The organism is Wolbachia endosymbiont (group B) of Villa cingulata, from assembly GCF_964028285.1.
Lineage (GTDB): Bacteria > Pseudomonadota > Alphaproteobacteria > Rickettsiales > Anaplasmataceae > Wolbachia.
The window spans coordinates 288,357-519,042 of sequence record NZ_OZ034766.1; the positions used below are offsets into that span (position 1 = coordinate 288,357).

Sequence of the window (230,686 nt, forward strand, 5' to 3'; positions counted from 1 at the left end):
TTCATCTCTTCATAAGCTCGTTTTATTATTACGTCACTACCAACTATTTTATCTAGGTCTTCTTCGTTTGTTTCTGCTGCATAGCGAAAAAAGTAACACCATTTTTCTACTATATTTTCTAGTTGGTCTTCTTTTGTCTTTGTAAATTTTGGTAGTTCTATGAATACGAAGTAAAAATCCTTTAAGTCATGTTCAAAGCTATTTTGATCTAAAATGACATGATTAGATTTGTACTCAGCCTTATCTGGAAAAATAATACAATCAGCAACAGCAATAAAGATAATTTCCTTGAGATTATGATAATCATCACCTTGATCAGCTTGACTTGAGTAGGCTTTAGCAGCATAATATTGAGCACGCTTTTCGAAGCCTTTGGTCTTAGTGAACTGCATTTCTATGATGTATCTTGAACCTTGAGAGTCCTTACAAAGAACATCGACAATACTTTGCTTTTTAGCGGCAATTTCGGGATCTAAAATAGTAGCTAAGAATTCAACATCGTGAATAGCAGCTAAGCCAGTAAAGCCCAAAATATCGTTCAAGAAATGAATGAGAATATCTTTGTTTTTCTCAGTGCCAAATATTCTTTTAAAGGCATAATCATTGCGAGCATCAAGAAATTTCGAAAGAGCCATGACGAATTAACCTAAAAAGCATTAATAATTATACACAATTGTGAAGAAATATTCAACTAAAATTGAAACGTAGAAGTTTTTGTATATCTTTTGTTTGGTAGTATTAACCTGTATAACATTTATGGCAAATATCTCGATAAGGTACAAAATAGCGCAAAAAGTAAGGAGCTGGAGGTTAAAGAGAAAATATACTCTAAAAGATTTAGTAGGCAAAGCAAACATAAATTACCATACACTGCTAAGATACGAGCAAGGAACATGTGGCATTCCAATTGAAAGGCTAAAAGTGATAGCAGAGACATTATCAATCCCTATTAGAAATCTCTTTCCAGGACAAAAAGTGCTAAAAGAAAGTAGTTGTTTCGACAAAGCTAAGACCCAGGAAATGTATAATTTCATAGAACAATACAAAAAAATAGAAGGACGCAAAGCAATTTATGCATTAACCAAATCTATCCGAACTGAGGAAGAAAGTAATATAAAAGCAGCAAGAATAAGAATTGCAAAGAATCTAGTTAAGGCAGGGTTTGATAATGACATTGTTTATCGAGCAACGGGCTTATCAATTGAAGAATTGCTGATAAAGAGAGATACGAGCCAAACAGAGGACAAGAGATAAAAAAGTGGAGAATAATCAGAGGATATACTCAAGAAGAATTAGCGAAAAAGCTTAATATAGGGCCCTCACAGATACATCACTATGAACAAGGTAGCGTTACTCTTTTAAGTGAAAGGTTATGGGAGATAGCAAGAGAATTGTCAGTAGATGTTGAAGATCTGATAAAGGAATACAAAGAAAGTGATTGCGAAGGAGAAAATGAGTTATTAGGTTGGGCAAGAGAATATAGAAAAATTGACAATCAAGAATCACGAGATGAACTGAATATATGGGTAGAATTTTTATTGCAAAGAAAGCAAATTTACAAAGAGAAGATTAATAAAATAGAGGGAATGAAAGTTGTAAATAATTTACTTCAGTTAGGTTTTTCTACTGATGTTATTTCTAAAATAATTGATTAACAACAACCTTTTTACATAACTTGAAAATAAATATGTATTAATATCTTTACCTATTCATGAAAAAATAAGTAAAAAAGATTTAAAAATTGATTTGACTTCACTCGGAAGCTATGGCTCTATGCCAATGCTGATAAAAAACAGCAGTAAATAATTAAAAACAATTTGTTATTAACGAGGAGTATATTTTATGAATAATGGTAAAAAACTTACAGAAGAAATAGAGAGAGTATTACAGAGTGGAGGAGGAAGTGCTCTGTTTGATCGTGAAATAATGGCAGTGCTTCTAGGAGCAGTTCATGACAGAAAGCAAGCACAAGATGTTACTAAAACTCTAATGGATAACTGCCCAGGAATAGGAGAAATTTTGGGACGAGAAATCGATGATCTGAAAATGATAGAAGGAATGACCGATGTAATAGTTTAGACTTAATCTGACAAGCGAATAGAGTAAGATAAAAATATAAACAAATTTTAAAGGAGTGTCAGATATGAGTACAACACAAGAAAAAATATTAAAACCAAAGTTAGGATTGCTAGAACTTGCAAAACAATTAGGGAATGTATCGCAGGCATGTAAAGTGATGGGATATTCGAGAGATACATTTTACCGATTCAAAGAACTATATGAAACAGGAGGAGAAGAGGGATTACATGAGATAAGTAAAAGTAAGCCATTATATGCAAATAGAGTATCAGAGAATATAGAAAAAGCAGTAGTTGAAATAGCAATAGAATTTCCAGCATATGGACAAGAAAGAGCAGCAAATGAACTGAAAAAGAGAGGAATTCTAATATCTGCTAGCGGGATAAGATCAATATGGCAAAGAAACGATCTTGAAAATTTTAAAAAGAGATTGAAAGCGCTGGAAGCGAAGGTAGTACAAGATGGTATAATTTTGACAGAGGAGCAAGTTACTGCTTTAGAAAAAGCTAAGGAACAAAAAGAGGCACATGGCGAAATTGAGACACAACACCCTGGATACTTAGGTAGTCAAGATACCTATTATGTAGGCAATATCAAATGTATTGGACGAATTTATCAACAAACTTTTATTGATACCTACTCTAGAGTGGCCTTCGCTAAGCTTTATACGGAGAAAACTGCCATAACAGCTGCAGATCTTCTCAATGATAGAGTTATACCATTTTTTGATGAACAGAAAGTTCCATTGCTACGCATTTTAACCGATAGAGGTACGGAGTATTGTGGCAAACCAGGGAATCATGCGTACCAGCTATATTTGGGAATAGAAAATATTGATCACTCTAGAACCAAAGCTTATTCTCCACAGACTAATGGTATATGTGAAAGGCTTCATAGAACTATGCAAGACGAATGTTACAATATTATCTTTAGGAAAAAGATTTATAGTACTTTGGAAGAGCTTCAGTTAGATGTTGATCATTGGTTGCATTCTTACAATAGAGCTAGACCTCATTCTGGTAAGTATTGCTACGGTAAGACTCCTATGCAGACCTTTTTTGACAGTATGCATATTGCTTACCAAAAAAATATTGATAACATTAAAGCAGATTCTGATATCGGTTTTGACTTCGTCGATTCTTCTGTCAGATAATTCATGCTTGTCAGATTAAGTCTAAACTATTACAATTTGTAAGCTTTACTCCAATAGCAAGCAAAGAAAGTTTAAAGAAGATGAGAAAAGAAATTAGAGGCTGGAAATTTGCTCGTAGAACAAACTTGGAAATAGAGGATATATCACGGATATGTAATCCAATCCTGAGGGGGTGGTTTAATTATTACGGGAAGTATCATATAACTGCACTAGATAGCATAATAAGAATGTTTAATAGGAAACTCAGAAAGTGGTTTCAAGCAAAGTACAAAAAGCTGAGAGGACATAGAACCAAAGCAGCTAAGGTACTAGAGAGAACTGCAAAGAGTAAACCAAATCTGTTTGTACACTGGAAATTAAGTATAGGGTTAGGGCAATGACTAGTGGGAGCCTTATGAAGCGCGAGTTTCACGTAAGGTTCTGTGAGGGGCCAGGAAGGAAGTTTTCCTGGTCTACTCTCCTCGCATTTCGCCGTATCTTTGGCACTGAAAAGAATAAAGACATCCTCATTCACTTTTTAAATGATATTTTGAGCTTTACTGGCAAAAATGCAATACAGGATATAGAGTTTTTAAGTACTATTCAAGACCCTGATATTGCCTCTAAAAAGCAAAGCATTGTTGATGTATTATGTAGAGATTCCACGGGGGTGCAATGGATTATTGAGATGCAGGTCGCTAAAACCAAAGGCTTCGAAAAACGTGCCCAATACTATGCTGCTAAAGCTTACTCAAGACAAGCTGATAAAGGTGATCAATATCATGATCTTAAGGAAATTATCTTTATTGCTATAGCAGATTGTATTTTATTTCCTGATAAGTCTGAGTACAAATCAAAGCACACTATTCGCAATGAAGATACTAATGAGCATGATCTAAAAGATTTTTACTTTATATTTATTGAGTTGCCTAAATTTCCAAAAACCAAAGAAGATCAGCTTTTAAGTATTGTTGAAAAATGGGTCTACTTCTTTAGATATGCAGAAGAAACTAATGAAGAAGAGCTAGAGAGAATAATAGGAAGTGACCTAATAATTAAGAGAGCATATGAAGAACTAAATAGGTTCAACTGGTCAGAAAAAGAATTTATCGCTTATGAACAGGAAATAAAACGTATTCTTGATGAACAGGCCGTTCTTGCTCAAAAACTCGATGATGCTATTCAAAAAGGTAGACAAGAAGGCATCCAAATCGGCCAGGAAAAAGGTAAAGCGGAAGGTATTAAAATTGGTGCAGAAAAAGGTAGGGAAGAGGGCGAAAAACAAGCTAAAATAGCTGTGGCCAAAAACCTACTTAAGGCTGGCGTGTCTGTTGACTTAATAGCTGAATCTACAGGCCTTTCTCAAGCTGATATTTCACAGCTCAAGGAAAAAGCTTAAGTACTGTAGCTCCCTTAGAGCGCTTTTCAACTTATTATACTTCTTTATCCATTAGTCTAATATATTAAAGCCTACATCTAACTCTTCCGCTATTCTCGCTATATCCTATTTGATTTTCTCACTAATTTTACGCATCAGTTAAGCGCAAAATAGATGATATTTAAATATAAAAAATGTTTTTCATAAAATTTTCTTGTCCTTGATAATTTTAGTGTTGCTATTTGATTCTAACTTTTGCATAATGCAGTGAATATTTTTATATAGGAGGTACAATGCCAAGGTGGACAGATCGTCATGCTACAATACTTAAGAAATTACAGAATATCATTAAACATCCAGATTCTAATACTGCTGCTGGAAGGCGTTTAGCTATCGAAAAATGGGTAAGAACCTATACTGGAGAGGTAGAATATCTTAAAGATGATGAGCTACAGTTCTTATACAACGTATTTCGTGATGAGAATTGTTGGTCAGGTACAAGGTTAAACACTGCTACTCTAGGAAGAATGTTAACTGAAGAAAAAATAGGTGAAATAAATAATCCACTTTGCAAATACAATATGGCTTGTAGGTACTGTATGATAGATAAAATTCATCCACTGTTTCAGAAGCAACTTGAATCTTACAAAAGTGGCTTCTCTTCTGAAGAAGTAGATGATGATGGTAGGCCTGCAACTAACAACCACAAATATGTTAGAAATGAATTGTTAAATGCTATGAATAGTGAAGATCCTGTACTTAGCTTTTGGATTGATAAAAAATCTGGAGAATTTAAAAAGCATGATAATGCAGTAGAGGGTTTTAATAAAGCTGTGGAATTCAAATGGAGTGAAGGAGTAGAATATTTCTATCGTCGTATAAATCAGAAAGGAAAGAAAAAGATTGATAACCTGATGGTTAAAGCTGTTGCTAATTTATCTGCTATTCAAGCTAACCATAATGTTGCTACCGTTTTAGATTTTCTTCTGCATGAAATAATCACTGATCCAATAAAGCATAAATTACTACTTGAGTTACCAGATAAAGGCAAAGGAGCTATGTATCAGCCTCTTAGCACATTAATACAGTGTGGTTTCGTTGATACAGTTCAAGATGTAATAAAGCACTTACCTCAGAAAAAGGTTTTAGTGTCTGAGGAGAAGAAAATACTTTCACATTGTGGTTACGCGTTTCTCCTTTCCTCGCTTTCAAATTCGATGTTAGAGGATCCTGAGATAGATATTCAAATTAAGGCAAGAATGATTATTGTGAATCTTTGGAAATGCGATCTTTTTGATGAGCATAAAAAAGCTGTGGTTAAATTTTCCAAGAACATAGATCCGATAACAGATGTGCTTGCAGGGTTAATTGTTGATTGGCAACGTGATAATAGCAGTAATAAAATTGTAAAGAAGCATGAAGTGCTGGAAATTTTGCAATTTATCAAAGATTTTTGTTCAGATAAGGATTTTAAATTATTTAAAGATGGTATCACTAATGATCTAAAAACGGTTTATGTGTCAGGTATGAAAGATGGTATCGACTATAGCAAGGTAGCAGAGGGATTATTTTCTCAGCTAGGGAAGTCTGCACATTTGTCTCCTGAAGGTAGTGGTTTCAGCGATCCACAGACCGTGTTAGAAAGTGCTGGTGTTAGTGGTGTGTCTAGTCGTAGTTATAATTAGGGGTGTTTATGCGGAATGATGATGAAGATACTGAATTAATTCAAGATTTGTTAAATGGAGATTGTGATGAGCTAAATAGAAAAGTTGGACTTTTTTTAGACCAGTGTCCATCTTTTTTACACTCGGTTGGTAGGAGTCGTTTTTTTCCTGCATTCTTTTTCGGCATGTTTGCTACTGCATTTGATTCTGGTATTATAGATTTTGACCCTGGTATTGCAAATGGTGAAAGAATTTACTTTCGTTTTGATAACTATAATAATGGGAAAGGAAATCTAAAAATTGCTGTTCTAACTAATGACGTAGATGAAGATGGCATAAGAATAGTAAGATGCTACACTATTGCTGATAATGAGAATAGTCCTGGATCAAGATTCAGTGAAGAAGAAAGGCTATGGGTAGAAGAGAATCAGTTACAGCACTTACAGGAGGATCTGGCTTGGGAAGAGTATAAAATATTTCAGCGGGGAGAAGAGTGTGTATTTTTTCCTCAAGGAAGGGATTTTGATGGAAATCATGCATCTCCCATCAATAATTTTAGAGAAATTGCTCCAATCATGCAGCAAGGCAACTTATTAGATCGAGTAAATGGGTTAGCAAATAATAACAGTCTAGAAGTAAGAAGAGACATTAGAAGAATTTTACAATACATCGTCAATGTCTACGATGAATATCGCCAAGAATTGAATTTTGATAGTGAGTCTGACGATCATGGTTTTTTATCCGGATTTTTAGTAAATTTTAGGCACCGCGCTATGGCTGATATCTACCTAGAATTACTTATAGGTAGAGGATATGCAGATATTACTTTGCTTGTGCGTGGTCAGGAAAAATTAAATAATTCAGTTCCCATTATAATTGAACTCAAAACAGGTCAAGAACACGCTGGACAAGCATTGGAACAAGCTAGGGATTATGTTAGAAACTGTCCCATTTCATCTGTATCTGTTCATACCTCGTCAAGAAATGCTGTTTGTGTAGGGCTAAACTTTAACCATAATGCTCAACGTCTGCAGCTTGATACAGAACACTTTCTAGAGCAAGAACCTTCTTTGATAAGAAGATTACTTAATCCTATTGAGGGAGAAGTTGCAAGAGATGTAGAAAATTATTTATTATATCCAGCCTCTTGTACACGTGCGGTACCTGGTTCTAATCCATTTTCCTACACATCTAGGTTTGCATTTGCAAGTATTGCATTTGAAAAAGGTACTGCTCGGATAGGTGGAAATTTGGTAAGAGTAACAAAATATCTATTTAATTACCATAATGATGATAGAATGCTAGGCCAGCAAGGACAAAGAGCTACAGGAATAAATGTTCGAGAGAGAGCTTTGACCATGGTTCTATTTGCACTAAATATTAATTCACTAGTTGTGCTTAATATCCGTCGAATATTGCGTCACCAATTTCCAGTAATGGCCTTAGATCTGTTACGTCCACATTGGCAAGGTGCTAGAGTGCGTGAAATATTGTGTGAAATGGTTGATGGTAATCCTCAAGTAAACGTTGTTTTAACACCATTTCAGTCACCTGATGATTATTCAAGAAATTATCTTGGGCATTTCCAAGGTAATCTTTCACGAATAGGTGGTGTTGGACAAGTGCACAGAGCCGCAAGTGTAATGATGAATACTGGCTGGCAAGATGTCAACAGGCATACGCAATTATTTCAGGAAATTTCTAATGTGTTGTTTCCGTTAAGGCAAGGATTGGTAACAAGTGAAGCTGAATTTCAAGCTGTATTACATGGGTTATTTTATACTCTTGGCAATCCTGCTAGAGTAATTATTGAGTTTCAATTAGAAAGAGGTGGAAGAATAGATCTAGTGTTGTCAAGATTTGTGGAAAGAGATGATACTCATCCAATTGGGATAGAGCTAAAATTTGCCAGAACTGCAGGGCAGGTACGACAAAGAAGTGCAGAAGCGAATCGACAATTACAACGATATACGCAATGTGGAGGATGTGAACGTGTTACTGATGGAGATCAAATGGTTTTATCGTATGCTGTATTCAATAACGGTGCACGAGGACCAGATACTCTAATATCGGTTAAGGATGTTCTTAACGTACGAGATAACTTAGGACAGTTTTATAGATAATCTTTACCAATGGAAGTGCTCACGATTTGGGTGTACTTGTAGTGAAACGTACATATTTAGTCCAGAGAGTGTAAGTAAGGTTGAAGGAAGAAAGATAAGATTCTTGAAGAAGAGGGTTTACTTTAACATCTTCTTAAGCTAAAGCCAGCCTTGTCAGGTCAAATAAATTTACTGACAAGAAAGATTTACCTAATTTAGTATCTATTAGCGACGTGGTAGAAAATGATTACATAGGCAAGGTCGTAAGGCTAAGATAGATTAAATATAATTTATCTAATTTTTAGTATTTTATGCAAAAAGCTGAAAATTTGAACAGGTATCTATTTCACTATAGACTTACCTCAGTTTTTCGTTCTCATATCAAATGAATTAATGCTAACCTAGCAATATATTTTACTAAAAATTTAAGTAAAATAACTATTTCCAGTGGTTAAAATCAAGGAACGTGAGAACTGTTTTTCTTGGGATGGATTGGTCTACCAAATTATACATACGAACTTTTTCATATGGTAATTTTACCATGCCGCAAAATCACCCATATTAGCTTACTTTGACTAAATTTATATACGCACTAACGTACCTAACTTTGTTGCAACAGTTTTGTGCTTTTATTTTTACAAACCTATTTGTACGCAGCTTGTTCTCACGAATATATGTACTTTTTTGCGATTTTGGAAAGAGTAAATAAACAAATCTTTCGTGACTCTAAAGTCAGGCATTTCTTCTCAACTTATTTTAGCGGCATCTTTATAATTAAAATTATTACATCCAATTGGATCATCCTCTTCTTTTGCGCCATAGTAGTTTCTAATCCCATGGCTTAACTGCTTAGAATAATCAAAATTAAATGCTCCTTCATCAAATGCTTCTTCCTTTAAATTTCTAAACCAGTACTTTATTTCTGCTTCTGTTGTTTGTTCTGGTGGTACTGATGTAGATTTTTCGGGATACTGTGCTGTACTATGACACGACAAACACGAAGATTTTTTATTATCTATTGGACCATTAAGCCTACTTAAATATCCTAAAGAACCTTTTACCATATCGGAATTTATCCAACTCTCCAATAACCTTTTCCCAATTATGTAATCTGATGTAAAATAATTAGAATCATTACCCCATGCAACTCCTAATAATTTCATATTAAACCATGGATTCTTATTGTTCATCTTATAATCATAAATAAACGTACCTGCAACCCATCCTGTTTCTTCTGACCTCTTATCTTTAACTAAAAAATCAATTTGAAATAACCTCAGTTCCTTAAATACTTTTGGAGTTCCTTTTTCAGATTGATTAATATACCCGGCCCAAGTGATGCTCTTTTTAAGAGTTGGAATATTCTCCTCTGTTGCTTCTGTAAATACTAATTTTGTGCTTACTGTACCATCTAAGAATTTCCCTTTGGTAATATCAGGATTGTTTATATCTTTCCATACCTGGCCATATGTATAGGCTCCTTGCTCATTAATAATAGAAATTGCCCAATTTTGTATCATGGACTTTTGATCATTATGTAATTCACCGGGCTTAAAGGATCTTTCTCTCGTTAAACCATTAATAAATTCTCTACCATTTACTCCATAATGCATCCATGGTGCATGATACCAATTAGCAATCTTATTACAATGTAAATCAAAATCACAATCGATATTCCCATCATATATATACTTTAAAATTGTATAGGCGTATTCCTGTGGTTCATCTTTAAACGATATGTATTCCCACGGTCTTTCTTTATTACTTGGTTCAGCAGGATAATCAGTCTTAATTTTAAAAATTTTGCCCCTATATCCTGAAGGTATTTCATCACACGAAGATATTACTGTTCTATTGGCATATACAAAACTATTACTTAATATTACAAACGATAAGATTAACAAGCTCCAAGTTCGCATTTTAAATTCTATATAATGTCTCTAATTTTTGCTAAATTATACCTTCATATTCTGTTATCCTTTTACAAACTGTACTCTTATTCTAACTTTATAAATCCCTTGTATTTCGGTGAATGGTTACACAAATTTATGATGACAACATCTTGATTTTAGCATCATCTATGCTAACTTGATCTAATGTATCAAGTGGCTTGTTTTCTTTAGCTTGAGTACAACAATATAGAACTAGGGTAATAGAACCTAAAATGATAAAAGCAGCACCCAAAATTGCCAATAATATGAGATTACCTTTCTGATCAGAGATAAGAGGCTTTCCTAAAAATGAAGAAGTTAGTGACCCTAAAAAAACAGCACATGATAATGCTGTAAGACACAAAGAGACCTTCTTTTCTTTAGAATTTTTCTGCGATAGATTATAGCTTGAAGTTTTGTAGACTAATTCTTCACCTTCACTTGTATCTCTGGTGCTAAAACAGATTTTTTGAAAAATTCTTGATGATTTACTATTTATACTCTCTCTACTTACCTCTTTTGGTGAATTGTCTGGAGTGCTACTCGCTGAAATCAGTGGTTCACTGCTATTTAATAATTGATTACTGTTATCTTCATTGTGCTTCGATGCTTCTAGGGTATCTGTGTTAGTTATTTCAATACTTTTATTTTCTTCATCCAATTTTACTAAAGTGTCTTTTGAAACTTCTTTTCTGCCACTCTGTTCATTTTGTAATGAAACATCTTGCTGATCATCGTTAGTATAAATACTACCTTTACTTGCATTAAACCGAATACTATCTGAATCTGTTAAAATACTATCATCAGAACTTTTATATGTTTCGCTTTCATTTTCAGGAGTAACAAAACTTTCTTCACTAGCAAACGTGGTTTCTTGAACATTACTAGAAGTATCATTTTCATCTTCTGGCAATAATCTTTCATTACTACCTAATGGACTGTTATTGTTCTCATTGTAATCTTTTACCTTCTCATTCGATACTACTAAAACTTTATTGTTGTTTTGTCCATCTAACTGTAGATTTATTGTAGCATCTTTTTTGCTCTCTAATGATGCCGATGTCTCTTGCACTATGTTCGAGTCAGTACTCTCATTAATCTGGGAGAAAGTTGTTGAGATCTCTTTTTGATTTTTCTGACTCAACTTTAAATCTTGATTTACATTAGTAGAGCCTAGATGGTAATTATCATAATGAAACCCCTCTCTCCTTACTTCATCGGGTGAGCCAGCTGAAATACAAAAACTATGAGTACTACCAGGTGTACCAACTAATTCATGAAGACTACCCGTATTAGGCATACCAAATTCCTGTTCCACACTCCTGTTCTTACTCTTATCTTTCCCTTTCCCTTTCATATAATCAGATTCACAAACACCACCTGATCTTCGAGAACCAAGTTGTACATTGTTCGCCAAAGGTAATGGTGTGAGATTTTTCCTTTGCTGATTTTTTTTACCCATAACGCCTACTCCAATACAAATTTTTATCGACCACTATGAATTTTAACTTGACCTAATTATTGAATCAATTTAAAACAACTGAGCTTCGATAACACGTTTAGGTCATGTATAACGATTAACTTGTACCTTATGCAAGCTAAAAAAGATAGTAAAATTATCTCTTTAGCCAGCAGTACTTGAAACTGAAAGTGGAAAGTGAGTATAGATTTATGTTAATTTTTATGGCTTGCCTTCTCTCGATGCTTGTAATAATATAATTGTTATTTTACTTAGTAGAAGATAATGGGAAATTTGCGCAATGAAACCAATAGTACACCTTATATTATAGCCAATGCTTTTGCTACTCTTACATTACTTACATCTGTAGCACTTGCTGCATCCTCTTATTTTGGCTTTTTCTCTTCAGTTGAGTCTTTGAACATAGCTTTCACTGTTGCAACGGTTTTATCTATACTATCTATCTTGGTAGTTGTACTTTCATATGAAAATGAACTGGGAGTTTGGAAAAATAAATTTGCTAAAAAAGTACTAGAGCTAGAAAACGAGCTAACTCTAAAGCAAGAAGCTAAAGAAACTGCAAATAATCAAATGGAAGAATTAAAGAATCAATTACAGCAGAAAGATAAAGAGCTAATTGACAAAAAACAACAATTGGATGATAAATGTGAGGACATTTCTGCATTAACAACAGAAAAAGAAAAACCAGAAGTAGAATTAACAAGCCCAGAAGAAAACATAAGACAATTATACGCGTTAAAAAACAAAGAGTTAAATGATAAAGACATTCAAATCCAGGAATTAAGTAATCAGTTAGGTAATCTTAATACTGAAAAGAATGATGATATATGGTATACTCAGACTTCGAAAGCGAAAATAGCAAAATTGAAAGGGGATAAAAATTTGCTTATAGAAAAATTACAGTCTATGAGAGAGGAAATTAAATGGAAAGATGATGTAATAGTTTAGACTTAATCTGACAAGCATGAATTATCTGACAGAAGAATCGACGAAGTCAAAACCGATATCAGAATCTGCTTTAATGTTATCAATATTTTTTTGGTAAGCAATATGCATACTGTCAAAAAAGGTCTGCATAGGAGTCTTACCGTAGCAATACTTACCAGAATGAGGTCTAGCTCTATTGTAAGAATGCAACCAATGATCAACATCTAACTGAAGCTCTTCCAAAGTACTATAAATCTTTTTCCTAAAGATAATATTGTAACATTCGTCTTGCATAGTTCTATGAAGCCTTTCACATATACCATTAGTCTGTGGAGAATAAGCTTTGGTTCTAGAGTGATCAATATTTTCTATTCCCAAATATAGCTGGTACGCATGATTCCCTGGTTTGCCACAATACTCCGTACCTCTATCGGTTAAAATGCGTAGCAATGGAACTTTCTGTTCATCAAAAAATGGTATAACTCTATCATTGAGAAGATCTGCAGCTGTTATGGCAGTTTTCTCCGTATAAAGCTTAGCGAAGGCCACTCTAGAGTAGGTATCAATAAAAGTTTGTTGATAAATTCGTCCAATACATTTGATATTGCCTACATAATAGGTATCTTGACTACCTAAGTATCCAGGGTGTTGTGTCTCAATTTCGCCATGTGCCTCTTTTTGTTCCTTAGCTTTTTCTAAAGCAGTAACTTGCTCCTCTGTCAAAATTATACCATCTTGTACTACCTTCGCTTCCAGCGCTTTCAATCTCTTTTTAAAATTTTCAAGATCGTTTCTTTGCCATATTGATCTTATCCCGCTAGCAGATATTAGAATTCCTCTCTTTTTCAGTTCATTTGCTGCTCTTTCTTGTCCATATGCTGGAAATTCTATTGCTATTTCAACTACTGCTTTTTCTATATTCTCTGATACTCTATTTGCATATAATGGCTTACTTTTACTTATCTCATGTAATCCCTCTTCTCCTCCTGTTTCATATAGTTCTTTGAATCGGTAAAATGTATCTCTCGAATATCCCATCACTTTACATGCCTGCGATACATTCCCTAATTGTTTTGCAAGTTCTAGCAATCCTAACTTTGGTTTTAATATTTTTTCTTGTGTTGTACTCATATCTGACACTCCTTTAAAATTTGTTTATATTTTTATCTTACTCTATTCGCTTGTCAGATTAAGTCTAAACTATTACAGCAACTTTTCTATTTTTTGCTGCAAGTCTTTGTAAAGTTCTAAAAGACTAACCATGTTACCTCACTTTTACGATTGGTTTTTATCTTATTTCATCTACCTATTTTGTTGCTTCAATGAATGGGTGAATAAAGCATTTCATGCGTTGTCCTTCACTTGTTCTGCTTGATAGTCACTACTGCTTTCGCTTATATTAGCACTAGAGTATTCTTCATCGTCAACATACTCTTTTAGAACATATCCTCTACCCCAAACGGTTTCTATGTGGCTTATTCCATCATTTGCACTTTCAAGTTTTTTACGTAATTTACACATAAAAACATCAACTATTTTGTTGTCTGAAGGTTCGTCCAAGCCATTGTAAAGATGGTTTAAAAACATTTCTTTTGTCAACACTGCTCCTTTACGCAATGCCAGCAATTCTATCATGGAATACTCTTTGTTAGTAAGGTGAACTGTTTTGCCTTTTACCTCAACAATCCTGTGATCAAAATTGATATTCATATTACCAATCTTTATCACTGATTCGGGATGACCTTTAGTACGTCGGACTATGGCCTTAATTCGAGCTAATAATTCGCTCTTGTGAAATGGCTTGGTTAAGTAATCGTCGGCACCATACCCAAGTCCTTTAGCTTTATGGTTGGCAGCGGAGATACACGAAAGTATTAAAACAGGAACTTTGATTTTTGCACTTCTTAATCTTAACAGTATATCATATCCATCAATATCACCAGGCAGGTGTATATCTAGAATAACTAGATCGTAATAGTCTCCACCCGAGGAAACCATATTATTGTTATAATCTTGTGCAGAAGTAACAACGTCGCAAAAATGTCCATCAGAAGTTAAGGCATTAACTACAGTCCTTGCACTTACTTGATCATCTTCAATTAATAATATACGCATATTTTACACCCCATAAATAATTTATAATTTTAGTAATATATATAACCAAGGAAAGTAACAAATCAAATTTTTATTAATGAATAATAGAAATTACACTTATTAATTAATAGTTAATGTGTTGTTCCAAAATTATACAAATAGATCTAAAATACAATAGATATACTATAATAATACTATTTTTAGTAAATATTGAATAGAAGCTATTTTTATTAAAAGAATACTTAGGTTAATAGATATTTAAACTATTTTATACTTTTATGTTATATTTTTAATTTACTTATTCTACAGTTTTAAATTATAAGTAATACTTTCAGGAATATTGAGTGGTAATATCAGTTTTAGGTGCTGGCGCATGGGGTACAGCAATTGCGATTTCATTAAGTAGTAAGAAAAATGTAATTTTGTGGACTCGCAATAAGGCCATATTTGAATCAATTAAAGAGAAAAGAGAAAGTGACAAGCTACCTGATTGTCCAATTTCTGATAACGTATCAGTAAAATTAGCTATTGAAGATGCAGTTAATGCTTCAGTAATAATTCTAGCTGTTCCCACTCAGTCTCTAAGGGAGATATGTCATCAATTGAATGATTGTAACCTAAAAAAAAATGTAGCAATAATTTTGGCTTGTAAGGGAATAGAAAAATCTACATTAAAATTACCTAGTGAAGTAGTCAATGAAGTTTTACCTAATAATCCTCTTGCTGTTTTTTCTGGTCCTAGCTTTGCTATAGAAGTTGCAAGAAAATTACCATATTCGATGGTTCTTGCATGTCAAAATGAAGTATTAGGTTCAAAATTAGTATCAGAGCTACAGCAAGAAAATATTAAATTGTACCTTAGTAGCGATGTTATAGGAATACAGGTTTGTGCAGCGTTAAAGAATGTTTTTGCTATAGCATGTGGGGTTGTTCTAGGTAGGTTTGGGTTTAATGCTCATGCAGCATTAATTACGAAAAGTATGAGTGAAATTAAGGCTTTATACTCAGCAAAAGTTAGTGACGGCAATGTAGATATAAATACACTACTTGGACCAGCATGCTTAGGTGATTTGGTTGTGACATGCACATCATTAAATTCAAGAAATCTATCTTTTGGATCTAAAGTAGCTAATAGTAATGGTTCTAGTGCTCAGCAGATTTTATCAGAAGGTAAGTCGGTAATTGAAGGTTTTAACACTGCTAAGTCTGCATTTGATTTAGCAGAAAAGCTAAAAATAAAAATGCCCATATGTGAAGCGATCTATAGATTGCTATATGAAAATACTTCTATAGAAGAGACTATTTCTGTTCTTATAAATTAGTTTTATATTTCGGTATATTGTGAAATTTTTATATAAATTAATATCAACATGGTGGCTATCTGGCACGGTAAAAAACATGCCAGGTACTATAGGCAGCTTGGCTGCTTACCCAATTGTTCCTATATTACTCAATGACAGAATTTTAGGTACAGCAATTATTTTTTTTTTATTCTTAGTTGGATTATGGTCTACAGGCAATTATATACAACATTACAAAGCTCCGCATGATCCAAAAGAGGTAGTAATTGATGAAGTAGTTGGTCAATTGCTGACAGTACTTCTAGTTTCAATATTATTAGAACAAGAAATGAATAGCTCTGTATTGTTGGTGTGCTTTTTCTCCTTTAGGTTTTTTGATATAATAAAAGTGTGGCCTATAAATTTGATTGATAAAAATACAAAAGGTCCTTTAGGTATTATGCTAGATGATGTTGTAGCTGCAATTTTAGCCTTTGTTTTTATAGGAGCCTTTTATTGTTTATTGTTGGTTTATGCAGAATAAAAAAATTTGTTATTCAAGCTTAATTATTCAGAACCTAAAGGATTATATACTTTATGCAACGAATTTGTCCAAGTGGGAAATACATGACGAATTTGATAATGTTATATTTACAGTAAATGGTACCAGAGAATCGTTATTTAATTTTGTGTTTTGTGAAGATCAATGTACTGAGCTTTCCATATGCAGAACTCTAGATTATCTCAAAGCACGAAATATAGAAGCAACATGGATAATAAGTCCACGTGTAAAAATAGGGGGTATTTTAGAAAAATGCGAAATAAAACACGTTAGCACACCAAAAAAAGTTTTACTCAATATAAAAGATTATTTTTTGCCTGATGATGCTGTTCCAAATTTGAAGTTCAATGTTGTAAATAGTAGTGAGCTCTTAGAGCAATTAGATTTACACACTTCTAAAATTTTTTATCACAGAATTAGTATTGTTAGCACATTTTTTCGCCAATTATCGAATTATGATGATAAGAGCTCAAGGTTAAGATTTTTTCTTGTAATGCTAAATAACGAAATTGTTGGAACATGCGGTCTTTATATTCAAGACAGCATAGCTGGTTTTTATAGCGATGGAGTTTTACCAATTTACAGGGGTCGTGGAATAGGAACTCAAATGGTTCTAGAAAGAATAAAGATAGCTAGGCAATTTGAATGCAAATACATAGTAGCACATTGCATGAAACCTTCTGTAAACCTTTATAAGAGATTAGGCTTTAGGGTATTGGGCAATCTTCACTTATATACCTCTTCAGTACAATCTCTTTGCTGAGAGGTTACAAATTTTTATATTTGTTTTAGAATACTATGTTTTTTTTGTATGAAATAGTTTTACTACTAATTCTAGTATTCTTCTTTTTCTCATATTCTAAATTAAAAATTAGTAATAAAATTAAGGACTTACAACATCAAAATGTTATCATAAATAATTTAATAGATACTGTGAATGATGGATTTTATATTTGGGACGCAAAAAAACGTATAGAAAAATTTTCTCCCAATTTACTAATTTTGCTTAATACTGTTTTTTATTCATTTAATGAGTTTGTAAATTTTTTTGAGCAATCAGAAAGCTTAATTAAAAGTTTTGCTGAGGCAAAGGAAATAAATAAATCTTTTACTCTAGATTTAAAGTCAAAAGACAGTGAGGTTTATTGCACATGTTATGGTAAAAGCATAATAGATTATTCTAATAATGTGATTGGTGTGTTGTTATGGATAAGGAATATCTCCGATTATAAGATAAAAGCTAATGAACTTGAGTTAGAAAATAGTAAGCTTATGCGAGAATTGGAGAACTATAAAAAAATTTTTGACTCTTTACCATTTCCAATACTGAAGCACAATAAGAATAAAAAAGTAAGGTTTTATAACTTATTTTATGATAAATATATAGGCAGCTCTAAAAAATTTACTGTTGCGAGTGGCTCCTATAACGTAAAACCAGGAGAGTGTGTAATAACTTACAAGAACGAACCTAAGGTTTTTAATTTTGTTGAAGTTCCAATGCAAAATTCCAATAGCATAGTAATGTATGGAAAAGATATTAGTGATGAAAAAAAATTACATACTGAGCTAAGCAATTGTTTAGCTGCACAAGAAAGTTTGCTTGAGAAGCTATCGATTGCTGTAGCGATATATAGTCAGAATCAAAAGCTAAAATTTTATAATAATGCTTTTATAAAAACTTTTCAGTTTGATCCAAAATTTTTGGAGTCTTATCCAACTTATCACGAGATTATGCTTCACCTATTTGAATCTAAAAAGCTTTTAGGAAAAAAGGATTTTCAAACTATTAATAATCAAAGACATGAGTTGTTCAAAAGATTACTGGAATCATATGGTGAAACAATACATTTCATGAATGGAAGAACGTTTAGAGTATTAACAATACCCTATGCTTCAGAGGGTCTACTATTTTCTTACGAAGAGTGCCAGAAATAGCACTCAAATTCCTTCTCTCTCTACCATAAGCTGTTTTACTTTCGCTATCGCTTTTGCTGGGTTAAGCCCTTTCGGGCAGGTTTTTGTACAATTCATTATTGTATGACAACGATACAACTTAAATGGGTCGTTTAAAGAAGCAAGTCTTTCTTCTTTCTTATTATCACGACTGTCAGCAACCCATCTATAAGCTTGCAGTAATATCGCTGGCCCTAAAAATTTATCACCATTCCACCAATAGCTTGGGCAACCAGTCGAACAGCAAGCACATAGTATACAATCAGACAGACCATCCAATTTTTTTCTATCTTCAGGAGATTGAAAGTATTCTTTATTTTGTAAGGCAGATTTATCTGTTTGTAACCAAGGTTTAATCGATTTGTATTGCTCATAAAATTGGCTTAGATCTGGAACTAGATCCTTTACTATATACATATGAGGTAGTGGATATATTTTTACTTCACCTTTTATATCATGTATAGATTTAGTGCATGCAAGAGTGTTGGTACCATCAATATTCATTGCACAAGATCCGCATATTCCTTCTCTGCAAGAGCGTCTAAAAGTTAAGGTTGAATCTATTTCATCCTTTATTTTTATTAATACATCAAGTACCATAGGGCCACAATTATCCATATCGATAAAAAATGTGTCTATTCTTGGATTTTTATCATCATCAGCAGACCAACGATAAATTTGAAATCTTCTAATATTTTTTGCTCCAGTAGGAGTAGGATAAACCTTGCCCTTTTTATTAACTTTAGAATTTTTTGGTAAAGAAAACTGAACCATATTGCTTACCTTTTACAGCTGAAACCCCTTTTTTGTAAATAACATATTTTGGTATTATCTACCATACTTTTCCTTTTCAAATTCAAGCAAAGCTAAAATCTTGCTCTCTAAACTTTTCATTATAATTTCTTCATCTTCTTTTTGATGATCATAGCCAAGTAAATGCAGCAATCCATGAACTAACATGTGTGCAGTGTGAGTGAGGATAGATATACAGTACTCATGAGACTCTCTTTCTATTGTATCTACTGCAATTGCTATGTCTCCTAGATCACATTCACTAGATAACTGTTCGCATGGAAATGATAGTACATTAGTTGGCTTATCTATTTCTCTAAACTTAAGATTAAGTTGATGTAGCAAGTTATCATCAGCGAGAGCTATTGATATATTTGGTTTATAATGATCTATTTTTAATTCTTTTAGAGAAGCGTTAATAATATTTAATACAAAACTCTGTGGGTCCTTCGTAATACTATGCCACCTCTTATCAAGAATATTTACTTCTAACATGAATAAAGCACTAGAAAGGACATTATCCCATCACTTGACATTGGAAACCAAAAAAGAAGAATTATAGACCATCGTATCATACACACAACTATACGAATATTGTACACTAGAAGTATGTCATCCCAGTGCTCCGACACTGGGATCCAGGAATTCTGATTAGACATTAGGTGAGTGAATATAAAAGCTATATTAAAACACAACATTTTTAATGTGGTTGCATTACAGCTGGATTCCAGTATCAAGCACTGCTTTGTGTTTGATGAAAAATCGGCTACTTCGAAACAAACACTCATACAGCTGTATGTTGTGTGCTGAGGTAATATTGTTTGGAAACTGAAACAACAGGTATTACACATCACTCATCCTTATTATTTCATTCCACTCAGTCTCTAAAACTGGAGAAACTGATAAACGTGATTGTTTTAATATAACCATATTTTTCAAAAGTGGGTTTTGTTTTATACTGTTTAACGTCACTTGGTTACTTAAAGGTTTCAAAAGTTTTACATTCACTAGTCCAAATTTGGAATTATAAACATGATAATACTCCTTTAATACTTCAACTATTCCAAGTATAACTCTCTCTTTACCTGTATGATAAAAAAATGCAAGATCGCCTAATTTCATAGCTCTCATGTAATTTTGAGCTTGATAATTGCATACACCATTCCACTGCGTCACCTGCTCCTTTCCCATTTTTTGCCACGAGTATTCACTTGGTTCTGACTTGAGTAGCCAAAATTGCATTATTTTTTTCTTCTTAGATAAGCTGGTATATCATAAACATTGCTGCCCCACTTAACTCTTTCATTTGTTTGCTCAGTTGAAGCATATTCTTTTGTTTCTAATATTGGAATTTGATTATAAGGCCATTTAAAATTTTTTTCCTCTGCTGGGATCTTGTTTTGATTAACAGATGAATTGTCGTTACAGCTATCAATGCCAGTTGCAAGAACAGAAACTCTAACTCTTCCCTCCATCGCCTGATCAAAAGTGGCACCAAATATTATATTTGCATTTTCATCCACTTCTTCACGCACTCTATTGGCTGCAGCATCAACTTCAAATAGAGTCATATCTCCACCACCAGTAATATTAATCAATATTCCTTGCGCACCTTTCATTGATACATTATCAAGCAATGGATTAGATATCGCAGCCTCTGCAGCACTAATTGCCCTATCTTCTCCTTCTGCCTCTCCAGTACCAATCATTGCTTTACCCATCTCACTCATTACTGTTTCTATATCAGCAAAATCAAGATTAATCAGTCCTGGCATGATCATCAAATCAGTTACTCCTCTTATGCCAATATGCAGAACATTATCGGCGAGTTGAAATGCGTCAGCAAATGTAGTTTTCTCGTTAGCAATTCTAAATAAATTTTGATTGGGAATGACAATAAGTGTATCTACGTATTTTTGCAACTCTTCAAGTCCAAGCTCTGCAATGCGCATACGTCGCACACCTTCAAAACCGAACGGCTTAGTTACAACTCCAACAGTCAGTATCTTTTTTTCTTTTGCTCCTTTATCTTTAACTACCGCTCTTGCTTCTCTGGCTGCTTTTGCAATTACCGGTGCAGCACCTGTTCCAGTACCACCACCCATTCCTGCTGTGATAAAGAGCATATGGCTATCTTTTATATGCTCCATAATTTCATCAATTGATTCTTCTGCTGCACCTTTACCAACATCAGGCAAAGCACCAGCACCAAGGCCCTTAGTTAAGTTAATACCAAGCTGAATTTTTTTATCACATAATGACTTCTCTAACGCTTGAGCATCGGTATTTGCTACAACAAAATTTACTCCTTGTAAATTGGATTGAATCATGTTGTTCACAGCATTTCCACCAGCACCACCCACTCCCACAACGGTAATCCTTGGGTGTAATACAGGTAGCTCTGGTAAACTAAGGTCGATTGACATTTAAATTTTACTCAAATATTAGTGAATTCACTTGATAACAAGTTACTATCTTTTTAACAATATGCAAACATTTTTCATTTTGACATACGCAAACAGTAAACAAGATTTACTTATTCTTAACATTAATAGATATAATGACTACATACTTTCAAATAACACTACTTAAAATGCAAAAAAAACGGAAAGTACTTGTAAGTAAAAAAGGACAGAAGCCTGTCCTTTTTGTTGAAAGCATAATTTATGTATAGCGAGCATTCACCAAGCAAGGCATTGCTTCAAGTTCCTCAATCCCAGTTGCTGGTTGTTCATTCTCTTCGTTTACTTTTGTTGCTATTGTGTTAATGTTGCTATTGAGGACTTTAATTTCCTCTGATTTACCACTGTTTTTATATGCAAGCACAGGTGCAGTTATGAAAGCTGCTACTGTAGCAAGAACTACCAAACTAGCAATGAGTGGATGAGCAACTGCAAATGCAGACATTGCAGTAATTGCAGGACTAACAAGTGTTGCAGCTTTTGTTCCAACTGTACCAACAAAAGTTGCATAAGCTGGACTTAAGAAATAAGCAGCTGTCAGCGAAGCTACTGTTGCAATTGCTAAAAAAGTTGCGGCTGTTTTATACGGATGTTTTGTTACAAAACCATAACCCTGATTATAAACTTCTTTAACTTTATCTTTGATTGTTTCTACTATCGGCATAACTGTACTCCTAAAATATTAAAATTTCACTAATGGTAGTATATGGCAAAAAAAAGTTTTCTGTCAAGTAAATTAATTTATTTATACATTCTTATTCTGTAATTCAGCGCTTCTGCAATGTGTGCTCTTTTTATTTCCTCACTTTTCGCAAGATCTGCAATGGTTCTTGCGACTCTTAATACACGTGTGTAGCCTCGATTGGAAATGTAATTTTCTTTCAGTACGTATTTTAGCAATTCTAACCCTTCCTGATCTGGTTCAGTGAATTTATTTAATGCTTCACCACTGACTTCTGCATTGCAACGAATATTAAATTTACTATAACGCTCAGTTTGAATTTTTCTCGCTGATATCACTCTTTCTCTTATCGTCTTAGTACTTTCTCCTTCTGAACAAATTTCAGGAGAGAATATATTGACGTTTGGCATTTCAATGCATATGTCTATTCTATCAAGCAAAGGTCCTGATATTTTATTTCTATAATCTGTGCCGCATTTTGGAGCTTTGTTGCACGATCTACTTGCATCACCTAAGTAACCGCACCTGCAGGGATTCATTGCAGCTATAAGTTGAAAATTAGCTGGATAAGTGATGTGAGCATTTGCACGTGCAATAGTAACTTTTCTATCTTCAAGTGGTTGACGTAGAGAATCAAGTACAAGCCTTGGAAATTCAGGTAGCTCATCAAGAAATAACACACCATTGTGAGCCATGGTGATTTCCCCAGGCTTTGCATTTTTCCCTCCTCCTATCATCGCTGACATCGAGCATGAGTGATGAGGTTCACGAAAGGGACGAGTTACTTTAAATGTTTCGTTACCGGCTTTTGTTATGCTATAGATAATATTAACATCAATCATCTCCTGCTCAGTCAAATCAGGTAATAGCCCTATAAATCTCTTAGCAAGCATTGATTTTCCAGTACCAGGAGGTCCAACAAGAAGCATATTGTGTCCACCTGCTGCTGCAATTTCAGCTGCTCTTTTTGCAACAACTTGACCTTTAATATCCTTTATATCTGGAACTGAATTTTTTTCTTTGGGTGCAGCGCTATAGTTAAAAGTTACCAGCTGAATTAACTGCTCACCCTTAAAATGTCTGATAATATCGGTTAATTTCTCTATAGCTAGAATAGAAACATTCTTTACCCATGAAGCTTCTACTCCATTTCCCCTTGGGCAAATTACTCCTTTATTTGCCTGTTTTGCATTGATTGCTGTTGGAAGTACTCCTGAGATTGGTATGACTCTGCTGTCTAGTGCAAGCTCACCCATAATGATATAAGACTGAACTTTTTCAACTGGTATCACATTCATTACAACAAGTAATCCAACAGCAATAGCTAAGTCATAATGACTACCTTCTTTAAGCAAATCCGCAGGGGAAAGATTAACCGTAATCCTTTTTGGAGGTAACAGAAGATTGATTGAATTTAACGCTGCTCTGATACGCTCTCTGGATTCTGCAACAGTTTTATCCGGCAGTCCAACAATATTGACTGCTAGTACAACATTGCATAATTCTATTATGGCTATTTTGATCAAAATTTGCAAGACTTTTTATGCGGAATACTATATACAAGTGATTGTGATTGATTTCAATTTGATGAATCAACATTCTAATAATATTTTGTTTAGTCTGCCAATCTACTTGATCAAGCTTTGATTCAACACTTGAGGAAAAGTTTTTCAAGCTATCTGTAACAAGGCTCAATTCTTGTTGTAGTTTTTTTTGATCAAGCGTTCTTTCTTTCTCTTCTTCAATTTCTTTCAAATGCTGTTTCATTGTTGTGATTCTTGGTTCAAATTCTTCTTGGCTTATAAACCCTTTAGCATAGCTATCAATAAATTTTTTGATACTTAATCTTAGCTTACTTTCTTGCTTTTCACGTGTTTGATTATGTAAAGGGTTTTTGTTCTCTGATAATCTACGTTGATATTCATTTGCAATCCTATCTGGCTCTTTCAAGATACTCTTGACTTCTTCCCATATAACTCCATCTAATATATCAGTGCGTATTGATTTATTATCGCAGATTTTATTGCCATTAAATTTGCTAGAGTTTGTACCAGAGCAACGATAGTAATAATATGTCGACTTTTTATGAACGTGGTTTGTACCACAATAAGTATATTGACAACGTTGGCATACCATTAAACCTTGCAATAAATATGTTTCTCTTCTTTGTCGTACTCTTGCTCTCTGTCTATTTTCAGCTAGTTGTGCTTGCACTGAATCAAATAAATGCTCATTGATTATTTTTGGTACTGGAATATAAGTCCAGTTCTCTTTATCACTATTAAAGCGACCACTTTTAAGTTTACCACAAGTTCCTTTTTTTGACTTTTTTACTTGTGGTTTTGAGCATGTCCTAGTTTTACCATAAGCTGCTTTTCCTATATAAGCAGGATTTCTTAACATGTTCCAAATGACCTTACCCAGAAAAAGTAGACAGAAAGTTAAGACGTTTTTGCTATGAGAATGATGAATCAAAAAGCTCAGGAATGCAATAGTTAATAGTAGAATGTCTACGCTGTTTATTATAAAAAATTTCTATATATTCAAATATTGCGGTTTTAGCTTGTTGTGCAGAGTGTTGTGAAGTATCAATGAGTAACTCTCTCTTAAGTGAACTAAAAAAGCTCTCTGAAACAGCATTATCATAACAACAACCTTTGTGACTCATACTAGAAGTAATATTTTTTGTACTTAGTAAAAATTGATAATTTTTAGAGGTGTATTGCGATCCTTGATCGCTATGAAATAGTAGATTTTTAGCAGATTTGCGCCTACCAATAGCCATGAATAACGCATCTATAACTAATTGCCTATTTACTGCATTACTCATTGACCAGCCAATCACCATGCGTGAATATAAATCTATTATTGCTGCCAAATATAACCATCCTTCATTAGTTTTTATGTACGTAATATCAGTTACCCATATCTTGTTAGGTTGATCAGCGATAAAATTCTGATTTAATATGTTAGGAGTTATAACTCTATTGTCTATTTGTGGTTTTTTACTTTTAAACTTTCGTCTAAGCTTAGCTTGAATGCCATTTTTCTGCATAACATTTTGCACTGTTTTGATGTTATAATTTTTACCTAAAGCCTTTAATTCAGCGTGAATTTTAGGAGCTCCGTATCTGCATTGTGATGCTCGATATACCTTCTGAATATCTTGTATGAGCTCTTCTCTTATTGATTTTTTGTTGTTTTTTTCCTTAGTAATCCATTTATAATAACCACAAGCAGATACGTTCAAAAATCTGCATGATTCCCGTATTTTATAGCATTTTTTATGTTCTTTTATAAAAGAATATTTTACTCTTTTTGGTTTGCAAAATATCCCAGGGCTTTTTTTAAAATGTCTCTTTCCCTCGTTACTCTTGCCAGCTCTTTCTTTAAATCAAACTTTTCTTTGTCACAATGAGCTACTTTCCCTTTTCCTGGAAACGCATCTACTCCAGACATTCTATCATTGTATGTTTTTACCCATCTGCTTAATGAATCACCGCTAATACCCAAATCTCTTGCTATTTTTGCTGATGATTGACCTGTTTCTTTTACTAGTCTTATAGCTTCAATTTTGAATTCTGCTGTATATTCTTTTCTTTTTGTCATACCACACCTCTTTGAAAAAACGTTTTATTTTACTTCAAAAACGTCTTAACTTTCTGTCTACTTTTTCTGGGTAAGGTCACTTTAAAGCTATGATATAAAGGCTCACCAAGATTAACTGGATCGACTGTAAGGCGTTCCTGTATTGCTTTGTTTACTCTTAATTCTATTTTTATCGGTAAAGATGGAAGATCTTTTTCAGTGACATTCTTCAAAAATTTAATCTTGTAATCCACTTGATCTCCACTTTACATCTTTGTAATCAACTGTTTCTACACCTTCAATATCATATTGATCAGCAACCACAGATAATAAAAAATCTTCCATTTCATTATCTATTGCTTCTCTCAGTAGTTTTTCTGCTAATGCTTGAGCAGGTTGCTTAGTAAGTTCAGATAATTCAGCAAGATGCTGTAAAGTTTCTTTACTGAAAGCTAAATTAGCGTTTGCCATAAATTTTACCGAAATCTACTAATAATTATACAACATTTTTCTGAAATTTTCAATAAAGAAAGCGAAGTAATTATATCAGTATTAATATTATATTAATTTTTTAATTAAGGAGAATGTTATGTTTGGATATCTTATACCTTTTACAGGTAAGTTAAATTCTCCAGAGGAGTCAAAGGAGAATGTTGTGAATGGAAGTCTTAGAGTTTTTAGAGATAAGTTCAATGTTCCAGAGGAGTCAGATGATCAACCAATACAACATGGAGTAACACGGGTACATCTGGGAGAAGTACTGAACCATGATCCGTACGATGGACATTACTGGTGCCACAGAAGGTGTGAAAGTGACTGCACTAAATGGTACAAAGAACTCGATAAATCTATGTGCAAAGCCAGATGCAATAGACAATATCAAGCTCCAGAGAAATCTCAGAGTTCTGAATATTCTTCACAAGCTAGTGACATAAAGAGTACATTAGAAAATATTGGAGATAGTTTCTATACTCTCGCAGATTCATTTTCTGTTCTGTAGCAGATACAGTAAAAAGCGTGAGGCTTCTCTTGTTTTCCGGAATTTTCAATAAAGAATTGTATTGACATATTATGGTAGGTTGAGTATATACTAGTTTGCTGATGCTCGTGAGAAATGACATAGACTAAGTATAGTATTGCAAGATATTGTTAGGAATAGGGAAGGTATGCTGGCTACTGGATTGTATTTCTATGATAACAACTACTCTTCGTCATCAAAAATCAAGAAGGCTCTGCAACTTGATGAACATCAACTCTATTTTTTTATTGACGTAGATGACTCTGAAAAATTGCGGAGCTGAAGTGCTAATGCTATATGGTTATTACGTTCAAGAACAAAACGGAAAATCCTATGTTATACTAGAAATAATGTGCGGAAAAGGGGGGATTCGAACCCCCGACATATTTTCATATGTGCACGCTTTCCAAGCGTGTGCTTTAGGCCGCTCAGCCACCTTTCCATACTTATTCATAATATTAAAAATTATGTTGCTAAACAACTGGTATATATGGTTCGCCACGGAAATTCACAGTATTGTTAAACTTGTTTTTGCACGTTAAAAACGCTTTATCACAACCTGCAAGTATCGAATATTTATCTCCGGTAGAAATTTGATATGGAGGAGAAGCAAATAATGTAATTACTTTATTCTTGTATTCTTTAACTACAACTTCAAATGTTGCTGAACTAAAGAATTTTACCACTCCGTGCTTATAATATCCATCACTTTCGATTAAATTAGTGTCTTCAAATCTTCTTTCATCTATCACTTTAGTAATTGTGCTCATTCTACTAAACTTTTTAGCATCAGCTTTACATCTATCATCGCAAAATTGTGCCCTGCATACAGGAGAATATAGCTCTGTTATGCTTCTCTCAAGCTTTGTCGCAAGACCTCTAATTTCAGCGATAAACCTCCCACTATTTAATGTTACTTTGCCAAAAGTTCCTGCATGCAAATTCATAATTCCCTGGCTTAAATCTTTATAATTCACAAGAAATATTTCAATATTTGTAAAGTCGTACTTTCCTGATAAAATATCTTCTTCTTTAATATCAGCATTATTTAATATTCCTTCAGTTTCGAGATTATCAGTTCTCAAATCGCTATTTAATATTATACTGCTGGCTATAAAACCGCTTGAAGATTTATAGAGTATATTATTGAGATTTAAATCTTCATCATAGTCAGTAAATCCCATTACTTCTCCACCTACAAGTGTTAATTTCCAGCATGTAGCGATGGTAAGTAATTCTCCAGCTAAATGACTTTTTAATTTGGTTTGCATACTGCTTAATTGATTGAATTTGAAAACGTTCGATAGGTAAGGGATTATGATAATTTATCCATTATCTGAGTAGCCATAGGGTGTCATGCCAGCGCCCAGACATTGGCATCTAGTTAAATTTACGAGTATAAAAATGTTTCTGATGATGGAAAAATAGATTCCAGTGTCAGCTACCTGAATGACGTTGCCTTGAATGGAGAACAGTGCGTAATGCACCAAAAGTTGTGCGCTAAAGTACAAGTACTTCTTCTGTTATTCAAGCGCTTGACACTGGAATCTAGACCAAATTGAACACTAAGCTGATAAGTGGAAAGGCTTATGTTAAGTTTTTGACTCGATCCAAGTTTCTGGACACTGTGACTTATTGTGTAAATTAAAGGAAGTGTTTATAGACATACTGAAATGATATCCTATGTTTGCTTGATCGACAATAAAATACTAACAGAGAAAACACACACCACATTCAAGCTGTGGTGTGTATTGTTAAATAACTAGAAAGAAAACTTCACACCAGTGAGGAGAAGAACTCCTTTGTTAGAAGGTATCTTATCCTTATTTTTATCTTCCAGTGCACCTTTTTCATTAGTTGTAAAGTAGTGAAGAGCTGCATAAGGAACAAATTTGCTTTTATTGCAAGAAGATAGATCATACTGAACACCAAGTGCAACATCATGAAGCATATCTTTATCGCTCATTCTGCTACCAAAGTATGTCAAGCTTGTGTAGATATTATCATATTGATAACCAGCACCTGCAGTCCAATACATGGTGTCCTTGTCATTAAATTGCTTTAAGCCATTTTTTCTAACATCATCATTAGTATCTTTATATTCTTTTGAAGTAGGGTTGAGTTCCTTGATACTTTTAAGTTGACCAGATTTGCCCAAGTATGCAAAAGAGGCAGCAAATTTTACACTTTGATCTTCATCAATCTTATAATCAGCGCTTGCACCTAAATTCATACCTGCTAGGTTATTGTATTCTATGAACTCATTATAAAGGTGCTTATCTTTACTTGGCTCTTTTGCCAACCCAAACTCACCAACTACGGAAGTTTTAACTTTTATATTATGTTTACTAAAGTCATATTCATATGACGCACCAGCACTTATTATATGCTGGTAATCTGGCCCAACATGTCTTAACATTTCCTCATTCTTTACCCCTGTTACCGTATTACTTGAATCTTTGAGGAGATCTGGAGCTATTTCTTTTACAACGGATAAACCACTATCGTAGCGAGGTGAGTAGCTAAGACCAAATCTTGCACCCATATAATTCGGCGAGTAGTAAGCAGCTCTAAATGGCAATGTGGTCATAACCTCTTTGTTGTATTTTCCTGCCATACGGAAGGAGAGTTTTTCGCTCTCGCTCGAGAAGCTTTCAGTGTAAAGACGTGGTGTTACGTAAAATGGGAAGTTTGCAGCACTTCCTTCTAAGTTTACTTTTCTGAACCAGTCACTATCTGCAGCTCCATCAACAGTTGCAATTCTTGTTGCATCAAGTCTCATCAGAGACTCAGGACCAAACTGATAGCCAAGCTTCAGATCACCATATTTTGAATTCAAAAACACATGTGCACTTCTACCTCTTGCAGCATTCACGCCTTGTGAAGCTCCTTTACCTTCAGTAACTGGAACATGGAATTGTACATCGGCACCATAACGAAGACCAATATCCTCATTTTTATTTTCAGCTCTTAAGTGCAATATTGCATCTGAAATCATGCCCATGTTTTCACTGTAATCACCAATATTCCCTATCCCTTTAGGAAATATTGGATTTGCTCCTTTTATACTATCTGAAGTATTGTTAAAATAATCTGTAGATTTACCTGGCATAACATTATAATGGTTATAGCCACTTAGCCCATGGTTACCATAACCTTGAGAATCAACAACGCCACCGAAAATTATTCTTAAACCATCCCCTTGATTGGGATTGATATTATCAATCCCACCAACTGAAACAACAGGACTTGCCTTACCTTTTTCCTCTGTATTGCTGTTAACAACTTTTACATCCTTTTTTATATCTTTAGCTTCAATTTTAGCATTCTTAGTTTTAGAACCCTTAATTTTTGACTTTTCTACATTAGAATTTTTAGTGCTTAGAGCTTTCGCCTTTGAATCCTCTATAAGCTTTGCTTTTTTCTCTTTTGCTAGCCTAATTTCATCTTTTTTCTTTTGTTTTGCTACTAATTTTAACTCTTCTTTTTTCTTCTTTTGTTCAGCTGCTAATTTTAACCCCTCTTTTTTCTTCTGCTCAGCTGCTAATCTTAGTTCTTCTTTTTTCTTAAGCTCCTCAGCTTTTTTTCTTGGATAAGCATTACATATCCTGTCCATTTTTTCTTTTAGTTTCTTATTTGACGTCTTCATCACTTCCATCTTTCCAGAAGTTTTGATTGACTCGTTAATCTCTTGCTTTTTTACTTCCTTCATACTCTCGTCAGAAAAGTCAGCAGCAAAGCCACTGAAAGAACATAAAGTCAATAGAGAAGCTAGAGCAGTTCTAGTATAAATAGATTTTTTCATGAAGTGCCCCCAAAAAATTTTAAAATCATAACATAAATAGTATAAAGGTGTTGAAAATCCAACTTAAAGCAACCTTATAGCGAAAATAAAAGTAAAATGCAATACTTTAAAAGCAACTTTCTTAATACGCTCAACGTGTATATTAACCAAAATTTAGTACAGAGGTTTGCTTGTTAGTGTATTATAACTCTATACTTATTCTATGGAAGTAAAATTTACTCAAGTAAAAGTACATAAAGATTAAAATATTAATATAACTATTGACAATAATATTAGTTTATATTATAATTAGTGAATTATTGTTTTATTTTTAATAATCAAGGTATTTATGGATTTTAGTTTTTTACGAAATTGGTTTAGCACTACAGGTGCTGCTAAAGGCTCAGAGCCAGGTAATACTGAACAGCCAGACTCTATTTCAGTAGATGATGGCAAATACGAGATGAAAGAGTATGACGATGAATTTGAGATCATTGAAGATTATGAATTTATAAATCGTGCTGATCCAAATGAGCCATGTTCTTTACCTTCTGACTATAAAATAGATAAAAGTATTGTAAAAATTGCAGGATTTGATAGAGAGAAATTATTAGAAATGGGTAATTTCTGCAAGATAAGCTATGGCGATGATGATGGTAAATTAAGTAAAAAAAGATGTAACAACCTAGCTCAAAGAGTATACAAAACTGAATTTGAAATTGTAGAAGATTTTGAAATTGTTCCATCTACTGAAAAAATGTATAAAACTAGAGCTGAACTCATCAGCGAAGGTTATGAAATTATTCCATTTGGTAATAGCTTTGAAAAAGATGCTGGTCACGTTTTTATAAAAGGTAAAGAAATAACAATAGCTTACCATGGTACTCGTCTGAGCCAGAGTTTTAATGATGGAATTACTGATATAAATGTACTTTTTGCTACTTCGGAATTTTTACCTGAAGGTGGAAGAATTCATTGTGGTTTCTATAATTCATTTATGGATTCATGGCCTAATCTGTATGGCATTTTGAAATCTCATGCTGAAAAACAGGGATCAGAAATCAAGGATTTTAAAATTAATCTCACAGGTCACAGTATGGGAGGAGCTATTGCTAAGATAGCTGCTTTATGCCTCAATAAAACAAGAAGGAGCTGAAGATGTTCATGTTGCAACTTTTGGTGATCCACGAGTTTTTGATCTTACTGCTAGTGAATTTTATAATGATGTTCTTAAAGAAAAAACCATTAGAGTAACTCAACATAGACAAGACCCAGTACCAGCGGTATCACCTGGTATTTGTGGTTATGCTCATGTAGGTGCACAATTAAGAATGTCAGCACCAGAAGGATATTTTGTTCATCAAATGGATGGTTATCATGAAGCCATTAAAATAATGGATGAAAAGGATTTCCGATCGAACAATAACGTTTCTCTCTTTTATTACCCTTCGAGAATGTTAAGTCGAATTAACTGTGCAGTTTTAGGTAATGCTCAATATTATGCTGCTAATTTAGGTAATTATATTCTTGGTGGACAAAATTTTTTCGAGAAAGTAAAAAACGAATATCAAGATAAAAAATGTGAAAATTCTTCTCAGATTGAACAAGTAGAAGTTAAGCAGATGGCATATCAGAATGCCTTTTCTACTACAAGGAGTTTATAACTATTATTATGGGGCAATTGTTAGATTGCTCCATAATATCTATTCATTTAAATTCAATATAAAAATTTCCACCGCAAGTTATCTCCCACTCTTCTTTAAACTTTTTTAGATGTTCTTTTTTTTCGCATTCTAAAAGCAGTTCTTCTATGCTCTTATTATAGCTTTCTGTAGTAATTCTTCCTTGATGATGCATGAATCTCAAGTAAATTAAATAAGTGTTAATCACATCTGTTTCACAATAATCGCGAATCTCTTGTACTTTGCCACTATCATATAAGTCCATAACTTGTGAACCATCAACTCCAATCTTACCGGGAAGATTAAATGCTGCGCAAACTTCGTTCATCTTCATTCTTGCAGAAGCTCCAAAATCAGAGAGAGATTCAAGCAAATCACAATGCCAATCACTACTGTACCTCTGATTGTAACTATTCCACTTATCGCCAGCTTTGTGAAAATATTCTGATTGAATGCCATGAACCATAGCACGGTACTTCAGTACCGGTATATCAAAAGTGCGTCCATTGAACGAAACTAGTCTTGGCTTTTTCTCTGATATGTAGTTAAAAAATCCCTTTACTAGGTCTTTTTCATTGGAGTTTACTGTGCCTCCAGATCTTATTTCTTGTAGTGTGAACATTTCATAACCGCTCTGGCGTGTTATATTACAAAGTAAAAAACTAATAACTACAACAAGGTGGAAGGGCTGACGCAGAAAAGAGTTTTGCCCGTTTGTTATTTCAAGATGATATTTTGTTAATGCGTCCCTCTTTTCTTCTACACTGCTATCATCACTAATATTTAGTAAATTCTTGCAGGAATTTACATCTGGTATAGTTTCAATATCAAATACTAACAAAGAATTAAGCATTACTTATATATTCCTCAGGGCGATCAGTCCAAGGTCGCACTTTTACGAACAAAAAGAGATGAACTTTACACTCAAATAACTTTTCCAATTCTGTACGCGCCTCGATATTAATTTTTTTTATGCTACTGCCGTCTTTTCCTAGCACTATTTTCTTATGATTATCTTTCAATACAAATATGATCTGTTTTATGACTAAACTCTTATCTTTTTTTTCCTCGAATTGTTCAGTTATAACAGCTGTAGAGTATGGCAATTCTTCACGTAGGTTCAAGAATAACTTTTCTCTCGTAATTTCCGCTGATAAAAAATCAGCTGAGGAATCAGTTATTTGATCTTTTTCATAAAACCAAGGGCCTATCGGTGCAATTTCAGACAAGTAACTAGTCAGATCAGAAAGTCCATCATTCTTCAGTGCCGAGATCGTAAAAATTTTTTCAAACTTATAAAGCAAATTTAGGTGCTCATGTGCCATCTTGAGCTCTGATTTCTTTACTAAATCAGTTTTATTGATAACCAAAATGCATCTGCCTTTTGTGCGCTCCAGTCGTGCAAATATCGTTTTTATTCTTTCTATATTTTTTAGGTAATTGTTTACATCAACAAGCAACAAGGTAATGTCACTATCCTTAACTGCTTCCCATGCAGATTTGACTAAAGCTTTTTCAAGATTTGTTTCTGCTGAAAACACTCCTGGAGAGTCAGTAAAAACAATTTGCGCATTGTTGCATATAGCAACACCCCTTACCTGCGTCCTTGTTGTCTGCACTTTAGGGGTGACAATTGCAATTTTCTTGCCTACGATGCTGTTAATTAGCGTTGACTTTCCAGCATTTGGCAAACCAGCTATCGTTACAAATAAGCATTTTTCTTCTTTCACAAAGGAAATTATAAAGAAAACTAAACGTTAACGTCAAACAACTTTTTTTAATTATCCTTTAACTAGCCCGTTTTCTTCCTCTTTTGAAGAAAAACATTTTCCAACTTTTTCAACTATAGGTGATATAATATAATCATTCACTTTTTCAGCTATTGGTTCAATAACACAAACTGTTACAAATACCCCTGCGATTACTGCTATGGGTGCTATCACCGCACCTGCTAAAGCTGCAAATCCCATTCCAAGGGTTAAACCAGGGAAAATAGCCATTGCAGCTGCAGCAAGACCAACTCCAATTGCAGCGCTTACAGCACAGATGGAAGTGCAAAGGAAAAATTTTTTTTTGAAAAATACTTCATTAGGGATTGTCAGATATGCAAATAAGGCTGCCGAAACCGCAGCAACAATTCCACCCATTATCAATGGTGATAAAGCTGTAAAACTAAGCCCTAAGCCTGTAAGTGCTCCTATTGATGTAGCTATACCTAAGGTAAATAACATTCATTTAGTATTGTTGTCCATATAACCCTCCTAAATAATAATTTTCTAAAAAGCTTTTAGCTACTTTCAGTATAGCTAAACTAGTTGAATAAGTGAAGCAATTTTTTTCATGTTAAAAGAAGAGCGGGAGAAGGGGTTCGAACCCTCGACCTCAACCTTGGCAAGGTTGCGCTCTACCAACTGAGCCACTCCCGCAATGAAAGTTTACTTATTCTTAATTATAGGTGCATATCATAATTTGTAAACCCTACATACATGAAAATCATGAGAGCACGTTTTCTATGATCTTTTCGTATACTTAAAACTCATTTTTGATTATTATATGTGTCATAAAACATATTAAATTTATGAGAATATTTGTATATAAAGACGACCTGCCAGCCAGTGCAATACCAAGTGATATAAAATCTATAGCTGTTGATACAGAGGCAATGGGGCTACTTCATGGTAGAGACAGATTATGTCTTGTGCAGATCTCTTTTGATGATGGTAACGCTCATTTGATTCAATTTAAAAATGATTATACAGCTCCAAATTTGAGAAAAATATTAGAGGATAAAAATATAACCAAAATATTTCACTTTGCGCGGTTTGATGTAAGCATAATACATTATTACTTAAAAACTTGGGCACTTCCGTGCTATTGCACAAAAATAGCCTCACGTTTAGTTCGCACTTATACAGATAGTCATAGCTTAAAAGAGTTGTGCTTAGAACTACTTGATATAAAATTAAATAAGCAACAACAATCTTCTGATTGGGGAAATGAAAATTTAACAGACAAGCAAAAAAGTTATGCTGCATCTGATGTTTTATATCTTCATAGAATAAAGGAAAAGCTAGATTTAATGCTAGAACGTGAAAATAGAAAAGAATTAGCTGAAAAGTGCTTTGAATTTCTTCCTACTCGTATTGAGCTAGATTCAATGGGTTGGGGGAGTGTAGATATCTTTAATCATCAGATGTAATCACTTCACTTGAATCCAGAAAAATTTAGTTGATCAGCTGTTAATTGATACGCTATATTTATAAAAATTTAGGTATTTTATGAGTGATGATATTAAAGCGGTAAATGATCAAAATTTCGAATCTGAAGTTGCTAACCACAAAGGATTTGTGCTGGTAGATTTTTGGGCAGAATGGTGTGGACCATGCAAAAGTCTGATGCCACGTATCGAGCAATTGGCTGAGGATAGAAAAGGCAAGATCAAGATCTGCAAGTTCGACATAGATGGAGAAACTGAAGTGCCAAGTAAGTATGGAGTTCAATCTATACCTACTTTAATCATATTTCAAGATGGTAAGGAAATTGCACGCAAAATTGGCGCAATAAATGATTTACACAGTTGGGTTGATAGTGAAATAAGCGAGTAGACAAATTTCCTTTTGTGTGTATTATAAGTGTTGATAAAGGGGATTGTAGCTCAGTCGGTTAGAGCAGTTCGCTCATAACGAATTGGTCGTAGGTTCGAGTCCTACCAATCCCACCACTATTAATACAATTGCAAAACCTACTCTCTTACATAAGCTTTTTGCCTTATTAAAGTACTTGGTTGTTAGTGTTTGAAAACTCCATGATATTAGATTCCTTGCATAACTGGAATTCAAAAGTTCCAGCGCGGTTTTTTTATTGGATCCCAGCTGGGATGACGCCTGGTTATGAAAGAAATCTATTGTCAAAAAAAATTACTTCCGCGTATTTTCAATCTAATTCTAATTAAAGTTAGAGATATTTTAAGAGCTCAAAAATTTATCTTTGTCTGCAGACTTTCAATTAATCTTTCAATAAAAAGCGTACTCTTCAGCTTATATCTGTCGTGTGTGCGCTGCATTTTTTTCTAATTTATACAGGAGGATTTTATGTTCAGAATTCCAGATATTTGACCTTTACCTTAGCTAATAAAAACCAACTGGCGCCTTTGGTTTTTATAAAGAAAATCTAGGAAATAACCAAAAACTGTTTCCAGGCATAAATTTGCCATGTATACCTAAAAAGTAATGATATTAGCATAATGTTCATATCTGTATGCTAATATTAATGTTATTTAAATTGAAGAATATTATGGAACAACAAGCATCAAACAAAGAGAAAGGGATTGAATTTAGATATAATCAATGTAAGCAGAAATGCCATTCATACAAAACAAAACGGACAGACCAAGAATGCCTAGATAAATGCTATGAGAAGTACGTTTCTAAACTTTATCCACAAATTAGTGAGAAATTATTAGCTAGTGAAAACAATCTCTATGATGAAAGCACAAAATTATCACTTATAGCAGATGAAATACACAATCAAGATCCAATGTATTTTTAATCACAATAGAAGATATTGGTGAACCAATATCTTCTTTTTTTTATGCGATTACTTCTATACTTGAAATTAAGTTTTTGTACTTGTTCAGGAAAGGAAAATAGCAGATAGTGTCATTCGAGTAGCTAACACTGGAATCCAGAAAAATTTATAAGCAAACTGAGCAGCTAATCTTATGAGCTTCAATAAAAAACTGGATCCAAGTGTTAGCTATTCGAATGACATTATAGAAGCTGGGATGAAAAGGAAGAAAGCACTTATTTCAATATTTGCAGGGATGTTAGCTTTTGAGCTATACTCTGACTTATTGAATAATTCTTTAAATTGGTAAAATACTGTTTCTTTTCCTCTATTTCTTTTTCACTATTCTTTCCACATATCACTTCTGTTTTTATCTCTTGATTGAGCGAGCCCTTCTTTTCGATCTGTGAATTCTAAAAAGAGTGAAATTAGCTCAGGAATTATGTTCACTTGATGAGCACAACTCTGTAATCGGAGAAAGGTAATGAGAAATGCCTCTTGACATTTGATAAACCTAAACGTAGCCTAAAACAATTTAGTGTTTATTTATGACATTTGTTCAATCACTTAATAATCAATTAGATAGTTTACACTTATTAAAACACCCGTTTTACGAGTCATGGAATGAAGGTAGCTTAAGCCTGCAGGCTCTGCAAACCTACGCTAAGGAATATTATCACCATGTTGCTGCTTTTCCTCGTTATATCAGCGGTATACATTCTTTGTGTCCGAATTTGAAAATGCGGCAAGTTTTACTTGGTAATTTAATAGAGGAAGAACAAGGCGACGAGAATCACCCAGAATTATGGCAACATTTTGCTGAAGGACTGGGAGTAGTAAGGTCTGATCTTCTTGAGGATGCGCAGGTTAAGGAAACGCAAGAATTAGTTAACGGTTACTTTGACATTGTAAAGTCAGATTTTGCAGCAGGTCTTGGAGCTCTGTACGCTTATGAACGTCAAACTCCAGAGGTTTCTAAATCTAAAATTGAGGGTCTGAAAAAACACTATTCAATAAACGACGAACGTCCTCTAAAATTTTTTACCGTTCATATGGAAGCTGATGAGTGGCATTCTGAAGAATGTGCAAACCTTATTGCAGATTTAAGCGAAGAAGAGCAAGAGAAAGTCATGCAAGGCGCTAAAAAAGGAGCAAAACTCTTATGGGGTTTTCTTGACGGTATGATACGTTTGTCATTAAACTCAGTGAATGCCTGCATGTAATCTTCTTATATCTGATTTACGGCTTTGGGTTCATTTGGGATGTAGTACAGAAGAGAAGTTTTCTCCCCAATTGGTGAGTATTGATGTTGATTTCACTTTTAAATCTCCTCCTTCAGGGCTTACAACTGATCAACTTAAAGATACTATCTGCTATTTGGAAGTAGTGCAAAATATTCAATCTCTTGTTCAGGGCAAGCAATTTAATTTAATCGAGCATTTAACTCATGATATATACAGGATGATTAACGACCTTTTTATGCAAAAAGAGCATTCTGTCAGGGTGACTACTCACAAAATCGCACCACCAGTTCCTGGTGTGCATGGGGGCGTTTTTTTTACTTACTGTAATGAATTGCAAGAATGATCTATATTTCTATTGGATCAAATATAGGGAATCGCCTTTCCCATTTACAAAGAGCTACTGAGTTACTAAAGAAGCGCTATTTAAAAGACTTAAAGTCTTCGATCATTCCAGAAACTAAGGCTATTTTACCAAATGGTGCTCCACCTGATTGGAACAAGCCATTTCTCAACATGATTGTCTATGGAAGTTGTTCTTCTTCTCCTGAGGAGCTACTAAAAGGCTTAAAACAAATCGAATGTGATATTGGTCGTCCACAAGTCTACGAAAAATGGGCACCTCGTGTTATTGATTTAGATATTTTGTTATGGGATGATCTAACGCTTGATATACCTGACCTTAAAATTCCTCACCCAGAATTAGTAAATAGACCATTTTTGCTCCACTTGATGGCAATGGTTAACAAAACCTTTGCTTTCAATGTTCAAGACTGTTTTTCAAAGAGTTTTACGCTTTCACCAAAGCTTATGGGTATCGTCAATATTACCCCTGATTCATTTTCAGATGGTGGTCTTTATTATGATGCGAATCGAGCAACCAAGCAGGCATTGCAGCTGGTATCAGATGGTGCAAGCATAGTTGATCTTGGAGCTCAATCAACAAGGCCTGGAGCTTCAATAAAGACGCCAGAGGAAGAGTATGAACGTCTAAAACCAGTACTTGATAATCTTAGCGACTATATGAAAAATGGTGATATTGAAGTCAGCATTGATAGTTTTTGGCCAGACGTTATTTTAAACGTTTTGAAGCACTACAATATTGCCTGGGTAAATGATCAGAAGGGAGATCTGAGTAGTAATACCTTAAAAGAAGTTGCTAGCAGTGGGTGTAGTGTCGTTATTATGCATTCACTTTCGATACCACCACATAAGGACAATATTATTCCACATGACACTGACCCAATTGATATCATAAATAATTGGGCAGAGAAGAGCATTAACAAACTACTAGGCCTGGGTTTTGATGAAAATTCAATAATTATTGACCCTGGTATTGGTTTTGGCAAATCTATGTATCAGAATATTCAGATTTTACGCAGTATAGAAACTTTACAAAATTTTGGCTGCAAGGTTTTAGTTGGCCATTCCAGAAAGTCATTTATTTCCTCTTTTTCCATAGAATCTCCCTCTAATAGAGATTTAGAAACAATTGCTACATCTGCTATACTGCAAAATAAGGTTGATTTCCTTAGAGTGCATAATGTACGCGACCACATGAGATTTTTTGTAGCCCAAGCTGTCTTAAAAGGATGAAGATTATTGGAATTATGGCTGTTGACCCTAATGGGGTAATTGGAATAAATAATGATTTGCCCTGGCGTTATCCAAGTGAGTTTAAACATTTTTGTCAAGTGACCGACAAACAAATTATTGTGATGGGAAGAAAGACATTTGAAACCGTGCCTCAAAGCATACTAAAGAATCGTACACCTATTGTTTTCTCCCGTAACAAGTGTTTTAATAGAGGTCCAAAATGTACTGTTGTCTCTTCCATGCAAGAATTTCTGTCAATTCAAAGTAGTTCTCAAGTCTTTGTGATTGGTGGGGCACAAATAGCACACCTTTTTTTAGAGCATAACCTAATCTCAGAATTTATTATAACTGAAATTCACAAGCCCTATAAGGGTGATACATACCTCAATTTAGCATTTTTTGATGGATGGAATAAAACTATTCTCGTCAGAACAGAAGACTATACTATATTCAATTGTATCCGTTCGGCAGAGTAGTAAAATAAGGTAGGCGAGAAAAGACAACTATCAGTGCATGACACTGGCTCCTTTATGATGGTGTCATGCCAGTGCCCAAACACTGGCATCCAGTTAAATTTATGGATTCCAGCATCAAGTGCTGGAATGACAGGGGAGAACTACTAAATGACATCTTCAATTTCTGTACAGCTACATCGCAAGAAAGGAAGCACTGCTTTCACATTAGCAAATTCCCTGAACAGATGCATACAATTTAATACGTAATGAAGTGTGACCTTAGCCAAAAAAAGCAGAAGAAAAGTTAATGCGTTCTAGACGTAACTTTACTAAGTACCATTTCTCTTAATTCTTCAGTCAGTGTGCCACTATCCAAAACACTGTTATGAGGATCATCTCCATATATGAACAGATCATCACGAATCTTAATCGGATTACCATTTAATAATTGATCACCTCTTATCGCATTTGCCAACTGTGCAGGCAGTGGTATTAATGTGTCTCTTGCGTGATTAATAATTACTATTGGCGTTTTTTCATTTTGTGACTTTTGCAAATTATCTGCTATATCAAAGTCTAAATCGAAGGCTTTTAGTATTCTTTTTAGTAGGAATGAAGGCAGTAACTCAAAATTTTCGTTTGAGGCATTGGAAAATGCTCTATTGCTGTATGAAAAGAACTAAAAGTGCTAGTGAAGACGATTCCTCCAAGTTTAACATCTCTATTCGCAAAATGCCTTGATACTTCCGATGCAACTGCTCCTCCAAAAGAATGACCGAAAAGTATAATATTTTCGGGTTTTACACCTTGATATATTAGTTGATCAATTTGCTCTATTGAAGACTTGAATAACTTTTGATCCTTATTTAGAAACGGAATCATGAGTAGGAATATAGATAAAAAAACACAAGCTGAAGCTGATAAGACTGCCAATCCAGCTGTTCTAGCTGTTATTGGATTAGTGAGCAGTATGACAGTAGGTGGCAATATTGATGCTAGTAAGCATGCGAAGCTGGTTAAGGCATAAGTTATATAATTTTGAAATGCAGCCGGGTATTTGTGTGCATGAGCTCAGATTGCATATCTTTACAGAATGTAGTTGCATTTTTATAATTATCCCCTAACCCATGAAAGAATATAAGATATATTTCTTTTTCTTTAGTGTTAGGCATTATTTTCACTATTAAATATTTTCAATTATATACTATTCTTATAATTTTGTTAAGCTTTTTCTATGTTAACTAGTGAACCGGCAATCTTAAAATGCTTGCAAGATCTACTTACATCAAGGTGCATGAGTTTTTTTTGTATCCATTCATCAGAGTAGTAAAATAAGAAAAAGAGAAAAGACGACTAGAGGAATAAATGATGTCATTCAAGTAGCTGACACTGATTCCTTTATGGTGATGTCATGCCGTTGTCAGCTACTTGGATAACATTCCACTCCAGCACTTGATGCTGGAATCTAGATGAAAAACCAGTGTCTAGGCGCTAGGATGACAAGGAGAGAGCTACTAAATGACATCTTCAATTTCTGTGTGTCAAGCACTGAAGAGGTCTCTCCTATTTTCTCTTGATGAATAAATCTAAGTGGAGTATAGTAAAAATGCATTTATGTAGCGGTTAATGAGCAACTTAGTTTTAGTCTATATAACTTTTTCAAACTTGAAAGAGGCTAAGGCTATTTCTGAAGAATTGTTAAACGAGAAGTTAATTGTGTGTGTAAATATATTTCCTGAAGTAAATTCTCTGTATTTATGGGAAGGTAAAATTAATAGTAATTGTGAAGTAGTGGCAATTATGAAAAGTAGGAATGATCAGGCTGATAAGATTGTAGAAAAAATCGAGGCAATGCATTCTTATGATCAACCAGCCGTTGTGATAATACCCATAGGAAAAGCGAATAAGTCTTTTACTAATTGGGTTAATAATGTTATTGATATAAACAATATTGGGGTGTAGCCAAGTGGTAAGGCAGCGGTTTTTGATACCGCCACGCGAAGGTTCGAATCCTTCCACCCCAGCTTTATTGAAGTGTGCGTGAAATGATATCACTTTTTTATAAATTAAGGTTATTTAATTACATACTGGGCAGTTTGAAAGATATAGTTGTTAAGCTATTTCTTTTCACTCTGTATCTTTATACATCGAGCATTATGCTCATGTTTCTCACCAGTGGCTTTTGGTATGCTGTAGAATTTAGCTCTTTCAAAAATGCATTTTACCATTTATATCAATATTTAAAATGGTATTATGAAAATAGAGATGATTTGGGTTATGGAGTTTCTATTAGAATATTAGTAGCGTTTCTTACTCCGCATTTTCTCTACAAATTATTTTCTGGCACAGGCTGGAAGTCTTTTTTCAAGGAGAAGATAGTTCAGATACTCAGCACAAGAAGAAAAATGAGTAATAAACCAAATGGCAGTAGTTATGGTTATAGTAATAAGAACAGTTACGGTAACAATAATCTTCAAGAGGCAGAACGGAAAGTGAATATGATAAAGCAGCTATTAATCCAAGATATAGATGAAGCTATAGAAAAAAGATTAAATGATATTTTTCTTGGTGAGAGGGATAAACCTCATTAAAAGGGCTTTATCTTTTTTAGAATTGGCTGTATTTTGTTTTTTACGTATAACGGATCGCAATCAGCCAGTATACATGTTTCAACAAAATCTTGACTGAAGTCTGATAGCCAGGAAATTGCTTTACGTTTCTCTACCAAGCTTTCTGTTTTTTTACAGTTACTTGCTGCATCAATCATTGCCTGTGATATCACTGATTGCCACAGTATGCAGTACCTTTGTATATCATCTAAAGTGCTATTTGCTTCGTGATGGTGAAAAAATTCTTTGAAATTGAAGTTATTTGACATTATGTACCTCTTTAAGTTGAAAATTAGAATTTGAAGTAGTGCGAAAGTTGTCTGCTGCAATGAGTAGCCTTTATGACAGTCAGACCGGGTTTTATGTGAGCTATAAATGTTTAAGAAATTATATATGTTCAGATCTATGTGAAACCAGTGCTTCTTTTCTTGTTATCCGAGCTGGGATCCAGGTTGACAAAAGCGCTTTACAACGTTTTGTGTACAAAAGCCAGTATTGCATGACACTATTTGTTCTTATACCCTTTTTGTCTATCTTATTTTGTCACTCTGCTGAACAGATAATTTTCGCCAATAAGCTTTCTACTGAATTTTTGTTATTGAGCTCGCATAGATCAAAGACAAGTTTTGAGTCAAAAATACCCTTAAGATTATAATAAGGGGTTGGTAAAATGTGTCTAGTAAGTTTTCTTCTCTATGCAACTGCACCTCAAGCTAATAATGGACCATCAGGCGTATTACCAATTACATTGATCTGGTTTAATATTTTATTAGTGGGGTAAAAATAATTTTTTATAAACTCCTTATATATAGCTGTTAATTTATGTATATCGTCTATTGATACGCATTCATTTACCTGATGTGCGGTTTTGTTGATCATACCAAATTCAATTACTGGACAAATATCCTTAATAAACGCAGCATCAGATGTGCCACCATTTGTACTCAGCACAGCATCAATACCGGTAATTTTATTTATCGCATCAAGCATAATATCAGTATTTCTGTCAGGAGTAGAGAGAAAAACGTTCCTGCTGCTCTGCATAGACAGTTTATAATCGTTAGTCACATTGGTGCATATTGCATCAATCATCTTATATAAAACGTCTGGTGTTTGTGTATTGTTATATCGAACATTAAAACCTGCTGCTATTGAACTAGGTATTAGATTATTAGTATTATTTCCAACGTCGATAGTAGTAATTTCGCAATGTGAAGGCTGAAAGTATTTATTACCAGTATCAAAAGTGGTATCTTTTATTCTACTTAATATCGATATCATTTTATATATTGGGTTATCCGCTAGGTCTGGGTAGGCAACGTGCCCTTGTTTACCATGGCAAATCAATTTAAATGTTGCAGAACCTCTTCTACCTATTTTTACTGTATCACCTAATTTCTCACTACTAGTTGGTTCGCCAACTACACAAAAATCTATCTTTTTTTGCTTACTTTTCATCCATTCCAAAACTGCCTTTGTTCCATGTTCTTCCGCGCTTTCTTCAGCGCTGGTAATCAGTGCACTGATTGAACCGCTGAATCGAAACTTACCTGCAACTGAATCTACGATAGCAGCAATAAATGCAGCTACTCCGCCTTTCATATCAGCTGCTCCTCTTCCATATAGCATTCCATCTCTCACTTCTGGCTTAAATGGATCAGATATCCAATCTTTTAACTCACCTGGTGGTACAACATCAACATGTCCAGCAAAACACAAGTTTGGTACTCCATTTATATATTTCGCATAAAGATTTTTAACTTCATCACCAAACTCTAGAATCTCACATTCAAAACCACTTTTCTTGAGAATGGCTGCTATATGCTCTATTGCCCCATCGTCTTTTGGTGTTATACTTTTAAAAGAAATTAATTTCTTAGTTAGTTCTACAGGGTCAATCTTCATATCAATCTTGAAATACTAACATTACCGTATTGTAAACATTCTATGCGATATTTAAAACAAATATTACAGCACACAGAACAAGTTCTTATTAGAGAAGTAACAGTACTTGCTGATAATATCTATGAAATATGTAGACAATACGGAAATGACATTTTTCTGATTGCAGATGAAAATACAGCAAAACTTTTAAACAAAAACATACTTAATAAAGTTTCTCATTTAATTATTCCAGCCACACCTGTCATTCCAGCGCGTGACGCTGAAATCTATACATCTTTTTCCTGGATTCCAGTATCAAGTACTGGAATGACACCAGACGGAGCTGCTTCTCTCAAAACTGTAAATCTAGTTAGAAATAAAGCAAAAGATAGTGACTTAATGGTTGCATTTGGCAGTGGCACTGTTAATGATATCTGCAAATATGCAAGCTACCTCGAGAAAAAAGATTATATATCGTTCCCAACAGCCGCTTCCATGAATGGATATAGCTCTGCAAACGCTTCAATATTAGTTGATGGATATAAAAAATCGTTCGGAGCACATCTTCCAAAGGCAATATACATTGATACCGATATAATTGCCAATGCACCACCACGCCTCACATTAAGTGGATTTGCAGATTTCATCTGCCGTTCAACAGTACAAGCCGATTGGCTATTATCTCATCTATTACTTGGCACAGAATATAATGAACTCCCCTTTAAACTTGTTCGCAATCTGGAGGAAATTTTGCTCAGAGAACACTTGGCACTTGCTAAAAAAGATAAAAGAGTAGTTTTATTACTTATGGAAGCCTTATTGATTTCAGGACTCGGAATGGTGATGTCAAAAGGCAGTTACTCTGCAAGTCAAGGGGAACATATGATAGCTCATGCAATTGAGATGGTAACACAAGATTATTCCTCCTCGTTACATGGGGAAAAAATTGCTGTGACAACGATTACCATGGCTAACTTGCAAGAGGAGATATTGTCAATACAAGACCCGATTACCAAACCGATCACTTTAGATATAAAACATATAACTCAGTGCTTTGGTAATACCGAATTTATAAAAATTCTAAAGCAGAAGCAAATGATGCAGCAAAAAATTCAAGAGATTATTTGCAAAGAATGGAGTAATATTTCTAGTTTAATTAAGCAAAATTTACTATCTGCAAAACACCTGCAGAAAGTATTTGAAGATCTATCAATTCCGTACTTACCGGAGCATCTTAATTGGAACAAAGAGCAATATTGCAAGGTAGTCAATCTTACATTTGCAACAAGAGATAGATTCACTTTTCTTGACCTAGCTGGTTGTATAGAAAAAAGTTAGATTTTGTGTATTCGTTCAGTAGGGTAGCAAAATAAGATAGACAAAAACACAGTAACAAATGGTGTCATGCAAGTAGCTATCCAGCCTTTCTTGACTGTAATAGTTTAGACTTGATCTGACAAGCAAACAAAGTAAGATAAAAATATAAACAAGTTTTAAAGGAGTGTCAGATATGAATACAACACAAGAAAAAATACTAAAACCAAAGTTGGGATTGCTAGAACTTGCAAAGCAATTAGGAAATGTATCACAGGCGTGTAAAGTAATGGGATATTCAAGGGATACATTTTACCGCTTCAAAGAACTGTATGAAACAGGAGGAGAAGAGGCTTTACACGAGATAAGCAAAAGCAAGCAATTGTATGCAAATAGAGTGTCGGAGGATATAGAAAAAGCAGTAGTTGAAATAGCAATAGAGTTTCCAGCATACGGACAAGAAAGAGCAGCAAACGAACTGAAAAAGAGAGGAATTCTCATCTCTGCAAGTGGAATAAGATCAGTGTGGCAAAGAAACGATCTTGAAAATTTTAAAAAGAGGTTAAAGGCATTAGAAGCAAAAGTAGCTCAGGATGGTATCATTTTAACAGAAGAACAGATAACAGCTCTAGAAAAGGCTAAGGAAGAAAAAGAGGCCCATGGAGAAATTGAAACAGAGCATCCAGGATACTTAGGTAGCCAAGACAGTTATTATGTTGGTAATATCAAAGGTATTGGACGAATTTACCAGCAAACCTTTGTTGATACCTATTCCAGAGTTGCTTTTGCTAAGCTTTACACAGAAAGGACTGCTATCACAGCTGCAGATCTTCTTAATGATAGGGTAGTACCGTTCTTTGATGAACAGAAAGTATCATTGCTACGTGTTTTGACGGATCGTGGTACAGAGTATTGTGGCAGACCTGAAAATCACGCTTACCAGCTATATTTAGGGGTAGAAAATATTGATCATTCTCGAACCAAAGCTCGTTCTCCACAGACTAATGGCATATGTGAAAGGTTCCACAGAACTATGCAAGATGAATGTTACAATATTATCTTTAGAAAGAAAATTTACACCTCTTTGGCAGAACTTCAGTTAGACGTAGACCATTGGGTGCATTCTTACAATAGATCTAGACCGCATTCAGGTAAATATTGCTATGCCTATGCAAACCTTTTTTGATAGTATGCATATTGCTTATCAGAAAAATATTGATAGCATTAAACAGGATGCTGATTTTGGTTTTGACTTTGTCAATTCTTCTGTCAGTTAATTCATGCTTGTCAGATCAAGTCTAAACTATTACAGAAAAAAAACTTCAGTTAATTGACAATGAATCACGTTATTTTGTCAAGTGCGCTGCTATCGCCAAACCATAGCTTAGCTTGAGTGGCTGAGGAGGGATTTGAACCCCCGACCAAGAGATTATGATCCTCCTGCTCTACCACTGAGCTACTCAGCCTAATTAAAAACCTTGCTATATATGTAATCTATATGTTTCATATAATACTTCAAATCAAACAAAGATTCAAGTTTTTTAGAGTTAATAACTTCAAGTAAGGATTTATCTTGTTTCAGTTCGGCCAGAAAATCACTATTGTTTTGTTTCACTTTCATTGCATTGCTCTGAACAATTTTATACGCCTCTTCCCTCGCCAAACCACTATTTACCAACTCGAGTAATACTCGTTGTGAAAAAACCAAGCCTTTTGAAGAATTTAAGTTCTTTTCAATATTTTCCTTATTGATCACCAATTTATCTATCAAATCTGTTAATCGTACTAAAGCAAAATCTGTTGCTATACAAGCATCAGGGGTAATGCATCTTTCTACAGATGAATGCGATATATCTCGTTCGTGCCATAATGCAACATTTTCTAACGCAGGAAACACATAGCTGCGTATTAAGCGTGAGAGCCCAGTCAAATTCTCACTTAAAATAGGATTACACTTGTGCGGCATAGCAGAACTTCCCTTCTGCCCAGTGGAAAAATATTCAGAGATTTCGCCGACTTCAGTTCTTTGCAAATGACGAATCTCAATTGCAATATTTTCTATTGAGCTTGCAATTACTCCCAAAATTGAAAAGAACATGGCATGTCTATCACGAGGGATGACTTGAGACGATATGGTTTCAGGTATGAGTCCCATTTCTTTCGCTACATACTCTTCAACAAATGGATTAATATTTGCAAAATTACCTACTGCACCTGATATTTTACAAATTGAGATCTCTTTTTGCGCGCTAATTAATCTCTGATAATTGCGTTTAAATTCAGCATAAAATCTAGCAAATTTTAACCCAAGAGTTATTGGTTCTGCATGCATTCCATGACTGCGCCCAACACAAACAATATCTTTATAGTCCTCAGCTTTTTTTTTCAATACTATAAGTAAATTTTTTAGATTCTTGAGTAAAATATCACATGACTCTTTCAACTGCACTGCAAGGCATGTATCTAAAACATCAGAACTTGTCATTCCGTAATGGAGATAACGAACATCAACTCCCGCTTTTTCAGCAATATATGTCAAAAAAGCTATAACATCATGTTTTACAATGGATTCAATTTCGTTAATACGCTCAATATCAAATTCAATAGCACCAGAGAGCTTTTCAGCAACATCGTTTGGAATAACTTTTAATTTTGCTTGAGCTTCACACGCTAATTTTTCTATTTTGAGCCATATATTAAACTTATTTTTTTCTTCCCAAATGGAAGACATTTCTTTGTGGCTATAGCGTGGGATCATTAGATGATCCCTGTCTTATCTTTGAACATGCTAGATCCCAGTGTGTAACACTGGAACGACAGAAAAAAAAGGCACTGGAATGACAGGAGTAGTTGAAATATTTTATTCACTGCTATTCATTATTTGTATCTTCTTGTTGCTCAGATTTCTGATTTTGCAACTTTACTTGCCTCAATTCATGTGCATCTTTTTCAGATCTTACAACGTATATATTAATTGGAACTATCACTTTACTATGTAATTCTATATTTACTTGATACTCGCCCAAATTTTTGATACTTATTCCACCAAAAGATAAACTATGATGACTTATATTATATCCTTCTTGTAATAAAGTTTTTGCAATTTCACGTGTGGTTACAGAGCCAAAAATCTTTCCATCCTCTGAAGCTTGCTTTATTAATATAATAAATTTATCATGCAGTGATGATGCAAGCACTTTTGCTACATTTAATTTTTTGGTATTTTCTTCTTCCAATAATAAACGCTGTTCCTCTAACTTTATTAAATTTTCCTTAGTGGCTTTCATCGCCTTTTTTTGTGGAAAAAGAAAATTACGTGCATAACCTGGCTTAACTTTGACAACTTCACCAATCTTACCTAAAGTTGTTATATTTTCCTTTAAAATTATTAACATAAATTACCTAACTTTTTTAGTACAGTAAGGAGCAAGAGCTAAAAAGCGTGCTCTTATAATTGCTAAGCGCAACTTTCTTTGTTTTCTTGCGCACACACCTGTTAACCTTCTAGGTAATATTCTACCATAGTCAGAGGTGAATTTGGACAATAAATCTATATTCTTATAGTCTATGTCCTCATCTTTAGATGCAGCAAGAGGACAGACCTTAGGACGCCTAAAGCCAGTTCTGTTATTTACAGACACGTAAGAATTATTAAAACTATTTCTTCTTTTCATCATTATGCACTTTTCTCCTCAATTTGTTTATCCATCATGTAAGATTTACCTTTAAAAAACTCATTAACCCGTACAGACAAGTGGCGAATAATATTCTCATTCAGTTTTACTCTACGCTCAAATTCATCCATAATGCTTGAAGTAAAACTTATACACATCATACAGTAATGACCACTTTTCATCTTATTTATTGGGTATGCAAAATCCAATAGACCCCAATATTCATATTTTATCAATCCTGAAGCTTCAATATTTTTCAAAAGCACTTCCAGCGTTTTATTCAATTGATTTGAGTCTACTATTTTAAAACTTTTTAAAACCTCTTGAAGGGGCTTTATTAGATGTTGTGAAATATTTTCCTTAAAAGCATTTACTACATTATAGATAAATGCACTTTTAGTGTTAGCTCCTGGAAGGTCCATAAAATTTTGTTTTATTCCCGTATCACTTAGTTCATTTTTCAATTCTTTATCGATTCTTGACTTTATTTCTTTTAAATTTGAAAAATCTTCTTCCAATTCAACCCATAAAATTTTTGTCAGAGTTTCCAAAAAATCAGAGTAAACAATCAGACTTTTTTTAATGCTTTCAGTACTTGCCTCTAGCTCTTGTTTTGTAACTGTGCTATGTTCTCTTTCTATGAGACCTTTAACCTCCTGAGAAATAACATCTGCTTTAATATTTTTCAACAAAATAGCCAATTCTTGGACCATTTCTTCTACTTCTTGCTGCAATAAGTTCGGTTGTGCTATAAAAGTAAATTCATAGAGATTCACTATATCTTCCTTTAATATCAATTAAACACTTTATTATATAAAACTTTTTTATATAAGCAAGTTATTTGTATTAATTTCTACGTCTTCAATCCAACTTAAGTGAGATATTTCATAAATAGCTTGGGGGGTGATTGAATATGTACCTGGCAACAAGATGCTGACTTTATGTTTTTCGAGAAGAAACTTTAGCATTATTTTGGTTTTGCCTCCATTTTTCAACACTGCATTCAACTCCTCAGCAACTTTTTGCGAGTCTGAACATACAGCAGTTAAAACTAATCCTTTCATTAGAGAAGTAACCTTTTCTGTAAATTCAGATATGTCCTTTCCTGATAGTCTCGTTGTGTTTTCTGAAATTTCAAGATCAATTATCACAAATGCTCCAGGTGAAAATAGATTCCTTTTTTCTTCTATTATTTCATTATTGTAGAATGCTATTTCAGAAACATTGTGGGGATCAGAAAGTGTTAGGATAACAAATCTTCCACGTTCTGAGGTTCTCATACGCACATTTAATATTACACCAGCAGTTTTTATCGTTTTACTCTCTCCGATAAACCCAATATTTAATTTTTTCAAGAGAGTTCTAAACTTTTCAAGTGGATGATTAGTTAAGTAAAATCCCAATGAAAATACCTCATGCTCTAATTTTTCCTCTTCATTAAAATCTTCCACGTTCTCAAGTTTTGGCTTCAGAATATCAAGATTACCAAATAAAGCAGCTTGATTTGACTGCCTATTTTTATTTGCAAAGTAAATCAATGTGTCTATTGACTCGTATAACTGCTTTCTATTTTTGTGCACACTATCGAATGTTCCAGATTTAATTAAACTTTCTAATGCCCTTTTATTTATTATATGCCCCAAATTTTGAATGAATTCCCATATGTCCTTATAAGAACTTGAGCGTGCATTTACTATTCCTTCTGCTATAGCAAAACCAACATTACGCAAAGCAGCAATTCCGTAGCGTATGTGCTCACCCTCTATTGAAAATTCAGCCTTAGATTTGCTGATATCAGGCGAAAGAACAGCAACTCCACTGAATTTTGCAGCATGATAAAACAAATTCAGTTTGTCTCTATCATCAATGTTGAGATTCATCAAGGCCGTAAAAAATTCTAGCGGGTAGTTAGCCTTAAGGTAAGCTGTTTGGTAAGATATAATCGCATATGCTGCAGCGTGGGATTTATTAAATCCATAACCAGCAAATTTTGCAACAAGATCAAAAATATAACTTGCCCTGTCGTAATCAACACCGTTTTTTGTTGCTCCTTGAACAAAAAGTTCACGTTGTTTATCCATCTCTTCCTTAATTTTCTTACCCATGGCACGTCTGAGTAAATCCGCCTCTGCTAAGCTATATCCAGAGAGAATACGCGCTATTTCCATTACCTGTTCTTGGTAGATTATTACTCCGAATGTTTCTTTTAACACCTCCTCAAGCAATGGATGAATGTAATCTGGCTTTTCAAGTCCATGCTTTCTTGCAACATAAGTTGGAATGTTATCCATAGGTCCTGGGCGATAAAGAGAAATTAAAGCGATGATATCTTCAATGCAGTCTGGCTTTAGTTTGATTAAAGCTTCTCTCATTCCCGAACTTTCAAGCTGAAACACTCCGATTGAATCACCTCTTGAGAGCATTTCATAGGTTCTTTGATCAATCAAAGAAACCGAGGAAATATCAAATTTTTTTTCATCACGATTAATTAAACGACATACATGATCTATTAGTGTTAGCGTACCAAGTCCAAGAAAATCAAATTTTATTAACCCAGCTTTCTCTACATATTTCATGCTGTATTGAGTGATTGGCAGAGCCGAATTTGGATCATAATAGACGGGAACAAAATTTTCTAATTTTTGATCGCATATTACAATTCCAGCAGCATGAGTTGAAACGTGACGATATATTCCTTCGAGCTTTAGTGATATATCAAGAAGCTTTGCAATTACCTCATCACTATCTCGTTCTTTCTGTAGGTTTTGATCAAGCTCTATCGCTTGCGATAAAGTTACAGGATTTACTGGATTAAATGGAACCATTTTAGATATTTTATCCACTTGAGAGTAAGGCATTTGCAATACTCTACCAACATCACGCAATACTGCCCTTGCTTGCAATTTTCCAAAAGTGATTATTTGAGCAACATAACCGTACTTTTTCTGAACATAATCAATAACCAGGTCCCTTTTCTCTTGGCAGAAATCGATATCAAAGTCAGGCATCGATACACGATCAGGATTTAAAAATCTTTCAAAGATCAGACCAAATTTTATTGGATCAAGATCTGTAATTTGTAAGCTCCAAGCAACAATCGACCCAGCACCAGAACCTCTTCCCGGTCCAACTGGAATGCCATTTGCTTTGCTCCAACGAATGAAATCAGAAACTATCAAAAAGTAGCCAGCGTAGTTCATCGAAGTTATTACGCTTAGTTCGTAATTCAGCCGATCGTAGTATTGTTTAAGGTCTATGTCCGTTTCATTTGCAATACGCAGCTTCAACCCTGAAACTGCCTGCTCCCTCAGCTCTTCATTCTCAGTTTTATTTTCTCGACAAGGAAATTTAGGCAAGATAGACTGCCTGCTTCTTGGCATGTAAGAGCACCGCTTAGCTATCACTAAAGTGTTATAAATTGCTTCGGGAATGTCGCTGAACAGTTCCTCCATTTCTTCCACAGATTTGAAGTAATGCTCGGTAGTTAACTTCTTTCTGTTATTCTCCAGGGCATAACTGCCCTCCGATATGCACGTTAATATATCATAAGCTTCATAATCAGATCTATTTGAAAAAAACACATCATTCGTTGCAACTAGTGGTATATTGCGTTGATAAGCAAAATCTATTAAAGCTTCTTCAAGCTCTAGCTCTTTATTCAGCCCATGACGCTGCAATTCAACATATAAATGACCATCGAATGCTGAGAGCAGTCTTTTTATCGTTTCTTTATCTTGCTTCAATAACAGTTGAGCCAATATGCCGTCATATCCACCAGTTAAGGCGATTAGGCCTGAACTTAAATTTAATAGCTCATCAAAATCAACGTAAGGAATATCGCTGCTATTTTTGCGCTTTTTAAAAGACTCACTCACCAAAGTGACTAAATTAGTGTACCCTTGTTCATTTTTTGCAAGTAGCAGTATTGATAAATTTTGTTCTAAGTGTCGAACGATAATATTACATCCTATTATTAGCTGTATTCCCCTATTAGCTGCATATTCTGCAAATTCAAGTGAGCCAAATAAGTTACCTGAGTCAGTAACTGCAACTGCCGGCATTTTGTTCTGCAAACAAAGACCAATCAGCTCCTCAATTTTAACCGAACTCTCAAGCAGAGAATAAACACTATGAACGCGCAAGTGTATGAACATAAAAAACTTTAGATTAGCAATAAAAGGATAACATTAATTTGCTTGTAAGGATATGAAAAGGTCTAACACTGAAATAACACCAAAGAGTCTATTTGAATCTAATTTACTATTCACAATCCCGGTTATTAGCTTGTTTTAATTGACTTTTTATCATAATCATGTAATAATTAAACATATTGTTTAATATTGAGAGTAGAATTGTGATAAAACGATATGAATCACTGAAAAAAGTACTGAGTACGATTGAGGTTAAGGAAGGCTTAAATATTGAGAAAATAAAAACAGAACTAGAGGAACAGAATCTATTTCTATATTTGTTGTGGGAGATAGGTAATTTTGATGTAAATTATGTATTTTCTCTCTCCTTCTGTATTGAGTGTACGTTATTAACGATAGCTGCTGAGAATGGTTACACAAATATAGTAAATGTTTTACTAGAAAAAGGAGCAGATGTTAATCGGAAAAATTGGTTTGATATGACTCCTTTGCATTTAGCTGCTGAGAATGGTCACGTAGATATAGTAAACCTTTTACTAGAAAGAGGAGCAGATGTTAATGAGAGATATCATTCGGGTAATACTGTTTTGCATTTAGCTGCTAAGAATGGTCACGTAGATGTAGTAAAGGTTTTACTCGAAAAAGGAGCGGATGTTAATCGGAAAAATTTGGTTGATATTACTCCTTTGCATTTAGCTGCTGAGAATGGTCACGAAAAGACAGTAGAGTTTTTACTAGCAAAAGGAGCAAATGTTAATGAGAAAGGTTACCACGATATTACTCCTTTGCATTTCGCTGCTTTTATTGGTCACGAAAAGACAGTAGAGGTTTTAATCCAAGAAGGAGCAGATGTTAACGCAGCAAATCAATATGAGTGACCTTACCCAGAAAAAGTAGACAGAAAGTTAAGACGTTTTTGCTATGAGAATGATGAATCAAAAAGCTCAGGAATGCAATAGTTAATAGTAGAATGTCTACGCTGTTTATTATAAAAAATTTCTATATATTCAAATATTGCGGTTTTAGCTTGTTGTGCAGAGTGTTGTGAAGTATCAATGAGTAACTCTCTCTTAAGTGAACTAAAAAAGCTCTCTGAAACAGCATTATCATAACAACAACCTTTGTGACTCATACTAGAAGTAATATTTTTTGTACTTAGTAAAAATTGATAATTTTTAGAGGTGTATTGCGATCCTTGATCGCTATGAAATAGTAGATTTTTAGCAGATTTGCGCCTACCAATAGCCATGAATAACGCATCTATAACTAATTGCCTATTTACTGCATTACTCATTGACCAGCCAATCACCATGCGTGAATATAAATCTATTATTGCTGCCAAATATAACCATCCTTCATTAGTTTTTATGTACGTAATATCAGTTACCCATATCTTGTTAGGTTGATCAGCGATAAAATTCTGATTTAATATGTTAGGAGTTATAACTCTATTGTCTATTTGTGGTTTTTTACTTTTAAACTTTCGTCTAAGCTTAGCTTGAATGCCATTTTTCTGCATAACATTTTGCACTGTTTTGATGTTATAATTTTTACCTAAAGCCTTTAATTCAGCGTGAATTTTAGGAGCTCCGTATCTGCATTGTGATGCTCGATATACCTTCTGAATATCTTGTATGAGCTCTTCTCTTATTGATTTTTTGTTGTTTTTTTCCTTAGTAATCCATTTATAATAACCACAAGCAGATACGTTCAAAAATCTGCATGATTCCCGTATTTTATAGCATTTTTTATGTTCTTTTATAAAAGAATATTTTACTCTTTTTGGTTTGCAAAATATCCCAGGGCTTTTTTTAAAATGTCTCTTTCCCTCGTTACTCTTGCCAGCTCTTTCTTTAAATCAAACTTTTCTTTGTCACAATGAGCTACTTTCCCTTTTCCTGGAAACGCATCTACTCCAGACATTCTATCATTGTATGTTTTTACCCATCTGCTTAATGAATCACCGCTAATACCCAAATCTCTTGCTATTTTTGCTGATGATTGACCTGTTTCTTTTACTAGTCTTATAGCTTCAATTTTGAATTCTGCTGTATATTCTTTTCTTTTTGTCATACCACACCTCTTTGAAAAAACGTTTTATTTTACTTCAAAAACGTCTTAACTTTCTGTCTACTTTTTCTGGGTAAGGTCAGGTTCATGCATTAGAAATTGCCAAAGAACATGACAGCAGTTTCAAAAGAAATAGTTTGTACGAAGGCAATGAGGATAGATGTAAAGAAAAAATCATCTCATATTTTCAATCCAAGCAATATATACGTGCATTAGATAGAACAATTGCTCAAATTGAAAATAAACACTTGGTAACAATTTTGAAAGCTGTAGGCTACGAAAATGATGCTAATAAAATGGCACAAGAAATCAAAGATTTTTTATGTGATTTAAAGAATTTAAATTGTGTAGACTTGAGAGAAAAATATTATCAAGGCAACTTATATCAAGAAAGCAAATTATACAAAATCAATAATCAAGTTAGTACGATAATTGATGAAATTGTAAGGTGTCATAAGTGGTATCATGGAATAGAGGACTTAGAGCTAAAATTAAAAATCAACCATAATATTTTTGAAGTCAGAGTTAACAATGATTTTTCTAAGTTACGTGAGAAAAACTTTAACAAACGCTCTAAAGAAAGGACATATCTAGGTAGAGCTATGTTACTTATTGGGTTTATAATTTCAATGGAGCTTATAGGTAGAATATCATCAGGTCAGACCATGCCATTGCCTTTACTTTGCGGTTTTATAGTATTTGGACCACTGGCACTCTTGTGTGGTGCATTGTTATATGAAATAACGACCTATTTAGTGAGAGGAGCATTTTTTATTTTTGGAGTGCCAATTCTTTTAGGAGAACTGTCTAAATGTGTTTTGAGAAACGGCTCAATGAAAAGTTTGTTAGATATGACATTATCGCTTGGTAACTCGGCTTTTCTCAATATTCCGAAAGACATCGTGCAATCGTTTATATTTGAGGATATAACAAAATTTGACTCACTAAGTGATATAAATGAGCTTACACTGATAAGAGAACAGGAAAAGGCAAAGTGTACAAATGAAGTAGCTGATAAAGTTGTAGCTACTGCTTTATCTGCAATTTTGATACAGCCAACAACTAGTGAGCAGGAAGGTTTAGTTTTTAACTAGAACTTTTCAGATAAATACTGAGTGAGAATTTCAATGCCTTCATCAATCTCTTTTTCAGTGATAATGAGTGGAGGCAAGATTCTTAGAACATTATCTGATGTTACTCCAACAGTAAGTAAACCACGGTGACTTAGCTCTTCTGCAAATTTTTGGTTATTCATTTTTACTTTTATTCCTAGCATCAACCCTTTTCCTCTCACTTCTTCTATCATTGGAAACTTGCTTGCTAAGTCCTCTAGTTTGTTTTTTAAAGACTTACCTCTAACTTCAACATTTTCTAAGAAGCCAGGGCTGAGCAATTCATCCAATACAGCATTACCTACTGAAGTTGCAAGTGGATTACCACCAAAAGTAGAACCATGCATACCGACCGCCATGTACTTAGCAACCTTTTCAGTTGCAAGACAAGCCCCCAGAGGGAAACCTCCTCCTATTCCTTTTGCAAGAGCACATATGTCAGGCTTAATTCCTATGTGTTCATATGCAAATAACTTTCCTGTCCTGCCAGCACCGCACTGAACGCAATCAAAAAATAGCAGTATGTCGTTTTCGTTACATAGTTCTCTTAGCTCTTTCATGAAGACTTCACTCATTACTTTAATACCACCTTGTCCCTGTATTGGTTCTATTAATATAACACCTATGCCATTAGAAATTGCTTTCTTTACACTCTCAATATTGGGCTCTATGTTATCACACCAGTCAATATAAGGATTCAGTAATTCAGAAAATTTCTGTCTATCGTTTGTTGCACAAGTTAAAAATGTCCTTCCATGAAATGCACCATGAAATGTTAGAATTCTATAGCGATTTTTATTACCTTTTCCATTTTGATAGGCCCTAGCGATTTTAAGTCCACATTCCACTGCTTCTGATCCAGAATTTGCAAAAAATACAGTATTAGCAAAGCTGTTGTTTATTAAATTTTCTGCAAATTTGTTGGCAGTAGATATATTATAGGTATTTGATATATGCCATAGTTTTTCTCCTTGTAATTTTAGGACATCAGTTAATCGTGGGTTGGCATGACCTAAACTGCTAACAGCTATTCCAGAGTGAAAATCTATATAGCGCTTATTATCGATATCATACAAGTAAATACCTTTGCCATAAGAAAAATTTATGTTAATAGGAGAATAAACTGGCAAGATAGGAGAAATTGTCATAAAAGTATGATATGCTAATTTTTTATTAATACCATAAAAGACGTTATTTCACAATGAGAAGAATATGTATAAATTAAGTAAATTAATTTTTACTACACTAAAAACAAATAGATATACAAAAATTATCTCGCTATTCTTATTAATTTTTGTGGTTTTATTGGGCACAATATACCGCAGTTATTCATTAAAGAATAATTTTCTTTCTTTTTACCGTAATTCAAATGCAAACTTAAAAGATCTATTGGAAAATAGTATAATAAAAAAATATCATTATTTACTAATAGAAAAACATCATATTAAATATAACAGTTTTGATTACATAAACCAGTTGGTAAAATTGCGTGCTGAATTGTTACAATCAGTAAGCAAAGTAAGAAATTTTAGCTTAATACTGTATGATCAAAATGCCAGAGTAATTTTCAGTAATTTTAATACTCAAGGTCATGACTATGAGCAGTTGCTTACAAATGATGAAATTGATAAATTGCTAAGCAATCAAGAAATATTTTACGCTACAGGAAATACATTAACTTCTACTTTCCCTATATTTCATGAAGATGACATTAAGCCTTCATTTTTTTTGAAGATCATTCAAAGCTATAATGACTCTTATATTATGGTATATAGTCTATTTTCAATATTAATGGGCTTATTACTGGTTATCTTAATACTAATAATGCTTTATTTGCACTTTTCCAATACCCAAATGCTAGCCAAGCAGCATAAAACTAATATTGAATTACAAAGGGTTAAAGAGGCATTAGAGCAAGAAAATGCAAATAAGATAAAATTTTTTGCAAGTGTTACACATGAGTTGCGTACACCTCTTAATGCTATTATTGGATTTGCAAAGTTGATCAAAAATGAAACTTTAGGTTCGGTAGATCACTCTAAATACAAGGAGTACGTAGACGATATATATAATGCTGGTACACATTTACTTGCTTTGATTAATGATGTGCTCGATTTTTCTAAAGCTGAATCAAGTAGTTTAACAGTAGAGAAAGTGAAGTTTAATCTGAATAAGATAATAGATTCGTGCTTAAAAATGTTATCACCTAAACTAAAAGAAACAGGTATTAGTTTAAAGAAAGAGATATCTGATAAACAATTATTAGTTATCGCCGATCCCAAAAGAATGAAGCAAGTTATAATAAATTTGTTATCAAATGCAATCAAGTTCACTCCTCAAGGTGGTTTAATAAGAATGATTATTAAAGAGAATATAGAAAAAAATTTATTAACTATTGAGTTTCATGATAATGGAATAGGGATAATGCAGCAGGACATATATAAAGTTATGTCCGTTTTTGGCCAAGCAGATTCGGGATATAGAAACGAAGGCACAGGTATCGGATTACCTCTAAGCAAGAAATTAGTAGAGTTAATGGGTGGGACTTTCAACATTCAAAGTGAAGCAAAACTTGGTACTACGATAACATTGAGCTTCTTTTATGAAGAGCAAACATGTGAAAAGTTGATTGATTTTTAGTAAAATATATTTGATATTGCACTTTTATATCTAGTACATTCCTAAGTCATACTGACGTGATACCTCTTGGCTAATAATAAGTAGCGGAATGTAAGTAAATTAAACTTTTTTAGCTATACTTCCTGAAAACACTTTATAATTCTTGAGCATAAAGAAAATTCCTTTAATAATGAAGCATGCTAATCAGGAACTTAATAAAACAAGCAACTCAAGTAGGAAATAGTGAAAACGTAATACAATATGTCAAATATCTCTATCAATTTGAGAAGTTTAGAAATACATTAAACCTCACTTTGTCACTAATAAAGCAAAATAGACTCTCGTTTGAAATATATCAAGAAGGATTAGTGGATATGGAAGAGGGAGTGTGTAAGACAATTCGTTCTTCTGGTTTAAATAAGTATGTTATTGTGCTAAGAAGGTCAAATCCTTACATCATAGTACATGAACTTTCACATATGGTTGAAAATGAACTGAACTTAAGCTTAGAGCAAGAATTTCTCTATAAAGTTTATCAGGATATTGAGCAGAACTTAAAGCAGTCAAATATTCTGGTACAAAAAATTATTGGTCAAATTATATTTGAAGAGATACAAGCTTATCAAACTCCAAAATCACGTGCGTCTGAGTTATTCGCACGCTATTTTGAGCTGTTTGCTTGGGCTCAGGAAGTTTATCCTAAAGATAAAGAATATCTAATTCGCACTCAAGATTTAAACAGAGTACTTCTTGCTACTAACCAATGGAAAAAGAGCTACCTGGATCTACAAATAATGGAGAGAATAGATAAAGAAGTAAAGGAATATAGCGATAAAACTGCTTTTAAAGATATAAACAAAGTACAAAGCAGTTGGACTAATAAATTTTCTCCTGGAAGCAAAAAAATTGGTTCTATATTTGAAGATGATAATTAGCTCAGCAGAATACAGTTAACTTCTTCAACATTTTAAGTTATAGTTCTCGCAATTTAAAGAGTTCAAATATATATGAAAACCATTTTAGCGGTTGAAACAAGTTGCGATGAAACTGCAGTTTCGATTGTAAATAGTGATAAGCAAGTGCTTGCTCACGAAATTCTTTCTCAGGCAGAGCATAAAAAGTGTGGTGGAGTGATTCCTGAAATAGCATCACGTGCTCATATGAAGCATTTAAGTGGTTTAATAAAAAGTGCTATGGAAAAATATAACCTTAATTTTTGTGATTTGGATGCAATTGCAGCAACATCAGGACCAGGACTCATAGGTGGATTAATAGTTGGTACAATGATGGCTAAAGCAATTGCACACGTAACACAAAAACCGTTTATTGCAGTTAATCACTTAGAAGCACATGCGTTAGTTGTTAGGCTACTATATGAGGTTAAATTTCCGTTTTTAGTCCTGCTGATATCAGGTGGTCACTGCCAATTTTTAATTGCACAGGATGTAGGTAAATACATCAAACTTGGAGAAACGCTTGATGACTCATTAGGAGAAGCATTTGACAAAGTCGCTAAGACACTGGGTCTAAGCTATCCAGGAGGTCCGTTGATTGAAAAATTAGCTAAAAAAGGTGATGGTATGAGATTTAAGCTGCCAAGAGCAATGATAAAACGTTCTGGATGTGACTTTTCATTTTCTGGAATTAAAACAGCGGTAAAAAACTTAGCACGAGAATTTGTAATGAGTGAACAGGATGTGTGTGATATGTGTGCTTCGTTTCAAGAGTGTATTAGCGACATATTACTCGATAGAGTCAGAAATGCTATTGGTATCGCTGTATCTTTAAATATTAAAATCAATGATTTTGTAATTACTGGTGGAGTTGCAGCAAATAATTTCCTGAAAGAGAGATTAAAAAAGCACATAGACTTGAACGTGCTTTCTCCTCCAAGCAATTTATGTACAGACAATGCAGTGATGGTTGGATGGACAGGAATTGAAAGGTTACAGAGAAACTATGTAGACTCTCTTGACTTTGCACCAAGGCAAAAGTGGGAATTAGAAAAATATTACTAGCACAAAAAATTATCTACTATATAATGCGGCCGCTGGTAAATTTTTGTAGGCTTAAAAATTACAGTGGTATCTACTAAAGCCTTATTCACTGCCGGCATTATTATTTATGAGGTACAGTATGTTCAAAAACAAATTTGACACAGTTACTAGTGTTTTCAAAGCTAAATCTAGTACAAGCGCAAAGACACTCAGTTCAGGTTTATTTGTTGCGGGAAACGTTAGTATGGCCAGAGCAATTAGTGAGATAGACCTCTCTTCATTACAAGGCAATTCAGAAGATAAAGTCAATAAGCAAGACCTAATAATCATATATGATTATATTAATAAAGTAACTCAAAAAGAAAACTATAATATATGTACTAATAATCTTGATTGTATAAAAAGCAGGATTTTAGCAGAAAATATAAGTGATTCATTAGCTGAAAAATTTCGTCAAGATGGATGGAATATAACAAGTAATGATGGTTCTTCGCTATTAACAGTGGCTATTGAAAGAATTGGGAAAGAACAAAAGAAAAATAGGAATTATGATATTCATGTTGAAATAGCTGTATCTCTAATTCTTGGTATGGGCAGAGAATTGATTATAAAATTGGAGAATTTTGCAGATAGTAATGATAAAACACTTCTACATTATTTAGCTGAGTCAGGTAAAGAAGATATTTTATGTTTTGTGATAGAAAATTCTAATTTTGACATTAAAGAAGCAGTAAGGAATAAAGATAGAGATGGTAAAACACCACTACACTATGCGGCTAAATCTGGCAATAAAGAATGCTTGAAAATTCTCATAGAAAATGAAGCAAATTTTAGTTGCACTACCAATAATAAAAACGAGTTACACTATGCTGCCAGAAGCGGAAGTCCTAACCTCCTAGAATATTTAAAAGAAATATTGACAGCAAAAGGAATTTTTGATAGGGGGAAAATTAAAACAGATAAATATGGAAATAACGCATTACACTATGCTGTGCAATCTGGAAATGCTGAGTGCATAAAATTCTTCATTGATAATCAAGTACAATTTTTAAAAAATAAATATAATGAGAATCCTTTTCATAAGATTGTAGGTAACTCAGAAACTCAAGAAAATGCCATAAATTTTCTTATAGAGCATCTAAAATTTTTAGGTAGACTAAAAAGTGAAATTAATCAAGAAAATGTAGATGGTAACACCCCATTGCATATAGCTGCAAAACATGGAAATAACCAGCTAATGAAATTGTTTATTAAATCAGGTGCAAAAATTGTTCAGAATAAACAAGGTAACACCCCCTTACATATTGCTATTATACATGGTAATTCATATTGTATAGAGCTATTTTATGAAAATATAGGAAATAGCATACTTCAATCCAAAGGTGATTATGGAAGAGATCTTGTACATTTAGCTGCAATGTACGGGAAGTATGATTGTCTAACATCTTTACTCAAGAAATTTCCTGATTACGATTTAAGTACAGAAACACGCAAAGGAAATATGGCCCTACACTTAGCTCTATCGAGTAATACAGAAACAGAACTAAGAAAAAAATGTGTGAGTCTATTAATAGACAGAAGCATGCAAGTAAATAAGAGTAATAATGAAGGAAACACCCCTTTACATTTTGCTGCCTAACTTGATTTATCGTTTTTAAGCATGATAGAAAAAAAGTTGGAAGAGAAGAAATTTGACGTTTATCAAGAGGTTTTGCGTGAGAATAGCAACGGTGACACCGTCTTTCATATGGCAGCACGTGTTGGTAATAAATCATGCCTTGAGCACCTTTTTAAAAAAGAGAGAGTGGGAGAAATATTAAGTAAGAAAAATAAGGATGGACAAACTTTACTACACTTATCTATTCTCAGTGGAAGAGTAGAATGCGTTAAGTATTTGGTAAAAAAAAGCCCAAAGGGTATTTTTTTAGAACAAAATACACAAAAAAGGTTGTTATTTGCAGCTATTTTGAGCGGCAATAAGGAATGTCTTGAATTTGTGTCAAAAGAACTTGTAGGTAAAAAGGTGGCTGCTAGCATCAAAGTGTTATATGATGAAAATGACAATACACCGTTACACATGGCTGCTCTTGCCGACGACATAGAATTCTCTCAGTATGTTATTGAAAGTATTGCCGAGTCAACTATTAGGAATACAGTACCACTTTTTAACACAAACAGTCAAGGGCTTATACCTCTACATTTAGCTGCCATGAGCCTTAATGCTGAGTTAATAGAATATTTTATGACAGATAATCATTACCCCTATAATAAGAAAATGTTAAATGTTGTATCTAAATCTGGAAGAACAGCATTACACTATCTTGTAATGAGTGATAATGATTTTGAAAAAACTATAAATGAGGATTTTAAGCAAGGTCAATTTTTGAAAAAGTTGGTTTTAGAAAAGCGTAAACAAAATGAGCACTTAAGGGAAAAAGCTATTAAAGCCTTATTCTACCTAACAATCAGCACCGGAGAGAAAACTGTAAATAAGAAGATAAATTTTGATATAAAGGATAATGCAAAAAAAACAGCTTTAGATTATGCTTTTAAACATGGTGACACAAATATCTTGAGGTTATTTTTAGATTTCTTTTTGAAATAAGGGAAAACAAAAAAAGGAAATATGATAAACTTAATATGGAAGATCAAGAAAGAAGCAAAAAGCTTCTAGACTACTATAATCTGGCCATGTCAATATCAAGTGTGATTATTTCTGTTTGCGTTAAGTATAATAATGCAGAATCTGAAAAGGAAGAAATTCCTACCTGGATTTCCATTGCATTTTCTTCGATATCATTTTTACTTATCTTATACAACTTAGTGATTGGCCTTCAAAAAGAACCTGTTAAACGTAAGATAGAAAACTATACTGAAAAAATGAACAGAATTGAAGAGGCTACAGGAAAGTTAGCTAAGACAAAAGTAGGAGATCATGATTTGGAGGAATACAACTCAATATTGGAACTATTAATAAAGAATGCAGAAGATATTTCACGATTGGAAAATGAACTTTACAAGTTTACGCATGAAACTAGATTAGAGAGTAAAGACAAACTCAATATTTCTCCTCAGAAAATGAGTAGGGGTGGTAGTGCAGTACTATGTTCGAATAAGTCTTTAGAAGGTAGAAAAAGTTCACCTGTTTTGAATGATTTAACAACAAAACTTAGTCTGTATTCAAGACGCAACAGTAGAGTACAAAATACAATGGACAAGTTAGATAATCCATCATGTGTAATTACTATAAATGAGCATCCAGAAATTAAACCAAAAGCTCCGAAAAACAAATTCAAGAATGTTGCAACTAAGCTAAAAATAGGCAATATCTTTAGTAAGAAAAAAGAAGATCTTATTGCTTCATCAAGCTTATCAGAAGGTGCTAATCACGAGAATATTACAAAAATGAATGAAGAAAACTGTGGGTTGATAAAACGATTTGGTGATACCAATGGGTATTCAATATTTTCGACTCCTTTTAATCCAAGCGGTTCAACCTCAAGAGAAGAGTGTGGTAACAATCATAGTGCAGCGCGTCATGTGAGTTATGGTAGTGCAAATAATTCTGTGAGTGATAAGGAAGTTAGTCAATCTCCATCTCTAATACTTTCTAACTTTGAGGAGGGGATTACTGTTGACTGTTTTAAATTCGAAAGATATAGACCAAGGGTATATTCAAGTCCATCTTGTGTGAGAAAAAGAGCAATTACAGCTAGATCATTGGAATATATAATACTTCCTGATCATATAGAAAGAGGAAAAGAGATGCAGATTGTAGTCACTGACTCTGATAGCATCAACTTTCAGAGGAGTGATAGTAAGCATTCTAGTAAACTGTCATTTAGTAGTAGATAAGAAAAACGTAGAACAATTGGCAAGGCTATCGTATAAGGTTATAGTAGAGAAGAAATTAGATAGCCTTGCTAAATTTCCATGAAAAAGTTTATATTCGCATATCATTAATATTTTATTACATTAATGATATGGCAAGGCAATAACTGTTAATACTTTTGAAATAAAAACTATATATGGTACATATAATTAAATAAAAAGGAAGATTGTGGAAATCACTCCGTCAATAAAAAAGGAATTAAAGCAAAGTATACTATATACTTGTCTAGAGAAGTGCAAGAGTGCGTTTTGGTTTATTTTCTGGTTTAGCTCAGGGATTAATGCGTTAATGTTATTTTTGCCACTTTATACCTCTCAGGTACTTGATCGAGTGATATCGAGCGAGAGTGTGTCAACACTAGTTATGCTGACGATTATTACTTTATCTGCGTTTGCATGTTCTGCAATGCTTGAAACTTGTCGATATTTAGCTATGGCTAAAATTGGTGATTGGATTGATAAAACTGCAACACCAGATCTAATAGTAAGGTCAATCAGGTTAACATCAGTACAAAGCTCAACTTCAAGTGGTGAAGCAATACGAGATCTTGGAGTAATAAAAAATTTCATTACAGGAAATGGTATATTTTCACTGTTCGATACTCCATGGTCGCTAATTTACCTTGTTGTGATCTTTATGATACATACCTCTACAGGGTTTATAGCTATTGCCGGGATCATTATATTAGTTTCAATGGCAGTATGGAATGAACTTGCCACTAAGCGTATATTGCGAGAAACCAATGAAGAAACTATACGTAATATTAATGCTATAGATGTTGCAACAAGAAATGCAGAGGTGGTTGAGGCTATGGGTATGTCAGAATTTATAGTTTCTGATTGGTGTAAACGGAATGATCAAAATCGTGCAATGCAAGTCACAGCACAGAATCGTTCTAATGTAATTACTGGTATTACTAAATTTTTACGTTCAACTCTCCAAATTTCAGTAATTGGAACAGGTGCATTACTTGCAATCACAGCTCACAAAACTGCCGGTAGCATTATTGCTGCCTCGATTTTGATGGGTAGAGTATTGGCTCCATTTGATGCAGCAGTTCATACTTGGAAATTTTTAAATCAAGCCAAGATGTCATATGGCAGGCTGCAAAGACTTATCCTAACATCCCCAAAAAGAGAGCAAACTATGGCTCTACCAGAGCCTGAAGGGAAGTTGGAATTTGATAGGGTATTTTTTACTCCTTATGGGAGCAATAAGCCAACAGTAAAAGGAATCTCATTTGTAATAGAACCAGGGGATGTTGTTGGTGTTATTGGTGCAAGTGCTTCTGGTAAGTCGACCATTGCAAAACTAACCGTTGGTGTTTGGAAACCCATATCAGGTGTAGTCAGACTAGATGGTGCTGATGTATATACTTGGAATCGAGAAAACTTTGGTAATTATGTTGGTTACTTACCTCAAGATATTGAGTTATTTAACACGAGCGTTAAAGCTAATATTGCCCGCATGAGACCAGATCCAAATCCTGAAGAAATAATCAAAGCAGCAAAAATTGCAGGAATACATGAATTAATACTGAGCTTACCAAATGGGTATGATACAACAATAGGAGGACCTGGAGGAGTAATACTCTCTGGTGGCCAAAAACAGCTTCTTGGACTTGCAAGGGCTTTTTATGGTAATACTAAGCTTTTAGTGCTTGATGAACCGAATGCTAACTTAGACAGTAATGGAGAGGCGCGCTTGATTAATGCAATCAATGTTGCAAGAGAGCAAAATACTACCACTGTTATCATCACTCATAAGCTACCGTTACTATCCGTAGTTGATAAAGTGATTATCATGTCAGATGGTGTTATTTATGATATGGGACCAAAAGATGAGATTTTGAGCAGATTAGTTGCTCCATCACCAGATACCACAGAAGATAAACGTTCTTCAGCAAGTGGTTAAGAAAGAGAGAAGCTGTCACACTTCTCTTTCTCTTATAGAGTACTATATGCACAGTTTATAAAATCTTAAGCAATTGTTATTAGAAAAATCCAATAATGATTAGCCGCGGAACCTATTTGCTAATTCTCTCACATTGACCTTAGACATTTCTGATGTAGGCTCTTGTGTATATGAGACATCAGATTTAACGCCTTTTTTGTCATGACTGACCTTACCCAGAAAAAGTAGACAGAAAGTTAAGACGTTTTTGCTATGAGAATGATGAATCAAAAAGCTCAGGAATGCAATAGTTAATAGTAGAATGTCTACGCTGTTTATTATAAAAAATTTCTATATATTCAAATATTGCGGTTTTAGCTTGTTGTGCAGAGTGTTGTGAAGTATCAATGAGTAACTCTCTCTTAAGTGAACTAAAAAAGCTCTCTGAAACAGCATTATCATAACAACAACCTTTGTGACTCATACTAGAAGTAATATTTTTTGTACTTAGTAAAAATTGATAATTTTTAGAGGTGTATTGCGATCCTTGATCGCTATGAAATAGTAGATTTTTAGCAGATTTGCGCCTACCAATAGCCATGAATAACGCATCTATAACTAATTGCCTATTTACTGCATTACTCATTGACCAGCCAATTGACCTTACCCAGAAAAAGTAGACAGAAAGTTAAGACGTTTTTGAAGTAAAATAAAACGTTTTTTCAAAGAGGTGTGGTATGACAAAAAGAAAAGAATATACAGCAGAATTCAAAATTGAAGCTATAAGACTAGTAAAAGAAACAGGTCAATCATCAGCAAAAATAGCAAGAGATTTGGGTATTAGCGGTGATTCATTAAGCAGATGGGTAAAAACATACAATGATAGAATGTCTGGAGTAGATGCGTTTCCAGGAAAAGGGAAAGTAGCTCATTGTGACAAAGAAAAGTTTGATTTAAAGAAAGAGCTGGCAAGAGTAACGAGGGAAAGAGACATTTTAAAAAAAGCCCTGGGATATTTTGCAAACCAAAAAGAGTAAAATATTCTTTTATAAAAGAACATAAAAAATGCTATAAAATACGGGAATCATGCAGATTTTTGAACGTATCTGCTTGTGGTTATTATAAATGGATTACTAAGGAAAAAAACAACAAAAAATCAATAAGAGAAGAGCTCATACAAGATATTCAGAAGGTATATCGAGCATCACAATGCAGATACGGAGCTCCTAAAATTCACGCTGAATTAAAGGCTTTAGGTAAAAATTATAACATCAAAACAGTGCAAAATGTTATGCAGAAAAATGGCATTCAAGCTAAGCTTAGACGAAAGTTTAAAAGTAAAAAACCACAAATAGACAATAGAGTTATAACTCCTAACATATTAAATCAGAATTTCATCGCTGATCAACCTAACAAGATATGGGTAACTGATATTACGTACATAAAAACTAATGAAGGATGGTTATATTTGGCAGCAATAATAGATTTATATTCACGCATGGTGATTGGCTGGTCAATGAGTAATGCAGTAAATAGGCAATTAGTTATAGATGCGTTATTCATGGCTATTGGTAGGCGCAAATCTGCTAAAAATCTACTATTTCATAGCGATCAAGGATCGCAATACACCTCTAAAAATTATCAATTTTTACTAAGTACAAAAAATATTACTTCTAGTATGAGTCACAAAGGTTGTTGTTATGATAATGCTGTTTCAGAGAGCTTTTTTAGTTCACTTAAGAGAGAGTTACTCATTGATACTTCACAACACTCTGCACAACAAGCTAAAACCGCAATATTTGAATATATAGAAATTTTTTATAATAAACAGCGTAGACATTCTACTATTAACTATTGCATTCCTGAGCTTTTTGATTCATCATTCTCATAGCAAAAACGTCTTAACTTTCTGTCTACTTTTTCTGGGTAAGGTCAGTTAACTGAAAGTCTGCAGACAAAGATAGATTTTGAGCTCTTAAAATATCTCTAATTGTCATTATAATCAGATTCAAAATATGCGGAAGTAATTTTTTTTGACAATAGATTTCTTGCATAACCAAGTGTTATTCCAGCTGGGATCCAACTAAGTTGGTAAACACTTTACAACGTCTTTTGCGCGAAAAGGCTGGATGCCAGTGTCACGCACTGGCACGACATCGTCTTGGATGAAAATCAGTACGTGATGCACCAAAAATTGTGCATCAAAAGGGTGTCATTTGAGTAACTTTTTTGTTGTCATACCAGTGTCAGCTACTTTCATGACACCTATTTGTTCCTATGATAGTCTTATCTGTCTATCTTATTTTGCTACTCTGCTGAACAGATACGTTTTTTTTACCTTTTTTATTCTGTAAATTTTTTAGTATTTGTATGTTTAACATAAGAACTACACAAGACTACAAATGGTGAATCAGCATTACCTTAAAGAGAGTACCCATATTTTCAGTTAACCTTAAAAATTCACTGAAGATCTTATTCTTCTGTTCATTACTTGCATTTTTCATTAAAGCTTGTGCTCTTTCCTTTATACCAAAAAGGTGTAAAAATTCTCTTTGAGTCAAAATCTCACAATTTACGTGCCTTAATGAATCTTTTAATGATTGAAAGTTCACAAGTGCAGTGATGTCACTATTACCGACGTTTTCAAGAAAATTAGTATATTTATGCTGCCTTATCGATTGCAAAGTGCTCTTATATTCAGGATATACATAACCATAATCTATAATCAGGGCAGCTCCTCCGTTATTGACTATCTTATTCTCAAGTTTCTTTAATATTTCGATTCCGGCTAGGCATACTTCCACTACTGCACCATTGAAACCCCCTGTCATTCCAGTCTGGAATCCAGTTTTTGGTCTGGTTAAGCACTGGAGTGACAATGAAAGACTGCCATCATCTTGTTTTATTACTCTATTTTCATACCACTGCTCATCACGATAAATAAATTGGTCAATTGGAAGGGCGTCAAATAACTCATTTGCAAAAAAAATAGTTGGCTGATTTGGTAAGTTGTCGACATCTGTGTGCCAATTAATATCTAATCCCTTTAATTTTTCCTTTTGTATTTTCTGTAAAATAGGGCTTATCTCAACTAGATGAATGTCCATTGAGCTAAAAAAACAGCTATATTTTTTGGTGACTCTTATTACATCATGAATGAGTGTTCCTTTACCTGGTCCAAGTTCAACTAGAGAAAATTTTGATGGCTTTCCTAATTTTTCCCATGTATTCATTATCCACACTGCAATTGTTTCACCAAATAGCTGACTAATTTCAGGTGCAGTAATGAAGTCACCATCTTTGCCAAGTGGTAATTTATTCATGTAATAGCCGTACTCTTTATGATATAGAGCAGCATTCATAAAATTACTGATGGATATTGATCCTTGGCTTTTATCAATTAATTCGTGTATATAAGTAAGCATATTATTAATAAATGTTTAACTATAGCGTGCCATACTATAAAATAGTGGAGTATTTATATATATAATATAAGTTTAAAGGCGATAGTGCTTTGGTTATGAATAGTCAAGATACGGATTATGTTACCCTTATACCTCAAGATGATGGTGTTGAATATAAATTTGAAGAAGTTGTCAATTTTGTAGAAAATAAGGTTGTAGGTGCTGATGGATTAACTTTAGCGGAGGTATTTCAAGCATTAGTTAAAATGCTGAATGGTGACCTAGAGTTAGTAAAAAAAGTGTTAGCATATGCTAATATTATGGTAAAGCATGGAATGAGGTTAGCAAAAGAGTCACAATTGAGCAGAGCTGATATTCGCAGAGCTTTAGAAGGGGAAGAAAGTGTTTTCAATAGGCAAGATTTTATCAAAAAACCACCTCTTGTACCTTCTATAAAATCGGTTAAAAAGAAAAGCAGAGGTCTTTAAATGGTTGAGTCTATAAAAAAATTTACTGTACAGTGTGATTTCAAAGGGCAAAGTTCACCTTTTGCAATATACATAGGAGATCCAAAGAGTGATACTCATCCAATTCACTATCAAGATTCATGGCTTGCAAAGGAGCGTGGAGGAAACATACCTAATAGAGTCAAAGAAAGTCTGCAAAAATTATATAAGTTATCTAAAGAAAATGGAATCTCTTTCTCAGAATTATGTGCATATGCTATTACTGTAGTTAGTAATAATGATAAAAAAAATGACTGCAAGTAGTTAGGTTCTCAATATTTCATTTATAGAAGTTTTTGATCTCGTCTTCTCGTCCACTTTTTTTACTATAACTGCACAATAGGTTGAAATGTTATTTTTAGGTGGAGTAGATCCTGGTACAACTACAGAGTAAGGTGGTACTTCACCATAAAATACCTTGCTTGTTTCTCTGTCAATAATTTTTGTTGATGCTCCAATAAACACACCCATGCCAAGAACTGATCCTTCTCTTATTATAACACCTTCGGCTACCTCACTACGCACTCCAATGAAGCAATTATCTTCTATAATGACTGGAGAAGCTTGAATGGGCTCAAGAACTCCGCCTATTCCCACTCCACCGGAAATATGGCAGTTTTTCCCTATTTGTGCACAACTACCAACTGTTGACCAAGTGTCTATCATTGTGCCAGAATCAATGTATGCACCAACGTTGATAAAGCTTGGCATTAGAACAACATTTTTACCTATGTAAGCAGATTGGCGGACAAAACACCCAGGAACTGCTCTAATTTTTGAATGGTAAAATTTTTCTTCATTCCATTCACTAAACTTACTACCGATTTTGTCAAACCAGCAATTGGTGTTGTCTATTATTTTGCTTTCCTCAGTGAGGAAATGTAATAATATTGACTGCTTTATCCACTTATGTACTATCCATTCTCCACTTGATAGCTTTTCTGCTACTCTAATTTTACCACTGTCAAGTAACTCAATTACCTCTTTGATTATTAATCTTGCTTCGTGTTTTAGATTATAGTCGTTAAGTTTTTCTTTATCTTTCCAAATATTTTCTATCTCATCTTGTAATTTTTTAGTTGCAAGTTTTTCATTTATTATATACATATTGATATCAAATTTATATTATTTTATACGTAAGCACTATGAAAATACAATGTCATAATTGTACTAAAACTTACTTAGTATCTCGTAGGCAAATAGGTGAATCTGGAAGAAAAGTGAAATGTACAAACTGCAATCACATGTGGTATGAGTATCTAAAAGAAATGTCAAGTGAATTGTGTCCTGCTGGTATACAAGAAAAAAAAGCTAGCTGGAGGCAAAGTTTAACTCTAGCTTTTGCAACAGTTGCAGGTTTATGCGTTATAATTGTTGGTGGTATCTTTCCAGGAGAGGTAAGTAAGATATATAAAGCAGTTAGTTCATATAAAGATTCAATAAGCCATAAATTAGGATACAAAAAAGTGCAAACGGAAAATTCAAACGCAAGAGAACTTGTTGTCAATGAATTTTATCAAGATTACCTTTTTCTGTCTGATTTTAGATCTAGTTAAATAGGCATAAGTCATCAATGTCATGTAAGTAACTACACTTATTCCTTTATGATAGTTTCATTCCAATTTCAGCTACTTTCATGACGCCCTATGATTGTTATTACATCGTTTACTATAGATTTGTTTCAGAAGCTTACATCCAGAAAACTTGTATAGATTTTTTCTACTTCTGTGATATTATAAGCCTGTGATGATAAAATAAGTGGATATGGATAAGTCAGCGTATGAAATCATAGAGCATGAGTATGATGTGGTAATAGTAGGTGCAGGTGGAGCAGGGCTTAGAGCAACACTTGGAATGGCTGCAACTAATTTTTCAGTTGCCTGCATTTCTAAAATTTTCCCTACACGAAGTCATACAGTTGCAGCGCAAGGAGGAATTAGTGCAGCTTTGAGTAATATTGCTGAAGATGACTGGCGCTGGCATGCATATGATACAATAAAAGGTTCAGACTGGCTTGGCGATCAAGATGCAATAGAGTATATGTGTAAAAATGCTGCCAAAGCTGTGATTGAACTTGAAAATTTTGGTGTACCCTTTTCTCGTACGGAAGATGGAAAAATATATCAGCGTGCCTTTGGTGGAATGACAACTCACTTTGGTAAAGGAAAATCGGCTCAGCGTACTTGTGCAGCAGCAGATAAAACTGGTCATGCAATTCTTCATACTCTATATCAGCAATGTCTTAAATTTAACGCTGAATTTTTTGTCGAATATTTTGTAATCGATTTGATTATGGACAAAGGGACATGCTGTGGGGTGATAGCTTGGTCGCTGTGTGATGGTACGTTGCATAGATTTCGTGCACATTCTGTGGTAATAGCAACAGGTGGTTATGGACGTGTTTATTTTTCTGCAACAAGTGCACACACCTGCACAGGTGATGGTAATGGCATGGTGGTAAGAGCTGGGTTGCCACTTGAAGATATGGAGTTTGTGCAATTTCATCCAACAGGAATATATGGCTCAGGGTGCTTGATGACGGAAGGATGCCGCGGTGAAGGTGGGTACCTCGTTAATTCTCAGGGTGAGAAGTTTATGGAACGTTATGCGCCAAAGGCAAAAGATTTGGCTTCTCGTGATGTAGTAAGTCGAGCAATGACAATTGAAATTAGAGAGGGAAGGGGAGTTGGGCCAAAGAAAGATCACATGTACTTGAATATAGCTCATCTTGATCCGGAAGTAATAAAGCTCAGATTGCCAGGTATTAGTGAAACAGCAAAGACCTTTGCAGGAGTTGATGTTACTAAAGATCCGATACCTGTTATTCCAACTGTTCACTATAACATGGGAGGTATTCCAACCAACTATCATGGGGAAGTGATCACGTTGCAAAAAGGTAAAGAAGAAGTGGTAGAAGGATTATTTGCAATAGGAGAGGCAGCATGTGTTTCTGTACATGGTGCAAATCGACTAGGTTCCAACTCGCTTCTTGATCTTGTGGTTTTTGGTAGAGCTGCCGCGCTTAGGGCAAAAGAAAAATTGAAACCTGATACACCACATAAAAAATTGCATTCAGACTGCACAGACTTGATAGTAGATAGATTTAATAAAATGCGATTTGCTTCTGGAGAGTTCAAAGTAGCAAAAATACGAAGTGAAATGCAGCACACTATGCAGAAATATGCATCGGTATTCCGTGTTGCTGAAGTTTTAGAGGAAGGTAAAAAAGCTATAAAAGAAGTAGCAAAAATGATGCCTAACATTGCAGTTGAAGATCGCAGTATGATATGGAATAGTGATTTGGTTGAAGCGCTGGAGCTTGCCAATATGATTCCACAAGCAGTTATTACCATGGAATGCGCAGCTAATCGCGAGGAAAGCAGGGGTGCTCATGCTCGTGAAGATTTCCCTGAACGTGATGATAAAAACTGGATGAAGCATACTATAGCATGGCTTAAAGAAGAGAAAAGCCAAGTTAGTGTAGAAATTGACTATAAAAAAGTTGCTGAAAAAACTCTGAGCGATGAGATTGATTTCATCGCCCCGGAAAAGAGAATTTATTAGTTAACCCATCTGGTTTATTTATAAATTGACGTAGTATTGATACATAGCTCATTTGAGTAGCTGGGCTTTCTGTATGTTCTGACTGCTCTTGTGCTGCTGAGTTGTTAGCTAAATTTTGTTGTTCAGTAACATTTTCAGGTTGTGTTGCAGTTTGGAGATTATCTTTACTGGTTTGCTGATCATTGGTTAATTCTTTAACATGTTTCCTAATGCCGCTAAGTCCCAAAGTGACTATCAGACAGACCGTGCCTGTTATAGCTATGATGGGTAACGCTGCTCCAATTGCAATTTGTCCTTGGAAGCAAGAAAGTGTTACCATTGTAATAATAGTAGTTGCTACTGTGATTGCTAACAATACACTAGCTCTCCTGCCCGGATCAATGCATTTCCATACAGCAGATGCTCCTTTTTTTACACCAGAACCTAGCTTTTTAATGCCTGATTGACATTTTTTCGAAGCAGTTCCACAGTGGTATTTTTCCTCAAGCTTCTCTTTTAGTTCTTTAGCTTTCTCCTGTGCTTTCTGTGGAGTACTTGAACAATCTTTTAGATCTCGTAAAGTTAAATAGTACTTTTTAGTATGGAGTTCTGGATCTTCTAACCATAAAGAATCAGGGTTAGCACCGTTTTGTAATAATGCTGCACAAAACTTTGTTGTATTATCATAATTAGTTGCTAAATCAAAAATTGTTTCTTGCGATAGGTATTCGATACTTTTTTTTTCTGCTTTTTTCTTTAGTGCTAATTCTAGAGGTGTATTGCCTTGCCTGTTAGTTGCTTTTATAGCTTCATCTAATTTATCTTCAGATATTTTTCTTTCTTTTACTAAGGCTGATATTAATTTCAAGCATGTAACTTTTTGCTTCCCTCTCAGCAAGGCAATATGGTGTAAAGCATTATTGCCATTTTCATCTTTAAGGTTAATATCTGCTCCTTTTTTCAATAATTCCTTAAAAGATTTTTCATCTTTATCTTTAATTGCTAAATGTAGTTGATAATTATCATTACTATCTGGAGTATTTATGGTATGTGGTATAATTTCTTTAATTTTTGTTCTTATTTCTGATTTTAACTCAGGTTTCTTTACTGACTTTGCTAATTTTTCTAAGAAATCACAATAGTATGTCTTTTGCTCTTCTTTTAAGTATTGTAATTCTTTTGTAGATAATCCTAAATTGTCAGAGCTGGCTCCATACTCTAGCAATTTTGTAAGAAACTTAAGTGTTTTATCGTTATCTTGGATTGTGTGAGAATCATGTTTCCCTTTTATTATCTTGTTAATTAGTGCTACCTGAAAAGGAGTCTTTCCTTCTTGATTTTCACTATCAACAAGTTGTGCTAGATCTTCCTTGGTGACCGTTTTTATTAGGGTACCTAGAAACTTGCATTTCTGTTCCTTTTCGAGCGATGCAATAAAATGTAAAATATTATTTCCTTTTTCATCTTTTATGCTGTTAACATTCGTGCAATCTTTTAGATATTTTCTAAATTTCCTGCTATTTCCATTTTTGATTACTTTTAGTAATTGAACATCATTATCAGAATCTGATATTCCGTTTACTTCATTTTCAAAATCGCTACCGTAGCCATTATCTTGTTCATTGTACCTACTCGAACAACTTTTATTGATTTCAGAAATTACTTGTTTTTTTGTTTCATTTGATATTTTTTTTGATCGTTCTATTACTTCACCTAGCACTGGAAGGAAACATTGGACATAATATCTGTGATATTTTTCCTGTTCTCTAAGAGATTCTTCTAATTTAGTTAATAATTCAGGACTAGCGCCTTCCTTAAATAACCTTTTACATTCCTTGAGTGTTCCATCTCGAATTCTTGGTTTTTCATGCTTATATTTTTCTTTTTTTACCTTTCTCTCTATAATATTATACAATTGATTGTCTTTTTTATCTTGTTTTTCATTTTTGTTTATATATTTATCTAGTTTGTTTGCATTAGTAACTAATACACTTAGATCTATACTCATATTAAAACCTCAATATTAAAAGCTATTTGGCGTTAACGAATTGGATTAAACTTTTAAATTGAGCTAGATGTTATCGAAATATAGGTGAAAAGGCAGAAAGCTAGTTTCTATTAGAAAATCTATTGTCATAGTCAAATCCCCACTTTAGCACTTGTCTACTATTTTAACTATTTTATCTTAAAAAATAATAAATGTGGCTAAACTGTGAAGCATGAGTGCTCTAAAAGAGACAAACCAATGTTTTTATAGATCTTTCAAACTTGATTTTTCTTCTAATTTTTTAAGCATTCCTTTACTTAGTATTGATTTTATCTCTTCTACGCTTTTATCAAGATCATCATTAATTATTACGTAATCATATTTATTACTTTTACTTATCTCTTTTTGCGCTTCGGCTAATCTACGCTCTATTTCAATTTCATCATCACTATTACGCCTTTGTAGACGCAGTCTAAGCTCTTCCATTGAGGGAGGTAGTATAAAAACACTTACAACTTTTTCTCTTAAGATTTCAAATAAATGAAATGCTCCTTGCCAATCTATATTCAGTAAAACACTTATGCCACTGCTCAGGTTTTGTTCTATAAAATCTTTTGGTATACCGTAAAAATTTTCAAAAACTTTAGCATATTCAAGCATTTGACCAGCCTTACATAGTTCATGAAACTTTTCTTCAGTAACGAAAAAATAGTCTTTTCCATTTACTTCACCGGGACGAGGTTTGCGTGTAGTCATAGAAATAGACATAACTAAATTAGTTGATTGCTCAAGTAATTTTTCTGATATAGTAGTTTTTCCAGCTCCAGAAGGAGAGGATAGAATCAGTAGTATGCCCTCATTTTTTACGGTCATTTTTCTTTATTTAACAAGTACATTATAGAGCTTTTTTAAGACTTTGTATTTTTTGAATCAAAGTTTAAAAGACTAGAGCCCTCTAAATTAGAATTTGATAAATTGGTATCAATAAGAGAGGAATTATCAAAGACAGTATAACGTAAATCGGCTTTTTCAAGATTTGCCTTATTCAAATTAACGTTTACAAACTTTGCTCTACTTAATAGAGAATTAGAAAAATTAGCATTTTCTAAATTCATGTCTTTAAACTCAAAGTAAGAATAATTTACATCAAATTTTTCACCCTGCGATATTTTCTCTTGCAGATCTTTAATTGAAGTTATAGCACTCTCTAGACCTGTAATTTTGCTCTGTCCCTGATTGTCAATCAAAATTGAATTATCAAATTTGCAATCTGTTAAATGAATATCAGCAATTGAACTTTTATATATGCTTGAAGAGAGAAAAGACATATCACTTATTGTCGAATCACTCAAATTGCTAAGAAAAAAACTAGTCTTTCTAAAGGTATTATCATAAAACACGGAGGATTTGAAATCACTTTCAATAAAATTTGAATTAGTGACTTTTAAGTTAGACCAGCTCGAATTATCAGCTAATAATTTGAAGAATATTGAATTTTCTATCTCACTGAAGTCAATACTATGGTGGGAAAGAGTACTATTATAAATTTGAGAGTCTTGAATTTTTGTCTTATACATTGAAGTTGTGGAAAGATCTGAATCTTCTATTTTTGCAGAGGTAAACAATGAATGGTCAAAGAACGAACCATTCATGTCAGAATTCACAACTTTAGTATTATGAAACTTTCCGTGACAAATGTTAGCATCATAGGCGTTAACTTTATACAATTCACTAAAACTAAAATCAATATTAGATAAGTCAGCATCCTGAAGGTCTGATTCGAAAACATATGCATGTTTTATCTTGGAACCATTTAGTATAGATTTAATGAAGTTTGAATTATCCCCTTTCACATAGGAAATTTGTGAATTGCTTAAATTGGCTTTTTCAAAGTTACTATCAACTATAATAGAAGAATTAAAATAGGCGTTCGAAAGATTGCTACCTGTAAAATCCAATTTTTTTATTTTAGCACCGTATATATTAGCGTTTTTTAGTGAAGAGAATTGTATCTTGAGCTTGTGTGCATCCACTCCAAAGAAACTTGCATTGTCGAAATTATTCTTCTGCATAACAGTGTCGTTTATTTCACTATCACTAAAATTTATGTAGCTAGCATTTGAGTTTGATAAATCGGATAAATTCATTTTTACATTCAAAAATTTGGTATGCAAACCAATTATATTACGCATACTTACTTTGTTGAGATTAGAATTGACAAAATCAGCATAACTGATATTAGATTGATCAAATATGATATCTGTTAGATTTGTAGAAGCAAATTTTGAAAAACTTAAATTTGTGCCTTGTATTTTAACACCATGTAAATTAGCATTGGAAAAATTAGCACCACGTAAATCAACATCGATAAAAGACACATCTGATAAATCGGTGTTAGAAAAATCAGCACCAATTAAACTTACTCCCTCAAAAATAGATTTATTTAAATATAATTGACTAAAATTAGCCCCATTCAAATTAGAGCCAAAACCTTTCTTAAAATCTTGTGGTATACCTGCTTTATTACAATGTACTAAAAATTTAGCGAAATCTTTTTTATTGTAAGATACGTATTTTACATCGTGCAGAGCGCTTAAAAAATCATTGATTGGATTTTTTTCATCATCTATTTCATTTCCATAGCATAAATGACCAACTAGAAAAGTTAATATCAAAAGTCTAATTATCTTTTGCATCGCAGGTACTTTCTTTTGTTTTTATAGCAAAGTTATACATCTCTGAGTCTTCTTCATTGTTTATTTCTTTATCCTCTAAAAGGTATGGCATCATTTCGGCAATTGCGTTTATTATGTTGATCTGCTTCCTTTCGATTGCTATTTCAATAGGGGACTTAAAATTATTATCAACTACTCTAGGATCAGCACCTTGTAATAAGAGAAAGCGAACTGTGTCTATTTCACCTTGTTTCACTGCATAAATTAGAGGAGTATCACCCAATTTATTTCTAAATCTTAGTATTTCTTGAATTGTTAATCCAATTTTTTCTAGCTTATTTATTACTCCTCTTAGACAAATTAAGTTGCCCTTCTTTATGCAGTAAAAAAATTGCTTACTGTAATCATCAGTAAATATAGTTTTAGGAAGGTGCTCATTTAGGCTATCATATTGTCTTTTATATATAGACTTGCTTTTATGGTTCCATTCTTTTTTTATTTCTTTGTTTAGCTTTGTCCATTTTTCGCTTTCTTCATTTTCTTTGTTCACAGGTGTTATATTGTCAGGCTGTTCTTCTTTCTTTTTCTCTGTTAATTGGCTTGTTGAAAGTTCGGTGTCTTTTTTGCTAATCTCCTCTTCAGGCTGTAGGTTTGTTTGATTATTGTGACTGATTTTCTTCTCTTCAGGTTCTTCTTTTTTTTCTTCTGATAAAGGACTTGTTAGAGCTTTGGTATCTTTTATATTATTCCCCTCTTCAGGCTGTAGGTTTGTTTGTATATTTTCATTACTTGAAGGTACTTCTTCATTGATTACATTTTGGGTTGTGCTTTCTTTTGGCTCGCTGGAAGGTATTTCGACTACATTTGTTGAGTCTGTGCTTTCTTTTAGTTCGCTCAGAAGCGGAGAATTTTTTTCAGCATCAGTATTGCTTTTCGATACGTCTTCTTGATTTATATTTTCTTCAGACTGCTCTACAGCAAACAAGTTGGATGATAAAAATATAGCAACTAATAGTATGAAATATAAAGTATTCTTCATAGATATTGCAGTCATAGGCTTAATTAGAATGATACTATAATCAAATGATTAATCTACAGTAAAAAATGCCTTAAGGTTTTATTTATAAAAAACATTTGTATTACCTTTTCTATACGAGTAGAATCTTGCAAAGACTGAATATCAAAGTTTTTCCCATTTATTTAGGTTTTACCTTAAATTGTCATTGGAGTAGCTGACACTGTTTTTTTTCTCGATTCCAGCGGGCTTTGTTGCATCACTCTTCGGATAGTAGGTAACGTGGAATAAATTCATGAAGCTATCTCAAATTTAGCCATGCCTATATCAGTAAATTTGTTAAGCAAATAACACTTGAGTAGCAGTTCTCTCTCACGATTAACCTCAGATTTGTTTCTAAAACTAAACCCAAATGTTTGCTTCAGTCGCGAGAAAAAACTTTCTATATAAGATCTCTTCCCATAATTTATCTCTTTTTTCCACCTCTTCATACCATCTTCATCATATGACTTTATGAGCTTGATTGTAGAATTTCTCTCATCCATATAATCCAACTTTGGATGCTCTACTGCATTATTTTGCGGAGGAATCCTTGTCTTTATGTCAAGCTCATCGCACAGTTTGTATAACTTCTTTCGATTATATGCCCTGTCTGCATATAGTGTGCTTATATTATATTTAACATCAATCCTTGCAATAAGATCACATGCTCCATAGTGGTCAGAATAAACTCCGCCACTGTATTTTGCTGCTATAACTTTTTTGCTACCTATCTCTAGCATTACATGCAGTTTTCTTGTTTGCTCATAGCGGCGATACTTTCTATCTGTACCATTTGCCTTGCTATGACCTGGAATATTATTGTAGATGCTTATTCCAGTACTATCTATGGCAATCTCAATATCTTCTGTATTATTTTTATCATGTCTTCGATCATTAATTTTGATGTTAAGTTTTTTAAGCCTTCTTGAGGCCTGGGAATAGCTAATAACTTGCAAGTTTTTCCTTACTTGCTCAAGGTACCCTGCTATAAATCCCGCTGTTTGTCTCAGACCTATTCTAAATAAACAAGTTATTATGTGAACCAGAATCACGACCTTATCGCTATAAATATAGTTGCCACCAGCCATTTTTGGACCTTTTTCGTACCAATTTTCTATGGCATCATTGACGTAATAAAAAATATTTCCCCTCTCTTGGAGAAATTTGTTATATTCATGGCAGTTACTGACTCTCATTTTTTGTGGCATATTTTTCTTTAGTAGGTTAAATGCTTGTCTTATAGTGAATTTTGTCAGTAACTGCCAGTTCTTTTTATTTGACCTATGCAACAAAGCCATGCCAGCGTCACGCACTGGAATGACACCTTCATAATGTTATTCCATTTCTCTTGTCATCCCAGTACTTGATACTGGGATCCATTTTCCATCATCATTAGAAACGTTATATTTTAGCATAACTTTTATGCTCGCAAATTTAACTGGATGCCAGTGTCTGGGCACTGGCATGACATCTATCATTTTATGTTTATAGTATTTTTTGCAAATAAACGTTCGTAGTTGTAAATTAAATGCAAAAAAATACTTGACACATTTGGTAGTTTAATTATTATTAGTGAAAATGAGGGTATTTTAGAGCTCGAAATTCACCTTATTCAAGTCTGCAGACTTTTCAACTAATCTCTCAATAAAAAAATATAGCACAGTCTACTTCAGTACATACTTAATTTCTGTCATGAGGTGTGTTATATTTTTCTAAATCGTTTTTTATAGGAGGATCATTATGTCTAAAATTCCTTAAAATTAATTAAAGTTAAACATTAATTAAATAGTGCAGTACTGCCTTACGCGTTGCTAATCCAAACTTTACTTGCTGTAAAATAACACAATCTGCTATATTATTGCTAATCTCAATACCTCTATTTATTGGTCCTGGGTGCATAACAATTGCATCGGGTTTTGCGTGCGATAGTTTTTGTGAATCAAATCCGTACAAATGAAAATATTCTTTTTCTGAAGAACTATTATTCATTCGCTCTTTCTGCAATCTTAAAAGCATAATGACGTCAGCATCCTTTATACCTTCAGTTAATGAATAATGAAGTGAATCTACTTCAGAAAAATGCTTACACATCAAAGCTGGTGGTGCAACTAAGCTTATTTTTGCTCCAAACATTTTTAGCAATCTTATATTTGATCTTGCAACTCTACTGTGCAAAATATCTCCACATATCACAATTTTGAGGTTTTTTATTTGCTTTTTATGATTGATAATTACAAGATAATCTGCAAGAGCTTGAGTTGGGTGTTCACTGTTTCCATCGCCTGCGTTGATTAACGAGCAGTTAACATACTTTGCCAGTGTATTAATGATACCACTACTTCTATGCCTGATTATCATATAGTCAGGATTCATTGCATTTAGTGTTTTTATCATATCTTTTAGATCTTCCCCTTTGTTAATAGAAGAAGATTTTATTGGTAAAGTTATAACATTTGCTCCAAGGCTTTTTGCTGCTATTTCAAAAGATGCGAGCGTACGTGTTGAATCTTCAAAGAATAGGTTTATGACTATTTTATTTTTCAGAACATGACTATTTTCAACCTTTTCTTCAAGGTATTGGTTGGCTAATTTAGTTATATTTTCTACATCACCGATTGTGAGGTCTGAGATATTTAATAAATTCCTTCTCTTGTCCATAGCTCCTTTTTTGAGCTTATTCTACTTTCTTAATTCCAATTACACAACTGTAAAGTAAAGTAGAAGGAAACTATAAAATTTTATTTCCACTTACATTCATCTGCTATCATAACAGCCTCAAAGAGGTGCTTTTCAAGCTCACTTATAGGTAGATCATTTTGTGGATAATTCCCCCAAGATTTTAATACATCAGAAGTTTCGATACCTTCAACAATGGGATATTCTTGATTTTTTTTAGCATATAATTCTTGAGCCTGCCTGCTTACAAAAAACTCCAATAAAGCTATGGCATTTTCTCTGTGTTTTGCATTTTTTGTTACTGCTGCACCACTAATATTCACCATTACACCATCATTAGGAAAGAAAGCTCCTAACTTTTCTGTGATATTCTTTTTATTTTCTGATGAAAGGATTCTTGCAAAGTAGTAGCTGTTTACTATTGCAACATTGCCTTCACCAGCGGCTACAGCATAAATTTGATCTGTGTCACCACCGCTTGGTTTTCTTGCCATGTTGCTTACAATTCCACTCACCCATTCTTTTGTTTTTTCAAAACCATTTTTTGCAATCATAAAAGCGATCAATGATCGGTTATATGGACTTGTGGAAGAACGCACTAATATTTTCCCTTTCCATTTTTCATTCGCTAGATCCTCATAAGTACTTAATTCTTTAGGATCTACTAATTCTTTATTGTAAACCAATATTCTAGCTCTTTTTGTGAGACCAAACCAATAATCTTCATTATCTCTAAATTTTGCAGGTATGGCATTTTTTAAAGTCTCTGAATCCACTTGGGATAAGAGCCCTCTTTTTTTGGCTAAAATCAAATTCACTGCATCTGCAGTTAAAAACAAATCAGCTTCACCGCCATTTTCCATACGTGAAAGCAATTGGGAATAATCGTCAATGATATAACGTACCTTGATGCCAGTGGTTTTTGTAAAATCATCAAACAAACTATGTACTAATTCTTCTTTACGTGATGAATAAACGTTTACTACTTGTGAATCATCAATTCCGCTATTTTTATATAAAAAATTAACGACTATCAATACAGCCGCTACTAAAGATATAAATATTAAACCTTTTTTCATAAACAAACCCCTTCCTTGTCATCATCTCAAGCTATCAAAATAGCAAGGTCTTAGCAAGTGTAAATCTTCAAAACGTTGCAGTTACAGTACTGGAATAGCGATAAAAAGAAGTACGAGCCAGATTTAATTAATAATATAAGTAATATCTGGATGGCCACATCGTTCAGCAACTACTTGTAACAATTTTGAACTAATCTCTTCTTCACTCTTTTTGATAGTTCTAATAGCTGTTTCATTGGGCTTTTCACTACTAGCATCTTTTGTATCTAATAACAAGTAATCTTTAAAATCAGTTTTGCTCCAATGATGAATTGTGCAAGCTAAAGTGAAAAGCAGTAGAGTGCCTGAAATTGCAACGATTGGCCAGTAAATAGTAGGATTTGTGTATGAACTTACTATATTGCTCAAACCACCTGTTGAATAAAGTGCTAAAGGGAAGGTTATGTTTCCAGTAATAAGAACTGTTCCTAAGATAGGAAGCCATATTCTATCATTGATTAATGAATTTACTTTACTCTTGTAATAGATTGGCTGGCCTGTAAGTTCTACGATGTTCGGATTACTTTTTGCTTTTTCTGGAAGAGAGTGAAACGTAAAGTAAACACGATTACCGTTGCTATATTTTAATACCAAAGATTTGATGCATTCCTCGTCTTTTGAAAGTGTATTTGATATCTCATCTAAAACTTCTTGAGTATCTCTTTTTGTGATCTTGTGCTCCTTAGTACGGACTGCTTGCATAAGTTCCCACATAATTCCCAAGGCTAAACAAGACGCTAATACTCCGACAAATATAGTAACAGGATTTATGCTGCCGATGAATCCAATGAATTCTCTTTGCTTCACAGCTAAAACGATTGACGTAATACAACATGCCGTAATAAGACCTACGAAAGGCATTGTAACTTTCTTCTTTTGCATCGTATACTTTACTTTCTGTAAAAATCTGTTTGTCTTTTTATTATCTCCAAGCAAAGATTTTTCAGAGCCATCTGTTTGATATGATGGTGGAGGAGTTAGATTTGCCTTTATTACTCTTTCTAAATTTTCTAATGTTTTTTTACTACTCCAAGGTTCGCTGTATACTGTTTCTTGAGAAGATGATTTGCTTAGGTTTGTATTACCTGCTTCACTATCTGAACTCTTTTTCAAAGTTTTTTTACTTCTATCTATGGGTGCATAAGGAGGTTCTGAACTGTTCACATTCGATGCTTCTTGCCTTTCTTCATAAGAACTTGATTCGCTAGCCGAACTTGTATGTTGTAAAATTTCATTTTCACCATTTGTTTTTGGTACTGTGCTTCTGCGTGCTGGTTTTGGTAGACTTGTTTTTTCTATTCCATCTTTTTCAGTTATTCTGACGTTTCCTACGTTTGCTGATCCAGGCATATTCGCTCCAAAATTAATCACTATATTGTGTTGATTACGTTATAATTATTAAGATATGGTAAATACTAATTTAAAGATAAGTATGAAGAATTTAGTATAAAAATTGCTTATCAAAAATCCTCTCGTCTAATGAGCAATCTTTATCAAAAAGCAGAGTGACTGTGTTTTCGTGATCTTTCTGCATTTTTATCTGCGATATATCAGGAAATTCCTTGTAATCTGATACTACAAGTGCTGGACGATTTTCCACGTCGTTAATATCAATTTGCACTATTGTATCATTTGAGATTAGCGCTCCATTCCAACGCCTTGGGTAGTAGCTATTAATGGAAGTCAGTGCAAATAAATTTGAATTAAGTGGTAATATTGGCCCACCGGCAGAAAAGTTATATGCAGTGCTACCTGTTGGGGTAGACAATATAATTCCATCTCCTCTGAATTTTTCTACTTTTAGCTTATCATTAATGGTAATATTCATCTCCACTATTTGATTTGCATTTCTAAAGACATACACTTCATTTACTGCGATGTAACGGTGTTTTTTGCCACTTATGTCTGTGGCTTCCATTTTTAGTAAAGTTAGCTGAGTAGGGACTGCATGTTCTATATGATCAATTAGATCTTCAAAGCATTTATTCATCAAAAATCCGACGTTACCGGTATTTATTCCATACACATGTGTATCTTTATTTCCTATGACGTAGTCGTGCAGGGTGCGTAGCATAAAACCATCTCCGCCAACAACTATCAGCAGATCAACTTCATGCTTACCTGCTTCTGCTATATTGATAAAATTGAGTTTCTGTAGTAGTTTAGATACTTCCTGAGACTTGGGTAGCGAAGAAGCAATATAGCCTACATTTTTATATTTATACATGTTAAATAAAGAGGGGAGGAACTAAAAAAGACTCCCGTATTTATCATTAAACTTAGCTATTTTACTATCCTTCTCCCCTGAACCGCTTGTCAAACTTCCAGTCCATGCAGGATGAGTAAGAGGATCTCTATCGAGTTTTATTTTTTGACCTTCTTTTCCATAAGTGGAATAAGTTTCAAACTCTTGACCATCTGTCATAACTATAGTAACTTTGTGATAATCGATTTCTGCCATTGTTCTTACAAATTTCTTACCAGCTAAGATTTTAGTGAATCTGGTTCATTTGGTCAATCATTATTGTGAAATATTGACAAAAAATAAATAAAGTAGTATTCTTAATGAAGAATGAAAAATTTTTTATGATTTTTGCTTTTCCTGGTCAGGGCTCTCAATTTGTAGGAATGGGAAAGAGCTTATATGATGAATTTTCAGTTGCAAGGCAAGTATTTGATGAAGTAGATGACGTATTGGGTAGAAAGCTGTCTCATTTGATTTTCAATGGTCCTATTGAGAAATTAACCATCACGGAAAACGCTCAGCCAGCTATAATGGCAGTGTCAATTGCAACGCTACGTGTTATGGAGCATGTGCTTGGTAAATCTCTTCACAATGTTCAGTATGTTTGTGGGCATTCAGTTGGCGAGTATACAGCGCTATGTGCTGCAGGAGCATTGACGCTTGAGTCTGCAGTCAAGTTGCTAAAAGTTCGTAGCGAAGCAATGCATGAAGCTTCACTAAAATGCAAAGGTGGAATGTTTGCTCTACTTGGAGCAGAAATAAGTGAAGTAGAAGGTATATTAAAATCAGCTCAAATTGATTGTGAAATTGCAAACGATAATGGTGGTGGGCAGGTAGTGGTGAGTGGTACTGCAGAGGCTCTTGAGGTCTTACCTGATTTATTCAAAAACTCAAGTGTCAAGAAAATGATAAAATTACAAGTTAGTGGGCCTTTTCACTCATCTTTTATGAAACCTGCTGATGAAAAACTTCTGGAATTTTTGGAAAGCGTTAACATAACTCGCCCTTCGATTCCTTTTGTATCAAACGTTACAGCTAAGGAAGAAAGTGATCCAGAGATCATAAGAGCTTTGCTCGCTAAGCAAGTTGTAAGTAGAGTAAGATGGAGAGAGATGGTTTTATATATGACAAGCCATGGCACTAATAAGTTTGTTGAAGTTGGCCCTAACAAAGTTTTATCTAATCTAGTTAAAAGAATTGACCAATCTATCAGTGTGAAAAATATAGATAGTATTGGTGATATTAATAGCTTCTTTGATGAATCATTAATGTTGACAGCAAAAAATTTAAAAATAAAAGCTTATAACTGACATAAAGTAAAATTTGTACTATTTTTTTGCTTTGATTATTGATAGCAGCGGAATGTCAAACATCGACACTAAAGAATATGATCTAGCGTTGGGTGATACCACGGTTAAGCTTTTTATTAAAAGTAGCGATACAAGTGGGATCAATTTTATTAATGTGCATCAAAATGAAGTAACTTCAAAAGGGGCTGGTGAGCATATACTCCAGCAGTTTGGTGGAAGAATGCTATACATTACTCATGGTGATGGTACTCCGCGTAATGTAGAATTTTACTTAAATGGTGAGCGGTATGAATTCGATCCCAATCGCATGTTTAGTGATGTAGGTGCAGAAGCTAGCTTAAGAGAGTTTGGCAGTGTTTCAGAAGATGCTTTGAGAGCTGTTAGAAACTTTGCAGAAAGAATTTTAGATTTTTTACTTCCTGGTCAAGATCACGTTATCGCTCTGCACAATAACTACAATTCTCCCAGCTACTCATTCAAGAGTTATTTTTCTCCACCACTTTCTCATGATGTGCTAAAGATTTCTCCAGAAGTGTGTCCGGAAAGTGGAACGGGTGAGTTTTTCTATACGACAGTTGAAGATTGGTTCGATGCTTTAAAACAGAAAGAAATTTTTAATATAGTATTGCAAAATAACAAAGCAGTTGAAGATGATGGTTCTTTATCTGTATATGTAGGGAAGAATAATATTCGGTACTCTAATGTGGAAGCTGAGCATGATCATTTAGAGCAGCAAATAGATATGCTATCTTCTATACACAGTGTTTTATTTCCTCAACCCTTAACAATAGAGTTATAGCAACATAGAACGCACTAACGAACTACCTGTCATCTCGTTTGGCTTTTTGAGCCCAAGTAGCTGTAAAATAGTGGGGGCAATATCAGATAATTTTCCATCTCTTAGTTTTAGATTGTTACAAGATATAATGAATGGAACTTTGTTTAGAGTGTGTGCTGTATGAGGTGTGTTATTTTCTTCATCGAACATACATTCTACATTGCCATGGTCTGCTGTAATAATGAGTGCAGTGTTACCCACTTCTTTGACAACGTTGAGTACTTTTGCAAGGCAATCATCTACAGCGAGCACAGCTTGCTCAGCTGCTTTTATGTTACCTGTATGTCCTACCATATCAGGGTTAGCGTAGTTTACAACTATCAGCGCAAATTCTTGAGAATGAATTTTTTTTACAAGTTCTTCTGTGAGCTCAAAGGCTGACATTTTAGGCTGCAAATCATAAGTTTTAACTTTTGGTGAAGGAATGAGTATTCTTTCTTCGCCGGGAAAAGGTTCTTCTCTTCCACAATTAAAAAAGAAAGTCACATGAGCATATTTCTCAGTTTCTGCAATGCGCAGTTGACGTAATTTATTGTCTTCTATTATCTGTCCCAAAGTGTTGGCAAAAGATTCAGGAGGAAAGAGATAAGGGGTTTTTAAGTCCGCTTTATATTGCATCATACTTAAAATTGAAGAGAATTTTGCCACTTCAGTATAGCCTGCTTTACCAAGACAAATACTTGCCAATTGTATCATTCGATCAGCACGAAAGTTAGCCAATAGCAATCCATCTTCTGGTTTTATACCTTGATAATCGCCTATTACTGCGGGCCTGATAAATTCATCGGTTATATTATTTTGATAATTTTCATCAATAAGCGATACTGCATCATCATAACGAGGCGCCTTTGCAAATGCTATAGCCTCATAAGCCTCAATTGTTCTTTCCCACCTATTATCACGGTCCATAGCATAATAACGTCCAGAGACAGTGGCAATTTTTATATCATTGTCTTTTATACTCTCTGCAAATTCTTGAATGCATTTTTTTCCTGAATTTGGAAATGTGTCTCTGCCATCTAAAAATGCGTGTATTACAACTTTAATTCCGCGCTGTGATATTTTGTTTGCTAAAGATGAAATGTGCTTTTGATGCGAATGAACACCGCCATCTGATATCAATCCCATTATATGGCATATGCCATTCTTACTTTTTAGATCATTAATAAAATTCTGTAGATTTGCATTATTTTCTATCGTTTCGATTTCTTGATTAATACGCTGAAGGCTTTGCATTACCACTCTACCACTGCCAATATTCATATGGCCAACTTCTGAATTGCCTATTTGGCCTTCTGGTAATCCAACATCAGTTCCACAGGCAGATAAACTGCACTTTGGATAATTAGAGTTAATATGTTGCCAACAAGGGAGATTTGCATTGCTAATAGCGTTGTATTTACTATTTTCTATTCCATTGCCCCAGCCATCTAGTATACATAAAACGACTGATTTAAAGTTCATATAAAAGTTATCATCGAGAACCTCCGATGATACCAAAAACAAACTCTTCTCACAACTTTTGTGTTAAAATAAGAGATATAAAAAGCTGCTTGGAGGCAATGGTATATGAAGTTTTTCATAAAATATTTTATTAAAGTGATTGACAGTTGCTTAAGTGTTTACTAAAACACTTGCATAGCTTTAATAGTGAGGTCAAGTGAGTTGTAGCCAATATATAAAAGGTAATACTTTAGCAACATTAGGTGCTATAATTAATGTTGATAGATTAGTAAACTTTTTAAAAAGCAATACAAAGATTACAAGACTTATTTTACGATGTTCAAAAATTAATTATGAGGTTATAAAAGAATTAGCTCAGCTTTCTCATCTTACTTCACTTGATCTAAGTTGCAGTTATGTTGGTACAGAAGGTGCAAAGATTTTAGCAAGCGGGAATCTTATAAATCTTACTTCGCTTGATTTAGGAGGAAACGAAATTGGTGATGAAGGTGTAGAGGCTTTAGCAAGTGGAAATCTTACAAGTCTTACTGAGCTTAAATTATATGATAATAAAATTGGCGATAGGGGGGCAAAAGCTTTAGCGAGTGGAAATCTTACAAATCTTACGTTGCTTAGTTTAGGATGGAATGAAATCAGTGACAAAGGTGCAGAGGCTTTAGCGAGTGGGAATCTTATAAATCTTATTACACTTAAAGTATATGATAACAGCATTAATTACAGAGGTTCACAGACTTTGGCGAGTGGAAATTTGGTGCGTCTTACTTCAATTATTTTTAATTATTGTTATATTGATAGCACGTTCCCTAAAAATGTCCTGCCTTCACTGCAAAGTAGGTGTAATAAAAGAAAAATAGGGGAAGAATCAGGTAGTAAGCTAAGTGAGGTACAGGCATCTTTGCATTTTGAAAGTAAAGGTTTTAAAGCTATATAACTCCACAGTTTTGTCTGTTTAAGAGACAGAGAAAAGTTAGTGAATTCTGGGCTAAAAATGAAATGTACAGATTGTATAAAACAATGCTCCCCGGGCCGGATTCGAACCAGCGACCAATTGGTTAACAGCCAACTGCTCTACCACTGAGCTACCGAGGAATAAACTGTTTTTAACTTATCATATTGAACGTAGATTGTAAATGATTTTTATGTAGACTTTAAACCTAGATATCATTCCAGAGCATGGAGCTGTAATCCAGTTCTTATTACCTGATATGCTCATTTGACAGTTAAGTCTTCTCTACCCCTATTTGCATAATACCTTGACGATTCCGTTCACGGTTAAAAGATACCGAGGTAGTAGGGTGTATTAGTTTTTGCAAGCTGTTATTTTGCTATGGATTGCTGTAATGGCATCATCTATTTTATTGTTATCACAGCCTGTTTGGGCAAGTTCGGCATTTCCACTGCAATCCCTTCTGGTTACAGTAGATACTAGCTCTTTTGCATTGATCTTATTAGTTAAATCTTTACTTACTTTGACAATCAAAACTGTTTTATCCTTTTCTGTTACCATGAAGGCTATTACAGTTTTCGGTTTTTGTTGCTGTAGAGCAAATTCCCTTATTATACTTCCTGGAACGTTATTGAAAGTGTGGCTTACGAAATTTATTCCATTTATTTCGGTACTTTTTACAGTTTCTACACTGATAAGCTTTTTATAAAGATTTTTTATTTTGACTTCAAATTCTTTGCGCTCCTGGCTTAAAATACTGAGTCGACTTATTATTTCATTTACTGGTGCTTTTACGCATTCTGCAACTTTTTTTAAGCTAATTTCGTTATTGCGTACATAATTAATTGCTTCTTGACCGGTTAAAGCTTCAATTCTTCTTACTCGAGATGCAACGGAACATTCTGCTGCTATCTTAAACAAACCAATTTCTCCGGTACGCTCCACGTGTGTACCACCACATAATTCTTTTGAATCTCCAATTTTTACAACCCTAACATTATCACCATATTTTTCACCAAATAAGGCCATCGCTCCTTCGTCTATTGCCTCATCCATACCTTGAACTTTTGTGGACGTAGAAAGATTTTCTCTGATTAGAGAGTTTACTATATCTTCTACTGAAGACAGCTGATCCTGAGTGACTGGCTTATTGTGACTAAAGTCAAATCTTAGTCTATTTGGTGCGACTAGAGAACCTTTTTGAGTAACGTGATCACCTAAGATTTTTCTGAGTGCAAAGTGTAGAAGATGTGTAGCTGAATGATTTCTTCTTAAGTCTTGTCTTCTTTTTTTATTAATACTAGCTGTAACTGTGTTACCTTTACAAATTGAGCCGACGCACCTGTGCAAATACAAGTCATTAATCTTGTTGGTATTTTCGACTGTTACCATACTTCCATCAGACTGTATAAGATTTCCAATATCTCCCACTTGTCCACCTGACTCTCCATAAAAAGGTGTTTTATCAAGTATAATAGTTATCTTTTCTCCTTCTTTTGCAGAATCAATTACTTCATTTTTAGAGGAAATTATTGCGAGTACTGTTGCATCCTTTACTTCATCACGTTCATAACCAACAAATTCCGTTTTGCCAAACTGATCGATTAAATTAAACCATACTTGTTCAACAGATTTTTCACCAGATCCAGTCCAATTAGCACGTGCTCTTTCTTTTTGCTCTTTCATTGCATTATCAAAACCTTTTTGGTCAAAATTTATTCTCCTTTCTTTCAAAATATCAAGTGTGATATCCAAAGGAAATCCATAAGTGTCATATAGTTTGAATGCTGATTCTCCAGATAGAGTGTCACCTGATTTTAAATCTGCAGTGAATTTGTCCAAGAGATTAATGCCTTTCATTAAAGTGTCTTTAAAGTTTTCTTCCTCTGATTTTAACGTTGTTTCTATTAAGCTTTTAGCTCTGATTAGCTCTGGATAAGCATCTCCCATATAAGCCAAACTTGTGCCATCTATGAGTGCAGGAAAAACAAGGTTCAATAGAGAATCATTATATCCAAGTAGGTGGATATAACGTACTGCTCTCCTGATCAATCTGCGTAGTACATAATTTCTTCCTTCATTTCCAGGAAGCACTCCTTCTGCGATGAGAAATGCAGCTGCACGAAGGTGATCTGCGATAATCTTATGAGCTACTTTATTTTCCGTATTTCCACAGTACTCTTGCGATTTACTTACCAGAGCAGAAAATAGGTCAATATCATAGTTATCATGAACGTTCTGCATAACAGCTGCTATTCTTTCAAGGCCCATTCCGGTATCGATGCATTTTTTTGGTAATTTTTGTAAATTACCTTCTTCATCTTTATTAAATTCCATGAACACCAGGTTCCAAATTTCAACAATTCTGTCGTCTTCATGTAAAGCGGAATTTCCATGATCGTAAAAGATTTCAGAACATGGGCCACATGGACCAGTATTGCCCATGCTCCAAAAGTTATCATCTGTTGTAATTCTTATGATTTTATCATCTGAAAAGCCACTTATCTTACGCCAAATTTCATATGCTTCATCATCAGTGTGGTAAACAGTTATGGATAGTCTGTTTTTATCAAGAGACAATTCTTCAGTAATAAATTTCCACGCAAATTCTATCGCAGTTTCTTTAAAGTAATCACCAAAGCTAAAATTTCCGAGCATTTCAAAAAATGTGTGATGCCGAGATGTATAGCCAACATTTTCAAGATCATTGTGTTTACCACCTGCTCTGAGACACTTTTGACTTGAGACGGCACGTTTCATTTCAGTTTTTTGCGTGCCGGTAAAGATGTTTTTGAACTGTACCATACCAGCATTTGTAAACATGAGTGTTGGATCATGCTCTGGAATCAAAGGAGAAGAAGGAACTTGCTCATGATTATTATTTACAAAAAATTTTATAAATCTTTCTCTAATTTCGTTTAGCTTCATCGTTTTTACTGAGGTTATCTATGCATAATAAGTTGTAACAGAAGTAAAATCAATTTATCAATCTAAATATTAATATATACATTACTTAGTATAATAAAGGTAACTTTTACATAAAAATTTTAATAAAAAGATATAGGTTTAAATATTTTATCCACTAACATAGAGAAGTATTTGTTAATTCAAATAATACTTTTATTAATTCATTTAAGGAGTGTGAAATGCCAAAAAAATTCCAAAACACTAAGAATAGCATGCGAAAGAGAGAAACAACAAATAAGCAGGAGATGGATGGTCCAACAATTAGAATTGTATCTGACTTGGAAAGTATAAAACAAAACAGAAGAGTAGAATTTTTAATTAAAGGAGAGAATTTAACAGTAAAAGACCTCTCTATATCTTCTAGAGCAGCTGAGATAGGCTTGGTTACAGGAATAGTAAATTCAATAGACATTCCTCAAGCAATTCGTGAATCGACAATAGATGGAATTATTTTAGGTCTTAAGAGTGGAGAAATAGAAAAAGGTAAAGAATATAATTATAGAGAATTTGAGAAAATATATCTAAAAAACCTTGTAGATGAATTGGGTAAGGATAGTTCAAAAAAGCTAAAAGAAAGAACTGATGAAAATAGCCAATTGAGAGAATCTACCACTGAAGAAATTGATTATCAGATGCAGGAAGATGTAACTATCGAATCAGCTTCTTTAACAAAACAAGAATTCGATTTTGCATCAAGCAAAGTAACTACTAAAGAGATTAATGACGTAATAAATGAAATAGAAGAATCAAATGCTAGTTATGGAATTACTCCTGAAGATATAAGTAGTGTTTCCCGTTTTGATAGTAATTCACAAGAAGTGTTAGATCATTCTATATTTAATAGCACAGATGTGGAAGGGCCTAAATTACCCGAAATAAATGGAGGACAGTATATAGGAATAGCAGGGATTGCTGGTGGTATATTGGGTGGAGTGCTAGCAGTAGCTTTTGCAGGATTAGGATACTTTATATGGCATAGAAAAAATAGGGAAGGTAGCTACGATGTTGAAAAAGCGATGAAAAACCTTCCTGAACAAGCTCAACTTGAGCATTCCGGATCTACATCAGAAATAGAATCTTTGCTCAGCAATGCTACATCGGTAGCACATCTATCTTCTCAGATTAGTGTCGAGTAAGATTCCAGAGTTTGATGGCACAACAGTGCCATCAACTTAGCTCTTACAGCACTTATATGCTCTGGAACCAAAGGAGAAGAAATTTTCCTGTCTTACAAAAAATTTTATAACTCTTTCTCTAATTTTATATCGTTTTTACTAAGGTATAATAAATTGCAATGAGAAATTCAGATATTAATATATGTATTATTTAGTATAATAAAAATATAAAAATCTTAGTGAAAAGATGTGGACTTAAATAATTTATCTTTTATACATAAGGAAATATTGGTCAGCTTGGGGGTCATATATGTCAAGAAGATTTAAAAATACTGTAGGAAAAAAAAGATCAATCAATAAGGAAAAAAGGAATAGATGAATTAGTATTGAATCAGAATTGCGAGATGTAGAACAAAACAGAACAATATATTTTCTATTGGGAGGAGTTGATTTAAAACTTAAGTATGTATGTATGCTTGACGATACATCTTATCGTATTCTTGTTGCTGAAGGAGAAATAGTGCATGCAGAAAATCCAAAAGTGATGATTGATGATATTGTTTCTGATCTCAAGAGTGGAAAAATACGAAGTTATAAAAGATATAATGCCAAAGAGTTTTATGAAAAGTATCTCAAAGAGTTTTTGAGTAATGAGAATTTGCAAAAGCTGGAAGCTGTTGATATTGAAAGTACAACAACAGAACTACCAAACTTAAAACAAGTAATGGAAGAAATGAAAAAATCAAACGCTAGTAATGGAATTACAATTCAAAATATAGGAAATGTTAAAAATACGACAAATATTTTGGGTAATCCTATGATTCATGATACGAACTTGAGAAGATTTAAATTATTGGAAACATCTCGATCAAATAAGGAAAATATGGGAGTGTTAACAGTAGATATGTTAGCAATGGGAGTAGTCTTGTTAGCAGCTATCGCAGCAGCTGTACCACTTAAATGTTGGTTTTATAATAGAAAAAATAAAAGCCATAGTAGTTCTAAGGAAGAAACTTCATCTAGTAATTTATTAAGTGCAATAACCTTAGAAAGTAGAGGTAATAGTATTATTTAGTCAAAATATTGCAAAAATAGAATTTTTTTATTGTTTTTTTTACAGTTTCCTCATTTAATAATTTTTATGCTCTAATTATTATACTTAATTTATCATTACCTGTTGTGTAAACAGGATGAGAATTTTCAATAATCTACATCCTTTAGTAAGAAAAAATCAATACATTCACGATAAATTTACCTCATATCTGTGTTTTATATGTGGAATTTCGAATGGAAAATTATGCAGGCAAAGAAAGAAGAATAGTGAATATAGTTACTCAACATTGGAGTGATATAAAAGGATCAGATAGAGAATGGCCAGAAAGACATGAAATAGACACTGCAGAAATCATGGAGTCATGGCAGCATTGTTTTATCATTGAAGTTAAAGATCGAGGTTATATTTGTGAAAATGCAGGAGAAAAAGCTATTGAATTTTATGGTTTTGAAAAAAAGATGTACATCGATAATAAATATGCAATTGATGCACCATTTTTACGGCTATATAAAATAGATGCAGTTATTGATAAACTTGAGACTATAATAGAAAGTAAATGCCCAATTAACGAAGAGGAAGAAAGTGAAAGTGTTAAAATGAGGCAAGTATTGCTACCAATTGGGAATGAAGAAGGTATAACACATATACTAGGTGTGATTACATTCAAGCTGCTTTAAAATACAATTTTAATTTGATTCTTTAATAAAATTATCTATACTCATACTTAATTACTAATAAAGAACTAAATAGTGGTGTTTGTAAATTTGTTTAGAATATGACGAAAATAAAATTAAAAACCAAATCTTCTGTCAAAAAGCGCTTTCACCTTACAGCTAAGGGTAAAGTCATCTCTACTCAGTCAGGTAAGAGACATGGCATGGTAAAGAGAAGTAAATCTAATATTCGTAATCAACGCGGTACAACGATTCTCAATAAATCTGACTCGCGTATAGTTAAACTTTATATGCCTTATGGTATTTAATAAAATGGAGGTAAGATAAAAATGGCTCGGATAAAGCGTGGAGTCGCTACTCATGCTCGTCATAAAAAGGTATTAAAATTAGCAAAGGGTTATAGAGGACGGGCAAAGAATTGTTATAGAATTGCATTACAAAGGGTTGAAAAAGCACTACAGTATGCTTATAGAGACAGAAGAAATCGCAAACGTGATTTTCGTGGTTTGTGGATAATACGTATTAATGCAGCGGCAAGAGAACATGGACTCACTTATGGTAGGTTTATGCATGGTCTTAAACTTGTTGGAGTTGATTTGAATAGAAAAATTCTTGCTGAGATGGCTGTTAATTGTAAGGATGATTTTGCTAAATTAATAGAAACTGTAAATAGTAAGTTAGCAGAAAATTCCTAAAGCAAAAACACCTGAAAACATGAGAATTATTTTCATGGGGTCACCGGGGTTTGCTGTTGGTGCGTTAAACTTACTATTGAAATTACAGAGTGAAATAGTAGCAGTATATACCAAAGCTCCAAAACCTTCTGGACGTGGGCAGAGGTTAACAAAATCCCCAGTACACATCGTTGCTGAAAAAAGTGACATAGAGGTATGTACTCCTACCTCTTTAAAATCTTCGATAGAGCAAGAAAAGTTTGGAAATTTTAAGCCAGACGTTGCAGTTGTTGCTGCGTATGGATTGATACTTCCAAAAGAAATTTTAAATATTCCCAAATATGGTTGTATTAATATTCATCCATCATTGCTGCCTAGGTGGCGCGGTGCAGCTCCGATACAGCACACAATTTTAGCCGGAGATCAAGAAACCGGAGTTAGCATTATGCAGCTAGATGAAGGATTAGATTCTGGCCCTATTTTAAAACAGAAAAAATTTCTTATTGAAAAAAGCGATAATTATAAGACGTTGTATGATAAATTGTCTGAATTAGGTAGTGATTTACTGCTGAAAGTACTAAACGAAATTGAAAAGCAAGTTCCCTTAAAACAGAGCGATAACGATGCGTGCTATGCTGACAAAGTAAAAGACTATAAAATTTACGCAAGTGACGCCTGTGAAATTGCTTATAGAAAGGTTAAAGCATTTTATCCAAAAGCATTCATTAAGGTAGAGAATAAACGTATCAAGATACTTGATGCTGAATTTGAAGCCTTCACTTCAGGACAAGGTGAGATCATTAATGATAATATGCATATAAGTTTAAAAGGTGGTACTTTAATTCCTAAAGTTGTACAAATGGAAGGAAGAAATCCTTGCGATATTAAAGATTTTGTTCGTGGCTTAAAATCAAGTTTAACAAAAAAATTTATAGAATAGACTACTTTGAAGGGAGAGTGAGGAGAGCTAAAGCAACTTTTACAATTTGGTATTCCGCTGCTTATTAGCGGAATCTACAACAAGATACCGCGTTTTGGTGTACGAACATTGCAATTTGCAGGTAATTTGAGTAGTAGATGGTGTCATTCCAGTGCTTGATAATGGAATGGCTTTGTTGCATCACTCTTCGGATAGTAGGTAACGTGGAATAAATTCATGAAGCTATCTCAAATTTAGCCATGCCTATATCAGTAAATTTGTTAAGCAAATAACACTTGAGTAGCAGTTCTCTCTCACGATTAACCTCAGATTTGTTTCTAAAACTAAACCCAAATGTTTGCTTCAGTCGCGAGAAAAAACTTTCTATATAAGATCTCTTCCCATAATTTATCTCTTTTTTCCACCTCTTCATACCATCTTCATCATATGACTTTATGAGCTTGATTGTAGAATTTCTCTCATCCATATAATCCAACTTTGGATGCTCTACTGCATTATTTTGCGGAGGAATCCTTGTCTTTATGTCAAGCTCATCGCACAGTTTGTATAACTTCTTTCGATTATATGCCCTGTCTGCATATAGTGTGCTTATATTATATTTAACATCAATCCTTGCAATAAGATCACATGCTCCATAGTGGTCAGAATAAACTCCGCCACTGTATTTTGCTGCTATAACTTTTTTGCTACCTATCTCTAGCATTACATGCAGTTTTCTTGTTTGCTCATAGCGGCGATACTTTCTATCTGTACCATTTGCCTTGCTATGACCTGGAATATTATTGTAGATGCTTATTCCAGTACTATCTATGGCAATCTCAATATCTTCTGTATTATTTTTATCATGTCTTCGATCATTAATTTTGATGTTAAGTTTTTTAAGCCTTCTTGAGGCCTGGGAATAGCTAATAACTTGCAAGTTTTTCCTTACTTGCTCAAGGTACCCTGCTATAAATCCCGCTGTTTGTCTCAGACCTATTCTAAATAAACAAGTTATTATGTGAACCAGAATCACGACCTTATCGCTATAAATATAGTTGCCACCAGCCATTTTTGGACCTTTTTCGTACCAATTTTCTATGGCATCATTGACGTAATAAAAAATATTTCCCCTCTCTTGGAGAAATTTGTTATATTCATGGCAGTTACTGACTCTCATTTTTTGTGGCATATTTTTCTTTAGTAGGTTAAATGCTTGTCTTATAGTGAATTTTGTCAGTAACTGCCAGTTCTTTTTATTTGACCTATGCAACAAAGCCATTCCAGTGTCAAGCACTGGAATGACACCGTCTATTATGCAAATTACCTGCTAATTGCAATGTTCGTACAGATGTGGGTCACGCGCTGGAATAACACCCTTGGTGGTAACAACTAAAGAAAAATATCAACTAGGTTTATAGTCTATCACTACTGTTTTTGCAATTTTATCGTGAAGAAATTGTTTACGCTGGTCAAGGATTGCAAATAATATGATTAAGATTGATACAACTATGAATAGACTAGAAATATTGAATAGTGTGTAGCAGATTATAAAATATAATACTCCAAAAACCGCTGTTCTGCTTATTGCTTGTATTAGAGTGATTTTTTCAAGTGTATTTTCATCTTTTACACGCATGCGAAGTAACAATTGTCCTGGAGTACCACCAAATTCTATTATCGTAAATACATAAAATATTAATTCCAATATCAACCCTATTACTTGTGTAGCTACTGCTTTATCTAAAATCATTTCAGTTACATTGAGTGATAGAGAATATGCTAAAGTAAATCCAATGATAAATCCGATAACAAACCCCATTCCCTGTACTAAAATATAATCGATTGCAAATGCAAAAATACGTCTTGTAATCCCTGCATAACTTATTTTAGTATCCATACACTTTCCATATTTTGCAATGCTATAACTAGTATAAAAGTGCATTATTAAATAAAAGTAAATATTCTATTTTAGCAACATTGACCCACTCTATTATTTGAATTAACATTAAATCATTTACAGTTAAGGAAGTTATGTCAACACCAATCACAGTTGCATATGGTGACGGTATCGGACCAGAGATTATGGAAGCGGTGTTATCGGTATTGCGCGAAGCGAAAGCAAAGATTTCAGTAGATATTATTGAAATAGGAGAGTGTGTTTATAGTAAAGAATGGTCTCACGGAATTTCTCCGAGTGGTTGGGAATCTATCGAAAGGACAAAGATATTACTCAAATCTCCAACAACAACTCCGCAAGGTAAAGGCCACAAAAGCTTGAACGTTGCACTGAGAAAAAATCTAGGGTTGTATGCAAATATCAGACCATGCATTTCGTATCACCCTGTTATAGAAAATAAATTCGATAAATTTGATGTTGTTGTAATACGCGAAAATGAAGAGGACGTTTACACCGGAATAGAGCATAGGCTCACTGGTGACTCGTACCAATGCACTAAAATTATTACTAGATCTGGCTCAGAAAAAATATGCAGGTACGCTTTTGAATATGCGAAAAAACATAACAGAAAGAAAGTAACTTGCCTGACTAAAGACAACATAATGAAAATGACTGACGGCGCTTTTCATGCAGCGTTTGATCGTATTGCAAAAGAATATCCGGATATAAAGGCGGAACATTATATAGTTGATATTGGAATGGCACGTGTTGCCACAGAACCCGAGAATTTCGATGTTATAGTAACTGAAAATCTATATGGCGACATATTATCAGATATAGTGGCACAAACCTCAGGTTCTGTAGGGCTTGCAGGAAGTAGCAATATAGGTAATGAATATGCAATGTTTGAAGCGATTCACGGCTCTGCTCCTGATATTGCAGGAAAAAATATAGCTAATCCTTCTGGTCTTTTAAATGCTGCAGTGCATATGTTGATCTATATAGGTCAAGCAGATATTGCAAAACTAATCTACGATGCATGGCTCAAGACTTTGGAAGATGGAGTACATACTGCTGATTTATATAAGGAGAAAAAGAGTAAACAAAAGGTTGGAACAAAAGAATTTGCAGAAGCCGTCATAGATAATCTAGGAAAGAAACCTGTAACATTACCTGAGCTTATAATTAGCAGTGATTCGGATAGTAAAATAAATAAAGTACAAGACAATTACGAACAAGATTACAAAGTTAAAAAGCTAGTGGGTAGTGATATAACGCTTGCCTGGGACAAATCCAACAATTTTGATCAAATAGTAGGATTATTTGAATCGAGTAATCTGCAGATGATAGCAATATACTCAAAGGGTCTTGCAGTTTGGCCAGGAAGTTCAAAATCTTTAAGTGACCAAATAACTTGTAGGTTTATTGTGAATAGTGAAAAGAAAACTATTACAAATAGTGACGTGAATAATTTACTAATCAAACTCGAAGAAAATAACTTTAATGTAGTGAGAATGGATAAGTTGTATTTATATGATGAAAAAGAAGGTTTTTTCTCTTAATGATTGCTTAAAATATACTAAGGATATAGCTTGTTTATTTGAGATATAGTCATGGGTCAACATTTTAAGTTAACTAGTCGGGAGTTTGATGATAACGCTGACTTGTTTAAAGTATTAGAAATAAAGGCTAAGCAAGTTGTAGACAAGAATTATGAAGAGCTTAGTGCAATTTTGAAGAAACAGAATAAGAAGTTGATTCTTGTAAATCATCCTGACAAGGGTGGAGATAAAAATAGATTTGATCAAATTTATAAAGCCTATTAAGAGCTAAAAAATATATTGAACCTTTGGAATTAGGAAATCCTTGTGTTAAAGTCAGTGTTGGTGCTGAAAGTGATGGGAGTTTAACAGCGCGTGAATTTATTATAGGAAGAAATTATTTGAAAAATTAAATATCACTGAAGAAGAAGTGATAGGAAAGAATTTTGTTGAGCTTGCTTCCATATTGAAAAAGAAAAATAGCTCACTAGGAGACTTGGAACGCAAAGATAAATTAATTTATGATATAAATTATTGCGCAAGATATGGCTCACTTTTCGATTATGAAGTCAAAAAGCTAAGAAATGAGCTTGATAAGCACTTATTGAAGCTTAACATGCAACTGTTTAGTTATATTTCTCCTTTAGAAAAGTGTAGGAGTCTAATAAGGGAAGACAAACAAGCACTAATGCAAAAGTTTATAAAGCGTAGAGACGATTTGCTATCTAGTATTTTTAAGGCTAAAGTATATACCTTACTTCCTTTAGCTCTTGCTGAAGCAAGTTATTGTTATTATTTCTTGCCTATTTGGTTAATTGCCAGTAATACCTTGATGTGTTTATGCTTGCCACTAGTAGCATTAAATTCTATTATGGTGCAGTTTTTGGCTTTGTTAACAGAACATTACGAAAAAAATACAAAAACTATGAGATTTCTACTGACAAGTATGTAAGTAGAATGAATTGTATTTACTTATGCTATAGTCTTTGTGTTTTTTACCCTTTGCCTGTCTTTTTTACTTCTAAGAGCCTGTAAGTGATCTCTGAATATGGTAAGATGAGGTATAGTTGACATGAGGTAAAGTATGAGGAATACATATCCAAGTGACATAAGTTGTGAAAAATTCGAAAAGATTAGACTAATTTTAGAAAGCGTGCGAAAGAAAACAAAGCCAAGAAGATTAGGTTTATATGAGTTATTTTGTGGTGTGCTTTATGTACTAAAAAGTGGCTGTCAATGGCGAATGCTTCCAAAAGAGTTTCCAAGATGGCGAAATTGTTACGATTACTTCAAGAAATGGAGTAAAAAAACGAATGAAGATAGAGAAAGTGTTCTAGAAATTGTCTTAAAAAAAATTGGTTGGAGAGAACAGTGGTCGTAATACTAAAACAAGCTTCTGCATCATTGATGCCCAAAGTGTAAAAAATACCGATACTGCTGAAGAAGAAGGTTATGATGCTGGCAAGAAAATTTCAGTAATAAAGCGTCATATCGCAGTTGATACACAAGGTTTGACACACGCAATTCATATAACAACGGCAGAAATAACTGATCGTAGTAGTGCTTTGACAATGGTTAAAAATGCTAAAGAAAGTCTCTCTGAAGTTAAAAACATACTGGTTGATGCAGGCTACACTGGAGAAAATTTTGCAACACAGATGAAAGTAACTATTGGTGCAACTGTTGAGGTGAAGCGAATTACACACCTTTTCTGTATTGCCAAAAAGATGGGTTGTTGAGAGATCTTCTTTTGCCTGGTTGGAAAAATGTAGGCGACTTTGGAAAAATTGCGAGCGTAAACTTAATACTAGCCTACAAATTTGCTTTTACTTCTTTCCTCCTCAAAAGATTATGAACAGGTTCTTTGATGATAGAGGGTTTATTTCTAATAGTCTTTATGTTGATGTGACAATATTTGGTACTTTGTCATTGTTAGCACTGCTAGCTACTGAGATATTTAGTCCTATATTTTCAAAAGGTTGTGAAATATACACTGAAAAACACATGAAAGATTTACTTGAGGAAGATTCAAGAGATAGAGTACAAAAGGAAACTAATCTGTTAGGACGGTATGATCCACGAAGGCTATTAATGCCGATAATTATGCCTCTTGTTAGAAAGTGTTTTACAGAAGTGGCAAGCGAATTTGCTGAAAGGAATTTTGATGAGGTAAAAATTGATATGTCTGATGTTAATACCGAAGGACTATCTAATCCTCAAGCAATTGAATTTACACAGCAAACAGTATAGTATAAGCTTTTAGCTCTATGCATGGACTCAAAAAAAGTAGAATTGATATTTGAAAAGTTTCAACAATCAAATCCTGCACCAAAAATAGAGCTAAATTATACCAATCATTTTACGTTATTAGTTGCAATAGTTCTATCAGCGCGAACAACTGATATAAGCGTTAATAAAATTACAAAGGAGCTATTTAGTATCACTGATACTCCAGAAAAAATGCTGAATCTTGGGCAAAGTGAGCTGAGAAAATACATAAGCAGTATTGGTTTATATAATTCCAAAGCAAAAAATATAATCGGGCTCAGCAAAATATTGATTGAGAGGTACAATAGCAAAGTGCCTACTAATTTCGATGATTTGGTATCTTTACCAGGGGTTGGGAGAAAGAGCGCTAATGTGTTCTTAAATTCAGGGCTTGGTATTCCAACATTGGCAATTGATACTCATGTTTTTAGAGTAAGCAATAGAGTTGGGCTTGTGAAAGAAAAAGATATATTTAAAACAGAGCAATCTCTTTTGAATGTGGTTCCAAAAAAATACCTGCTTTATGCTCATCATTGGCTAGTTTTACACGGTAGATACATTTGCAAGGCACAAAAACCTTTGTGTGAAGCGTGCACAATTCATGATTTATGTGAGTTTGAATGCAAGAGGTATAAAGTCTAGCACAACACTTCGATATTTCTTACTTTTATCATCCAAGTAGCTGATCTCTATGATGGTGTCAACCGAGTAGCTGACACTGGGATGGCTTTGTTGCATCGCTTATCGGATAGTGGGTAAAGCATAATAAATTCATGAAACTACCTCAAACTTAGCCATGCCAATATCAGTAAATTTATTGAGTAAGTAACATTTTATTAGCAACTCTTTTTCTCGATTTACTTCAGATCTATTTCTAAAACTAAACCCAAATATTTGCTTTAATCTTGAAAAAAATCCTTCAATATATGACCTTTTTCCATAAACCGCTTCCTCCTTCCACTCTTTCACACCGTCTTTACCACATAATCTAATGGCAGCATTCCTTTCAGCCATATAATCCAATTTTGTATGCTCCGCTGCACGATTTTTCGGTAAAATTTTTGTCTTTATATCATATTTTTTGCACAATTTATAAAGCTTGATAGGCTCTGTCTGCATATAATGCTTTTATAGCATGCTGAAAGCTGAGCAAGTCACAAGCACCATAATGGTCGGAGTAGGCACCATTGCTATATTGTGCAGCTATAGCTTTTTTACTATTTATACTCAATATTACGTGTAGCTTTCTTACCTGTTTATAACTGCGATACTTCGCTATTTTCCTTACTGTGACCAGGGGTATTATCTGATACTTGTACTGTCTATGGCAATTTCAATATCTTCCATATTGTTTTTATCAACTCTGCAATCATTGATCTTAATATTGAAACCTTCTTGAAGCCTGCGAATAGCTAATGACTGCTAACTACTTGCTGCAAATATCCTTTTATCAACCCTACCGTTTGTCTTAAGCCAATTCTAAAGAGACTAGCGACTATATGCACTAAAATCACAACTTTATTACTATAAATATAATTTCCACCTCGCATTTTGAGGCTATTTTCGTACCAACTTTCTATTGCCTCATTAATAAAATGAAAAATATTTCCTCTTTCTTGTAGAAATCTGTTATATCCATGGCAGTTACTGACCTTCATTTTAGTTGGCATATTTTTCTTTCGTAGGTTAAATGCCTGTTTTATAGTGAATTTCGTCAGTAACTTCCAGTTCTTTGTATCTGAGCTATGCAACAAAGCCCACTGGAATCCAGTCTTTCTTACCAACAAAAACTTAGAATAACTTTTGTTCTTAAAAAATTTCTAGATTCCAGTGTCAAGCACTGGCATGATACCGTTTATTCTTATGGTGGTCTTATCTGTCTACCTTATTTTATCACTCTGCTAAACGGATAAAAAAAAGAAGATATTAGTAAACTAATATCTTCTTTTGTGATTAAAAATACATTGGATCTTGGTTGTGTATTTCATCTACTATAAGCAATAATTTTTCGCTTTCATCATAGAGACTTTTTGTACTAGCTGCTAATTTCTCACTAATTTGTGAACGAGGTTCGGAAAGTTCAAGACTATAAAATGATAATACTTGAAGACATTGTTGTAGGCATTCTTGCAGTGATGAACTATTTTGACATTTATTGGAGCATATACGCATAATGTCTCGAATTACACTGTAACTTGAAAAATCATCCAACTTTTGTTGTAAATCTACTCCCTTTTCCTCACTATTGAAACCCTGTAAATTTCCTCGAAACATAATACATTCCTTAATTTTGCAAATATACTAATATTAGTATATAAATATGAATATTATATTTATATAATTACTTTTCAAATATAAATGGCAAGTTAAAGTGGTTTTTTGTTACTCAAAAAACAGAAATGTTTCTATTTCCTACACTTTCTTTATAAAAATCATAGGCGCCCATTATTAGCTAAAGTAAAAGTCAAGTATCTGGAATTCTGGACATAAAATCCTCCTGTATAAAAAGATTAGAAAAAAATGCAGCGCACATATGACAGACGTGTATATACGCTGAAAAAGATACGCTACGTTTTTTATTGAAAAGTTAGTTGAAAGTCTGCAGACAAAGATAGATTTTGAGCTCTTAAAATATCTCTAATTGTCATTATAATCAGATTCAAAATATGCGGAAGTAATTTTTTTTGACAATAGATTTCTTGCATAACCAAGTGTCATCCCAGCTGGGATTCAACTAAGTTGGTAAACACCTTACAACGTTTTTTGCGCGAAAAAGCTGGATGCCAGTGTCACGCACTGGCATGACATCCTCTTGCTTCTATAGGTGTCTTTATCTCGTCTACTTTATTTTGCCACACAGATACAATGGTTTCACATGTACTTGGTAGGCTATCTATTTTGAAAAAGAAGGACTACCAACACCTTCACTTTTTGCATCACTAAACTTACTTGCTACTTTATCAATAGTCCAAACTAGTGGTAATAACAAGCGCAGCAGCGCAAATGACAGCACTAACAGCATAACTCAAAACTGCGTTAACAAATGTAGCTAATGTACCACTGTGATTCCGTGCCTTATTTGATAACATAGATGAATAATCTATCAACGATCTTGTATTGCACTTAAGATCATAACTATCTGTTACTTTCGCTAACCCTTTTGCCGGCCAATATGATAGATACGCCAATGCTAGATATAAAGGTTGTAGGGCTATATTAGCTAACGCAAAAGTAGTAATCCTAATCATAGCAAGAGCTACATTTTTCACTGGCCCAATAACACTATTAATATAATGAACGGATTTATAGAAACTATTTTGTGGAACTTCGTTACCTCGAACGCTTTTGGTAGGAACTGTTCCATATCGAGAATACTCCTTAAAATTTTTATATAAACTTGATATATTACACCTCTAAAAATAAAAACATAATTATCTTACCAATATAGCTTGTTTTAGAATAAATGCAATCACTACCTAACTAAATTATCTGTTGCGCAAAAGCACATATTACCATACCATCGAAAATAAAGAGGTCAGCATGAGTTTTACTTTACCTGAGTTGCCATATGATAAAGCAGCTTTAGAGCCTTATATATCTGTAAAGACATTAGATTTTCATTATGATAAGCACCATAAGGGATATTTAAATAAACTCAACGAACTGGTTGAAAACACAGATTATCAACATATGGAAATTGAGGAATTAGTAACGAAAGTTCATGGAAATAATAATACAGTTCCTATTTTTAACAATGCAGCACAAGTTTGGAATCACACTTTTTATTGGAATTCAATGAAAAAAAATGGTGGTGGTAAACCTAAAGATGATGGTCTTCTAGCAAAAAAAATTCAAGATGATATTGGTGGCTTTGACAAATTTTGTGAAGAATTTTCAAATTATGGAGTAAGCCAATTTGGTAGTGGATGGGTGTGGTTAGTGCTTGAAAAAGGAAAACTCAAAATCACTAAAACTCCAAATGCGGATCTACCGCTAATTTATGGCCAGGTGCCACTACTTACTATGGATGTATGGGAGCATGCATACTATTTGGATTGCCAAAATCGCAGAATTGACTACATAAAAGTTTTTCTTGATCATTTGATCAATTGGGATTTTGTAGAAGAGAATTTAAAGAAGAATATATAAGATGAATATACCACAAGTAACAAAACTAGATAATGGTCTGCGCATAATAACTGAGCGAGTGCATGAAGTTGATTCCGTAGCTTTAAATATACGAGTTGGTGTTGGCAGTAGAGCTGAAAGTGCAAGTCAAAATGGAATATCTCATTTCCTAGAGCACATGGCTTTCAAAGGAACAAAGACAAGAACTGCTTTTGAAATTGCAAAAGCTTTTGACGACATAGGTGGAGCTTTCAATGCCTGCACCGGTAGAGAAAGTACAAGTTATTACGCAAAGGTTCTTAAAAAAGATATAAAGACTGGCATTAATATATTAATAGATATATTAATGAATTCTACATTTCCAGAGGATGAATTGGAACGCGAAAAGGGTGTTGTAATACAAGAGATTTTTCAAACTAATGATTCACCGAGCGATATCATTTTTGATAAGTATTTTGAAGCAGCTTATAAAGATCAACCATTTGGTAGGTCAATCTTGGGTACGCAAGATACTGTCAAATCTTTTACTCGAGCTAATCTAGATAACTACATAAATGAGCATTACTTTGGCGAGAACATTATATTTGCTGTTGCAGGAAATGTTGAACATGAGGAAGTTGTTCAATTAATCAAAGACTTTCTCTCAAAGATTCATTCAAAAGAGCTGAAAAAAAGCGAGAATGCAAGTTATACCGGTGGTGAGTATTTAGAACATCGTAAATTAGATCAAGTACATTTATTAATTGGTCTACCTAGTGTTTCTCGTGATGATAATAGATATCACACATTCAAAGTTCTTGATGCCATACTGGGAAGTGGCATGTCATCACGCCTGTTTCAGGAAGTAAGAGAAAAGCAGGGGCTTGCTTATTCCATTTACTCATTCAACTCTAGCTATGCTGATACAGGAATGCTTTCGATTTTTGCTGGTACAGATAGCAGTAATCTAGATAAGCTTTTGAAAGCTATAACGACAGAGTTGAAGAAATTGTCTACAGATGATTTAAAGGAAGAAGAAGTAAATAGAGTAAAAGAACGAGTAAAATCTCAAATTTTAATGTCACGCGAAAGTGTTAGCTCGCGTGCTGAAACGTTAGGACACTACTACGGTAACTATAATAAATACATCAGTAAAAACGAATTAATAGAAAAAATTAGTGCTGTTACTATTTACGATATAAAAAAAGCAGCAGAAGAATTGCTATCTCAGCATGAAAGAATTACTTTAGCTGCGATTGGAGAAATTAATTCATTGCCAAGTTACGATAAAGTGGTTTCTATGCTTAGTGTACTTTAATTATGTTGCTTATGCTCACTAAAAAGTTCAATGAATGGTTGCAAAATCCTTTCTATAAAAAGTTTGCTTTCTGGTTCATCGCATATACCACTAATCATTTTATTGAAAGTTTTTTCGCTGTTTTGTAAAAATAAATAGCTTTCTACTGATTGCACAATAGACAAGGCAGTTAAAATTCCTCCTGTCACTAAACAAGAAGCTATAGCAGGTACAGTATCCACTGCAATTCCAGTTGCGATCAATGATAAACCAGCTAAGAGTGTAAAGGCTGAAACGCAAAACGCTATTTGATGTTTTTCTTTATTTTTAACCATAAATGCCTCACAAAATTATATTTCTAGTATACCCGTATATATACGGTACTGTCAAGTTTTTAAAGAAGATTAAAAAATGCAACGCACATGTGCAAAATATGAACTAGGTATATAATTCACAATGTAACGGTGCTTCACTAATCCAATTATTTTTTTCCTGATCTAGCCTATCATTCAATATTGCTTGTCTTATTGATTCCATCAACTTATTCATGAAGAAAACATTGTGAATGGTAACGAGTGTATAAGCCAGCAACTCTTTAGCTTTCAGTAGATGGTGTATATAGGCTCTTGAATGTTTTCTGCAAGTAAAGCACAAACAGTCATTTTCAATTGGGTTATCATCTAGTTCGAATCGTTGATTTCGCAAATTAATATGCTCTTTGCACTTTGAAGAAATAGAATCTCTATTTTTTACTTTAACAAGCGCGCCACCATGTCTTGCGAGGCGAGTTGGATGCACGCAATCAAATGTATCAACTCCAAGCTCTACTCCACGAAAAATGTCTACAATTCCACCAATACCAAGCAAATGAGTAGGCCTATCTTTTTTTAAATGTTCCATAGTAAAGGAAACTACATCATACATCTGCTCTTTACTTTGACCAAGTGATCCACCTATTGCTTGACCAAAAAATGGCAAATCGTTGATAAAATCACAACTTTCTCTACGCAAATCTTGATACACTCCGCCTTGACTAATTCCATAAAGCACCTGTTTGCCATTATTATTTTTTTCAAATTCATTTAAAGAACGTTCAGCCCATCTATGGCTCATGAGCATCGATTTCCTTGTGTACTCCTTGCTGACGTGAAATGGAGTACATTCATCTAAAACTAAGATTAAATCTGCACCTAATTTTTGTTGAATTTGTATCGACTTTTCAGGAGTTAGACAATAAGTTTTACCATTTATGTAAGAACGAAAAATTGCCCCATCCTCGTTAATTTTGATCAGAGTTTTTTGTTTCTGTCTTACTCCCTTTATCTCTTCTGAAACTGATCCGTGTCCTAAACTAAATATCTGGTATCCACCAGAATCAGTGAGCATTGGCCCACTCCATCCCATCATCTTGTGCAAGCCACCAAGCTTTGCCACAGTATCCTCTCCCGGTTGGAGCATTAGGTGATAGGTGTTGGAAAGTATTATCTGAGTACCTGCTTCTCTGATTCTCTCGATATCTGCAGCTTTAATAGCAGCTTTGGTTGCACAAAATATAAATGCTGGTGTTTCTATACTTCCATTTGGAGTTTTGATCGTTCCAACTCTTGCAGAACCTGATTGCTTGGTTATCCTAAACGAGAACTTTTCCATCTATTTACTTGAAAGTTCTGCTATGATATTTTCCACTTTTTCAGGAGTGAGGTTTTCATAAAAATCGTTATTGATCTGTACAACAGGGGCATTAACACATGCACCAAGACATTCAACTTCCTTTAAAGTAAATAGATTATCTTTAGTAGTTTCACCGGTATTGATTCCTAGTTTCTTTTTAAAGGTATTTAACACTTCTTCACTATTGCACAACCAGCAAGGAGTTGTTCTACAAATTTGTATGAGATATTTACCTACTGGTTTTAAATTATACATGGTGTAAAAATTTGCCACTTCATATACACGAATATGTGGAATATGCAGCATATCAGCAACATAACGCATAGCAGATTCAGAAACCCATCCGCATTGCTCTTGAATCAGATACAGTAAAGGCATAACGGCACTACCTTCTCTACCTTTAGGATACATCTCTATAGACTTTTTCGCTTTCTTCAGGTTATCTGATGTAAAACTAAACTGCTCTTCTTTCTCTTTCATCTAATAAGGTTCGTGTAAATCTCAACAAATTATACTTGAAGAGTTAACAATTGCAATTGTTGGTTTTTTGAGCTCTACAATATTATATCTGTAGAGTGGGTGCACTCAATTTGTGAATTCTTTACTGCTACTCATTTTCCATATTTCGCTTTGCAGATTATAAAGGTATTAATTTCTTAACTTTAGTTAAAATTTTTATTGACATTAACGCGCAGAAATAATCATAATAGCGTTTATTAAAATTTTAAATATAATTATGTCTATATTAAGTAGATTATTTGGAGTTAATACAACTATACTGAAAGTTAAAGAAGCGATAGGTTTTAATCCAAAAAACGTAGGGTTGATTGAAGGAAATGGAGTTACTTATGGACTCAGCTATCAAGATAACGGCAATGGGAGCAGTAGAGTAAAGTTACTTATTAGCTCACTATATCAATCAAAAACATACGAGTGTGATACAGGTGTCAACGTAGCAAATGAATTTAAGGGCCAATTATCTCCCACACTAATAGAAAATTCAGCTGAAGTAGATAAAGTTGGAGTTATCTTTCCTACAGAAGAAACTAACAAAGAAAGAAAGTGCATCAAAGGCTTAACATTCAACACTTACGAAATCAAGCATTCAACTAATGCTCCCTTAGTTAAACATATAGGAAAAGTAAAATTACAAAAAAACATTGATATAAATAGTCTTGCAAATGAAGGCAATAATTACTTTCAACCAAAAGCAGTAAAAGTTAGTACTGGTAATGTCATTGTAATCGCTCATAACTTAAAGGATCAAGCTTTAGTTTCTTGGTATTTACAATCAGACACGAATGGAAAGTTCAGAGCTTTACCTGGAGCAAAACACACCATAGAAAGAAAATTATTCAAGTTTAATAATCCAGGGCAATTAGTATTGGATGAAAATACGATGCTTTATACACAGATAAAGACTACTAAAAACCAAGAAGTAAGAACAAATATTTTTAAGTTCGATATGGCCAAAGTGGTTGAGGATCTAAAAAGTGGAAAGAAAGATGAATGTTTGCTTAGTAAGAAAGGATGCCAATTAAATATAGCACCATCTACTATCCATAATCCAGGAAAAATAAACTTTTTACAGTATGTAAGACGAACTGAAGGTGATGATTTAGTTGCTTTTCTTGCAAAAAAACAATCTTCTAATACACAAGAATTGCATTTAGCAAGGCTTGCTAAGAAAGGACCAAAATCAAATTTTACTGTTTGTGAATGTGAAGATCCTATAGAACAATTGTATGTTAAAGACAATGGCCAAGGAGGTTTTATCGTCACTGCGGTAAGTGGAGAGAGTATTATAACTTTTAATAGAGAGAGCTCTGGAAAATCTTCTGAAGCAACGATAATACCGACAAGCAGTATCAAAGCTCTCAGTGATTTTGTTAATATCATTAACGGCCAATTGATGCCTAGTATTATTTCCAGCAGTACTGTGGCTCCTATAACTGTTACAGAGACGGTTGTGACTTCTAAGAAAACGACGACTGCTGCAATTACTAGCACAACAGAAACCGACACTGTAAAGACTACCAAATTAACAACAGAAGCATCAACTATCATTGTACCAACTTCCACAATGAGTAAATCTTCAACAGAGTCAACAACTCAGGCAAGTACAGTAACAGTGGAGTCAACAACAGTAGCATCAACTACCACTGCACCTACTTCTACAACGAGTAGGCCTTCAACAGGGTCAACAATTCAAACAAGTACAGTAACAGTGGAGCCAACAACAGTAGCAAAAACAACTACTACTCCACAAGTGACCTTACCCAGAAAAAGTAGACAGAAAGTTAAGACGTTTTTGCTATGAGAATGATGAATCAAAAAGCTCAGGAATGCAATAGTTAATAGTAGAATGTCTACGCTGTTTATTATAAAAAATTTCTATATATTCAAATATTGCGGTTTTAGCTTGTTGTGCAGAGTGTTGTGAAGTATCAATGAGTAACTCTCTCTTAAGTGAACTAAAAAAGCTCTCTGAAACAGCATTATCATAACAACAACCTTTGTGACTCATACTAGAAGTAATATTTTTTGTACTTAGTAAAAATTGATAATTTTTAGAGGTGTATTGCGATCCTTGATCGCTATGAAATAGTAGATTTTTAGCAGATTTGCGCCTACCAATAGCCATGAATAACGCATCTATAACTAATTGCCTATTTACTGCATTACTCATTGACCAGCCAATCACCATGCGTGAATATAAATCTATTATTGCTGCCAAATATAACCATCCTTCATTAGTTTTTATGTACGTAATATCAGTTACCCATATCTTGTTAGGTTGATCAGCGATGAAATTCTGATTTAATATGTTAGGAGTTATAACTCTATTGTCTATTTGTGGTTTTTTACTTTTAAACTTTCGTCTAAGCTTAGCTTGAATGCCATTTTTCTGCATAACATTTTGCACTGTTTTGATGTTATAATTTTTACCTAAAGCCTTTAATTCAGCGTGAATTTTAGGAGCTCCGTATCTGCATTGTGATGCTCGATATACCTTCTGAATATCTTGTATGAGCTCTTCTCTTATTGATTTTTTGTTGTTTTTTTCCTTAGTAATCCATTTATAATAACCACAAGCAGATACGTTCAAAAATCTGCATGATTCCCGTATTTTATAGCATTTTTTATGTTCTTTTATAAAAGAATATTTTACTCTTTTTGGTTTGCAAAATATCCCAGGGCTTTTTTTAAAATGTCTCTTTCCCTCGTTACTCTTGCCAGCTCTTTCTTTAAATCAAACTTTTCTTTGTCACAATGAGCTACTTTCCCTTTTCCTGGAAACGCATCTACTCCAGACATTCTATCATTGTATGTTTTTACCCATCTGCTTAATGAATCACCGCTAATACCCAAATCTCTTGCTATTTTTGCTGATGATTGACCTGTTTCTTTTACTAGTCTTATAGCTTCAATTTTGAATTCTGCTGTATATTCTTTTCTTTTTGTCATACCACACCTCTTTGAAAAAACGTTTTATTTTACTTCAAAAACGTCTTAACTTTCTGTCTACTTTTTCTGGGTAAGGTCAGTTTAAAGCCTAGTACTAAAGTTGATGGAGCAGAAAAACCAATTGTCAACTTAACAAATGAACAACAGGGAGTTACACTGGCATTTCTTCATAGTGGAACGCGTTGCGTACATCTGTACAGAGTTGAAGATGTCATGCAAGTAGCTGACACTGGAATCTATATAAAGGCAATCTAGTTCACTCACTTAAAGTGAAGTTTTCTGGATCCCAGTGTCTAGGCACTGGGATGACACTGAAGAGGTTACTCGAATGACAAGAATAAGGAGTACTGGGATGACAAGAAAGCACTGGTTTCATATGCATCTGATAAAAAAGATGATGTCATGCAAGTAGCTGACACTGGCATGGCTTTGTTGCATAGGTCAAATAAAAAGAACTGGCAGTTACTGACAAAATTCACTATAAGACAAGCATTTAACCTACTAAAGAAAAATATGCCACAAAAAATGAGAGTCAGTAACTGCCATGAATATAACAAATTTCTCCAAGAGAGGGGAAATATTTTTTATTACGTCAATGATGCCATAGAAAATTGGTACGAAAAAGGTCCAAAAATGGCTGGTGGCAACTATATTTATAGCGATAAGGTCGTGATTCTGGTTCACATAATAACTTGTTTATTTAGAATAGGTCTGAGACAAACAGCGGGATTTATAGCAGGGTACCTTGAGCAAGTAAGGAAAAACTTGCAAGTTATTAGCTATTCCCAGGCCTCAAGAAGGCTTAAAAAACTTAACATCAAAATTAATGATCGAAGACATGATAAAAATAATACAGAAGATATTGAGATTGCCATAGATAGTACTGGAATAAGCATCTACAATAATATTCCAGGTCATAGCAAGGCAAATGGTACAGATAGAAAGTATCGCCGCTATGAGCAAACAAGAAAACTGCATGTAATGCTAGAGATAGGTAGCAAAAAAGTTATAGCAGCAAAATACAGTGGCGGAGTTTATTCTGACCACTATGGAGCATGTGATCTTATTGCAAGGATTGATGTTAAATATAATATAAGCACACTATATGCAGACAGGGCATATAATCGAAAGAAGTTATACAAACTGTGCGATGAGCTTGACATAAAGACAAGGATTCCTCCGCAAAATAATGCAGTAGAGCATCCAAAGTTGGATTATATGGATGAGAGAAATTCTACAATCAAGCTCATAAAGTCATATGATGAAGATGGTATGAAGAGGTGGAAAAAAGAGATAAATTATGGGAAGAGATCTTATATAGAAAGTTTTTTCTCGCGACTGAAGCAAACATTTGGGTTTAGTTTTAGAAACAAATCTGAGGTTAATCGTGAGAGAGAACTGCTACTCAAGTGTTATTTGCTTAACAAATTTACTGATATAGGCATGGCTAAATTTGAGATAGCTTCATGAATTTATTCCACGTTACCTACTATCCGAAGAGTGATGCAACAAAGCCCACTGGCATCCAGTTTTTTTGTGCAATTCCGTCAAAAAAAAGCGCTTTCGTGTTTACCAACTTAGTTGGATTCCAGTGTCAAGCACTGGAATGACACCAAAGAGGCTACTCGAATGGCAAGAAAGAGGGCTACTCGGATGAAAATGAAGGTGCTGGAATGAAAGGAGTGTTAGATAAAGCTACTTGTATAACTGTTGCACATCCATAAACTCCTTCTCGTCTTGAACGCTAATGGTAGCGTGAGTGTTGAAAGGTAAAGGGTCATTTATATGTCCATGGCCTACTCCTTTCATTGTAAATACTGGAAAGTTGACACTTTTTGCAAACCTTTCTTTTACAATTTCGACAAGATTATCATTATAACAGTTAACAAAGTCACCGAATATTACTGCATCTACTCCGTCAAAAATATGAGCTTGTTTTAGGTGATCTAGACTGCGTTCAATTGAATATGGATAAACTCTTATGTCTTCTAAAAATAGAATTTTGTTTTTTGCGTTTATTTGCCAAGCAGTTCCTATGCTATTTTCAACCAAAGTCATATTACCACCGATGATTTTAGACTCTAATCTGCCATTTTTTAGTCTAACTCCATTATTTATCATCTTTAAGTTGTCAAATCTGATAGAGTTGCGTTGGTTAAGAATTAATTCTTTTAATTTTTCAACAGAGCTTTCAGCAACAGAGTTATTTACTATCATTTCCAACATGGTAGCGTGAAGAGTTTGCCAGTCATATTTAACTTGCAGATAAATATGTAAAGCAGTGATATCACTATAGCCTATAAGAATTTTTTTGTTTTGAGCAATTCTTTCTTTTTTATCATTGGGCAGCTTTTCTAGGTAAGGAATTAGCCGAGAAGCCCCTTCTCCTCCTCTGATACACCAAATTATTTTGCTATCATCAGTGAGCGCATTAACCAAATCATTCGCTCTAAACTCATCAGAGTTAGAATAAAATGGGTTGTCATTACTGTATATTTTCTCCGAAATGTGAGGATTAAAATCCAAAGTTTTTACGTATTCTCTTATAGTAGGCAGATCTGATTCTTTTCCTTTCGAAGAAGGAGCAATAATATCAACTTGATTGATTGTGTGTGCAGGATTAGTGAGTAAAAGGCATAGAAAATAAAGAATAAAGGAATACATTAAAATATCTTATGAAACTCTTGCTTTAATATATCATCTAATTCGCAAAGAGAAACTTTTACTCCTAGTTTTTCCATTGATGTAACGCCGTAATCTTTTAGTCCACAAGGAATAATACCCTTATAGTGGGAAAGGTTTGGAGAGACATTAAGTGCTATGCCATGATAAGTTATCCATTTTCTCAAGCGAATGCCAAAAGCTGCTATTTTTTCTTCTACTCCGTTGTTGTTCACCCAAATGCCTATTCTATCTTCCTTAAATTCCCCAAATATATTAAAGTGTTTTAAAACATTTATGATCCAACTACTTAGGTCTCTGATATATAGTTTTATGTCACATTTGTTTCTTTTTTTAAGATTTAGCATTAAATATATAATGCGCTGCCCTGGTCCGTGATATGTATATTTACCACCCCTACCTGTTTTATATATAGGAAATAATTTTTCAATAATGTCATCATCTGTTGCACCGATTCCTGCAGTATAAAGTGGAGGGTGCTGGAGTAGCCATACTAACTCATCAGATAAATTATTGTGAATTTGTTGAATTTTTGCTTCCATGAATTTCACAGAATGGTTATAATCAGCAAATTGGTTAGATATTAGCCATTCTGTCATATTCAATTTCTTTTATTTAATTTTATAATACTTACTTGATTTTCAAGCAAGTTTAGGTTGTTAGTGAGCTTTTAAAGCGTTCCATATAAAGCTATATAAGGCTTTGTAACAAAAAAGGGAAGCTATCGCCTAATGATGAAGAATTTGACATATGTTGCTAGATATGCTAACATCATTAATAAATATTTAACATTTATATTTTTAGCTAGGGGGTAATTATGCCAAATATAAGTACAGAGTTTAAACAAAAAACTCAACTTCTTGAAAAACATTTCCATGATAGAACACTCCAGCCTATGAGCGAGTTCAAGAAAGTAGGAGAGAAAGAAGTAGGCTGCAGTTCAGGATTTCAAGCAGAGCACGAGTATAGCGACAATGAAGGTGACAAGGCAGCTTTCATGGTTAAGTCTGTTCTAAACCATACTCTGACAAAAGAGGAAAAACAGTCTAAGTTAGCACAATTCAAAGAATCTTTTTACAAAGGATCAAGAAAAGCTACAAAATTGCAAAATCCTTATTTGCCAAATTTTGTGATAAATAATAATCTTGATTTATTATGGCAGCAGGTAGAAAGCGATATATGTTATGACGACTTAAATATTGCTGATTTTATCAGGGAATATGTTGCTGGTGATTTATATAAGCTGTTTTTATATGACAGAGCTCCAATTGTTGAATTGGTAACAAATAACGATTTGCCAAAGGAAAGATTTGCTAATGGTAATGATCAATTTAAAGAGCGCATTGAGCAAGAGAAAAATCAAGGGCAACTTCATTTGAGATCAAAGTTTTTGGACAAATTTACAACATTAATGGATCTTCAGGAAAAAGGCAAAAATTACCAAGATGCAAAAGGTTTTGAGAAAATACTGGCTGCTCAAATATTACTTGGAGAGGCTGATATTATGCAATCAGAAAATTTTGGTGTAATAGAAAAGGAGTATGAAAATGCAAAGGGTAAAAAAGTAAAAGAAAAACTCTGGGCAAAAATTGATCATGGTAGATCATTTTATTTGAGCTTTAGTGGCACCAAAAGTTATTTACAAAACTTTTGTGCCTTTCTGATCATATTGAGAGGCTATGGCATAAAAATAGATCTAGAAAAGCTATCAAAAGAGTTAGAGGATTTTATTGACTATTATGATCAGAATAAAGAAAAATTTGAAGCTTTAATAGATAGGAAGGCAAGCACTTTAAATCATGTATTGAATCCTAACATGCAATTTAACCTTAGGTATATTGATGGATCCAGATTTAATGTTAGGAATTTTAAGTACATGGATGAGGAATTTAAAGGCCAGAAGATGAGCAAGGTAGGTTTTTCTTTTTCTCTTTTAATTCTTGATAACGGTTCTCCAAGTACTAGTTTTAGTGATTACTTTAAGCAAAACTTAGAAACCCAGGTTAAAATGGCAAGAAATCTTACTGGTCCATTGAAAGATCTTGCTGGACCATGGAAAAATTTCGATAGAATTGAAAAGATTTATAGTTACGTAATCAAACCTTCATTCTGTCTATTTGTTCCAACATTAATAGCAGCTATATTTATAAGTGGAACCTTAGGCACAGCTTTTACTGTAGCTGCAATGATTACAGGAATGTGTATGCTTGTTGGAATAGTGACAAACATTTGTCTTAATGTTTATGCAATGAGTAGCTGCAATAGCAAAATTAACAATCCAAAAGTTGAGGGATTTCAAGGAGAGCTTCAGCTCTGATAACAGCTTTTCTGGTTTCTTTAACGATGGTGTAGTTGAAGTAGTCCATGTTTGTCATCCGAGTAGCTGAAACTGGGATGGCTTTGTTGCATAGGTCAAATAAAAAGAACTGGCAGTTACTGACAAAATTCACTATAAGACAAGCATTTAACCTACTAAAGAAAAATATGCCACAAAAAATGAGAGTCAGTAACTGCCATGAATATAACAAATTTCTCCAAGAGAGGGGAAATATTTTTTATTACGTCAATGATGCCATAGAAAATTGGTACGAAAAAGGTCCAAAAATGGCTGGTGGCAACTATATTTATAGCGATAAGGTCGTGATTCTGGTTCACATAATAACTTGTTTATTTAGAATAGGTCTGAGACAAACAGCGGGATTTATAGCAGGGTACCTTGAGCAAGTAAGGAAAAACTTGCAAGTTATTAGCTATTCCCAGGCCTCAAGAAGGCTTAAAAAACTTAACATCAAAATTAATGATCGAAGACATGATAAAAATAATACAGAAGATATTGAGATTGCCATAGATAGTACTGGAATAAGCATCTACAATAATATTCCAGGTCATAGCAAGGCAAATGGTACAGATAGAAAGTATCGCCGCTATGAGCAAACAAGAAAACTGCATGTAATGCTAGAGATAGGTAGCAAAAAAGTTATAGCAGCAAAATACAGTGGCGGAGTTTATTCTGACCACTATGGAGCATGTGATCTTATTGCAAGGATTGATGTTAAATATAATATAAGCACACTATATGCAGACAGGGCATATAATCGAAAGAAGTTATACAAACTGTGCGATGAGCTTGACATAAAGACAAGGATTCCTCCGCAAAATAATGCAGTAGAGCATCCAAAGTTGGATTATATGGATGAGAGAAATTCTACAATCAAGCTCATAAAGTCATATGATGAAGATGGTATGAAGAGGTGGAAAAAAGAGATAAATTATGGGAAGAGATCTTATATAGAAAGTTTTTTCTCGCGACTGAAGCAAACATTTGGGTTTAGTTTTAGAAACAAATCTGAGGTTAATCGTGAGAGAGAACTGCTACTCAAGTGTTATTTGCTTAACAAATTTACTGATATAGGCATGGCTAAATTTGAGATAGCTTCATGAATTTATTCCACGTTACCTACTATCCGAAGAGTGATGCAACAAAGCCATTCCAGTGTTAAGCACTGATCTTCAATCTCCGTACATCTCTGCGTCACGCACTGAAATGACACCCTGAAGCTTTAGCTATAAATATTAAGCAAGCAAAAAAAGGCAAAAGAAGCCTCATGGAGATAGTTGCTCCACTCTTTTTACTTGATGCTGCTCAAGCAGGTCACTTGGATGTAGTAAAATACTTAGTAGAAATAGCAAACGCAGGTGTTAATTATGTAGTTAGTACTCTTAGTCTACCTCATTTTGACTATGAAAAAACTGCTCTAATGTTTGCTGCTAAAAGTAGTCATTTTGTATAGTTTTATCCAACTCAGACGTAGTTTAACCCTAGAATCCATTATTAACTAATTTATCCTTTGCAATTGTAATAAGGTCTATAAACTACTGCAAATCCAAATTTCTATTTGATCTTACATTCTTATTGTAATAACCTCTATGGATCACACAGCATTAGTCGTGTATCTGAACAGATACTTTTGTACATGGATCAGCTTTATGTGTATCAATTCTGTCTACTTCAAGTTTCCAGCAAAACTACTTTCTAATGTATTGCTTTCAATCAAGTTCTTTGTTAAGCTCACTGTTAGTGGATGTTCAATTATCTTAACATAAAAATCAAGGCAGCTTTAGGTATAAATACGAGTAACTCGTATAAGTAAAGAGGTTATAAGAAGTTTCTTACCATTCTATTCAAACGGGTTTTAAACTTTTGAAATGTCATGACATTGTTGATACGTTTGTCAAGAAACGACAGGGTATCTGCAAAATCTTCTGAATAATCATTGATAAAAAAAAGTATCGTACTTAAGTACACTCCAGCTAATATTGCTCTTTTTGTATAGTAGTTAAAATCTGTTGATTGATCATGAATGCCATACCAAATCGCGCTAACAGTTCTGTACAAGAGTTTACTAGAAAAATATGTATTTTGGGGTAATATAGAGAATGATAAAACATTTTTTAAAAACTCTCTGTAATTTTGTAACTTAGCATAGTTTGAAAGGCGTATTTGGACAGCTAACTTTATCCACTCTCTTACCTTCATATCTTCTAAATTGGAATTCCAAAGTTCAGTTTCCATTGAGCTGTTTAAGTCCTCTGCTATGTACTCCAAAGCACTATATATTCCATTTTGAAATTTACAAAAACTATTGGCTAGGTTAAGGTTCGTGCACACTTTCAATAAGGTTGTATTACTTATTCCTTCAAATGGAATAACCTTAATCAGCTCATCTACTATTAACTTTTGTTCCATACAATACTATACTAAACATCACATATAATTGTACCTGAGATTTTCAAACATTCTGCAAAATGCTTCACCGCGCTCTTCAAAATTTTTCCACTGATCAAAAGAAGAACATGCAGGAGAAAGTAATATCGCTACTTCTTCTTTGCTATTTATGGCCTCTTCAAAAGCCAGTTTAAACGCGTTTTCTAGATTATAGCACTTCATATAATCTATTTTGTTCTCCATAATGTTTGCAAAAACTTCAGTTGATTCTCCAATAAGAAAAGCTTTTCTAATCTTGGTGAAATGCTTGCTTAATGATTCTATTCCGCCTTTTTTGCTTTTTCCGCCAACAATCCAATATATGTTTTTATAAGATAAAATTGCCTTTTCGGTCGATTCTGCATTGGTTGCTTTGCTATCGTTGATAAAAAGTACATTATGTATTTTGCCAAGAAATTCATTTCTGTGTCTTAGCCCTGGAAAGGATTTGATTTCATTGACAATAGTGCTGCTATCTACTTCAAGTAACTTGCACACAGCGTGTGCAGCTACTATATTTTCTACATTGGATACTAGGTTTACTTTCATATCACTCATTGATAAGTTGTGATTCTCTAGTTTTAGCGAGATCTCCTGAATCTCAGCACTCCTTTTGTCATCCAAGTAGCTGACACTGGGATCCAGATAATTTCGATCTATACCAGTAATCTGTTCACTATAATCAGGCAAATTGTTATCTGCCAATGATATTAGATCTCTTGCACTACCCTCTGTCATCTGAGTAGTTGGCAATGGTTTTTCTTTTCTGGTCATGCGCTGGAATGACACCAGGGAATATGTTACTGAAATTGGAATTTTGTTCCCAGTGAATTTATTGAATACATCAGCGGTAATTTTGTTATCACATCCTATCACGGCAATCTTGCTACTGTTTATCAGTTTTAATTTAGTTGCTATGTAGTTATTCATACTTCCATGTCTATCTATGTGGTCTGGTGTGATGTTGAGCAATACAGAAATGTCTACATTAATTTTATTTATTAGCTCCAATTGAAAAGAGGAGAATTCAATTACATAAATTTCTGCATCTCTTTCTAAATCCCAAATAGGCACACCTAAATTCCCGCCAATAGCTACTTTTTTCCCTGTGGATTTTAATATGTGCCCTATTAGTGACGTGGTGGTTGATTTGCCATTTGTTCCGGTGATGCCTACAACCTTCTGGCTTGTAGTTTTAGTTTCGAGAAATAGCTCAATGTCTGATTTTATTTTGCAGTCAAAGCTTCTTGCAAGTTTTACTACCCAATGCGTTGGTATTGGCACTCCAGGGCTCAAAATTAGTGTGCTTATCTCATGCCAATTATACTCATTGGGATGAGTATAGTTACACTCTTTATATATCTTTTTTGCATTTGCTATTTGCTCTTTATTATCATCCCATGCATATATTTTTGCACTGCTTTTTGTTAGAGCATTAATAACGGACAAACCAGTTTTACCAAGGCCGAAAACCGCAACACTTTGATTTTTGTATTTGTTTAGTTGCACTTCTAGATAACTTATGCGAACCATTTTATAAAGATATAATACAAATTATAATGACTTCTTCCATAGTTTTTGGCAGTGCTTAACTTTATTGTCACAACCTTAGCCAATAGAAAACTCCTTGACACATTTTGCCAACTCCCTTACCATGATATGTATAACAATGTTACAAAAAATAATATCATAGAATTCAATAGGATAATTCCTAGAAAACCCCTACATACTAAAAAAAGCAAAATGCTGTTAAAATGAGCTTAAGAATAAATAGCAAACATCTAACATAACAATTCTATTTGTAAATCAGGTGAGACTTATCCTATAGAAAGCTTTCGAACTACGCAAGCGTATCTTTTGCCTTTAGTATTTCTTTAAACCTGCTGCAAAAGAGTGGGAATGGTTATAAAATAGGAAGGTATAGCAAGAGAATAGAGAGGGAAGATGAGCTTAAACTACCATAATCTAAAAGAACATCCGAGAAATTTTCGAGATGTAACAGGTTTGAAAATAGAAGAATTCGAAAAGATTGTAGAAAAAGTGCGCCCAGAGTGGGAAAAAGTTCAAGAACAGAAGAAATGCCATGGAAGAACGTCAAGATTGCCTGTATTGGAAGATAAAATACTCTGTATAATTCTATAGACCTGCTGCAAAAGAGGAGATATTTAAAGAGAGATGTAGCAAGAGGGAATGAGCTTAAATTATCAAATCAACGTTATTCTACTTTACCTCACTAGCATTTTCCTTACCTTGAGCCTTACTATTACTCACAAATATAAACGTTCGTTACATAGCTCTTAATATGTCTAAAGAGACGAAATTTCCCGAATTATTTATAATGAACCCTTACGATCACATTCTGGGGACGTACATCAGAAAACTTTTATATTATTAGTTTTGTAGTAAAATTATATGAGTACATCGTATCTATTAAATCAGAAGCTTTATGGATTACAGATTGAGAGCTTATTTGTTTGGGGTTATCTGGTTTATACTTAGCTTACTTAGTAGTGTAGCTAATGATACTATATCAAAATATCTAAGTTTACATCTTCAGAGTTTTGAAATAATTTTTTTCCGCTTTCTGTTTACCACTATTACCCTTGTACCTTTTATGTTTTACTATGGAATAGAAACTTTTAAAACAAGTCAAATATCTACTCAAATAACCAGGGGTGGGTTGTTGTTTTGTGGAATGACCTTATGGACTTACGGGTTGACTGTTTTCCCCATAGTAACTGCAACGATTATAAGTTTTTCTATACCATTATTTGTTATACTTCTTGCAATCCCTTTGCTAAACGAAAATATAATTTGGCAAAGATGGATAGTAACTGTTATTGGCTTTGTTGGTATTGCTATTACTACCAAAGCTCATAGTGAAGATTTTAATCCTAAAATTCTTATTTTTATTGTATCTGCATTAATCTTTGCTATATTAGACATACTTAATAAGAAACTTGTAATAAAAGAGTCAGTAATAAGTATGTTATTTTATTCAGCTCTAACGACAACTATTTTTTCTACTCCACCTTTGTTATTTTATTGGCATATGCCTTCCTTGTTGGAGTTAGTATTACTGCTGATTTTAGGAATAAGTTCAAACCTAATTCTGTTCTTCATGTTAAAAGCTTTTGCTCTTACTGATGCTACTGCACTTGCACCGTATAGATACATAGAGCTAATAATTTCTGCAATAGTAACATACGTTATATTTAATGAATTACCTGATAAAAGTGCTTTATATGGTACTTTGATATTAATACCATCAACCTTATTTATAGCTTATTCGGAAGGTAAGGCAATTAAGAAAAATAATGTAACAACAAAAGTTTATAATTGTTAATGGTATTTATTTTAGATGCTAAGCTATATTTTTAAGGTGATAATAAAATGCACATAACTATTATAGGAGTAGGGTATGTAGGATTAGTATCTGGTACAATGTTATCTGAGCAGGGCCATAAAGTTGATTGCATTGACATAAATACTGAGAAGATTGAACTTTTGAAATCAGGGAAAATTCCTCTATATGAACCTGGATTAGCAGATTATTTAGAGAATAATATAAAGTCACAAAGGATAAGATTTTTCGATTCGTATTTTCAAATAAATCCCAATACAGAAGTAGTATTTATAACTGTAGATACTCCATCAGACTCCCTAGGAAATGCAAATTTACAGAATGTATATAATGCAGTAAGTGAAGTTTCTGAGAGAGTTAATCAAGATTGCTTAATAGTGATAAAGTCAACTGTTCCTCCTGGTACTGCAGAAAATATATATAATTATTTATCTAATAAGGGCTATAACTTTGATTTGGGGGTTAATCCAGAGTTTCTCAAGCAAGGCTCTGCAGTATCAGATTTTTTATACCCAGATAGGATAATAATAGGAGTAAAAACTAAGCTAGCTAGAGCAAAACTAGAAGTTATATATAGATCATTTATAGATAAGAATATTCCGTTAATAGTCACTGATACAGTTACTGCTGAAATGATTAAATATGCTTCTAATGCTTTTCTAGCAACAAAGGTTGCTTTTATCAATGAGATGGCAGGTTTATGTGAGCTATTAGGAGCAGACATTGACCTTTTAGCTAACAGTATGGGAATGGACCATAGAATAGGTAAGGAATTTCTCAAAGCTGGTCCAGGATTTGGAGGATCATGTTTTCCTAAAGATTTGTCAGCTTTAATAAGGCTTGCTGAAGATCACAATGTCAAGCTACAAATTTTAAATTCAGTTAAGGAATCTAACTATAATCATATAACAAACATTGCTAAAAAGGTAGAATATGTATTAAATGGAGTCCAAAATAAAAAAATAGCAATATGGGGGCTAACTTTTAAGTCTGGTACTGATGATGTAAGAAATAGCCCAGCTATAGATATTGCACAATTGTTAGTGAATAACAAGGCTAAAATTACTGCATATGACCCAATGGGGATGGATAATGCTAGGCAAGTTCTAAAGGATATAGAATACGCGGACAATGCTATAAGGGCTGCAAGGGACGCGGAAGCCTTGTTATTGTTAACGGAGTGGAAAGAATTTAAAAATCAAGATTTTGCAAGTTTAAAGAGTATTATGGCTGCACCTAATGTTTTTGATTTCCGTAATTTATTAGATAGCGAGCTATTACTAAGATATGGTTACCATGTTTATTCCTTGGGTAAAAAATCTATCTACAAAGTTTAACTGTTGAGAAATTTTTTTTATACCGCTTTACTTAGTTTTTTTAGATCTTTGCTTGATAGTATGGAAAAGCAAACGAGTGCAACAACAGAGCAAATAGAAAAAAATGAAAACATAATACTGTTACCACAGTGCTTAACAAGTACTCCTAAGAGCACGCATGAAAATATTGAACTTGCAATATACCCAAATAATCCTGTTAAGCTTACAATTGCACATACATTATTTTGTGGAGCAATTTCTACAGCTATAACACCTGTCAGTACTTGCACTCCAAATATAAAGAATCCTGATAAGATTGCACCAAGGTTCATAAGAATTATGTTTTGACCAAAGTTCATTGCAATAAAAGTGAGTGCTATACCCAACATATAAAGTGATGCCAGCAAGCTTCTATTTTGAAAGAAGTACATATCACTAATTCTTCCTGTGATTAAAGTTCCAAGGATTCCACCTAAATCATATACGCCTGTTATTAGTGAGGATTGTACAAGAGAAATTTGTAATTTATTCTTTAAAATTATAGGAAACCAAAAGAAGATTCCCATTTTTATAATATAAGCACAAAAAGTAGCACAACATAGAAACCATATGGAACTTGTTACCTTGATACCTATTTGAGATTTCTGCACCTTATAATAGGTAGTAAAGTTGGCACTTTCTTTGTAATATGCCTTTAATATTATATAAATTCCAAAAAGTAAGCATAAGAAACCAGAGTACAAAAATGCACTTTTTGCATCATATATTTTAATTATACTTGGTAATACAATTAAAGTAATACAAGAACCAAGTTGCTGAGATGCGCTCATAACTCCCCATGATGATGCAATTGAAGAGATGCTAGAGTTTGTAACCATAAACTTGGTAATAGCTGGCCAACCTAACCCTTGTGTCCAAGCTAATAATATTAATGTTAACAGTAATAAAGTTAGATTATTATATGATAAAGTTATACCAATGGTTAATAATCCAGTTGCAATATTGCATAGCCCAAACATAAATAATGGATTATTTTTGGAGTCCATGATTATTCCATTAACAAATTTTGATACTCCATAAAAAAAAGAAAAGCAGGCAAAAAAATAGCTTAATTTTACATGGTCAGTATCTATTAACAGTGGTAGAGCAATTGGTATACTTTGTCTTGATAAATAAAGCAGCATATATCCACAGAAGAATAGTAAATATTGAAAGAAGACAAAGTTCACACCTATTCCCAAATAGCTCTATGCAGATGCTAGCATAATACTATATTGGTATAATATTGTTTGACAAGAAGTTTGCAAACAATTAGTGCAGAAAATTACTTAGTATCTTTCTTATAGCAGATACAGTAGTATTAATATCTTCATAGCTTATATCTCTATGTGTTATAGCTCTGATTTTACCTTTGATGTTAGCCATTCTAATTCCATCATTAGTCATTAGTACGTTTATTAATTCTTGAGTAGATATACAATTAGTACGTAATGAAAAATACGCTATATTAGTTTTATACAGGTCGATATCAATTATAACTTGATCTATGGAGTCTAGGCCTTCTATAAGGTGCTGCATTTTTTTATGATCTTCTTCTAAAGAATTTACATTATTATGTAGAGCATATAAACATGCAGCTGAAATAATGCCAGCTTGGTGCATACCTCCGCCAATTTGAAACTTATAGTACCAAGCTTTTTCAATAAACTCTTCACTTCCAAGCAATATTGCGCCCATTGGAGCACCTAATCCTTTACTAAAATCAATGAATACCGAATCAAAATAACTTGCATACTCCTTTGGAGATATTTTAGTATGAGCACAAGCGTTGAACAGTCTTGCTCCATCTAAATGAGTGAATACGTCATTCTCTTTGCAGAGACTTGAGATCTCTTGAATATATTCTAAAGGCCACACAGCTCCACCACCAAAATTTGTCGTTTGTTCGATAGAAACAAGCCCAACTCTCGGAATATTTCTTAAACTAGGACGAGTAATAAACTCAACAATTTGTTCTCCAGTAAATATTCCTCTCGTACCTTTGATGGGCAAAGGAGTAGCATGTGCCTGGGCTGCGATCAAGCCAGATTGTACTATGAGTGGATGTGAAGTTTCATCAAGCAGCAAGTAATCACCAGGTCTTTGAATGTGTACTTTATAAGCAATTACATTGGACATCGTTCCTGAAATCAAAAAGATTCCTGCAGGTTTACCTAATATTTTACATGCGGTTGCCACTAATTCGTTCACAGTTGGATCTTCACATGCAGCTTCGTTTCCAACTTTTGCTTTAGCCATCGCTTCCCTCATTTTAGCTGAAGGGTCAGTGTTTGAATCGCTAAAGAAATCTATTTTTACTCTCATATTAAATTTAACACAACCTCCTTTATAATTTCAGCAGCTTTCATGATGTCTGTTTCCTTTGTGCCAAGATGGGTAACTGCTCTTATATGAGACTCGAGCCAAGGAAAAAGCAATAAACCATAAGCTTGGCACTTACTCAAGAAAACCTCATTAGTTACATTTAGTGCTTTTATACTAAAGCTTACTATATTAGTTTCTGGATAAGGTAGTACCAGTTTTATGTGTGGAATTTCCTTAATCTTGTCTGCAAACAGTTTGGCGAGTTTATTGTCTTCTTTAAGCCTAGAAATATTGTTCTGTAGTACATACTTTGCTGCATTAGCACAATACCCTATCTGATGATAACCACTACCTAGCCAAACCTGTAGCTTTTTAGCCCTTTCAATTATCTCTCTTTTACCCATAAGCATTGAACCAAAAGGAGCTCCAAGTCCTTTGGTAAAAGAAAAGCTCATTGTATCCACATATTTAGCATAATCTGCTAAAGCAATATTTGTTTCGACATGAGCATTAAATATTCTTGCACCGTCTAAATGAAGATTTACATTGTGAGCTTTTAAAAAGTGATATAACTCGACTTGTTTTTCAAAAGGATAAATTTTACCATTAAACCCGTTTATACTATTTTCTATAGAAACAAGACTCACCTGAGCAAAAATTTTGTACCTTGGCTTAGAATTAATAGCATATTCTACTTCAGCAACATCTAAGATTCCGCTATTATTTCTAATACAATTAAATACGATATTATTTACTTTTGCATTGCCTGCGCTATCGAAAAAATTAACGTGATAATTATAATGAGTTATTAGTTCATCACCAGGACTTGTTTGACTGGCAATGGCTAATCTATTTGCAAGCATACCGCTGGTTGCAAATAATGCTTCTTCTACTTTGAATAATTGTTTGCAATATTCTGATAAGTCATTACAGCTTTTGTCTTCACCATAAGCAAAATCTCCAACAGTTGCATTACTTATTGCATGTATAACGTTGGAGCTCTGCAGAGTTGTAGTGTCACTTCTCAGATCAATAATTTTTTCCATCTTATTTTTTGCCATTCAAACAACCAATTTGAGCATTCCAAAGTTCCTTGTAAAGACCTTGCTTAGAAACTAATTCAGCGTGTTTACCATCTTGGACAATTTTTCCTTTGTTAAATACTAGAATTCGGTCCATGTGTAAAAGTGTAGAAATACGGTGTGCTATAGTAATCGTAGTTTTATTTTTCATCAATTTGAATAAACTCATTTGAATTGTTTTTTCTGTTATAGAATCTAACTGACTAGTTGGTTCATCGAGAAATAATATTGGAGCGTTTTTTAAAAATGCCCTTGCTATTATTATTCTTTGTCTTTCTCCCCCAGATAGCTTGATACCTTTTTCTCCGACTATAGTTCCATATTGATCTGGTAGAGTCATAATGAAATCGTGAATACCAGCCAGCTTTGCAGCTCTCATTATTTCTTCTATAGTAGATTGAAGTTTACCATATATGATGTTTGCTAAAATAGTATCATGAAATAACAATGGGTCTTGAGGTATTACAGATATTTGTTGCCTCAAAGAACTCTGTGTAACTTCTGATACTATTTGATTATCAATCTGTATATTACCTTTTTTAACATCAAATAGCCTTAGAATTAAGTTTATAAAAGTAGATTTACCACCTCCAGAATAACCAACTAGACCTACCTTTTCGCAAGGATTAATGGTCACTGAGAAATCTTGAAATAATGGCTCCTGACCTTCATAAGAAAAAGAAACATTATTAAACGTTATTCTTCCACTTAATAAATTTAATTCTTTAGCATTTTTCTTATCTTGAATTTCTGGTACAGTAGTCAAGATTGGCAATGCATCTGAAACTTTGCCGAAATGAGTAGAAAATTGCGTAAGATTCCTAGTTAGATGGTTAAGAAACTCTATAATCGATATATTAATTCCAAGTACAAGAGCAATATCTCCTATTGCGATTTTGTTCAATTGATAATCATGAATTAAAAAATACAAGTTTACTGCTTGGAGTATATCGAATGAATAGCCATATATAAACCAAAGACAAAAGTATGCCCATTGTAATTTTCTCTCTGCAATAGTTCTTTTCTTGCATATTTGAAAAAATTTGTGTTTCTCATGTGCTTGCTGAGTAAATAACCTTACTGATATAACATTTAAAATACTATCTGCTATACTAGCTATTACTTGTGAATTTTGTTTAGAGTAATTATCAGCTAGTTCAGTAAGTACACGAAAGCTGAAAATCGATACTAAAATAAAAATGCTTACCCAAGTGAATGTAGCGATTGCAAATTTTATGTTTACTAATGATAAGGTATAAATAGCTAAGACTAATGCTATGCTGTAACCGAAAAAACAATCTATAAGCAATCTTATTAACTCTATCACACTATCCATTAAGTTACTGACCTTATGTACTAAGCTTCCAGATAAATTGTTCTGATAATAGGAATGGTCTTGCTGGAGTAGCCTACAAAAAGACATATCAGCTATCTTTTGACGCATTAAGGTAAACATTCGAATGTCAACAAAATAGCCATAGAATCTAAAAGCAGTAGTGATAAGTAATGCCATACCAAGATAAGCGCTTATAGGTAATAAAAGATTTTCAATTACATTACCTTCCTGATATTTTACAGCTGTATCTAGAATATTTTTTACTAAATACTTTCTAACAGACAAATCAACAGCTACCACCAGGGCAACTAAAGACATTATAAGTACATTAAGTTTGAATTTGGATACTATATTCAGGATGAACATCAATACACATTTGAAGCTATCAACTCTACTTCTGTTCATTTACAATGCTAGCTCCACTACGTTGACTTTTTTATTGAGAAATACAAGTAGTGAAAACCATAAATTTTTGTATATTTTTCCTGAGATGTCTCCAGCATCATGTAGTGCTGATGCTTGATTCAGAATAAGTAGCTTATATAAATCTCGCTTAGCCTCAGTAGTGTCGATTTCAGAAATATTTGTAGTTGTGTCTGTAACAAAGGCTAACCAGCTCTTAATAAGTTCTTTCATGTTTTTTGCTTTTATACTTTCTTGGTAGCCAAATAATGACAAACATTCTCTCAGTATAGATTCTGTTAACTCACCACAATTGAGTATACCAAAAACTGAAGGCTGAGGTTTTGGCACATAGGGAAGGTCTTGATCTTTTACAATCCACCTTGTTACATAAGTAAATCTATCTTTAGCATCTGTATTCTTATCACTACCATGCCATAACCGTGAATCAAAAACTATCGCATCTCCTGCTGAAATAGGTAGTGACTTAATTTTATAATTTTCTCGGTTATTTGAGTACTGATCAAAAAAATATGGGTACCAAAAATCAACTAAAGGCTGTATTTCCCATTTATGACTGTTTTCTATAATTTGCAGTGCACCTGAAGTTTCACTTACATTATTCAAAGCTAACCAAACAGAAAAGTGGTAAGGATCATTGAAACTATAGGAGATGTCTTGATGGAAGGGAACTGCATCTATTAAATCAGCAGTTTTACATATAACATTTGATTTTTTCTGCAGTATCAGACACTGAAGTGACTTTTCAAGGTAATTTTTAATAATTTCATCTAATGCTTGAGAGATAATTCTAGTTACTTGAGATGACGTGCCCCATCTGCCGGTACAGTTTAAGTAGTCAGAAGTTGAAACACTTAGTTCTTGGGATAGCTCTGATATCTTGTTTGTTATATCACTTAAAGACTGAGTTATTAGCTTTAAAGGAACCAGATTTTTGATAATAAAAAAACCATTTTTTTGTAGTATTTCCATATGATTAACACCTGACATCAATAATTGATAAGTAATCTGTTAAAGGTACAACAGCAAAAATTTTGAATCCTTTTACTTGTTTTAGTATTTTTCCCCAATCGCTTAATGTTCTTAGTTTACCTCCTGTTTCAACCATTACATTAATATCTACAGAGCCTCCAGCTGGAGAGCGGTAATCTAAAATAGTTTCTATCAATAAAATACGAGATATTCCTTTGACCAATTTTAAATAAGATAGTACTTTATCATCATCATAATGCTGTAGAAAGCGGCAAAAGACACCTAATTCATAATTTGTAGCTGGTAGTTCTTCCTGAGTTGTAAGTTTGACTTTTAAATTTTCTACTAACTGTCTTGGCACTTTATGTTCGTTATCATAATATAGGCCTATAGAACCCCTATTGTGTATATCAGAATAAGCAAGAAATAAAGAGTGTACACCAAATAGCAATATATTTTTAGCACCATCTATATTAATTCTAGAATTAAACTCTTTAGTGTCAAACATGGAATATCCTAGCAATGCTTGGTAAAACGCTGTTTTCTTATCTTCTGATGCTTCTCTTTCCTTAAAAGATTCAAATGAAGAGATTGACTTCTGTTTTAGTATATCGGCAATCTTTAACCAATTCTTTTCAGCGGCAACTCTTGCCCACATTGTTGCTGCTTTGGGCAGAAATGGTATTTCCTTAAAACACTTACCTTTTGATGATAGCTGCCATAAGTACTTGTTCTTATCGTAATCAATAAACCCTATTTCCCACAACGCCCTTAACAGCCTTTCTAGATTTGGTATGATAATGTTTAACCTTTTAGATAAAACCGGCATAGTTGCAGGTAAAATATTTAACAAATCAAGTTCAATAGCAGCATTTATTAGATAAGTTTTCCAAAAAGCCGAAAGCTCTGCTGAGATCTTATGTACTTGGGATTCTTGGTTTACTTGAGACTTTTCATCTAAAGTAAAAATACTAAATTTTATGTTTCCAGTAATATCGATCTGCCCTAGTTTACCCTCAAAAGTTTCAACTTTTGCCATACTATTATAGAACGCGTCGACCATTTTAAACCTTTGCTGGTAGACAGGATTGCCGTTGACATCTATATGAAACCAACCATGCAGATCTTCTGCTATAGAATATCCTTTGTGGAAAACGTTAAGTTTTTTATACCACTTGTTATGCAATAGTTTGCCATGATTATCAATGTGCGTAGCTTTACCATCTTTATAAACCACAGCAATGCCATCTTTAAAATCCCCAACATAATCATATTCTTCGTGATAAATTCTATTGCCATTTAAATTAATATGAAAACATTTATCATATCTTCTAACTACACAAATATCTTCTTGATAGTTTCCAACCCACTGGTAGAGCTGTTTGTATGCCTTACCTCCAGATGGATCAATGTGATAATACCCTGTATCATCTTCTACAGCTGCTCTGTTGCAGTAGAATCCAAAAGTTTTTAGAAATCTGTTGCAATAAACTGCTTCTCCCCTTACATTAATGTGATAAGCGCCTGTCTCATCATAAACTGGTGCAAGGCCAGGCTCGTGGAATTTGCCAATCTTTATAAACCTATTTTCATATAAAGGATTTCCTAGTAACTCGTGAAACATTCCACACGATGAAACTTTAATAGATTTAAGATATTGATTGTCCTTGATTAATTGATCAAAGGTTTTCTCATATTGCATGTCTTGCATAATTCATAATGTAAATAATTCTTTTGTAAGCTCAGATACTCACTACTCTGCCATATTTCCTCCAGCTTAACTTCATTAACGTTGCCAAAATCCCCTAATGTTTTACGGAGTTCATCTGGAGCACAGCAAGGACTAAACTTTCCTTCATTGTTTATCCATGCTTCTTTGCCTAAAAATGGGCATTGACCACCTGGAGCCAAATCTTTGATACCCTCCTTAGAAAGGATCGTAAAATTTTCCAATTTTATTCTTGTGCCATTTGGCAACGGCATACTGTCCCTAAGTTCATATAACCTTCTCACTTCCGCATTCCATCTACTGATTGCTGATTCATCTCTTCTCATAGATAGATCCTTAATTTCGGTAAAATGCGCCCAAAGATGATGTCCTTTCACTCTATCTATGCCGTTTTTTATGGCCATCTTAACTATGTCATAGAGTTCATGTAAATTACTTTCCAAAAATGTTAATTGTAAAGTAACGGTACACCTTTCACCTGTATCGCTAAAGTATTTATCTCTAACTTCAAGGAAAGTTTTTAAATTTTCTGTCACTACTTCCCATTTTGAACCTTTCATGATTCTTTCATGAGTTTCTTTAGTTGCCCCATTCCAGGAAATCTTAACATCAGATAAAATTGGTACCAATAGTTCAGCCCATTTTCTAGCTCCTTTAATAGGAAAAGAACCATTGGTTGTGAGGTTAAGCTTAAGGCCGAACTCATGGCACAAATTGATTATTTCATCAAAGCTTTTATACATTAAAGGCTCACCCATAGTAGAAGGAATGATTTCCCTTAAAGGTGTGCCAGCTGCTTCCTTAATTACTTTTCTGATAGTTTCTATCGACAGTATCTTAGGTTTTATTCCTTTAGCTTTCTTCTCTTCTTTAACTTTGCTGTATGGTGAAAAACATTCGCACATTATACAAGCAAAATTGCAGTAATCTGGATTAGTATCAAAAGTAATTCTCCAAGGACCAGGTTTCACAGCTACTGATTTGCCTTTCTTTTCAATAGCATTACGGTAAATCTTGTTAAGTTTCTCAGTATGCTCACCTATAGAAGGTATATTTCCATTTTCAGTATAAGGATAGCCTTTTTGGGTAAGTTTATTATATAACTCCTGATCTGTAGATAGGACTTGCATTTTTTCTGACAAACTACTTGCATCTCTGTGCTTAAATAATAGTCCATCTCTTACATATTCTGCCATGCCACCATAATCGGCTGTTATAACTGGTATTCTAAGTTGCTGTGCTTCATGTATTACTAACGGTGAATTTTCACCCCAAATTGAAGGAACGACTATTGCATCGACTTTATTAAATACGTCAGTAACTATATTCTTATTATCATAACTTCCCATCCATTCTATTCTTTCTTTAACAACAGGTGAAAACTGATCGGCAATCGCTTTTAAAGCTTTAGTTTCTTCTCTTGCTGCTCCCCAAATTCTAAGTTTTGCTTTAGATGATAAGTGAGAAAAAGCTTTCAATAATAGATCAACACCTTTTTCGGGAGTATGAGTACCAATATAACCGAAAATAAACTCTTTTTCTTGTACTCTATTTCTCTTCTTAAGACGATTGAGATCAAAACCATAATCAAGATAAGAAATTTTGTTGACTGGAACATTAAAATCCTGAGTAAATTTGTCCATCAAGAATTTCGATGGGGAAATAAAGTAATCTATATAGTCTATTATTTTCCTTGTGTGCTTCATTCTAGTTGCAACCCATTGTTCCCAATAATTTATGTCTGAATTCAGGAATTCTTCATCTCCTGTAAAATATCCCTTGTAACATTGGGTTGCACATTTTTGATCCTTTTGTCCATCACAAAGCTGTAATAAATCTTCAGAATTACGTTGAATAAACCTTCCTCTTGGACACATTAACCAAAAGTCATGTAGCGTAAAAATTGTAGGTATATTTTCTTTAAAAGCAATTTCTGGTAAAGTAATTGATAGATGATTAAGATGACCAAAATGTATAAGATCTGGCTGGAAATTATCTACTATTTTCTTAAATACTGTATCTACTTCGTTACTAATGAATCTATTACGATATTTAACATTAATTAGATGCAGCAATATACCGTAATGACTACGATCTAACGCTGTGCTATAGTGAAAATTGGGCAAAAAAACATTCTCCTGCCTAGTAAATACTTGTACCTCATTGTTATTTGCTAGTTCATGAGCAAGAGTTTGGCTATAAACCTCTGAACCAGCACTATAATAAGGAGGGTAACCATGAATAACTTTTAATATTTTCATATATTACCATATCTATATTGTTAGGATATTCTTGTGTATTGTTTTGTAGACTTTTTATAAATTTACTTAATCCTACTTCTAATGAATGTTTTGGAGACCAACCAAGTAGCTCTTTAGCTCTAGTAAAATCACCATGAAACTTAGTTACATCAAAATTTCTTGGAGGATAAAAATCAATTCTAGAATCACTTTTCGTGACTTTTAATATTGTTTTTGCTAAGTTTTCTAAAGTACATGGGCTATTAGTAGTAAGATGAATAGCAGGAAGAGAAGATTTTTCGCTTTGTAAATATTTAACAGTTAAGCATATACCCTCTATAACATCATCCAAATAGGTAAAATCAAAAACACATTCTTTACCTTCTATTTTAATTGGATCACCTCTTAATGCATTAATACAGAGTGCAGGAATTACTCTACTGTTATGATCTAGTAAACCACCGTATACATTTGAAAAGCGTAATATTGCTACATTAAAATCTTTTGAACTTGTTATTTGTTCCTCAATAAATGCTTTACCTTTTGCATAATTATTTATTGGATCGATACTAGCAGATTCTGTAACTGGCAGTTCCTTCTGCTCTCCATAGACTTCCCTACTACTTGCATATATAAACCATGGTTTATTTGGAAGTGACTTACATAACCCTAAAAACCGCATTGTACCATCAACATTAATTTTTTGACACAGTGTAGGATAAAGTTCACCATGTATAACTCTAGAAATTGCAGCCAGATGAATGATTCCTGTACACTGAGCAAGTAGTGGTACTATATCTTCTGAAAAAAAACTGAGTGGATTACCGTGAAACCTAATATCGCAGCTTATTACTTCATGACCTTGGTTTTCTAACTTTTTCACCAAGGTCGACCCTATCAAACCTGCAGCACCTGTTATTAATATCCCCATGTATACCCTCTACTACAACTAGGAAAATTTGTCATACCAATTATCTTACAAGTAAGAATTAAAGGGTATTATAAAACCAGTATAAAACAAATGTCAACTTAAATTAATGAATAAAAAAATGTAGTTATGAAAGAAGAGTTGGCTGCCTTCTTTCTTGAAAATAGTGTTCGGCTTTAATCAAATCCTCTTTATTATTTACTCCCATTGCTTCTCTTTCATCAGAAACTACATAACCTACACTCAAGTTATTGGTTGCTGCAATTGGTACTATGTCATTAAGACAATATTCACTGGTCGAATTATTAAATTTTATTTCTTTTACTAAGGTAAAAAGATCTTTAGCATATGAAGCCATTATTCCAGAGTTTGCAAGAAGCATTTTATCTCCATTTTTTAGGACTTTTTGAACATTTCCGTAATTATCAATTACTAATCTTCCATATTGTTCATCTTGACTATTGAATCCAAGAAGAACTAAATTATTATACTTTAAACAATCAGTCATTTTCATAACTGTATCACTAGATATAAAGGGAGTGTCTCCATACTGTATTAAAACTATGTCTTGATCAGATAACTCCTCCAGATTTTCTAGAGCAATTTTAACTGCAGTGCCAGTGCCTGTAATATCTTCTTGCATTATTAGTTTTATATTGTATTGATCGATTATACTTTTTAGGCTATCAAAGTTTTCTAAATCTTTTAGAAGGGAGTTGTTAACAACAATTGATAAGCTTTTTAGACTCAGCAATTTTGCATTAGAAATTATATGTTCTAAAAGAGTAAGATTTCCCACTTGGTGCAACGCTTTTGAATATTCAGAATTCATTCTACTGCTCTTTCCTGCTGCTAATATTATCAAAATGTTACTCATACATAACTCAGGAATTGATTAGGTAGTAAGTTAATTTATAATTAGTAAGATGTAAAGTCCACTGTAATTTTTATATATTTTCTAGATCTTGGCACCCTCATTAGAGTTTCATTTAAGAGAGCTATAACTTTAAACTCTTTACTCGATTTTCTACGCTGACATCTTGTAAACTCTGATCTGGACTTTTTAATATTTCTAATAATCTACTTGCAAGGTTTGAGTGTTTATTGATTACTGCAACCTGGACTAATGACTTGTCTTGATCATTACGAGCATTTGTTACAGCTACGCGCTCATCAGGTTTTATTGCTTTCAGCTTACTGATAATTTCAACATTACCATTTTTTGCATTCTCAAACAGCTCTTCTACTAATTTCAATAGGTTAGTAATATTTTGGTCTCGAGAAAGATCAAGTGGTGCTTTACCTTCTTTATTCTTGATGTTATAAATTGCACCATGTTTTAATAAAGATTTTACAACTTCCAAGGAGCCACCTTTAGCTGCAACATGAAGTGATGTAGTACCACTAGAAGTAGTTTTAGCATTAACAAAGTCATTTAATTTATCACGACTGATATGTTGTAACAGAACCTCAACAATTTCTTTGTAACATTTGGAAGTAGCAGTGTGTAATGGTGTATTACCTTTATTAGTAACTTGACTAACATTAGCTCCATTTGTTAGTAAGATGTTTACAATATCTATGTGTCCATTGCTAACAGCGTAATGCAACGGTGTTCTTCCATCAATATCTTTATCGTTGGCATCAGCTCCATCTTTTAACAGACGCTGAACAGTTCGTATATCACCTTTACTAGCAGCAATGTTGATATCTTTCTGCAGATGCTGGAGAACCTCTGATGCTTCGCTACCCTCAAGCTTAAATCTAAAATTAATCATCTCTATCTTTTTTAAAATATCTAAAACACTCGGATGACTTGGTCCAAAAACAGCTTTTCTTTGATCTAAACTTTCTCTGTAGACTTTAAGTGCGCTGATCCATTTCCCTTGAGCAAAAAGTACATTTGCTATGTTGTATTGAGTATTCAAGGTTTCTGGGTGATTTTGTTGTAAAGCTTTTTTCTGGATATTTAAAACCTCTTGAAAAGCTTTCAAGGCTTCATGATATTTATTTTGATTGAAGAGTACCCCAGCAATGTTATGTAACGTTCTCAAGGTATCAGCATGATTAATACCTAAAATTATTTTCTTCTTTTCAAAAACCTCTTTATAGATTTTTAAGGACTCTTCGTATTTACCTTGGTTAGCTAGTACCATTGCTATATTATTTTTGGCACTCACAGTGGCTAGATCATGTGTACCTAGTGTTTCTTTCCTCTTTTCAAAAACTGCCCTATTGATATTTAACGCTTCTTCATATTTTCCCTGTTTATCTAATACTAATGCCATGTGAAACTGAGTATTTAAGGTATCTGAATGATTTGACCCTAGTATTTCCTTTTGTCTCTGATAGACTTCTTGATAAATATTAAAAGCTTCTTCATCTTTCCCCTGTCTATGCAGCACTAAAGCGATTGTACTTCTTGTACTTAAAGTATCCTTATCGTTTAAATCCAGCATTTCTTTTTGTTTCTGAAAAATCTCTTTAAGCATATTTAAAGCTTCTTGGTAAATTCCTTGCTTATATAGCACTTTGGCTATATATGTCTGAATATCTAAAGTACCAGGATTGTCTGGTCCTAGTATTTCTTTTCTTCTTTCAAATGCGCTTCTGAAAATACTTAAGGCTTTTTGGTAATTGCCTTGATTCAAGAGCACTAAAGCTGTATCAATCTGAGCGGATACGTCACTTTGCGATATCTGCTTCAACTGCTCGACTTTTGAAAAGTTACTATGTACTGCAGCAACTACTAACGTTTTGTTCTCTCTATTACGAGCACTCATCACTGCTTTTACTGTATCAATATCCTTTATCTTATTTAGGTCATTAATAACTTGAGCATTACCATCTTTAACCTTTTTAAATGATTCACTGACTAGTTTAAATAAGCTAGTTATACTTTTATCCACAGTAAAATCTGATGGTGTTTTCCCACTGTCAGAGACAGCATTGTATACTGCACCATTAGATAATAGGGCCTTTACAACTTTTAAGTGAGAGAACTTAGCAGCATAATGCAGAGGAGTAAACCCCTTGTTACCAACCACATTAGGATTAGCTTTATTTTGTAATAGAATATTGACAACTCCATCATAGCCCTTCCATGCAGCATAATATAATGGTGTTACACTATCAGCATTTTTGGCATTAACAAACGCTCCTGCTTTAATGTAATTCTCAACCTCTGAAGAGCTATTACGTTTTACAGCCTCAAATAATTTCTCAGTTGATGCTAATAGATTGATAACGTCTTTATCGTTAGTCATTTCTAATGGTCTTCTACAAAGCTTGTCAACAGCGTTATAAACTGCACCATTTTTTAATAAAACTTCAATAACGTCTTTATAACCAAAATTAGCAGCAATATGCATAGGGGTTAAGCCATTAGTATCTTTAGCATTAACGTCAGCACCTTGTGCTATCAAATACTTTACAACTTCTAACCGACCTTTCATTGCAGCATAGTGTAGTAATGTCTGGTTAGCTGTACCAAGCTCATTAATACTCAACCCCTTGCTAAGGAAAAACTCTACGGTATCTTTATAACCTTCTCTAGCTGCAATGTGTATAGGCTTTGATCCAGAGGCATTTTTAGCATTAATATTAGACCCTTCATCTACTAGACATTTTACCATTTCCAAGTTACTTTCCTGTGAAGCAATGTGCAGTATAGTCCAATCATCATTGCCTTTAGCATTCATATCTACTTTTTTATACTGCAGTAACATTTTAACCACTTGCAAATGACCATGTGCAACTGCTAATTCTAAAGGTGTTCTGCTCTTATTGTCCTTAACATTAACTTTTGCTCCATTACTTAATAGGACTTCAATAACATTAACATGGCCGTGTCCTGCAGCTATATGTAGTGGAGCACCTTCAACATTTACAAAGTTAACGTTAGCCTTGTTTGCTATCAAAATTTCAGCAACTTCTTCATGGCCTTCTTGTGCCGCAAGATATAATGGTGTTGTACTATTAATAGTCATAGCATCAACATTGGCTCCCCTTGCTATCAGAGCATTTACTATTTCCTTGTGGCCTCTTTTAGCAGCCAAATGTAATAGTGTAGCATCTTCAGGACCTTTCATATTAGTACGGGCCTTGTTTTTTAGCAAAATCTCTACAATATCCCTATAACCAGCGAGCACTGCTAATGATAAAGGTTCACCACCTTCTGCATTAACACTAGCTCCATTTTCTACAAGAACTTCAACGATTTCCTTATGATTATGCTTAATAGCAGAAAGCAATGGTGTTAGGTTGTTACTCTTAACATTAACATTGGCTCTATTTGCTACCAAAATTCCAACGATTTCTTTATAACCTTCCTCCACAGCTACATGTAATGGTGTACTACCTGCAATACCTTCCATATTAACTTTGGCTTCATTTTTTATTAAAAGGTTCACAATATCTTTGTGACCCCCTACAATAGCTGCATGTAAAGGTGTAAGACCATAATTAGCACTAGTATTGACTTCAGCTTTACTTTTGATTAGAAAAGCAATAGCGTCTTTATGTCCACTTAGAGCAGCTACATGCAATGGCGTCATGCCATCATTAGTTCTAGCATCAACTTCAGCTTTATTTTTTATTAGAAGATCAATAATATCTTTGCTACCATTCATCGCAGCTGCATGTAATGGTGTACTACCCTTAATGTCTTGAGCTCTAACTTCAGCTTTATTTCTTATTAGGAGTTCAATAATATCTTTGTGACCTTTCAGAGCAGCTACATGTAATGGTGTTAGATTATTATTGGCTTTATCATTGATTTCTACTCCATTTTTTATTAAAAGCTCAGCAACTGCCTTATGACCACTCTCTGCTGCATAGTGTAATGGCGTAGCATTATTTTTATCTTTAGCGCGAATGTTAACCCCATGCTCGAGAAGAGCAACAACTATCTTCAAGTGGCCACTCTGCACTGCAAAATGTAGTGGGGTTATACCTTCCACAGTGGCAATACTAGCATTTGCCTTATTTGTCAGTAAAGCCTTAACAATTTTCTCATGTCCATCTTTTGCTGCGTAGTGCAAAGGTGTGTTATTATAGGTTTTGTCAACAACATTAACATTAGCTCCATGCTTCAATAAAATATTAGCTATCTTTTCATGACCGTTTTCTATTGCATAGTGTAATGGTGTACAACCATCTATAACTCTGGAGTTAACATCGGCTCCTTTGAGAATTAAAGCATTCACTACTTCTAGGTGGCCATTTAGTGCTGCTGTATGTAATGGTATTCCCTCCTTATCGTTTCTTGCATTAACATTTGCCTCATTTTTCAGTAAAAAATTAACTAGCCCTAGATAACCACTTTCTGCAGCTATATGTAGTGAAGTAAAGCCACCCATAGTTTCGTTGATGTCAACATTCGCTTCTTTTTCCAGCATAATCTTAGCAACATCAATATGATTGTTTTTTATTGCATAGTGTAAAGGTGAAAAACCAGCTATATCTTTGGTATTAGTATTAGCATTATTTTTTAGTAGAATTTCAACAGCATCTTTGTGACCATTTTTAGCTGCAATATGTAGTGATGTTTTGCCACTATTATCTAGATCATCAACATATACACCTGTTTTTCCTATAAAAAATTCCACAATATTTTTCCTTCCATATGCAGCAGCAATATGTAGTGGGCTTTGACCATTAATATCTTTAACATTAACGTCTAAATTTTGATTAAGAACAAATTTTATAATTTCAAGACTAGGTCCCTTAGCAGCAAAATGTAATGTAGTCCATGAGTTAATACTTCTAGCATTGATGTCTGCTCCTTTTTTGAGATAACTCTTTAAGTCTTCAAGATTTCCTTCTTCCAACGCAGCAAACATTTTTTCCTGATTAGTAATAGTGATAAGGTTTTGATCGTATTTATCTTTCAGCTTGGAAGGATCATCTCTTACCGACTTGCCAATTTTCTTCTTACTTTTTATTACATTTTCTGAAATAAGTTTTTTAGCGTTCAAGATAACTGCTATTGAGGGATCAGATAACAATACATCAACTAAGGTATTATCGTGTGCTAAATGATTACGCAAACATTTTCCAGTTAATAAAGGAGTGTTATCATCTAAAAAAAGTAGATTGTTTTCTAGATGCTTCTCTGATCTACCTAAAATTGACATTATATCCAGAACAAGCATTTCTACTACTGCTTGCAACTTTTTATTCCTCTTGTAGGAAGGAAGCTTTTCAGTTAACTTGCCACTTAATGCGTTATTCCTCAAAATACTTTTCAGTTCAGATAACTTCAGTTCAAGCTGGTTATTGTATTTTTCTTCTGTTATGTTGTAAGCCTTCCTTTGTTTATGTATAGGAATAAACGAACCTTTCTCATTCAACTTGTTTCTTAATTCCTCAATCCATTTAAGGTCACCTGTTCCAAGTTCAGCAATGTAAAAAATCTCACAAGTTAATCTATTTACTTTATCAAGGTTGTCATCCTGTATTCTTGACCTAACACTATGAGAAATTTTCATTGATAGTTCGGCTATTTCTTTAAGATTGTGAGACTCTATTTGGGAAGGAATATTCTCTAGTGTTTTATTAGCAAAGAATTTTATTCCTCTAATAACATTATGGTCAATCTTATTGTCATTCAAACCAACATCTAAGCTCTTTAATGATATAAACGCCGTAACATAATCAGTTCTGATATTTTTTGATTTAGTTTTTGCAAAATTGATTATGTTATCAATTTTATTAAACAGCTCCTTTTCATAATTCGTCTTTTCAGTTATATTATTGCTTAATTCTTTTATGAGTTTTTCAAGCTTATCATGTTCCATCACTTTAAAACTCTCTGTAATCATTTCATCTAATTCAACGTTACTAAATATTCCAGCAACTTCTTTTATCTCGTCTAAGTTTTCACTTCTGGTGATTTTCTTTAGCAATATTATGACTATTTTAATCTTGTTATTGTAAAGAATATCAGTAATTACATTATCGATTCTTTTAGTATCATTTTGAACACCAATAAAAAAGTTAACATCTGTATTTTCCTCAATCTCTGTTCTTTTAGAGAGCGAGTAAGCATGTGATAGTGAGTTACGTAAATCTATAATGACTTCTCTTGTGTTCTTTGGTAATGATAGTAGAAGAAGCTCGCTTGTAGTGCTAGATAACTTGGGAGATTCTAGAGTGTTTTTTAAATATTCACCAATAACCTGTAAAACCCTTGTAATAATTAACTGTCCTTCCCTTTCTTTAGGATTAGCTGATAATGCCAACTTTATATAATCACTTATTTTTTCTAAAGAATGAATATCCCTAATTTGTTGATAATTGCTATACAACTCTCCAAATTGAGGATAATTGCTAACGATCTCTGCAACAACCCTCTCACGTTTTAACTTCGGGAGATCAGCAAATTTACCAATGTCCACACCTTCTATAATATCTTTTTCTTCTTTAAGTTTCTTTGCAAAATTTTCCAAGTGGTCTAGTATTTTACTTTTATTCAATGTGGCATTATAGAATAGATTCATTTCCTGTCGTTTTATGTGAGAAGAAACAAAACTGATCAAACAAAATTCCATTTCTTCCCAAGGTAGTCTATCGTAGGTTGATTTCAACTGCCGCTTTAATATATGAATATTTTGTGCAATAAATTTTGCTATGAATAAAAACTTTTCATCTACTTTTTCTGTGTTTGAATACTCTGCCTTTAACAGGCTAATATTTTGAAGTACTAACTCAATCCGCTCTCTTATGTTATTAAGATAACTCTTCACATTCTGATCTTGTCCAGAAGCACTAGAGAAAAAACGGAGGTTTATCAACTTATTTTCAACAAAAATTTCTATCTCTTCTGACAAGAATACGTTCTTTAGTTTTAATTCCTCATAAGCTCGTGAAAGAATTTCATCTAATTCCCTGAAATGAACAGCAAAATAATTACCTAGCCATTTATTAATGAGTGTATCAAGAAGTTCAACATTACCTGAACGTATAGCATAATAAAACGCATTATGGCATGTTTCATCCTCATCATCTGGTAATATAGTAGTTTCTCTGATGCCAACAGATAAATTACTGAGAATTTTACTATTATTGCCAAGTAGGTATTCTAAAATCTTTACCTTATTGTGTTTACAAGCTAAGATAACTAAGTTAGTACTCTTAACAGGATTGTTAGCATTATCATAATAGTCTCTCAAAGTTACTTGATCTTCTGCATCACTTATGTAATCAATAAAATTGCTTAATTTTTTTAAGCTGTCGACATTACCATCTGATATTGCCTCTTCGAGTTCAGTTAAAACCAGGAGATAAAGTTCTTCAGCTTTTGCTTTTCTGCGGTAGAGCTTTTTATATTCTCTAATAAACTCCTCTTTTGATGTGTAAGAACGTGATAAAAACTGTTTATCTTCTTGATAAAAACTGGTTTGTTGTTTAGGTACATGCATAAACCCTCTCTGAGATATATTTACACCAGTATTAGAATAGCAAAGTTTACTTAATATGGCAAAAATTAAAATAGCATCTTTTGTTAATAAAATATTTTTGAGAGAATATCTACTAATCCTGCAATTTCAGGACGAAAAGCCTTCACAACATTTGATTTTGGGTGTGGGAAATGTGTTGGTTGTTTAAATTTTTAGTAACACCTACTAATAATAACCCGTTTGAAAACAACAAAGAGAAATGATGATCAACTTACATAAAAAAGCACTAAGTTTAGTGTTTTGGCATTATAGCAATCTCTTATGTATCACCTCTCTGGAACCATACGACTAATTGTTGTTCATAAAAAACTCTAGTACTGACAAAAAATGTATTTATTCTAATCTTGCACGTTTGGTATCATTACTTATAGAAGTTTCATAAAGTCTTGTACCAGGCTCTACGAGATTATTTAAGGAACTTAAAGATTGAAAAGTACGTTTATTGGAATCATCAAACGCTACTATAAAGTTTAACAAGTTATCATTAGATAGATATTCAGTTATATTATATGTAGAATCATGATCCAGAATAATTTTCTTTTCTTTGGCATCTTGATCTGCCACATCTAATTTAGTATAAAATTGTATCTTACTTAACTTATTTAACAAATCTGCTCTTTCTAAAAAAGGTTTTACCTTATCTAATATGATATCATTATATATAGGATAGCGTATGGAATAATCAATTTTTGCTAGTCTTACAGATAATTGATTATTATATAGTACATGTATGTTGAAGTTATTTGTAACAAATTCATATAGTGGAAGGCTATCTTTTATTTCATCTGTTTTCATTTGAAGAATTTCACAAACACAGTCATCTAGATAACTTGATAATTTACTGTAATTACTGCATCCTTTATAAGGAGATAAGTCAATAATTTTTCCGTAATCCTTATTGAAGTTCCTTACTAAAGTAAATTTAATCAACAATTTAGCGCATGCTAGATCACTTACAGCGTTATCTAAAGATGTGGAACAATTATCATAAAGCCGTCGTTCACGATTTCTTATATTAATATCAGCTCCATATTCTAATAGTTCTTTAACTACTTCCAGATTTTTACCACTTTTTTTTACAGCATGGTTCAGTGCAGTATTGCCTTTACGGTTTGTTGCATTTACATCAGCACCATGTTTCAGAAGTTCTCTAACTAATTCTAATTCCTTCCCCAGTGTTATAGCAGAATGTAGTGGAGTTTCACTATACATGTTTCTTGAATTGACTTCGGTACCACCTAACAAAAGCTCTTTAGTAATTTCTACACTACTAGTAGTATGAAGTAACGTATCTCTATTCCTTTCTACTCTAAGGTTAGCATTAGCACCTGCAGACAAAAGAGCTTTAACTTTTTCTAAGTTTCGTTCATAGACTGCTTTTTCTAATTCTTTGTTAATATTATTATTTAGCATATTTTTAAAATCCTCCTAAATTTCACTATTTTGTAACAAAATTTTTGTATATTTTCTAGATCTTGGCACCCTCATTAGAGTTTCATTTAAGAGAGCTATAACTTTAAACTCTTTACTCGATTTTCTACGCTGACATCTTGTAAACTCTGATCTGGACTTTTTAATATTTCTAATAATCTACTTGCAAGGTTTGAGTGTTTATTGATTACTGCAACCTGGACTAATGACTTGCCTTGATCATCACGAGCATTTGTTACAGCTACGCGCTCATCGGGTTTTATTGCTCTCAGCTTACTGATAATTTCAACATTACCATTTTTTGCATTTTCAAATAGCTCTTCTACTAATTTCAATAGGTTAGTAATATTCTGGTCTCGAGAAAGATCAAGTGGTGTTTTACCTTCTTTATTCTTGATGTTATAAATTGCACCATGTTTCAACAAAGATTTTACAGCTTCGAAAAAGCTATTTTCAGTAGCAACATGCAACGATGTAGTGCCTTTAACTATTGTTTTAGCATTAATAAAATCACTCAATTTATTGTGGCTTACACGTTGTAACAAAGCTTCAATAATTTCTTTATGACCTTTGGAAGCAGCAGTGTGTAATGGTGTATTACCTTTGTTAGTAACTTTAGTAGCATCAGCTCCATTTGCTAGCAAGATATTTACAACTTTTATGTGCCCATTATTAACAGCATAATGTAATGGCGTTCTTCCATCCACGTTTTTCGAATCAATGATTGCTCCATCTCTAATGGAACTCTCAATTCCTAAATAATTATTATCTTCTATAGCCTTAAATAACTTCTCAGTCAATTTTAGTAATTTTATAACTTCTGAGTTTCCTCTTCTTTCTGCAAAGTGTAATGGTAAAACATATCTATCTCCTTCAGCTCTAGCATTAAAGTATGCTCCGCTCATAAGTAGAGACCTAACTATATCTAAATTACCAATTTGTGCCCCTAAGTGTAAAGGCGTAGCATTTTTATCCATTTTTGCATTAACATCCGCTCCATTTATAATAAGAGTTTTAACTACCTTAGGATGACCATATTGAGCTGCAAGATGTAGGGCTGTGCCTTTATTTTGATTTTCTTTTACATTTACATCAGCACCATGTTTCAATAGAACGGTTGCTATCTGATCATAACCTTTTTCTGCTGCAAAATGTAAAGGAGTCCAATTTGTGTGATCTAAAGCATTAATATCTGCTTCCTTTTCTAAGAGCAATTCAACCACCTCTAAATGATCATGGTCTACTGCAAAGTGTAGAGGTGTAGTACTTTTAACTGTTTTAGCATTAATGTCTGCTCCTTTATCAAGCAAAGATTTAGCAACTTCTAAATTACCATCATATGCTGCACAATGTAGAGGAGTCCAACTTCTGTTATCTAGAGCATTAACATCTGCTCCATTTTCAACCAAGAAATTCATTATTTCCAAGTGATTATGTTCTGCTGCCAAATGTAGAGCTCTTCTACCATCATCCATCTTTGCATTTATATTTGCTCCTTTTGCAATTAAGCTCTCTACTATTTTTAAAGAAAAACCATTATATGCTGCATTATGTAAAGGAGTCCAATTCTGATCATCCACGGTGTTAATGTTTGCTCCATTTTTAATTAAAAAATCACTCACCTCGAAATGACTTTGCTGAATTGCTAGATGCAAAGGTGTAAAACCTTCGTTTTTTTTAGCATTAACATTGGCTTTTTTCTCTATTAGTAGCTTCACTACTTCTAAGTGACCATTCTGAGATCCTATATGTAAAGCTGTGGAATTATCGTGGCCTTTAGCATTAACATCAATTCCCCTTACGAGAAGAAGAGACTTAACTACTCCAAAGTGATTACGTTCTGCTGCTAAATGTAGAGGTGTAAGATTCTCATAATCCTTAGCATTAACATTAGATTTTGCTTTTAGTAAAATGTCTACTAACTCTAAAAAGCCATTTTGAGACGCTAAATGTAGAGGTGTAATCTTATCATCTGTTTTTGCATTAACGTTTGCTCCCGCTTCAAGCAGAACTTTAACTATATCTAACCTACCAGTTTGTGTTCCCAGATGTAAGGGTGTAATGTTTGCATCAACTTTATGATTACCTATGCCTGAAGATCCAGCGTTAATATTAGACCCTTGTGAAATAAGAGCTTTAACTACTTCGAGGTTACCATTTTGTACTGCAGAATGCAAAGGTCTTGCTCGATCATTATTTACAGCATTAACATCTAATCCCTTTTCAATAAAAACATTTACTATATCTAGATGACCATTCTCTGCTGCTAGGTGTAAAGGTGTATTAAGTTTATCTGTTTTAGTACTAAGATCTGCTCCATTTGCAATCAAGGTGTTGACTATATCTAAATATCCTTGCTGGGATGCAAAACTTAAAGGTGTAAAGCCTAGAATGGCCCTATGGTTTACATCTGCTCCATGAGCAATAAGAAAGTTAACCATCTCTAAGCGATTTTTTGCAATTGAAAAATACAGTGGCGTAAAGGCATCGTACTTAATCTCTGAGTTAATATCTAAACCCTCTCCTAATAAAGTGTTGACTAAATCCAACTGACCATTTCCTGCTGCTAAATGTAGCGGTGTAAGACTAAGATGTTTCTGAGTTTCATAGTTTTCATTTAAAAACTCTACAAAAAATTGCAGCTGATCCAGATTATTAGATATTCTATTAGTAAACATAAAGGCCTCGCATTGAAGAATTTATGTAAAATATAGCATCTACAAGTTTTTAAGCAAGATAAATCTTCTTCTTAAAAAAGATACTGTAATCCAATCTGTGTGCTTATAACTTTTTTATTTGATCATGAGAGACACCTTCCTTAAGTAGCTACATCAATTTTCTCTGTTTTTGCCCTTTTTTTTCGCTGATGATGATGTCTTCATTCTTCTCAGTAGCCAACATTCTTTACGTGCACCAAGGAACTTAGAAAGAACAATAGGAAATCCACTTAAAAAGCATTAATAATTATACATAATTCTAATGATCTTCATGAAAGGGCTTAGAATAGAATTTAATAGACAATCTGATTTTAATTGATATTAAACTGATCAGACTGAGAATTGAAAATATGGCAATAATTCTTTTAGACACAAAAACTATAAATCGTATAGCAGCGGGAGAGGTAATAGAGAGGCCAGCGAGTGTAGTAAAGGAATTAGTAGAAAATGCAATAGATGCTGGAAGTTCAGAGATAGAGATCAAAATAGAAAGTGGTGGACGTAACCTTATAACTGTGACAGATGATGGAAATGGAATAGAAAAGAACGATCTGGAACTAGCACTTATGAGGCATGCCACTTCAAAATTAAGCGATAGTGAGTTAATAGAAATCAAGCACCTTGGGTTTAGGGGAGAAGCTTTACCTTCAATTGCAGCAGTAAGCAGAATGAAATTATCATCCAAGGCAAGTGGAGCAAAGGAAGCATGGTCTATAAGATATGAGGGAGGAGAAAAAATAAGAGAGATTACCCCTTGTTCTTTGTTGCAAGGTACATATATTGAAGTTCGTGACTTATTTTTTGCTACACCAAATAGACTAAAGTTTCTAAAAACCGAAAGGGCGGAAACACAAAGTATTGTTGATATTGTGAATAACTTAGCGATGATTAATTATAGTATTGGGTTTACTCTCACTTCTGGTAATAAAAAGCTCTTAAAATATGTTAAGCAAACTTCGCTGTTCAACAGATTATGTGAAATAGAAGAAGAATTTCAAAGCAATTCACTGGAAGTTAAAGAGGAAGAAGAAGGCATCAAACTTAAGGGACACATCTGTAAACCTAATGTCAATCGTGGCAACTCAACTCAGATTTATACGTTTGTTAATGGAAGGCCAATAAAAGACAATCTACTTGTTGGTGCAATTAGATATGCGTATCACGATTTTATTCCAAACAATAGGTATCCTTTTGCAGTGTTGCATTTAGAAGTACCATATGACCAAGTAGATGTAAATGTGCATCCAAATAAATCGGAAGTAAGATTTCAGAATAAAAGGCTAATATATGAAATAGTGAGAAGAGGGATAATAAAAACACTATCAACGAGATTTGCAGCGGGTGATCAAGGTATTGAAGAGGAGCTAATTTTTAATGATAGTAAAAGCCAAGAGCAGGTTGATAGTCAAGAGAAAAAAGATCAAAAAGAGTTTTATGAAAAGAGACCAAGTCTTTTAGAAAATCGTCTAATGAAAGAATTCAATGCACCAGATGAAAGAAGGCAAAGCTTACCAGAAACGTTTAAATATGGAGAATCTCCACCCCAAAAGGGAACGATGGTTCTAGAAAGGGAGCAAATTGATTTAATAGAGGATCATCCCCTGGGATATGCACGCTGTCAGGTCTACAATACTTACATTATTGCTGAGGCTAAAGGCAAATTAATTATAGTAGATCAGCACGCAGCTCATGAGAGATTGATATACGAGTGCTTAAAGCAAAAATCAAGCATGAAAAGACAAAAACTTCTTCTTCCTGAAACAGTTGAAATTAAAAACCAAGCTGGAATGGAGATGGTTGAAACTTATAAAGATAAGCTTTTTGAAATGGGTTTTGGTATTGAAATAGAATCAGAAGATAAAGTAAGGGTGAAAGAAATACCTGCAATCTTGGGAACAATAAATGTGAAAGAGATGGTGATGAATATAGTTGATAGATTAATGGAGATAGGAGATGCTCTACCTATAGAAGAAAAAGTGTTAGCTACCATTGCGTGCCATGGAGCTGGAAGGGAAATGAAGTTGGAGGAGATGAATGAGTTGATGAGACAAATGGAGGAAACACCTTATGCTGGGCAATGCAATCACAGAAGACCAACGTATATAGAAATGAAACTAAGTGATATAGAAAAATTGTTTGAAAGGAGATGAGTTCAGTTTGTCAAAAAGGTTCCCAATTAAGTATACGTAACGGCTCTTCTGATTATGAGTATAAAATGTGAAAAAAGAGAATAAATGCTCTAATTTTTTAGATTACAAAGTAATAGGACAGGAAGTAAGAAATCGTAGGTTAGCAAAGGGATATACTCAAAAAGATTTAGCAAAAAAAATCGATACAACATATCAGGTAATACTGCAATATGAAAAAGGAACACGCAGAATTTCAATTAAGAAGTTATATGAATTAGCAGAAGCATTATCAACAACTGCTAGAGATCTAGCTTGCGTACAAGAAGTATCAAATGAGGGAAGGTATGAGGGAGAAGAGGTATTAAATCTAGTAAGAAGACATAGAGAGATTAAGGATCAAGAATTACGTGAAACGTTTTATTTATTAACTAAATTCATCCGTATTAGTGAGGAAGAAAGTGGAAAGGCGGTAAAAATAGAAGTAGCAAAGGGTTTGGTTAAGGAAGGAGTTTCTGCTCATGTTATTTCTCAAACGACCAGTTTATCTATTGATGAATATGATAATGATGAGAAAAAAATTTCCATTCCGTATAAAGTAGGTCAAAGAATAAAAGAATGGAGGTTGAGAAGAGGATACACTCAAGAAGATTTAGCAAGTAAAGTGGGTATAATAAATCAAAGAATATATGAATATGAACAAGGACGAGCTGGTGTTTCACTTGAAATGTTAGATGAAATAGCAAAGGTACTATTAATTAGTATTACAGACCTACTTCCAGAAACAACAGAAAATGAGAATAGTGAAGTGGAACTATCAAGGTTAATAGAAGAATACAAAAAGATTAAAAGCCAAGAACTACGTAATGTACTAATAAAATCTCTGTTTGAAAGCATACAAGTTTGCAAAGAGAAAGTGAAGAGAGTAGAAAAGATGAAAATTACAAAGAATTTAGTTAAGGAAGGAATTTCTATCAATATTATTTTAAAAACAGTAGACATCTCTTTGGACGAAATTCAACAAATTTAAAATAAAAAATCATTATCTATTAACATCTTTACTTTTTGATGAAAAAATAAGTAAAAAAGATTGAAAAATTGATTTGACTTCACTCAAAAGCTATGGCCTTATGCCAATGCTGACAAAAAAACAGCAGTAAATATATAAAAACATTTTGTTATTAGTGAAGGGTAATTTTTATGAATAATAAGAAAGATCGTAGAGAAGAAATAGAATTCAGAGCATTAGAAAGCAACGGTAAAGCACTACTTGATCGTGAAGTAATAGAAACGTTTCTAAGTGCAGTGCATGACAGGGAAGAAGCTCGAATTATTGCTAGAAAGCTAATAGATAGTTTTGGAATAGGAGGAATTTTAGGCCAGGAAATAGATGACTTGAAAACTATAGAAGGGATAACTGACTCTACAGTAGCAGTAATTTTATGCCTAAAGGAAGCTTCAAAGAGGGTACCAAGAGAAGAGTTAAAGAAAGGACCTATAATGGATAACTTGGAAACCATCGTAAAATATTTAAGGGTGAGTATTGGTTATTCAGAGGAGGAAAAGATGAAAATAATATATTTTGATCAAAAGTGCCGTTTAAAGGGGGAAGAAGTGTTTACTGGTACAGTGGATAAGGTACCTTTTTACATAAGAGAAGTAACAAGAAAGGCATTAATAAGAAAAGCGACGTCAATAATAATATCGCATAATCACCCAGAAGGAAGGTTAAAGCCATCTGATGAGGATCAAGCTGTAACTAAAGACTTGGCTGAAGCTTGTCAGACTATAGGGATTAGGTTACTGGATCACATTATCATTACAAGTGTTGGATATTTTAGTTTTAAAGAGCAAGGACTGTTATAAAGCAGATATTTGAAGATTTTCATGAGTTGTTTAACTACTTGAATGAAGAAAGTATTTGCAAGTACATTAACCATTGCTTCTAATTAATGAGAAAGTATATATTGAATTAATAATAAAGTCGGTTGTAGACTTAGTAAAGTATATTTAATAGCGGAGGCTAATATGAGTAATAAAATAATTGTACCTTTTGATGATCAAGAAGGAGGTACTTACGAGTTAAACATTGATCTTGATAGATTATCAAAAGGTGAGGTGTTAAATGCTATTGTAGGAATAGGTGGTACTAAGGAGCAATCCACCTTTGTAAGCAAAATTAATAAGGCTAAAAAGCCTGAAGAAATAGCACCTTTCCCTGGTAGAGAAGTTCGCGAAAACAAAATCAACTATGGGAAAGGATTTGACTATGTTTATGGCACAAAACCTGTAAGTGATCAAGAAGATAAAAATCCATTTGCTTCAGCTTTGAAAAAAATAAAGCCAAGTGCAGAAAAGTTGAGCTGGTTTAAGAGTGCTGTGGTAAGAGCAAAAAGTCCAAATGAACTGCACAAGGTTGTAGACGAAGCACTAGCTGCTGGAGCAAGGCTAAATGCATGTAATGATGGAGAGTGGAGCCTCGCGGAATATGTGATACTGGGCACACATTTTCATAAATTTGATAAGGCTGATCGTAAAAAGCTAATACGTAAATTAATGCTAAACGGTGCAGAGTTTCATGATACTTTATTGGAGAATAAATTGATAGGTGAAATCTATAATGAGCTACAACCAGAAGTTCAGCCACAATGAGAGACTAGAAGAACTAGAGAAAGCTGGCGAAAGTGCTGTGCAAGAAGGAGGATTAATAGATGTTGAAATAGATAATACAACATCGTATATAGAATTTTCTGGGGATAGCAAGGTAGAGGTAGCCAAAATACTGAGAGAGCTAGGAAGTAATATTTTAAAAATTGGCAATGATGCAGTTGAGGTTAAAAGTGAGAAGGGAGGTATAAGAAACTATATCGATATGTCAGATGAAAGCTCTATTATATTAGAATTTCCTACAAGCATTGGTAAGCTAAATATTATATTGTACCACGATGTAAAAAAATATGATCAAGTACAAGTCAGAGTAGAAAATAAGGAAATGTGGTCTAAATTACAAGAAAGAGGCGAAGAAATAGGAAAAAATTGTCTTTTTGCTGGAGTAAAACTTAAAGAAGCAGTAGAAAAGGGAAGTTTTATGAGATGTGGCATATGGAATAGCAAGCAGCTTATGAAGGAGGTTGATAGCCCAAGTGAAAAATTGTCTTCATGGGTAGATAAAGTACGTGAAAATAGTAAAGAAACTTTTAGGGGGCTTTAATTCATTTATTTTAAGGTTCCAGAGTCTACCATTATATCTGGAGCCTTTGAGCTATAGTAGAAAATATTATATGTATGGTTCTTTGTATGGAAAAAAGTCTAGACTGTGAGGTAGGGCAAAAAGTAAAAAATTGGAGGTTAGAGAGAGGGTATACTCAGAAGGATTTAGCGGAGAAGGTTGGTGTAAAGTACTGGGCAATACTGCAATATGAAAAAGGGAGTCGTAAAATTCCAATTAAGAAATTATATGCTATAGCAGAAGCATTATCAGTAAATGTTAAAGGTCTAGTTTGTGGAGAGACGCTACCAAATGAAAAAAGATATTTTGAAGATGAAGAAATATTAAATTTAGTAAAGGGTTATAAAGATAAAGAATTAAGCGAGGTATTTTATTTATTAACCAAATTTATTCGTTTGAGTGAGGAAAGAAGCAGAAAAGCGGTAAAAATAGAAGTAGCAAGGGGTTTGATGAAAGTAGGAGTTTCTGCTCATGTTATCTCTCGAACAACTAACTTATCTATTGGTGAGTATGAGGAGAACAAAATTCCGGTTCCATACAAAGTAGGGCAAAGGATAAAAGAGTGGAGATTGATACGAGGATATACACAAAAAGATTTAGCGAATAAAGTTGGCATAACAAATCAAGGAATATACGAATATGAACAAGGGAGAGCTGCTGTCTCACTTGAAATGTTAGATGAAATAGCAAAGGTATTATCAATCAGTATCATAGATCTACTTCCCGAATCAGATGAGGATAGTGAAGCGGAAGAAAAGCTATCAAAGTTGATAGAAGAATACAAAAAGATTGAGAGTCGGGAATTACGCGATATGCTAATCAAGTCTTTATTTGAAGGTATACATGTTTATAGAGAAAAGGTCAGAGAGGAAAAGAAGATTGAAGTTGCAAGGAATTTAGTGAAAGAAGGAATTTCTGTTGATATTATCTTGCAAACGACAGGCTTATCAAATTATATGATTGAGAAATTTTTGTGATTTCATAAAAACTTAGCCAATAGTGGATTTTTTTGTGATAGAATATATGTTTGCTTCTGTAGGAAAAACAGCTTTTAGAGGATTTATCTATGATAATTCAGAGCATATTGGCTCAGTAAGCTACGAGCTAGGGAAAAAAATAGAAGGTTGTAGGATAGTACAAGGGTATACTCAGGCAAAATTAGCAAGAAAAATTGGTTTAACACATAAGGAAATACATAACTTTGAACTAGGGTGCAAGGCTATTACAATCAAAGAATCGTATATAATAGCAGGAGCATTGTCAGTCAATGTTATAGATCTACTTCCAGGACCAACAGTACTAAGAGAAAACAGTTGGTATGAAGATGAGGATAAAGAAATAGTCTATCTAACAAAAATACATAGAGAAATTAAGGATCAGGAATTACGCAAGAAGCTGTATCCATTAGTAAGGTTTGTATATATTAGCGAGAAAATTAGCCAAGAAGAAGCGAAAATAGAAGTAGCAAAGAATCTAGTGAAAGAAGGAGTTTCAGTTGATATTATTTTCCAAGTGACTCGCTTATCTACTTATGAATATGATGATATAGAGAAAGAAATTTGTACTGATTCTATACTCTACAAAGTGGGGAAAAGGATAAAAGAGCAGAGATTAATACGGGAATACACTCAGGAGGACTTGGCAAATAAAATCGGTTCAACACCTAAAGAAATACACGACTATGAACGAGGATATACAGACATTCCAATTGAAATATTATATAAGATAGCAAAGACATTATCAGTTAACATTAAAGCTCTTGGACTAACAGAATATGAAAATGAGCCAGTTTTGAGGTTTGTAGGTAAATGCGAAAAAATTGAGGATCAAGAATTACTGGATACGGTAGCTAGATCTTTATCTGAAGGAATGCAAACTGGTAAAGAAAAGGTTAAAAAAGCAGAGAAAATCAAGATTGCAAAAGATCTAGTTAAGGAAGGTATTGCTATTGATATTATTGTGCGAGCAAGTGGCCTAACTGCTGATGAGTGTGAAAATTGAATGTGTTTAAGATATAAGTAAAGTTAGTTAATGATTTAACCAGCAGAATTTGCTAACCAACTTTTTTGGCTCAGTTGAATTTTGCTTGGTATAAATTAAGATATGAAATCGCAAAGTTTATCTATTAATTTCTGGTTGTCCTCTATCATTGCATTTGCCTCTTGCTGAAGAGATTTGATATTTTTGAGTGTAATATTGTCCATCTCAGTCGATGCTACTTTCAATTGCGATTGTATTCTTATATATTTATCGTCTATTACTTGTTCTAGTTGATAATCAACGCAATCCAATCCAGAGGCAAACATCACATTCAGTAGTGGCTTGATCCACCCTATTTTGCCAAATTTCCTTGAGTTAGCATACTTTATACTTCTATCTGTTCCACCAGTGCCTATTGATAGCAGTATAATCTCATCATTTGGAAATAACCTCTTACCACTTGCATATGCACAAGCCGCTGGATTATTTGCAAACACTCCACCATCTATCAATACTCTCTCTGTTTGGCTAATTTTCAGACGTTTTGGTGTGAAGTACGTTGGAGCAGCTGTTGTAGCTCTGAGTGCATCTTTCAACTTAATGTTTTTTTCTTTCCAACTTTTGAAGAAAAATTCACAACTATTGTGAATGTCATAACTGGTGAGTAGTAGATTACTCGCAACATCGGCCATAGTACTTTCACCAAAGTATTTGTTGAGAATAAATTCCATATTTCTATATGAGTACTGAGAACCACTCAGCCAAGAAGCAATTGATTTTCTCCAAAATGATGATTGAAAGATATATGCTCCATACTCTTGGTAAAGTTCAACCAAATCATTGGCAGAGTATTGAAGTTTATTGCTTTTACAAAGTCCAGCAACAATAATCCCACCGGTTGAGGTTCCTGCCATTAAATCAAAAATCTGGGAAATTGGCTTTTTTGTCCTAGATTCAATTTCTGCTAGAATAATGGCAGGTATTATCCCTCTAATGCCACCTCCATCTACAGATAAAATGTACTTTGTCACTGTAAAATTTATTTGTGTTTGTGAATAGCTTCAAGTTCGTTGACTTCTTCAGTGAGATTTTTCACTCTCTCTTCAAGTCGATAGACTATTTCGATTAGTTCTTGGTTTTTTTCTACAAATTTATCATGGATATGTACACGTAGGTCGAGTTTTGCCAACCACCAGATTAACCCTACAGTCTGTACAACTATTGTTATTATTACCGCTATTGGGATTTTTTGCTTTTTCATGTGAAAATATTAACTTGTTATGGATAGTTTTGGAAATTTATATGCAGATTATAGAAAACTTACAGCTTTAGTGATTACTTTTTGTTGATTCGTATTGATCTTCTGCTTTAGCAAGTAGCTTTATGATTTCCTTGTAAGGTTTATCTTTATTGTGCCTTGACCTTAATACAGCTACATCTCTTGGATTTTTTCCATCTGTGTCTCTAATGGTAGGGTCTGAACCTTTGTCTAATAAAAATCTAATTATCTCCAATTTGCCTTCATATGTAGCTGCATGTAAAGGTGTCCATCTTTCATATTTCGTAGCATTTATATCAACTCCTTTTTCTACTAGGAATTTTACAACCTCTGCACATCCCTCTTCTGCAGCATAATGTAGTGCTGTTAATTTAGGGATCTGCACATTAATATCTAATAGATTTTCTACTAAGAATTTTACAGTCTCTAAGTTACAATTTTGAGAAGCAATGCGTAATATCGTTTTATAATTATCTGCAGCCTTTGCCTTCATGTAGGAATAGGTAGCAATAATACATACTATTACTGTTATAAGCCACCAAAAATGCAGCTTGTTTTTTGTATCTTGACCCAATTTATCCATATTCAACATCTTTTTAATATTAAATAGATCATTTACTCATTTTTTATTAACATTACTTACTCAAAGATGCTGACAACATAGTAAGGTAACCTGAGCTATTTAAAGTATGCTCCGCTCTATTAACTATCCATTCACCATCTACCGCTTGGTTAAAGTCTATAAGATTAAGTTTAGCTTCTGCAAATAACTCTGGATTACCAGGTATAGTGATATCCAATACTGCATTATTTCGCTTTAGTTGTTTTAACTTAGCATTTGCTGCACTTAGTGCTGATTCTGCATTTGAGTACATTTCTAACATAATATAACTTGGCTCGCCGCTACCAACTGTTTCTTTAATAGTTTCACCCTTTTCATAGCTATGCCATTTTGCCACTACTGAATTATACTTATCACGTACGGTAAAATGCACTTTCCAGTTAATTGTATCTTGAGGTCTAATAGTCGTTGTTCCTAAAGCTTTTCCTGTGGCTGATTTTGCCATATTCTTTGAAATAAACAATATATACCCACCAGCTAATTTTGCCATTGCTTCACGCTCTGTTGCGATCTTTGTTAACAGACTTATATCACTTTCATCTGCCTGATTAATATGGGGTATCAATACATTCTTAAATTCCTCAGCGACTTTGTATCCATATCCATGTTTTTGGGCTATTTCTTTTACTAAGTTTTCTATGGTAATTTTGCGCCATTCTTTTGATACTTTTGCCTTCAAAGATATTCTTAAATTTGTTGCATGAGCTTTGATTAGTAGAGTCTTAGGTGGACCCTGTATAGTCACTTCGTTGACTGTATATATACCCATTGGAAAGATTCCAATTTCCTTATAACCTAGTGCTATGTTCAATTCATTCGGAATATCTATGCCTTCATCCCTGTAATCAACACACACTTCAACTACATCATCTATTATTCCTGATTCATCTGTAAGGTGCAATGATATAACTCTATCTTTAATTGATTCACATTTATCTATTATAAAATCTGGCTGCATTTATTCCCAGACCTTTAATTTTGACTTTTGTACTATTTTCTTAATAGTAGGAAGCTTTATCTTTAATCCTGCGGGCAAAAAGCTTCCATATTCTGCCAAACCCAAGTTCTCTGCTAGTACTAATTCCACTACTCCATCAGTAAATCCGTAATGTTTCCAGCAAATCAGATCTAACATCTCATTTTCTTTACTCACATAGTATATAGTCATCTATAGCTTTTTAAACTCAAACTAAATTCAATTTTTCTCGGTAGTCCATTAGGTAAAAAATACATCTGCTTTTCTTCTAACCTAGTAATTACGAATTGTCCTAAAATATTACCTAAACTATCTACTAAAATATGTGGTTTTTCAGTTTCTTTCACACTCTTTAATTGATTTAGCACGTTGAGATTATGCAGATAAATCATTCCTTCTAAATCTATATTTTCTACACCTTGACCGATATTTTGTAATAGTGGCATATTTTCAATACACTCAATCGTGCTCCAACGATTTTCTCTGCTATACTTTAAACTTGTGGAAGCAAACTTATACGGACCAAGAGATAGCATCAATAAAATGTCTCTACCGTATCAAATAAAACATCACGTGACTTTTCTCTTATCCTTTTTATTACTTCATCTGCAAGACTACGAACATCTTGGTTAGGTTCTGCTTTAATGCTGATAGTGTAATTATTAGTGATGTTCTGAGTTTTATTTTGTTCTTTATTTTCAAACTTACTCCTTGCAAATATCTTATCGCTCTCTGTCTCCTCAATAAGGCTTTTGACTCTGAAGCTATTTTTATTTCTCTTTGAAAATTCTTTAATTATACTGTTACCTAGCACAGGATTTCCACTGTTGAGAATATTACTTTTTAGGGGAGTGTGCACTGCTTTTACTTCAGTTTTTCTTTTTTCAAACTCTTTCAGTGGGCTATTTCCCAATACTTTTCCAAATATACTTTCACCTATCCATGAAAAAGCTTCTTCTATGGGTTTTATTATCGATTTCCAAAAGCTAGAGAAAAAGTCTTTTACCTTTTGCCAGTTAGTTATAACAAGTGCTGCGCCAGTGACAAGTCCAGTAATTAAAAGTCCTATAGGGTTACTCATTATAGCGAGTGTTACTGCTCTTAGTCCTGTTACTACTGCAGGAAAAACTGTAGCTGATAAAAATGAAAATACTCCAAGTAGGTTTGCTTTCAGACTAAAAATCGTACTTCCTAGCAATGTAAATCAGTATCCTAGTCCCACTGCTACAACTTTTAAACTTATCAAGGCTGCTACAGTACCCATGATTGCTTTGGTTAAAGTTGGATATTTTTCTGCAAATAACGCTATGCTTCTAGTTTTTTCTTGTAAAAATTCAGCTATAGATTTTAAAGTAGGCAGCATCACTGAACCCAGGTTCATACCAACTTCAGCTATTGCGTTGCGAAGAAGTCGTAATTTACTGGCTGTGGTGTCTACACGGTTTTGAAATTCTTTCTGCAACGAGCTCTTGTACTCTTCTGTGTCAGCTAGTAACCTTATAGCATTTTCGTATTTGTTAAAACTTCCAGCTAATAATGCAATATCATCTTGATATTCCTGACCGAAAAGTTTCATAAGGATTGTAGAACGTTCCTGGTTATCCATTTTCTTTAGAGTTTGAAAAAAATAGAGTAATGCTTCTTCGCCGTTTTCGCTTATTCTTTGTACTATTTCTTCTGCAGTTATGCCCATTTGCTCTAATGCTGCTTTAAAATCCCCTCCTTGTTCTTCAGCAGTCTGAAGTTTACTAAGTAGAGCATTTATAGCAGTTGCAGCTTTTGCTGGTTGTTTACCTAAACTAACGAAGGCATTTACTAAACTACTTGTTTCCTTGATGTCAAGACCAAATTGTTTTGCAGTACCACCAACTATTGCTAGAGCTTCAACCATATCTTTTGCTTTGGCAGCAGTGTTATCTGATAAGTGATTGATTACATTACCAACGTATTCCATTTTACTAACATCAATTCCATAAACGTTAGAGAGTTTAGCTATAGAATCACCTGCTTGCTCTGCAGACATATCAAATGCTGTAGACATTTTTGCCACTGTTTCTGTAAACATAAAAAGATCTTCTTTCTTGATACCAAGTTGACCACCACTTGCAGCTATTTGTGCCAGTTCTGCGGCTGATAATGGTATAGTACGTGACATCTCTTTTAACTTCTTTGCAAATTTAGTTGCTTCATCCGTTCCTTTTTTAAAATCTACCACTTTTGTAACATCAGCCATAGCACTTTCAAAGTCAATTGCAACTTTAACTGGAGCTGCAAGCGTTAGCCCTAGCCCAATAGTCTCTATAATTTGTGACTTAAAATGTGCTTTGCTTGCTAAAAAACTTTGGTGACTACGTATTGCAGATCCAAGCTTACCATACTTACCTTTTAATACTTCAATAGAAGAGCCAAGTTTATGTTGGTCACTTACTAAGTACTTAATATTTCTTCCACTTTTCCTTACTTCTTCATTAAATGAATGCAAAGCATCTCTCTTTTTCAAATATGCTTCTTTTGCTTTTATTGCAGAGGTTTTGGCCTTGTCAAATTCTGCTTTTAAGGTTTTGCTCGGTTTCTCTATTGCCTTCATTTGTTTAGCTAAAGATTTTACTTGATCTTCAAAGCCTTTCCATGACCTCTTGCTAGTCAAAACATCATGACCTAACTGCTTAAACTTTGATACTGATTTTAAAGATGAGTCAAGCTTTCTTATATTCTCACCAAGATGAGTAAGTTGACTGCTACTTCCTTTTATTGCAGTACTGAAACTGCCATCTAGGACTGCTCCAATTTTTATAGATAACGTTGACATTGTACCTTCCTCGCTGCTTCATGCCATAAGATAAATTCACTGATTTCCATATCAAGCAAAGGCTCAATTCCACTACCAATAATAGAACTGAGCTCGATTACTTCTGACCTCAAGTTTTTTGGGTAATTGGTGAAAAAAAATCCTTTAATACCTCTTGTACTTTTACATAATCAGCAATATCTAACTCTTCAATTGCTTCTTTTGCAACTGATGTTAGATTGGCAGTCAAAGTTACTTCTTTACTAAGGTCACTACCATTTAAGCGTTCAATTGCAAGATACCGTCTTGTGAGTCAATAAAAAAATTATTCAAACTGTACCGTAATCAAAAAATACTTCCAACCCACATCCTGTATAGCGTTATACACTAACCAACAACATTTAATAAATTTGTGTAAGGTACTATTCCACATAAGATGCGATAAGAGCATTTTTTGATTTTAAACTTCAGATACCATTTTGTTAATCAGCAAGAAAATTCAAGATTAACATTTAACTTCCTTTGTTGCTTTACACCATAGAATAAACTCATCCATCTCCATATTGAGTATTTGCTCAATTCCACCACCCGTGACAGAGCTGAGTGCAAGTACTTTCGACCTCAAGTTTTTTGTATAATCGGTGAAAAAAAATCCTTTAGCACTTCTTGTACTTTAGCATAGTCTGCAATATCCAACTCTTCTATAGTTTCCTTCGTAACCGATGTTAAATTTGCAGTTAGGGTGATTTCCTTACTCAAGTCACTACCATTTAAGCGTTCAATTGCCAAATAATCCCTAACTTTTGGACGCCTAATAGTTAGCTCTGCAACAGAAACCCCATCAACTGTTATTGGATTATTGAGTATTATTGTTTGCATAAGTTTACACTCCTAAAAAATAAAATTCTAAAGTCTTTTGTAATTAATATAGATTGGAAGCATTTTTTAATTTTAAAGTACTAAACCTTTATTCAACCTTCTAGCTCTGTAGTTCTTGATATGATCTGGGTCAAAAGCCTTTCTTGAACTTAAAACACCAAAGACTATATGAAGTAACTTACGCATTGCAGCACCAACTATAGACATAGCATGCTTGCCTTTTTCTTTTAATTTTTCGCAAAAAGTCATAACAATAGGATTGTGATTCTTAGCTACTATAGCAGGAAAATACATTGCCTTACGTAATGTTTGTAAACCGGTTTTACTTAATCTGGGCTTGGCATGTACAGATGAGCCTGATGTTATATTTCGTGGTATAGTTCCAGCGTATGCTGCCAATTGCCTGGCATTTATAAAGGCTTTTATATCAGGAACTTCAGCTAAAATAGCTATTGCTGATTCCTCTCCTATTCCTGGAATAGTTAATAGGAGTTGAAAATCCTCCAACAAATCTTTGTGTTGTTTTAATAGTTCACGTATGGAGTTTTTTATTGTTTCTATTGATTGTTCTATGTTCATTGCAAGGCTTTCCCAAGCATTTACAACTTCTTCAGATAGTCTCTCTTTTTTTTCTAAATGATTATTTACTAATGTTAACTCATTTTTTAACGCATCTGAGCAACGATAAAGATGTTTTAATTTTTTCTTTTTAGGAGATGGTGGCATCCAACGGGAAGGTTCCTGTTTTTGACAATAATCTGCAATAATCTCTGCATCAATCTGATCATTTTTTTGTCGTGTAAGCTTACTTTTTGCATAAAATCTTATGCAAGCTGGGTTTACAACACTAACAAAATGTCCAGCATTGTATAGAAATTCAGCTAAAGCCTCGCTATAACAACCCGTGAATTCCATGCAAGCTTTTACTTCTTCTACATTATGTTTTTGTAGAAAGTTCAGCAAACCTTGAAACCCTGTATCATCGTTTTTAAACTTCCGTTTTCTAGTTTCACGTTTTCCTTTTTTACTTATAAATGAGAGAGAAACATCAAAGTGTTCTTTTGAAACATCTATACCTAAAAAGTTGTTGATCATATGTAACTCCATATACTACTATTAAAAATGAAAAGTAAGGCTTACCTTGTGAATACAGAATTAGAACCATTTAGGTCTTTCTATGATACCGTCCAGCCTGTACTTTTGAGGAGGAAAGAAGTAAAAGCAAATTTGTAGGCTAGTATTAAGTTTACGCTCGCAATTTTTCCAAAGTCGCCTACATTTTTCCAACCAGGCAAAAGAAGATCTCTCAACAACCCATCTTTTTGGCAATACAGAAAAGGTGTGTAATTCGCTTCACCTCAACAGTTGCACCAATAGTTACTTTCATCTGTGTTGCAAAATTTTCTCCAGTGTAGCCTGCATCAACCAGTATGTTTTTAACTTCAGAGAGACTTTCTTTAGCATTTTTAACCATTGTCAAAGCACTACTACGATCAGTTATTTCTGCCGTTGTTATATGAATTGCGTGTGTCAAACCTTGTGTATCAACTGCGATATGACGCTTTATTACTGAAATTTTCTTGCCAGCATCATAACCTTCTTCTTCAGCAGTATCGGTATTTTTTACACTTTGGGCATCAATGATGCAGAAGCTTGTTTTAGTATTACGACCACTGTTCTCTCCAACCAATTTTTTTTAAGACAATTTCTAGAACACTTTCTCTATCTTCATTCGTTTTTTTACTCCATTTCTTGAAGTAATCGTAACAATTTCGCCATCTTGGAAACTCTTTTGGAAGCATTCGCCATTGACAGCCACTTTTTAGTACATAAAGCACACCACAAAATAACTCATATAAACCTAATCTTCTTGGCTTTGTTTTCTTTCGCACGCTTTCTAAAATTAGTCTAATCTTTTCGAATTTTTCACAACTTATGTCACTTGGATATGTATTCCTCATACTTTACCTCATGTCAACTATACCTCATCTTACCATATTCAGAGATCACTTACAGGCTCTTAGGTTAATATAAGCTTCCATTCAATTTAATACACTATAATATTACATATATTAGCTAATTTGTTAATAGATTTACAAAGATTAAATTATTGCTATTCTAAATTTAAGTGTTAGTTAACTGAGTTTACAATGAGTATTAGAAATTTTTTTACCAAGGCAATCGTTCTCCTTTTAGTTTGCTTATTAATCTTTATGGGGATTGGCAATCTTTTATCAAATGATGATGAAAGGAAAGAATTAGCTAAAGTAGGAAAGGAAGTTATAACATCAGATGAATATAAATTACTATATCAAAATTATGAAAAGCAAATTTCTGGATCTGATGTAAGTAAAGAACAAGTAAAAAAGCTGAAATATGATTTACTTAACGCACTTATAGAGCAAAAACTATTGTTTAACCTAATTAGCGAACTTGGATTAAAAGTTGGAGAAGAATCTATCAAAAGCCATATAAAAAATACCAAGTACTTTCAGGACGATAAAGGAGAATTTGACCATAATAAATTCCATCAAACTCTAAATAGCCTGCATATAACAGAAAAGGAATATATAGAAAAACTAGAGAAAATCCTGCCTGCAATGATGTTCATAACTTCGTTATTTAAAGATAATTATCCGGTAACTTTTGGTGAGAGTGTTGATGAGCAGATATACAAAAATCGCTACCAAACTAGAGTAGTTGATATTGTTAAAATAACTGAGGATGCAATTACAGACGTTCCTGAACCAGATGATCAAGCCTTACTTGATTTGTATGAAAGAAATAAGTCCAATTTTTATTACCCTGAGTATCGAACTGCGCAATACATTTCTCTGGATCAAAAATATTTTGAAGATCAAATCAGAATTTCAGATGAAGAGGTTGATAGTATAATAGAACATCAGGAACTTAAAAATCAAAGAGACATATTCAATGTGATATTTCCTACCAAAGAAAAAGCTGAAATAGCAAGAAGAGCACTTGAAGAAAGTAAAGCAAGCTTTGAACAAATAATAGAAGAGTTTAATAAAGTGAAACTCGATGAAACCAGAGTAAATAATATAACTAAGGATTTCTTACCTGAAAATATGAGAGAAAAGGTATTTGCTCTCAAAACAGGTGAAGTAAGTGAAGTTTTAACAAGCAATTTTGGATGGCACGTAATAAAGGTAGAAAGCATACATCAAATCTCTGATGAAGACTTGGTTGATTTAAAAAAAGACATAAGGTCAGTTTTAACCAATCAAAAGTCTTTTGAAAAAGTCAATGATTTCATAAATCAAGTGAATTATAAGATATACAATGGTGCAACGATTGAAGAAATCTCCAATAATTACAATTTACCTATACAAACCATTGGTCCAGTAGATGCTAGTGGAAAAGACCAAAGTGGTAATGAAGTAGGAAATTCCAGTGATTTCATTTCTTTCATTTTTTCACGCGAAAAAGATCAGAAGAGTTATTTTAAGGGTGTTGGAGATACTGTTGTTGGTGTAAAAATCAGTGATATCATTCCTCCTAAATTACAAAATTTTGAAGAAAGTAGGGAATCAGCCATAAAGCTTTGGCGTAGTGAATTTATAAAAGAAAGAATGTTTAAAATGGGACAAGAAGTAGCAGTTCAACTAAGAGAAAAGACAGATTTGGAAGAAATGCAAGGTATAAAATTGGTTAAAGGCCAGCAAATACAACGCAATGAACAAAACTACCCTTTTTCTTTCATAGAAGAGATTTTCAATATGAAAACAACTAATTCGGTAACAGATCCTATTCAATACAATAATGAAATTATAATAGGCGTTCTAAAACAAATGCATTCATCAAATGGTAAATTAAACATGCTTGACACCGGAAAACGTGTGATGATATCGCTAAAGGAACAGTTAATTAGCTATCTAAAATCAAAGTATAGAGTAGAAGTTAATCATGCTATGATTGATGATATATAAAAAAGTTTATTATCCTAGATCTTCCTTTTATGAGTGATTGGAGGGGGCTATATTGTATTTTTAGGTAAAAGAGGTACAATTAGTTTGACTTGAGCTGTTTATTGTATTTAAATTGTAATTAATATATGAATAAAGGTTGACATGGCAGTTAAAATAAGGTTAGCAAGGTTTGGGGCAAAGAAACGTCCTTTTTATAGGATAGTTGTAGCCGACTCACGAGCACCAAGAGATGGGCGCTTTATTGAGAGAATAGGACAATATGATCCAATGTTGCCAAAAGACAATAAAAATCGTGTTGTGGTAAAAGCTGATAGATTAAAACATTGGCTAAGTGTAGGAGCGCAAGCAACTGAAAGGGTAATGTGGTTCATTAAAAAAGGCATAGTAGATTTAGAAACAGAATCGAAAAAAATAGAAAAGAAAAAAGTTGAGAAAGTACAAGGGCAAGAAGCATAAGTCCTCTTAAATGCTAAACACTGATTTAACAAAAAGTAGTAAATTAGATGATATTGTATCTTCTGATTTATTGGCTATGAATGACTTTATCTTCAAAAATGTCAATGATGAAGGTACTAAGCTTGCTACCGATATTACATCTCATCTTATTAATTCAGGAGGAAAAAAGATAAGGCCTAAGCTCATTTTTATTATATGTAAAATGCTGAATTACTCTGGAGAGAGTAGGGTCAACATTGCTGCATCGGTAGAATTTATACACAACGCTACTTTACTTCATGATGATGTGCTTGATGAAAGTAAGGCACGCCATGGAGTTGCAACAGCAAATAAAATTTGGGGGAATAAATCAAGCATTTTAGTTGGTGATCTATTATTGGCCTTAGCATTTAGATGGCTTATAGAATGTGGGAATTTAAGTGTTCTCTCTATTTTATCTAAGGCATCTAATTTGCTTGTCAAGGGTGAGATAAAGCAGATGACAACGCGTTTTGACCCTAACACAATTAGGAAAAATTATTTTAATATCATTGGAGAAAAGACAGCATCTTTATTTTCTGCATGCTGCGAGGCTGCATCAGTGGTATCTGGAGCCACAAGTGATGAAACAGAGAGGCTAAGGAATTTCGGGTTTAATTTTGGTATGGCATTCCAAATAATTGATGACGTGCTAGATTATACTGCTAATCAAGGCACTTTAGGAAAGCAACTTGGAAAAGATTTCTTTGAAGGTAAAGTTACTTTACCTTCTATTATAGCATATGAAAAAGGCAGCCCATCAGAACAAAAATTCTGGGAGAAATCTTTTTCTTCAGCTAGACACAATTTTGACCAAGCATTACAATATATTAATCATCATAATGCCATTCATGTTTCTATGGAAGAAGCTAAACACTATATTAATATGGCGCAAAGTAATATTGATACTTTTTCTGATTCTCTTTATAAAACTGCTTTGATTGACTTTTTAAATGCAAGCATAGAAAGACAAGGATAGCTAACGCTTGATATTTTTAGATTGATTGTTATATATTTATTAAGTTTGTAAGGGTGAATGATATGTCAGATAGTAATAAAGGGAAAAAAAAGAAATTTGCAGATATGGTCAGTAAACGAAAAGGGGATGATCAAGAAGATCAGCAAACAGGTGATTTAAGTGAAGAGCTTAATATATTAAAAGAACGTGCAGTTCAGCTTGAAGATCATTTACGTCGCGCTGTTGCGGATAATGAAAACGTTAAACGTATAATGCAAAAGCAAATTAGCGATGCAAGTGATTATGCAGTCACAAAATTTGCACGTGATATGATCGACTCTTGTGACAATTTAAAAAAAGCAATGGAAAACTTGAAAGATGATGATCCTATTCATGAAGGAATAAAAGTGGCGCACCAAAAGATTGTGAGTGATCTAAAAAAACATGGAATAGAAGAAATAGATCCAATAGGTAACTCTTTTGACAGCAATTTACATCAAGCTGTTGTGGAAAGAGAAGATAATGAAAAAGAGCCTGGCACTATTGTAGAAGTACTACAAACTGGTTATACAATTAAAAATAGGTTGCTTCGTCCTGCAATGGTTATTCTTTCTAAAAAATCTGCTGATTGCGAAAGTAACTAATAAAACACTCAAGGTATGGAAAAAGTTGTCTTCTCAGGTATTCAGCCAAGTGGAGTACTACACTTGGGCAATTATCTTGGTGCAATTAAGCAGTGGATAGGGTTGCAGGATAAATATAAATCTCTTTTTTGTGTTGTTGATCTGCATGCAATCACAGCAAATAAGCTTCCCGCAAATGAATTAAAAAATAATATTTTTAAAGCAGCAGCAACTTATATTGCATGTGGAATAGATCCGGAAAAGTCGATTATTTTCAATCAATCCGCAGTTAGTGGTCATGCAGAATTGGGCTGGCTGCTAGGGTGCTATACACCAATTGGTTGGCTTAATCGTATGACTCAATTTAAAGATAAGGCTGGAAGCGATAGACAAAAAGCTTCTCTTGGGTTATATAGCTACCCAGTACTTATGGCTGCGGATATATTGCTGTATCAAACTAAATATGTTCCTGTTGGCGATGATCAAAAACAGCATTTAGAACTTGCACGTGATATTGCATCAGCTTTTAACAATCATTATAAATGTAGTCATTTCATCATACCTGAAATCTTAACTTTGGATTGTACATCAAGGATAATGAGCTTAAGAGATGGAGCAAGCAAGATGAGCAAATCTGATTCTTCAGAATACTCATGCATTAACCTTGACGATACAGATGACTTGATTGTCAAGAAAATAGAAAAAGCAAAAACAGATTCAATTCTAGGCTTTGATTTTGCTACTTTAAAGTGCCGTCCAGAAGTAAACAATTTGGTAAACATTTATTCAGTGCTTAGTGATTTAAATGTGGAAAAAGTGTGTGAAGAAGTGAATAAACATGATATGAAACACTTTAAAAAAGAGTTAGCTGACTTAATCATCAGTGTTATATCACCCATACGTGAGAAGTTGAACGGTCTTTTGAAGGATCAGCTCCATTTACATAAAATATTAAAAGAAGGTACAGAAAAAGCAGCAGAGATTGCAAATAACAATATAAAAAAGATCAAGGATATTATAGGGTTTGTTCAATAGGTTACAACTATTTCTTCCCATGGCTTTCAAATCGTGCAGCTATTTTCTTTACACTAACATGAGTGAGAAGAGGTTTTTTACTAACCGGAAGTTTAGAATCGGACTTTGCTGTTATGGGGTTCATTTTAGATCTTTTATTTCCTACCGGAAATGAGTGAGATTGGGAGGCAGTTTTTTGCGATGGTGCAGGATCTTTCTTCATACCGATATCTGCTTGTGTTGCAGGGGTGGCTTTGCTCTTAGCAACTTGATTTTGCTCAAATTTTCCTACTATTGACTTTACTCTACCGTCCTTCTTGCTATTTACTTTTTCTTTTATAATAACCGCTTTTACTTCTGATGCTGCTTTATCAGCAGATTTTTTCAGGATTGGTTTACTTTCAGCTGATTTTTGCGAAGTCACTTCTACTATTATTGGTTTCGTGCTCACTTGTTGATCAACAATATCTAGCCTTTTAGGATTTGACAGTATTTCAGATTTATCTTCTTTAGTTTCTTGCCTAATTTCTTGATTGGTAGCGTTTAGCGCTGGTGGCTCTGGAGCCTGTCTCTTTTTATATCCTCTTCTTGTTCCTGCATTTTTCTTAGGTTTCGTTTTGTGAGTTGGCTCCTTTTTAGCTAACTTTGAGTCTTCCGAATCTTTTGTTGAAGATTTACTACTTTTCTCTTGATAATTTGATATTTCCTCATGTCCAGACTCTTCACTTAATGAACTTTCATAGCCTGAATCTTCAGGAGATACATTCTCTATTTCTGGTTTAAAGTGTACCTTTTTTGAGGCAGTAGGAGGTGGCGGAGGTGCTGTTGTTGGCCGTTTTATTCTCTTCATAACCAATTTTCCTACCGGCTGTTTTCCTTCTTGCAGCTTAGGAGTATCTTCCTTCTGCTTTGATGTCGTTTTATTTTCCGTGCTTACTTCGTATGATTTATGTTCTTTATTGCCTTTTCCACTCTGTTTCGAATCTAAAATTTCTTGAAGTCCTTTCTTGAATAGATTAATTGTACTTAAAATATTTGTGTATTCGGCTGCTTTTTCTATAGTGAAACCTGATAATTCATCACCAACAAAATTTTTTATGTCATTATCATTAGTTGGAATATCTTTTCCCAAGACTCTATCTAATATCCCTTTTAATGTTCCAATAAAACCGAGTGGCTTTGTGCTCAAAGGTTCTACATAATTATTCAAGTCGCTATATATAACAAATTTGGCTACATCTTTTGCGTTGTTTGTAAAATTCTTCAGAGCTTGAGATAAATCTTTCAGTGTTTCATCATATTGTTCATTAATTTTTTTTGTATCCTTCAGCTTTATGACTCTTATCAAAGAATTGAGATTTTTATCATAATTGTCACTTTTAAATAGATCACTCATACCAATTACTGTTTATCGTTTACTTAAATATAAATTCAAAGTATTAAGACCGAGTAAATGTTATATGACTTATCCTCTGACTCATAAACACTTGCGTTCCTTAATGTGCAAAAAAATTTCAATAATCTTCAATCAGCAATAGTATAGAAATCCAAAAAAGATTTCATCCAAGTAGCTAACACTGGAACCTAGGAATTATGATTTGGCACAAGTTGATGAGTATAGTTGTTTTATGTTGAAATACAGCATTTATGGAAAGATTAGATGTCAGTCTAGAATGACACCCTTTCTGGAAAACTCGGATTACAGTGTTTGTATAACTTAATAATTAGAAACTAAAGGAGTTCTTTTTTAAAAAACTTAAGTTATACTCATAAGTATTTGATACTTTTGTAGTGATTATGTCCAGTTTTAAAAATAACTCCTGTTTTTATGGCGATAATGTCGAATTTGTGGAAGAAATTTATAGCCGTTACTTGCAAGGCGATAAATCAATTGGAGAAGATTGGTACAGAATTTTTTCGAGCAATTTAGAAGTTAATAAAGCAGAACCCTGCAGAGCACAGAATGAAGCTAAGGTAGATGCTGATGATTTAGCAAATTTTTTCAGATTTTATGGTCACTTTTTTGCAGACTTAAATCCATTATCACCGAATGTAAATAAGGAAATAGATTATCAAAAATACTTGAATCTTTCTCCTACAAGTGACACTAGAATCTACAGAGATATTTACTGCAAGAATATCGGTTTTGAATTTATGCATATTTCCTCTTATGAGGAAAGAGTTTGGCTGCAGGAGAAAATTGAAAATCAGGTCTATACGCTAAGCCCTCAGGATAAAAAAGAAATACTAAGGCACTTGATTGAATCTGAGATGTTCGAGCAATTTCTCCATATGAAATTTCCTGGGTATAAGCGTTTTTCTATCGAAGGTGGGGAGTCAGCCATTGTTGCAATTGAAAGAGTTATTAGTGATTCTGCAGCTTTTGGTATTGAAGAAATAGTTCTTGGTATGGCCCACCGAGGACGGCTCAATGTTCTAACCAAAGTGATGGGAAAAGATTATGCGGCAATGCTGTCTGAATTTCAAGGCAACCTTGCATATCCAAGTGGTCTTGAGGTGTCTGGTGATGTCACATATCACCTTGGTTACTCTTCTGATCGAGCACTTGCTGGTGGTAAAAAAATACACTTAAGTTTATGTCCTAACCCATCTCACCTTGAGGCGGTAAATCCGGTTCTAGCTGGAAGAGTAAGGGCAAAACAAAATACGAGATCTGTGCTTGGAATATCAATTCATGGTGATGCAGCTTTTATCGGGCAGGGAGTGGTTGCTGAAACCCTGACTTTGAGCAACATTGAAGGTTATAAAGTTGGTGGTATCGTGCATATTGTCATCAATAACCAAGTTGGTTTTACTGCGAATCCTCGTTGTGCACGCTCTTCTTTTTATTGTACTGATGTAGCAAAATCAATAGAAGCTCCAATATTTCATGTTAATGGAGATAATCCAGAAGCCGTGAGTTTTGCCGCGAGTTTGGCAATGGAGTATGTGCAGAAATTTAAAAAGGATGTGGTGATTGACATAATATGCTACCGCAAATATGGCCATAATGAAGGTGATGAACCAAATTTTACTCAGCCACTTATGTATAAAGCAATATCAAGGCATAAAACTCCGGGAACAATTTACGAAGAGAAGCTGGCTGCAGAGAAAGTCCTAATTAGTGATGAAGTAAGTAAATTGCGCAGCGAATTTAGGGTAAGGTTGGATAAAAGTCTTGCTGAGTCAGTGACTTACACTCCAAAAAAAGCTGATTGGTTTGATGGAGTGTGGTCGAAATTGAGAAGAGCAAAGTTGAACGATTTGAGTGAATATTATACGGAATCTGGTGTTTCACCAGATGAGCTAAAAAAATTAGGTGTACACATAAATAGCAATATTCCAAGTAGTTTTAATCTCAATAATAAAGTGAGGAAAATACTTGATGGCAGAATAGAAAGTATAAATTCCGGTAGCAACATAGACTGGGCCACTGGTGAAAGTCTTGCATTTGCGTCATTGCTTAAAGAAGAAATAGGAGTGCGCTTGTCAGGACAAGATTCTGGTCGTGGTACCTTCTCGCACCGTCATTCAAGGCTTGTTGATCAAGTAACGGAAGAAGAGTTTATTCCACTAAACAACATAAGTGAGAAGCAAGCTCGCTTTGAAGTTATAGATAGCGCACTATCTGAGTATGCTGTGATGGGTTTTGAATATGGATATAGCCTTGACTCTCCATATTCACTGGTGCTCTGGGAAGGGCAATTTGGTGATTTTGCAAATGGTGCGCAAATCATGATCGACCAGTTTATTGCATCAGCAGAAACAAAGTGGTTGCGATCAAGTGGTCTAGTTTTACTTTTGCCTCATGGTTATGAAGGGCAGGGGCCTGAGCATAGTTCTGCTCGTATAGAGAGGTTTTTGCAACTCTGTGCAGAGGATAATATGCAGGTGGTTAATTGCTCTACTCCTGCGAATTATTTTCATGTTTTACGCCGACAAATTAATCGAGATTTTCGTAAGCCTTTAGTGGTGTTTACACCTAAATCACTATTGCGTCATAAAAGCACAGTTTCTAACCTTTCTGACTTTGAAGGAAAATTTCTTACGGTAATTCCAGAGTGTAGAACAGGTTTAGTTGCAAGTGATAAAATACGTAAAGTTGTAATATGTAGTGGTAAAGTTTATTACGACATAATTGAAATGCTTGAAGCACAAAAAATAAACGATATAGCAGTAGTGCGTTTAGAACAATTTTATCCATTCCCAGCCGATAAACTAGGCAGTGAACTTGAAAAATATAAGAACGCTGAAATTATATGGTGTCAAGAGGAACCAAAAAATATGGGAGGATGGTTTTTTGTTAATCCGTTAATAGAAGAGGTTCTATCTAATCTAGACACTCAAGCAAAAAGGCCTAAGTGTGTTGCAAGACCCGCTGCTGCATCTTCTGCATGCGGTTATGCTAATGTCCATGCTCAACAACAAGCAGAAATTTTGAAGCAAGTTGTGCAGGGTATCTAGCACAATCTTGCAGATATTGAAGCGAAAGCTAGCAAGCGAACATTGTTCTTAATATTTGGCACTGCAGCCGGGTGCGATAGAAAATATATCACAACAATCAAACTGCTTGTATACTCATACAAATATAAAAAGACTTTACTTTTTTAATAAAAGCTTAATATTTATTAACATTTTCATTTATTTTTCTTAATATAGTTAATATTAATATTAACTATATTAAGATATATATGAATACAGAAGCATTTGAGAGGTTAATAGGGCAAACTAGGCTACGCAGCAATAGCAAGGCTGAAATCATACAATTAAATAGAAGCGAGAAGGCTTTTATAGATGAGGATAAAAAGTCTATCGAATTGGCTAAGGCTATTTTTGCAGAAAATAATATGTTTCGTTTTCGCAAACCAAGTTCTGCTACAGATTACATTTTGCACAAACTAATAAATGATAAAAAGCTTCTAGAGGAAATGAAAGATAGAGGTACAAGTATAATACGTCTTTTTTCTTTGCTATCAATGTATCGTAATCTTCCCGATTGCTATGTTGTGAGAAAAGAAGGGTGTATTACTGAGTTTGGAATACTTACTGATGTTGACAACTATTCAGAACCATTACCTTTAGAAGACTTTATACTTATTGAGTCTGCTTCGTACCTAGAGTATATTTTGTTTGACAATGATGATATTAGAAATAGGTTAGCTTCAGATTTGACTGAAGATAAAACAAAATTAGATATTTTCGTAAATGGAATTTTAGCAATAAATAGCTCGGATTTAGTATTATCTTGTATCAACACAATCGAGGCTTTTAATGAGGAAGCTAGAAATTTTGTCAATCACATACAGAAAACCAATAGGATGGACTACCTCTTTAAGGAAAATGGTACAACACTTGTAAAGTTAGTTCTAAAAGAATTATTAAAACTTTCTATTTTACAAGAAAGAGAAAACACTACATTAGAATTTCCTCAAATTTCAGGTATGGAACATTGTAATGGGCGATAGACTTTAAAATATGCTGAGGCTCATTTAAGTATAGAGCTTCAGTATTAAAAAAATATAATCTTTATTAAGATTTTCATTTTCTTTTCTTAAAATAGTTGATATATTAAGTATTAATATTAATTGATACAAGATATATATGAACACAGAAACATTTGAAGCGTTAATAAAGAAAATAATAAAGTTAGATAGCGAGAGAAGAGAGGAAATCATACAGTTAAATAGAAATAAAAAAGCTTTTATAGATGAGGATAAAAAATCTATTGAATTAGCTAAGGCTATTTTTGAAAAAAGTAGTATGTTTTGTCTTTACGATTCAGGTTGTCAAGCTATGTATTACATTTTGCATAAACTAATAAAAGATGGGAAGCTTTTTGAGGAAATGAAAGATAGAGGTACAAGTATAATACGTCTTTTTTCTTTGCTAGCAAGCTGTTACAAGGGTTTTGGTTATCATACTATAGATAATTTTTCAGAAGTTATTGTATGTAGTATAATTCACTATTCTCAACCTGGCATGAAGGGAGTACCTTTGGAGGATTCTATACTTACTAATTAATCTCGTTCTTATCCCACACTTGTTATGAGTAATGATAATATCAGAAAGAAATTAGTTAAAGATTTAACTAAGGATAAAGCAAAATTAGATATTTTCCTAAATGGAATTTTAGCAATGAAGAATTCAGATTTAGTATTATCTTGTGTCAACACAATAGGGGGTCTGAATGAGGAAGCTAGAAATTATGTTAATCGCTTACAGGAAAAAAACATGCTAGATAAAATCTTAAATCAAGATGATACAACGCTTGAAAAATTAGCTCTAAAGGAGTTATTAAAACTTTCTGTTTTACAGGAAAAAGAAAGCACTAAATTAGAATCTCCTGAAATTTCAAGTGTGAAGACTCACCAACATTGTAATGGGCGATAGGCTTTAAAATATGCTGAGGTTCATTTAAATATGAGCCTCAGTGTCGCTTCATTTTTATGAAGCCTACTTTAACTTATTTCACTTCCACTAAAGGAATATTATTCCAGCTGCTGCTGCCATAGTTATCAATAGAAGCGTTTAGGTAATCTGTATCAAAGCGTACTGGTACATCAAATTCGAAGCTTGCGGTGATTATTGTGCCTTTTGCTGGTGGTTTCATAAATTGCTGACCTTACCCAGAAAAAGTAGACAGAAAGTTAAGACGTTTTATTTTACTTCAAAAACGTCTTAACTTTCTGTCTACTTTTTCTGGGTAAGGTCATACTATTTCTCCAGTTGAATAATTTACTGAATATTTTTCTGTCTTTTCACCATCTAGGTAAATTTTTATTGTATCATGCACTGGCTTTTTAATAGTTCGTGTATGCTTGTCTTTTCCACTTATGTAAGTTTTCATCAGTTGAAAGATCGCTTTTTTATCGTCTCCTATGCCAATTTCTTGATTGATAACTGTAAAGTCTGACCAATCCTTAAAGCGAAACCCTATAGCTTTACCTTTTCGTGCCTGAAAAAATGTTATGAGTTCTGTTAGCTGCTCGTTTGACCTAACTCCATAAGCTATGTTGTATTTGGCGCGTGCACGAGACCAATTGATGTTACGCTGTTCACAACCATTATGAGTTGTTACAATATCAGTGGAAAATTCTGGTCCTCCAGTAGAACCATAAGATATATTTTCTGGAAATCTAATTTCTGTAAATGACATATTTCCTCCTGTGAAAACAAAATTGATTTGGTGTAGATAAAGTAGGGAAGAGCTTAAGCTTTTGAAGCTACTTTATCAATCAGGCTATAAATTTTAAATCCCGTTTCTTCTAGAAAAGTATGAGCAATATTTTCCTTTGGCTCACTTTTGAGTTCATGAATGTCGTTATGACTTTGCATTAACTGATATACACAAACACATGCAACAACTAAAGCAACTCCAGCAAGAGATGCTAAAGGAATTGGTTGAGTAAAAACAGCAGCTATAGCAGATGCTGTGAATACTATAGCTGTTATTACAGCAGCTATGCTATAAATAGCCTCTTTCATGTAACTATTGATTAATTTCTTTTGTATTTCCTCTTGTTGATGAGTAAAAGTAATTACTGTATCTGTATGAATTGGCTCACTAGCGCTGCTTTCTTGTTGTGTTTTTTGCTCTTGTTGACGAGAGAAAAGGATTTTTTTATCTGTATGATCTTGCGAAATTGTTGCGCTACTAGTTCTAGTATTATGTTGTACTTCTTGCTTTGGTTGCTCAGAAGCAGGAACTCTGTTACCTACTTCAAGAATTTCTTTACTGGAATTTTTTTCATATCCTTAGAAGTTCCACTCAAGATCTTTGCTGTATTTTCACAAGTTTTACTGTGTGTTTTTTCTAACATTGCTTCATGATTTTGTGAATTTCTTTCACCAATACTTCTGTTAGCAGCTCTTTCTTTTAGTGGTTTCTGCTCTGATTGATTAGAAATAGGAGTTCTTCTATTCGAAAAAATCGTCTCACCAGCGCTGCTTTTTTGTTGTACTGGTTTCTCATAAGCAGAGGCTTCTGTAACCTCGCCAAAGATTTCTTCATTAGAAACTGGTTGACTTTCTGTTATATCTTCAGAAATTTCACTTAGAAGTGGCACAAAATGCCTCATGTAATTCACTACTCCTACAGTTTTTTTGCTACTATCTATCTCTAGTTTCTTGAGATTTATATCTTCCATAAAAACTTCTGGATCATCATCATGTGCTGTAATTTTAGTTACTGTAACTTTTTGACTTTCTTCATCTATTGAATAAATATAAAGCTCCACTTCATACTTGTCACATATCATTCTCCCTTCAACGTTTGGACGACCCCATATAGGTGCAGAACCAGCTCCTGTGGCCATATTCTTAATATTTTTTAAGTACTCATGAAAAGTCTTTTTCTCATCTATCATATTTATTTTAGTTTTTGGATCTTGTATAGGACCATATGGACCTTCTAGCGCAACAAAGTAGCCACCAATAGCAGCGTCTTTTATTACTGCTTTATAGGCCCAACTATCTTGTTTACCATGTTGCTCAACGTAATCTGCGCAGTCTTTTCTTAATGATTTTGCAGTAAAATAATGATCTGGTTTTATATTTAACTCGTTCAATCCTTGAGCCACAGAGTCAAAAAAGCAATCCCCTGTCTTTATAGCAGCTCCTATTTTTAGCTCTCTAGGATAAGTGCTTTTTAAATTATGCAATAATTTATTCGATTTTTTCTTTCCTTTGATTTGCCGAAAAAGAGCAATTGGTTTTCTGTTGAAATTTTTCATGTTATAACTCCAAAATAATAATTGTATTTTAATAGATTAACCAGCCTAGGAAGGCTAATTACTTAAGGTCGTGCTGTGTTGCAAGCAAACATCACCTACTTTTCTTGAACTAATATGTAGCCTATACATATTGTTACTTACTATATCTTAACTATACTTAAACTCTCTTGTGCTGTCAAGCAGGGAATTTATTAATCTTTTAACTCATCCACTTTTTTGCGTAGCACATTTAAATCAGTTGCTCCCACAAAAAGACTATCTCCTATTATCACAAAAGGTGTACCGCCTACTCCTAAATCCCTTACTAAAAGTTTGCTGTTGTTTATCATTTGCTCAATTTTGTCTGCATTACTTTTCATAGAGTTGTTAAAATCGTCCTCGTTAATCCCTATATTTTTTACTATACCTAATATAGTTTTGTCTGAAAATTCTCCTCTGTGATCTAGTGCAGCGTAGTGAAAATCTAAGTACTTTTCTTTATCGATAAAATAAGTAGCTAGAGCGCCTTTTGCTGCCTTTAAGGAGTTGTTACCAAGTATTGGAGCATCCCTAAAGATATATTTAATTTTGCCATCATTGATCAACTGTTTTATGTCATTCTTTATTGCCTTACAATAGCCACAAGAATAGTCAAAGAACCCTACAGCTATGACATTGCTATTTTCATTTCCTGAGTAAGGATAAGTGGAGTCGAATATTTCATTTTTATGCTGAGAAATTTTATTTTTGGTTGCATTAGCATAACTATTTTTAGCTGACTCTTCCTGGAGAGCTTTTAGAACTCTATCAAAATTTTTACTTATGTAGTCATCTAATCTCTCACTTATATGGTCATCGTTTAAGATTGGACTGGGGTGTGAAAGCCAATTGTTTATTACTGGTAAACTTGCTACTGCAAATATAAAAATCAATAAAAATGGTATTTTAGACATACACTTACTTAAAGAATACAAATATTAAAGAAATGCTCAATGTTAAAACATTTTTATCAAGAAATGCAAACTTTATAAAATGAAATTTAAGATATTTTTGTAAAGTTCATCATAAGATTTGGTGATGAAAAATTTTGCAGAGTAAGGCATTTATAAAGATTTAGATAGTCTTTACCGCTATTTCTAGCAAATTGTAAGCAAAAAAGTTGATTATCTTGTAATCGCTGCATATAATATCGGTAAGCGCGTCGCTAAGTAATATGAACACACTAAGTCTTACATTTCCGATAGTGTTGTTCGGATATAATAGAATGATTTTTCAATAAATGTAAGTAAAAAATGAGGTTTTTAAAAGCTGTCTTTAACTTAGCAATGTTAGCATTTTTTGTAGCTTCGACAGCTGAAGCAAGGTGGAGTAAGTACGAAGATGCTTCTGTCGAGGTTAAGTTTTCTAATGTTAACATTAATGTTAATAGAGATGGTACCTACGAAACGGAAGTAGAGCTTCAAGCAAAAATACTCAAGGAGTCTGGGCGTGATAGATTTTCTCTGTATAGTTTAATCTACAATGATGATAGTGCAGATTTGACTGTTTTAGAAGCTAAAACAGCTTATAACGGAGAGGAATATATAGTCACTGAAGACATGATAGAGGATAAACCGCTAGCTAGTCCTAGTAAAGGCTTCGATCAGCTAAGGCAAGTAACCATACCATTTCCCAAAATAGAAATTGGCACAGAAGTATATTTAAGGTATAAAAAAGTTAACAAAAAGGTTCCTGTCGATAATTTTTATGGCTTGAGCCTCTCTTATTATGGGGATTATTTACAAGCAGACAATACTAAAATCAATTCTGAATTACCCCTGGAGATTAAAGTTAATGATCCAAGAGAAGTATTAGAAATCGCTGAGGAAAAAAATGATGATATACACTCTATAAGCATTGCTTTGAAGAAAGCAGTTTATGAAAACACAACAAGTGAACCACATAATGGAATATTGAATATTAAACACAACACTTGGGTATCACTTTCAAGCCTATCTAAATGGGAGGATTTAGCTAAAAAATTAGCTCCTGGTTATCATAGCGTCATTAACCAGCCACTTCCTGCAACTTTTAAAGCTATAGCAGAATCTGCTACCAGTGAGAGTACTGATGAAGATAAGATCAATGCTGTTACTTCTTTATTGAATGAAAAAGTTCAGTACATGGGAGACTGGCGTACAGTATCAGGAAAATATTTCCCGAGAGATTTAGAGAAAATTGCTGATTCTCAAGTCGGGGATTGCAAAGACTTTTCTGCTAGCACGGCTGCTATTTTACAAGAACTTGGTTATAAAGTTCAACCTATTTTAGTTATGAGGGGAACTACTGGTATTTCCAATCCTGAATCGTTGCCTAATATAGGTAATTTCAATCATGTGATGCTCAGAGTAACAAATAAAGATGGGAAAATTTATTGGATTGATCCAACTAATACCGTCAGTATGGCACAGGGTATTTTTCCAGACATTGCTGATAGGAACGCTCTAGTACTCAATTCTGAGGAAGCAGATTACATAAAAATTCCTGCTGTACAAGCTGAAAATTCAAAAGTGATATCTCATAGTGAATTAACTATAGAAGATAATGTTGTAAATGAATATGGCCGGCTTACCGTACAAGGGGAAGCAGCCCTAGGTTTAACAGGGGTTGGATTGTATTATTCAAATGAGCAACTAAGGGATTCTGTTTTTCATATGATTAGTGGGGTATATCTTGATGAAGAGGAAAAGAAGTTCTTAGAATTGCCTGACCTTACTTTACGTAATGTAGAAGATCTTACAATCAAATATGAGTTTCAGCAAAAAAATAAGATTTTTAAGACAAATCTAGGACCTGCTTTGAATTTAGGAGATAATTGGCTTAATGATGTTGTCAATACAGCTTCTGACCAAGTGTCAGACCTTTTTATTGGTGTTCCTAAAACTAAGGAAAGCCATATGATAATAAAAGATATCAAAATTAAAAACTGTGAAAATTTGAATTTTGAAATAGATTCTCCTTGGTTATATGTAAATAGGTTCTGTAAATATAAAAATGATGGAACCGAATTTAGCAATTTAATAACCATAAAGAAAAGCTTTATTACCAATGAAGAATTAAAGACTGCTGAATATAAAAACTTAAAAAGCGAATTGGAGAATAATTTTTCTAGAGCCTCTATAATAATAAGTGAATGAGTTGTGCTGGGAAAAGCACTTCTTAAAAGGCTTAAAATTTTTAAAATATGTACAATAACTTACGCGACTTCATCAGAGCATTAGAAGAAAAAAAAGATCTAATTAGAATTAAAAAAGAAGTTTCAACTATTCTTGAAATGACAGAAATTCATCGTAGGGTTTTGTCAAACAAGGGACCAGCTATCATCTTTGAAAATGTTGTCACAGAAAATGGCAAAAATTCAATTCCCGTTTTAGTGAATTTATTTGGTACTATTGAGAGAATTGCATTCGGACTTGGTATAAATTCTGATGAATTAAGGGATCTGGGTAAACTTCTAGCATTTTTGCGATCACCTGAGCCGCCAAAAACCTTCAAAGATGCTGTGAAAATGTTTCCTCTACTAAAAGTTGTATTGTCGATGCGGAGCAAAGTTGTGAGCAAAGCCCCATGTCAAGAGGTGGTGCTAACTGGGGATAAGGTGGATCTTAGTTTGCTACCTATTCAGACATGCTGGCCAAACGAGCCTGCACCGCTTATCACTTGGCCACTTGTGGTAACAAAAGGACCAACAGCAGACAAGCAAGATAATTTCAATCTTGGAATATATCGTATGCAGGTTGTGAATAAAAAAACGACTCTCATGCGCTGGCTTGCACATCGTGGTGGTGCAGGTCACCATAAACGGTGGAAGGAGAGGGGGCAAAATATGAAGTTTCCTGCGGCTGCTGTGATTGGTAGCGATCCTGCAACGATTATTGCTGCGGTAACTCCGGTGCCGGAGACTTTATCAGAATACCAATTTGCCGGGCTGCTGCGAAAAAAAACACTTGAGCTTGTAAATTGTAAAACTATTCCTCTTCAGGTTCCAGCTCATGCAGAAATTGTTTTGGAAGGATATGTAAGTTTGGATAATTACCAAGATGAAGGGCCATATGGAGACCATACCGGTTACTATAATGCTGTTGAACAGTTTCCTGAGTTTAACATCACTGCAATTACAATGCGCAAAGATCCAATTTATCTCAGCACTTTTACTGGCAAACCACCTGATGAACCATCAATTCTTGGTGAAGCACTCAACGAAATCTTTGTGCCGATTCTCATCAATCAGTTTCCGGAGATAGTAGATTTTTATCTGCCTCCAGAAGGTTGTTCATATAGAATAGCGGTAGTGTCGATAAAAAAGGCTTATCCAGGGCATGCAAAAAGAATTATTATGGGCATACTCGCTTTTCTCAAACAGTTCTTATACACCAAATTTATTATAGTTGTTGATGATGATATAAATGTACGTGATTGGAAGGAAGTAATGTGGGCAGTTTCAACAAGAATGGACCCTGTACGTGATACAATCATGATAGAGAATGCTCCAATTGATTATTTAGACTTCGCTTCTCCTGAAAGTGGTCTCGGAGGTAAAATAGGGTTTGATGCAACAAACAAACTTCCACCTGAAACCAAACGAGAATGGGGAAGAAAAATTGAAATGAGCGAGGAAATAATAAAGAAAGTTACAGAGAAGTGGAAGGAATATGGGTTGACAGATGATTAAACTATGATGTAGACTACCGCCGTGTATTTAGGTGTGGTTTGTGAGGCTTTTATATCTTTTATTTTTGTCGGCATGTTTTTCTCTGTATTACTATGTGGGTCCTACATTCTCGCCTTGCCCAAAAGCAACAGTTTGCTTCTCACCTGAACAAGACTGTGCTGTACCGATAATCAGCGAGATAGACCAATCTAAAGAATCTATCTTAGTTCAAGAATATACATTTACTCTTGGAACAGTTGCAAAATCTTTGATTAACGCCAAAGAGCGTGGTGTTGATGTTAAAGTCGTCTTAGATAAATCACAACTCCATTCAAAATATAGTGTCATAAGCGAATTGTTTTCAAATGGAATACCGATTTGGATCGATAATAAGCCAAAAATTGCTCATAATAAGGTAATAATTGTTGATAATCAAAAAGTCATCACAGGATCGTTTAACCTCAGTAAGACAGCTGAAAAGGGAAACGCTGAAAATTTATTAATTATTGAAAATTATCCTGAATTAGTCCAGCAGTATGTGAAGAACTGGGAAATACGAATGTCACAATCCTATCAATATGCTCCCTAGATACTTGATATCAAAAAAAGTCTTTTTATTGATAGATGTAATTTCTTGTGATATAATAAATTAAAAGGTTTTAAGGGGTAGGTAATGGATTACATAAATGATGCTGCTGATAGTTACGCTGCCATTCATGATTTTTTTCAAAATAATGGTGTTGGAGATTACAAAGTTCAATGCAATTATGGTGGTGTACCGTATGCTACTGACGAATATGTACATTCTGGAGACAAATTTTGGAGCAATAATTTTATAGACTCACATTTTGGAAGGGAAATAAAAATGTATCCTCAAAGTGAGCTTTTAGCTAAAGAGTATGCTGGTAATACACTACCGGTTTCAATATCACTAGACAAGGATCTAATAAAAATAAAAGAATGTCAGAAAAAAACTAAATTTGTAGAACTAGAAGGGGAATCAGGTGATATAGTATATGATAAGCAAAAGCATATAAAGTGCTACACGACAAAGTTATCATATGACGATGTTTCTGTTCATAATAAAAACGAAGTTTCAATACTGAATATTAGATATGATATGCCAAATGATCCGAGATACAGTTTAAACATAGCTTTCACAAAGGTTAATGATAATCAACCAGGGTTTTGGCAAAAATTTAAAAATATGTTTTAATAAAGTAGCTTCTCAATCAGGAATATTCTGATGGAAAATGAATATCTACTTAGTAATGAATTTGGTCAGTAGCTACTAAGTTTTTCTTATAGCTATACAACGAAGGTTTGCTGGTCTTACATTTATTCTCTGCAAGACAAAAAATTCACATAATTGTACATAGTATGGAATAAATAAACTTCCACTATATTTTTCGATTAAACTTGCCTTTTCTCTATTGAACAGATTTCGTATTAAATCTTAAGCTCAACGCACCTAAATATATAAGCATTCCCAGCAAAATCATAGGTATAGAAAGAAATTGTCCCATAGTTAAATTGAACCATAAATAGCCAATTTGATAGTCTGGCTCGCGGAAAAATTCAACCACAAAACGTGCTATTCCATACCACATAACTGCAATACCAGTTGTTGCACCGTAATACAGTTTCACTCTAGTCAAGAAAAACAGTGAATTTGCAACTACAAAAAGTAGCGCTCCTTCAAAAAATGCCTCATAAAGTTGGCTTGGATGGCGCAATAAATTATCACCATTTTCTGGAAATACCATACCCCACGGCATATTTGTAACCCTGCCAAATAACTCTCCATTTATAAAATTACCTATGCGGCCTAGAAGTAAACCTATCGGAACTCCACAAGAAATTAGATCCAGTGTGTAAAATATAGGAATGTTATGTCTTCTACAGGAGATTATTACTGCAAGTAAAACTCCTATAGCACCGCCATGAAATGACATACCTCCTTCCCAGGTCTTTAGTATTTCGATAGGATTGCTTATATAGAGAACTGGATCATATATCAATGCGTACCCAAGCCTACCTCCAAGGATAATTCCTATAATAACGGCTGTTAATAACGAATCGTAAAAATTCTTAGTAAATATTTTTTGATTGTCTAGCTTATGTAAATACCAATATGCAAAAACTATACCCAAAACATATGCTAAAGAGTACCAATATATAGAAACAGGACCGATGCTAAAAATAACTGGACTTAAAGACATATTTTACTACAAATTATTCTTAGACAATCTACTTTTCTCACGGTCCCACTCTCTCTGTTTTATAGTTGCTCTCTTATCGTAGAGTTTTTTTCCTTTAACAATAGCAATTTTAGTTTTTGCCAACCCTTTATCATTAAAATAGATAGAAAGTGGCACAACAGTTATTCCAGAGGTTTTGATTTGACCAATTAGCTTATTTATCTCTTTTTTATGCAAAAGCAATTTACGTTCTCTTTTTGGCTTGTGATTCTTTTGGTTTGCAGCTTTATATTCTGCGATATGCATATTGTTTAGCCATATTTCACCTTTTTTTTCAGTAACGTAAGCATCAGAAATGTTTGCTTTTCTTTCCCTTAGTGATTTCACTTCACTACTTAAGAGTATCATACCTGCTTCAAATTCTTCTAAGATAAAGTATTCAAACCTTGCTTTTCTATTTTCTGCAATAACTTCCATATCTAAAGATATCTTTAAGCTTCAATATATTACAGAACTTTTGGTTTAATTCATAACAAAACAATTATCTCAGTAAATGCAAGTTTGGTTAAAAAAGCTCCAATCTTCCTGCAAGTGTAATTTGTTCCACTCTTCCTACTGCCATTTCAGCCCTAGGACTAGCATTACCTGACAAAGAACTTATTACATCTTTGCAGCCCCATTCAATAGCAAAGTGTAAAGGAGCATATCTATTATTGTTCTGTTTACTAACATATGCCCCACTTTCAATTAAAATATCTCTTATACTTTCATGATCGCTAGCAAAATGCAAAGGAGTGCGTCCACAACTATCCCACACATTAACACATGCTCCATGTTCAATCAGAGTTCTTACTATGTTTTCATTATCACTTTCAGCAGCAAAATGCAAGGGAGTGCTTCTATAATTATCCCACGCATCGACATATGCTCCGTGTTCAATTAGAGCTATTACTATGTTCTCATAGCCACTCTTAGTAGCAAAATGTAGAGGAGTGTGTCCATCATTGTTCTGCGCGTTAACATCTGCTCCACATGCAATTAGAGCTCTTACTACACTTTCATTCCCACCTTCGGCAGCAAGATGTAAAGGTGTACATACATCATTGTCCCACGCATTAACATTTGCTCCACTTTCAATTAAAATATCTAATATGCCTTTGTGGTTCCATTCAGCAGCAAAATGTAAAGGAGTGCATCCATCGCTGTCCCATGCATCAACATATGCTCCATATTCAATTAGAGCTATTACTATGTTCTCATAGCCACTCTTAGCAGCAAAATGCAACAATGTAGTTTCTACAGGATCTAGATCACTATGTGTAGTGAATATATGATTGATATTAAATCCACTATCTTCCCACCTCCGTAAATCAATTCTTTCTAATTTTATTTTTATTCGTTCAACTATGTTGTTCTTGCTTAAACCTGAAGTATAATTTATTTCTTCAAGCATTTTTAGAAAATCATCAAGCGTCATAATCTCCACTACTTATTAAAATAACTTGGTTATTATGTTCTTTGACACAAAAATCAAGAACTTTTTATTTTCCTAAAAAATCATTTAAGTTATACTCCAAATCATGAAAGTCAGGCAAAATATTAAGTTTTTTTCTCTATCATTTGTGATTTTGTCTTCTCTATGGATTACATTGTCTGGTTATTTTGAGCCTTTTTTTATTCTCTGTGGAGTATTTTCTTCTGTGTTCACATTGATTATCTTTAAAAGGTTAATTGATGCTGAAAGTGCCCTTAGTCAAATTCTAAATGATAGTGGTAGGCTGTCACTTTATCAGCTTATAAGTTATATACCTTGGCTAATTTACCAAATTATTTTTTCAAGTATTTATGTAACAAAAAAGGTGCTACGATTCAAATCTACAGTTGAGCCAATTGTTATTGTAAGAGAATGCATAGGACATAATGATAAGACCATTGCATTATTTGCTAACTCGGTTACGATTACTCCTGGAACTTTAACTATCAATGTTGAAAAGAAGCAGAAAACATATTTATCTACCATATGTTTGATAGATAAAGATCTTGAAAGTGGCATTTCTGAAATAGAAGGTAAAGTCTTAAAAATGCTACACCTAGTTAAGTAATTGCTTTAAATAAGTTAACAGCGTCTCTGTATTCTCTTCTTAGGCTTTCAAGCATTTCTTTTGGAAGGCTATCAATAACAGTAGAACATAAATAATTGTACAAATCTTCTAGCATTGATATGTTATTTTTCTTCTTGCTGTTGAATTTGTACGGAAAAATGCCCTCCATAATTTCAATATCAACAACCTTATTTAAAAATGCATTTTCACTTGTTATGCTTATTCTTGTAAGTATAGTATTAATTTCAGGTTCATTACTCGTATAAATATCTGATAATTCTGCCATTTTAATGACGTATAAAGTTACTACTTTTGATAAACAATTATCAGAATATTCACAATTTTTTATTACCTCCCACTGAGTAACCTGAGACTTGCTTGTTTTTGCATTGCTTGGTAATTTATTCATTGAATTTTCTCCATTTAATTCAGTGTAGTAAGTTATACTAATACTTTGTTAAATAAATAATAACGCAGCCATAAAAATATGCATTTATTTACCATAAATTGTATAATATTCCTAAAATTAAATGTTAAAGTTACTTCAAACTGAATGATTTCTTTAATTCCATGTTATCCAGCAGTGTAAAATATTGCTACACAATAGTATTTATTCTAAAATAAACTTTCCTTTTGAGCTATTTTATTAATATCCATTCTTACGGCTGCACTAAAATGAAAAAGATAAAACTCGGAATACTAATTTCAGGTAGAGGATCAAACATGCAGGCTTTAATAGAAGCATGTCAAGATCAGAATTTCCCTGCTGAAACTGTGTGTGTTATCACAAATAATAGTGAAGCTGGAGGCCTTAAAATAGCAAAGCAAGCAGGAGTTTCAGCGTTTGTTGTTGAAGATAAGCCACTTGATACTGATAAAATTCATGAAATACTTGTTCAACATAAGGTTGATTTAATTTGCCTTGCAGGGTTTATGAGAATTATAAAGGCCAATTTCCTGAATAAATGGCATAACAAAGTTATAAATATTCATCCCTCTTTACTTCCGTCATTTAAGGGCCTAAATGCTCAGGAGCAAGCTCTGAAAGCGGGTGTAAAAATTACAGGATGTACTGTGCATTATGTTACTCCTGAAATTGATGCTGGAGCCATAATCGCTCAAGCTACTGTTCCAGTGTTACCAAATGATGATGTTCACAGTCTCTCAGAGCGCATTCTAGCTGAAGAGCATAAGTGTTATGTAAAAGCAGTAAGATCAATAGCAGAAGGTATTAACTATTGACCTTGAGCGTTTCTTCCAACTTCAACAAAAAATAAATTTTCAGGATTCAGTAAAGAACTTGCCAGCTTGTTTACTTTTTCCAATTGAACATCATTAATGATATTTGCATAATTATTTATATGGTTAATATCACGATCATCTATCTGCATACTATCCAGTAACGTTGCTGTATTCGCATTATTGGATAGAAAAGAGAAGATAAGGTTATTTACTAAACTGGTTTTTGCATCCTTGAATAATTGTTCGTCAATTCCTTCCTCTTTTATTCTGCTAAATGTATCTTTTACTGCTGATATAGCTTTGCTAGCAGTGGAACTATCAGTACTCATAAATCCAGATATAATATTTCCATGCTTATTAGGAACATTATGTGCACTAACACCATAAGTAATACCTAGATTTTGTCTCAACTCTTTCATCAGTATTGAGTTTAGACTCATACCACCAAGCGCATTAATCAAAACACTAGCATTATAGTAATTAGGGTCTTCATATGCTATGCCTTTTTGAGCAAAAAGTATTACACTCTGTGGTATATCCATAAAAACGCTCTTACTTTCTGCAGGCCCAAATTCATTTTTTACAGATACCTTCCTAACTTTCGATCTTTTTGATGGTAACTTAGATAAATATTTATCGAGCAGCGTACTAACTTCTTCTTTTGTTGCACAACCAACAATACTAATAACGATATTATCCTTAGTAAAACTACGCTTTATGTATGTTAAAACATCGTCTCTAGTAATGCTCATTATAGTGTCTAGAGTTCCATATGGATCTCTTGAGTAAGGATGTTTTTTGAACAACAACGTATCCAACTCTTTTGCAGCAATAAAATAAGGATCTTTTTCAAAATTATTAAAGTTTACTTTGGCTTTTTCAAAAACTCTATTCAATCCTTCAGGATCAACTTTAGGACGCATTATAGCATCACTTAGTAGTGAAATTGCATCCTCTAGATTCTCAGATAAAGTGTTTAATGAAACCCTAAATGCTTCTAAACCAGCAGTAAAATTTAAACTAATTCCTTTATCCTCAAGCTTTTTTACAAAATCTTTGGCATCATTTTTTCCTGCTCCTTCTTGAATTACAAGAGAAGTAAACCAAGCAAGCCCCTGCTTTTCTGCACTTTCATACACGTAACCTGCATCTTTGAATGATATATTGAGTGAAACTTTTGGTAGATCAAGGTTTTCAACAAACAAAAACTTAAGCCCTTTATTAGTAGTAACCTCCTCTATATTTAGGTAGCTGCTCGCCTGCAAATTAAAGACCGGACAGAAAAAAAGTAGAAATACAAGCTTACTTATTCTCATCATTATTACCTGCTTTTGGTAGTAGACGACCAACTAATTTATTAGTAGAAAAGATAGCGTGAACTTTATTATTTACATCCTCTAGATTGACATCATTAATTTTGCTATATGAAATGTCTATTTCATCAAGTGGAATACCTAGTGCTAGACGTGGTATATAAAACATTGCTATATTAGTTAAATCAGATAGATTATCAAGCTGTGCTGCTTTGTATTTAGACTTTGTACTTTGCAACTCTTCACTTGTTATTCCTTCAGAGTTAAAGTGATTAATAGAATTTTCTAACTCTCTTGCAACAGCATCCAAATTCACCCCGCTTTTTGGAGTTACCCGAATCTCAATGTAACCATTACTAAAAGCTAAGCTATTATAATAAGCAAACACTTCTACTGCTACATTCTTATCTAGAACTAAATCTTTATATAGCTTACTAGACTTGCCATTCCCCAAAACATCAACTGCCAAATCAACAGGAAAAGTTTCACTTATTTGCTCAAATAAAGGAACACTATAGCGAAAGTATAAAACTGGCTCTTTTACTTCAGTGCTTTCTAAAATTACCGATATATCTGCATTATGTATTGAATCTTGGTTCGGATAATGCTTAACTACAGGCTCAGCTTTAATTGCACCATATTTTTCCTTTGCTAATCCCGCTACTTCTTCAAATTCTACATCACCAACAACGAGCAGTATAGCATTACCTGGATGATAATAGTTATCATGAAACCTTGTTATGTCATCTTGATTGTAAGTTTTAATATCGCTCTCCCAACCAATAACAGACCTACCATAGCCATTACGATAAAATGCACTGTTCATTTCCTCCCATAGTAAAGCTTCAGGATTATTATCAAATCTCATCTTTCTTTCTTCTAATACGATATTTTTTTCTCTATCTATTTTGTCTTGAGTAACATCAAAATTGCCCATTCTATCTGCTTCAATTTCCATTGCTAGTGGTAAATCTTTTTTGAGAACTAATTCGTAGTAGCAGGTGTATTCTTTAGTGGTAAAAGCATTAAATTGGGCCCCAATGCTGCCCAAAGTGGATTCTATGTCTTTAAATTTTCCTGTAGTTCCAAACATTAAGTGTTCAAAGTAGTGAGCCAAGCCTGCTTTGCCAATTGGGTCATCCATTCCCCCAACTTTATATATTATTGCATGAAAAACAGCTGGAATTCGGTGATTAGGTACTACATACACATCCAATCCGTTACTGAGCTTAGCATGCTTTATGATTTCAGCTTCCAAAGAAATCGGACAAATGAAAAAAAACACAGATAGTATAAAAAAAATAAAGAATTTGCGAAGCATTATTTCATTCCTCATTTTGCTTAGAGATAGACCTATCATATATATACCACTTATATAACAATGTACACATTCCACAAACTATAGATAGATCTGCTAAATTAAAGGCTGGCCAATACCAATCATTGATATGAAAATATATGAAGTCATATACAGCTCCCCAATAGATTCTATCAATTACATTTCCGATCGCTCCACCAATCATCAGAGAAAAACTAAGGTAAATTGACTTATCATTAGATTTATATATCAAGTATGCAAGTATACCAATTATTAATATTGAACATGCTGAAAAAAAGAAGCTGCCATGCGGCAGAGTACTACACATTCCAAAGCTAATTCCTGAATTCCAAACTTCAACTAATTTCATAAAACTAGTAATCTCGATTGACTCCCCCTCATCAATCAAAGAGTTTATATACAATTTACTTGTTTGATCGAATGATACTATAATCAATATAATAACTAAACATATCCTTTTCATAAATTTATCTTTAACTGGTAAGCCTTCATTATATCACGATCTATCTGTTTTGTTAACTCGTTAATACTATGGAATTTTTTTTCTGCCCTAATAAATTTTAAAAGTTGTATATCAACCTTAAAATTGTATACATTTTCGTTGAAGTCAAATATATGCATTTCTACTATAGGTTTTTTTAAGTCCTTAAATGTAGGTCTCATACCAATGTTGACTACTCCATATAGCCAACTTGAACTATTTTCAAAAAATGCAACTTTAGCGTAATATGTACCAAGCTTAGGTTTTATCATGTAATCTTCTATCGGAATGTTTATGGTTGGAAACCCTATTTCTCTACCTCTACATGCACCTTTTGTTACAATACCAGAAACTTGATAAGACCTACCAAGCAATTTATTAGCAATTTCTATTTCTCCTTTTTGTAAACACTCCCTGATTGAGGAAGAAGAGCAAATTTTTCTATCGATTATCAATGGCTCTAATTTAGTTAAAGAATATTCATACATCTGAGAATATTTTTCTAGAGTTAATATGTTACCCAATCGTTTGTGACCAAAAGTACAACTTTCTCCAACAGTTATATGTTTAGCACCATACTTCTTTACCAAAATCTTACCAATAAAGTCATCGCAGCTAACCTCAGAAAAACCTCTACTAAAATTAATAATATACAAGTAATCTAAACCATGGCTGCTGATTAGTTCCTTTTTTTGTTCTTGGTCTATCAACCTAAAATTGTTCCTACTAAATAAAACAGTTGATGGGTGAGGCTCAAAAGTTAAAACTGCAGAGGGTAATCCTCTTTCTTGTGCTACCTTCTTTAGATTGGAAATTGCAAACTTATGTCCTAAATGAACGCCATCGAAATTTCCGAAAGTTAGTGCCACATTATCTTTTATCCCTTGCTCACAGTTGTAAATAATTTTCATACAATTTGATATTTTATATATATATATATTTTTTATATATAATAGTTGTATTTTATAAACTATGGAGATAAATCGTGAAAAACACTAAAGGAAAAGTTGTAATATATGTGAAGAAGTATTGCCCATTCTGCAAGAAAGCAAAAGAGTTATTGGATGAAAAAGGTGTGAAATACGAAGAAATTGATGTACTTAGAAACTTGGATTTGTTTGACGGTATAAAATCAAAATATAACGTCAGGACAGTTCCACAAATTTTTATTACTGATGAAAATGGTGATTATGTACATCATATTGCTGGATGTGACAAATTGATGGATCTTGAAAAAGAAGGAAAGTTGGATAATATGTTAAATAACAATGAAGATAGCATTAATGCAACAGCTTACACAAGCGGCAGTGATGAACACGAGGGATGTAATATAATACATAATGAAGATTTTATGTGATTTTTTTGTCTTACTGTTGCTGGCATACCCACTTTAAACAATTTTTAATGAATTAAAAATACAATTCATCTAGTGAGTTTTTTTAGTGGGAAAAAATGATAAAAAATATTATAATTGTTAGCAAAAACTTAATTAGTATTGAATTAATTAACAAACAAGATTTAGAGAGTTTCATCAAGATTTTCACAGTGCTTGATAAGCATATAGCCGCTAAAACTCTTTTTACAGAAGAAGTGACAATAGAGTATAAACAACACAATTGCATAGAAGTTGTTGAATTGATAAAAGATACAGGTTTTACATATCATGATGTTGAGAATGTGTTAAATCACCTAAGTAATCATGGAATGAAAGTACCAAGTAGCGTTATAGCAAGCACCCTTTCTTCTTCATACAATCACGCACTTGAGTCTAAGGATGTAGCATTTGCCTGTTCTAAAGGGTTGCCACAATTTTACATCAGGGTAAATAAGAATACCTTTATAATGACTCCTATAAGTGAAGAGAATCTGGAATTGAATTCGCAAAATAGCAAAATGCTTATAGAGTCATTAAAGAGCGAAAAAAGCACTTATGATTGCATAGTGGAAGAAAATATCATCAAAGTTATAGTGCATTCTGAAATACATCAGGCTATAAACTCGATTATAAAATCACTGATAAAGTCTTGCCTTTTAGCAAGAGATGAAGAAGAAAAATTCAAAGAGAAATTGAGACAACTTGCTTTTAAAGATCAAGCTTTCGTTGAGTATTCTAGCATCAAAACCATTCATAGATATCCGAATAACCATCCTCTGAGAAAGCATGAAAGTGTTATTAAAGATATAGAGAATATTTTATGTGATTTCATAATAAATGAGAACAGCGGGTTTGCTATAGAGCGGTTAAATAGACTGGGCTCAGAAGTCTCTCCAAATACTCCAAGAATCATCACTAAAACTATAGATAAGCTTGTTAAGTTTCACTAAAATGTTGTTGGAATGGTTTTAGCCAATGTCTACATATATCTGATTTTTACTGATTGAGTGGAGCAATTGAGCTGCTCTCTGTCATCCCAGCGTTTAACACTGGGATGATTTCGTTGTATGGTATCTTATATAGTGTTTTACAAATTCACATAGCTATTTCAAATTTACCCATATCAATGTCAGTAAATTTATTGAGAAAATATCACTTAGTTCTTTAAATTTATGTTTTTGGATATATATTAATCATTTATTTTCAAAGCCTCAATAAAAGCATTTTGTGGGATGTTTATGTTTCCCACAGAATGCAATCTTTTCTTACCTTTCTTCTGCTTTTCAAGCAGCTTCATCCTTCGTGTGACGTCTCCACCATAGAGCTTGGCTGTTACATCTTTTCTATACGGGTTAATCGTTTCTCTAGCAATAATTTTTCCGCCTACTGCCGCTTGAATCGCGATTTTATATTGCTGGCGTGGTATCAAGTCTTTCAAACGTGCACATATTTCACGGCCTTTTTTTTCTGCCCTGCTTTTATGAACAATGCAGGCTAGCGCATCCATAGGTTCTCCATTAACTAAAAAACTTAATTTATCTATCTGACTTTCCTGATAATCGGATATTTCCCAATCTAAACTTGCATATCCCTTGGAAATTGATTTTAGTCTATCGTAAAAATCAAAAACAACCTCAGACAGCGGTAATTTATACTTCAGTAGTGCTGTTGTCGTATTACCAACATAAGATAAATCCTGCTGTTCTCCTCTTCTCTCTTCACACAGAGATAGAATCTCTCCTAAATATTGATCAGGTACCATTATAGTTGCAGTGATCCACGGTTCTTCCACTATTTCAATTTTTGTAGGGTCTGGCATATCGCTTGGGTTATGGATATTTAAAACTTTACCATTTTGTGTTGCAACTTTATATATAACACTCGGTGCAGTTGCTGTTAGATCTAAATCAAATTCTCTTTCGAGTCTTTCTTGAATGACTTCAAGATGTAGCATTCCTAAGAAACCGCAACGAAATCCATAACCTAGCGCATTTGACGTTTCAGCATCAAATGTAAAACTAGCATCATTTAAATGTAATTTTTCTAGTGCTTCCCTTAAATATTTAAAATCATCTGTGTTATTGGGAAAAATACTGCAAAATACTACAGGATGTACTTCTTTAAAGCCAGGTAATGCCTTGCTGCACGGCCTTTTCTCTTCAGTAATAGTGTCTCCTACTTTGCAGTCTGCTACTTCTTTCATTGAAGCAGTTATAAAACCAACTTCACCTGCTGAAAGTTCACCAGTCATAACTTTTTTAGGAGTGAAAATACCGATATTATCGATCTGATATGTAGCATTATTAGACATCATAACGATTCTCATGCCTTTTTTTAGTACTCCATTTTTAACTCGCACTAAAATTACTACTCCTAGGTAAGGATCATACCAACTATCAACTAAAATTGCTTGCAGTGAAGCATTTGTATCACCTTGAGGAGCGGGAAGTTTTGTCACTATAGCTTCAAGTACATCCTTTACCCCAAGACCAGTTTTTGCCGATATCAAAATTGACTCAGTTGCATCAATTCCGATTACCTCTTCAATCTGAAGCCTTATCCTTTCTGGATCTGCAGCAGGAAGATCGACTTTATTAAGCACAACTATTATCTCATGATTATTGTCAATTGCCTTGTAGACATTTGCCAGAGTCTGAGCTTCAACTCCTTGGCTGCTATCTACTACCAAAAGTGAGCCTTCACATGCGGCTAAGCTTCGGCTGACTTCATATGAAAAGTCAACATGACCTGGTGTGTCCATGAGGTTGAGGCAATATTTATTACCATTATTTGCAGTGTAATTGAGTCTTACCGTTTGTGCTTTGATTGTGATTCCGCGTTCACGCTCTATATCCATTGAGTCAAGTACCTGATTGATCATTTCCCTTGTCTCAAGACCGTTACATTCTTCTATCAAACGATCAGCAAGAGTTGACTTCCCATGATCTATATGTGCTATTATTGCAAAATTTCTTATATTGTTCATAGATCTACTTATTTAAGTAGATCTATTTTACATTTTAAGTATTACAAGAGCAATTATTTATATCTCTTTTTGCTAAAAACATTAAGCTGAAGTCCTTGCCAATGGCCGGCAATGCTCATTAGCTGATGCTTGCTTCACTGTGCTACTTGGATCTTCTTGCTGTCTACACGTTTTTACTGCATCAGCAAGGCTTAGGTAACCAAGGACAGGAACTTTAATTTTTACATCTTTATTTTTTTCTAAATCTTTATCATCTGGTTTATTACTTACTATTTTAATACTGCCATCGCTAGCACTTAATGTGATGCTACATTCCCTTTCACCTACATACCAGTTAAACTTTATTCCATATTGAGCTGCAGTACCTAAATTATAATATCTAACCCCCTCATGTATGTAGCCACTGATAGGTTCTTTTTGATCTCCACTTGAAAGAAGAAAACCGGCAATATTGTTTTCTTTACAAAATTCACTATTTAAAAATTCGCTTACCCTAATATCTGTGTTTTTATTGTCGTCTTTTAGCTTGATTGTTGCATTAAAGAGAATTTTGATCCTTACGCTTTTCAATTGACACCGCATCAATGGTGCCATTTTTTATGTACTTGCCAAACTCCTCTTTAGCTTTCTCTTCTAACTCTTTTTGCCTTGCTGCACTTTGTTGTTGTTGCGTTTTTTCTAGCGCTTCTTCCATTTTTTTCTTAAGTGATTCGATATCACAAATTAACACAGATTCATCAATGTTGGGGATCGCTGATTCTTGGCCCACTCCTGTATTCAATCCTTTAATTATGTTTACTATCTTTAAGATAGACTCTAAGTTTTGATAATATACATCAATTTTTTTACTATTTAGGCTACCCTTATTTTTATCCCAGTCATCACTGATGTGAGAAAACATTGAATCAAGCACTTTGTAAATTGTTTCCAATTCACTTGATTCCTCTAGGCTTATTCCATCACATTTAATACTACTAACACAATCATTGAATGACTTTATTTCTTCAGGATCTATAAAGAGACTGTGCAGTTCCTTACGCGCTACTCTATCTTGTATTTTTTGTTTTATTGCTTTTAATATCTTACTATTCATATATTTTACCTCATAAAGCTATTCAATATTATATACATAAAGATTAGGAAATGTTAAAACTTTCTACATTCTTGCATACTTCCTATTATTCTTTTAACATAGACGATACTTTTTTTGAATGAGAAATCGCTTTATTAATCATATAATTCTCATGATTGTTATCTATTTTAGGCAGCTCATACAGATAATTCACCATTATTCCGGCTGACTGACTAATGCCTTTTTCAGAAGTATCAGCCATCCAGTTGATTTGTTTGATTGATGCACCATTGCTTAAATGAAAGTGTGCTACTGGATCATAAGCACCCCCACCACTGCTTTTAGCCTTTAGCAAATAATGTGCACAAAGTTTCAGTAGGGACTGTTTTTCGCATTCAATGTTAGTTTTTATGCTTTCTAAAATTTCTGTACCTGATTGTTTTATATTAAGCTTACCTAATAAAGCTACGTCTTGATTTTTTAGCCATTTTGTAAATCCAGGAACTGGAGAAAGAGTTGCATACACTTTTACGCTTTTAAATTCTTGCGATAGTTTTTCTACGACTCTCTTTATTAAAAAGTTACCGAGGCTAATTCCAGATAAACCAGTTTGAGTGTTTGATATTGAATAGAATATAGCAGTACTTGCACTGCTTGGGTCACTTGAAGGAACTGACTCGTCCAAAACGTGTTGAATACTATCTGCAATCTCATTCATCAGTGCAACCTCTACAAAAATTAAAGGTTCATTTGGTATTTTGTAATGAAAGAAAGCAAAACAGAGACGATCAGAATCTAGTCTGTTTTTTAAGTCATCCCAAGAGGAAATTTTATGTACAGCTTCATATTTTATAAGTTTTTCCAACAATGATGCAGGTGAATCCCAAGTGATTTGATGAAGATCAAGTAGATCAACATCAACCAAAGTACAAAGTATACTTTTTAATTCGTTTTCTAGTGGACTTAGACTTTTATATTGATTCTTCAGCTTGAGTACATCAGAACGCATATCAACAATAAACTTAAGGCCCTCCGGTAAGGAGATAAACTGCTTCAATATTTTAGAGCGTGGTGATTCAAGGACTTTTATTAAGTCTTGTTCAAACTTATAGCTCGACTCAGAATCTTGATTTTTCTTATATACTTTTATTTCTTCATCTATTTTCGTTTTATCCGGATTGAACTTTTCTGCTAGGGTTTGTAAAAATTTTATTTGACCTGCCTCTGATAAACTCAAGTACAAATTACCAAGAGATACGGTGTTCTTACGTGCTGAGACTTCACCCCCCTTTGGGTTTAAGCATTCGTTCATCTTCAAGACTAAACTATCGACATCGCGACTACTACTTAAATCAGGGCCAATATTGCCAACCCATGACCTTACAGCATCTGCTACTTCACCTAATATTTTAAAAAAGCCCTTTGGTGCTTTCTTATCTTCAACTTTTACTATATCAGTTTTTGCTAATGACTCTTTTATCATATTTCCTTTTATCGTGTATCTATCTTAATTTAAAGAAAAATCTTAGTCTACAAAGAAGGCATATATTTTCATGGTACAACTATTTTACAATCTATTTAAAATTTTCGTAAAGAGAGTTAGATTTTTAATTTCATTATTTCTCTTACAAAAGTACTTTTATTATAAAAATGCTCTTTTTTCTCTCCCCCTTTTCCGGGTAAGGCTGATTTTTTAATTACCTAGTCGAAGTTACTTAATTTTTACACATCTATTGTAAAGTACAAAGGCTGACTTTGGAATGAAAATGCTAGCTGATGCTTGGACTTTATTGATACTTACGCTACTTGAAACTATACTTGGTATAGACAATTTAATCTTTATTTCTCTAGCAATAGATAAGGTGCCAAATCTGCTGAGAGAAAGAGCCCGCCTGATAGGTTTTGGCTTGGCGCTATTGATGCGTTTTATAATACTATTTTTTATATCACATATATTATCAATGGAAAAGCCTATATTTTACTCTGTATCACTAGATATTTCAGTAAAAGATTTGCTTATGATTGCAGGAGGGTTATTTCTTATTGTTAAAAGTTCTATGGAGTTATGGAGCGAAATTTTTGTACATAAGGAGAACAAAACAAAGGCAAACGTTAAATCACAATTTTTTTTAGTTGTGCTACAAATTATATTAATAGATTTAGTTTTTTCTGTTGATTCAATATTAACTGCTATAGCATTAACTCATAATATGATAATCATTGCTATAGCATTTACATTTTCCATATTAGCAATGCTATTTTCATCAAGTTATACCGCTAAGTTAATAAAATCCAGCCCAAGCTTAAAAGTAATTGCCATTCTATTTATTTTACTCATCGGTATATATTTAATACTTGAAGGACTTCACATAGAGCTACCAAAAGCATATTTGTATTCTTCGTTTATGTTTGCACTGCTTGTGGAAGCGATAAGCAAAATAAAGAAAATGCGGCCTTGAAATTATTTTGCACAAAGCAAAAGTCTAATTTTTATTCCGGTGTGTGACGAATATCTGTACGAACATTTCGATGTCATCCGAGTAGCTGACACTGGGATCCATTATTCTTTTTTTCTGGATTCCAGTGGGCTTTGTTGCATAGGTCAAATAAAAAGAACTGGCAGTTACTGACAAAATTCACTATAAGACAAGCATTTAACCTACTAAAGAAAAATATGCCACAAAAAATGAGAGTCAGTAACTGCCATGAATATAACAAATTTCTCCAAGAGAGGGGAAATATTTTTTATTACGTCAATGATGCCATAGAAAATTGGTACGAAAAAGGTCCAAAAATGGCTGGTGGCAACTATATTTATAGCGATAAGGTCGTGATTCTGGTTCACATAATAACTTGTTTATTTAGAATAGGTCTGAGACAAACAGCGGGATTTATAGCAGGGTACCTTGAGCAAGTAAGGAAAAACTTGCAAGTTATTAGCTATTCCCAGGCCTCAAGAAGGCTTAAAAAACTTAACATCAAAATTAATGATCGAAGACATGATAAAAATAATACAGAAGATATTGAGATTGCCATAGATAGTACTGGAATAAGCATCTACAATAATATTCCAGGTCATAGCAAGGCAAATGGTACAGATAGAAAGTATCGCCGCTATGAGCAAACAAGAAAACTGCATGTAATGCTAGAGATAGGTAGCAAAAAAGTTATAGCAGCAAAATACAGTGGCGGAGTTTATTCTGACCACTATGGAGCATGTGATCTTATTGCAAGGATTGATGTTAAATATAATATAAGCACACTATATGCAGACAGGGCATATAATCGAAAGAAGTTATACAAACTGTGCGATGAGCTTGACATAAAGACAAGGATTCCTCCGCAAAATAATGCAGTAGAGCATCCAAAGTTGGATTATATGGATGAGAGAAATTCTACAATCAAGCTCATAAAGTCATATGATGAAGATGGTATGAAGAGGTGGAAAAAAGAGATAAATTATGGGAAGAGATCTTATATAGAAAGTTTTTTCTCGCGACTGAAGCAAACATTTGGGTTTAGTTTTAGAAACAAATCTGAGGTTAATCGTGAGAGAGAACTGCTACTCAAGTGTTATTTGCTTAACAAATTTACTGATATAGGCATGGCTAAATTTGAGATAGCTTCATGAATTTATTCCACGTTACCTACTATCCGAAGAGTGATGCAACAAAGCCATTCCAGCGTCACACGCTGGAATGACATTAAATAGTTTTCCTTAAAATTTGAGTTATGCAAGCAGCCTCTTTGGTGTGATTCGAGTAGCTGAAACTGGAATGAAATTATTGCTACTCCCACTCAATAGTTGCTGGTGGCTTGGAAGTTAAATCATACACAACTCGATTTACTCCGGAAACTTTGTTAACAATTATACTACTAACGTCTTGCAAAAACCTCCAAAATACTAACGAATATTGATCTTTATTTTCAAATGGAAATGCATCAGCTGTCATGCCATCAGATGAAGTCACAGCCCTTAAAGCGCAAACATATCCGTATGTACGATTATCTCCCATAACTCCCACAGTTTTTACTGGTAACAGTACAGCAAAAGCCTGCCATATTTTATCATACAGATCATAATTTTTCATTGTGTTGATATATATTTCATCTACTTCTTGCAATATTCGTACCTTTTCTTCATCAACCTCACCTATGATCCTCACTGCAAGTCCAGGTCCAGGAAATGGATGTTGCAATATTATCTCATCTGAAAGCCCAATTTCTTTGCCGAGCAGCCTTACTTCATCTTTAAAGAGATAGCGTAAAGGTTCTACTAGTTTCAGATTCATTTTTTCTGGCAACCCACCAACATTGTGATGAGATTTAATTGTACTAGTGTTTCCTGAAGCGTGCCCTGATTCAACTACATCAGAGTAAATGGTGCCTTGCATTAAAAAATCCACATCACCTATTTTTTTTGCCTCTTCTTCAAATACTTCGATAAAAGTATTGCCGATAATTTTTCGCTTTTCTTCCGGATCAGTTATTCCCCTTAACCTACTTAAAAACAAGTTTGATTTATCAACGTAATTTATTGGAATTTCTTTTAACATAGCAGTGGTCTGGCTCTTACGCAATAACCCAGTATCGATAAAAATACAGTTTAATTGTTTTCCTATAGCTTTGTGTGTAAGAACTGCTGCAACACTTGAATCAACTCCCCCACTTACTGCAGCAATTACTTTTTTCTCCCCTACTAAGTTTTGAATTTTTTCCTTCTGTTTTTCAATGAATGACTTCATTGTCCAATCTCTCTCACAATTTGCAATATCTAAGAAATTAGAGAGAAGTTTACTACCATTTGTCGTAGGCTTAACTTCAGGATGAAACTGAGTACAGTAAATCTTCCGCTGTTCGTTGGCAATTATTGCGATTGTTTGATTTATTATACCTGAGGCAATAGCAGTAAATCCTTGCGGTATAGTTTCAACACTGTCTGCATGGTTCATTAGCACATCGACTTCGGAATTAACGTCCCAAGTATCCTTTATAATTGGGGATTCTTTTAGTATCTTGATTTTAGTTTTGCCAAATTCCTGATTGAATTCTTTTCTTACCTTTGCCCCGAAATAATGACAAATGAGTTGCTGTCCATAACATATTCCAAGTATAGGAGTGTTTATTGTTTCGTTAAGTTTTATAATTTTATGTGCTACTTCACTTACTTCAGAGCAATTGTCATTTACAGATTGCGGTCCTCCAGAAAAAATAAATCCATTGAATTTTGATACTGTTTCGAAATCGATATTGCTTGGAAATATTTCACAGTAAACGCCCATTTCCCTGATTTGTCTTGCAATAAGCTGTGTAAACTGTGAACCAAAATCAATAACGGCAATTGCTGACAATGTGCTCCTCCATATTATTTAAAGCAATATTTGATAATAAAGAAAACAATAAAGTAAGTAAACTAAGACCTGTTTAAAAACTTTAATATATGACTAAAGTAACTGAAATTTACCGCAACAGATTTATAATTAAGCTGTCTTAATTATCATTCTGATACTCTCTATCTTATCATAATAGCAACCCCAACATCTTTCCTTAAGTTGATGCCATTGCCTGAACGGATACGTTTAATATATATATAAATTCCTATCTTTTATATCTAATAAACCAAGTGTTGGTACGATTGTTGCTTTCAGGAAGATGACGGTTTCTACTGTCTTAGCCAGTTTTTTTGACTTTTGATGCAATAAGTTTTGGTTATCTTTTCTATGCTCTATAAGCCCACCAATTACCATAACTTCGCCGCTCTTAATTTTTAACGTAGAATGCATTTCTCTGGTTTCAATAATTGGAATGTCACTATTTAATTTCATTTTATTCTGTTGTGCGACATATTCTATATTTGGGTCTTTAGTGTAATCGTTAATTCTTGATAAGGTTGGGTGTATATCCATGAATATTTCATTAGTATCAATGTTAATGCTTGGGTGGATTATTAACACCACACCTATTGGAGTGCTATTCATCTTGGTAATTAATGCATGATTAGAATTTTTGGTATTTTTCTGTATATCGGAAGTAAAATAGATATGGTTTTTAGTAAATGAAATCATTGCTTGCTGATTATTGATAGCATGTACTCTAGGGCTTGAAATTACGGTTGAAGTGCCAAATTTGCCTAAATTTTTTACTAAATCTCCTAAATCACTCACACTAGAGTTAATTGCTAGGTCAATAATAGAGTTACCTTGATTTGTTATAGATTTGGTTTCATTATGCAAATCATTTAAGTTGATACCAGAAAGGTATTTATCGTCTAATAAAACTTCAACTATTTTGGCCTCGATCATTACTTGAGAAGACGCCAATTTCTTAACTTTATTAATATATTCTTCAACAGCTTTGTGAATATCTTTTCTAGCATTTAGAATAATGACACCAGCTTCTCTGTTGGATGAAAGAAACTCACCATCATCTACTCCGTTAACATCCATTATTGCATTTAAGCCTTTTTCTAATGAATTCCATAAATCACTACTATATTGAGATTTCATATAGTTTCTATCACCATCATTGTCGGTAATATTGTTACCAATGATAAAACTCCTTTGCGCAGAGTGTTGAATATTGATGAAGTCTACGTAATAATTTTGTGCATATGGCAAATCTTGTTCAATTCTAATTACACCATTATTCATTGAGTAACGCAATTTGGCGCTGTTGGCTATATTCTGAATTACTTCGTTTATGTTCTTATCTTTTAGCTTTAAAGTAATATTACCTGATATTTTGGGATCTATGTCTAAGTTAACGTCAGAAAGTTTTCCTATCTCAATCAGTAAATCCTTTACTGGTACTTTTTCATCAACATTAATCGAAAGAAACTGATTACTGGTTGTAAGATCGGGAAACTCTACCGGTAAAGGTATCATTTCTGGTATTGCTGGTTCGTTATTCTTCAAAGGAGTATTATATTGTTGCAACGAATAATCGTGCTTATAATTGTCTATATTAACAGAATGTTGCTTGTTAGGTAGATGTGTACAAGAAATAATGAAAAGGAGTATTAAACATTTTAAAATAGCCATGAGGGCAGCATACAAATCTATACTAATAGTTTTCTATAAAAATGTTAAAAATGTATTTAATTGTATCCGTTCAGGGGAGTGGTTTAAGAAATGATAGATAGGAGATTATGAAAAGGGTTTAGCCGCATGGAAGTGGGATGAAAAGAAGCACTGGTTTCACATGCGTCTGAACAGACACCATTTTACAGCATTTTAAATTTGTCCTGTGCAATGTTTGTACAGTTGCGATAAAAATTACTTGACAAATTTTGACAGCTTTGTTATTTTGATAGTGAAGATATTCTAGAGTTCGAAATCTATCTTCGTCTGCAGACTTTTCAACTTCATTAATTTACAATCTCTAGTTAAAGTATATTGTACTTATGTATAGATAACTTCTATCATAGCTATATACATTTTTCTGAGTTTTTTTGTATTACTTAGGAGGATCATCATGTTTAAAATCATGGATTACGCATATCATTGACATAAATGCCTTAAAAGGACAGATGGTACCTACGTCCTCTTTATATAGATTATGTATTTGTTCAGATACGACTAAATTGTGTCTAGTGTAGAAAAAATTAGACAAATTCAGCCTTATATAGAACCAAATTCAACGGAAGTAGAACTATCCTCATTTCCATAATAGTAAGGATTTGCTTCTTGCGTATTATTAACAGCAGTTTTTAATAGTACTTCCTTATCACTATTCCATGCAACTTTCTCCATAATTGGAATATAATCCTTACACTTTTGATTATCTCCACAATCCTTGATTTTACCATCATCATTTAGATAACGCTTCAATGCATCATAGTATACTTTAGTGTTATTACCCTCTTTATCTATCATTTGTCCTAAGGTATTAACAAGTATCAATGGTGCAACTTGTTTTGCTTTTACAACACTTGTTTCACTGGACTCTCTAAAGAGATTAGGACATGCTCCTCTGGAAAAAAAGCTCTTGTTGAATTCTGGATTACTACGGTAAACGTTCGGGTAACAGAAACTCTTAATCTCTTCTTCTTGACACGCTAACTCTCTTTGATCATCCACACATTTTTCACATTCTATATTACCAAGCCAGGATATTGAATTAAGATCCTCTGTAAAGGCAAATTTAAAATTTACTGCACCATAATTACCATTTGCTCCCTCTTCTATATATTTTGCAATCTTAGGATTGCTGTACATCTCGGGATATAATTCCTTTAGTAAATCAGATGCACTAAAACCTTGACAACCTATCTTATTATCAACTTTATAAAAATGAGAATATGGCCCACAATTTTCATACTTGGAACAATCTGAGGTTACTTTTCGAGATGTAATTTCTCCATTTTCATTCTCTCCTTCATCAGTAACAGGTTCGCCCGTATCAATTTCACCTTCTCTATCGGTAACAGATTTATCTATACCACTTCCTTTTTTACATTCTTCAGCTATTTTTTATACCACTCAGTCTCTGCTGATGATTGCTCTACATTTTAATTTCCGTAGCTGTTCACAACATTACACTCTGGAACTATATACCTAATATCGCATACTGATTTCTCTCTTTATCTTCTGCAAATTAATTAAATGAAGGGCATTAAGTATCCACACTACTAAAAAAAGTGTGGTACAAAATATAAACATTGCAATGAGTGGCAGCAGTAAAGAACCTTCTATTGCTACTCCACCTTTTCTAAAAATACTTGCTGGCTGATGAAGAGTAGACCATAAATTCACAGAAAATTTTACTATGGGAATATTTATAGCACTAAAAATGGCAAATACTGCTGATGATTTCTCTGCTCTTGCTTGATTATCAAAAGCGCTCCACAATGAAAGATAACCAACATACAGAAAAAACAAAATCAGCATTGAAGTAAGCCTTGCATCCCATACCCACCAAGTACCCCATGTTCCTTTTCCCCAGATGCTACCTGTGATTAAGCATATTGCCGAAAAGACTGTCCCTGCAGGAGCAGCGGCATGTGCTAAGACACTAGCAACACTATTGTTCCATACCAACGAAATGAAACTGAGTGATGCAATGAGTCCGTATATTCCAAGAGCAAGCCATGCAGAAGGCACATGAAGATACATAATTCGTACAATTTCTCCTTGTTTATAATCTCCTGGGGAGAAGAATAATGCCAAGAACATTCCAATTAAAAAACATGCGAAACAAATAACCCCAAGCCAAGGTAGAGCTTTTTTAGCAAAAGAAGTGAAATTTGTAGGCTTTAATAAAAACATTCATTTTGAGAATAATTGTGTTAAGAATTTATCAATTAGTTTGAGTTTTATCAACAAGATAGTTTTTCTATATTTACGTAGTATAATAAATTAGCACAATTTCAGTAGCAGATTGCTTGCTATTATTTTTATTATAACGTTGATGACCCTTAAAAAGCTTAACCTACACTTAGTGTCAGATTCAAGTGGTGAAACTGTTATATCAGTTGCAAAATCAGCTCTGAAACACTTTCGTTCTGTAGAAACGATCGAATATGTTTGGTCTTTCGTAAAAGGAGAAGAGCAGATTGACAAAATTTTAGAGGAAATTAATAGAAAAAGTGATGAGCATAATTTTGTTATATGCACTATTACTAATGATGAGCTAAGAAAATATCTAAAAAATAATTGTATAAAGCTAAAAATTCCTTACAGAGCGATATTATCACACATTATTAGGGAAATCTCATCCTATCTTGAAATTGAAAAAGACGAAAAACTTGACTTACATGCTGAAATAAATAACGAATATTTTCAGCGCATTGAGGCAATAAACTATACCATTAATCATGATGATGGACAAAATATTCAAGATATTGATAAAGCCGATATAATTTTGGTTGGAGTTTCACGCACATCAAAATCTCCCACCAGTATGTATTTAGCTTACCGAGGCTATAAAGTTGCAAATGTTCCTTTTGTTAGCGAGATACCCTTTTACGTCGACTTAGCAAAATTAAAAAATAAACTGACTATAGGAGTAACAATAGACGTAAGAAGGCTAATAGAAATACGCAAAAATAGACTGACTTCAATTAATAATGAAGGTAATAATATATATGCTGACCCTAGAAAAGTAGAAAAGGAAATTAAAGAAGCAGAGGAGTTCTTTAAGCAAAATAACTGGCCAATTATTGATGTCACGCAAAGGTCAATCGAAGAAGTATCAGCAACAATTATACAGTATTTTAATAAAATGTGAAAAATTTATCAATTGACTAACTCTCTGTCAGTGATCATAATGTAAGGTAATTCTATTCTTACTGTAGATATGAAAGTTAAAGGGTCACTAAAATCTCATCGTAACAGAGATAAAAATTGTAAAGTTGTGAAAAGGGGTGGTAAGGTTTATATTATAAATAAGGTAAAGCCAAGATGTAAAGCGCGTCAAGGTTCTTAGCTTTTTGTTTTCCTTTTTATGTCATATGTTTTTCATATGGAAGCATGGTTAGAAAGAAACAAAAATTGTTGTATTTAACCATAGCACTGCCCATTTCTTCTCTTACATTATATTTTGGTATTAACATGATTACAGGCAGACGTGGCTTGTTAACATTAATTAACTTAAAAAAAAGAAATTAATTACGTGCGTCAACAAGTCCATGAATTTTAGTTCCACCCTAAGCCCTCTTGAGCTTGAGAATTTTTTCTATATATAGGCTGAGCATGAATGACATCTGATCATCAATTATGCAAATCTGGATCTTGTTGTGCATACTTAAGTCATTTTGCCAAAATTCCCTTTTTGCATCACCTTTTAAACCTCTTGTGTATACTTCTGTAATTGTGGTAAATTTTTGATCATTGGCAGCCACTTCTCCACACTGCTTCCATACATATTCTCAACTTCTTCTCGCTTTTACTGTGTATTCCTTTTGTGCTCTTTAAAACGGTACCTTCTATATATATTTATTGTCATTAGGCTAAGTTACCGCTTTTTTTCCATTTTTATACTTCCTGCCCTTGATTAATTTGACCTGCTAACATTTTGTTTACAGGGCCTGCTATTAACTCTGCACAATTTATTCTTATGGTAAAAACTTCTTCTTCACTCTTATTTTTCCTTAACTTGACGCATATGGTTTGTTAAATACTCCCGTCTGTCAAGGAATTTCTACTCATGAAGGTTATGGCTTGGAAGATTACTGAAATTTTGAAAAATGTAGTCTACTTCTATATTCAAATATATCAAGCAGTAATTCAAAATTAGCTATTGTACCTTTTGCACTATTATATGCAAGGTTGAGCAATTCTCTGTCCTCATATAAATCAGCAAATTTAAACTCCATGCACCCTGATTGTTTTGTGCCTAGAATATCTCCGCTACCCCTCAGCATCATATCCTTTTCAGCAATATAAAATCCATCTTGTGACTCACACATAATCTTTAACTTTGAATACGAACTTTTACTGAGATTGTCATATAACAGTACACAAAAAGACGGTTTATTTCCTCGTCCTACTCTACCTCTTAACTGATGTAATTGCGATAACCCGAACTGCTCTGCATTCTCTATAATCATAATAGTTGCATCTGGTACATCTATGCCAACTTCTATCACAGTAGTTGCAACAAGCAGAGAAAATTCATTCCTCTTGAAGGAAAACATCACTTGATCTTTCTGCTCTTGAGTTAGTTTTCCGTGTATTATTCCAACTCTATCAAAAAATGTCTTTTGTAGTTCCTGAAAGCGCATTTCTGCTGCGGCAATATTGAGTTCTTCGTTTTCTTCTATATATGGACAAATCCAATATGCTTTTTCGCCTCTATTTATAGCATCTTTCAGTCTTTGAATAATATCTGATACTTTTTTAACGTTCATAATAACGGTTTTTATTGGCAATCTAGATTTTGGTTTTTCCCTTAAAATAGAACATTCAACATCACCATACATAGCTTGCTGCAAGGTTCTTGGAATGGGAGTTGCAGTAACAAAAAGTATATCGGTATTTTCTCCTTTTCCTACCAACCGATTCCTCTGTATCACTCCAAATCGCTGTTGTTCGTCTATGACTGCGAGTCCTAAATTTTTAAATGTAACGTCGGCTTGAAATAATGCATGAGTACCAATTACTATATTTAAAATACCACTTGCAAGTTCGTTCATAATAATCTTTCTTTCCTTGCGCGCAGTTTTACCGGTAAGCAAAGCAACTTTTATATCAGTACAAGATAGAGCTTCTTCGATCCAATTATAATGTTGCTCAGCCAAGATAGTAGTTGGTGCCATTAGAGCTGCTTGCATGTTATTTTCTACCACATTCAGCATCGCAAAGAGTGCAACTACAGTTTTGCCACTCCCAACGTCACCTTGCAGCAGACTTACCATGCGGTATCTGGATTTTTGTCTTTCTGAGATTTCATCTATCGCTCGAATTTGATCATTTGTTAATTGGAACGGTAATTCATTTAAGACCTGCTCTTTGTATTTACTCAATATTATAAATTCTTTTCCCTCTTTTTTTACATGATTTTCCCTTGCAAGCTTTAGTGCCAACTGGTACGCAAATAGCTCATCATAAGCAAGTCTTTCTCTGCAAACTTCTGCTTCTGCGAGTGAGCTCGGTCCGTGCAATCTTATGATGCTTTCTTTCCAATTCAGCCATTTCTTTTGCTTGATTAATGTTTCATCTATCCACTCTGGCAAATCAGGCAAATCTTTTAGATTAGAACTTATTATGTTTCTAATGCTCTTGTTAGTAATACCGCGACATAATTGGTAAACTGGCTCTATGCAGGCTATTTCTTTAAATAGATTGATATCAGACAACATGTAATCTGGGTGAGTAATTTGCCAATGTTCGGCAAACTTTTCAAGTTTACCACTGATTACTATATCTGTTCCAACTGGAAATAATTTATACAAATATTTAACTGAGTAATTAAAAAAAACTATAAATAAATACTGACTTTCACTTTCAACGATTATTTTATATGGCCTACCTCTAACAGTGGGGCGCTGGTGCTCATACACTTTTGCCATAAAAGTTGTAAATTCTCCCACTTGAGCATCAGGTAGTGATTTACTTCTATCCACATAACTGAGCGGCCTATAAAACAGCAAGTCCATTACTCTGTCTCCGCCGCAAAGTTTAGGCAATATTGCGGAATGAAACCTTGGTATATTCTCAATTTTACTATTTAGAAAAGTCAGCACACTTGACTGCTCATCAACATTCATACTGTGTAAAACCGTTTATTCATAATAGAGCCTTACTAAAATCCTGTCACCCTATTATGACTGTCTATGTTAAGTATATTATTGACATATTAACTATTTTTATGTATTATTATACTATCAGCAATTCATATCAAAGTATTAACAATGAACAACTCTATACAGGAAAAAAAGGGAAATCCAGTAGTTACGCTAAAGGCTCAAGCGGAAAAGTTTGATTTTAGCAGGTTAAGGGCTGACAAAAACAACAAGTTAGCAACTACTGGAAAACAGATGTATGACGATTTTCGAAGAATGAGGTTTGTTATTAACAGCAAAAGTCTAGACGAAATTTTAATTGGTGCATTGATAGATGGAGTAGATCAACATAATTTTGATGAAGTTTGGGATAGACATTATAAAAAGCAAGAGATACCTGGCAATAAAAAAACCGACCAATATAAAGAGGAGTTTGAAAGGTTTTACAATCTAGGTAAAGGGTACACTCATCTATTACCAAAAAAAGGAGATAAAAACAATAATTATCGCCTAATTGCAAAAGAAGTTTTCAGGGAAATGTTCAAATATGCTGCAGCAAAAGTTCCAAGTGATCCTATTTTGGAAGAGTTAATCACCAGTTGTAACCAACTTGGTTATGATGGTAATTTATCTTTTCATGTTGATACACCTGAGTTGGCAAGCCACAACCTCGTAACTGGGGTTCTCAAGAAAACAATAAATATTAATTGCACTGAATCAAGTTATACAAAAATTGAATCTAAAATGTCTATATCTGTATTAGACCCTAACAAGACAAAGGAATATGAAAACTCAAAAGATGCAGCTATAGCTACTATACAAAGTTCAATCAAATTCACACTTCAGTATCAAGATGGGAAAGATGATGTAGTATATCAAGATGGCAAATTGTCACTTACTGTACCTCGAAAATTGAGAGATTATAAAACTGATGGCATAAGTTTATTTGATATTATTAAAGAATATTTCTATAAATTCTGCGAGAAGTTAGGGTTCAAGTTTGAAGTAGAAATAGAGCATGATTTAGGTGATCCGATGAGCTACCTCGAAGAGGTAGCTCTGCCCATTCATAGCAATGAACACGAAAATACACCCTAAAACTAACAATTAAAATATCTCAAGTTCTGTTAGCTTATTTGCATAGTCAGTTGTACTAGACGCAACTTAATCTGACAGAAAAACTAATATCAATCTCTATGTTTGATGCTACTAATATTTTTCTAAAAAGCAATATGCTTGCTATCAAGAAAAGTCTGCATAGCAATATTTACCTAAATGAGGCCTTGTCTCAATTCCTAAATATAGCTGTGATTTTCTGGTTTATCATAGCCCATATCAGTCGAAATGCGCGATAATAGCACCATCAAAGAAAGGTATATTAAAAAGATTAGCGGCAGTAATTGCAGTTTTGTCTGTTTGCCATAGCAACTCTTGAGCAGGTATCAATAATAATGATAATCTATATATCTGCTATAAAACCTCGAGATCCGTAGAATAGGGCTGACTAAGGTTCTCATACATTCCTGTATGCTGAGAACATAAAAGCTCTTTTGATTCTATTCCTAAATCCTCAAGTATTTGCTCCTGTTCAGCTATAAGTTCTAATAGCCCTGTTCCACTTTCACTTACTTCACTTCGTTCAAGACACATAAGTTCTGTTAACTCTGCTATGTCTTCTCTAGAAAGCTGATTTTTTTCAGAAAAAGTTGCTTCACTCATATGGTCCTCTTTTTGATATAAAGAGTATCTTATACAAGAGAATAACTAAAATAATCTAAACTCTTGTGTCATATTTGTAGCTTGGTGTAGTTATATGGTACATTTCAGATAAGAGTACTGATTATCTAATTGTAGGAGAAGACCTAGTCAAAATATAAAAAAGCAGTGGAATTGGGGGTGGTAAATTCAGAAGTGTCTGAATAACTGTGTGAACTAAGTTCGGAGGAGAATAGTATCAAGAAAGGAGAAAATTATATGGTCTTACCTTTATTGATGTATTAATTGAGAAGAGTTCTTCAAAGTTAATGTTTTGTTAGTTGTTTCATACTGAAATAGGCATATATAAATAATTAAGAGAATGTTATGCGGTCTAATTCTAATTCACTTAATAAATACGGATATGTATCTGATGCAAATGGATTGTCTCACCAAGAAATGGGAATGTATGATGATTTAGGAAGATATGAAGTTGCTGATGAAGATATGATGTACCAAAAAAACTATGGTATTATTGGTGATAGTTTAAAAAAAATAACAAATCTGACTGGAGATACAGCAAAGAGTATAGCAGATTACCTTATTAAACCTGTTAGTGATCAGGTTGCAAAGCAAATCGTTGTTCCATTAGGAACGGAGATTATAAGTAAAATTGTCGTACCTATTACAAAGAAAGTTGCAGAACAAAATCAAGACATGATAAAAGAGCTAACAGATAAACTCATGGTTCGCGTGGAAGATTTTGCTCGGTTACAAATAGAAAAATTAAAAGAAGACGTAAAGCAAGAGATAACATCAATACCAGGTAAAGTTTTAGAGAAGATAAAACCTTCTTCATGGCTTCCATGGAAAGCAGAAAGTTTGGATGAAGCTTATTCTGACACTTATGTACCAAATGATATAGATGAATTTGCATGGTAGAGCTTCAAGGTTTAGCAAAATGTTTTTTGGTTTATATTCGCTTGAGGTTAACATCATTGGCATTAAGCTTTTTTTATGGAATATAATAGATTTCTTGCATAACCAGCCAGCTTGGTATCCAATAAGAAAATCTTGATTCCAGCGGGCTTTGTTGCATCACTCTTCGGATAGTAGGTAACGTGGAATAAATTCATGAAGCTATCTCAAATTTAGCCATGCCTATATCAGTAAATTTGTTAAGCAAATAACACTTGAGTAGCAGTTCTCTCTCACGATTAACCTCAGATTTGTTTCTAAAACTAAACCCAAATGTTTGCTTCAGTCGCGAGAAAAAACTTTCTATATAAGATCTCTTCCCATAATTTATCTCTTTTTTCCACCTCTTCATACCATCTTCATCATATGACTTTATGAGCTTGATTGTAGAATTTCTCTCATCCATATAATCCAACTTTGGATGCTCTACTGCATTATTTTGCGGAGGAATCCTTGTCTTTATGTCAAGCTCATCGCACAGTTTGTATAACTTCTTTCGATTATATGCCCTGTCTGCATATAGTGTGCTTATATTATATTTAACATCAATCCTTGCAATAAGATCACATGCTCCATAGTGGTCAGAATAAACTCCGCCACTGTATTTTGCTGCTATAACTTTTTTGCTACCTATCTCTAGCATTACATGCAGTTTTCTTGTTTGCTCATAGCGGCGATACTTTCTATCTGTACCATTTGCCTTGCTATGACCTGGAATATTATTGTAGATGCTTATTCCAGTACTATCTATGGCAATCTCAATATCTTCTGTATTATTTTTATCATGTCTTCGATCATTAATTTTGATGTTAAGTTTTTTAAGCCTTCTTGAGGCCTGGGAATAGCTAATAACTTGCAAGTTTTTCCTTACTTGCTCAAGGTACCCTGCTATAAATCCCGCTGTTTGTCTCAGACCTATTCTAAATAAACAAGTTATTATGTGAACCAGAATCACGACCTTATCGCTATAAATATAGTTGCCACCAGCCATTTTTGGACCTTTTTCGTACCAATTTTCTATGGCATCATTGACGTAATAAAAAATATTTCCCCTCTCTTGGAGAAATTTGTTATATTCATGGCAGTTACTGACTCTCATTTTTTGTGGCATATTTTTCTTTAGTAGGTTAAATGCTTGTCTTATAGTGAATTTTGTCAGTAACTGCCAGTTCTTTTTATTTGACCTATGCAACAAAGCCATTCCAGCGTCACGCGCTGGAACTCTTTGAATTCCAGTTATGCAAGAAATCTAATACCAAAATGTTAAATGATCTTACTGTATATCTACAAATTCTTCCTGTGATTTTCAACTCTAGAGGTTATGTTTAAATTATAATATCTACCAAAAAAATAGTCATTTTGCTTGGATATTTGATATAATTTAGATCTATTAAAGCAAAAGCATGAATGAAGTAATAACATTTGGTTGTCGTCTAAATTTCTACGAGAGTGAGTTAATCAAAGAAGCATTAAAAAAAGCAAAGAGAGAAAATGTTGTTGTAGTGCATAGCTGTGCAGTGACAAACGAAGCAGAACGCCAAGTGAAGCAAAAAATACGTAAGATCTATAAAAACGACCCAAGTAAAGAAATTATCGTAGTTGGCTGTGCCGTTCAATTAGATCCTAAATCATATAGTGATATTCCTGGTGTAAGTAAAGTGCTAGGTAATCAAGACAAGCTAAGAGCTGAAAATTATCTACTAAATAATGATGAAATCTTAGTCAGTGATAACCAAGTAGAACCTATTCTCATTAATGGATTTGAAGATAAATCAAGGGCATTTATTGAAATTCAAAATGGTTGTAATCATAGTTGTACATTTTGCTCAATTACTGAGGCAAGAGGAAATAATCGATCTGTGCCAGTAAACAATATTATAGAGCAAATTAAGATTTTTATAGAAAATGGGTATCAAGAAGTGATGTTTACAGGTGTTGATATTACTGACTTTGGTACAGATTTGTTTGGTAAGCAATCACTCAGTTCAATGATTAGAAGAGTTTTAAAGGATATACCACAGTTAAAGAGACTAAGACTTTCCTCTATTGATGTTGCTGAAGTTGATGATGAACTAATGGATTTAATAGCTAATGAGTCAAGACTTATGCCTCACTTACACTTGAGTCTACAGTCTGGTAATAATTTAATACTAAAGAGAATGAAACGTCGTCACAACAGAGAACAAGTAATAGAATTTTGTCATAAAATGAAGAGCTTGAGGCCTAATATAGCATTTGGCGCTGATATTATTGCTGGATTTCCAACAGAAACTGATGAAATGTTTCAGGATACAGTTGATTTACTGAAAAAAACAAATATAGTTTACCTACATGCTTTTCCATATTCAGAGCGGAAAAACACACCTGCTGCACGGATGCCACAAATACCAGAGAATGTACGTAAAGAACGAGTAAAGCATCTAAGAGAAATAAATAAAGAAATGATGAGCAGTTTTTATCAATCTTTGCTCGGCACTGAGCAAAGCGTTTTGGTTGAGCAGAATAATATTGGTAGAACAGAAAATTTTGCATTAATAAAACTTACATCAAGAGTTCAAGCTAAAAGTATTGTGAAAGCTCATGTTAAAGGAATAGAAAATAATTGTTTAATTGGAAATATTATTTCTTAATTTTTGTACATTAAAGGAATATATGATATAGTAGTTATACTATAAGTGATAATTCATTTATGATAATTAGAATATCTATTGCTTTATTTTTCATCTTCATTCCGTGTGTCTATTTTTTTATTACTTATATCAGTAACAATACACACATTGAGCAAGTGCAGCCCTTAAAATTAGAAACGGACAATAATGAAAGTGTGATACATTCTGAAGAAGTTACTGAAAAAGAAGTGCCAATAAAATGTCAAGAACTTGAAAGTAGTTCACCTTCTGTTTTCCAAGTAGCTAATCAGAAAAATATGTGGCCAAGTATTGCAGATCAAGCTGAACCTACAAAGGAAAAATCAAAAAAACTTGATTTCTATGTTAGTGCTAATGGTGGTAAGATATATTCTGATAGCTCAGAAGTATTTGTGCAGGGTATACGTGCAATAGGAAAAAGAGTTCTTGCTTTAGCTGAGGGCCGTTATGGTGGTTTTCTTTTAGACCTATTCTTAGGAGATGAAATTAAAAACATAAAAAAATTTAACGGTAAAATTGATTTTCAGTGGCTTAGCAGCATATCTGTAGGTTACTATGCTGGAGAAAATGGCCGAGTTGATTTTGAGACCATGTATTCTAAAGTCAATATTGAAGATAGTAACTCTCCTCCGGTATTTGATAAATCAGCAAGTGTATCTGCATTCTTATTAAATTTTTACTATAACCCTAATGTTCAAAATACTCAATTTGCTCCGTATATTGGTCTTGGTATAGGATCAACAGTTTTTAGATTAAAAAGGATTGATAAATCATCTAAAAATTTAATGCCACTGAATGTTCCTTGGCTTGTTTATCAAATAAAGCTTGGTGTTGATTACTCAGTAATTCCAGAAGTTAAAACCTTTCTTGGCTATCGTTACTTTAATATTCCAACACCTATTGCAGATGATATATCCACTCATAATATTGAAGTTGGTTTGATGTTTAATTTTTAGTAATAATATCTTTTCAATTCTAATATCCTGATTTCCATCCAGAAATTTGATAAATCTATCCATATCTTTAATCTTATGGCCGTATCCTTTGTGATAGCCTGAAGATGGTTTCTGTTTCTTTTTTCCTTTTCCTCCACAAAATATATTGGTTTTATGCTCACTAAATTGGTAAGCATGTTACAACGTTTTTGACGACGAAAAGACTGGATAGCTACTTGCATGACAACCATTTAGTTGTCTTTTCTCGTCTATCTTATTTTGTCACTCTGCTGAACAGATACTAAAGTGCTAGCTTTTGTGGGTTGATGCACAATTCTATCAGAAGTTTTGTGACTATAATTGCAGAAAACATCGAGCATAAAACTCCTATCGATAAAGTGACAGAAAACCCTCTAATTGCTCCGCTACCAATAATGAACATTATTCCTGCAGCAATCAGTGTAGTGAGATTTGAATCAAGAATTGTTTTTATTGCATTTTTAAACCCTTCTTCAATGGCACGAGCTGTTCTTTTTCCTGCTCTTATTTCTTCGCGGATGCGTTCAAATATTAAAACATTTGCATCCACCGACATGCCAACAGTTAGTGCAATTCCAGCAATTCCAGGGAGAGTAAGAGTTGCTTCAAGTAAGGTAAGAATGAGTAGTATAGAGATTACATTAAAAACGAGTGCAACAGACGCTAACAAGCCTAATTTGCCGTAAGTAATGATTATAGATAAACCAACGGCTATGATAGAGATTATTGCTGCAATTTCTCCTGCTTTTATTGACTCTTCTCCAAGGCTTGGACCAATGTTTTTTTCTTCAATTATTTTAAGTGGTGCAGGTAGTGCACCTGATTTTAAAAGTATTGCAAGTTCACTCGCTTGTTTTTCAGTGAAATTACCGCTAATTTCTCCCTCTCCATTTAGAATAGGTTCACGTATTGTTGGTACAGTTAAGACTGTGTTATCTAAAACAATTGCAAAAGGCTTTCCTACATTTTCTTTAGTAATTTTTGCAAATTTTTTGCTTGCTATGCTGTCGAATTTGAAATGTACTGTTGGTTTACCTAAATTGCCAAATCTAACTGATGCGTTAACTAATGAATCACCGCCTATTTCAGTTTTGCGGAATATCGGGTAGGAATTACCCAAAGAATCCTTGAGCATAATCGTAGTGTCATGATCGATATCTTGCATTTTAGCTACATTGGTGTTTGCCAAATGGAAGGCCAGCTTGGCTGTTTTGCCAAGCAGAGATTTTATCTGCTGAGTGTCTTCTACTCCAGGAACTTGGACTAATATCTTATTTTGTCCTTGTTTTTGCACACTTACTTCCTTAGTACCAAGCTTATCTAAGCGTCTTTGAACATTAACTATTGACTCTGAAACTACTTCATTGATTAATGAATTCTTATAATGCGGTTTATATGAAATGAAAATTGCAGTATTTTTTCTACTCAATTCTAAATTTGGGTTTATTTTATGTATTAACGTTGAAACTTTTTTGTAATCATCAATATTATTTAAAGTTACAACCACTTGTTTATCGTTTTTTGCGCTAAATTCAATCTTTTGTGTTAACAGACCTTCTTTTATTTCATCGGTTAGCATGCTTAGTTTCTCTTTGAAGTAAAAATCTAAGTCTACGTTCAGGAGTATAGATGATCCACCTTTCAGGTCGAGCCCTAGATTTATCCTCTTTTTTGAGGTGAGAAACTTATTATCAAAGAAGTTTGGCAGTATTATATATAAAGATAGCAAAAAAATTAGCAATACTGAAAGAGATTTAACTGTGAGCTTGTTTAGCATAAATTTAAACTATACTTAGGTACAGTGTAAACTGAATGGTTGCTAATCACAAGCACCTAAATGAAAAGGTCCGTGAAAGATAAAAAACAAGCCTAGAACCAATATCTCTATAATTGATTTTGTTCTTCTAGAACATCATTTATTGAAGCAGTATAAACACATGTATTAGGTTCAGAGTTGGCTCTCAGATTCTCTGTTTGTTTTGTCTAATTTTGTCAATTGCAAGGTAAGTGCATAAACCAAGTGTTAAGAAAATAACTATGCTAAGTGGTATGTGATTAGCAAGAAATTTATTATAACTTAAATCTTTCCAACCGAGAGGACTAGATAGAGAGGGGTGAGAGGAAAATCTGGGAATTGCTACTACTGCACTTAATGCTGTTAGAATAATAGCGACAGTGGCACCTACAAGAGGTAAAATATTCTTTTTATTAAATCTGCCATTAGAATCTTTTAAAATATCAAACATACATACTCGTCGATTACTAAATGTTCGTGATACTATGCACTAATTATAAAGTATTCAATAACTAAACTGGAGATAATAAAAAATGGACATAGAATATAGACATATAATATGAAGGATATATGCTAGTTAAAATAGGTACGAGAGGAAGCGACCTTGCGATCATCCAAGCTTTGGAAGCAAAACAAAGATTATTAGAGTCTTTTCCTAATCTATCCGTTGAGATCATTAAAATCAAAACTTCTGGTGATAAATATGCTAATGTAACCCTTGCTGAAATAGGAGGTAAAGGACTGTTCCTCAGGGAGATTGAGGCTGAATTACTCAAAAATAATATAGATATGGCGGTTCATTCGCTAAAAGATGTACCTGCGTTTTTCTCGAAGGACTTAACAATTCCTTGTGTTTTAGAGAGGCTAAGTCCATGTGATGTATTTATTTCTCATAAATATAAGAGCCTAAAAACTTTGCCACAGCAGGCTACAATTGCAACTTCTTCAATAAGAAGAAAAGTTCAGCTGTTAAATCTCAGGCCAGACTTAAATGTAGTGCCACTGCGTGGAAATGTGACAACTAGACTGCAAAATCAGAATTTTGATGGAATGATTTTAGCTGAAGCAGGGCTGATAAGATTAAAAAAATATCACTTAATTACAGAGGTATTGCCACCAAAAGTCATGTTAAGCGCAGTAGGGCAGGGGGCAATTTGCATTCAATGCCGAAAGAATGATATAAAAGTTATCGATCTTTTAGAGAAAATTAATAATAATATGTCTTTTATAAGGGCAAAATCAGAGCGCAGTTTCATGAAGACAGTAAATGGTTCATGCTTTACACCGCTTGCAGCTTTAGCAGAATATGTGAGTGAAAACATGCTACATCTTTATTGTATGTTAGCGGGCGAGAGAGTTATATACTTTACTGAACGCACTTCGTTTGTAGAAGATGCAGAAAAAATGGGTATGGATGCAGGATTAGAGTTAAAATCAAAATGCTTATAAGCTTACCTAAAGTATGTGGAATCTACCGTTATAATGTTTCAATGTCTAAAATGACTTGGTTAAATGTTGGTGGCCAAGCTGATGTACTATTTAAACCACGTGACGTTGAAGATCTAATGTGCTTGATAAAAGATACTGAGTTACCAATTAGCATTATCGGTGCAACATCTAACATAATAGTGCAAGATAGTGGCATTCGAGGAATAACGGTGAAATTAGGCAAGGAATTTGCATATATAAAATGTAAAGATAATAACTCCATTGTTGCAGGTGGTGCTGCATTGCTTAGTAACCTTGCATACTTTGCCGGGGAACAGCAAATTAGTGGGCTTGAGTTTCTTGCTGGAATTCCAGGAACAGTTGGCGGTGGGATAGAGATGAATGCAGGTGCATATGGTAGTGATATTGCGAGTGTTGTAAAGTTTATAAGGGCAGTGAATCTAGAAGATGGAAATTTATATGAATTTTCCAGTGAAGAAATGGGATATTTTTATCGTGGACATAGTCTAAAAGGCAGGTGGATTTTTATTGAAGCTGAATTTAAAGGAGTAAGTTCAGAGTATGAGCTTATATTGCAAAGATTGAAAGAAGTTATTGATAAAAAAAATAAAAGTCAACCAGTAAGAGGAAAAACTGCTGGTTGTATATTCAAAAATCCAATAGGCTGCAAGGCATGGAAACTGATTGATGAGTCTGGCTGCCGAGGATTAAGTAACGGTAGAGCTAAAATTTCTAAGAAACATTGTAATTTTCTGCTCAATTACAATAACGCAACTGCATTCGACTTAGAAAACCTTGGCAACAGAGTAAAAGATGCAGTAAAAGATAAATTTAACATTGAACTTGAGTGGGAGATAAGAGTGTTAGGTAGATAGCTGCTGCTGATTATCTTAACTTAATTCCAAAAATTATTGTATAATATCATTTTGAGGTTTTATTTTCAATGCGCAAACTTGCAATATTCTTTTCTATACTATTTGCAGTTGTCGCTTACTATTTAAATAATGAAGTGATATTTGAAGTAGCAAAGCTATTTAGTGATATATTCATCAGTTTGTTGAAATTAATCAGTTTACCTTTGGTTTTTCTATCTATCGTGTCCACAATTTCAGGGCTTAAAGACTCAATTGAAATTAAAGTATTACTTAAGAAGACGCTGTTTTATACGCTGCTTACAACCATTATAGCTGCATTTGTTGCGCTATCTTTCTATTTATTTATAGATCCAGTAAGAAAAAATTTCATAAGTAACACAATAGAAAGTGTGAGTGACAGCAACCACAATTACTTTTCATACTTAAAATCACTCATTCCATCAAATTTTGTGCAAGTTTTTCTTGAAAATAACGTTATTGGCAGCATATTGATTGCTTTTTTGATGGGTGGAGCTATTATTTCGCTCTCAAAAGAAAAACAAGATATATTACACCAAATATTTTCTGCACTATTTGATACACTTCTTAGAATTGCTCAAGGGTTATTAAAGTTTATTCCTCTTGTTGTATGGTCTTTTATCACATGTTTTTTATACGAGTTAAAAGGTGGCAGCGAATTCCATAGTCTTTTTTGGTATTTTGCTTGCATAATGTCTGCAAATTTCGTGCAAGCATTTGTGATTTTGCCACTACTCATGTGGCATAAAGGTATATCACCAATTCAAACGATGAAAGGTGTTATGCCAGCACTTACACTTGCATTTTTTTCTAAATCATCCAGTGCAACGCTGCCTACAACTATAGAATGTGTGCAAAATCAGCTAAAGGTACCAAAGAAATTGTCATCTTTTATTCTACCAATATGCACAACAGTCAATATGAATGCGTGTGCTGCATTTATTTTAATCACAGTGATGTTTGTTGCAGAGATGAATGGGCACACATTTTCCTTAAGTGAGATGTTCATATGGATTTTTTTAGCTACAGGAGCTGCAATTGGTAACGCTGGAGTGCCGATGGGGTGCTATTTTATGGCAACTAGTTATTTGGTATCAATGAATGTTCCTTTGTACATTATGGGATTGATTTTGCCTATTTATACAATCATTGATATGTTTGAAACTGCAATAAATGTGTGGTCTGATATCTGTATAACACAGATAATTAATAAAGAATTTAAAACTCAAGAATGATATTAGATAATACAATAATAAAAGAATTTGAAGAGGCTGGTGCGATTTTGCACGGACATTTTGTACTCTCGTCAGGGCTGCACAGCAACACTTACATACAATGCGCTAAAATTTTTGAAAATCCAAGCAGAGCAATGAACGTTTGTGAGCTATTGGCGAATAAAATAAGAAAAGAGCTTATTGAACCCATAGATTTAATACTATCTCCTGCAATTGGTGGAATAATCGTGGGTTATGAGATTGGTAGACAGCTTGGAATCCGAACAATATTTTGCGAACGTGTTAATGGTAAATTTGAATTACGCCGTGGATTTGAGATTAAACAAGGTGAGAAGATATTACTAATTGAAGATGTGATTACCACAGGTAAATCTTCACTTGAAGCAGTAAAATGTGCAGAAGAGAAGGGAGGTAAAGTTGTTGCTGGAGCTTCTTTGATCAAGAGAAATAGTGAAACAAAACTACCTTTTCCTATCATATCTTTGATTGAACTAAATATCAAAAACTATAGCGAGGAAGAACTGCCAAGTGAATTAAAACAATTACCCATAATGAAACCTGGGAGTAGAGAATATTTAACAAAATAATTCTATATATGGCTAAAGTGATTCAGTAACTTTTACGTGTTATATGTTGATCTTTTTGCATCAAAGTTAGATATTACAGTTTATTTTCCTGTATTCGTTCAACAGAATGGTAAAATAAGATAGACAAATAAAGATATAAAGTAAAAACAATAATAGGTGTCATTCCGGTTTGTGACACTTGCTTTATGTAGTTTCATTGCAAACGTTGTTTTTATTATAATACCTCCTATGATTAGTTTGCTTGTGAGCACCAGTGTCTGGGCACTGGAATGAAAAGAAAAGGCTAATTGAATGACAGGAAAGGAAGTACTAAAAACAAATAGGTGTCATTCCAGCGCGTGACGCTGTAATCCAGAAAGGAACAATGGATCCCAGTGTCTGAGCACTGGGATGAAACCTTTTTGCTTCAATATTTTGCACAGTAGCTATGCAACTTAACAGATACTTTTCTCTTCATTTATCCTAAGGTTTTTATGGGTTAAAAAACCCATAAAAACCTTAATATAAAAACCCTGCTGTGATTAGAAATACACTAAATCTTGGTTTGTACATGTTTCATCTTGTGCAGCAAAAGACAATAATTTTGCGCTCTCAAGAAAACTTTTTGCACTAGCTTCTAAGATATTAGATTTTATTTCTGTAAGTTCACATTTAATCTGATCTATTTTCCCATTCAAATTTTTATGTGCATCTTCGATTAATTTATTCATTTCATCTTCTAAAAGTTTACTTACTTCTTTACTTTGTGCAGTGACAATATCGGCTATTTTGTCTGTGATTTCAGGTTTTATAAGGCTTTCAATTTTTTCTTCAGTGTATTTTTTTACTGCTTCTTCTACCTGAGTTTTTATTTCTGGCTTTAGCAGATCTGCAACTTCTGGTCCTACTTTTTTCACTGCTTTTTCAGCATTTGCTTCTACTGACTTTACTGTCTTATCAATTGAAGTCGATATTTTTTTTTCTATTTGATTAGCTTTTTCGGTAGCTATTTTGTTAGCTTTCTCTTCAGCTAAAGTTAGCATTTTTCCTTCTATTTTTTTTACTTCATCTTGAGCTGCTTTTCTAGCTTCTAGTTTTAAATCGTTACCCATTTGGGATATTACTTGATTCGCAGCTTCTTTTGCTGTTTTGCTTATACCAAGAATTTTATCAAACATTCCTGCACGATACACTTGAGAGCCGAAGTTTGATTCGTCAGCCAAATTTTTGTAATTGTATTCTTTCATAATGTACTCCTTAATTTAAAAACTATACTAACATTAATATACAAGTACAAAAATTATATTAATATTAGTATAGTTTTTCAGGGCAGTAGTATAAATTTATAGTACCTTTTGAAAAAATTCATGACTTGACGACAAAGAGCATTATATTGGTATCATGACTGACTTGGAAAAGATGAGAGAAAAACTGCAAAATCAAATTAATTATCATAATATCTTATATTATCAAAAAAGTAAGCCAGAGATAAGTGATGCTGAATATGATGAACTGAAAAAAAAGTTAGCTGCAATAGAGCCAGAAGCTTATGAAACACAAGATAGTGTTGGTGCTCCGCCTGATGAGAGATTTTCTAAGGTGGAACATCACGAACCTATGCTTTCTCTTGAGAATGCTTATGATGAGCAAGGTGTAGAAAAATTTTTGTCTAAAATAAAGAGATTTTTAATTGCAGATGAAATAGAAATACTATGTGAGCCAAAAATTGATGGATTGTCATTTTCTGCAATTTATGAAGATGGGAAATTTGTTAAAGCTGCAACTCGAGGTGACGGTTTTGTAGGAGAGGATGTTACTCACAATGTTGCAACAATAAAAGACTTTCCTAAGTTTTTACAAGATGTGCAAGGAAGACTAGAAGTAAGGGGTGAAATATATATCAGTAACAGCGACTTTTTAAAGTTAAATGAAAATAATGAATTCGCTAATCCTCGAAATGCAGCTGCTGGTTCTTTAAAGCAATTGAATGCGAACATTACAGCAAAAAGGCCTCTTAGATATTTTGCTTATTCTTTAATTGGTGGAATAGAGAAAAGTCAAAGTGAGATACTAGAAAAGCTTGAGAAATTTGGTTTTTGCGTAAATGAGCATCGTTCCTTAACAAGTAGTTTGAATGGAATGCTAAAGTTCTATAACGAGATCTATGATTGTCGTTATGACTTGGATTATGATATCGATGGTATAGTCTATAAAGTGAATGATTTGGTGCTACAAAGTCGTCTTGGAAGTACACACAAAGCGCCACGCTCAGCACTTGCATATAAGTTTTCTGCGATTTATGCGAAGACAAAGTTAAATAAAATATTTATACAGGTGGGTAGAACGGGGGTTTTAACTCCAGTTGCAGATTTAGTACCAGTCAATATTGGTGGAGTATTAGTTAGCAGAGCAAGTCTACATAACCAAGATGAGATAAAACGTAAAGATATAAGAGAGGGAGATGTTGTAACAATTAAAAGGGCTGGGGATGTAATTCCTCAAATTGTCAAAGTAGATGAAGGTTCTCGTCATACAAATATGCCTGAATTTGTTTTTCCTGACATATGTCCTGAATGTGGTAGTAAAGTGCAGATTGAAGGAGTGGCAGTAAGATGTCCTGAAGAATTTAATTGCAAGGCTCAAATAGTAGAAAAACTAAAACATTTTGTGTCAAAAGATGCATTTGACATTGTTGGCCTTGGTGAAAAACAAATAAAGTTTTTTTATGATCTTAGCCTAATAAGACAAATTCCAGACATTTTTATTTTAGAGGAAAGATTAAAAGAGTTTTCCTTAAAAGAGCATCATGGTTGGGGCGAGAAGTCAATAGCTAATCTATTAAGTGCTATACAAAACAGAAGAGTAATCACTCTAGATAGGTTCATATTTTCTTTGGGTATCAGATTTATCGGCCAAGTTGCAGCAGAATTGCTCGCAAATTATTATGTATCTTATGGTAACTGGTATAATTCGATGTCATCAAATGATGTTGAGTTGGTAGGTATAGATGGTATAGGAGAAAAAGTAGCTGAATCTTTAAAATCGTTTTTTTCTCAGGAACGTAACATTAAAATGTTAAATGACCTTACTGCATATCTGCAAATTCTTCCCGTGAGCTCCAACTCTAGCGATTCTTTTTTGAATAACAAAATTATAGTGTTTACTGGTAAGCTACGTGCTATGAGCAGAGGGGAGGCAAAAGTAAGAGCTAAAGTTTTAGGGGCAAAGATCAGTTCAAGCCTTTCTACTAAAACTGACTATTTAATTGCAGGAGAAGATCCAGGTTCAAAATATAAAAAAGCAATGGAATTGGGTGTGGAAGTTTTAGATGAAGAACAGTGGAACAAATTGTGCTAAACACAACTTAATCTGACGGGAATGAATTAACTGATAGAAGAATTGAAAACTAATATCAGACTCTTATTTAATACAAATGTTTATAAATTGAACACTCCCTGCTCTTTATAAACATTTATGCAACAAAGCCAGTTAAATAGCTAAGCACCCCTCTAATATATGATTTCTCTTTAACTTTTTCTAAATATGGACTAGGTAATTCTTCCTTATCTACAAATTCGAAATCATCTTTCTCAAGAAACAACTCATGTATTATTTGTGCTAGTATCATAAAGTCTTTCTTTTTAGGGAACTGAACAAAGCCTGGATATTGCTCATCATGTGCAGTTTTTTCATAAACAGATTGAATGAAAGTAGATATTCTTTTTTCTAATTTTCTCAAATTTTCTACCAATTGCTTTTCCCCTAGTAAAGGTATTTGAAGCTTTTTTTGCTTTAATACCTCCTTTTCTGATATGTGACCAGAATCGTTAATAAACTTACGTGTTATTTGCTCTAACCTTTCCAAGTCTATTTCTGTATTATAATAAGAAAGAGCTGGATAATTTTCATCTTGGAACAGCTTATTATGATAATCAGAAGCTTCAATAAACTTATTTACTATTTCTTTTAATTCTTGTAAAGCATTTAGCTTTTGATTGAAATCAAGATATTTTTTCAACTCCATCTACCACTCATATTTAGCAGATTTTTCTTGTTTTTCTATTTTATTTTCTAGCTCTTCTACTACTTTGCTATCTGCAAATGCTTTTATATATGTTCCTCGAATAACAGGACAAAAAGTTTGAGAGAATCGTCTGTGACATATATACTCAATAGTCTGAAAACACTCATTTTTTATCGAGTATGTTAGTATATTAACTAAACTCTTTAAAAGAACTTGCTGCCCTTCCGGATTGTTTTTTATATTCTTTTCAACTAAGTTCAACATTTTTTTTATCAGTCGTTTATTATCAATTAATGAGACTATAGCCAAAATTGTTTCGATCTGCCCTACTTTTCTACTAATGATCTGATTAAGATTTTTTTCATTGAGCTTGGCAATATCATTGCTTACAAGTGTAAAGGCATTTTTATATATTTCCCGAATAATTAAGAATTGTGAATCAGGGTACTCGCGCCTATTTCTAGTAGGTTTTTGTGTAAAATGTTCGTATAGGTTTGTAACAATTGAAACATCTGGTTTATTTATAGCTTCCCTTAAAGAAAGAACTAACATTTTCTTTAAGTTAGCTTGTTTATCTATATCAATTAAAAGTCTAGGATCACTTTCTACAGCTAATATCTTTTTCCACCATAAAGTTATAACTTTTTTATTAGAATAATATAGCTTAATTGTTAACTATATCTGTGAGAAAATCAAGAATTATGTATTTTTTTATATTTTATATAGGATTATTAATATTCACTTTAGTTTCAGAAACATACTGTAAATTAGAATCATAAAAATCTTGAATGTTCATTTTTCCAAAAATGCAAAAAAAGTACCTACCTTTGTGAAAACAAGCCTATAAAAATATGGTTGTGGAAATGGAAGCTTAAAATCATTGCAACAAAGTTAGGCAAATTGGTTCATATGTAAATTTAGTGAAAGTAAACCAATATAACTGATTTCATGGTATAGAAAAATCACTATATTGAAAAGTTTATATGGTACACCAATTGATTCTAAAAAAAATGTTTTCACACTAACTGGTTTTGGGTGCTGGAAGTGACCAAATTACTGAGGTTGTTTAATACTGAATGAGTATAAATTTATTTCCTTCTACTAATCGTACATGGCCCAGAGTGGACAAATGGGAAGATTATACTATTAAAGATCTATAATATTAGAGCTCTGCCTAAAAAGTAAATCCATTAACTTTTATTCCACAACTTTGCAGTATTACTTATTTAATGATGAGATAAGAATTACGTGCTAATAAATAATAAAAGTTAATATAATAATAGAAATATTGATATATTAACAATATTATTATACTCTTGATATAGTTAAGTAATTAAGAGAAATTATGAGTATTGTATTGTTTTATAAGAAGTTTAATGACCATGATTTAGGTGATGATAAAAATTCTTTGAGAAAAAAGTTCAACGAAATAATTAAAGATTTAAAGGAGAACAACAGTACAAGCCAAGGGAATATAAAATTAATAAAAGGTGATGGGAATATTGAATATTCTCGAGCTAAATTAAGTGATAGTAACAGATTATTATTTACAAGTATAAAGCATAACAACAAAGATGCTTTTGTTATTTTAGAAGTAATTCTGAATCATGATTATCATAAGTCTAGATTTTTAACAAATAGAGAGAAAATAAAAAACATAGAAGTAACAAGTGAAGAAGTTCCTGATACAGTGGAGATTGAAGATGTTCCACAAGTTAGTTGTCTCGGTAAATTTATTACTTTTAGTGCAAAGCAGGAAGATATAGTTGAAAGGGTTGGAGTGTAATAGTTTAGACTTAATCTGACAAGCATGAATTATCTGACAGAAGAATCGACGAAGTCAAAACCGATATCAGAATCTGCTTTAATGTTATCAATATTTTTTTGGTAAGCAATATG

At 33.6% G+C, this 230,686-nt stretch carries 216 protein-coding genes, 6 tRNA genes and 8 pseudogenes (2 of these 230 only partly in view); 108 read left to right on the top strand and 122 right to left on the bottom strand.

Annotation, left to right across the window (positions count from 1 at the left end; genetic code table 11):
- Positions 1-635 carry the 5' portion of an Rpn family recombination-promoting nuclease/putative transposase gene (locus tag ABWU52_RS01525; RefSeq protein ID WP_353277203.1) on the bottom strand. It extends 283 nt beyond the left edge of the window, so 635 of the gene's 918 nt are visible here — the first part of the coding sequence; the start codon lies at positions 633-635; the stop codon falls past the left edge of the window.
- Positions 636-756: 121 nt separating this feature from the next.
- Between ABWU52_RS01525 and ABWU52_RS01530 the strand changes: the two genes are divergently transcribed.
- The 8 genes from ABWU52_RS01530 (at position 757) to ABWU52_RS01565 (ending at position 8,376) form a co-directional block, all read left to right on the top strand.
- Entirely contained in the window at positions 757-1,254 is a 498-nt protein-coding gene (locus ABWU52_RS01530) for a helix-turn-helix domain-containing protein (protein WP_353277205.1), read from the top strand.
- Positions 1,255-1,268: 14 nt separating this feature from the next.
- Positions 1,269-1,655 (top strand): helix-turn-helix domain-containing protein, encoded by a 387-nt coding sequence (locus ABWU52_RS01535; protein ID WP_353277678.1) that lies wholly within the window; start codon positions 1,269-1,271, stop codon positions 1,653-1,655.
- A 187-nt stretch (positions 1,656-1,842) separates the two neighbouring features.
- Positions 1,843-2,079, top strand: a complete 237-nt coding sequence (locus tag ABWU52_RS01540) for a hypothetical protein (RefSeq protein WP_353277207.1) — start codon at positions 1,843-1,845, stop codon at positions 2,077-2,079.
- 64 nt (positions 2,080-2,143) lie between these two features.
- Positions 2,144-3,232: an IS481 family transposase gene (locus ABWU52_RS01545; RefSeq protein WP_353276176.1), complete on the top strand. Its 1,089-nt coding sequence runs from the start codon at positions 2,144-2,146 to the stop codon at positions 3,230-3,232.
- Positions 3,233-3,312: 80 nt separating this feature from the next.
- Entirely contained in the window at positions 3,313-3,612 is a 300-nt protein-coding gene (locus ABWU52_RS01550; RefSeq protein WP_353277209.1) for a group II intron maturase-specific domain-containing protein, read from the top strand.
- Positions 3,613-3,626: 14 nt separating this feature from the next.
- Positions 3,627-4,610 (top strand): Rpn family recombination-promoting nuclease/putative transposase, encoded by a 984-nt coding sequence (locus ABWU52_RS01555; protein ID WP_353277211.1) that lies wholly within the window; start codon positions 3,627-3,629, stop codon positions 4,608-4,610.
- Between the two features lie 272 nt (positions 4,611-4,882).
- Complete coding sequence (locus tag ABWU52_RS01560; RefSeq protein ID WP_353277213.1) at positions 4,883-6,274, top strand: hypothetical protein; 1,392 nt, start codon at positions 4,883-4,885, stop codon at positions 6,272-6,274.
- Between the two features lie 8 nt (positions 6,275-6,282).
- Positions 6,283-8,376, top strand: coding sequence for a hypothetical protein (locus ABWU52_RS01565; protein WP_353277214.1), 2,094 nt, complete (start codon positions 6,283-6,285; stop codon positions 8,374-8,376).
- A gap of 725 nt (positions 8,377-9,101) precedes the next feature.
- Here the strand turns inward: ABWU52_RS01565 and ABWU52_RS01570 are convergent.
- Positions 9,102-10,259: a hypothetical protein gene (locus ABWU52_RS01570; RefSeq protein WP_353277216.1), complete on the bottom strand. Its 1,158-nt coding sequence runs from the start codon at positions 10,257-10,259 to the stop codon at positions 9,102-9,104.
- A gap of 142 nt (positions 10,260-10,401) precedes the next feature.
- Positions 10,402-11,748 (bottom strand): hypothetical protein, encoded by a 1,347-nt coding sequence (locus tag ABWU52_RS01575; RefSeq protein ID WP_353277218.1) that lies wholly within the window; start codon positions 11,746-11,748, stop codon positions 10,402-10,404.
- 282 nt (positions 11,749-12,030) lie between these two features.
- Between ABWU52_RS01575 and ABWU52_RS01580 the strand changes: the two genes are divergently transcribed.
- Positions 12,031-12,714: a hypothetical protein gene (locus tag ABWU52_RS01580; RefSeq protein WP_353277219.1), complete on the top strand. Its 684-nt coding sequence runs from the start codon at positions 12,031-12,033 to the stop codon at positions 12,712-12,714.
- A 21-nt stretch (positions 12,715-12,735) separates the two neighbouring features.
- Here ABWU52_RS01580 and ABWU52_RS01585 read toward each other — a convergent pair whose 3' ends face one another.
- Together ABWU52_RS01585 and ABWU52_RS01590 are read right to left on the bottom strand one after the other, a co-directional pair.
- On the bottom strand, positions 12,736-13,824 hold the full coding sequence (locus ABWU52_RS01585; protein WP_353276176.1) for an IS481 family transposase: 1,089 nt from the start codon (positions 13,822-13,824) through the stop codon (positions 12,736-12,738).
- Positions 13,825-14,037: 213 nt separating this feature from the next.
- Entirely contained in the window at positions 14,038-14,808 is a 771-nt protein-coding gene (locus ABWU52_RS01590) for a response regulator transcription factor (RefSeq protein WP_353277221.1), read from the bottom strand.
- A 323-nt stretch (positions 14,809-15,131) separates the two neighbouring features.
- Between ABWU52_RS01590 and ABWU52_RS01595 the strand changes: the two genes are divergently transcribed.
- The 4 genes from ABWU52_RS01595 to ABWU52_RS01610 are packed head-to-tail and all read left to right on the top strand — an operon-like array spanning position 15,132 to position 18,564.
- On the top strand, positions 15,132-16,109 hold the full coding sequence (locus ABWU52_RS01595; protein ID WP_353277223.1) for an NAD(P)H-dependent glycerol-3-phosphate dehydrogenase: 978 nt from the start codon (positions 15,132-15,134) through the stop codon (positions 16,107-16,109).
- A 19-nt stretch (positions 16,110-16,128) separates the two neighbouring features.
- Positions 16,129-16,611 (top strand): phosphatidylglycerophosphatase A, encoded by a 483-nt coding sequence (locus ABWU52_RS01600; protein WP_015587887.1) that lies wholly within the window; start codon positions 16,129-16,131, stop codon positions 16,609-16,611.
- Entirely contained in the window at positions 16,601-17,392 is a 792-nt protein-coding gene (locus ABWU52_RS01605) for a GNAT family N-acetyltransferase (protein ID WP_353277225.1), read from the top strand. Before ABWU52_RS01600 ends, ABWU52_RS01605 begins: the two co-directional genes overlap by 11 nt.
- A 35-nt stretch (positions 17,393-17,427) precedes the next feature.
- The gene (locus tag ABWU52_RS01610) at positions 17,428-18,564 is read left to right on the top strand and encodes a hypothetical protein (protein ID WP_353277226.1); all 1,137 of its coding nucleotides are present in this window, start codon (positions 17,428-17,430) and stop codon (positions 18,562-18,564) included.
- A 3-nt stretch (positions 18,565-18,567) separates the two neighbouring features.
- Here ABWU52_RS01610 and ABWU52_RS01615 read toward each other — a convergent pair whose 3' ends face one another.
- The 11 genes from ABWU52_RS01615 to ABWU52_RS01670 form a co-directional block, all read right to left on the bottom strand.
- Entirely contained in the window at positions 18,568-19,356 is a 789-nt protein-coding gene (locus tag ABWU52_RS01615; RefSeq protein ID WP_353277228.1) for a succinate dehydrogenase iron-sulfur subunit, read from the bottom strand.
- A 54-nt stretch (positions 19,357-19,410) separates the two neighbouring features.
- Complete coding sequence (gene ybeY, locus ABWU52_RS01620) at positions 19,411-19,869, bottom strand: rRNA maturation RNase YbeY (RefSeq protein ID WP_015587883.1); 459 nt, start codon at positions 19,867-19,869, stop codon at positions 19,411-19,413.
- Between the two features lie 348 nt (positions 19,870-20,217).
- On the bottom strand, positions 20,218-20,616 hold the full coding sequence (locus tag ABWU52_RS01630) for an EVE domain-containing protein (RefSeq protein ID WP_264330442.1): 399 nt from the start codon (positions 20,614-20,616) through the stop codon (positions 20,218-20,220).
- A complete protein-coding gene (gene ftsZ, locus ABWU52_RS01635) occupies positions 20,616-21,800 on the bottom strand; it encodes a cell division protein FtsZ (protein WP_214249557.1) in 1,185 nt (394 codons plus the stop codon). Before ftsZ ends, ABWU52_RS01630 begins: the two co-directional genes overlap by 1 nt.
- A gap of 238 nt (positions 21,801-22,038) precedes the next feature.
- Positions 22,039-22,500 carry a hypothetical protein gene (locus ABWU52_RS01640; RefSeq protein WP_353277232.1) on the bottom strand — a complete coding sequence of 154 codons (462 nt, stop codon included), beginning with the start codon at positions 22,498-22,500 and terminating at the stop codon, positions 22,039-22,041.
- Positions 22,501-22,577: 77 nt separating this feature from the next.
- Positions 22,578-24,044, bottom strand: a complete 1,467-nt coding sequence (locus ABWU52_RS01645; RefSeq protein ID WP_353277233.1) for a YifB family Mg chelatase-like AAA ATPase — start codon at positions 24,042-24,044, stop codon at positions 22,578-22,580.
- Positions 23,974-24,921 (bottom strand): recombinase zinc beta ribbon domain-containing protein, encoded by a 948-nt coding sequence (locus ABWU52_RS01650; protein ID WP_353277235.1) that lies wholly within the window; start codon positions 24,919-24,921, stop codon positions 23,974-23,976. The genes ABWU52_RS01645 and ABWU52_RS01650 overlap by 71 nt, the downstream gene beginning before the upstream one ends.
- A 52-nt stretch (positions 24,922-24,973) precedes the next feature.
- Positions 24,974-25,852: an IS3 family transposase gene (locus tag ABWU52_RS01655; RefSeq protein ID WP_353277659.1), complete on the bottom strand. Its 879-nt coding sequence runs from the start codon at positions 25,850-25,852 to the stop codon at positions 24,974-24,976.
- Positions 25,828-26,127 carry a transposase gene (locus tag ABWU52_RS01660; RefSeq protein WP_064085359.1) on the bottom strand — a complete coding sequence of 100 codons (300 nt, stop codon included), beginning with the start codon at positions 26,125-26,127 and terminating at the stop codon, positions 25,828-25,830. The genes ABWU52_RS01655 and ABWU52_RS01660 overlap by 25 nt, the downstream gene beginning before the upstream one ends.
- A 29-nt stretch (positions 26,128-26,156) precedes the next feature.
- Positions 26,157-26,360, bottom strand: coding sequence for a hypothetical protein (locus ABWU52_RS01665; RefSeq protein ID WP_353277237.1), 204 nt, complete (start codon positions 26,358-26,360; stop codon positions 26,157-26,159).
- Positions 26,344-26,577, bottom strand: a complete 234-nt coding sequence (locus ABWU52_RS01670) for a hypothetical protein (protein ID WP_353277239.1) — start codon at positions 26,575-26,577, stop codon at positions 26,344-26,346. The genes ABWU52_RS01665 and ABWU52_RS01670 overlap by 17 nt, the downstream gene beginning before the upstream one ends.
- Positions 26,578-26,695: 118 nt before the next feature.
- Here ABWU52_RS01670 and ABWU52_RS01675 point away from each other — a divergent pair, with 118 nt between their 5' ends.
- On the top strand, positions 26,696-27,106 hold the full coding sequence (locus tag ABWU52_RS01675; RefSeq protein WP_353277241.1) for a hypothetical protein: 411 nt from the start codon (positions 26,696-26,698) through the stop codon (positions 27,104-27,106).
- A gap of 373 nt (positions 27,107-27,479) precedes the next feature.
- Here ABWU52_RS01675 and ABWU52_RS01680 read toward each other — a convergent pair.
- The 3 genes from ABWU52_RS01680 to ABWU52_RS01690 form a co-directional block, all read right to left on the bottom strand.
- Positions 27,480-27,566 (bottom strand) — tRNA-Ser (locus tag ABWU52_RS01680).
- 31 nt (positions 27,567-27,597) lie between these two features.
- Positions 27,598-28,395: a DUF2163 domain-containing protein gene (locus ABWU52_RS01685; RefSeq protein ID WP_353277243.1), complete on the bottom strand. Its 798-nt coding sequence runs from the start codon at positions 28,393-28,395 to the stop codon at positions 27,598-27,600.
- A 491-nt stretch (positions 28,396-28,886) separates the two neighbouring features.
- Positions 28,887-30,929 (bottom strand): hypothetical protein, encoded by a 2,043-nt coding sequence (locus tag ABWU52_RS01690; RefSeq protein WP_353277245.1) that lies wholly within the window; start codon positions 30,927-30,929, stop codon positions 28,887-28,889.
- Positions 30,930-31,665: 736 nt separating this feature from the next.
- Between ABWU52_RS01690 and ABWU52_RS01695 the strand changes: the two are divergent.
- Both ABWU52_RS01695 and ABWU52_RS01700 read left to right on the top strand, forming a co-directional pair.
- A pseudogene (locus ABWU52_RS01695) lies at positions 31,666-32,140 on the top strand (lipase family protein); the annotation flags it as partial.
- A 99-nt stretch (positions 32,141-32,239) separates the two neighbouring features.
- Complete coding sequence (locus ABWU52_RS01700; protein WP_353277771.1) at positions 32,240-32,572, top strand: hypothetical protein; 333 nt, start codon at positions 32,240-32,242, stop codon at positions 32,570-32,572.
- Positions 32,573-32,615: 43 nt separating this feature from the next.
- Here the strand turns inward: ABWU52_RS01700 and ABWU52_RS01705 are convergent, their stop codons facing one another.
- From ABWU52_RS01705 to ABWU52_RS01720, 4 genes are all read right to left on the bottom strand, one after another.
- Positions 32,616-33,443: a 3'-5' exonuclease gene (locus tag ABWU52_RS01705; RefSeq protein WP_353277247.1), complete on the bottom strand. Its 828-nt coding sequence runs from the start codon at positions 33,441-33,443 to the stop codon at positions 32,616-32,618.
- On the bottom strand, positions 33,436-34,320 hold the full coding sequence (gene era / locus ABWU52_RS01710; protein ID WP_353277248.1) for a GTPase Era: 885 nt from the start codon (positions 34,318-34,320) through the stop codon (positions 33,436-33,438). The genes ABWU52_RS01705 and era overlap by 8 nt, the downstream gene beginning before the upstream one ends.
- A 51-nt stretch (positions 34,321-34,371) precedes the next feature.
- On the bottom strand, positions 34,372-34,821 hold the full coding sequence (locus ABWU52_RS01715) for a hypothetical protein (RefSeq protein ID WP_353277250.1): 450 nt from the start codon (positions 34,819-34,821) through the stop codon (positions 34,372-34,374).
- A 122-nt stretch (positions 34,822-34,943) separates the two neighbouring features.
- Positions 34,944-35,016, bottom strand: a tRNA-Gly gene (locus ABWU52_RS01720).
- A gap of 152 nt (positions 35,017-35,168) precedes the next feature.
- On the opposite strand from ABWU52_RS01720, the gene ABWU52_RS01725 reads away from it, so the two are divergent.
- The 9 genes from ABWU52_RS01725 to ABWU52_RS01765 all read left to right on the top strand — a co-directional run bounded on the left by ABWU52_RS01725 (position 35,169) and on the right by ABWU52_RS01765 (position 40,469).
- Positions 35,169-35,789 (top strand): ribonuclease D, encoded by a 621-nt coding sequence (locus ABWU52_RS01725; protein ID WP_353277252.1) that lies wholly within the window; start codon positions 35,169-35,171, stop codon positions 35,787-35,789.
- Positions 35,790-35,868: 79 nt separating this feature from the next.
- Entirely contained in the window at positions 35,869-36,195 is a 327-nt protein-coding gene (gene trxA / locus ABWU52_RS01730) for a thioredoxin (protein ID WP_007302120.1), read from the top strand.
- A 39-nt stretch (positions 36,196-36,234) separates the two neighbouring features.
- A tRNA-Ile gene (locus tag ABWU52_RS01735) sits at positions 36,235-36,311 on the top strand.
- 572 nt (positions 36,312-36,883) lie between these two features.
- Complete coding sequence (locus ABWU52_RS01740; RefSeq protein ID WP_353277254.1) at positions 36,884-37,138, top strand: hypothetical protein; 255 nt, start codon at positions 36,884-36,886, stop codon at positions 37,136-37,138.
- 172 nt (positions 37,139-37,310) lie between these two features.
- On the top strand, positions 37,311-37,466 hold the full coding sequence (locus ABWU52_RS01745; RefSeq protein ID WP_353277256.1) for a hypothetical protein: 156 nt from the start codon (positions 37,311-37,313) through the stop codon (positions 37,464-37,466).
- A 238-nt stretch (positions 37,467-37,704) separates the two neighbouring features.
- Positions 37,705-38,379 (top strand): CADD family putative folate metabolism protein, encoded by a 675-nt coding sequence (locus ABWU52_RS01750; RefSeq protein WP_353277258.1) that lies wholly within the window; start codon positions 37,705-37,707, stop codon positions 38,377-38,379.
- The gene (locus ABWU52_RS01755) at positions 38,366-38,743 is read left to right on the top strand and encodes a dihydroneopterin aldolase (protein WP_353277259.1); all 378 of its coding nucleotides are present in this window, start codon (positions 38,366-38,368) and stop codon (positions 38,741-38,743) included. The genes ABWU52_RS01750 and ABWU52_RS01755 overlap by 14 nt, the downstream gene beginning before the upstream one ends.
- Positions 38,740-39,993 (top strand): dihydropteroate synthase, encoded by a 1,254-nt coding sequence (gene folP, locus ABWU52_RS01760; protein ID WP_353277260.1) that lies wholly within the window; start codon positions 38,740-38,742, stop codon positions 39,991-39,993. The genes ABWU52_RS01755 and folP overlap by 4 nt, the downstream gene beginning before the upstream one ends.
- The gene (locus ABWU52_RS01765) at positions 39,990-40,469 is read left to right on the top strand and encodes a dihydrofolate reductase (RefSeq protein WP_064085991.1); all 480 of its coding nucleotides are present in this window, start codon (positions 39,990-39,992) and stop codon (positions 40,467-40,469) included. The genes folP and ABWU52_RS01765 overlap by 4 nt, the downstream gene beginning before the upstream one ends.
- A 283-nt stretch (positions 40,470-40,752) precedes the next feature.
- On the opposite strand, the gene ABWU52_RS01770 is transcribed toward ABWU52_RS01765, so the two are convergent.
- Together ABWU52_RS01770 and ABWU52_RS01775 are read right to left on the bottom strand one after the other, a co-directional pair.
- On the bottom strand, positions 40,753-41,004 hold the full coding sequence (locus ABWU52_RS01770) for a hypothetical protein (RefSeq protein ID WP_353277263.1): 252 nt from the start codon (positions 41,002-41,004) through the stop codon (positions 40,753-40,755).
- Positions 41,005-41,051: 47 nt separating this feature from the next.
- The gene (locus ABWU52_RS01775) at positions 41,052-41,330 is read right to left on the bottom strand and encodes a hypothetical protein (protein ID WP_353277264.1); all 279 of its coding nucleotides are present in this window, start codon (positions 41,328-41,330) and stop codon (positions 41,052-41,054) included.
- Between ABWU52_RS01775 and ABWU52_RS01780 the strand changes: the two genes are divergently transcribed.
- From ABWU52_RS01780 to ABWU52_RS01795, 4 genes are all read left to right on the top strand, one after another.
- Positions 41,329-41,475, top strand: a complete 147-nt coding sequence (locus ABWU52_RS01780) for a hypothetical protein (protein WP_353277266.1) — start codon at positions 41,329-41,331, stop codon at positions 41,473-41,475. The two genes, ABWU52_RS01775 and ABWU52_RS01780, sit on opposite strands and share 2 nt — an antisense overlap.
- 599 nt (positions 41,476-42,074) lie before the next feature.
- On the top strand, positions 42,075-42,410 hold the full coding sequence (gene cutA, locus ABWU52_RS01785; protein WP_264682928.1) for a divalent-cation tolerance protein CutA: 336 nt from the start codon (positions 42,075-42,077) through the stop codon (positions 42,408-42,410).
- A tRNA-Gln gene (locus tag ABWU52_RS01790) sits at positions 42,401-42,472 on the top strand. Before cutA ends, ABWU52_RS01790 begins: the two co-directional genes overlap by 10 nt.
- A 21-nt stretch (positions 42,473-42,493) precedes the next feature.
- Entirely contained in the window at positions 42,494-43,039 is a 546-nt protein-coding gene (locus ABWU52_RS01795) for a hypothetical protein (RefSeq protein ID WP_353277680.1), read from the top strand.
- Here ABWU52_RS01795 and ABWU52_RS01800 read toward each other — a convergent pair.
- Together ABWU52_RS01800 and dapE are read right to left on the bottom strand one after the other, a co-directional pair.
- Positions 43,036-43,326, bottom strand: coding sequence for a hypothetical protein (locus ABWU52_RS01800; RefSeq protein ID WP_007301973.1), 291 nt, complete (start codon positions 43,324-43,326; stop codon positions 43,036-43,038). The genes ABWU52_RS01795 and ABWU52_RS01800 overlap by 4 nt on opposite strands.
- A gap of 439 nt (positions 43,327-43,765) precedes the next feature.
- On the bottom strand, positions 43,766-44,962 hold the full coding sequence (gene dapE / locus ABWU52_RS01805) for a succinyl-diaminopimelate desuccinylase (RefSeq protein WP_353277268.1): 1,197 nt from the start codon (positions 44,960-44,962) through the stop codon (positions 43,766-43,768).
- 42 nt (positions 44,963-45,004) lie between these two features.
- Between dapE and ABWU52_RS01810 the strand changes: the two genes are divergently transcribed.
- Both ABWU52_RS01810 and ABWU52_RS01815 read left to right on the top strand, forming a co-directional pair.
- Entirely contained in the window at positions 45,005-46,279 is a 1,275-nt protein-coding gene (locus ABWU52_RS01810) for an iron-containing alcohol dehydrogenase (protein WP_353277270.1), read from the top strand.
- 172 nt (positions 46,280-46,451) lie between these two features.
- Positions 46,452-47,532 (top strand): annotated as a pseudogene (locus ABWU52_RS01815) (IS481 family transposase).
- Between the two features lie 117 nt (positions 47,533-47,649).
- Here ABWU52_RS01815 and ABWU52_RS01820 read toward each other — a convergent pair.
- From ABWU52_RS01820 to dnaE, 6 genes are all read right to left on the bottom strand, one after another.
- A tRNA-Met gene (locus ABWU52_RS01820) sits at positions 47,650-47,721 on the bottom strand.
- Positions 47,721-49,013 carry an adenylosuccinate lyase gene (gene purB, locus ABWU52_RS01825; RefSeq protein ID WP_353277272.1) on the bottom strand — a complete coding sequence of 431 codons (1,293 nt, stop codon included), beginning with the start codon at positions 49,011-49,013 and terminating at the stop codon, positions 47,721-47,723. Before purB ends, ABWU52_RS01820 begins: the two co-directional genes overlap by 1 nt.
- A 112-nt stretch (positions 49,014-49,125) precedes the next feature.
- A complete protein-coding gene (rplI, locus tag ABWU52_RS01830; protein WP_353277273.1) occupies positions 49,126-49,650 on the bottom strand; it encodes a 50S ribosomal protein L9 in 525 nt (174 codons plus the stop codon).
- Positions 49,651-49,653: 3 nt separating this feature from the next.
- Positions 49,654-49,932, bottom strand: coding sequence for a 30S ribosomal protein S18 (gene rpsR, locus ABWU52_RS01835; protein ID WP_015587948.1), 279 nt, complete (start codon positions 49,930-49,932; stop codon positions 49,654-49,656).
- Positions 49,932-50,705 carry a 30S ribosomal protein S6 gene (gene rpsF, locus ABWU52_RS01840; protein ID WP_211908633.1) on the bottom strand — a complete coding sequence of 258 codons (774 nt, stop codon included), beginning with the start codon at positions 50,703-50,705 and terminating at the stop codon, positions 49,932-49,934. The genes rpsR and rpsF overlap by 1 nt, the downstream gene beginning before the upstream one ends.
- 48 nt (positions 50,706-50,753) lie before the next feature.
- Entirely contained in the window at positions 50,754-54,083 is a 3,330-nt protein-coding gene (gene dnaE, locus ABWU52_RS01845; RefSeq protein WP_353277275.1) for a DNA polymerase III subunit alpha, read from the bottom strand.
- Positions 54,084-54,283: 200 nt separating this feature from the next.
- Here dnaE and ABWU52_RS01850 point away from each other — a divergent pair, with 200 nt between their 5' ends.
- A complete protein-coding gene (locus ABWU52_RS01850; RefSeq protein WP_353277276.1) occupies positions 54,284-54,958 on the top strand; it encodes an ankyrin repeat domain-containing protein in 675 nt (224 codons plus the stop codon).
- Between the two features lie 41 nt (positions 54,959-54,999).
- Here ABWU52_RS01850 and ABWU52_RS01855 read toward each other — a convergent pair whose 3' ends face one another.
- Positions 55,000-55,878, bottom strand: coding sequence for an IS3 family transposase (locus ABWU52_RS01855; protein ID WP_353277659.1), 879 nt, complete (start codon positions 55,876-55,878; stop codon positions 55,000-55,002).
- Positions 55,854-56,153, bottom strand: coding sequence for a transposase (locus tag ABWU52_RS01860; RefSeq protein ID WP_064085359.1), 300 nt, complete (start codon positions 56,151-56,153; stop codon positions 55,854-55,856). Before ABWU52_RS01860 ends, ABWU52_RS01855 begins: the two co-directional genes overlap by 25 nt.
- 134 nt (positions 56,154-56,287) lie before the next feature.
- Between ABWU52_RS01860 and ABWU52_RS01865 the strand changes: the two genes are divergently transcribed.
- Positions 56,288-57,244, top strand: coding sequence for a hypothetical protein (locus ABWU52_RS01865; protein ID WP_353277278.1), 957 nt, complete (start codon positions 56,288-56,290; stop codon positions 57,242-57,244).
- Here ABWU52_RS01865 and ABWU52_RS01870 read toward each other — a convergent pair.
- The gene (locus ABWU52_RS01870) at positions 57,241-58,410 is read right to left on the bottom strand and encodes an aspartate aminotransferase family protein (RefSeq protein WP_264682909.1); all 1,170 of its coding nucleotides are present in this window, start codon (positions 58,408-58,410) and stop codon (positions 57,241-57,243) included. The two genes, ABWU52_RS01865 and ABWU52_RS01870, sit on opposite strands and share 4 nt — an antisense overlap.
- A 64-nt stretch (positions 58,411-58,474) precedes the next feature.
- On the opposite strand from ABWU52_RS01870, the gene ABWU52_RS01875 reads away from it, so the two are divergent.
- The 7 genes from ABWU52_RS01875 (at position 58,475) to ABWU52_RS01905 (ending at position 67,684) form a co-directional block, all read left to right on the top strand.
- Positions 58,475-59,902, top strand: coding sequence for a sensor histidine kinase (locus tag ABWU52_RS01875; protein WP_010403276.1), 1,428 nt, complete (start codon positions 58,475-58,477; stop codon positions 59,900-59,902).
- 458 nt (positions 59,903-60,360) lie between these two features.
- Positions 60,361-60,816 (top strand): hypothetical protein, encoded by a 456-nt coding sequence (locus tag ABWU52_RS01880; RefSeq protein WP_353277280.1) that lies wholly within the window; start codon positions 60,361-60,363, stop codon positions 60,814-60,816.
- A gap of 72 nt (positions 60,817-60,888) precedes the next feature.
- On the top strand, positions 60,889-61,899 hold the full coding sequence (tsaD, locus tag ABWU52_RS01885; protein WP_353277282.1) for a tRNA (adenosine(37)-N6)-threonylcarbamoyltransferase complex transferase subunit TsaD: 1,011 nt from the start codon (positions 60,889-60,891) through the stop codon (positions 61,897-61,899).
- A 118-nt stretch (positions 61,900-62,017) separates the two neighbouring features.
- Positions 62,018-63,517 (top strand): ankyrin repeat domain-containing protein, encoded by a 1,500-nt coding sequence (locus tag ABWU52_RS01890; protein ID WP_353277283.1) that lies wholly within the window; start codon positions 62,018-62,020, stop codon positions 63,515-63,517.
- Positions 63,518-63,538: 21 nt separating this feature from the next.
- Positions 63,539-64,483: an ankyrin repeat domain-containing protein gene (locus ABWU52_RS01895; RefSeq protein WP_353277285.1), complete on the top strand. Its 945-nt coding sequence runs from the start codon at positions 63,539-63,541 to the stop codon at positions 64,481-64,483.
- 35 nt (positions 64,484-64,518) lie between these two features.
- Positions 64,519-65,733 (top strand): hypothetical protein, encoded by a 1,215-nt coding sequence (locus tag ABWU52_RS01900; protein ID WP_353277287.1) that lies wholly within the window; start codon positions 64,519-64,521, stop codon positions 65,731-65,733.
- Between the two features lie 205 nt (positions 65,734-65,938).
- Positions 65,939-67,684, top strand: coding sequence for a type I secretion system permease/ATPase (locus tag ABWU52_RS01905; protein ID WP_353277288.1), 1,746 nt, complete (start codon positions 65,939-65,941; stop codon positions 67,682-67,684).
- Positions 67,685-67,934: 250 nt separating this feature from the next.
- Here ABWU52_RS01905 and ABWU52_RS01910 read toward each other — a convergent pair whose 3' ends face one another.
- A complete protein-coding gene (locus ABWU52_RS01910) occupies positions 67,935-68,309 on the bottom strand; it encodes an integrase core domain-containing protein (RefSeq protein ID WP_353277290.1) in 375 nt (124 codons plus the stop codon).
- 91 nt (positions 68,310-68,400) lie between these two features.
- Here ABWU52_RS01910 and ABWU52_RS01915 point away from each other — a divergent pair, with 91 nt between their 5' ends.
- On the top strand, positions 68,401-68,700 hold the full coding sequence (locus ABWU52_RS01915; protein WP_064085359.1) for a transposase: 300 nt from the start codon (positions 68,401-68,403) through the stop codon (positions 68,698-68,700).
- Complete coding sequence (locus ABWU52_RS01920; RefSeq protein ID WP_353277659.1) at positions 68,676-69,554, top strand: IS3 family transposase; 879 nt, start codon at positions 68,676-68,678, stop codon at positions 69,552-69,554. Before ABWU52_RS01915 ends, ABWU52_RS01920 begins: the two co-directional genes overlap by 25 nt.
- Positions 69,555-70,059: 505 nt before the next feature.
- On the opposite strand, the gene ABWU52_RS01925 is transcribed toward ABWU52_RS01920, so the two are convergent.
- Complete coding sequence (locus ABWU52_RS01925; protein WP_353277292.1) at positions 70,060-71,088, bottom strand: class I SAM-dependent methyltransferase; 1,029 nt, start codon at positions 71,086-71,088, stop codon at positions 70,060-70,062.
- A gap of 95 nt (positions 71,089-71,183) precedes the next feature.
- Between ABWU52_RS01925 and ABWU52_RS01930 the strand changes: the two genes are divergently transcribed.
- Entirely contained in the window at positions 71,184-71,555 is a 372-nt protein-coding gene (locus ABWU52_RS01930) for a hypothetical protein (RefSeq protein WP_010406921.1), read from the top strand.
- Entirely contained in the window at positions 71,556-71,837 is a 282-nt protein-coding gene (locus ABWU52_RS01935) for a DUF2610 domain-containing protein (protein WP_010406917.1), read from the top strand.
- Here ABWU52_RS01935 and dapD read toward each other — a convergent pair whose 3' ends face one another.
- Positions 71,838-72,680, bottom strand: a complete 843-nt coding sequence (dapD, locus tag ABWU52_RS01940) for a 2,3,4,5-tetrahydropyridine-2,6-dicarboxylate N-succinyltransferase (RefSeq protein WP_353277294.1) — start codon at positions 72,678-72,680, stop codon at positions 71,838-71,840.
- Positions 72,681-72,718: 38 nt separating this feature from the next.
- On the opposite strand from dapD, the gene ABWU52_RS01945 reads away from it, so the two are divergent.
- Positions 72,719-73,129 (top strand): zinc-ribbon domain-containing protein, encoded by a 411-nt coding sequence (locus ABWU52_RS01945; protein ID WP_353277295.1) that lies wholly within the window; start codon positions 72,719-72,721, stop codon positions 73,127-73,129.
- 208 nt (positions 73,130-73,337) lie between these two features.
- Complete coding sequence (gene sdhA, locus ABWU52_RS01950; RefSeq protein ID WP_010406910.1) at positions 73,338-75,137, top strand: succinate dehydrogenase flavoprotein subunit; 1,800 nt, start codon at positions 73,338-73,340, stop codon at positions 75,135-75,137.
- Here the strand turns inward: sdhA and ABWU52_RS01955 are convergent.
- From ABWU52_RS01955 to rpmE, 11 genes are all read right to left on the bottom strand, one after another.
- Positions 75,109-77,124, bottom strand: a complete 2,016-nt coding sequence (locus ABWU52_RS01955; RefSeq protein ID WP_353277297.1) for an ankyrin repeat domain-containing protein — start codon at positions 77,122-77,124, stop codon at positions 75,109-75,111. The genes sdhA and ABWU52_RS01955 overlap by 29 nt on opposite strands.
- A gap of 243 nt (positions 77,125-77,367) precedes the next feature.
- Entirely contained in the window at positions 77,368-77,976 is a 609-nt protein-coding gene (gene gmk / locus ABWU52_RS01960; protein WP_353277299.1) for a guanylate kinase, read from the bottom strand.
- A 35-nt stretch (positions 77,977-78,011) separates the two neighbouring features.
- Positions 78,012-79,799 (bottom strand): pentapeptide repeat-containing protein, encoded by a 1,788-nt coding sequence (locus ABWU52_RS01965; protein ID WP_353277301.1) that lies wholly within the window; start codon positions 79,797-79,799, stop codon positions 78,012-78,014.
- Positions 79,783-80,817 (bottom strand): ankyrin repeat domain-containing protein, encoded by a 1,035-nt coding sequence (locus ABWU52_RS01970; RefSeq protein ID WP_353277682.1) that lies wholly within the window; start codon positions 80,815-80,817, stop codon positions 79,783-79,785. Before ABWU52_RS01970 ends, ABWU52_RS01965 begins: the two co-directional genes overlap by 17 nt.
- A 269-nt stretch (positions 80,818-81,086) precedes the next feature.
- Entirely contained in the window at positions 81,087-82,148 is a 1,062-nt protein-coding gene (locus tag ABWU52_RS01975) for an IS5 family transposase (RefSeq protein ID WP_353277303.1), read from the bottom strand.
- 21 nt (positions 82,149-82,169) lie between these two features.
- On the bottom strand, positions 82,170-82,301 hold the full coding sequence (locus tag ABWU52_RS01980; protein ID WP_353277305.1) for a hypothetical protein: 132 nt from the start codon (positions 82,299-82,301) through the stop codon (positions 82,170-82,172).
- A 304-nt stretch (positions 82,302-82,605) separates the two neighbouring features.
- A complete protein-coding gene (locus tag ABWU52_RS01985; protein WP_353277306.1) occupies positions 82,606-83,493 on the bottom strand; it encodes an aspartate carbamoyltransferase catalytic subunit in 888 nt (295 codons plus the stop codon).
- A gap of 80 nt (positions 83,494-83,573) precedes the next feature.
- A complete protein-coding gene (locus tag ABWU52_RS01990) occupies positions 83,574-84,590 on the bottom strand; it encodes an extracellular solute-binding protein (protein WP_353277308.1) in 1,017 nt (338 codons plus the stop codon).
- 123 nt (positions 84,591-84,713) lie between these two features.
- A complete protein-coding gene (locus ABWU52_RS01995) occupies positions 84,714-85,979 on the bottom strand; it encodes a hypothetical protein (protein WP_353277310.1) in 1,266 nt (421 codons plus the stop codon).
- 91 nt (positions 85,980-86,070) lie between these two features.
- Positions 86,071-86,856, bottom strand: coding sequence for an NAD kinase (locus ABWU52_RS02000; protein WP_353277311.1), 786 nt, complete (start codon positions 86,854-86,856; stop codon positions 86,071-86,073).
- Positions 86,857-86,877: 21 nt separating this feature from the next.
- Positions 86,878-87,090, bottom strand: a complete 213-nt coding sequence (gene rpmE, locus ABWU52_RS02005) for a 50S ribosomal protein L31 (RefSeq protein WP_068651074.1) — start codon at positions 87,088-87,090, stop codon at positions 86,878-86,880.
- 125 nt (positions 87,091-87,215) lie between these two features.
- Between rpmE and fabD the strand changes: the two genes are divergently transcribed.
- Positions 87,216-88,184 carry an ACP S-malonyltransferase gene (gene fabD, locus ABWU52_RS02010; protein WP_353277684.1) on the top strand — a complete coding sequence of 323 codons (969 nt, stop codon included), beginning with the start codon at positions 87,216-87,218 and terminating at the stop codon, positions 88,182-88,184.
- 52 nt (positions 88,185-88,236) lie between these two features.
- On the top strand, positions 88,237-88,983 hold the full coding sequence (locus tag ABWU52_RS02015) for a hypothetical protein (RefSeq protein ID WP_353277313.1): 747 nt from the start codon (positions 88,237-88,239) through the stop codon (positions 88,981-88,983).
- On the opposite strand, the gene gpmI is transcribed toward ABWU52_RS02015, so the two are convergent.
- Entirely contained in the window at positions 88,978-90,486 is a 1,509-nt protein-coding gene (gene gpmI, locus ABWU52_RS02020) for a 2,3-bisphosphoglycerate-independent phosphoglycerate mutase (protein ID WP_353277315.1), read from the bottom strand. The two genes, ABWU52_RS02015 and gpmI, sit on opposite strands and share 6 nt — an antisense overlap.
- Before the next feature lie 196 nt (positions 90,487-90,682).
- On the opposite strand from gpmI, the gene ABWU52_RS02025 reads away from it, so the two are divergent.
- Entirely contained in the window at positions 90,683-91,417 is a 735-nt protein-coding gene (locus ABWU52_RS02025; protein WP_353277316.1) for a hypothetical protein, read from the top strand.
- Positions 91,418-91,503: 86 nt separating this feature from the next.
- Here the strand turns inward: ABWU52_RS02025 and ABWU52_RS02030 are convergent.
- Both ABWU52_RS02030 and alaS read right to left on the bottom strand, forming a co-directional pair.
- Positions 91,504-91,575: transfer RNA gene (locus ABWU52_RS02030), tRNA-Asn, on the bottom strand.
- 211 nt (positions 91,576-91,786) lie between these two features.
- Positions 91,787-94,360 (bottom strand): alanine--tRNA ligase, encoded by a 2,574-nt coding sequence (alaS, locus tag ABWU52_RS02035; RefSeq protein ID WP_353277317.1) that lies wholly within the window; start codon positions 94,358-94,360, stop codon positions 91,787-91,789.
- Positions 94,361-94,578: 218 nt separating this feature from the next.
- Between alaS and ABWU52_RS02040 the strand changes: the two genes are divergently transcribed.
- The 6 genes from ABWU52_RS02040 to fmt all read left to right on the top strand — a co-directional run bounded on the left by ABWU52_RS02040 (position 94,579) and on the right by fmt (position 98,856).
- A complete protein-coding gene (locus ABWU52_RS02040; RefSeq protein ID WP_353277319.1) occupies positions 94,579-95,535 on the top strand; it encodes a hypothetical protein in 957 nt (318 codons plus the stop codon).
- Between the two features lie 376 nt (positions 95,536-95,911).
- A complete protein-coding gene (locus tag ABWU52_RS02045) occupies positions 95,912-96,589 on the top strand; it encodes a hypothetical protein (RefSeq protein WP_353277321.1) in 678 nt (225 codons plus the stop codon).
- 212 nt (positions 96,590-96,801) lie between these two features.
- Positions 96,802-97,245 carry a PAS domain-containing protein gene (locus tag ABWU52_RS02050; protein ID WP_353277323.1) on the top strand — a complete coding sequence of 148 codons (444 nt, stop codon included), beginning with the start codon at positions 96,802-96,804 and terminating at the stop codon, positions 97,243-97,245.
- A gap of 98 nt (positions 97,246-97,343) precedes the next feature.
- Entirely contained in the window at positions 97,344-97,550 is a 207-nt protein-coding gene (gene rpmI, locus ABWU52_RS02055) for a 50S ribosomal protein L35 (RefSeq protein ID WP_006013548.1), read from the top strand.
- 21 nt (positions 97,551-97,571) lie between these two features.
- Positions 97,572-97,937: a 50S ribosomal protein L20 gene (gene rplT / locus ABWU52_RS02060; RefSeq protein ID WP_353277325.1), complete on the top strand. Its 366-nt coding sequence runs from the start codon at positions 97,572-97,574 to the stop codon at positions 97,935-97,937.
- Between the two features lie 19 nt (positions 97,938-97,956).
- Complete coding sequence (fmt, locus tag ABWU52_RS02065; protein ID WP_211908448.1) at positions 97,957-98,856, top strand: methionyl-tRNA formyltransferase; 900 nt, start codon at positions 97,957-97,959, stop codon at positions 98,854-98,856.
- A 214-nt stretch (positions 98,857-99,070) separates the two neighbouring features.
- On the opposite strand, the gene ABWU52_RS02070 is transcribed toward fmt, so the two are convergent.
- Positions 99,071-100,132, bottom strand: a complete 1,062-nt coding sequence (locus ABWU52_RS02070; protein WP_353277327.1) for an IS5 family transposase — start codon at positions 100,130-100,132, stop codon at positions 99,071-99,073.
- A 108-nt stretch (positions 100,133-100,240) separates the two neighbouring features.
- Positions 100,241-100,735, bottom strand: a complete 495-nt coding sequence (locus ABWU52_RS02075) for an RDD family protein (protein ID WP_353277329.1) — start codon at positions 100,733-100,735, stop codon at positions 100,241-100,243.
- A 134-nt stretch (positions 100,736-100,869) separates the two neighbouring features.
- Between ABWU52_RS02075 and icd the strand changes: the two genes are divergently transcribed.
- The 6 genes and pseudogenes from icd (at position 100,870) to nth (ending at position 105,186) form a co-directional block, all read left to right on the top strand.
- Positions 100,870-102,297 (top strand): isocitrate dehydrogenase, encoded by a 1,428-nt coding sequence (gene icd / locus ABWU52_RS02080; protein WP_353277331.1) that lies wholly within the window; start codon positions 100,870-100,872, stop codon positions 102,295-102,297.
- Positions 102,298-102,348: 51 nt separating this feature from the next.
- A complete protein-coding gene (locus ABWU52_RS02085; RefSeq protein WP_214249530.1) occupies positions 102,349-102,561 on the top strand; it encodes a hypothetical protein in 213 nt (70 codons plus the stop codon).
- 145 nt (positions 102,562-102,706) lie between these two features.
- Complete coding sequence (locus tag ABWU52_RS02090; protein WP_353277333.1) at positions 102,707-103,228, top strand: hypothetical protein; 522 nt, start codon at positions 102,707-102,709, stop codon at positions 103,226-103,228.
- Positions 103,229-103,360: 132 nt separating this feature from the next.
- A pseudogene (locus ABWU52_RS02095) lies at positions 103,361-104,112 on the top strand (IS5 family transposase); the annotation flags it as partial.
- Positions 104,113-104,127: 15 nt separating this feature from the next.
- On the top strand, positions 104,128-104,526 hold the full coding sequence (locus ABWU52_RS02100; RefSeq protein ID WP_353277335.1) for a hypothetical protein: 399 nt from the start codon (positions 104,128-104,130) through the stop codon (positions 104,524-104,526).
- 21 nt (positions 104,527-104,547) lie between these two features.
- Positions 104,548-105,186, top strand: coding sequence for an endonuclease III (nth, locus tag ABWU52_RS02105; RefSeq protein WP_214249518.1), 639 nt, complete (start codon positions 104,548-104,550; stop codon positions 105,184-105,186).
- Positions 105,187-105,315: 129 nt separating this feature from the next.
- Here the strand turns inward: nth and ABWU52_RS02110 are convergent, their stop codons facing one another.
- From ABWU52_RS02110 to ABWU52_RS02125, 4 genes are all read right to left on the bottom strand, one after another.
- Positions 105,316-105,663, bottom strand: a complete 348-nt coding sequence (locus tag ABWU52_RS02110) for a transposase (RefSeq protein ID WP_353277337.1) — start codon at positions 105,661-105,663, stop codon at positions 105,316-105,318.
- A gap of 293 nt (positions 105,664-105,956) precedes the next feature.
- The gene (locus ABWU52_RS02115; protein ID WP_353277338.1) at positions 105,957-106,331 is read right to left on the bottom strand and encodes a transposase; all 375 of its coding nucleotides are present in this window, start codon (positions 106,329-106,331) and stop codon (positions 105,957-105,959) included.
- A 166-nt stretch (positions 106,332-106,497) separates the two neighbouring features.
- Positions 106,498-106,818 (bottom strand): hypothetical protein, encoded by a 321-nt coding sequence (locus ABWU52_RS02120; RefSeq protein ID WP_264730357.1) that lies wholly within the window; start codon positions 106,816-106,818, stop codon positions 106,498-106,500.
- 619 nt (positions 106,819-107,437) lie between these two features.
- On the bottom strand, positions 107,438-107,566 hold the full coding sequence (locus ABWU52_RS02125) for a hypothetical protein (RefSeq protein ID WP_353277340.1): 129 nt from the start codon (positions 107,564-107,566) through the stop codon (positions 107,438-107,440).
- Between the two features lie 518 nt (positions 107,567-108,084).
- Between ABWU52_RS02125 and ABWU52_RS02130 the strand changes: the two genes are divergently transcribed.
- Both ABWU52_RS02130 and ABWU52_RS02135 read left to right on the top strand, forming a co-directional pair.
- On the top strand, positions 108,085-108,693 hold the full coding sequence (locus ABWU52_RS02130) for a superoxide dismutase (RefSeq protein ID WP_063630582.1): 609 nt from the start codon (positions 108,085-108,087) through the stop codon (positions 108,691-108,693).
- Between the two features lies 1 nt (position 108,694).
- The gene (locus tag ABWU52_RS02135; protein ID WP_353277342.1) at positions 108,695-109,969 is read left to right on the top strand and encodes a M16 family metallopeptidase; all 1,275 of its coding nucleotides are present in this window, start codon (positions 108,695-108,697) and stop codon (positions 109,967-109,969) included.
- Here ABWU52_RS02135 and ABWU52_RS02140 read toward each other — a convergent pair.
- From ABWU52_RS02140 to nuoE, 3 genes are all read right to left on the bottom strand, one after another.
- Positions 109,966-110,283: a hypothetical protein gene (locus tag ABWU52_RS02140; RefSeq protein ID WP_353277344.1), complete on the bottom strand. Its 318-nt coding sequence runs from the start codon at positions 110,281-110,283 to the stop codon at positions 109,966-109,968. The genes ABWU52_RS02135 and ABWU52_RS02140 overlap by 4 nt on opposite strands.
- A 103-nt stretch (positions 110,284-110,386) precedes the next feature.
- Positions 110,387-111,598, bottom strand: coding sequence for a tRNA guanosine(34) transglycosylase Tgt (gene tgt, locus ABWU52_RS02145; RefSeq protein ID WP_353277345.1), 1,212 nt, complete (start codon positions 111,596-111,598; stop codon positions 110,387-110,389).
- Positions 111,599-112,099, bottom strand: a complete 501-nt coding sequence (gene nuoE / locus ABWU52_RS02150; RefSeq protein WP_353277347.1) for an NADH-quinone oxidoreductase subunit NuoE — start codon at positions 112,097-112,099, stop codon at positions 111,599-111,601.
- Positions 112,100-112,355: 256 nt separating this feature from the next.
- Here nuoE and ABWU52_RS02155 point away from each other — a divergent pair, with 256 nt between their 5' ends.
- Entirely contained in the window at positions 112,356-113,939 is a 1,584-nt protein-coding gene (locus ABWU52_RS02155; RefSeq protein WP_353277349.1) for a hypothetical protein, read from the top strand.
- On the opposite strand, the gene ABWU52_RS02160 is transcribed toward ABWU52_RS02155, so the two are convergent.
- Positions 113,934-114,812 (bottom strand): IS3 family transposase, encoded by an 879-nt coding sequence (locus ABWU52_RS02160; protein ID WP_353277659.1) that lies wholly within the window; start codon positions 114,810-114,812, stop codon positions 113,934-113,936. The two genes, ABWU52_RS02155 and ABWU52_RS02160, sit on opposite strands and share 6 nt — an antisense overlap.
- Complete coding sequence (locus tag ABWU52_RS02165) at positions 114,788-115,087, bottom strand: transposase (RefSeq protein ID WP_064085359.1); 300 nt, start codon at positions 115,085-115,087, stop codon at positions 114,788-114,790. The genes ABWU52_RS02160 and ABWU52_RS02165 overlap by 25 nt, the downstream gene beginning before the upstream one ends.
- Positions 115,088-115,489: 402 nt before the next feature.
- Between ABWU52_RS02165 and ABWU52_RS02175 the strand changes: the two genes are divergently transcribed.
- Entirely contained in the window at positions 115,490-116,557 is a 1,068-nt protein-coding gene (locus ABWU52_RS02175) for an IS5 family transposase (protein WP_353277352.1), read from the top strand.
- A 225-nt stretch (positions 116,558-116,782) separates the two neighbouring features.
- Here ABWU52_RS02175 and ABWU52_RS02180 read toward each other — a convergent pair whose 3' ends face one another.
- Complete coding sequence (locus tag ABWU52_RS02180; RefSeq protein ID WP_353277354.1) at positions 116,783-117,751, bottom strand: LD-carboxypeptidase; 969 nt, start codon at positions 117,749-117,751, stop codon at positions 116,783-116,785.
- The gene (gene lipB, locus ABWU52_RS02185) at positions 117,751-118,368 is read right to left on the bottom strand and encodes a lipoyl(octanoyl) transferase LipB (protein WP_353277356.1); all 618 of its coding nucleotides are present in this window, start codon (positions 118,366-118,368) and stop codon (positions 117,751-117,753) included. The genes ABWU52_RS02180 and lipB overlap by 1 nt, the downstream gene beginning before the upstream one ends.
- Before the next feature lie 218 nt (positions 118,369-118,586).
- Here lipB and ABWU52_RS02190 point away from each other — a divergent pair, with 218 nt between their 5' ends.
- The 3 genes from ABWU52_RS02190 (at position 118,587) to ABWU52_RS02200 (ending at position 121,560) form a co-directional block, all read left to right on the top strand.
- Positions 118,587-120,086 (top strand): hypothetical protein, encoded by a 1,500-nt coding sequence (locus ABWU52_RS02190; protein WP_353277358.1) that lies wholly within the window; start codon positions 118,587-118,589, stop codon positions 120,084-120,086.
- 47 nt (positions 120,087-120,133) lie between these two features.
- Complete coding sequence (locus tag ABWU52_RS02195; protein ID WP_353277360.1) at positions 120,134-121,210, top strand: IS5 family transposase; 1,077 nt, start codon at positions 120,134-120,136, stop codon at positions 121,208-121,210.
- A 164-nt stretch (positions 121,211-121,374) separates the two neighbouring features.
- Complete coding sequence (locus ABWU52_RS02200; RefSeq protein WP_006013526.1) at positions 121,375-121,560, top strand: ankyrin repeat domain-containing protein; 186 nt, start codon at positions 121,375-121,377, stop codon at positions 121,558-121,560.
- Positions 121,561-121,925: 365 nt separating this feature from the next.
- On the opposite strand, the gene ABWU52_RS02205 is transcribed toward ABWU52_RS02200, so the two are convergent.
- Together ABWU52_RS02205 and murD are read right to left on the bottom strand one after the other, a co-directional pair.
- Positions 121,926-122,516: a COQ9 family protein gene (locus ABWU52_RS02205; RefSeq protein ID WP_353277362.1), complete on the bottom strand. Its 591-nt coding sequence runs from the start codon at positions 122,514-122,516 to the stop codon at positions 121,926-121,928.
- An 18-nt stretch (positions 122,517-122,534) separates the two neighbouring features.
- On the bottom strand, positions 122,535-124,067 hold the full coding sequence (gene murD, locus ABWU52_RS02210; RefSeq protein ID WP_353277363.1) for a UDP-N-acetylmuramoyl-L-alanine--D-glutamate ligase: 1,533 nt from the start codon (positions 124,065-124,067) through the stop codon (positions 122,535-122,537).
- A gap of 411 nt (positions 124,068-124,478) precedes the next feature.
- On the opposite strand from murD, the gene ABWU52_RS02215 reads away from it, so the two are divergent.
- The 3 genes from ABWU52_RS02215 (at position 124,479) to ABWU52_RS02225 (ending at position 127,235) form a co-directional block, all read left to right on the top strand.
- Positions 124,479-124,676 (top strand): hypothetical protein, encoded by a 198-nt coding sequence (locus ABWU52_RS02215; RefSeq protein ID WP_063630617.1) that lies wholly within the window; start codon positions 124,479-124,481, stop codon positions 124,674-124,676.
- A gap of 304 nt (positions 124,677-124,980) precedes the next feature.
- Complete coding sequence (locus ABWU52_RS02220; protein WP_214303431.1) at positions 124,981-125,880, top strand: DMT family transporter; 900 nt, start codon at positions 124,981-124,983, stop codon at positions 125,878-125,880.
- A gap of 47 nt (positions 125,881-125,927) precedes the next feature.
- The gene (locus ABWU52_RS02225) at positions 125,928-127,235 is read left to right on the top strand and encodes a UDP-glucose dehydrogenase family protein (RefSeq protein ID WP_353277366.1); all 1,308 of its coding nucleotides are present in this window, start codon (positions 125,928-125,930) and stop codon (positions 127,233-127,235) included.
- 17 nt (positions 127,236-127,252) lie between these two features.
- On the opposite strand, the gene ABWU52_RS02230 is transcribed toward ABWU52_RS02225, so the two are convergent.
- From ABWU52_RS02230 to ABWU52_RS02285, 12 genes are all read right to left on the bottom strand, one after another.
- Positions 127,253-128,398, bottom strand: a complete 1,146-nt coding sequence (locus ABWU52_RS02230; RefSeq protein WP_010405355.1) for an MFS transporter — start codon at positions 128,396-128,398, stop codon at positions 127,253-127,255.
- Between the two features lie 127 nt (positions 128,399-128,525).
- Positions 128,526-129,578: a threonine aldolase family protein gene (locus ABWU52_RS02235; protein WP_353277368.1), complete on the bottom strand. Its 1,053-nt coding sequence runs from the start codon at positions 129,576-129,578 to the stop codon at positions 128,526-128,528.
- A complete protein-coding gene (locus ABWU52_RS02240) occupies positions 129,575-130,624 on the bottom strand; it encodes a threonine aldolase family protein (protein ID WP_006280069.1) in 1,050 nt (349 codons plus the stop codon). Before ABWU52_RS02240 ends, ABWU52_RS02235 begins: the two co-directional genes overlap by 4 nt.
- Position 130,625: 1 nt before the next feature.
- Positions 130,626-132,401 (bottom strand): ABC transporter ATP-binding protein, encoded by a 1,776-nt coding sequence (locus ABWU52_RS02245; protein ID WP_353277369.1) that lies wholly within the window; start codon positions 132,399-132,401, stop codon positions 130,626-130,628.
- Complete coding sequence (locus ABWU52_RS02250) at positions 132,402-133,391, bottom strand: phytanoyl-CoA dioxygenase family protein (RefSeq protein WP_353277371.1); 990 nt, start codon at positions 133,389-133,391, stop codon at positions 132,402-132,404. It lies immediately after the preceding gene.
- 4 nt (positions 133,392-133,395) lie between these two features.
- Complete coding sequence (locus ABWU52_RS02255) at positions 133,396-135,102, bottom strand: WG repeat-containing protein (RefSeq protein ID WP_353277373.1); 1,707 nt, start codon at positions 135,100-135,102, stop codon at positions 133,396-133,398.
- Positions 135,063-137,381, bottom strand: coding sequence for a glycosyltransferase (locus tag ABWU52_RS02260; protein ID WP_353277375.1), 2,319 nt, complete (start codon positions 137,379-137,381; stop codon positions 135,063-135,065). The genes ABWU52_RS02255 and ABWU52_RS02260 overlap by 40 nt, the downstream gene beginning before the upstream one ends.
- Complete coding sequence (locus tag ABWU52_RS02265) at positions 137,338-138,291, bottom strand: NAD-dependent epimerase/dehydratase family protein (RefSeq protein ID WP_353277376.1); 954 nt, start codon at positions 138,289-138,291, stop codon at positions 137,338-137,340. The genes ABWU52_RS02260 and ABWU52_RS02265 overlap by 44 nt, the downstream gene beginning before the upstream one ends.
- A gap of 124 nt (positions 138,292-138,415) precedes the next feature.
- Positions 138,416-139,165, bottom strand: a complete 750-nt coding sequence (locus tag ABWU52_RS02270; RefSeq protein WP_353277378.1) for an NTP transferase domain-containing protein — start codon at positions 139,163-139,165, stop codon at positions 138,416-138,418.
- A 121-nt stretch (positions 139,166-139,286) separates the two neighbouring features.
- Entirely contained in the window at positions 139,287-146,711 is a 7,425-nt protein-coding gene (locus tag ABWU52_RS02275; RefSeq protein ID WP_353277380.1) for an ankyrin repeat domain-containing protein, read from the bottom strand.
- Positions 146,712-147,083: 372 nt separating this feature from the next.
- Positions 147,084-148,163 carry an ankyrin repeat domain-containing protein gene (locus ABWU52_RS02280; protein WP_208571648.1) on the bottom strand — a complete coding sequence of 360 codons (1,080 nt, stop codon included), beginning with the start codon at positions 148,161-148,163 and terminating at the stop codon, positions 147,084-147,086.
- A gap of 95 nt (positions 148,164-148,258) precedes the next feature.
- The gene (locus ABWU52_RS02285; protein ID WP_353277382.1) at positions 148,259-150,859 is read right to left on the bottom strand and encodes an ankyrin repeat domain-containing protein; all 2,601 of its coding nucleotides are present in this window, start codon (positions 150,857-150,859) and stop codon (positions 148,259-148,261) included.
- Positions 150,860-151,248: 389 nt separating this feature from the next.
- On the opposite strand from ABWU52_RS02285, the gene mutL reads away from it, so the two are divergent.
- The 6 genes and pseudogenes from mutL to ABWU52_RS02315 all read left to right on the top strand — a co-directional run bounded on the left by mutL (position 151,249) and on the right by ABWU52_RS02315 (position 158,254).
- On the top strand, positions 151,249-153,048 hold the full coding sequence (gene mutL / locus ABWU52_RS02290) for a DNA mismatch repair endonuclease MutL (protein WP_353277383.1): 1,800 nt from the start codon (positions 151,249-151,251) through the stop codon (positions 153,046-153,048).
- A gap of 67 nt (positions 153,049-153,115) precedes the next feature.
- Positions 153,116-154,054, top strand: a complete 939-nt coding sequence (locus ABWU52_RS02295; RefSeq protein ID WP_213863494.1) for a helix-turn-helix domain-containing protein — start codon at positions 153,116-153,118, stop codon at positions 154,052-154,054.
- A 170-nt stretch (positions 154,055-154,224) separates the two neighbouring features.
- Positions 154,225-154,890: a RadC family protein gene (locus ABWU52_RS02300; RefSeq protein ID WP_265017289.1), complete on the top strand. Its 666-nt coding sequence runs from the start codon at positions 154,225-154,227 to the stop codon at positions 154,888-154,890.
- 162 nt (positions 154,891-155,052) lie between these two features.
- A pseudogene (locus ABWU52_RS02305) lies at positions 155,053-156,235 on the top strand (hypothetical protein).
- An 86-nt stretch (positions 156,236-156,321) separates the two neighbouring features.
- Positions 156,322-157,230 carry a helix-turn-helix domain-containing protein gene (locus ABWU52_RS02310; RefSeq protein ID WP_006013992.1) on the top strand — a complete coding sequence of 303 codons (909 nt, stop codon included), beginning with the start codon at positions 156,322-156,324 and terminating at the stop codon, positions 157,228-157,230.
- 46 nt (positions 157,231-157,276) lie between these two features.
- On the top strand, positions 157,277-158,254 hold the full coding sequence (locus ABWU52_RS02315) for a helix-turn-helix domain-containing protein (protein ID WP_353277686.1): 978 nt from the start codon (positions 157,277-157,279) through the stop codon (positions 158,252-158,254).
- A 95-nt stretch (positions 158,255-158,349) separates the two neighbouring features.
- Here ABWU52_RS02315 and ABWU52_RS02320 read toward each other — a convergent pair whose 3' ends face one another.
- The 11 genes and pseudogenes from ABWU52_RS02320 to ABWU52_RS02370 form a co-directional block, all read right to left on the bottom strand.
- Positions 158,350-159,264 carry a patatin-like phospholipase family protein gene (locus ABWU52_RS02320; protein WP_019236454.1) on the bottom strand — a complete coding sequence of 305 codons (915 nt, stop codon included), beginning with the start codon at positions 159,262-159,264 and terminating at the stop codon, positions 158,350-158,352.
- Between the two features lie 8 nt (positions 159,265-159,272).
- Positions 159,273-159,494 (bottom strand): hypothetical protein, encoded by a 222-nt coding sequence (locus tag ABWU52_RS02325; RefSeq protein WP_108783956.1) that lies wholly within the window; start codon positions 159,492-159,494, stop codon positions 159,273-159,275.
- A 67-nt stretch (positions 159,495-159,561) separates the two neighbouring features.
- Entirely contained in the window at positions 159,562-160,095 is a 534-nt protein-coding gene (locus ABWU52_RS02330) for an ankyrin repeat domain-containing protein (RefSeq protein WP_353277386.1), read from the bottom strand.
- A gap of 52 nt (positions 160,096-160,147) precedes the next feature.
- Entirely contained in the window at positions 160,148-161,092 is a 945-nt protein-coding gene (locus tag ABWU52_RS02335) for a phage tail protein (RefSeq protein WP_353277388.1), read from the bottom strand.
- The gene (locus ABWU52_RS02340) at positions 161,093-161,302 is read right to left on the bottom strand and encodes a tail protein X (RefSeq protein ID WP_010081876.1); all 210 of its coding nucleotides are present in this window, start codon (positions 161,300-161,302) and stop codon (positions 161,093-161,095) included.
- Positions 161,299-161,646 (bottom strand): phage tail protein, encoded by a 348-nt coding sequence (locus tag ABWU52_RS02345; protein ID WP_275021086.1) that lies wholly within the window; start codon positions 161,644-161,646, stop codon positions 161,299-161,301. The genes ABWU52_RS02340 and ABWU52_RS02345 overlap by 4 nt, the downstream gene beginning before the upstream one ends.
- A pseudogene (locus ABWU52_RS02350) lies at positions 161,646-163,919 on the bottom strand (phage tail tape measure protein). The gene ABWU52_RS02345 and the pseudogene ABWU52_RS02350 overlap by 1 nt, the downstream one beginning before the upstream one ends.
- Positions 163,920-164,028: 109 nt before the next feature.
- A complete protein-coding gene (locus ABWU52_RS02355; protein ID WP_353277389.1) occupies positions 164,029-164,148 on the bottom strand; it encodes a phage tail assembly protein in 120 nt (39 codons plus the stop codon).
- A 371-nt stretch (positions 164,149-164,519) separates the two neighbouring features.
- On the bottom strand, positions 164,520-164,777 hold the full coding sequence (locus ABWU52_RS02360; RefSeq protein WP_353277391.1) for a phage tail assembly protein: 258 nt from the start codon (positions 164,775-164,777) through the stop codon (positions 164,520-164,522).
- Positions 164,778-164,849: 72 nt separating this feature from the next.
- On the bottom strand, positions 164,850-165,872 hold the full coding sequence (locus tag ABWU52_RS02365; protein ID WP_353277393.1) for an IS110 family transposase: 1,023 nt from the start codon (positions 165,870-165,872) through the stop codon (positions 164,850-164,852).
- Between the two features lie 60 nt (positions 165,873-165,932).
- Positions 165,933-166,738, bottom strand: a pseudogene (locus ABWU52_RS02370) (IS5 family transposase).
- A gap of 189 nt (positions 166,739-166,927) precedes the next feature.
- Here ABWU52_RS02370 and ABWU52_RS02375 point away from each other — a divergent pair.
- From ABWU52_RS02375 to trpS, 5 genes are all read left to right on the top strand, one after another.
- Positions 166,928-168,727 carry a peptidylprolyl isomerase gene (locus ABWU52_RS02375; protein WP_353277395.1) on the top strand — a complete coding sequence of 600 codons (1,800 nt, stop codon included), beginning with the start codon at positions 166,928-166,930 and terminating at the stop codon, positions 168,725-168,727.
- Positions 168,728-168,868: 141 nt separating this feature from the next.
- Positions 168,869-169,183, top strand: coding sequence for a 30S ribosomal protein S16 (gene rpsP, locus ABWU52_RS02380; protein ID WP_006015540.1), 315 nt, complete (start codon positions 168,869-168,871; stop codon positions 169,181-169,183).
- A 10-nt stretch (positions 169,184-169,193) separates the two neighbouring features.
- Complete coding sequence (locus ABWU52_RS02385) at positions 169,194-170,180, top strand: polyprenyl synthetase family protein (RefSeq protein WP_353277397.1); 987 nt, start codon at positions 169,194-169,196, stop codon at positions 170,178-170,180.
- A 62-nt stretch (positions 170,181-170,242) separates the two neighbouring features.
- Complete coding sequence (locus tag ABWU52_RS02390) at positions 170,243-170,803, top strand: nucleotide exchange factor GrpE (RefSeq protein ID WP_353277399.1); 561 nt, start codon at positions 170,243-170,245, stop codon at positions 170,801-170,803.
- Positions 170,804-170,818: 15 nt separating this feature from the next.
- Positions 170,819-171,817, top strand: a complete 999-nt coding sequence (gene trpS / locus ABWU52_RS02395) for a tryptophan--tRNA ligase (RefSeq protein ID WP_353277400.1) — start codon at positions 170,819-170,821, stop codon at positions 171,815-171,817.
- A 7-nt stretch (positions 171,818-171,824) separates the two neighbouring features.
- On the opposite strand, the gene ABWU52_RS02400 is transcribed toward trpS, so the two are convergent.
- Positions 171,825-173,192, bottom strand: a complete 1,368-nt coding sequence (locus tag ABWU52_RS02400; RefSeq protein ID WP_353277402.1) for a hypothetical protein — start codon at positions 173,190-173,192, stop codon at positions 171,825-171,827.
- Positions 173,193-173,593: 401 nt separating this feature from the next.
- On the opposite strand from ABWU52_RS02400, the gene ABWU52_RS02405 reads away from it, so the two are divergent.
- From ABWU52_RS02405 to ABWU52_RS02420, 4 genes are all read left to right on the top strand, one after another.
- Positions 173,594-176,260, top strand: coding sequence for a 2-oxoglutarate dehydrogenase E1 component (locus ABWU52_RS02405; protein WP_353277404.1), 2,667 nt, complete (start codon positions 173,594-173,596; stop codon positions 176,258-176,260).
- Between the two features lie 227 nt (positions 176,261-176,487).
- Positions 176,488-177,261 carry a hypothetical protein gene (locus ABWU52_RS02410; protein ID WP_353277405.1) on the top strand — a complete coding sequence of 258 codons (774 nt, stop codon included), beginning with the start codon at positions 176,488-176,490 and terminating at the stop codon, positions 177,259-177,261.
- A gap of 136 nt (positions 177,262-177,397) precedes the next feature.
- On the top strand, positions 177,398-177,817 hold the full coding sequence (locus ABWU52_RS02415) for a hypothetical protein (protein ID WP_353277407.1): 420 nt from the start codon (positions 177,398-177,400) through the stop codon (positions 177,815-177,817).
- Positions 177,818-177,841: 24 nt separating this feature from the next.
- The gene (locus ABWU52_RS02420; RefSeq protein WP_353277409.1) at positions 177,842-178,186 is read left to right on the top strand and encodes a hypothetical protein; all 345 of its coding nucleotides are present in this window, start codon (positions 177,842-177,844) and stop codon (positions 178,184-178,186) included.
- Positions 178,187-178,259: 73 nt separating this feature from the next.
- Here ABWU52_RS02420 and ABWU52_RS02425 read toward each other — a convergent pair.
- From ABWU52_RS02425 to ABWU52_RS02440, 4 genes and pseudogenes are all read right to left on the bottom strand, one after another.
- A pseudogene (locus tag ABWU52_RS02425) lies at positions 178,260-178,952 on the bottom strand (TIGR02217 family protein).
- Between the two features lie 53 nt (positions 178,953-179,005).
- Positions 179,006-179,281 carry a hypothetical protein gene (locus ABWU52_RS02430; RefSeq protein ID WP_353277411.1) on the bottom strand — a complete coding sequence of 92 codons (276 nt, stop codon included), beginning with the start codon at positions 179,279-179,281 and terminating at the stop codon, positions 179,006-179,008.
- A 230-nt stretch (positions 179,282-179,511) separates the two neighbouring features.
- Complete coding sequence (locus tag ABWU52_RS02435) at positions 179,512-180,528, bottom strand: hypothetical protein (protein ID WP_353277412.1); 1,017 nt, start codon at positions 180,526-180,528, stop codon at positions 179,512-179,514.
- Between the two features lie 191 nt (positions 180,529-180,719).
- Positions 180,720-181,460 carry a DsbA family protein gene (locus ABWU52_RS02440; RefSeq protein WP_353277414.1) on the bottom strand — a complete coding sequence of 247 codons (741 nt, stop codon included), beginning with the start codon at positions 181,458-181,460 and terminating at the stop codon, positions 180,720-180,722.
- Between the two features lie 339 nt (positions 181,461-181,799).
- Between ABWU52_RS02440 and ABWU52_RS02445 the strand changes: the two genes are divergently transcribed.
- The 4 genes from ABWU52_RS02445 to ABWU52_RS02460 all read left to right on the top strand — a co-directional run bounded on the left by ABWU52_RS02445 (position 181,800) and on the right by ABWU52_RS02460 (position 186,413).
- Positions 181,800-183,683 (top strand): DUF3857 domain-containing protein, encoded by a 1,884-nt coding sequence (locus tag ABWU52_RS02445; RefSeq protein ID WP_353277416.1) that lies wholly within the window; start codon positions 181,800-181,802, stop codon positions 183,681-183,683.
- 47 nt (positions 183,684-183,730) lie between these two features.
- Complete coding sequence (locus ABWU52_RS02450; RefSeq protein WP_353277418.1) at positions 183,731-185,218, top strand: UbiD family decarboxylase; 1,488 nt, start codon at positions 183,731-183,733, stop codon at positions 185,216-185,218.
- Positions 185,219-185,258: 40 nt separating this feature from the next.
- Positions 185,259-185,786, top strand: coding sequence for a phospholipase D family protein (locus tag ABWU52_RS02455; protein ID WP_211908428.1), 528 nt, complete (start codon positions 185,259-185,261; stop codon positions 185,784-185,786).
- A gap of 84 nt (positions 185,787-185,870) precedes the next feature.
- A complete protein-coding gene (locus tag ABWU52_RS02460) occupies positions 185,871-186,413 on the top strand; it encodes a hypothetical protein (RefSeq protein ID WP_010402210.1) in 543 nt (180 codons plus the stop codon).
- Between the two features lie 214 nt (positions 186,414-186,627).
- On the opposite strand, the gene lgt is transcribed toward ABWU52_RS02460, so the two are convergent.
- From lgt to ABWU52_RS02475, 3 genes are all read right to left on the bottom strand, one after another.
- Positions 186,628-187,419 carry a prolipoprotein diacylglyceryl transferase gene (gene lgt / locus ABWU52_RS02465; protein ID WP_353277420.1) on the bottom strand — a complete coding sequence of 264 codons (792 nt, stop codon included), beginning with the start codon at positions 187,417-187,419 and terminating at the stop codon, positions 186,628-186,630.
- 6 nt (positions 187,420-187,425) lie between these two features.
- A complete protein-coding gene (gene smpB / locus ABWU52_RS02470; RefSeq protein ID WP_015587785.1) occupies positions 187,426-187,875 on the bottom strand; it encodes an SsrA-binding protein SmpB in 450 nt (149 codons plus the stop codon).
- Between the two features lie 88 nt (positions 187,876-187,963).
- The gene (locus ABWU52_RS02475) at positions 187,964-188,875 is read right to left on the bottom strand and encodes an ankyrin repeat domain-containing protein (RefSeq protein WP_353277422.1); all 912 of its coding nucleotides are present in this window, start codon (positions 188,873-188,875) and stop codon (positions 187,964-187,966) included.
- 103 nt (positions 188,876-188,978) lie between these two features.
- On the opposite strand from ABWU52_RS02475, the gene ABWU52_RS02480 reads away from it, so the two are divergent.
- Positions 188,979-189,500: a Na+/H+ antiporter subunit E gene (locus ABWU52_RS02480; RefSeq protein WP_006015458.1), complete on the top strand. Its 522-nt coding sequence runs from the start codon at positions 188,979-188,981 to the stop codon at positions 189,498-189,500.
- On the opposite strand, the gene ABWU52_RS02485 is transcribed toward ABWU52_RS02480, so the two are convergent.
- Positions 189,493-189,909 (bottom strand): hypothetical protein, encoded by a 417-nt coding sequence (locus tag ABWU52_RS02485; protein ID WP_353277424.1) that lies wholly within the window; start codon positions 189,907-189,909, stop codon positions 189,493-189,495. The two genes, ABWU52_RS02480 and ABWU52_RS02485, sit on opposite strands and share 8 nt — an antisense overlap.
- A 266-nt stretch (positions 189,910-190,175) precedes the next feature.
- On the opposite strand from ABWU52_RS02485, the gene purN reads away from it, so the two are divergent.
- Positions 190,176-190,742 carry a phosphoribosylglycinamide formyltransferase gene (purN, locus tag ABWU52_RS02490; protein ID WP_010402201.1) on the top strand — a complete coding sequence of 189 codons (567 nt, stop codon included), beginning with the start codon at positions 190,176-190,178 and terminating at the stop codon, positions 190,740-190,742.
- On the opposite strand, the gene ABWU52_RS02495 is transcribed toward purN, so the two are convergent.
- Genes ABWU52_RS02495 through ribF form a run of 4 tightly spaced genes read right to left on the bottom strand, consistent with a single transcriptional unit; the run spans position 190,736 to position 194,786 of the window.
- Entirely contained in the window at positions 190,736-192,058 is a 1,323-nt protein-coding gene (locus ABWU52_RS02495; protein WP_353277688.1) for a M16 family metallopeptidase, read from the bottom strand. The genes purN and ABWU52_RS02495 overlap by 7 nt on opposite strands.
- Entirely contained in the window at positions 192,045-193,376 is a 1,332-nt protein-coding gene (locus tag ABWU52_RS02500; RefSeq protein ID WP_353277690.1) for a M16 family metallopeptidase, read from the bottom strand. Before ABWU52_RS02500 ends, ABWU52_RS02495 begins: the two co-directional genes overlap by 14 nt.
- A 4-nt stretch (positions 193,377-193,380) precedes the next feature.
- Positions 193,381-193,857: a signal peptidase II gene (gene lspA / locus ABWU52_RS02505; protein ID WP_007301940.1), complete on the bottom strand. Its 477-nt coding sequence runs from the start codon at positions 193,855-193,857 to the stop codon at positions 193,381-193,383.
- Positions 193,854-194,786, bottom strand: coding sequence for a riboflavin biosynthesis protein RibF (ribF, locus tag ABWU52_RS02510; protein ID WP_353277426.1), 933 nt, complete (start codon positions 194,784-194,786; stop codon positions 193,854-193,856). Before ribF ends, lspA begins: the two co-directional genes overlap by 4 nt.
- 74 nt (positions 194,787-194,860) lie before the next feature.
- Here ribF and ABWU52_RS02515 point away from each other — a divergent pair, with 74 nt between their 5' ends.
- Positions 194,861-195,232 (top strand): glutaredoxin domain-containing protein, encoded by a 372-nt coding sequence (locus ABWU52_RS02515; RefSeq protein ID WP_264685741.1) that lies wholly within the window; start codon positions 194,861-194,863, stop codon positions 195,230-195,232.
- 95 nt (positions 195,233-195,327) lie between these two features.
- A complete protein-coding gene (locus ABWU52_RS02520) occupies positions 195,328-196,200 on the top strand; it encodes a hypothetical protein (RefSeq protein ID WP_007301937.1) in 873 nt (290 codons plus the stop codon).
- A gap of 239 nt (positions 196,201-196,439) precedes the next feature.
- Here the strand turns inward: ABWU52_RS02520 and lepA are convergent, their stop codons facing one another.
- The 4 genes from lepA to ABWU52_RS02540 form a co-directional block, all read right to left on the bottom strand.
- Entirely contained in the window at positions 196,440-198,236 is a 1,797-nt protein-coding gene (gene lepA / locus ABWU52_RS02525; RefSeq protein ID WP_353277428.1) for a translation elongation factor 4, read from the bottom strand.
- Between the two features lie 81 nt (positions 198,237-198,317).
- A complete protein-coding gene (locus ABWU52_RS02530) occupies positions 198,318-198,806 on the bottom strand; it encodes a hypothetical protein (protein WP_353277430.1) in 489 nt (162 codons plus the stop codon).
- Entirely contained in the window at positions 198,775-199,329 is a 555-nt protein-coding gene (locus ABWU52_RS02535) for a hypothetical protein (RefSeq protein ID WP_353277432.1), read from the bottom strand. Before ABWU52_RS02535 ends, ABWU52_RS02530 begins: the two co-directional genes overlap by 32 nt.
- Positions 199,330-199,414: 85 nt before the next feature.
- Positions 199,415-200,791: a malonyl-CoA decarboxylase gene (locus ABWU52_RS02540; RefSeq protein ID WP_353277434.1), complete on the bottom strand. Its 1,377-nt coding sequence runs from the start codon at positions 200,789-200,791 to the stop codon at positions 199,415-199,417.
- A 283-nt stretch (positions 200,792-201,074) separates the two neighbouring features.
- Between ABWU52_RS02540 and ABWU52_RS02545 the strand changes: the two genes are divergently transcribed.
- Entirely contained in the window at positions 201,075-201,767 is a 693-nt protein-coding gene (locus ABWU52_RS02545) for a TerC family protein (protein WP_353277692.1), read from the top strand.
- 134 nt (positions 201,768-201,901) lie between these two features.
- Positions 201,902-202,939 carry an IS5 family transposase gene (locus ABWU52_RS02550; protein ID WP_353276237.1) on the top strand — a complete coding sequence of 346 codons (1,038 nt, stop codon included), beginning with the start codon at positions 201,902-201,904 and terminating at the stop codon, positions 202,937-202,939.
- A 157-nt stretch (positions 202,940-203,096) separates the two neighbouring features.
- Here the strand turns inward: ABWU52_RS02550 and guaA are convergent, their stop codons facing one another.
- The 4 genes from guaA to ccmC all read right to left on the bottom strand — a co-directional run bounded on the left by guaA (position 203,097) and on the right by ccmC (position 208,574).
- On the bottom strand, positions 203,097-204,659 hold the full coding sequence (gene guaA / locus ABWU52_RS02555) for a glutamine-hydrolyzing GMP synthase (RefSeq protein WP_353277436.1): 1,563 nt from the start codon (positions 204,657-204,659) through the stop codon (positions 203,097-203,099).
- Between the two features lie 228 nt (positions 204,660-204,887).
- A complete protein-coding gene (locus ABWU52_RS02560; protein ID WP_353277438.1) occupies positions 204,888-206,348 on the bottom strand; it encodes a type II secretion system protein GspD in 1,461 nt (486 codons plus the stop codon).
- A 579-nt stretch (positions 206,349-206,927) separates the two neighbouring features.
- Positions 206,928-207,524, bottom strand: a complete 597-nt coding sequence (locus ABWU52_RS02565; RefSeq protein WP_353277439.1) for a hypothetical protein — start codon at positions 207,522-207,524, stop codon at positions 206,928-206,930.
- Between the two features lie 339 nt (positions 207,525-207,863).
- The gene (ccmC, locus tag ABWU52_RS02570) at positions 207,864-208,574 is read right to left on the bottom strand and encodes a heme ABC transporter permease CcmC (RefSeq protein ID WP_264375876.1); all 711 of its coding nucleotides are present in this window, start codon (positions 208,572-208,574) and stop codon (positions 207,864-207,866) included.
- Between the two features lie 142 nt (positions 208,575-208,716).
- Between ccmC and ABWU52_RS02575 the strand changes: the two genes are divergently transcribed.
- Together ABWU52_RS02575 and ykgO are read left to right on the top strand one after the other, a co-directional pair.
- Positions 208,717-209,535, top strand: coding sequence for a pyruvate, water dikinase regulatory protein (locus ABWU52_RS02575; RefSeq protein ID WP_264375245.1), 819 nt, complete (start codon positions 208,717-208,719; stop codon positions 209,533-209,535).
- Between the two features lie 69 nt (positions 209,536-209,604).
- A complete protein-coding gene (ykgO, locus tag ABWU52_RS02580) occupies positions 209,605-209,733 on the top strand; it encodes a type B 50S ribosomal protein L36 (protein WP_006015378.1) in 129 nt (42 codons plus the stop codon).
- 220 nt (positions 209,734-209,953) lie between these two features.
- Here ykgO and ABWU52_RS02585 read toward each other — a convergent pair whose 3' ends face one another.
- Together ABWU52_RS02585 and recG are read right to left on the bottom strand one after the other, a co-directional pair.
- Complete coding sequence (locus tag ABWU52_RS02585) at positions 209,954-210,148, bottom strand: hypothetical protein (protein ID WP_010402151.1); 195 nt, start codon at positions 210,146-210,148, stop codon at positions 209,954-209,956.
- A gap of 327 nt (positions 210,149-210,475) precedes the next feature.
- A complete protein-coding gene (gene recG / locus ABWU52_RS02590; protein WP_353277442.1) occupies positions 210,476-212,515 on the bottom strand; it encodes an ATP-dependent DNA helicase RecG in 2,040 nt (679 codons plus the stop codon).
- 144 nt (positions 212,516-212,659) lie between these two features.
- Between recG and ABWU52_RS02595 the strand changes: the two genes are divergently transcribed.
- Positions 212,660-213,628 carry a hypothetical protein gene (locus ABWU52_RS02595; protein ID WP_353277444.1) on the top strand — a complete coding sequence of 323 codons (969 nt, stop codon included), beginning with the start codon at positions 212,660-212,662 and terminating at the stop codon, positions 213,626-213,628.
- Positions 213,629-214,000: 372 nt separating this feature from the next.
- Here ABWU52_RS02595 and ABWU52_RS02600 read toward each other — a convergent pair whose 3' ends face one another.
- Positions 214,001-214,249, bottom strand: coding sequence for a hypothetical protein (locus ABWU52_RS02600; protein WP_007301923.1), 249 nt, complete (start codon positions 214,247-214,249; stop codon positions 214,001-214,003).
- 363 nt (positions 214,250-214,612) lie between these two features.
- Here ABWU52_RS02600 and ABWU52_RS02605 point away from each other — a divergent pair, with 363 nt between their 5' ends.
- Entirely contained in the window at positions 214,613-215,167 is a 555-nt protein-coding gene (locus ABWU52_RS02605) for a hypothetical protein (RefSeq protein WP_264704278.1), read from the top strand.
- A 190-nt stretch (positions 215,168-215,357) separates the two neighbouring features.
- Here the strand turns inward: ABWU52_RS02605 and ABWU52_RS02610 are convergent, their stop codons facing one another.
- Positions 215,358-216,395: an IS5 family transposase gene (locus ABWU52_RS02610; protein WP_353276237.1), complete on the bottom strand. Its 1,038-nt coding sequence runs from the start codon at positions 216,393-216,395 to the stop codon at positions 215,358-215,360.
- Between the two features lie 211 nt (positions 216,396-216,606).
- Here ABWU52_RS02610 and mtaB point away from each other — a divergent pair, with 211 nt between their 5' ends.
- Together mtaB and ABWU52_RS02620 are read left to right on the top strand one after the other, a co-directional pair.
- Complete coding sequence (gene mtaB / locus ABWU52_RS02615) at positions 216,607-217,833, top strand: tRNA (N(6)-L-threonylcarbamoyladenosine(37)-C(2))-methylthiotransferase MtaB (RefSeq protein WP_353277446.1); 1,227 nt, start codon at positions 216,607-216,609, stop codon at positions 217,831-217,833.
- A gap of 59 nt (positions 217,834-217,892) precedes the next feature.
- Complete coding sequence (locus tag ABWU52_RS02620) at positions 217,893-218,807, top strand: outer membrane protein (protein WP_353277447.1); 915 nt, start codon at positions 217,893-217,895, stop codon at positions 218,805-218,807.
- 280 nt (positions 218,808-219,087) lie between these two features.
- Here the strand turns inward: ABWU52_RS02620 and secD are convergent, their stop codons facing one another.
- Positions 219,088-220,602: a protein translocase subunit SecD gene (secD, locus tag ABWU52_RS02625; RefSeq protein WP_353277449.1), complete on the bottom strand. Its 1,515-nt coding sequence runs from the start codon at positions 220,600-220,602 to the stop codon at positions 219,088-219,090.
- Positions 220,603-220,786: 184 nt separating this feature from the next.
- Positions 220,787-221,071, bottom strand: coding sequence for a hypothetical protein (locus tag ABWU52_RS02630; protein ID WP_246433229.1), 285 nt, complete (start codon positions 221,069-221,071; stop codon positions 220,787-220,789).
- Positions 221,072-221,190: 119 nt separating this feature from the next.
- Between ABWU52_RS02630 and hemC the strand changes: the two genes are divergently transcribed.
- The 4 genes from hemC to pyrE all read left to right on the top strand — a co-directional run bounded on the left by hemC (position 221,191) and on the right by pyrE (position 224,784).
- Positions 221,191-222,069: a hydroxymethylbilane synthase gene (gene hemC / locus ABWU52_RS02635; RefSeq protein WP_264683152.1), complete on the top strand. Its 879-nt coding sequence runs from the start codon at positions 221,191-221,193 to the stop codon at positions 222,067-222,069.
- On the top strand, positions 222,060-222,944 hold the full coding sequence (gene murB / locus ABWU52_RS02640) for a UDP-N-acetylmuramate dehydrogenase (protein WP_353277451.1): 885 nt from the start codon (positions 222,060-222,062) through the stop codon (positions 222,942-222,944). The genes hemC and murB overlap by 10 nt, the downstream gene beginning before the upstream one ends.
- A 68-nt stretch (positions 222,945-223,012) precedes the next feature.
- Positions 223,013-224,197, top strand: a complete 1,185-nt coding sequence (locus tag ABWU52_RS02645; RefSeq protein WP_353277453.1) for a dicarboxylate/amino acid:cation symporter — start codon at positions 223,013-223,015, stop codon at positions 224,195-224,197.
- Entirely contained in the window at positions 224,194-224,784 is a 591-nt protein-coding gene (gene pyrE / locus ABWU52_RS02650; RefSeq protein ID WP_211908390.1) for an orotate phosphoribosyltransferase, read from the top strand. Before ABWU52_RS02645 ends, pyrE begins: the two co-directional genes overlap by 4 nt.
- 521 nt (positions 224,785-225,305) lie before the next feature.
- Here the strand turns inward: pyrE and ABWU52_RS02655 are convergent.
- Entirely contained in the window at positions 225,306-226,010 is a 705-nt protein-coding gene (locus ABWU52_RS02655) for a hypothetical protein (protein ID WP_353277455.1), read from the bottom strand.
- A 154-nt stretch (positions 226,011-226,164) separates the two neighbouring features.
- Between ABWU52_RS02655 and ligA the strand changes: the two genes are divergently transcribed.
- Complete coding sequence (gene ligA, locus ABWU52_RS02660; protein WP_353277457.1) at positions 226,165-228,120, top strand: NAD-dependent DNA ligase LigA; 1,956 nt, start codon at positions 226,165-226,167, stop codon at positions 228,118-228,120.
- A gap of 115 nt (positions 228,121-228,235) precedes the next feature.
- On the opposite strand, the gene ABWU52_RS02665 is transcribed toward ligA, so the two are convergent.
- Positions 228,236-228,787 (bottom strand): hypothetical protein, encoded by a 552-nt coding sequence (locus ABWU52_RS02665; RefSeq protein WP_353277459.1) that lies wholly within the window; start codon positions 228,785-228,787, stop codon positions 228,236-228,238.
- Positions 228,788-229,339, bottom strand: a complete 552-nt coding sequence (locus ABWU52_RS02670) for a hypothetical protein (RefSeq protein WP_353277461.1) — start codon at positions 229,337-229,339, stop codon at positions 228,788-228,790.
- A 793-nt stretch (positions 229,340-230,132) separates the two neighbouring features.
- On the opposite strand from ABWU52_RS02670, the gene ABWU52_RS02675 reads away from it, so the two are divergent.
- Positions 230,133-230,573, top strand: coding sequence for a hypothetical protein (locus ABWU52_RS02675; protein WP_353277463.1), 441 nt, complete (start codon positions 230,133-230,135; stop codon positions 230,571-230,573).
- 29 nt (positions 230,574-230,602) lie between these two features.
- Here ABWU52_RS02675 and ABWU52_RS02680 read toward each other — a convergent pair.
- Positions 230,603-230,686, bottom strand: a pseudogene (locus tag ABWU52_RS02680) (IS481 family transposase) (it continues 1,005 nt past the right edge of the window).

Bases quoted from the DNA above. Each gene is read 5' to 3' on its own strand.
- ABWU52_RS01540 (WP_353277207.1), top strand. From the start codon at position 1,843: ATGAATAATGGTAAAAAACTTACAGAAGAAATAGAGAGAGTATTACAG.
- ABWU52_RS02485 (WP_353277424.1), bottom strand. From the start codon at position 189,909: ATGAATAAATTACCAAGCAATGCAAAAACAAGCAAGTCTCAGGTTACT.
- rpsP (WP_006015540.1), top strand. From the start codon at position 168,869: ATGGCAGTTAAAATAAGGTTAGCAAGGTTTGGGGCAAAGAAACGTCCT.
- ABWU52_RS02360 (WP_353277391.1), bottom strand. From the start codon at position 164,777: ATGCAAACAATAATACTCAATAATCCAATAACAGTTGATGGGGTTTCT.
- ABWU52_RS01700 (WP_353277771.1), top strand. From the start codon at position 32,240: ATGTCAGCACCAGAAGGATATTTTGTTCATCAAATGGATGGTTATCAT.
- ABWU52_RS02235 (WP_353277368.1), bottom strand. From the start codon at position 129,578: ATGAGAGTAAAAATAGATTTCTTTAGCGATTCAAACACTGACCCTTCA.
- ABWU52_RS02325 (WP_108783956.1), bottom strand. From the start codon at position 159,494: ATGAAAAAGCAAAAAATCCCAATAGCGGTAATAATAACAATAGTTGTA.
- ABWU52_RS02450 (WP_353277418.1), top strand. From the start codon at position 183,731: ATGTACAATAACTTACGCGACTTCATCAGAGCATTAGAAGAAAAAAAA.
- ABWU52_RS01870 (WP_264682909.1), bottom strand. From the start codon at position 58,410: ATGACAATTTCTCCTATCTTGCCAGTTTATTCTCCTATTAACATAAAT.
- lipB (WP_353277356.1), bottom strand. From the start codon at position 118,368: ATGACAGAATGGCTAATATCTAACCAATTTGCTGATTATAACCATTCT.
- ftsZ (WP_214249557.1), bottom strand. From the start codon at position 21,800: ATGTCAATCGACCTTAGTTTACCAGAGCTACCTGTATTACACCCAAGG.
- dapE (WP_353277268.1), bottom strand. From the start codon at position 44,962: ATGAAGATTGACCCTGTAGAACTAACTAAGAAATTAATTTCTTTTAAA.
- ABWU52_RS02015 (WP_353277313.1), top strand. From the start codon at position 88,237: ATGTCAAACATCGACACTAAAGAATATGATCTAGCGTTGGGTGATACC.
- ligA (WP_353277457.1), top strand. From the start codon at position 226,165: ATGACTGACTTGGAAAAGATGAGAGAAAAACTGCAAAATCAAATTAAT.
- ABWU52_RS02500 (WP_353277690.1), bottom strand. From the start codon at position 193,376: ATGCTTCGCAAATTCTTTATTTTTTTTATACTATCTGTGTTTTTTTTC.
- ABWU52_RS02460 (WP_010402210.1), top strand. From the start codon at position 185,871: ATGGATTACATAAATGATGCTGCTGATAGTTACGCTGCCATTCATGAT.
- gpmI (WP_353277315.1), bottom strand. From the start codon at position 90,486: ATGAACTTTAAATCAGTCGTTTTATGTATACTAGATGGCTGGGGCAAT.
- ABWU52_RS02155 (WP_353277349.1), top strand. From the start codon at position 112,356: ATGTCTATATTAAGTAGATTATTTGGAGTTAATACAACTATACTGAAA.
- ABWU52_RS01875 (WP_010403276.1), top strand. From the start codon at position 58,475: ATGTATAAATTAAGTAAATTAATTTTTACTACACTAAAAACAAATAGA.
- ABWU52_RS02405 (WP_353277404.1), top strand. From the start codon at position 173,594: ATGTCCAGTTTTAAAAATAACTCCTGTTTTTATGGCGATAATGTCGAA.
- pyrE (WP_211908390.1), top strand. From the start codon at position 224,194: ATGATATTAGATAATACAATAATAAAAGAATTTGAAGAGGCTGGTGCG.
- ABWU52_RS01530 (WP_353277205.1), top strand. From the start codon at position 757: ATGGCAAATATCTCGATAAGGTACAAAATAGCGCAAAAAGTAAGGAGC.
- ABWU52_RS01880 (WP_353277280.1), top strand. From the start codon at position 60,361: ATGGTTGAAAATGAACTGAACTTAAGCTTAGAGCAAGAATTTCTCTAT.
- ABWU52_RS01715 (WP_353277250.1), bottom strand. From the start codon at position 34,821: ATGTTATTTACCTTAGGTATAGCTACATCAATAGGAGCACTTACAGGC.
- ABWU52_RS02655 (WP_353277455.1), bottom strand. From the start codon at position 226,010: ATGAAAGAATACAATTACAAAAATTTGGCTGACGAATCAAACTTCGGC.
- ABWU52_RS02205 (WP_353277362.1), bottom strand. From the start codon at position 122,516: ATGGAACAAAAGTTAATAGTAGATGAGCTGATTAAGGTTATTCCATTT.
- ABWU52_RS02200 (WP_006013526.1), top strand. From the start codon at position 121,375: ATGGAGATAGTTGCTCCACTCTTTTTACTTGATGCTGCTCAAGCAGGT.
- ABWU52_RS01900 (WP_353277287.1), top strand. From the start codon at position 64,519: ATGGAAGATCAAGAAAGAAGCAAAAAGCTTCTAGACTACTATAATCTG.
- ABWU52_RS01725 (WP_353277252.1), top strand. From the start codon at position 35,169: ATGAGAATATTTGTATATAAAGACGACCTGCCAGCCAGTGCAATACCA.
- ABWU52_RS02230 (WP_010405355.1), bottom strand. From the start codon at position 128,398: ATGCTGCTTTATTTATCAAGACAAAGTATACCAATTGCTCTACCACTG.
- ABWU52_RS02430 (WP_353277411.1), bottom strand. From the start codon at position 179,281: ATGAAAGAGGCTATTTATAGCATAGCTGCTGTAATAACAGCTATAGTA.
- ABWU52_RS02560 (WP_353277438.1), bottom strand. From the start codon at position 206,348: ATGGCTATTTTAAAATGTTTAATACTCCTTTTCATTATTTCTTGTACA.
- ABWU52_RS01890 (WP_353277283.1), top strand. From the start codon at position 62,018: ATGTTCAAAAACAAATTTGACACAGTTACTAGTGTTTTCAAAGCTAAA.
- ABWU52_RS02410 (WP_353277405.1), top strand. From the start codon at position 176,488: ATGAATACAGAAGCATTTGAGAGGTTAATAGGGCAAACTAGGCTACGC.
- ybeY (WP_015587883.1), bottom strand. From the start codon at position 19,869: ATGTTAGAAGTAAATATTCTTGATAAGAGGTGGCATAGTATTACGAAG.
- ABWU52_RS01980 (WP_353277305.1), bottom strand. From the start codon at position 82,301: ATGCCAGTGCCCAGACACTGGCATCCAGTTAAATTTGCGAGCATAAAA.
- ABWU52_RS01690 (WP_353277245.1), bottom strand. From the start codon at position 30,929: ATGAAAAAATCTATTTATACTAGAACTGCTCTAGCTTCTCTATTGACT.
- ABWU52_RS02390 (WP_353277399.1), top strand. From the start codon at position 170,243: ATGTCAGATAGTAATAAAGGGAAAAAAAAGAAATTTGCAGATATGGTC.
- ABWU52_RS02135 (WP_353277342.1), top strand. From the start codon at position 108,695: ATGAATATACCACAAGTAACAAAACTAGATAATGGTCTGCGCATAATA.
- ABWU52_RS01800 (WP_007301973.1), bottom strand. From the start codon at position 43,326: ATGTCAAATAACTTCAATTTCAAAGAATTTTTTCACCATCACGAAGCA.
- gmk (WP_353277299.1), bottom strand. From the start codon at position 77,976: ATGACCGTAAAAAATGAGGGCATACTACTGATTCTATCCTCTCCTTCT.
- ABWU52_RS02620 (WP_353277447.1), top strand. From the start codon at position 217,893: ATGATAATTAGAATATCTATTGCTTTATTTTTCATCTTCATTCCGTGT.
- ABWU52_RS02495 (WP_353277688.1), bottom strand. From the start codon at position 192,058: ATGAGAATAAGTAAGCTTGTATTTCTACTTTTTTTCTGTCCGGTCTTT.
- ABWU52_RS01910 (WP_353277290.1), bottom strand. From the start codon at position 68,309: ATGAGTAATGCAGTAAATAGGCAATTAGTTATAGATGCGTTATTCATG.
- ABWU52_RS01985 (WP_353277306.1), bottom strand. From the start codon at position 83,493: ATGGACAAGAGAAGGAATTTATTAAATATCTCAGACCTCACAATCGGT.
- ABWU52_RS01630 (WP_264330442.1), bottom strand. From the start codon at position 20,616: ATGCAATTTTGGCTACTCAAGTCAGAACCAAGTGAATACTCGTGGCAA.
- ABWU52_RS02340 (WP_010081876.1), bottom strand. From the start codon at position 161,302: ATGACTATATACTATGTGAGTAAAGAAAATGAGATGTTAGATCTGATT.
- ABWU52_RS01550 (WP_353277209.1), top strand. From the start codon at position 3,313: ATGAGAAAAGAAATTAGAGGCTGGAAATTTGCTCGTAGAACAAACTTG.
- ABWU52_RS02420 (WP_353277409.1), top strand. From the start codon at position 177,842: ATGAGTAATGATAATATCAGAAAGAAATTAGTTAAAGATTTAACTAAG.
- ABWU52_RS01965 (WP_353277301.1), bottom strand. From the start codon at position 79,799: ATGCAAAAGATAATTAGACTTTTGATATTAACTTTTCTAGTTGGTCAT.
- ABWU52_RS02220 (WP_214303431.1), top strand. From the start codon at position 124,981: ATGGATTACAGATTGAGAGCTTATTTGTTTGGGGTTATCTGGTTTATA.
- tsaD (WP_353277282.1), top strand. From the start codon at position 60,889: ATGAAAACCATTTTAGCGGTTGAAACAAGTTGCGATGAAACTGCAGTT.
- ABWU52_RS01685 (WP_353277243.1), bottom strand. From the start codon at position 28,395: ATGCAAACCAAATTAAAAAGTCATTTAGCTGGAGAATTACTTACCATC.
- ABWU52_RS02275 (WP_353277380.1), bottom strand. From the start codon at position 146,711: ATGCATGTACCTAAACAACAAACCAGTTTTTATCAAGAAGATAAACAG.
- rpmE (WP_068651074.1), bottom strand. From the start codon at position 87,090: ATGGCAGAAATCGATTATCACAAAGTTACTATAGTTATGACAGATGGT.
- ABWU52_RS02280 (WP_208571648.1), bottom strand. From the start codon at position 148,163: ATGCTAAATAATAATATTAACAAAGAATTAGAAAAAGCAGTCTATGAA.
- ABWU52_RS01765 (WP_064085991.1), top strand. From the start codon at position 39,990: ATGAAGATTATTGGAATTATGGCTGTTGACCCTAATGGGGTAATTGGA.
- ABWU52_RS02310 (WP_006013992.1), top strand. From the start codon at position 156,322: ATGGAAAAAAGTCTAGACTGTGAGGTAGGGCAAAAAGTAAAAAATTGG.
- ABWU52_RS01670 (WP_353277239.1), bottom strand. From the start codon at position 26,577: ATGGCAAACGCTAATTTAGCTTTCAGTAAAGAAACTTTACAGCATCTT.
- dapD (WP_353277294.1), bottom strand. From the start codon at position 72,680: ATGTATATAATAAATGAAAAACTTGCAACTAAAAAATTACAAGATGAG.
- dnaE (WP_353277275.1), bottom strand. From the start codon at position 54,083: ATGTTCATACACTTGCGCGTTCATAGTGTTTATTCTCTGCTTGAGAGT.
- ABWU52_RS02050 (WP_353277323.1), top strand. From the start codon at position 96,802: ATGGAAAATTATGCAGGCAAAGAAAGAAGAATAGTGAATATAGTTACT.
- ABWU52_RS02630 (WP_246433229.1), bottom strand. From the start codon at position 221,071: ATGTTTGATATTTTAAAAGATTCTAATGGCAGATTTAATAAAAAGAAT.
- ABWU52_RS01915 (WP_064085359.1), top strand. From the start codon at position 68,401: ATGACAAAAAGAAAAGAATATACAGCAGAATTCAAAATTGAAGCTATA.
- ABWU52_RS02245 (WP_353277369.1), bottom strand. From the start codon at position 132,401: ATGAACAGAAGTAGAGTTGATAGCTTCAAATGTGTATTGATGTTCATC.
- ABWU52_RS02190 (WP_353277358.1), top strand. From the start codon at position 118,587: ATGCCAAATATAAGTACAGAGTTTAAACAAAAAACTCAACTTCTTGAA.
- ABWU52_RS01565 (WP_353277214.1), top strand. From the start codon at position 6,283: ATGCGGAATGATGATGAAGATACTGAATTAATTCAAGATTTGTTAAAT.
- ABWU52_RS01585 (WP_353276176.1), bottom strand. From the start codon at position 13,824: ATGAGTACAACACAAGAAAAAATATTAAAACCAAAGTTAGGATTGCTA.
- ABWU52_RS02130 (WP_063630582.1), top strand. From the start codon at position 108,085: ATGAGTTTTACTTTACCTGAGTTGCCATATGATAAAGCAGCTTTAGAG.
- ABWU52_RS01610 (WP_353277226.1), top strand. From the start codon at position 17,428: ATGTTTTTTTTGTATGAAATAGTTTTACTACTAATTCTAGTATTCTTC.
- ABWU52_RS02600 (WP_007301923.1), bottom strand. From the start codon at position 214,249: ATGAGTGAAGCAACTTTTTCTGAAAAAAATCAGCTTTCTAGAGAAGAC.
- ABWU52_RS02540 (WP_353277434.1), bottom strand. From the start codon at position 200,791: ATGATAAAAGAGTCATTAGCAAAAACTGATATAGTAAAAGTTGAAGAT.
- alaS (WP_353277317.1), bottom strand. From the start codon at position 94,360: ATGAAGCTAAACGAAATTAGAGAAAGATTTATAAAATTTTTTGTAAAT.
- ABWU52_RS02575 (WP_264375245.1), top strand. From the start codon at position 208,717: ATGACCCTTAAAAAGCTTAACCTACACTTAGTGTCAGATTCAAGTGGT.
- ABWU52_RS01750 (WP_353277258.1), top strand. From the start codon at position 37,705: ATGACATTTGTTCAATCACTTAATAATCAATTAGATAGTTTACACTTA.
- ABWU52_RS01925 (WP_353277292.1), bottom strand. From the start codon at position 71,088: ATGCTTACTTATATACACGAATTAATTGATAAAAGCCAAGGATCAATA.
- ABWU52_RS02365 (WP_353277393.1), bottom strand. From the start codon at position 165,872: ATGATCAACAACTTTTTAGGTATAGATGTTTCAAAAGAACACTTTGAT.
- purN (WP_010402201.1), top strand. From the start codon at position 190,176: ATGAAAAAGATAAAACTCGGAATACTAATTTCAGGTAGAGGATCAAAC.
- rpmI (WP_006013548.1), top strand. From the start codon at position 97,344: ATGACGAAAATAAAATTAAAAACCAAATCTTCTGTCAAAAAGCGCTTT.
- fabD (WP_353277684.1), top strand. From the start codon at position 87,216: ATGATTTTTGCTTTTCCTGGTCAGGGCTCTCAATTTGTAGGAATGGGA.
- ABWU52_RS02385 (WP_353277397.1), top strand. From the start codon at position 169,194: ATGCTAAACACTGATTTAACAAAAAGTAGTAAATTAGATGATATTGTA.
- mtaB (WP_353277446.1), top strand. From the start codon at position 216,607: ATGAATGAAGTAATAACATTTGGTTGTCGTCTAAATTTCTACGAGAGT.
- ABWU52_RS02445 (WP_353277416.1), top strand. From the start codon at position 181,800: ATGAGGTTTTTAAAAGCTGTCTTTAACTTAGCAATGTTAGCATTTTTT.
- fmt (WP_211908448.1), top strand. From the start codon at position 97,957: ATGAGAATTATTTTCATGGGGTCACCGGGGTTTGCTGTTGGTGCGTTA.
- ABWU52_RS01575 (WP_353277218.1), bottom strand. From the start codon at position 11,748: ATGGGTAAAAAAAATCAGCAAAGGAAAAATCTCACACCATTACCTTTG.
- mutL (WP_353277383.1), top strand. From the start codon at position 151,249: ATGGCAATAATTCTTTTAGACACAAAAACTATAAATCGTATAGCAGCG.
- ABWU52_RS01705 (WP_353277247.1), bottom strand. From the start codon at position 33,443: ATGCTTAATTCTTTGTTAGTATTTGATATTGAAACTATACCAGATGTA.
- ykgO (WP_006015378.1), top strand. From the start codon at position 209,605: ATGAAAGTTAAAGGGTCACTAAAATCTCATCGTAACAGAGATAAAAAT.
- ABWU52_RS01795 (WP_353277680.1), top strand. From the start codon at position 42,494: ATGATATCACTTTTTTATAAATTAAGGTTATTTAATTACATACTGGGC.
- rpsR (WP_015587948.1), bottom strand. From the start codon at position 49,932: ATGATGAAAAGAAGAAATAGTTTTAATAATTCTTACGTGTCTGTAAAT.
- ABWU52_RS01545 (WP_353276176.1), top strand. From the start codon at position 2,144: ATGAGTACAACACAAGAAAAAATATTAAAACCAAAGTTAGGATTGCTA.
- ABWU52_RS01580 (WP_353277219.1), top strand. From the start codon at position 12,031: ATGGGAAATTTGCGCAATGAAACCAATAGTACACCTTATATTATAGCC.
- ABWU52_RS02075 (WP_353277329.1), bottom strand. From the start codon at position 100,735: ATGGATACTAAAATAAGTTATGCAGGGATTACAAGACGTATTTTTGCA.
- rplI (WP_353277273.1), bottom strand. From the start codon at position 49,650: ATGTTAATAATTTTAAAGGAAAATATAACAACTTTAGGTAAGATTGGT.
- ABWU52_RS02125 (WP_353277340.1), bottom strand. From the start codon at position 107,566: ATGCTGTTAGTGCTGTCATTTGCGCTGCTGCGCTTGTTATTACCACTA.
- ABWU52_RS02140 (WP_353277344.1), bottom strand. From the start codon at position 110,283: ATGGTTAAAAATAAAGAAAAACATCAAATAGCGTTTTGCGTTTCAGCC.
- ABWU52_RS02415 (WP_353277407.1), top strand. From the start codon at position 177,398: ATGAACACAGAAACATTTGAAGCGTTAATAAAGAAAATAATAAAGTTA.
- ABWU52_RS01810 (WP_353277270.1), top strand. From the start codon at position 45,005: ATGCGATATTTAAAACAAATATTACAGCACACAGAACAAGTTCTTATT.
- ABWU52_RS01640 (WP_353277232.1), bottom strand. From the start codon at position 22,500: ATGCCGATAGTAGAAACAATCAAAGATAAAGTTAAAGAAGTTTATAAT.
- secD (WP_353277449.1), bottom strand. From the start codon at position 220,602: ATGCTAAACAAGCTCACAGTTAAATCTCTTTCAGTATTGCTAATTTTT.
- nuoE (WP_353277347.1), bottom strand. From the start codon at position 112,099: ATGAAAGAGAAAGAAGAGCAGTTTAGTTTTACATCAGATAACCTGAAG.
- ABWU52_RS02215 (WP_063630617.1), top strand. From the start codon at position 124,479: ATGAGCTTAAACTACCATAATCTAAAAGAACATCCGAGAAATTTTCGA.
- cutA (WP_264682928.1), top strand. From the start codon at position 42,075: ATGAGCAACTTAGTTTTAGTCTATATAACTTTTTCAAACTTGAAAGAG.
- ABWU52_RS02240 (WP_006280069.1), bottom strand. From the start codon at position 130,624: ATGGAAAAAATTATTGATCTGAGAAGTGACACTACAACTCTGCAGAGC.
- ABWU52_RS02085 (WP_214249530.1), top strand. From the start codon at position 102,349: ATGGGTCAACATTTTAAGTTAACTAGTCGGGAGTTTGATGATAACGCT.
- ABWU52_RS02605 (WP_264704278.1), top strand. From the start codon at position 214,613: ATGCGGTCTAATTCTAATTCACTTAATAAATACGGATATGTATCTGAT.
- ABWU52_RS01945 (WP_353277295.1), top strand. From the start codon at position 72,719: ATGAAAATACAATGTCATAATTGTACTAAAACTTACTTAGTATCTCGT.
- ABWU52_RS01745 (WP_353277256.1), top strand. From the start codon at position 37,311: ATGAGCTTCAATAAAAAACTGGATCCAAGTGTTAGCTATTCGAATGAC.
- ABWU52_RS02195 (WP_353277360.1), top strand. From the start codon at position 120,134: ATGTTTGTCATCCGAGTAGCTGAAACTGGGATGGCTTTGTTGCATAGG.
- ABWU52_RS01990 (WP_353277308.1), bottom strand. From the start codon at position 84,590: ATGAAAAAAGGTTTAATATTTATATCTTTAGTAGCGGCTGTATTGATA.
- lspA (WP_007301940.1), bottom strand. From the start codon at position 193,857: ATGAAAAGGATATGTTTAGTTATTATATTGATTATAGTATCATTCGAT.
- ABWU52_RS01995 (WP_353277310.1), bottom strand. From the start codon at position 85,979: ATGCCTGGATCAGCAAACGTAGGAAACGTCAGAATAACTGAAAAAGAT.
- ABWU52_RS02000 (WP_353277311.1), bottom strand. From the start codon at position 86,856: ATGTATAAATATAAAAATGTAGGCTATATTGCTTCTTCGCTACCCAAG.
- nth (WP_214249518.1), top strand. From the start codon at position 104,548: ATGGACTCAAAAAAAGTAGAATTGATATTTGAAAAGTTTCAACAATCA.
- ABWU52_RS02110 (WP_353277337.1), bottom strand. From the start codon at position 105,663: ATGCAGACAGAGCCTATCAAGCTTTATAAATTGTGCAAAAAATATGAT.
- ABWU52_RS01650 (WP_353277235.1), bottom strand. From the start codon at position 24,921: ATGTTAAGAAATCCTGCTTATATAGGAAAAGCAGCTTATGGTAAAACT.
- ABWU52_RS02475 (WP_353277422.1), bottom strand. From the start codon at position 188,875: ATGACGCTTGATGATTTTCTAAAAATGCTTGAAGAAATAAATTATACT.
- smpB (WP_015587785.1), bottom strand. From the start codon at position 187,875: ATGGAAGTTATTGCAGAAAATAGAAAAGCAAGGTTTGAATACTTTATC.
- folP (WP_353277260.1), top strand. From the start codon at position 38,740: ATGATCTATATTTCTATTGGATCAAATATAGGGAATCGCCTTTCCCAT.
- ABWU52_RS01970 (WP_353277682.1), bottom strand. From the start codon at position 80,817: ATGAAGAATACTTTATATTTCATACTATTAGTTGCTATATTTTTATCA.
- ABWU52_RS02545 (WP_353277692.1), top strand. From the start codon at position 201,075: ATGCTAGCTGATGCTTGGACTTTATTGATACTTACGCTACTTGAAACT.
- hemC (WP_264683152.1), top strand. From the start codon at position 221,191: ATGCTAGTTAAAATAGGTACGAGAGGAAGCGACCTTGCGATCATCCAA.
- trpS (WP_353277400.1), top strand. From the start codon at position 170,819: ATGGAAAAAGTTGTCTTCTCAGGTATTCAGCCAAGTGGAGTACTACAC.
- ABWU52_RS02440 (WP_353277414.1), bottom strand. From the start codon at position 181,460: ATGTCTAAAATACCATTTTTATTGATTTTTATATTTGCAGTAGCAAGT.
- ABWU52_RS01860 (WP_064085359.1), bottom strand. From the start codon at position 56,153: ATGACAAAAAGAAAAGAATATACAGCAGAATTCAAAATTGAAGCTATA.
- ABWU52_RS02435 (WP_353277412.1), bottom strand. From the start codon at position 180,528: ATGAAAAATTTCAACAGAAAACCAATTGCTCTTTTTCGGCAAATCAAA.
- ABWU52_RS01755 (WP_353277259.1), top strand. From the start codon at position 38,366: ATGCCTGCATGTAATCTTCTTATATCTGATTTACGGCTTTGGGTTCAT.
- recG (WP_353277442.1), bottom strand. From the start codon at position 212,515: ATGAATGTTGATGAGCAGTCAAGTGTGCTGACTTTTCTAAATAGTAAA.
- ABWU52_RS01775 (WP_353277264.1), bottom strand. From the start codon at position 41,330: ATGATTCCGTTTCTAAATAAGGATCAAAAGTTATTCAAGTCTTCAATA.
- ABWU52_RS01660 (WP_064085359.1), bottom strand. From the start codon at position 26,127: ATGACAAAAAGAAAAGAATATACAGCAGAATTCAAAATTGAAGCTATA.
- ABWU52_RS01605 (WP_353277225.1), top strand. From the start codon at position 16,601: ATGCAGAATAAAAAAATTTGTTATTCAAGCTTAATTATTCAGAACCTA.
- ABWU52_RS02225 (WP_353277366.1), top strand. From the start codon at position 125,928: ATGCACATAACTATTATAGGAGTAGGGTATGTAGGATTAGTATCTGGT.
- ABWU52_RS01935 (WP_010406917.1), top strand. From the start codon at position 71,556: ATGGTTGAGTCTATAAAAAAATTTACTGTACAGTGTGATTTCAAAGGG.
- ABWU52_RS02180 (WP_353277354.1), bottom strand. From the start codon at position 117,751: ATGTATTCCTTTATTCTTTATTTTCTATGCCTTTTACTCACTAATCCT.
- ccmC (WP_264375876.1), bottom strand. From the start codon at position 208,574: ATGTTTTTATTAAAGCCTACAAATTTCACTTCTTTTGCTAAAAAAGCT.
- ABWU52_RS02535 (WP_353277432.1), bottom strand. From the start codon at position 199,329: ATGAATAGTAAGATATTAAAAGCAATAAAACAAAAAATACAAGATAGA.
- ABWU52_RS01780 (WP_353277266.1), top strand. From the start codon at position 41,329: ATGAGTAGGAATATAGATAAAAAAACACAAGCTGAAGCTGATAAGACT.
- ABWU52_RS01560 (WP_353277213.1), top strand. From the start codon at position 4,883: ATGCCAAGGTGGACAGATCGTCATGCTACAATACTTAAGAAATTACAG.
- ABWU52_RS02375 (WP_353277395.1), top strand. From the start codon at position 166,928: ATGAGTATTAGAAATTTTTTTACCAAGGCAATCGTTCTCCTTTTAGTT.
- sdhA (WP_010406910.1), top strand. From the start codon at position 73,338: ATGGATAAGTCAGCGTATGAAATCATAGAGCATGAGTATGATGTGGTA.
- ABWU52_RS02255 (WP_353277373.1), bottom strand. From the start codon at position 135,102: ATGCAAGACATGCAATATGAGAAAACCTTTGATCAATTAATCAAGGAC.
- ABWU52_RS01675 (WP_353277241.1), top strand. From the start codon at position 26,696: ATGTTTGGATATCTTATACCTTTTACAGGTAAGTTAAATTCTCCAGAG.
- murB (WP_353277451.1), top strand. From the start codon at position 222,060: ATGCTTATAAGCTTACCTAAAGTATGTGGAATCTACCGTTATAATGTT.
- ABWU52_RS01615 (WP_353277228.1), bottom strand. From the start codon at position 19,356: ATGGTTCAGTTTTCTTTACCAAAAAATTCTAAAGTTAATAAAAAGGGC.
- ABWU52_RS02330 (WP_353277386.1), bottom strand. From the start codon at position 160,095: ATGGATAAATTGGGTCAAGATACAAAAAACAAGCTGCATTTTTGGTGG.
- ABWU52_RS02400 (WP_353277402.1), bottom strand. From the start codon at position 173,192: ATGAGTGATCTATTTAAAAGTGACAATTATGATAAAAATCTCAATTCT.
- rplT (WP_353277325.1), top strand. From the start codon at position 97,572: ATGGCTCGGATAAAGCGTGGAGTCGCTACTCATGCTCGTCATAAAAAG.
- ABWU52_RS02645 (WP_353277453.1), top strand. From the start codon at position 223,013: ATGCGCAAACTTGCAATATTCTTTTCTATACTATTTGCAGTTGTCGCT.
- ABWU52_RS02100 (WP_353277335.1), top strand. From the start codon at position 104,128: ATGAACAGGTTCTTTGATGATAGAGGGTTTATTTCTAATAGTCTTTAT.
- lgt (WP_353277420.1), bottom strand. From the start codon at position 187,419: ATGTCTTTAAGTCCAGTTATTTTTAGCATCGGTCCTGTTTCTATATAT.
- ABWU52_RS02270 (WP_353277378.1), bottom strand. From the start codon at position 139,165: ATGAGTAACATTTTGATAATATTAGCAGCAGGAAAGAGCAGTAGAATG.
- ABWU52_RS02315 (WP_353277686.1), top strand. From the start codon at position 157,277: ATGTTTGCTTCTGTAGGAAAAACAGCTTTTAGAGGATTTATCTATGAT.
- ABWU52_RS02040 (WP_353277319.1), top strand. From the start codon at position 94,579: ATGCCAAAAAAATTCCAAAACACTAAGAATAGCATGCGAAAGAGAGAA.
- ABWU52_RS02595 (WP_353277444.1), top strand. From the start codon at position 212,660: ATGAACAACTCTATACAGGAAAAAAAGGGAAATCCAGTAGTTACGCTA.
- ABWU52_RS01590 (WP_353277221.1), bottom strand. From the start codon at position 14,808: ATGCGTATATTATTAATTGAAGATGATCAAGTAAGTGCAAGGACTGTA.
- ABWU52_RS01895 (WP_353277285.1), top strand. From the start codon at position 63,539: ATGATAGAAAAAAAGTTGGAAGAGAAGAAATTTGACGTTTATCAAGAG.
- ABWU52_RS02250 (WP_353277371.1), bottom strand. From the start codon at position 133,391: ATGGAAATACTACAAAAAAATGGTTTTTTTATTATCAAAAATCTGGTT.
- icd (WP_353277331.1), top strand. From the start codon at position 100,870: ATGTCAACACCAATCACAGTTGCATATGGTGACGGTATCGGACCAGAG.
- ABWU52_RS02345 (WP_275021086.1), bottom strand. From the start codon at position 161,646: ATGCTATCTCTTGGTCCGTATAAGTTTGCTTCCACAAGTTTAAAGTAT.
- ABWU52_RS02665 (WP_353277459.1), bottom strand. From the start codon at position 228,787: ATGGAGTTGAAAAAATATCTTGATTTCAATCAAAAGCTAAATGCTTTA.
- ABWU52_RS02120 (WP_264730357.1), bottom strand. From the start codon at position 106,818: ATGTTTCGAGGAAATTTACAGGGTTTCAATAGTGAGGAAAAGGGAGTA.
- ABWU52_RS01555 (WP_353277211.1), top strand. From the start codon at position 3,627: ATGAAGCGCGAGTTTCACGTAAGGTTCTGTGAGGGGCCAGGAAGGAAG.
- purB (WP_353277272.1), bottom strand. From the start codon at position 49,013: ATGATCCCACGCTATAGCCACAAAGAAATGTCTTCCATTTGGGAAGAA.
- ABWU52_RS01740 (WP_353277254.1), top strand. From the start codon at position 36,884: ATGGAACAACAAGCATCAAACAAAGAGAAAGGGATTGAATTTAGATAT.
- ABWU52_RS02675 (WP_353277463.1), top strand. From the start codon at position 230,133: ATGAGTATTGTATTGTTTTATAAGAAGTTTAATGACCATGATTTAGGT.
- ABWU52_RS01955 (WP_353277297.1), bottom strand. From the start codon at position 77,124: ATGAGTATAGATCTAAGTGTATTAGTTACTAATGCAAACAAACTAGAT.
- trxA (WP_007302120.1), top strand. From the start codon at position 35,869: ATGAGTGATGATATTAAAGCGGTAAATGATCAAAATTTCGAATCTGAA.
- ABWU52_RS02565 (WP_353277439.1), bottom strand. From the start codon at position 207,524: ATGTACAGCAATCCTAAGATTGCAAAATATATAGAAGAGGGAGCAAAT.
- ABWU52_RS02285 (WP_353277382.1), bottom strand. From the start codon at position 150,859: ATGTTTACTAATAGAATATCTAATAATCTGGATCAGCTGCAATTTTTT.
- ABWU52_RS02520 (WP_007301937.1), top strand. From the start codon at position 195,328: ATGATAAAAAATATTATAATTGTTAGCAAAAACTTAATTAGTATTGAA.
- ABWU52_RS02480 (WP_006015458.1), top strand. From the start codon at position 188,979: ATGAAAGTCAGGCAAAATATTAAGTTTTTTTCTCTATCATTTGTGATT.
- ribF (WP_353277426.1), bottom strand. From the start codon at position 194,786: ATGAAAATTATTTACAACTGTGAGCAAGGGATAAAAGATAATGTGGCA.
- ABWU52_RS02265 (WP_353277376.1), bottom strand. From the start codon at position 138,291: ATGGGGATATTAATAACAGGTGCTGCAGGTTTGATAGGGTCGACCTTG.
- murD (WP_353277363.1), bottom strand. From the start codon at position 124,067: ATGGTTCGCATAAGTTATCTAGAAGTGCAACTAAACAAATACAAAAAT.
- ABWU52_RS02175 (WP_353277352.1), top strand. From the start codon at position 115,490: ATGCAAGTAGCTGACACTGGCATGGCTTTGTTGCATAGGTCAAATAAA.
- ABWU52_RS02335 (WP_353277388.1), bottom strand. From the start codon at position 161,092: ATGCAGCCAGATTTTATAATAGATAAATGTGAATCAATTAAAGATAGA.
- lepA (WP_353277428.1), bottom strand. From the start codon at position 198,236: ATGAACAATATAAGAAATTTTGCAATAATAGCACATATAGATCATGGG.
- ABWU52_RS02670 (WP_353277461.1), bottom strand. From the start codon at position 229,339: ATGTTAGTTCTTTCTTTAAGGGAAGCTATAAATAAACCAGATGTTTCA.
- tgt (WP_353277345.1), bottom strand. From the start codon at position 111,598: ATGGAAAAGTTCTCGTTTAGGATAACCAAGCAATCAGGTTCTGCAAGA.
- ABWU52_RS02165 (WP_064085359.1), bottom strand. From the start codon at position 115,087: ATGACAAAAAGAAAAGAATATACAGCAGAATTCAAAATTGAAGCTATA.
- ABWU52_RS01930 (WP_010406921.1), top strand. From the start codon at position 71,184: ATGAATAGTCAAGATACGGATTATGTTACCCTTATACCTCAAGATGAT.
- ABWU52_RS02260 (WP_353277375.1), bottom strand. From the start codon at position 137,381: ATGAAAATATTAAAAGTTATTCATGGTTACCCTCCTTATTATAGTGCT.
- ABWU52_RS02300 (WP_265017289.1), top strand. From the start codon at position 154,225: ATGAATAATAAGAAAGATCGTAGAGAAGAAATAGAATTCAGAGCATTA.